Origin of the sequence: Lactobacillus psittaci DSM 15354 (assembly GCF_000425905.1) — a bacterium.
GTDB lineage: Bacteria > Bacillota > Bacilli > Lactobacillales > Lactobacillaceae > Lactobacillus > Lactobacillus psittaci.
Genome location: NZ_AUEI01000007.1, coordinates 1 through 180592, shown reverse-complemented (window position 1 = coordinate 180592; position 180592 = coordinate 1). Strand labels below are relative to the sequence as shown.

The following is a 180592-nucleotide window of genomic DNA, read 5'->3' as shown; positions in this document are numbered from 1 at the left end:
CTTAGCTCAATCAGATTTTTTGATTTGTTATCTCAAATTTATTGCTTGCGAATTGACTTCGCTTTTGTTTGGGTTGTTACACCCGCACACTTTAGCGAAACTTTGTTCAGTTTTCAAAGTACTAACTCTGGCTCGCTATGAGCCTCAGTTATTTTATCATGTCCTTAAATCTCTTGTCAAGAACTTTTTTGATAAATATCTTTCGTCACTCGCCTGATTGACTCGCGACAATTTAATATATTACCAACTTCTTAACTAGCTGTCAAGAACTTTTCTCACTTTAAGTTTTTACCTCTCGCGAGAACAGATACTACTATACAGGCTTTCACTCTTTTCGTCAAACTTTCCTTTTTGTTCGATTTATTTTCCTTCTTTTCTGAACACCTGGTGACGTTGTCAACTTCTCTCCTTTTTTATTTCTCTCCTTTTATGAACTTTATCTTTTATTACTAAATAATAGTTCCTTTTTTTATAGTTTTTCTGCTTCAAATTGACTAAAAAATTTTTTCATTTTTTCAAAAGAGTAAAAAAAGAGAAGCTAAATAGCCTCTCTTTCTCTAATTATCAGAATTAGCCTAAAGTATCTTCTTTAGTAATTTTAGTCATACCATGCATATATGGAACCAATACTTCTGGTACAGTTACGCTACCATCTTCGTTTTGGTAGTTTTCAAGAATGGCAGCAACAGTTCTACCAACTGCTAAACCTGAACCGTTCAATGTGTGAACAAGCTTAACTTTACCATCTTCATCACGGTATCTAATTTGTGCACGACGTGCTTGGAAATCAGTACAGTTAGAACAACTTGAAATTTCACGATACTTGTTTTGAGCTGGCATCCAAACTTCAAGGTCATAAGTCTTAGCACTAGTAAAACTTGCATCCCCAGTTGATAATGCAACAACATGATATGGTAACCCTAATTTTTGAAGTAAGTGTTCAGCGTTATGAGTCAAACGATCAAGTTCGTTCCATGATTCTTCAGGTTTACATACCTTAACCATTTCTACCTTGTTAAATTGGTGCATTCTAATTAAACCACGAGTATCTCTACCTGCACTACCTGCTTCACTTCTAAATGCTGGAGTTAAAGCAGTCACATTAATAGGAAGTTTTTTACCATCAACAATTTCACCTCTGAAGTAGTTAACAAGTGGTACTTCTGCAGTAGGAATTAAAGTCAAGTTTAATGGCTTATCAGGATCATCGTTGTCTACGATGGTATAAACATCTTCAGTAAATTTAGGGAATTGACCAGTTCCTTGCATTGAATCTTCATTTACTAGATAAGGTGGAATAACTTCAGTATAACCTTCCTTAGTATTTTCATCTAAGAAGAAGTTGTATACTGCTCTTTCAAGTAAGGCGCCTGCACCCTTGTAGTAAACAAAACGAGCACCGGAAACTTTAGCAGCAGTATCAAAATCTAAAATATGTAAATCATCACCTAAATCCCAGTGAGCTTTAGGTTCAAAGTCAAACTTAGTTGGTTCATTCCATTTTCTTACTTCTTGATTGTAACTTTCATCTGGACCAATTGGATCAGAATCATCTGGGAAGTTAGGTAAACGAAGTAAGATGTAGTTTTGCTTTTCAGTAAGTTCTGCAACTTCTTCATCAAGTTTCTTAATTTGTTCACCTACTTCACGCATTGCTTTGATTGCGTCATCAGCATTTTCTTTGTTACGCTTTTTGTTAGCAATTTCTTTTGAAACTTCGTTACGCTTTGCCTTTAATGCTTCAGTTTCACTTAACTTAGCACGACGCTTTTCATCAATAGCTACAACTTCATCTAATTCTTCAGGCTTAATACCTCTTGTAGCCAATTTTTCTTTTGCCCAATCAAGGCGTTCACGAATAACCTTAATATCTAACATAAAAACCTCCGAAAAATAAAAAAAGCCGACCCGTCCCATCACTGGGACGAATCGGATCACGGTTCGCGGTACCACCCAAGTTCAGCCTAAACTAGACCACACTCATTACTTTGCGATAACGGCGCAAACCGTGCAACTATTAATTGCCCACTTTAAGAAATCTGGAAACGACGTCCATCCGCTCACACCAACCGCGGACTCTCTGAAGCTGTCTTAGGATTTCGCGTTTACCTAAATTTTAACATGCTTTTTAAATTTTTCAATTACTGATTGACTAAAAGATAATAATTTTCAACTAATGGTTCTTGATTCAAAAGGCACGGATACGCAACTTGATATTTATATTTAAAGCCCAATCTTTCAATTAAATTGCGACTCGCCACATTATCTGGCTTTACTCCTGCCCAAATTTCAGTTTGATTCAGATTCGTAAAAGCATAATCAATTAATGCCTTACAAGCTTCAGTCATCAGACCTTGATGCCAATACTCTTGATCAAGTAAAAAGCCAATTTCTTTCGTATTTTGTAAACTTTGACTTACACCTCGACTATATAATTCTATTAACCCAACTGCCTTATCATTATTAAGACAGATAATAAAACTATACTTACGTCTTTCTAAAAGTTCAGCTCCCCGTTTAGCTGCATTCAAATCTTTATAGGACGTAAAATTAGCACGTTCAGCATAAATTGGATTTTGACTCCATTTATATAATAAAGTTGCATCTTTAGCTAAAACATGTCTCAAATATAATCTCTTACTTAAGATTTGAAAATCCCTATTAACCATTTTGCCCCATATACCAGTCCTAAACTATAAGCTGCAATTGTCCAAGGTTTACCTAAAATAATAATCCAAAAGAAAGTCCAAAATTTCATCTGTGTTAAACCTGCCAACATACATAACACATCATCTGGAGCCATTGGTGCTACTATACATAAAGCAAAAAACCAGTTAAATTTCTTTTGATTTTTGGTCCACTTCATATATTTATCAAGACTTTCTTCAGAAACTAAATGAAGTAAAAAAGGTTTTCCATATTGCCGTGCTAGATAAAAAATAATCAAGGACCCAATTACAATTCCAACATAGTTATAGATAAAACCCATTACTGGGCCAAAAAATATCACTCCAGCTAAAAGTGAAACTCCTCCCGGTATAATTGGAATAACAACTTGTACTATTTGAATTAACACAAATAAAATTGGGCCAATAACCTGTTTATCTTTCAAGTAGTTTTTCATTTTTACTTGGTCGGTAAAAATCCCCAGGTGCCACCAATATATTACTAAGCCAATAATTAAAATCATCGAAATAACTGTGGCAATATTTATTAACTTTCGACTTTTCTCCACGGATAATTTCATAGTTGATTCCTTTCTTTTAGTACCCTTTATTTTAACAAAAAAAGAGTTTTAGCTGTATTTCTACTTAATTTTCTAAGAATTTTTAATATTTTTTATTTTTTTATGTTTTTTAAGCCCATTACTAGCATATTTAGAACAAACATTACTATAATAGATGCGGGAACGAGAGAAAGGACTTCAATATGGTTGTTATTAAACAAAATATTACATATGATTCAGATAACGATTTAAAAGTCGATATTTATTTTCCAAATAATACTTCATCTCAAACCAAAATTTTAATTTTTTGGCATGGGGGTGGATGGATTAAAGGAAGTAAAGAAGGCTCAAAAGAGCTTGGTATTAAATTTGCCAATGCTGGTTTTATGACCTTAATTCCAGATTACACTCTTGCCCAAACAGCAAAATTTCCTGCTGCGCATAATGATGCTAAAAAATTTGTAGATTGGCTTTTAACATCTAAATATACTGATGATGACGATCAAAAAAATATTGTTCAAGTCGGCGCCAGTGCTGGGGGAACTATGGCCTTAATGATTGCAGGAAAATATGGCTTTCCAACAGTTACTTGGTCTGCACCGGTTGATTTTGTCAATTGGTTTGCTCATCATCAAGAAATTAAGCCATCATTAAATGCTGCAAGTGAATTTAATTATCAAGATCAAGATAAAATTAATAGTTCTTTCTATAAATATTTTACTTTAACCTATATAGATGGATATGATTCCAAAAAGCTGAAACTTTTAGACCCTATCAATTATAATTATCAAAACCTTGGCCCGTTACTAATGATTAATTCAGCTCAAGAACTTACACCAATATCTGGTGTATATACATATCTAACTTTTTTGGCCAATCATAATCATGAAGTCCAACTCACACTAGTTCCAGGTCATGGGCATGCAATGGCGTATGCTTTGGATTACCTTAATGAATCTATTAATTTTTTATATCAATCAATGAAAAGGATTTAATAAGTATGTTAAACATTACGAAATTTGTACAAATTAGAAAATCTCTTAAATTATCTCAAACAGAGTTATGTACTGGTATATGTACCCAATCAACATTGAGTAAATTTGAAAATAATGGCTTAGTTCCTAGCTTTAAAATTTTAAATCAGCTTTGCGAACGCATGAATATTTCTATTTCAGATTTAATGATATCGGATGAAGATGAAGGTATTACTGATAAGCTGATAGATGCTAGTTTTTCATTAGTATCATTTGATTATGATACCTTATCTTCAAGCTTAAATAAGATTAAGAAAGCTCAGCTAAAAAAAGATAATGATAAAAACTTATATAACTACTTAAAAGGGCAATTAGCTTTACATAAAGATAACGAACCAATGACTGCACTTTATCATTTCAATAGTATTTTGACTTCTATCAATCTTGACAAAGACAGTCTTTACCGTTTATTGGCTCTTAATGGATGTAGTGAAGTATATGCAAGTCAAGATGAAATTGATAAAGCTAAACATTATTATGATCAAATCCAAGAAGCAATTTTAACATTAAAAATTAAGCGAACTGATCAAGCGATTTTAGTATTATCTATTCTTTGTACTGCTGGAGAATTTTATGGTAAACAACAACTTTATAAGCAATCTGATCGTTTATTAAAGGCAGCTTATAATATTTGTGCCAAACGACATATGGTATACTATCTTGCTCGAGTAACTTATCGCTTGGCTCAAAACCTAAAAGAACAAAATGGTAATAGTAAAAAAATCAAAACGTATCTTGAAGATACAGTAGCATTTGGTCGTCTTAATGGAAATATCGCTTTAGTTGAAAAAGCTCAAAAAGAATTAGATTTATAAGATTACTTTTTAAACAAAAAACCGGAGAATTTTATTAATAAATTCTCCGGTTTTTTATCTTAAAAGATTCGATATCCTGTTACAGGATCGCTCATACAGCTATTAAAATCATAACTAGCTAGTTTCTCAAATTCACTATTACCATCAATTAAAGTAGTTACGCCCTGAGCTAACATCAAATTCATCTTTTTTTCTTTTTCAGGATGCTCAGTAAAAGGAACTAATACTACAGGTTTATGTAAAGCTCGCATGTACCCTATTTCAAAGGCGCTTCCATCATCTAATTGATCCATATCATATAAAAACACGCCCACACTAGCATTAACTAAACCTGTTAAGTCATTTTGATATGTTGCAAGTTGCCACTTTAAGCTGGGAATCCCCGCCTTGGGATTAGGATCATCAGGATCAACGAATTCATAATCAAATGGGAAATGAACTCTTACCACAGTTTCGTTTTGAGCTAGTAGCTCTTGAGCTTTTTTAACTCTAGCTCTTTGAGCATCACTATAAAAAGGACTGCCTAAATAAACATGACCTGTTGCTACCATAAAATTGCCTCATTTCTTTTTTTATTAGTTTATCAAAAAATGAGATTTACGTAAAAAGTTAGACCAGCCTCTGCAAACGCTTTATAATAAGAATCATAAATAGGAAAAGCGAGGTTTCTTTATGTCTAAATATCAATCTATTAATCCTTATACCAATGAGACAATCGCTCAATACGATTTAACTAGTCAAAAAAAAGTTGAAGAAAGTATTGCCTTATCCCATGCCTTATATAGAAAATGGCGTCACGAAAGTCCCGCTAGTCGCAGTTATACTTTAAAAAATATTGCGGATTCTTTACGAAAGAACAAAAATAATTTAGCTAAAACCATGACTCAAGAAATGGGCAAATTAATCACTGAATCTAAAGCTGAAGTGGAATTATGCGCTAATATTTGTGATTATTATGCTGAACACGGTCCTCAAATGCTAAAGCCGGTTGAATTACCAACTGCTTTAGGACAAGCTTACTATTTAAAAAAAGCTACCGGTGTGATTTTAGCTTGCGAACCATGGAACTTTCCGCTTTATCAGATTTTTCGGGTTTTTGCACCTAATTTTATCGTTGGTAATCCAGTACTATTGAAGCATGCTCATAACGTTCCAAGTAGTGCACTTTTTGCTGAAAAGATTGTTAAACGTTCTGGAGCAGATGAAGGTAGCTTACTCAACTTATTTGTTGATTACTCAACCTTAGATAAAATCATTTCAGATAAGCGCATAGCTGGAGTAGCACTTACTGGATCAGAACGTGGTGGCAGTAGCGTTGCTATGACTGCTGGTAAAAACTTAAAGAAGTCAACAATGGAATTAGGTGGCAATGATCCTTTCATTGTTTTAAGCGATGCCGATAGTAAAACTTTAAAACGCTGTTTAGCAGATGCAAGAACCTTTAATTCAGGACAGGTATGCACTTCATCAAAAAGAATTATTGTTGTCAAAGATCGTTATCAAGAAGTCCTAACTGACTTAAAAGAAATTTTTAGTCACTTACGTCCTGGTAATCCACTTGACGAGTCAACAACACTTGCTCCATTAAACTCACAAAGTGCCAAAGAAAAACTGGAAAAACAAGTACAAGTAGCTATCAATGCCGGAGCTAAAGTAGAATATCAGTATCCTGAAATTGATAGTTCTGCTGCTTTCTTTAGACCAACAATCTTAACCAATATAAAAAAGGAAAATCCAATTTATGATGAAGAATTATTTGGTCCAGTAGCAGAAGTCTTTTGTGTTGAAGATGAAGATGAAGCAATTGAATTAGCCAATGATTCCAGTTTTGGCTTAGGTTCATCAATTATTAGTTGTAATATTGGAAAAGCTCAAGATCTTGCACAACAGCTTGAAACTGGAATGACAGTAATAAATTCACGATGGATTACTGCACCCGAATTACCATTTGGTGGTGTTAAAAAATCGGGTTACGGAAGAGAATTAAGTGAATTAGGTTTAAATGCTTTTGTTAATGAACAACTTGTCATTGATATGAGTAAGTAGCTCACCTACCTTTTATCAAGTACCAAAAAAGAGAGTGTGTATTTGCACACTCTCTTTTTTAAAACAAGTTCTTACGACTAAAAATATTCATAAAGCAAAGGCCAGTTGTTAAAATACTAGTAAAAATCAACATGTAATAGAATGTACCTACTGCTGAGGCAGTTGCAATTAGTTGTTTAGTTAGTTGACCATATACTGAGACTGTGCCTGCTTTATTGCCATAAAAGATTAGCCCCAATAGCAATACTGTTTGAATTAAACTTAGAATGAATGCTGTCTGTTTCATCCCTTTAAGTAAGCGATAAGCAATGAAAATGGGATTCAAAACCAGGTAAAGCCAAACTAAATAAATCACAACTGCAAACCCCATTTGGGAAGATGCGTATTGATTATTGGCATACTGCAATAGAGCCCTAGAAATTGATCCTGTCATACCTGATTTAGCAAAAAATAATATTAGCCCTAACAAAGAAGTCAGAAGCGCTCCCCAGCGATAAATTGAACCATGTGTTTTCTTTATTTTTTGACTATTAGCCTTAAACTTTTCTACCCTCTCCTCAAGTTTAGGATGTTTTTGTCGAACAACTTTGGCACGTTGTTCTGCTTTATTAGTTGAACTTTCAAAATCTTTTTGTAAATTCTTATCTGCAGTATACTGCTTTATTTGGTTGCTATTTCGACAAATATAAAAAAGCCATCCAGTTAATAATAACAATGCTGTCCAGCCAAGTTCAGGCACGATACTAGTAAAAATCATTAAAACTAACCAAATCACCAAAGCAATATTGGAATTTTGATGAATCCATTCTAGCATCTTCTTACAAGTAACAGCAAAACTTAAACTAGTTTTACTTTCTGCCTCATCTGCATCACTTCTACTTTTTTCATGATATTGAGCCCTAGTTTGCCTAGGTTCACCAGTTATGTCACTTTCTGTCTGAGTATACTTATAGCCACAAAAATCACAAACTTGCGCATCAATCTTTATTAAACGGCCACATTCTGGACATCGTTTCATAGTTGTAACCTCGCTTATTATTCTTATATCTAGTTTACCGCTATTTTTACCTAAAATAAAAGACCACAAATTGTGGTCTTTTAAAATCTTAATTACTGTAAAAAATATTTAGTAATTAATGTTTTTCTTTTTTTATACCATCATAAGTAATTTTAACTAAACTAGTTAAAACAATTGGCATTAAAATTACTAATAAAGCCAAGCCAATAATAACACTAATGGCTACTTCGATTAATGTAGGAATACCTGATGGCATTAATGCTGCAAAAGTACCGCCTAGGATAATTGCTGCACTAATTACCACTGTGCCAATAATGCTACTTGCATGAATCATCTTTTCACCTGCAGTAGTTTCATCCATTTCACGATAACGCATCATTAAGAAAATACTGTAGTCAACACCTAAGGCAATTAACATGATAAAACTAAAGAAAGGAGTATTCCAAGTTAACATGCTCTTACCAACAAAAGTATTAATTAGCCATTCATTTGCAGTTAGTGACATGAAGTAAGCAACAATCAAAGTACCTAAGATGAAGAATGGTTGCAAGATTGAACGAGTAACTACAACCAATGCCAAACCAATACCGATTAACATAATAACTGCTGTTCTCGCAAAGTCACTTGATGCTGTTTCTTTAGTATCTTGAATACGTGAACTTTGTCCACCCATTACTACTTCTGCATTCTTTAAATCAGTCCCAGCTAAAGCCTTTTTAGCCATCTGACTTAATTGATGTGACTTCTTAGCTGCCTTAGCTGCACTAGGATTTGAATCAAAGACAACGATTATTTTGGTTGTCTTTTTATCATGACTCATATAGTTAGAAACTGATTTCTTAAATAAGCTACTTTGTAAATACTTCTTTGGAATATAGAAAGTATCAGAAGCTGAAGAGTCTGCCAAACCTGCTAAGTAAGTAGAGCCACTACCTAAACCTGAATTTACTTTATCAATTCCATTAGTTAAAGCTGGGGTCTTATCTTTAAGAGTATTTGCACCTGAAGTAATTTGACTTGAGCCTATAGCGGCGGATGAAACAGCACTATTAACTTGACTTAAGCCCGAACTAAGTTTGTTCAAGGCTTGACTTGCACCTGGTAAGGCTACATTTGAAGCAGTTGCAAGCTGATTTACTTGAGCTTGAAGAGTTTTAACTTGACTAGTCAAAGAACTCATCCCTTGTAAAGTAGTCGCAACTGAAGATAATGAATTACCTAAACTTTGATCCGCCAAGCCTGCTGCTTGCAAGTTATTAGCAACTTGAGTTAAAGCTGCGGCTGTCTTAGTCTTTTGTGCTGCAACTTCTGAATTTACTTGGCCCAAGATTGTAGATAAGGCTTGTTCCATGACTTGCTTTTGAGCTGTGCTTAATCCTGCTTTTGCTTCAACTTGGCGATATGAAGCAATAATTTGGTTAGTATCAATACTTGAAGTAGAACTTGACTTTAAGCTTGTTAAAATTTGACCCGCGGTAGTCAAATTATTCCCTATCGTTTTAGCATTTTGAGCTGCACTTGATAAGTTGTTAGTTAAACCATGAGTATCAATGGTATTACCTGATTTTTGTAAGGCTGAATTCAATTCTTGAATTCCTGCATTAATTTTTGGTAAACCTGATTGAAGTTGTGCAAGTTGAGAAACATTGGCCCCACTAAGTTGGCTATTTAAACTTTGAGTCAAAGTATTTAAACCATTAGTCAAGGTTTGTGAACCAGAAGCTAACTGACTAACTCCACTAGTTACCTGAGTAGAGCCGGTACTTAATTTTCCAAGACCAGCTTGTGCCTTACTTACACCATCAACTACCGTATTTAATTGACTATTTACATAAAGTTGGTCAACTTTTTCACCATAAGGTTCTGTAACACTTGTTGCAAAGCTGACATCTTTACTTGCTTGCAGTTGACGGGTTAATGCGTCGATTAACTTCAAATCTTTTTCGTTATCTAAAGTATGGTCTGCCTTAATATAAAGATATGATGGCATTGCCATTCCTTTAGAAAAGTGCTTTTGTACAACTAATAAACCAGCTTTTGATGGAACTGTATCACTTATTTCATCAGTATCATCATAGTTTAAATGATTTGAATAAAGTGCCATCAAAGGTGTAACAATTAAGAAAGTAATAATCAGATGTAAAATTGGTCGTCTAGCAGAATTTGAAGCTAGGAAATGCCAAATCTTACTTTCACTTTCTCCCTCAAACTTCTTTACAGGCCAGAACATCTTAGCAGAAAGAGTCATCATAAAGAATGGATTGAGAGTTAACAGAACTAATAATAAGACTGCAACACCAACAGCAACCCCTGTAGCTGATTGATAAATTGAGAACTTAGCTAAGCCTAAAGCACTAAATCCAATTAAAATGGAAGAACCAGAGAATAGAATAGTCTTACCAGCTTTATGCAAAGCATTCTTAGTTGCTTCTGCAGTTGCCATTCCCTTTCCCAAGTTTTCCTTAAATTTGTCATACAGTAAAATATTGTAATCAGTCCCAATCCCGAATAAAACAATTACCATGAAGACTTGGGTAAAGTTTGAAAATGGGAAATTACTATATTTAACTAAGTTAGTAACAATTGAAAAACTAGTAATAAATGAAACTCCAACTGTAAATAAAGAAATAAGTGGGACAATTGGAGATCTGAAAACTAGTACTAAAACTACAAAGATAAAAATGACAGAAATTAATTCAGTCTTTTTAATTCCTTCTTGAATTGAAGCAGAAAAATCATCATTTAAGATATCGGCTCCAGTAACATATGTTTTAACTCCTGTAGTCTTTATTGCCTTTTGCAATTCTGAATTAATAGCAGAAATTGTTCCATGACTCTTGGAGACATTCAATTGTACTAACCAAGTCGTCTTATCTTTGGACTTTAATTTCTTCTTAGTGGCAATATTATCATTAGGAGCTAGAATATTCTTAATACCATAATGTGCTTTATTGTCTTTTAAGTCAGCAATTGTTTGTGAAATTCGCTCTTTATCAGCTTTGCTCAATTGCTTGGCCTTATGAAAGACTAATGCAACTTCATAAGTATTCTTTGTCTTTTTGCTCCATTGATTATTAATTGTCTTTGCCAAGGTCGTTTGTGTATCTTGGGGCAAGGTGATTTCAGCATGTTCACGCGTTAATTGATTAACATTAGGTAAACTAAGTACTGAAATCAAAGCAATTAATAACCAAGCAATTATTGAAAAAACATGGTTTTTCAAAAACTTTTTCATTATGTTTACCTCCAGAAAATCAGTTGACAGAAAACAATATAACACTATCCTTAGTAGATATCTTTACACACTCCCCCTAGATTTGTTACATAAAAAAAGCCTAAGCTTTGCTTAGACTTAATGATTTATTTGCCAATTATTTACATTTGCACCTAATTCCGCAAATTTTTCATTTTTATTTGCACTTATAGCTAAAGTATAACTATGACCAGCACTAGTAATGATTGCTGCCGCATTATGACTATCACCAATTTGAATAATATTGGCTCCTGTTATTTTTGAAACTAGACTAGATCTAGTCTTCATAGTGGTTAAAAGACTTAAAACCCGATTTGAATAATTACTAATAATTTTTCCTTGATAAAGTTTAGTCAGAAGATTGTCAAGATCTTCTGCACTAGTATAACCAACATGACTTACCCCGAATTTATGCTCGATACTTGTATTTTTAAAACCCAGTTGCTCAAGCAGCTGATTCATCTGAGTTTTTCCTAACTTATCAAGTAAAATATTAGCACTAGTAGTATTGTTTTGACTCAACAAAACTTGCGTTACATATGACAAGCTATAATTAACATTGGCTTTAAATAATTGTTCTCCGCTAGCTAACTGATCTTGCTTAACAGTAACAATTCCATTAGGTTGTATTTTTCCACTCGAAATTGCTTGATAATATGCTACAAGTAAAAATGCTTTTAAAGTATCACTAGCTTCATATCTTTTTTCACTTGCATAAAGATATGCACTTTTTTTATTATCAGCTAAATTAGTAACTTTAACTTGATAGTCTTCACTATTCCCCATAGTAGCCTTAATATTCTTAGCTAAATCGCTATTACTAGCTTTGCTAACTTGAATATCTCCGGAATTAGTAGGCACTTTCAAATTGAAACTAGGCTCTTTTTCTTTATTAGTATTCTTTTTAGTTTGAGCTTGAGTAATTTCAAGCTTAGCTGACTGATTGCGTTGAATATTATTTAAATATAAAACAAAAGCTGCAAATGATGCTAAAAGCGCACCAATAAAAACTTTATTTTTCATAAGACTCTCCCTCTTATTTTTTATTTTGCCAAGCTTTGCCTCAAGAAGCAAGTAAAGAAAAATATAAACTATTTTGATGAATTTACTAGCAAAAATGTAAACGCTTTTTTATAATGATATTGATAACTATCAATTAAGGAGAAAACTATGACTTATAAAATCGGGATTGATGCTGGTGGTACTCATACTACCGCTGAAGCTTATGATCAAAATGGCAATTTATTAACTAAAGTAGAAACTGGGCAAGGAAACGTAAATGCTGACTATGAAGAAGCAATGGCTAACATCAAAGATGCTATTCGCCAAATTCAAGCAGAACTTGGTCCAGATTGTGAAAAAATTCTTGCTGGTATTGCTGGTGTTTCTGTTACGGGAGAATACGCCAAGATTTCACAAGAGTTAGCTAATACTTTTAACGTCCCAAGTAAAACTATTACTGACTCAGCAATCGCACTCTATCGTGCTTTAAAAGGTAAAGACGGTATCTTGACTATTGCCGGAACCGGCTCTGTAGTTAATGGGTTACAAAATGGACATATTATTGCTGTTGGTGGTTACGGTCATTTGCTCGGTGATGAAGGAAGTGGCTATGCTATCAGTATTGCTGCCTTAAAGAAAGCTTTAAATACATATGACCAAGGAAAAACTAGTCCACTAACTGAAATGTTTACTCGTCATTTCAATGTTAATCGAATGGAAGACTGTAATGCTTTAGTTTATCGAATGGATCGCCCACAAATCGGTAAACTGGCATTATTAGTTTCTAGTCTAGCCAATCAAGGAGACAGTGATGCAATTTTAGTATTAGAAGATCAAGCTGATTTACTTGCCCATGATATTTTGATGTGTTTAGACCGCTTTACTACGCCTAAGCCAATGGATATCGCATTTACCGGTTCAGTTTTAACTAAAAATGAAGTTGTTCGTAAACGAGTTGAAGCTGATATCCTAGCCAAGTATCCAGACGCTAACTTTATCATTTCAGATGGTGGTAATGCGAGCGGGGTTCTTTATGATGAAGCTACTGACTATACTCGTCCTTTAATTAAATAACTTAGCAAAAAAAGACTAGTATCCTTGCGATACTAGCCTTTTTTAGCTTAGAAGAAATGATGTTTTTTCATATAATATGCCAACCAAGCCATAATTGAAACTGTAATAATTGCAATCACAATCCAGTCAAAATTATGACCAAAAATTGGTAAGCTAACATTCATCCCATAAAAACCCGTCATTATTGTTGGGATTGTTAACAAAATGGACCAAACAGTTAAGAATTTCATCGTATCATTCAAGTTATTGTTCATCATGTTATTGCTAGTAGTTGACAAAGTCTTAGTAACTTGACTAGAAATTCTAACCATTTGAGCTGACTGATTTGATTCAATCAAGACATCATCCAGTCTTTCTAAAGAGCGGGTAGTAAATTTATTATTAAGTTGAGACTTATTCAAACTATGGAGCATTAACAAGTCTGTCTGAATACTACTTGATAAATAGACCAGCCCTTTTTCAATATTTGATAATTCTACTAAATCCTTATTATCAATATTGTCAGATAATTTACTATCCAGCCCATTACGCTCAATATTTAATTGTGTAACTGCTCTTTGAAAGTATTGTGAAGAATACAATAAGAAGAGCATCAATAATTCAGTTACATCTTGAGCTTGAGATAGTTTTTCCCGCATCCGCTCATCATCAAACTCTTCAAAAACATAATTAGTTAGTTCTGTATGAAATGTAAATAAATTATTACCTTGAACCAAAAAAGTTACCGGATTAGCTGTAAAATGCTTAATACTTGGTGTAGGCCAAATAGGAACATCATAAACTAACAAGTGACTTTGAGTATATGGGTCATAGTCGTAGTGGGGACGCTCATGACGGTCGGAAATATACGAAATGATATCTGGAGTAAAATTAAATTCCTCTTGTAAGACATTGCTATCTTCCTCACTCAAATTACTAATATCATACCAATTGTAAGTTGTATCAACTGGAAACTTTTGACGCTTGATCACAAATACTCACCTCACTAAAAGTACTCATTTATGTTAACATTTTTCAGGTCTGCATGAAACAATATCAAGCTATAAAATCATTTATTTCTATTTTTAATACAAACAAAAGAGCAGATTAATAACCTGCTCTTTCTTAATAACTATTGCTTCCAAGCAGCGTCAAGTTTTGCTTGTCCTTGCTTGATAAGACTATTGTAATTTTGCTTCTTAGCTGCTGCTGCCAAAATTGCTTCCAAATTACTGCCGGCTTGAGTATATGCCGCATTAGAATTTTTAGCTACAGGAACAGAATATAAATGCTTCATTGCATCGGCAATAATTGCAGGAGTCTTCATCTTAGGATTATTCTTATAAGCTTTATCATTTACAACCTTAGTATTTACTGGGACATAACCAGTTGCATTAGCCCAGGTTAATTGACTTGATTTAGATAATAAGAACTTAATGTACTTAAAGGCTGCTGCTTTTTGCATTGCACTTGCCTTGCTAAACATGTAAATATCAGTACCTTGTTGCATGTTGTAAGTTGATGGACGTGCTGCTACACCATATTGGAAACGACCGGCAATTGCTTTCTTTACAAAACCTTCACCTGCACTAGTACCTACATACATTGCAACTTTACCATTTGCAAGTGGACCTGATAAGTAGTGTTCACTACCCGCGGTTCTGAAGTAACCTTCCTTAACTCCTTCTGCGTAGTAATTAATCACTTTTTTAGATGCTTTGCTATCAAACTTAACTTTATTACTGAAATTAATGCCTTGGTCTTTTAAGCCTAAAAGATAGTAATTACTCATAACATCAAAACCAGCACCTACAACCTTATGATGACTCTTTTCATAAATAGTCTTAGCCGCTTTCTTTAATTCAGCCATCGTCTTAGGAACTTTTACACCATACTTTTTAAGTAAGTCAGCATTGTAAGTTAATGCTTCAACAGATTTATTAAATGGCATCCCATATTGAGTACCATCAATCCGTGCACCCTTTAACATGCTAGTATTAATATCAGTGTTTTCGCTACCCCAACCAACATTCTTATCATTAATGTAAGGCTTTAAATCAACAAGCATTTTATTTTTAGCAGCATTATAAAGCCAACCTGGGTAAGCTTGAGTAATAGTTGGTAAGTTGTTAGGTGATTGTAAAGTAGAATTAATCTTTGATTGGAGGTTAATATATGAACCTTGGTGTTCAAGTTTAATAGTGATGTTAGGGTTTTTCTTTTCAAACTCTTGAGTTAACTTGGCTAATGTTGCCCCTTGAATACCACTCATACCATGCCAAAATACAACAGTAGTTTTCTTAGTCACTTTTGGAATAGAAGTAGCTTGTGACTTAGTACTACTTTGCTTTGAACATGCACTCACTGAAGCTAAAGTTGCTCCAGCTAAACTAATTAAAACTAACTTTTTAAAAATATTCATCTAGAATACTCCCCTAATTAAGATTTATCCCTCATAAAGAGTCCAATGAAGAATATACTCTAGATATATTGTATATTCAATATTGAAATACAACATATTGTATGCTATGGCAAAAAATAAAAAGCTGAAACCACAAGGATTTCAGCTTTTTTTGTTTTTATTTGAGAAAATTAGTTTTTATTGTTTCCAAGCAGCGTCAAATTTAGCCTTACCAGCCGTAATTTGTGAATTTACATTTTGCTTCTTAGCTGCGCTGGCCAAAATAGTTTGCATAATTGAGTTAAGTTGTGAGTATGCAGCATTTGAATTCTTAGCAACTGGTACAGAGTACAACTTCTTCATTGCATCGGCAATAATTGCAGGAGTCTTAAGACCTGAATTCTTGTAAGCTGCAGAATTTACAACCTTAGTATTTACAGGAACATAACCAGTCTTGTTAGCCCAAGTTAATTGACTTGACTTAGATACCAAGAACTTAATGTATTTGAAGGCTGCTGCTTTTTGCATTGCACTTGCTTTGCTAAACATGTAAATATCAGTACCTTGTTGCATATTGTAAGTTGATGGACGTGCTGCTACACCGTACTTAAATTTAGTACCAACACCCTTCTTAACAAAGCCTTCGCCTGCACTAGTACCTACATACATTGCAACCTTTTCATTTGCGAAAGGACCTGATAAGTAGTGTTCGCTACCAGCAGTTCTGAAGTAACCAGCTTTAACTCCATCAGCATAGTAATTGATTACTTTCTTTGAAGTTGAACCAGTAAAGTTTATCTTGCTAGTAAAGTTTATACCAGCATCTTTCATCCCTAAAGTGTAGTAGTTTGAAAGTGAATCAAAGCCAGCACCTACAACCTTGTGATTACTCTTTTCATAGATAGTCTTAGCTGCTTTCTTCAATTCAGCCATAGTCTTAGGAACCTTTACACCATACTTCTTAAGCAAGTCAGCATTGTAAGTTAAAGTTTCAACTGACTTGTTAAATGGAATACCGTATTGAGTTCCATCAATTTGGGCTCCTTCAAGTAAGCTAGTCTTAATATCTGATTTTGCTGCGCTGCCCCAACCAACATTCTTATCATTAATGTAAGGCTTTAAATCAACAAGCATTTTGTTTTTAGCAGCATTGTAAAGCCAGCCTGGGTATGCTTGGGTAATAGTTGGCAAGTTATTAGGTGATTGTAAAGTTGAATTAATCTTAGCTTGTAAATCAGTATATGCACCTTGATTTTCAAGCTTAATAGTAATGTTAGGGTTCTTCTTTTCAAATTCTTTGGTCAAACTTTGTAAAGTTGATTGTTGAACCCCTGTCATCGCATTCCAAAATACTACAGTAGTTTTCTTAGTAACTTTTGGAATCTTGACACTTGATGATGATTTACTTGAACTATTACCATTTGAACATGCAACAGTACCAAGAACAGTCAATGCAGTCATACCTGCAACTGCTAGTTTTCTAGCAAACTTCATAGGAAAAATCCTCCATAAATAAAAACTAAACATAACAACTTTTTTGATTTTTAACTAAAGCGTAAAAGTTTCTCCACGCTTAGGTAAAATCCGTTCCCCAAATGGGTTCTCTTCCAACTCCGGATGCAATGTATGCACCGGGCAAAGGATGCGAGGTTGGACTAACCCGATAATTTCTTTAAGTTCCTTGTCATCCGCATGGCCAGAACAACGCAAGGTCTTAAATTCAATTCTTTGCTTTTCCAAGGCATCAATGAAAGGTTGATATGCCGGATCAAAATCACCTAATGGTTCAGCATTAGAGTGAATATATAAGCCGCCTTCCATCAAGTCATCGTAATTCGCTACTGCTTGCCAGAGGTATTTACTTTTATCTTGAAGTAATTCTTGATAATCCACTTCAAGTTCTGGCTTTAAAGAAGTAAATCTCTCTTCCCCTGGCAAGTAGTAGTAACTAAAGTCACGATCCAGTGCCTCTTTAATTAAATCTGCTCGCTTCGCATGCAAAACCACTTTTCGAGGTGATTGCTCAATAATACGAAGTAACCTTTCAACATTTGTAGGATAAGTATTAAAAGTTATTTGTCTTTGCGGATTTTCATTTTGCAAGCGGACAAATTCTGCTGTTAATTCATCTTCACTCTTAGGCCCTGAGAATTCTTGTCCTATGCGTTCAGGCCAAGACACTCCCGTACCCTCGATAATGAATAAATCACACTTAGAAACAGCCTTTAGGTATTCTTTCACCCAATCTGGATGATACCCATGAAGACGAATATCACCAGTAAAGGCAACTACCTTATCAGGAGTCTTAACGATTAAACCAGTAGCGCCATAGGCATCATGATCACTTGGCCAAACTTCTAAAGTAATATCTCCCACCTGAATTGGAGTTTTAAATTTAGCAGGAATAATTTCACGAGTATAGTCTTGACTATGTCCAGCTGCTGGCAATAGAAAATCGCCCTGCCGATTCAAAACTGGCAAAAGAGCTGCGGTAATTGGTCCAGCATAAAGTGGAATTTCTGGTGCTAAAAAGTTAAGTGCCTTACTGTGATCCAAATGCAAGTGTGAAATATATGCTGCTGCATGTTCCCAGCGTTCATGATCAATTTCTTTTCCGGTTAATTTAGGATCATAAAAATTAGGTACATCCCCAATTAACTGATGTTTAATCAAAGTTTGATAACTTTCATCTGGCAAATCTAGTTCTGGACGATAGACTTCCCCTAAGTCAAACAATACATGACTTTTATTGTATGCCACTTCAATCATTGGACCACCAATAGTAGTTAGTCCATTATAAAAAGTGACTGTAGTTTTATCCTTTGAGATCATTTCTTACCACCCCACGAATAATTTGCTTTCTAAAGATGAAGTAAATAATCAAAATTGGCAAAACAGTTAAAGTTGCAGCGGCTAACTGCAATTCAGTTTCACTACCTGAATCAGAAGCAAATGATGATAAACCATTGTTAAGCAAGCGCATATTATCTTCATTTGTTACCAATAATGGCCATAGGAAGGCATTCCAACCACTAATAAAACTCAAAAGTCCTACAGTAAATAAGCCACCTTTACTCATTGGAACTAAAATCTTCCAGATATAATCCCAATCACTAGCGCCGTTAATCATAGCTGCTTTATATAAAGTGCTTGAAATTGAGCCAAAATAGCTTTGAAGGTAATACATGTAAAAGATAGAAGTTAAAAATGGTAAAACTAAACCAATATATGTATTAAGTAAGCCCAACTTTGCAATTGTATTGTAGTTAGTAAAAATAATTGCTTCACCTGGAACCATCAATAAAGATAGAAGTAGCGATTGAACTACTGCTTTGCCTTTAAATTTCAAGTTAGTTAAGGCAAAAGCACCCAGTAAGGCATTGAATAAACTAACAATTGTTGTTACTGAAGCAGTAATAAAAGTGTTTAAAAAGTAACGAGCAAATGGTGCTTGAGCAAATACTTTAGCATAATTGCCAAAATTAAAATTCTTTGGAATTAATGTTGGTGGAATTGTTGTTGTTTCACGATATGACATTAATCCACCTAAAATCATGTAAACAAATGGAAATACAGTAATAATCGCAAAGATCGCTAAGACGATATAGGCGATTAAGTTCCCTATACGTAACTTCTTCATTAGTACCGTCCAATCTTTTTCATCATTTTACGTTGTAAGAAAGTTGCAAGTAAGATTATCAAGAATAATACAACAGTTGCTGCCATCGCTACACCTGGAGTCCCTACCATCTGGAATTTATTATAGATATAGAACACAGCAGTAGTTGCACTATTACCAATTCCTGCTTGTCCATTAAACAAAGCGTAAACTGAAGTATAAATCTTAAATGCACCAATTAAATTCATAGTTAGCAAGAAAGCTAAAGTTGGCACTAATTGCGGAATTGTAATTCTCCAGAACTTTTCCTTTTCGCTGGCACCATACATATCAGCCAAAGTATAGTAATTTGGATCAATGTTTCTCAAGGCTCCCATTAAAATGACGATATCAAAGGCTAATGATGACCAAATACCAAAAATGATAATAGTAGTTAAACTCATACTTGGATCATCTATCCAATTAGGTGCTGGCAGATGGAATAAGCGCAAAATATAATTCAAAAGACCATAGTCACCATTGAAGATATATCTAAAGACAATCCCAATTGCAATCGTACTAGTTACATAAGGCATGAAAAAAGTCGTTTCAAAAAATGAAGAATGCTTTACCTTACTAAAAATAAACCATGCAAGCATAATTGAAATTGCTAAACTCACTGGTACTGCAATAATCGTATAAATTAAAGTGTTGGAAATTGCCCGCCAAAATTCTGGATCTGAAAAAATATATTGGTAATTATCAAAGCCAGTCCATTCTAAGTTAATTAATGAGCCTTTTTGAAAACTCATAGTAAAGGCTCTTAAAATTGGCCAAACACTAAAAATTGTTACGAAGAAAATAGTTGGTGCTAAAAATAGCCAGGCTTTCTTTTGATTTTGCTTCATTAGTAAACCCGCTTTCCATCAGCTGTAAACAAGAAGATTCGATCAAGTCTCATCTTCAAGCAAGTTTGATCCCCAGTCTTAATTGGAGTCTCAAGATCAACAAGTGAACGAGCTTGCTTGCCATCATAATCAAACTTTAGAATTCTTTCGCGTCCAATTAATTCTACATCAGTAATTAAAGCTTTAATTTCACCAGTTTCTGCTGGAATAATGTTTTCAGGACGAACTGATAAGATATACTTACCAGCTGATAATTCAGTCTTCAAGCGCTTTTGGTCTAAATCTGCTACTTTAATTTCAAAATCGCTACCCTTAATTAATCCATCATTAACTTCTACTTCAAAGTTATCAATTACGGGATTGCCGACAAAGTTGGCAACAAAGTGATTATTAGGTTCTAAGTAAAAGTTTTGGCCTTCATCATCTTGTTGAATTACCCCATTATTAAATAGAATAATCTTATCCCCAATTGATAGGGCTTCTTCTTGATCATGGGTAACAAATAAAGTAGTAATTCCTACTTCCTTGACCAAAGTTCTGATTTCTTCTCTAATCTTTAATCGTAAACGTGCATCTAAGTTTGATAATGGTTCATCCATTAACAAAATCTTAGGTTCCATTACTAAAGCTCTAGCAATTGCTACACGTTGTTGTTGGCCACCAGATAAATTACTTGGCTTTTGATCTTTTAATTCAGTAATTTGAGTTAAAGCCATGTACTTTTCAGCAATTTTTTTAGCTTCTTCTTTACTTATTTTGTTTTTGCCAACAGTTAATGGAAACATAACATTTTGCAAAACTGTCATATGTGGGTAGAGCGCATAATTTTGAAAAACATACCCAATCTCTCGATCCTTAGGTTGGACTTTGACCACATTTTTACCATCAAATAATATTTCACCTGATGTCGGTGTTAACAATCCAGCTAACATATTTAAAATAGTAGTCTTACCACAACCTGAAGGTCCTAATAAACAAACTAAGTCTCCTTTTTTAACATTAAAAGATACATCTTTAATAGCTTCATGGCCATTATCATAAATCATTTTTAAATGTTTAACTTGGACAAATTGTTCTTCGTTCATGGAATTCCTCAACTATCTATAAATAATTCATTTAAATAAATTCTAATGTAAAAGTCACTAAAACTCAACTAAAACCAACTATAAAATTCGGATTTCGAGATAGTTTATGCCTAAGTTAATTTTTAATCTTATCTCAAATCATGTTAATCCGAACCATAAAGCGTTACTCATTTACTTGCATTCCGCGATTCACTTTTGCTCTACCAGTCGCATAGTCAAAAGAAAACCCTGGTTGAACATTGAAAATATAGACATTAAAGTCTAAACTCCCATCTGTTGAAATAGCTTGCAAATTAATTCCCCGAGCCATTAACTCGCTTCCCCGAAAAATTGGAGTAGCTTGATAAATTACCTTTTTGTTTTGCTTTAATGCCAACCGCACTTTACTTTCGTAAATTGTCTGCAGTTTTTGGTTACTAAAAGCAGACTGAGTAAACAAATTTTTCGGATTATTTTGGTCACCTGATTGATTATTAGGTTCAAAATTCCCACTTTGATCAATTCCGGCACTAACAGAATAAGCAATTAAATGCCCTCTATTATATATTTGCTCACCATTTGCTCGATTCGAATGCCAGCCTGTCGGATTTACAAATTGCCTTACACGCAAACTTTGATTAGCAACATTTCTGCGTTCAATAAAAGCTGTATTAGAACTAGAAGTTCGATTTAAATTGTCTAGGTTAGAATAGATAACCTTATTAACTTTCCAAGCATTTTTTATCAAAGTAGAATGATTTTGATTTACTACATAAATAGCTTTTTGCCCTGATTGAAAGTTTAAATTCGCCAATTTTTGATAATCCGTTTTTGATAAACCGCCATATTCTGTTTGTGCTGTTGATGCTGAATTAATAGCACTTGTATTCGTGGTCTGGTTAGAATTAGCATTTTGATATAAACCATACCCTAAAAGTGCTAAAAACACCAAAAAAGCCGGTATTCCGGCCTGACGATTCTTACGCTTCTTTTTTGCCATCAAATTCTCCTAACTTCTTGCCCATGAATCAAGCATGCTCAAGAAAAAGCTCAAAGTCCACTGACTAATTTTATTTCCTGCTTGCTTGAGTTCACGAAGCTGTTTTAATTCCGGAAGCTGCCGTTTGAAATAATCATGATCTCCAATGATTAAGTAATCACTATTTGAACCCAAAGTAGTAACTGTTCCACCTAAAGTAGTAATTACATTTGCTAACTCTTGATTTTTAGCCTGTCCTGCTAAAGTTATTACTTTATTTTTTACAGGATTACGGCCTAATTTGTACTCAAAAGGTAATTCCGCTAAATCACACGACTTTAACTTTAATTCACTTAGCATTCTAGGGGTAAATTGATCATGATATACATCGTAAACACTTTTAGTATCGATTGAATCTTGCAAACCACGATGTGCTTCACTCGGACTAATATTTAAACGACGTAAACAATCAATCAAACGATTATGAGCCTCCTGTTTAAAAAATACCCGAGAAAAGCGCAAAACGTCCACATAATTATTATTTAATTTAGAAAGATGATATTTTTGACATAAGTCATAAACAAAATTCAAATCAAAATTGATATTGTAACCAACAATCACATCATCACCGATAAACGTTCGAAATTCACTGATTGCTTTTGCTACATCAATTCCTTCACTCTCAATTAAGGCTTGATCAATCCCATTTAGCTTAGTTAAAAATGTCGGAACAGAGTTATCTCCAGGATATTTAACTAAGTTGCTATATTGCGCAACGATTTTTCCGGCTCTAACTCGAATTCCAGATAATTCGGTCACCCGATCACGAAACGGAGATAAACCCGTAGTTTCTATATCAATCATGGTATAGTCTGACAAAAAATCTAGAATTTCATGACCTTTTTGACGCATCTTTTGATTGAGGTAATCATCATTGAATCTTAAAACACCATTTTCAATTTTTGCCATTATTCACTTAATTCCTTTAAAAAATTAGCTACATTAGTATTAAAAGCTAGTGCCTTTTCTTGCAATTTTTCAGGTAATTCATCACTAGCCAAATCAGCTGCTATATACTTCCATGAATCAAATTGCATTACTAAATGGGCTATTGGATCGAGTAATTGTGGACTAGTTTCATCAACACCCAATTCAAGTACTAACATTTTCTTATCTTCATTATTAGTGATAAAAATCCGCATTCTAGTATTGGCATCAGTATCGGGATAGAAATGCTCAGTTAGTGGCATGTGAATTTCCATCTCACTATTACAGATTTCACACTTAGGAACACCTTGAATTGCTAAGTCACTCTTTAAGCCGTGGTTAACGCCACTTGAACACGCCATAGTTGTCCAATCCCCAAAGATATTAAAAATCTTTTTATGATCAAAGCCAGCATTTTCAAAGGCATGAGTAAAATAGCTAGTAGCAATGAAATAGTCTTTACCAGTTAATAACTGTTTTAGTTGGAGCATCGCATCAGATGGCTGATAATTAACTGAATAATCATCAATAAAACGCCGCCACATTGCCCATTGTTCTGGCCATGATGGCAATTTCTTATCAAGTGCATCCCCAATTGTATGGACATCATATTTTTCTACTAAATCAGGGTATTGTACTTTAAAACTAGCTTCATCTAACATATCCAAACCATCTGCAATCGCAAATTTGTTACCAGCGGTAACTAAAATACAATCGGCATCATTAATTAATTTTTTTGCTTTTTCAAAATCCATTTTTTATCTCCTCAAAGGTGTATTATCACGTTTATCGTCTAATTCGCTATGTAAGTAGCTAATTTCAACCAATACTTCAGCCAATTTAGCCATATTCTCTAAACTAGCATATTCATATGGCCCATGAAAATTAGCTCCTCCATTAAATAAATTAGGAGTTGGAATACCTTTTTCTGAAATAAAATCACCATCAGTTCCACCTCTAAATGGAATATGCTTAGGCTTTATATTCAACTTAGCATAAGCATGGTGAACCAAATTAACGACATATGGATGCTGCTTAATTAAGTCACCAGGTGATTTATATTGATCTTTCATGGTTAAAGATAGCCGTTGATTGCCGTATTTTGCATTTAATTTATCAACTTGGTCTTGAATAAACTGTTTTCTCGCCAAAAAATCGGGCGTATCAAAGCTTCTAATAATCAAATTAACTTCTGCATGATCAACATTGCCTTTAAAACTAGTTAATAAGTAAAAGCCATCATAATCTTTACTTTTTTCAGGGACAAAATCGTGAGGTAAAGCGGCCACAAATTCATTGGCAATTAAACCGGCATTTACCATCAAACCGTATGCTTCTCCAGGATGAACAACGGTCCCTGTAATTTCAATTTTTGCTTCTGCAGCATTAAAAGTTTCATAAGCGATATCGCCAACATTACCATTATCTAAAGTATAAGCAAATTCAACTGGAAAACGGCTAACATCAAAACGCTTAGCTCCTTTCCCAATTTCTTCATCTGGTCCAAATGCTAACCATAAATCACCATGTTCAATTTCTGGATGTTGCAGCAAATATTTAGCCATCGCTAATAAGCCTGCAATTCCAGCCTTATCATCAGCCCCCAATAACGTATCACCTGAAGCTGTGAAAATCGTATGTCCAATTACTTCTTTTAGACTTGGAAATTCTTTAGGACTTAGAATATGATTACTATCTAAGACTAAGTCATTTCCGGCATAATTTGGATGAACCTTAACTTTAATATTTTTACTATTGTAATCCGCTGTATCAACATGAGCGACGAAGCCAATTGCTGATACTTTTTTCTTTGTTGTAGCTGGAATTTTACCAACTAAATAAGCGTCTTTAGCTGAATAACTAACTTCTTTAAGCCCCAGCCTACTTAATTCTGCTTTTAACTCCATTAAAAGTTCAACTTGTCCAGGACTAGTTGGAACTGCGTCATTATCAGGATAAGATCTAGTATCCATTTCACAATACTTAATAAAGCGGTCAGTTATGTAGTTATAGTCGATTTTCATAAGAGGGCCTCCTTTTTCTACAATTGTATGCTCATTTAGCCTATAAAAAAAGACGCCAAATGTTGGCATCTTTGTCTAGTAAAATGCTAGCTTAGTCTTCGATAAGCTTTTGATAGTACTCATATAAAGTCTTACGTAAAAGTGGATCATGAGCGTAGAGATAAGTACCATAAATTCCACGTTTAAATAAAACATTGATTTGATTCATAAAGAGGCGTCTTTTAACTTGCTCTAACTCTTTGTCATCAAACAAATCCGTTCTTCTTTTAAAAGCTTCGGTATCTGTAAACTTACTGGTATCAATTTGAATTTGATTAGTATCTGGAACCTGATAAAATGGCGGGCTTAAAATTATACCAGTGTAATTTAAATCAAAACCTTGGCAAGTATAAAATGAGCCTACTTCATTAATCGTCTCTGGAATTTCAGCCCAAGGCTTTACAGTATAGTTATACTGATCCCAAGGCATTTTAAACTTTCCTTCTTTAATATAATGTTTCTTGCCATCAAGAATAGAAGGATAACCCGTAGTCGACAAAATTCTAGCCAAACCAACTTCTTGATTTCTTTTAACAATTTCTTGCCGCATTTTTTCGGCATCATCAAATACCCGAAAATCATATCCATTTCTAGCATTCTGAGGAAAAGGAATTACTTTACTCTCATCAGTAAAAGTATTGAACCAGTTTATTAATTCTGAACTTGCATTCATCCGGAATTGATGGGTTAAATGATAATCTTCATGAGGATATTGGTGCGTAATTTCTTCTAACTGCTCCGTCGACCAATAAGTCTTAGTGCGCATTACCTGATATTGATCAAAGACTAAAATTATAACCTTTGCTCGTTTAATAATTTCAACCAGTTGATTATCATAAGTGAAATTATTATACGCATCCCGATGCGATAAAAGTAGATGCGCCTCATCAATAACAACAACATCTACTTTTGTCTGCTTTTTATCTAATTCATTAATCAGCGAAGTAGGGCTAGTAAAGTCTTTTTTATATAAATTAGCCTGCTTACCAGCAATTTCTTTATAAACTTTGAGAATTTCTGGGTGATTAACCAAAAAGTAATTTTTGGTTTGATATAACGGACTATCCTTTTCAGTTCTTGCAGCAAGTTGAATTTTGTTAAATAGATGAGCTAAAACAACACTTTTCCCTGTTCCAGCATCCCCATAAACCGTAAAAATAGCTGGTGTATCACCGTTAATATGTTTTTTAGTAAAGACCAAAATTTGCTTAACTAATTTTTCTTGTTCACTAGTTAAAGGTAAATTAACTGCTAATTTTTGTGTGGCATCGTTAGTTAACTCAGACAAAACAATCTCTTTTCTATATTTATTATAGTTATACCTTTTTCTATTTAAGCATAAATAAAAAAAGCCGCAATCTTGCGATTACGACTTATCAATATTAATGTTCAGATGCACCAGTTGTTGTGTCTGGTTTTTCTTCAACTTTTGGCTTTTCTTCCATCTTAGCAGCTTCTGCCTTGGTAGAAGCTCCAGTCTTAGCATCTGGATCAGAGTTTCTGCGGTAAGTTGCACCAGTTGTTGCATCTGGATCAACTACTAACTTTTGACCAGTTGTTTCACAGAAGTACTTAACAAATGGATATAAATCTTGTACCCATTCATAAATTCCGCGGTAATTACCTTCTTCATCTTCTACTCGCTTGTAGTAGTGTAAGACTAATTCTTTTAAATTACCGGTTGGAACAGGCATGTATACATCATCGTGGCCGCCTTCTTTGGTGCGAAGAGCATGTACAACTTTCTTAGCATTAGGAATAACATCACGGATATCAGGGTGAATTTGTCCCATTGTATCACCAACTTGGGCAGGAACACGCTTAGCCTTCATCTTGTAGTTTGGATCTTGAGGACGGTTGTACCACAAGAATTGGTTATTTTCATCTACAAAAGTCAATTCGCCAAAAGTATTTCTAAGCATCCAGTTTAATTGATTAACTGTCATTAAACCACAATCAAGTTTAACGTAGTCATCGCCTTCAGCAGCATTAACTTTCTTTGCTGCTTTATCAAGCCATTCTGGATCATCGTTTTCAATACCAGAAACGGTATATTTCCCCTTGCCTTTGCAATCAAAGTCTTCTTTTAAATAATCATCAGGATTCATATCTTTTAGCCATTTTGGTTCAGCCATTGTAGTTCCTCGCTCTCTTTGCTATGTAATCGTTTTTATCATAACTTTAACGCTATACTAATTCAATATTTCATTTGATATATTTTATATTTATATCAGCAATATATTAAATATATTATTAGTGCTTTAAAAGATATATTACTTTAAGTAATAAAAAAGCATGACAAAAATGTCATGCTATTTAAATTTAACAATTTGATCAAACATTTCTTTTTCATAGTCAGAAATCTTATGTGCCACTTCAATCACCGCTACTCTAGGATTTTTAAGTAGTGTTTCATGAATTGCGCGTGACATTACTGGATCTAAAGCACTAGTTGCTTCATCGGCTAAAATAATTGGTCGTCTTGAAAGGAGTGCTCTAGCTATTTCTACTCTTTGAATTTGACCACCTGAAAGCTTATTACCATTTTCACCAACGTAAAAATCTAGTCCTTTATTTTCAACTAAATCGTTTAAGCCAGCTTCTTTAATTGCAGCTAATAACTCTTCTTCAGTGCAAGTTCTTCCCAAAGTAATATTAAAGCGTAAAGTATCATCAAATAAGAAAGGTTTTTGGTTAACATAGGAATAGTAATTATGCGCTGCTTCCCAATTGCCAGATACTTCTTTTTGATTTATAAGGATTTCACCTGCTTGTGGCTTTTTCTGTCCTAACATCAACCTAAGCAAAGTAGTTTTTCCCCAACCACTAGGAGCCATTAAAAGGACTTTTTCACCTGGTTTTACTTTTAAATTGACATTAGTAAAAATTGTCTTTTTATCTGAAGTGGTTTGATAACTTAAGTTTTTAACTTCTAAACCAGTAAATGATTCACGCTCTTCAACTTCATCATCTAAGTTATAATTTGCAGCTTTTTTGGTCTTTTCCCACATTGGAACAGTCGACTTAACTTGGTTAAATTCTTGAAAGATTGTCACAACTGGTGTAATAAAGTTCATTGCCAAGTCAACTAGCATTACTAGAGTTCCAACTGCCAGTTTACCTTCCATCATCAAAATTCCACCAATTGTACATGGAATAATAAAGCAAAAAAGTTCTGCCGCAGAATAAATTAATTCCAGTGCCCAAGCTTGCGTTAGGTTCATTGACTTCAAGGCATTTTCCATTCTAAGGGCAGATTTTGAGGCTCTTTGCAAGATATTATCTCGAGCATTATATAAATTGGCTGCGCTAGCTCCATTTAAACTATCAGAAATACTTTGAGTATAATCAGCATTTGTCTTAGTCCAAACCTTCGCCTTTTGCGTAATAATTTTACTAGTAAAAATTTGCACAATTGCAGGAGCTAAAGAAGCAACAATAAAAATTAAAGTCATTTCCCATGAATTATAAAAGGCAAAACTTAATGCACCAACAAAAGTAATACTTTGGAAGATCATATCTAATTGCGCAGTTACACGATTAGTTTCAATTTGCTTTAAATCATTGGTCATTAAGCTTAAGCCCTGCTTAATGTCACTATCTCCTTGATCAACTAAATAAGCGATATTTTTACGTTTAAGATGTAAATTTACCTGACGAATAATTTCCATCTTATTAGCTTCATATAAAAAGTTACTGCACATAAAAACCAGTTGTCCAATTGCTGTAATTCCAGCAAGTCCAACTAATTGCATCATATCTTTTTTACCTGAAGAAGCAACATTGAGCATTAATTTGAGCATGTAAGCGACAAATAAAATGTTGCAAGCTTTAATCGTAGCAAAAAAGATAAAAAGAAAAACTTTACGTTTTTGTGCGTATTTAAGACTCATTTATTTCTCCTCAAACATTTTGTTATCTTATACATTGTAACTAATTTTTACTAATTCTGCATTCACCATGCAAAATGCATTTATTAGTAAAAAGCGTTAAAATTAGTACTATCACTAAAATTTAATTGAAAGCAAGGAGTTTATATGAAAACAGGAACTAAAATTATCACTTTAGATAACGGCTACCATTTGTGGACTAATACTCAAGGTACTGGCAAGATTCATTTACTTTGCTTACATGGTGGCCCTGGTGGTAACCATGAATATTGGGAAGATACTGCTGAACAATTAAAAAAGCAAGGTTTAGATGTTCAAGTTCATATGTATGATCAATTAGGTTCATTATATTCAGATCAACCTGACTATTCTAATCCAGAAATAGCTAAGAAGTATCTTACTTATGAATACTTTTTAGATGAGGTTGAAGAAGTTCGCCAAAAATTAGGCATTGATAACTTCTACCTTATCGGTCAAAGTTGGGGCGGTTTATTAGTTCAAGAATATGCAGTTAAATATGGTAATCACTTAAAAGGTGCTATTATTTCATCAATGGTTGACGAAATCGATGAATATGTAGCAGCTGTTAACCGCAGACGTGAAGAAGTTTTAACTAAAGATGAAATTGACTTTATGCATAAATGCGAAGCTGAAGGTAACTTTGATAACCAAAGATACCAAGATGATGTCCAAATCTTAAATATCAACTTTGTTGATCGTAAGCAACCTTCTAAGCTATATCACTTAAAGGATTTAGGTGGTACAGCTGTCTACAATGCTTTCCAAGGTGACAATGAATTTGTCATTACTGGTAAGTTGAAAGATTGGCACTTCAGAGATCAACTTAAGAACATAAAAGTCCCAACATTATTAACCTTCGGTGAACATGAAACTATGCCACTTGATACTGCAAGAACTATGCAAAAGTTAATTCCAAACTCACGCTTAGTAACTACTCCAAATGGTGGTCACCACCACATGGTTGATAATCCAGATGTATACTACCGCCATTTAGCTGACTTTATTCGCGAAGTTGAAGCAGATACCTTTAACAAATAAAAAGAATTATTTTCATAAAAAAACTGTTAGGAAAAATCCTAACAGTTTTTATTATGCACGTGACTTGTATGTACCATCAGTAGTATTGATTACTAATTCATCACCATTATTAATAAAATCTGGAACAGTTACTACCAATCCAGTTTCCATCGTTGCAGGCTTACCACCAGCTGCAGCAGTAGCTCCCTTAATACCAGGTTGTGTATCCTTAACTTTTAGATTAACAGTCCCTGGAAGTTCAACAGCAATTAATTCGCCTTCATCGGTAAATTCAAGCTTAACTTCAATGTTGGGCATTAAATATAAAGCATCATCACCTAATTGTTCCCGAGTAATTTGGTATTGTTCATAAGTTTCAGTATCCATGAAGATATAGTTAGTACCTTCTTCATATAAATATTGCGCGTTCTTCTTTAATACCTCTACTAATTCCACCTTTTCACTAGGACGCATAGTCTTGTGGATTACTGAACCAGCACGAACATCACGCAAATCCATTTGCATAACAGTATTACCCTTACCAGGCTTATGGTGATTACTCTTTAAAACGAGCATCAATTTACCATCTTGATCAAAAATCATACCTTTTTTTAGTTCAATTGCAGTTGTCATAAAAATTCTCCTTAGCTTATAAAAAATATAAATATTAATCGCATTTATTAGCTAAGTAATGACGGGGGCAATGCAAGAACCTTCATCAACATATAAATTAACATATTCATATTTCTAGTATAACCGTTAAAAGGCCCTTAAGTAAACCTTATCGATCTTATGACCTACAGTTTTATGTAGGATTACATTAGCTCTTGATTTAGTTGGTGCAATGTACTCTCTTAAATTAACTAGATCAATCGCTTGCCAAACCTCTTTAGCTGCTGCAATCGCTTCTTTTCTAGGACTATTAGCCCAATGATAATAGTAATTTTCGGGATTATTTTTGTTTTGATCCATTAATTCTTCAAAACGATTCAAGAACCATTTTTCGATTAAATCTTCATCAGCATCTAAATAAATTGAAAAATCAAAAAAATCACTTGTCACTACAGTCCCGTTAGGTGGTAGCTGTAAGGTATTAATTCCTTCGATAATTAAAATATCAGGATTTTGCACATGCCCGAATTTATCCGGAATAATATCAGAAATTGCTTGTGAATACAGCGGATAAACAATATCTTTTTTCCCTCTTACTAAGTCAGTTAAAAAGTCATTCAATCTTCTCATATTATAACTTTCGGGAAATCCCTTGCGACTCATTAAATGACGAGCTTGAAGTTCACTATTTGAATACAAGAACCCATCTGTTGTCATACGTTGAATTTTTAATTCAGGATAAGCCTTTTGTAAAAGCAAACGTAACAAACGCGAAGTTGTTGATTTTCCAACTGAAACCGAGCCACTAATACCGATAATAAAGGGGCGATGACTAATATCTTTCTTCAAAAAAACCTCTTTAGCTAGTTTCTCTGCTAGATACTGTTTAAAACAAACCTCGATATACTCAACTAAGCTTTCATAAACTTCTCTAACATCATCAATTTGTAGGACATCACCATGACTATTTATTTTTGCTAATTCATCCGTACTAATTTCTAAATTCAATCCAGGATTTAAATTAGCCCAGTCATTCCTTTCAAATTCAGTAAAAGTTTTCATTTTATACTCCACCTACTTTTTCAAACGCAAACTTACCCTCATAACAACCATGCCATTTTCATAACTAGCTGATAATTTGCCTCCAAAAATTTGCACCAAATCTTGTGCCATTGACAAGCCAATGCCAAAGCCTGACTTATCACTATTATTGTGGCTTTCATCTTGACGATAAAATCTTTCAAAAAATCGCTTCAAATTAATATTTTTTCCTTCTTGATAGCTATTTTTTACTTCAAGAACAGCAGTGTAACTCAAAAATTTAGTATTCCATTTTTTCTTTAGTAGCACTTCAACTTTACCGCCGACATCACAATATTTATTAGCATTATCAATTAAAATATTTATTAATTCCAATAAGCTTCTCTTTTCGGCATTAACAATTAAATTAGGTTCAATCTCAAAATAATAGCTTTTTCCATCTCTTTGAATAAGGCTTTTAAAACTCTTTGCCGCCTTTTGACTAACTTCAGAAAAGTTAACTCGCTCTAAAATCAGCTTTTCCTGCTCACCTATCCTTGCAAGACTAATTAACTGATTAATCAACATAGTTAAACGTTGTGTCTGCTCTTTGGTACTTTCAGTCCACTCATCACCTTTACCAATCATTTCTTGCATTTCAGTATTTGCACTAATAATTGCTATTGGAGTTTTCAATTCATGACCAGCATTGGTAATAAATCTTCTTTGTTTGTTATAGGCATCAATAACAGGCTTAATTGCTTGCTTAGAAAGCAATATTAAAATCAAAGTAAAGAATATCAAAACGCTAAAACCTATTAGCAAGGCTAAATTAAGTAGTCTACGTGCATTAGCTCTAATTGCATTGGTATCTAAAAAGCAAATATACAGCCCCGACTTTACCTTCTTAACCTTATAGTTAAAATTAGTTCCAGCAATTATTAATTGTCCATCTTGGTTACTTTTGGCTACTTGTTTAATTTGCTTTGAACTTGTTTTCAGATTTTGCTTGTTAACTGTGGATATATGAGTATTATCAACTAATTTAACTTGGCCCTTATTAGTAATAAACACACTGAAATATCGATACCTGAATAAGCTATCCTTATTTTGATCAGGTCCCAAGTGCTTTCTTGCCTGATTTTGAGGCAATTGACCCTTATTACTTATTAAAATTTGTAATACCTCATTAATTTCCTGGTTATTTCGATATTGCATTGCTAAGACTATGCCACCAAAAGAGGCTAATAATATTATCGACAACGATAATACGGCAACCGCAATAAATTTACGTTGAAATTTTGCAATCATAGTCTTACTCCTTTATCTTTACTGTAAAACTTGCTCCTTTATCCCCAAAGATTTCCACATTTGAACCAATTGCTGCGAGTTTTTCTCTGAGATAAGAAATATATATCCACACCACATCAACAGTTTCATCAGTATTTTTCCAAACATGACTAAAAATTTCGAGAGTTGACAGTTCTTTATCTTGATTGAGAATTAAATATGCGAGTAATTCTGTTTCCTTACTTGAAAGTCTGACGCTATTGATACTTGAAAGCTCCTGGGTATCCACATCTAAAAATACGTTACCTAGCTTTAAGTTTTTAACTTCAAATTTGTCTTCACGTCGCTCTTTAGAACGTAAACGTGCTAGTAACTCTTTTAAAGAAAAAGGCTTAGTCAGATAATCATCTGCTCCATCATCTAAGCCTTTAACCTTATCATCAATTTCACTTTTAGCAGTTAACATGATGATATAGGTTTTATCACCTTTTGCTCTAATTTCTTTAACTGCAGTCAAACCATCTTTGACTGGCATCATAATATCAAAGATCATCAAATCATAAGCATTTTTGCTAGCCAAATCAACTGCTTCTTGACCGTTAAATGCACTATCAACCTGATAACCTTGGCTAGTCATTGCAACACTCAAAACATGATTTAATTGTTTTTCATCTTCAGCAAGTAAAATCTTCATTAATTATCTTCCTTTATTAATTGTCTGATTGTTTGCATGGTTAAATCACAACTTGCCAACTCATCAGCAACACGTTTCAATTCTTTGGAAATTCTCTCTGGATTTTTGATATGATGCTTATATTTCATTTCATGTTCTAAGCTGGCCCATGTATCCATTGCAATCGTTCGTAGCTGTATTTCGACGAAATATTCACCAGGTCTATTACCATTTATATCTTCAAAATCCGTTTTCTTTTTCAAGATTAAGTGATATGAGCGATAACCATTGGGCTTTGCTACTTTGATATAATCTTTTTCTGCTACAACTGTTAAATCAGCCTCAGCTTTCAACAAATCCACAATGCGATAAATATCATCCACAAAATTAGTTACAATTCTAAGCCCAATTGCATCTCGATTTTCCACAAGTGCGCTATATTCAGTTTCTGGTAAATTCTTGCGTTGACACTTCTCACGCATGCTTTTATCAGTTTTAATTCTACCTTCTAGGTGTTCATATAACTTTTGTCCAGTTTGCTTTTGATAATTCATATTAAAATTCTGGATTTTATTCTTTAGCTCAGCTAAAATTTCAGGTAAAAAAGCTGCATATTTTCCATAAATACTCATTAAAATCTACCTCGCGAAACTTCTTACTAGCATTTTAGCAAAGTAAGCAAGTTAAAGATAAAGAAAAAGTCATCTTTGACGATGACTTAAGAATTATTTATCAATATATAAGGTCTTATCAACATTTAACAATGGACTTAACTTTCCATAATAAATAAGGTCTAGTTTATACATCGCTCTTGAAGCAATTGTATAAACTAATTGACTTTCATCTACATTAGCATATACATCTGCAGCCGGATTCCACATAACTACAGCATCAAATTCAAGTCCCTTAGCTAAATATGATGGCACAATGATAGTTCCTGGAACCAATCTTTGATTAGCACTAGCAATTAAAGTTGTTTTAACTCCTAACTGCTTCAAAGCTTCAAATACTTCTTTAGCACTAGCTAAATCTTTAGTGATTACAGCACTTGTTAAGTCAGATTGATTATTTTCTTGAATAATCTTAGCTAAACTTTCAATAGCAGTACTAAAATCTGCTTGTTGATAAAATGCAGGCTTAGGTCCTTGGCGATTAAAAGCTTCAATCTTTTCTCCATGAGTTAAAATTGCCTTGGTAAAATCGGTAATCTGCTTGGTAGACCGATATGATTTTGTCAGTTGAACCACCGAAGTCTTATCAGCATCAAATAAACTTGAAATTTGGCTAAGCAAATCATGACTTGCATCTTTGGTAAAAATAGCCTGGTTTAAATCTCCTAGCATCGTAAATTTTGCTCGAGGGAAGTTATAACGTAAATAAGCTAACTGAAATGGTGTGTAATCTTGAATTTCGTCAATAAAGGCATATCTCATTTCATAGTTAGTTCTTCTACCAGTTAATAAATCATAAAGATAAAGATAAGCTGATACATCCGTCATCTTAATCTTGTGGTTCTTGAATCCTGCAATAACGTCTTCAATATGTTCTTCCCATTCATTTTGGCTAAAGTTATATTTAGTAAAGTCAATACTTCTGCCAACTAACCGTAAAAAGTTAATATATTGCTTAGGTAGATTCAAAAACTGATTATGATTGATTTTACGATTTACCTTTTTAAGTTCTTTAATAACAATCTTACGAGCCAAGAATCTTTCTTCTTTTTCACCTGATTCGAATTCTTGATCAGGTCGATCATACAATTGGTTAAGCTGCTCTTGACTCAAGCTTTCGATAATTCTACTTACCCAAGCCTTTTTGCTTTCCCGAGTAATCATATGATTTAAGCTATTAACTAAACTTTCTTTGGTCGCATCAATACGGTTAACTAACTTATAATTATCAGGAAATGAGTAATAAATCTCTTTGATTTTTTCTTTACTGAAGAAAGGTTGTTTCTTATCTCTAAAGTAAATATCTTTGAAGATTACCCCTTTTTGTTTCAGCATTTGAGCGTAACGGGTCAACATTTTAAAGAAAGTCAATGAATCTTTAAATTCTTTTATCGCATCATTTTTCTCTGAGTTTTCAAACTGTTCAAATAAGTTTTCAACTTCCATATTTGGTAACCGACGACTGACAAATTGCCAGTAAGTCATTTGTACCATATTTTGTTCTCCCATCTCAGGTAAAACATTTTCAATATAGTCGTTAAAGAGCTGATTAGGACTAAACATAATCACATTTGAACTAGTTAAATTGCCTCGATAGCGATATAAAAGATAAGCAATTCTTTGCAAAATTGCACTAGTCTTACCACTACCTGCTGCACCTTGAACAAATAGCAAATCATCCTTAGTATTACGAATGATTCTGTTTTGTTCTTTTTGAATAGTAGTAACAATTGACTTCATTTGAGTCGAAGATTTTTCGCCTAGGACTTCGAGTAACATTTGATCACCGATTGATTCATCAGTATCAAACATATTCTCAATTTTGCCATTCTCAATCATAAATTGGCGCTTTTTGGTCATATCAACTTCTTGCTCACCATTAGGAGCATGATAAGTAACTTTTCCCAGTTTACCATCATAGTAAATTGAAGAAATAGGCGCACGCCAATCATAAATTAAAAAGTGATCATCCCGGTCGGCAAAAGAGCCCAAGCCAATATAGATTGTTTCCGGCTTTTCACCAGTCTCTTCAAAATCAACTCTAGCAAAATAAGGTTTCTTTTTTAATCGTCTCAAAGTAGAAAGTTGCTTATTTGAATGTTGCCAGGCATTTTGTCTTTCAGCTAGCATTTGTTGCTGCTGATGAATTGACAAAGCCGTATCCATTGAAGTTGAGTAGCCATCATAATCAAGCTTAACATCATCAAAGAAATGAGCATTTAAATTTCGTGCTTCACTCTCGGCTGATTGAATTGATCCTCTTAATTTTTGTTCTTTTTTATCAATTAAGTCTAAAACTTCATCTAAATGTTTTTGTTCATATTGTTTTTCATGTTCATAATTTGACAAAGGTCTTCACGCCCTTCTAAAATCTTGCATTCTATTTTAGCATAGTCCATAAAAATAAGATAATTATTCGCTTTTTTAGCTATTATTCAAACTTTCTTAAAACTTTTTCTTTATAGTAAGTGACAAAATGATTATTCTTTTCTTGAGGGATAAAAACTATGAACTTTTCAAAAAGATTTTTTAAATTTTTACTTACTATAGTAGTGTTTGCTTTTACCATTCACTTATATCAAACTGATTCTAATCTAAGAACTGCTGCCAATAATTCGATTGCCTTTCTAAAAACCAAATTGCAACAAACAATCTTACCTAACACCCAGTCCAGTGCTAGCAATGATACTGCAAGCAAGGGAGACTACCGCTGGAGTAAAAATAGCGCAAGTGTTTATATCGACTTAGATAATCAGACTTTGTACAATGCTAGTGTCGAAGCTATCAATTCTTGGAATAATACGGGCAGTTTTACATTTACACTGACTCAAAATAAAAAGAACGCCAACATTATTATTAAAACTATGGACGATGACACTACTAATGCAGCCGGATTAACTAGTACTTCCTATAATCCAATTACGAAAAAGCTACTTAAGGCAACAGTTAAATTAAACAGTTATTATCTTTTAAATGGTTGGTTTGGCTATGATCATAGTCGCATTGTTAATACTGCTGAACATGAATTAGGACATGCAATTGGTCTCAAACATAATAAAGGAGTTAGTGTCATGTATCCTGAAGGATCATACTATACAATTCAGCCTGCTGATGTCAGCAATGTGGAAAAGCTGTACAATGAAGATAATCAGAAGCAAAATTCAAATCAAAATCAATCAAATGCGGCATAGGAGAAATTTATGAAAAAAATTTACATTGTTCGTCATGGTAGAACTTACATAAATCACTACAACAAGATGCAAGGCTGGTGTGATACCCCTTTAACTGAAGCAGGAGAAAAAGGCGCCCAAGAAGCGGCTGAAGCTCTTAAGAATGTTCCTTTTGATATTGCCTTTTCAAGTGACACTAAGCGTGCAAATGATACGTGTGATATTATCGTTCAAAGAAATATTAACCACAATTCCTTACAACATTTAACTAGTAAATTCTTCAGGGAACAATTCTACGGTTATTTTGAAGGAATGGATTCAGATATGGCTTGGCGCATGATTGCTGGTCCTGTTGGATTGAAGAACTTACCTGATTTACTTGAAAATTATAGTATAGACGAAATTAAGGATTTAATGCATAAAGCTGATCCATATCACGAAGCTGAAAGTGCAGCTCAATATTGGAATCGAATTGAACAGGGCTTAGATTTAATCCGTGAGCTTGATGGATATGAAAATATTCTACTTGTCACTCATGGGTTTACAATTCGCTCTTTAGTCGCTAAATATGGTCAAGGAAAATTTGATATTAAAACTGGCCCACGTAACTCATCAATTACTATTATGGAAATGACTGATAGGACTACCAAGATAACCAGTTATAATCAATTAGAAGTATAGAAAAAAAGCAGTTCAAAATGAACTGCTTTTTGTTATGCTTCAAATTTAAAATCAGGGAACCACACACCTGCTTCTCTTTTAGCACTTTCAATTGAATCAGAGGTATGGATTACGTTTCTAATATTATCATCTGGCCATTCTCTACCAAAATCACCACGAACAGTTCCCATTTCTGCATCAGATGGATTGGTTGCTCCAGCCATCTTATGTAAAACATCAATTACATGAGTTCCAGATACAATCATCGCTACCATCGGTCCAGAAGTCATATAGTTTAACAAATGAGGGAAATATGGCTTACCAATGCTGTCAACATAATGCTTATTCAAGTCGTCTTCAGTTGCATTAATCACTTTTAAAGCACAAATTTCAAAATTTCTATTTTCAATTCGTGTAATTATCTCACCGACATGACCAGCTTTTACACCATCTGGCTTAATTAAAACAAGTGAATATTCATCCCTAATCATAAGTTATCTCCTTTAATTGAATTCTTTAACTAGAATATCAAATAAAACTACATTACTGAAGCTTCTTAAACACAATTCCTTGATAAAGTTTAACTGTTACTAAATAGTAAACTGAATATAAAACTAAAAAGATCAATAACGGAATCCAGAAGTCTTGATATGGACTAATCACAATCTTCTTAAATAGTTGTAACCCTACTAAGACATGGCAAATACCCAAAATAGCTGGTAAGAAGAATAAAGCTCCTACTTCATGTCTAATTGCACGTTTAATTTGCTTAGTTCTAAAGCCGATTTTTCCAACCATTTGATATCTGATACGATCTTTTTCAGCACCGGTTAAAACTTTAAACATTAAAGTCGAAGCAAGCATTGCTAAGAAAGCAAAGCCCAGGAAGAATCCCATAAATTCAAAACCTGATACTAAGCCAGTAACCATTTGATAAGCCATTGGAGTTAACGGTGGCAATTCATCTGGATAAGGATTTTGAATTTTGATAACTTCGAGCAATTTTTCATAATTTGCCACCATATTCTTAGTCTTAATTAAAGTTAATTGTTTAGCTACTCCTGCTACTTTCTGATAATCGCTTGCCGAAACAAATTTTATTTCTTTACTAATTCCAATTAACGATTGTAATAAAAAATTCATTTGCTCAACATCAGATTTTTTAGCAGTTAATTTAACCGTCTTTAAATTGGTTACTGCTTCACTTTGACTAGATATTTTCTTGGTATCATAGACCTTATTGATTAAAGGGTGCTTTTCAAATTCTGATTTTTCAAAGTAAACGTAGTTTTTGCCTACTTTATAGTTATAGTTAAATTCACGCTTTCCAGCTATTTGCTTTAAGAGCGCTTCTGTTTTAGGTGTTTTCTTTAAAATTGCAGCATCATAATAAACAGTAGCAGAGTAAGTACTCTTATAACTTTCAAAACGCAAGCCAACTGTAATTGCTCCTAAAGCTAGGGCAAAGAAAATTGAAATGACAGAAAGAATTTGCGTATATTCTTCAAGTCTAAATTTTAATTGGCCTAAGGTAAATGCACGTAAATTTTTATATTGCAAACTATGGTTATGACGCAATAAATCAATCAATAATCCTAGACTTGCTTTAAATAAGAAATAGGAACCAAAACTAATTGTAAACAATGCTGTCACAACAAGTTTCACATCCAATCTTTGTCTAAATAATAAGGCATATCCTATTCCTAAAAGACCGATTCCTAATAATCCAAAAATTACTCTTAAAACCTTTTTATGACTAACGTTAACTGGAGATTGTTCTTCCTTTAAGAGCTTAATTACTGGTGTTCTCACCAACTTAATTCGATTAAAAAGTGCCGCAAAAAAGAATACTAGTAAGTAAAAGGCAAGCGTTAATAAAATTGCAGTGGGTACAACTGGAGAAAATGATTTTAGCTTTATTTTGACCATTTTCATCAAAAAAGTAGTTACACCTTGACTGGCCAAAATACCTAAAACAATTCCGGCTAAAGTTGAAATTGCACCAGTAATCAATGTTTCAGTAAAGATTAGATTACCTATTTTTCTAGATTTTGCACCTAGCATTAAATAAGTACCATAATCTTTTTTACGCATACTCAATAAAAAACGGTTAGCAAAATTAACGTACGCTAAAGTAATAATCCCTAATAATATCGCACCAAATCCAAAAATAAATTGAGTCATGCTTAAAGTTATTGGCATATTACTTTTCAGAAATACTGGATTCATGGCCAAAGACAAAAATAAGTAAAAAACAGTACTTGAAATTACTAGTCCTAAAAATAAAATCAAGTAATCCTTGAAACGTGATTTTATCCCATTAAATGATAACTTCCAAAGCATTGTAGCTTTCCTCCAATCTAGTTTTCAAGTGTTCCCAGTTTTGCAAGCAATTCCTCATAAAAGACCCCTCGACTTTTTTCGCCTTTTGTCAGCTCAGAATCAACTTTTCCATCTTTAATAAAAATAATTCTTTTACCAAAACTTGCTGAAAATGGATCATGTGTCACCATCAAAGTTGTAACTCCTTGTTGGTTCAACGATTCCATTGTCGTTAGTAGTTCTCTCGCACTTTTAGAATCAAGTGCTCCTGTTGGCTCATCAGCTAGTAAAATTGCTGGCTCATGCACTAAGGCACGACTTGCAGCAACACGTTGCTTTTGTCCACCAGATAACTGACTTGGATACTTATCTAAGAGTTCTGAAATATCTAATCTCTTTGCTACTTTTTCTACTAGTGGATCAATTCGTTTGGCACTCAAGCTCTTTAAAAATAAAGGTAAGGCAATATTTTCTCGAACATTTAAATTTTCTAACAAGTTAAAATCTTGGAAAATAAAGCCAATTTCTTGACCACGAAAATCTGCCATCTCGTTCTTAGATAACCGACTAGTATCTTTACCATTAATCAGAACTTGTCCTTGGGTCGGCTTATCTAAAGTTGATAAGATATTCAGCAATGTAGTCTTCCCACTACCAGATGCTCCCATAATTACTAGGAATTCACCTTTTTCAGCCGTAAATGAAATACCATTTAGTGCAGTAAATTGCTTTTGGCCTTTTTTCCCATACACTTTAGTTACATTTTTTACATCGAGTAAGCTCATTTTTCTTCCTCCTTCATTCTGTCCTATTCATCTATTACACTATAATAACAGAACATTTTTGTCAACCAATTTATCTTGCCTTTCTAGGTACTATTTAAAACTAAGTCAAAATGTGAAATAATCAATAAGTAACGTTTAGGAGGTAAAAATGATAGAAGAAAAAAGAAAAGCCATCTCCTGGCCTGTGATTGCCTTGATGGACTTTGTTACCGTTATCGGATTCGATGATATTATCTATAATTTTCAAAATCAGGGATTACAAGTCATCGGAGACTGGATTTTACTATTAATTTTATTTGTAATTCCCTATGAATTGATTGTTGGTCATTTAGGTTCAACTTTCCCTAATGAAGGTGGAGGCTTAACTAGTTGGATTCGCCATACAAGTGGAGACAAAATGGGGTATATTACTGCTTGGTCATATTGGGTTATTTCCCTTCCATATTTGGTTGATGTTGCCAATTCAACTGTCGTAGCACTTGGCTGGCTTGTTAATGGGAATAATTCAATGCAGGATAAAATGTCTAACCAAATGTTTGCACTTTTGACTGCATTAATATTTGTTGTCTTTATTTTCTGTCAGCACCGCTTTGCCAACTCACTACAAATTTTGTCCATTCTTGGTGGTGGCGCTATGTTTGTAGTTACTATCCTTTATGTGATTATGACAGTGGTTTATTTAGGTAAAGGTGGTCAAGTACATACCCAACCATTTAACATTGGTAGCTTCATCCCTAAATTTGACATGAAGTTTTTAATGTCATTGGGTTTATTAATTTTTGCAATGAATGGTTCAGAATTTATTGCACCATATGTCAATGAAATGAAAGATGGTAAACATGATTTTCCTAAGGCTATGTATTTATTAGCAGTAATGACTGGTTTTCTAACCATCTTTGGTTCATTTGCTTTAGGTGTTTTCTTTAATGCTCATCACTTACCAAGTGACTTGAAGATGAATGGTTCGTATTATGCCTTTCAAGCTATGGGTAATGAATTCGGAATGGGAAAACTTTTCCTATATATTTTCATTATCACTCAAGCACTATACATGTTGGCACAACTAGCTGTTTTAGTTGATGGTGGGGCTAGAATCTTTTTAAGTGATACTGCTAAAAACTATTTACCACGCTTTTTAACTAAAACAGATAAAAATGGATTGCCAATCAATGGTTACTGGTTAACAACCTTTATTTGTACTGTCATCTTAGTTTTAAGTGCAACTCTACCAACTATGAATGATATTTTTAACCAGTTACTAAACTTAAATGGAATTATTTCACCATATGTGACTAGTTTGCTATTCTGGGCCTTCATTAAAGTTCGGATGAAGCCTGAAAAATTCCAATCAGAATACACTTTTATCAAAAATCGAACTTTTGCTTTAATTGTTGGGTGGTGGTGCTTCATTTTAACTATTGTTGCAGCAACCTTCAGTATCATCCCTATCGATGCACAAGCATTCTCAGATAAATGGTGGCACATGCTAATTCTTAACATTGTAGAGCCAGCATTCATGATTATTCTAGGAATCATCCTACCGTTAATTGCAAAATGGGAACGAAATAAAAATAAATAAAATTAAAACGACCAGTTTAACAGCTGGTCGTTTTTTCTAACTAATTTGTTGAGTCTTTTTATTTCGATAATAAATTAAGCTTATTATTAAAATACTATCCCACACCACAAAAATTGTTCTAGCTAAAAAGATACTCAAGGTCCATTTTGATTCAAGTGGCAATGTAAATAACAAAATCACATCAAAAACAGGTATCAGGAATAAGCCTAATTTTGAAAAATACTTCAGTCCTAAAATCATCCCTATAATTACGATTAAGCTTACTAATAGCTGAAAGATATTAAAACTGCTAGATGAAACAGCTGAAAGACAAATAGCTAAATATACTAACTGCATCCCTACCAAATAATCTTTAGCATTAGAAATCAAAGATATTTGTTGCAAAATTAGGCAAATTATAAATAAGTTATCCAGCCATGCAACTTGGCTCAATTCATTTAAATTTGCTAATAAGAAAAATAACAAACAATCATATAAGCAATACGCTAGTTGCCCATCGCTATATTTCAAAAAAGTCATCCCTAAAACTAAAACAATAACAGGTAAAAAGTACAGTTGCCACTTTGCTTGCGTTATTACAATTCCTAATAAAGAAGTAAATAGCATTAAAACTGATGCTATCAAAAACATTTTATGTTTCAGTTTAGATTTTTTCACGATTACTTCAATCTTTTTTACAGTGATTAAAATAGTCAAAATTAATTCATCCCAGATTACCCAAAGTAAGAATGAAAAGAAAAAGCCAATAGTTAAGTTGATAGAATCAGGAACAATTAACAAACTTAAAACTAATAAATTAAGTGGAAAAATGAATAAATTCCACCATTTCTTTCCAATCGCTAATAAGCAATATATCACTGCTAAAGAAGTTATTATAACTAAATAAATAATCAGATTAAATCTAGTTGGTACTTCAATCATGACCAAGCAATAAACTATCGTTAATAGTAGCGATAAATAAGAACGATATAAGTTTTTGCAGGAACTTATAAATAAAAGCACCATTAAGCATGAAGCTATTAATGCCAGTAAACTTTTGGAATCCGTAGCTATATTTACTGTTCTTAGCGTTAGAAGCTTGAAATAAAAGCAGGAAATACTCAACCAAATTTGAAAATATATCACTAAACGATATTGCTTTTTAACTAATAGAGCAAGCCAAATACCAATTACTAAACATAGCCCTATATTTATTTGTCCCAAGGAAAGCAAAACACAAAACAAATTTACAGGGATTAAGATAGTTAAAACCAGATAACGAAATCTTCTTGCCATTTTTTGCTCCGTTCTAGTCTCTACCTCCAATCTAATTATCTCATATCTAACATAAACACAGTTAAGATTGTAGCCTTAAAGTTGTGAAATATTCACTCAAGCCTTAAAATAAAGGCAGATTAGATAAGGATGGTGACTAAATGATTGACAATCACCCCAAAAGAGAAAAAGTTATCGTTGCTGGTGTCAACTTGCATGAGCCTAACTTTGAATACTATATGACGGAATTAGCTAATTTAGCTTTTGCTAATAATATGGAAGTAGTGGGCTCCTGCCAGCAAAATTTAGAAAATCTATATGGTGGAACTTACTTTGGTTTGGGTAAGCTAAATGAAATTAAGAATCTAGCTCATGGATTACATGCAAAAACTGTAGTTTTAAATGATGAACTTACACCGATGCAAATTCGCAATATTGAAAGAATCACCAAATTGCGAGTAGTTGATCGAACTGAATTAATTTTAGAAATATTTGCTAGTCGGGCTAAAACCAGACAGGCAAAATTACAAGTTGAGCTAGCCCGTTTGCAATATGAACTTCCTCGCCTCCATCCAAGTGAAAATTCACTAGATCAACAACGTGGTGGCGGTAGTGTTAACCGTGGTGCTGGTGAAAGCAAGCTAGAACTTAATCGTCGTACAATAGGTGATCAAATTAGTTTTATCAAAAAGCAATTGAGAGAAGTGGCTACCCAAGAAGAGATAAAGGCTAAAAGACGTAACCAAAGCAAATTACCTCAAGTAGCTTTGGTTGGGTATACTAATGCTGGAAAATCTACTACTATGAATGGCCTACTTAAACAATTTGGTGAAGATCCCGAAAAGAAAGTTTTTGCTAAAAATATGCTCTTTGCAACGCTTGATACTAGTGTTCGCAGAATTAACTTAGATGGAAAAAATGATTTCATCTTATCTGATACTGTTGGTTTTATTTCAAAATTACCACATAACTTAGTGGAATCTTTTAAAGCGACTTTAAAGGAAGCAAGAGATGCTGATTTAATTGTTAATGTTGTTGATTGTAGCGATTCAAACATGATTCAAATGATCAAAACTACTCAACAAGTACTAAAAGAAGTTGGAGTTTCCGATGTTCCAATGATTACTGCCTATAACAAAGCTGATTTAACTGATAAAACTTATCCTGAAATTGAAGGGAATGATATTTTATTTAGTGCTCAAGATCCAACTTCAATTAAGGCTCTTGCTAAACTAATCTCTAAGAAAATTTTCTACAATTATCAAATAATTAATTTACATTTACCAATCAATGCTGGAAAAGAATTATCATATCTTCATGATAATGGCGATGTCGTCCAAGAACAATTTAAAGCTGATGGAATTTATGTAACCGTAAAGTTAGCACCAAACGATTTAGCTCGTTTTGCTCGTTATGAGTATTAACGACTAAGTCGTTTTTTATTTCTTGTAACATTTCTGTAACGCTTTTGAAATATTTAACACTATTTTTGGTAAATAAGCTGTATAATAAAAGTAAGAGTACTGAGGAGAATATTATGAAAACAGAAACTAAAGTAACAATGCTAACAGCTTCAGCTCTACTTCTCCCATTTTTATATGGTACTGGTCAAGTAAGAGCTGCTGAGTTCTCACAAGCAGAAAAAAACCAAGTAGAAGCTTATCAAAAAGAATATAAGGCTCTTGATAGTCAAGACTACAATACATCGAAGTTATATCAGACCCAGCCTAGTGACACCAATCCTGGAACTTTAAATCAAGATTACATAAAAGGCTCACTTGGATATGTTAACTATTATCGTCAACTTGCGGGGCTAGACAGAGAAACAACTAATGATCAAGCCAATCAAGATGCGCAACTTGCTGCCTGGGCATTGGCTAAAACCAATTATCCAGTTTCTAGTGATGCTCATGGAATTTTAAATACCGAAAAACCTGCTGGAATGACCGATGAACAATGGGATAAAGCTCAACTCGCCAGTTTTGGTAATATAACGTTTAATTCAAATGATCCTGGCTTAAGTCATTCTGGAATTGACGTAAAACGACTATTACTTGATAACAATAATATTGACGGATCTCCACTAACTGGACACCGTGATTTAATTTTATCAGCTCGGGCAAGTAAAATTGGCTTTGGTACAGCAACTGGTAAAAATGGTATTCGATACGTTGTTCAAAACGGAGTATTTGCAAGCGATTTAGTCAAAAACATTTGGAAAGATACCCAATATCCAAGTAAAGGTTTGTTCCCTGTAGAATTACTTAATGAAGCAGATACTCCTTGGTCAGTTTATTTTGGACAACTTGATTTTAAGGAAAACCCAGAAATAACAATTACAGATGACGATACCGGAAAAAAAGTAACTGCAACTAATGTCAAAAATCTCGGCCACTTTAATTATGCATATGGGTATAAGACTACCATTGATTATCTTCCTACAGGTGTAGATCTCATTGTTGGTCACCAATATACAATTAAAATTGGTGACTTATATACTTATAGCTTTAAATTATTTAGTGAAAAAGCAAATGGAATTGACTTACCTTCTGCAGAAATTCTTAATACTGCCCAACATAATGACTTAGCTCTAAGTTATAAGCATGCCACATCCACTAATGGACTAGCAAGTTTTTCTACCTCAACCAAACAAAAGTTGACAAAAGCTTCTAATGCTATTGATCAGCCTCGACTTCCACAAACAGGCAATAGTATCTTAGCAACTTTAGTTCTTGGGCTAGCTTCAATAAGTACTGGTTTTACTTTGTTAAAAAAGCACTAATTAACTAAATAAAAAAGCATCGCTTCAATGCGATGCTTTTTTTATTATTCATTTTTTACTATTACTTATTTAGCTTTGAAATTATAAAACGCGCTTTGCTACTGATGGGTAGAAGTATTGGCTAATAGTTTGCTTAATAACACCTTGACCTGGGTTAGCAGCGTGGATGTATTGACCGTTGCCAACGTAAATACCTACGTGGTAAGGTGCGCTTGCAGAACCCCAGAATAATAAATCACCAGGCTTTAAGTTGTTCATTGAAACAGTAGTACCGTGGTTTACTTGAACATAAGTAGTTCTACCTAAGCTTACACCAACTTGTGAGTAAACGTAGTTAACAAGACCTGAGCAGTCAAATGATGCAGGGCCATTACCACCCCATACATAAGGCTTACCAAGTTGAGCTGAAGCTAATGAAATAACTTTAGATGCAGCTGAAGTAGATGATTGTGAGCTTGCAGCTGCTGAGCTTGAATCAACACAGTAACCTGCTTGAATCCATTGGTTACCACCTAAGTTATACCATAAAGCACCCTTGGAATCAGTTGCTGATGCAAATACCTTCCAGCTAGTACCATGAGCTAATCTCTTGCCAGTAAAAGTAGGGTTATTGTAGCTACTCCAAACGTTAACACCGTAACCTGGTACGTAGTTGATAGTAACTGCTGATGGGAAACTAGCTGCTTGTACAGTTGCATGATTATTAACTGCGTTTACAGTTGCAACACCACCTAAAGTTAAAGCAGTTGCTGCTGAAATCTTTGCTAAGTTACGTTTAAAATTCATAATTTAATATATCCTCTCAATACAAATCTCAATTTTTGGTAGACAATTTTTAAAGTCCATTTTTATTTCTTTTAATTACAGGATATATAATACAAAAGTTATGTTACATAATTGTTACAAGAATAACACTATCTGGTTAAAAAAAGTTACAAGTATGTTTTTTTGCAAAAAAATTAGTCTTTCCGTAATTTTGTCACAATTTTATCTAACGTTTGAGCTGTCTTTTTCCATTCATCATTCACGATAACATGCGCCCTTTTAGATAAATATGTATCTAATTCTAAATCTCGCTTAAATTCAGGACTATTTATTCGCTTCAAAATCTCTTCTTGATTATCGCCTCGTTCAATCAAGCGCTTCTTGAGTAAGGTAAAATCACTAACATTGACATAAATGAAGTAGACTTGATTAACAGGTAACTTGTCTAAGTATGACTTAACGCCGCTAGTATCAACAATTAATGAAGCAATTGAGCTCTTTTCCCATGCTTTTTCTAATCCCTCACGACTAGAACCATAATGATAGCTACCATATTTAACACTCTCAAACAAATGCAACTTTTTAAAACTAGCTTCACTCTCAAAATAATAAGCATCAGCACCCTCACCTAGTCTGGGAGCACGGGTTGTATGAGTTATTACCCTCTGAATTCCATGTTTTTTATTAAGATAATCAGAGATAGTTGTCTTTCCTGCGCCGCTTGGTCCCGCAATGATTATTAATTTTTGCAAAATAATGATTCTCCCCGCTTGAAATTTATCCTCTTATATAATAGTATTTCACTATTGTTGAAATAAAAAGAGGACATGGTGATTATATGAAAAAATCTGATGTTAAAGTTGGTGCAATCGTTGAAGCAAAGTCTGAAGAAGAATTAAAGCACAAGTTTCAAGGTCGTGTTGAAAAAATTTATGAAAATTCTGCTTTGCTTGCAATTACTTCTTTTGACCCTAAAGATGCAGCTGCAGTCAACGATTTAAACAATAAGATGGTAATTAACTTTAAAAATCTTAAAGCTGTTAAATCACCTAAGACTGCTACTGCAACTAGCAACGACAACGATGTTAAAATTTCAAAACTTGAAAACAAAAAATAAAGTTTGAAGAATTCAAATAAAAAGGTGAGTCTATTGTATCGAATGTTTCGACTTTTATAAAGTAGGGATATCTACTTTATTATTGATATAGAGGCTCGCCTTTTTATTTGAATTAAAAAGCCTTAATCTATCATTGTTTTTTTGATAAAATATGAATAAAAATCATTGTTTTTCAAGGTCAGGGGAGTTATTGTGAAAATTCGTTTTCAAAAATATTTATATTTCTTTATCCTTTTACAACCATTTCTAGACTTGTACTGGTTTTATTATCCACCATTATCAAACATTTTACCTTTTGCAATTCCAACAATTGTCAGAATTATTGGGATTGCCATTTTACTTGGAATGTTCTTTAGCCAAAAAAGCAATTGGCAACGTCTAGGGAAAGAATGGTGGTTAATAGCTTATACTGTTATTTTAATTATCTATAGTGTGCTTCATTTATGGCACGTTAAGAATTTCAATAGTGTAGACCCTAGCGGTTATCAATATTCCTTTACAGGGGAAGTCTTTTATTTAGTTCGAATGGCCTTACCATTAATAACAGTTTATCTTACTTATCATTCAGACATTACCGAGCAAATGTTTAAATCAGTTATCAAATGGCTAGTAGGATTATTTTCAGGAACTATTGTTATTACCAATTTATTTACAATTTCTTTGATGTCATATGAAATTGTTTTAGAACCAGGTGTTCACTTTATTAAGGGAAATATTTTCAATTGGTTTGATAAGTATCCTTATAATTATTACTTTTTAGCATCAAAAGGTTTATTTTATAAAGCTAATACATTAAGTGCTATTATGCTCTTATTATTACCATTGATGTTATATGTTTTAGTAACTGAATTTAACTGGAAAAATCTTATTCTTTACATTCTCCAAGCACTGGCTATGCTAGAGCTCGGTACCAAAGTTGCTACTGTAGGATTATTTATAACTACTTTTATTTTTATTTGCTTTTACCTTTTTAGTATTTTCATAAACAGGGATACTACTTTAAACAAAAAAGCAATTACTGCAATAATTCTAGTAAGTCTTGGTTCTAGTTTCCTGTTTATTCATGCTCCTGCTATCCAAAGAGTAAGTTATGATTCTAGTCCAGTTTCTCTACATACTACAAAAAAGAGTAAGAAGACAGTCAAGCGCGTTGATAAAATTCTTGAAAATGGGCTAAAGAAATATCATGGTCCAAAACAAAAAAAGTTTTTAATTAATTTTATTCAGAAGTATGCTCCGGTATATGCATTAAATAAAAACTTTGTTGAAAAGAGTTATTCATATAAATACGATCCATACTTTTGGTTGAAGATTATGAATTTGCCTATTACACAAAGAAGAAATTATCGTTTCCTAGAAAAGAGTATGCTTGATCAAGTTATAAAAAATAATAACAACAAATTAGATTCTTGGCTTGGCATCTCATATATTAGAGAAAATAATATATTTAAGTTAGAACGTGATTTCTCAGCTCAAAGATACTCTTTAGGCTGGATTGGTATGATTTTATTTACAGGTCTTTATCTTGTTGTTTTGGTATACTGTGGATTCAAATGGTTACTAGACAAAGCTCATCGTAATTTTCAAAATTCTGTTTTGTTAATGTCAACAGGTGCTTTAATAATCTCAGCCTTTTATGCAGGTAATGTTTTAGATTTCTTAACTGCTACCTTCATATTTGCCTTTGTTTTAGGATACTTATTATCACGTATTATGCATCCTAATAAAGCTTAAAAAGGGACGTCGCTAAGCGACGTCCCTTTTATTTACTTTGAATATTTCTAACAAATGTTGGATCAGGCACTCTAACTAAATAATATTTCAAAGCCGTTTTGCCAACATGCATTCCTAACCCATTTTGCCAGGTGTTTTTATATTTAGCTCCATAAATAGCAATATAAGCTTTTTGATATTGTTCATCTAGCTGAAGTAATTTCTTACTTTGATATGGTAACTTCTTAGCTTCCGCATTTAAAGGTTTCTCTCCATCTGAAATTACCACATTGGAACTCGACACAGTATATTTTCTACCATTACTATAAAAAACATAGTTTTGTTGTAGCTGCTTATTTGCTCTATTGTAACAAGTAACATAATAAGACTTACCTGTTCCAGTAGACAAAACTAATGGCTTATAGCGAATTGAACTTTTCAAGCGACTGGTATCATCTAACGCAGGATTATCAAATAGTGCATTATTCACCTGAATACATATTGCCAATAAAAAGACTATAATTTCTGCAATATCTATAAGAAAAGTAGACCATAAAAAGCGCTTATGCTTTACTACAATCATTTTAAGGTGACGTTTACGAATGTTAAAGCAGATAAAGAGTAAATATAGCAGGATTATTAGCCAAACAATAATCCCTAAAAGATTCCAGTTCATAGAAATTTCCTCCCTTATTATTACCAGTATACTCAACTAAACAAAAAATAGTAGCCTTCTATCTTTTATTTAGACTTTTTACTACTCTTTTCTACTTTAACGAAATTTTTAATTTCTTCATATTTTTGATCAATTAAATTAGCAAGACGTTGACTCAAAAGCGTTTCATCAGTTTCTTCTGCTGAGGCAAATAAATCTATTCTAAACTTAGACACATTGATATAGTCACTGACTACTTCTAAATAAATATTGACATTATAATCTTCTTTTTCATCTAAGAAATTACCTATCTTTTTATAGTTAGCAAAAGGTAAATTAATTACTGTAGTCTCTAAAATAAATTTAGCAGATCTTCTACCACTTACATCAAGTTCAACATGAGCAAGTGAGTTATGCTTTAATGCAGCTAATACTTCTTTTATTAACTTATTAATAATTTTTTTGGTACTTGCCTTGCTTAAATCCGCATATTTGATTTCAGCTAAATCTTGAATATAGTCTTCACTTTCAATTCTTTTTGTTAATTCTTCTAGTGTTATTTTCACAATTAAACCTTCATTTCTAAATATTCACCTATAGGTTATCGAATTCAGCAATTTTTCGCAACCATAATAAAATAACACTTTTCAAAGTTTACATCTGTAAACTCAAAGGATAATTATATAACAAAAAAAGTGTGCTAATCAATTTACAAGCGCTTACATAAGTTGTATTTTAAAATCATAAAGCAATTCATCAATTGTTAAAAGAAAGAAAGGTCATAATCATGACAGAAGAAAAAATTTATACCGACTACTTTTATGATGAAGCTGATTTCGATAAAAATCACTTTAGATACAAAAACTTGCACATCCCAGATGGTATTGAAGCACAACCTTTAGCAGTTCCACCTGTTTTAAAGCCAGATAAAGAAGAAGGAAATGACGTTTGGTTCACTATCGAATCAATGGAAGGTGAAACTCCATTTTTACCAGGCTCAAAAACCAAGACCTGGGGCTACAATGCACCATTTTTAGGTCAAACAATGGTACTCAAAACTGGACAACATGTTCATGTTACCTTAAAGAATAGTTTAAAGGAATTAACCACTTACCACTGGCACGGTATGGAAGTTCCCGGTCCATACATTGACGGTAGTTGTCACGCACCTGTATATCCAGGTGAAGAAAAAGAAATTGAATTTACGGTTGAACAACCTGCTGCATTAACTTGGCTTCATGCTCACCCATGTCCAAGTACAGCAGCTCAAGTTTGGATGGGATTAGCAATGGGCGTTGTTATTACTGATGACCACGAAGCTGAACTTCCAATTCCTAAAGCATATGGCAAAGACGAATTCCCTATTGTTTTACAAGACAGAGTATTCCACGAAGATAATCAATTTGATTACCGTGCTGATTACGATCCAATGGGCGTATTTGGTGATACACCATTAATTAACGGTGTAATTAAGCCTTATATTGATGTAACCACTCAAAAAGTCCGTTTGCTCTTCTTAGGTGGTACTAACCGTCGTGAATGGAGATTACACTTTGACAACGATTTAGTGATGACTCAAATTGCTGGTGACGACTCATTCTTAGCTCACCCAGTAAAAATGACTAAATTACTCGTTGGTCCTGGTGAAAGATTGCAAGTAATTGTTGACTTCTCTGACTACAAAGAAGGCGATGTAGTAAATCTTTACACAGATGACTTCAAGTTAATTGAATTTAGAATTCACCACTTTGAAAAGGATGATTCAGTCTTACCTGATACCTTATTTACACCAGAAGATCCAGTAGTCGCTGACGATGCTGTTGTTCGTAAAGTTACAATGGATGACCACGACAAGATTAATGGTAAACAATATTCAATGCAAAGAATTGATATGAAGGCCGAAGTTAACCATGCAGAATACTGGGATGTAACTAACACTAACTCCAAGAGTCATGGTATGCTTCACCCATTCCATATTCACGGCGCTCACTTCTTAGTCGTATCACGTAACGGTCAAACACCAAATCCAAATGAAATTGGTGTTTACAAGGACACAATTGAAGTTGCACCACAAGAAACAGTTAGATTAAAGGTTATCTTCCCTAAAGAAGGCCTCTTCATGTATCACTGTCACATTATTGAACACGAAGATGCTGGTATGATGGCTAATATCTTAATCGTTGATCCAACAAAACCTGAGCCTCACTACGACTTAATGGACATGGAAACCTTAACCAAAGCGTTTGCTGAAGAAAAAGGTATTCCAGAAAGTGAAGTCTTCATGCCAGGTATGTGTACTGAAGGCTACATGGATCATTGCCACGATGATGCACATACAAGTGCAAGTCATCATTAATAATTAACAAGTAAAAAATGCTAACAGGATTTTTCCTGTTAGCATTTTTTCTTTAATCAGAATCACTGTCATAAACTTGATAATTAGTAAAGGCATTAGGATTAGTCCAATCAATATGATCCTTATTTAGACGATTTTGTCTAGTTTCTTCATTACTGAGTTTTTCTTTGCTTAAGCCTAAGTTAGTCCGAATAGTATCTGATATTCGTTGATATTCTTTAGTAGATGCCACTTGAATAGAAGCCCCATCAATCCAAGCATCATGTCCATGAATATAATCACTCTTCATATTACTTGCTGCATCGCGATAATTCAAAGCAATTGACCACATATCATTAAAAGTAAGATTAGTAGTAACATTCTTAGAAAAGGCCTTTAAAATGCTCTTGGCATTAGCAAGACTCTTCAAACTCATGGCATTTTTTACAATTGCCATAATAATTTGTCGCTGACGCATTTGACGCCCATAATCACCACGTGGATCATCGTGACGCATTCTTGCATAATCGAGCGCTTCTTTACCATTTAAGTGCATCTTACCTTTATGGAAACTAGTATTATAGGTAAAGCTAAATGGGACATTCACATCAACCCCACCAACAGCATCCACCATTTGCTCTAGCGCCTTCATATTAACTTCCATATAATAGTCAATCGGAATATTTAATAAAGCAGACGTAGTTTTAGTTGCAGCTTGATTACCTCCAACTTGATAAGCTGAATTAACCCTAAACATAAAGTATTTTCCGCTGTCACCCTTAATATCCGCAAGTAAATCGCGTGGAATAGAAGTTAAAGTTGAAGTTTTCTTTTCAGGATTGATTGTTGCAACAATCATCGTATCACTATTTCCACGATCATGTCGTCCTTCGATGCCTTGGTCAACCCCTAATATTAAAATCGAAATTGGTCGTTTTTGATTAATTTGTTGACTAGTTGCTCCTCCGCCTTGGAAAGTAGAGTCAACTGCGCTATGCAAAGCAAAGTATAAATGCCCACCATAAGCAAGACTTATACTCACAACTAGCATTGCAACAAATGCCATAACCCTTTTTAAAGTTACAGGTTTTACTTGCCGCTTGTTAGCTGCAAAAATATGATTGCGAGTCATCTTTTTTAAGTTACGTCGTTGATATTCCTCGCGAGTATGTGGCTGATAATGATCCATAACTTTCCCCTCATAATTTTTATAATTCGATTTTGCCACTTTTTTAGTTCTTACGGTACTTTTTTTCTATATTTTAAACTTTATTTATTAATCCTAATCCATTTACTTTTCATTTGGCAAAGAAACAAGGTAAGATATAAGTAACTTTTTTAGGAGGGAAAATATGGCTTTACCTAATCGAAAAGATGTCCCACAAGAACTTACCTGGGACTTAACTAAAATTTTTAAAGATGATACCAGTTGGGAAAAAGAATATCAAACTCTAAGTAATCAATTACCGCAGTTGGCAGAAATATCTGATAATTTTACTACCAATGCCACAAACTTTTATGATGGTTTGACAAAGATCTTTTCCTTTGACCGCCAAATCTCTAAACTATATGCTTATGCAAGTTTATCAAGTGATGTTGATACAACTAATTCACATTACTTATCTTATCGTGCCAAAGCAGAAAGTTTGCTAAATCAGTACAATGCTGCAATTAGTTTTATGCAACCTGCTATTTTAGGATTAGCAGATAGTACTTTAAAAAACTTTTATCAAGAAGCATCCAAGTTAAATGAGTATGCTCATTTCATCGATTCAATAAAGCATCACGAAAAGCACGTTCTTGATTCCAGAAGCGAAAGTTTGATTGCTGCGGCCGGAGATGCACTTAATGCTTCAAGTTCTACCTACAATGTATTGTCAAATTCTGAATTACCTTTTGGCTACACTCAAGATGAAAATGGCGAAATGGTACAACTATCAGCTGGCCTTTATAATCAACTAATCCAGTCTCAAGATCGAAATGTACGAAAAATGGCATTTGACAGTTTATACGCAAGTTATGGTTCCTTGCAAAACACTTTTGCGCAAACACTGGCTGGAAATGTAAAAGCCCACAATTATGATGCTGTAGTTCATAATTACCCTGATGCACGTACTGCCAGTTTAGATAAAAACGAAATTACAACAGATGTCTATGATAATTTAATCAAAGTCGTTAACCAACACTTACCATTACTACATCGTTACACTGCCTTACGCAAAAAAGTATTAGGACTTAGTGAGCTTCAAATGTACGATTTATACGTACCAATTACCGGCAAGCCTACTTCCAGTTATACCTTTGAACAAGCTAAAGTTAAAGCAAAAGAAGCACTTGCTGTTTTAGGCGGAGAATATTTAGATGAAGTAAATCATATCTTTGACAATCGAATAATTGATCCAATTGAATCTAAAGGAAAAACTACTGGTGCTTATTCTGGTGGTAGCTATGACACTGAACCTTACGAACTGCTTAATTGGACTAATGACTTCGATGCACTTTATACTTTAGTACACGAGACCGGACACTCAGTTCACTCAGCTTTCACAAGAAAAAATCAGCCTTATCTTTATGGTGATTATCCTATTTTCTTAGCTGAAATTGCCTCAACCACTAATGAAAACATTTTAACTGAATACCTTCTAGATCATGAAACAGATAACCAAAAACGTGCCTTTATCTTAAACTTCTTCCTTGATTCGTTTAAGGGTACGATCTTTAGACAGACTCAATTTGCTGAATTTGAGCAATTCATTCATGAAGCTGATCAAGATGGAGAAGCTTTGACTTGTGACTTATTAAATGCCAAGTACGAAGAAATTAATCAACGTTACTATGGTAATACTGTTCCTGGTAGCCAAATTAAACTTGAATGGACTAGAATTCCACACTTTTACTATAATTTCTATGTTTATCAATATGCAACTGGCTTTGCTGCAGCTTGTGCCCTAGCAAATAATATCATTCATGGCAATGATAAACAAAAACAAGCTTACTTGAATTTCCTTAAATCTGGTTCTAGCAAATATCCACTTGAGACAATAAAACTAGCTGGTGTTGATATGACGCAAACTACATACTTGGAATCAGCATTTAAGTTGTTTGAACAACGCTTAAATGAACTCGAAAAGTTATTATAAAAAGTCTAGCATCAATTTTGATGCTAGACTTTTTTCATTAAAAATGTAAATTTTGACTTGTTAACCCCAAGATAAAAAGTGATAAACAAATAAAGCCAAGATAAATTAGAGCCCATTTTATGCTCGTTGCTAAGATTTCTCCTTCTCTCCCCCTTAGCTGTTTACTAGTAGCACTGGCTACAGCTATTGATTGTGGAGATAGCATACTTCCTGCCGTTGAACCTGCCATATTGCTAGCAACTAACCAATACTTATTTACAGCTAAATCTTTAGCACTTGTTAGTTGTAATTCTCCAAATAAGACATTTGAAGATGTATTTGATCCCGTTGCAAAACTTCCTAAAGCCCCAATTATTGGCGCTACTAATGGATATATTGGCCCCAAGCTAGTCACTAAAAAATCTGCTAAATTAGTGGTCATTCCTGAATAATCCATAATCTTAGCTAAACCCACAATAGCACAAATCGTAATCACCGTTTTAAAGCTGCTTTGAATTGTCTTAAATAAAATCCTCCCTTGTTCTTGTAGTGAAATCCGTTGAGTAAGCCCGCCAATTACTGTAGCAATTAGAATTAATGTACCTGGTGATGTTAATAAGTTAAAAGTTTGGCTTACTTTAGGATAGATTGTAAATATTAATTGGATATTTAAATATTGATTTATTGTTGGAAATACCGGTGAAGTAACTAAGACTAAGACAAAAATTAAGATAAATGGTAGTACCGCTGGTATAAGCTCTATTAAATTAATTTTTTTACTAATAGAATTGTCTTTTCGTTTTACTAATAATATTTGAACAAGCAATGTTACTAAAGACGCTACAATAGTTGGTAATTCGCTTCCCATAAAGTAGGCTATGATTAATTGCACAACTCCATAAGTTAAACCACTAACCAAAATAAATTGCCATAGTTCAAAAACTTGTTTCCAAGACTCTGTAAGCAGGTAAATCAACAAAAATGGTACTAAGATACAAGCGAGTAATAATTCTATGCTAACGTAAGTTGCTAAAGTCTGAACATTTAATTTTGTTACATCTGCCAGCGTAATAACTGGTAATCCTACAGCACCAAAAGCAGTTGTCGCAGTATTAGCTAAAAGACTCACACTTGCTGCTTTTAGTGGTTTTACTCCCATTGAAATTAACATCCCTGCTGGAATTGCCACTGCAATTCCAAAGCCAGCTACAGATTCCAAAAAGGCCCCAAAACTCCAACATAGAATTAAAACTAAAATTCTATAATCTTGAGAAAGATGTGCTAATGCTGCTTCAATTTTTCCAATTCCACCACTATAAACTGATAGATTATATGAAAAAAGGGCACTGATAACAACATAACTAATTGTGACTAATCCCATGGCTACCCCATCTAAAGTAGCTAACGTCGTTAGCTTTAAGGATAAATCACTGGCTAACAGCGCTAAAACAAAGGTGATTAATAGGCCACTAGTTGCTGCTTTAATGACTGGCCACTTAAAAACCCCTAAAGTTATTACCAACCAAACAATTGGTAACAAACTAATGATCACTTGCATTGCATCATCTCCTGTCTAAAAATAAGCTAGTAGTTTTATGTTATCATATAGTTTTTGCTTTTTCCTTTCTTATGCTCAATACACAAAAAAGAAGCCTACTTAGAAAATAGACTTCTTGAAACTGCTAGAGATGCAACATGCCTAAAAATAATCCAATTAAGTAGAGGTATGAACAAATTAGTACAAGATATAATCCACACCATTTTAGAGCTTCTTTTAAAATTTCTCCCTCTTTTCCTTCTAAACCAGTAGCGGCTGTAGCTACAGCAATGGATTGAGGTGAAATCATTTTGCCTGCGGTTGCTCCTACCATATTAGAACCACAAACCCAAATAGTATTATCACCTAAAGTTTGAGCTGCTGATAATTGCAAGTTTCCAAATAAAACGTTGGCGGAAGTATCAGATCCTGTCACAAAAGTCCCGATTGCACCAATTAAAGGTGCTACCAGTGGATAAAACGGCCCCATTAAAGCAACAAAAGTTACTGCCAAGCTACTAGTCATACCTGCATATCCCATCACCTTCGCCAAACCTACAATTGCACAAATTGTGATTGCAGTTTTGCCAATTCCCTTAATAGTATTCACCAGAATTTTTCCTAATTCTCCAAGTTTTACTTTTTGAATAAGTCCACCAATAAATGTAGCCAAAATAATTAATGTACCTGGAGATGATAAATAAGCAAATTTAAAAGTACTATTACCAATTGGGAAGCTAATCAAAAACTGATTTAAGAACTTATTTATTAGTGAAAATAATGGAGATACCAGTAAAACAAAACTAAAGACCAAAATAAACGGAGATACTGCTCTTAAAACTTCATTTAAACTATGCTTTTCTATGGATGCTTGCCCTGCTTCTGTATCTTGTTTACGAATTTTAGCCATTAAAACAGTTAAGCCAATACTCATGATTGCCCCAACAATTGCCGGCAATTCTGGTCCCACAAAATGTGCAACCACAATCTGCGGCAAAGCAAAAGCCAAGCCAGAAACTAAGGTAATAGCAAAAACCCCATTAATTGCCTTAATTGAACCTTCTTCAAGACAAACTAGAATAAAAGGAATGATAACTATCAACGGCAACAGTTCGAAGGTAATAACTGTAGATAAGGTAATCTTATCTAATTGTGTAACATCTGCCAAAGTAATCACAGGAAGTCCAATCGCTCCAAAAGCAGTTGGAGTAGTATTGGCAACTAAACAGATTACACTCGCCTTAATTGGTTCAATCCCAAAAGCAATCAATATTCCAGCTGGAATTGCAACAGCCGTTCCAAAGCCAGCAATTGCTTCTAAAAAGCCACCAAACCCCCACGCAATAATCAAAACTAAAATTCTTTTATCAGTAGTAATTGAACTAAGTAAATCCTGAATAACTTTAATTGCTCCAGATTGATTAGTTACATTGTATGTAAACAAGGCCGCAATAATTACATAAACAATCGGAAACAGCCCCATTAAAACACCTTCAATAGCACCAGCTAATGTATTTATGGGCGATAACTTAAAAGTAAAGATTGCTAAAAAAATAGTAATTAATAAGCCGATAACTGTTGCCTTAATAGCTGCCAGTTTTAAGACCCCTAAACTAATAATCAGCCAGATAATTGGAATCAAGGCTAATATAAATTTGACCCACATATTTGCATTCATAATACGCCTCCATTACAAGATACCTTATATCCAAATAATATCTTGAAAGCGCTTTTATATCAAGTGAAAAGCATTAAAAAAGAGCGCTTAAAGCGCGCCCTAATAAAGTTTATTTTTTCACAATCTTATATAAGTATACTGTTAAGTAAATTGTAACTTCAATAATTGCAATAAAGAAAGTTACAGGCCAATCAGTCATAAATCCTAAATATAGTCCCAGCCAAACTCCTAATAGGGCTAAAGCTACCGACCAAATTAACATTGACTTGATAGTTTTTCCTAAATATTTTGCTGTTGAAGCAGGTAAGGTCAATAAAATAAAGACTAATAGTGATCCTACAACTTGTGACCCTACACTTACCGCCATAGCCATTACCACTAAAAATAACAAACCAATTATGCTTGTGTTTACCTTTCGAGCTAAAGCACCAATATGATCAAAAGAATCAAAATTTAGATTTCTTTGAATTGTAAAGATTACAAGCAAGACAACTAAAGATAATGCCGTCAGCTGAATAACACCTTCCCGGTCAACCCCAATAATGCTACCAAATAAAATATTCGTTGCATAACGACTATTTGAACCAGATAAAGCTAAGAATAAAACACCTAGGCCAATGAAAAGAGCACTAATTGCACTAATAGAAGATTCTTTTTGAGTTGTTTTCATTGAGAGCTCACCAACACCTAGTGAACCAAGTAAGGTAAATAATAGCATCCCCCATAAAGGATTTATTTTCATAAATACTGCAAAAGCAGCTCCCGCAAATCCAATCTCACTCAAAGTATGTGCTAAAAAGCTAAAATTACGAGCAACAACGTAAACGCCAACTACACCACAGGTTATTGCAATAAAGGTAGAGGCTAAAAAGGCATAACGCATAAATTCATAAGCAAACATTATTCATATGCCTCCATATCTAAATTAGCAATCTTTCCAAATTCAAGTCCACCATCATGTAAAAGTAAATAGTCTTCCATATATTTTTTAGCTAAAGGAATATCATGGGTAGTAAATAAGACTGTCAACCCATGTTTTTCATTCAAATGCTTAATCAAAGCCATCAATTCTTCTTTGGCTACAGGATCTAAACTCGCAGTAGCTTCATCTAAAATAATAATATCTGGCTGATCGAGCAAAGCTTGAGCAAGATATGCACGTTGCTTTTGCCCTCCACTTGCTTCTCCCATTCTAGTATTAGCAATTGCTGTTAAATTGGTTTCTTCTAAGATATGGTTAACTTGTTTTTTCACTACTTTACTCTTAAAAATAGGGGTATTTAACTCAATGAAGGCTCTGATACTCAATGGATAATCATTATCAATATTTCTAAATTGAGGGACATACCCCACCTTTACAGCAGGCGCAAATTCAAAATTACCTGCTGTAGGTTTTAGCATACCCATTAAAATACGAATTATCGTCGTCTTTCCCGCACCATTAGGGCCAAGTAATGCGGTCATTGATCCCTTTTTTAGATTAAAATTCAAATTTTGAAAAACAAGTTGATTATCAAAAACCATCTTCAGTTTTTCTACTTTGAGAATATTATCCATCTCATTTTCCCTTCTATTCTAGAAATTCATTTATTGTAACCTAAATCAACTCAATAAGTCAATAATCTTTTTTTGAACGCTACTTTCATCACTTGAGCCAATAATTTCATCAGCTACTTGTTTAGCTACACTTTGGCCAGTCGCAGTAACGAAACTTTTTCCAACATATTTAAGCATTTCAACATCATTTCCACTATCGCCAAATGCTACCATTTCTCGAGCTGAAATTCCTAACTTTTTACCTAACTTTGCTAAGCCGACAGCTTTGCTCATTCCTTTTTGACTAATATCAATTGAAAACTCTGATCCAGCTACCACTTCCAAAGTAGGAAAGTTTTGTCGAATATCATCCACAATTGGTAAGACGTTACCTTCTGGTACAATAAAACTCATTTTAAATAGCCTATCATTAATCTGATTAAAGCTTTTGACAGCTTTCAACTTAAAATAATACTTTTGCATTTCATTGTACATTAGAGGACCATCGCTTTCAAAAACGTAGGCACTAGTTAAACCAGCCCAAACAATGGGATAGTGATACTTTTGAGCAACAGTTAATAAAACATCAATATCAGTTTGACTTAAATCATCAATTGCTAAGATTTGCTTTCCCTTAGCTATTAAGGCCCCATTTTCTGCCACAAAATATAATTGTGATACATAACCAGGAAAACGAGTCTTTAAGTTTTCATATTGATTGCCACTGGCAATGACAAAGTTAATATGATGATCCTGCATCAATTTAAGATCTCGCTTAAATAAGTCCTGATCAAAAGTTTTTTCAGAATTTAACCAAGTTCCATCCATGTCAGTTGCAATCAATTTAATCATTAGCCAATCTCCTTCTTTCTATAACTATTCTACCAAAAAAAGACGCTATCATAAGTGATAGCGTCTAATTTCTTTATTTAAGTAAGTACCTTTAACTATTCAGTAACTTTTTTCTTCCAGATGCTCATAATCAAAGCTGCAACAATTGAACCAATAATTACTGCTAAGAAGTAGCCTGGAATATTAGTTGAAAGTGGTGATACCCAGAAACCACCGTGAGGTGCTGGTACACCAACGTGAAGGAAACCAACAATTGCACCGGCAACAGCTGAACCAATCACACATGATGGAATAACACGTCCAGCATCTGCTGCTGCAAATGGAATAGCACCTTCAGTAATAAATGAGAAGCCTAAAATCCAGTTAGTTACACCGGCTTTTCTTTCTTCATCAGTATACTTATCCTTGAAGAAAGCAGTACCAATAGCAGTTGCAAATGGAGCTACCATACCACCAACCATAACAGCAGCCATTAAAATAGCAGTTGTAGTTGACTTAGGGTCATTAGCAAAGGCACCTGATGCAAAGACGTATGCAGCTTTGTTAAAAGGACCACCCATATCAATTGACATCATACCTGCCAAAATTGCAGTGAGTAATACCAAGTTACCAGTACCCAAATGGTTCAAGAATGCAGTAATTGCTGAGTTTAATGAACCAAAGATTGGGTTAATGATGTAATACATTACTAAAGCTACAAGTAACAAGCCAAAGATTGGGTATAAAAGCATAGGCTTCATACCTTCAACAGACTTAGGTAAGCCCTTGAATAACTTCTTAAGACCTACAACAATGTAACCAGCAATGAAACCTGCAGCAATCCCGCCTAAAAATCCAGCTGCTGAATTAGCATTATGGTTGATACTTGCAACATAAGCTCCACCAAATGAGCCCTTGTATACAGTTGCCATAAATCCACCAACAAAACCAGGCATAAGAGCTGGTGCATCACCAATTGCTTCAGCAATATAAGCTGCAAGAACTGGTACCATGAAAGCAAATGCCATATTACCGGCATTGTTCAAGAAAATAAATGCTTCAGTCTTGGATCCACCCAGGTATTGTTCAACTAAGAATGAGATGGCCATCAGGATACCACCACCGATAACGAATGGAAGCATATGACTAATACCATTCATTAATTGTTGGTAAATACCACCATTACCTTGCTTAGTTTCACTTTCAGTATTTTGGCCATTATCATGGTAAATATCACCCTTGCCAGCTAAGATATCCTTAACTAATTCTTCGGGTTTGTTAATACCATCAACAACTGGACCCATAATCATTTCTTTGCCGTCAAAGCGTGCCATCTTAACTTTCTTATCAGAAGCAATGATAACACCCTTAGCACGCTTAATTTCATCAGCTGTTAATTCATGCTTAACACCTTCAGAACCGTTAGTTTCAATTCTAACTTCAGCACCTAGCTTTTCACCAGCTTTAATCAAAGCTTGTTCAGCCATGTAAGTGTGGGCAATACCATTAATACATGCAGTAACACCAACGATTAAAGGCTTATCGCTATCTTCTTTGACAGCTTCTTTCTTAGCTGCTGCCTTTTCTGCTGCAGCTTGTTCTTCAGCATCTTTAGCTTCTTCAGCCTTAGTAAAGATGTCAATAATTTCTTCAGGCTTAGTAGCTGCCTTTAACTTGGCAATTAAATCAGGATTTACAAGTAACCCTGAAAGCTTAGCCAATGCTTGTAAGTGCGTATTATCTGCACCATCTGGAGCAGTAATCATAAAGAATAAGTGAACTGGTTGACCATCAAGTGAATTAAAGTCAATACCTTTTTCACTCTTAGCAAACAATACTCTCGCCTTGTTAATGCTCTTGTTACGAGCGTGAGGCATAGCAATTCCTTCGCCAATACCAGTAGTAGATTCGTTTTCACGAGCCCAGATTGATTTTACGAATTCTTCTTTGTTGTTAACAATACCAGTAGCAACTTCTAAATCAGCCATTTCATTGATAGCTGCTTCTTTATCAGTCGCCTTTAAGTTCATAATCATTGATTCTGGACTTAAAATATCCTTAATCCGCATTAATATCCCTCATTTCTTTTATTCAATCAAACTCAAAGTAATTATTTAACTTCTGAAACTTTAATTTGTGGTAAGACAGCATCAATTTGACTCTTAACCGCAATATCTTTAGTAAAAGCAGTAGCAGCACCACAAGCCATCCCAATCTTAAATGCTTCAACTGGGTCTTGAGTTTCAAAGTAAGTTCCAACGAAACCAGCAATCATTGAGTCACCTGCGCCCACAGAGTTAATTGCAGTGCCTTTAGCACCTGGTGCATGGTAAACGCCATTCTTATTTACTAAGTAACCACCATCTTTAGCCATTGAAATCATAACATTTTGTGCACCCATATCAAGCAACTTCTTAGCATAGGTAAGCATTTCTTCATTTGAATCAAAAGTTACTCCAAATAAATCAGCTAATTCGTGGTGGTTAGGTTTAATTACGAGTGGTTTAAATTCCAAAGTATCAAGTAGAGCTTGCCCAGTAGTGTCAACTACAAATTCAGCACCTGCTTCTTTAATAGTTGGAAGCAAGTCTTTATAGAAATCTTGGCCTAAACCTTTAGTCAAACTACCACTCATAACAACGATATCGCCTTTATTTAAATCGCTCAATCTTGCCTTAAAAGCGGTAATTTCTTGTTCTGTAATTTGGGGACCAGCTGAATTGATTTCAGTTTCTTTTTCCGCGTGAATCTTAACATTTACACGAGTAGTATCTGAAATTTGAACGAAGTCACTTACAATGTGCTTTTTGTTCAATTGACGAACTAATTCTTGACCAGTAAAGCCACCAACAAATCCCCATGCAGTGTTTTCAATCTTCAGCTGATTTAAAATTTGAGAAACATTAATTCCTTTACCACCTGCTAAAAATTGACAATCATCTGTCCGGTTAACTTCCCCAGTGATCACTTTATCTAGTTGTAAAACATAATCTAGTGCAGGGTTAACAGTTACCGTATAAATCATACGTTAGCCTCCTTATAAATTAAACCTTGCGGCAATTTTTCTTTTTGATTAGTTGATAATGAATCTATAATCAGAGTCGCCTCATTGACATCAGCAAAGCTTGCAAAGTTGTTAGTTGCTATTTTAGAACTATCCATCAGAATATAACTTGAATCTGCTTGGATAATTTCAGCTTTTTTAATTGCAGCTTCTGCTGGGTCAGGAGTAGTAAAAGTGCCATTTTTATTCAAGCCATTAGCACCGATAAAGCTTGCATTAAAATGCAACTCCTTCAACTGCACAAGTGCAGTTTCACCGATTATTGCATGCGTTGCCTTTTTTAACTTTCCGCCTAACAATCTGGTCGAAATGTCTAATTTTAATAATTCAACTGCTGTATCTAAACTATTAGTTACTACCGTTAAGTTATGAATATCCTTTAAAAAAGGGACCATTTCATAAATAGTTGTTCCTGCATCCAAAAATATGTAGGAATTAGCTTTTACAAAATTCTTAACAGCAAATTCAGCAATTTTACGCTTTTGTTCCACGTTAATGGTGAAACGGATATGTTGAGCAATATCACTTTCAGGATTTATTGCTTGTGCACCACCGTGGACCCGATGCAACAACCCTAATTGATCCATCTCAGATAAATCTCGGCGAATAGTTGATTCTGACGATTGCGTCAATTCACATAGCTCAGAAACGCGACAAATATCGTGCTTCTCAACATAATTTTTGATTAATGTTTGGCGTTCTTGAGTCAGCATCTTTTTCACCCCGCCTAATATAGTAACCGCTTTTTTATTTAAAAGCAATCAAAAACATTCATTTTCATTCACTTTCCTTCAAAATAAAAAAACAAGTACGATATTTAAGTATCATACTTGTTTTCTGTTAATCATATAAATATTTAGCGATAGCTTCCTTAGGATCCATCCCATTTCTAATCTTCAAGGCTAATTCAATTGTGACATCTGCCAAAATTGATTGCGGATCAATAACATTATAAGGATGATCTGGAGCTTTTTCTTGAGCTAATGATAACTCAGTACATCCGAGTAAGATTACATTGCAACCATATTCATCATGCATCTTTTGCAAGATTTGGTGGTAGAGTTCTTTGTTCACAACACCTTTTTCCTTGATATTATGATAGATCAAATCAGTCACCATTGGTTGAATTTCACTACCACCAAATTCTACTTTACGACCAACTTTTTCAATTTGCTTTTCATATAAACGATCATATATTGAGCCTTCAGTTGCAATTAGGCCAATTTTTTCTTCATTTGGAAATTTTTCCAAAAAAGTATGAACAGCAATTTCCATCATATTCAAGAATGGAACATCAGTTAAAGCTGCAAGATCACGGTAAAAGTAATGTGCTGTGTTACATGGCATTACAAAAAAATCAGGCTTCAAGAGGGCTTGTTTTTCAACATCATCTTTTAAGGCATAAAAGAAATTCTCTTGACTATGATCTTTAATATAAGCTGTTCTATCAGGTATTTCAGCATCATTAACTAAAATATAATTTAAATAATCCTGATCTTTAGTAATTTTAACCCGGTGATTAATTAAACGCACATAACTTTCAGTAGCAATTGTGCCCATACCACCAATAATAGTAAAAAAGTGTTTCATTATTTTTCTAATTCCTTAATCACATTGCGGGCAACTACAATATCAGATGGATATGGCGTGTTGACACCTCTAATCTTTTGAAAGGCATCTGCACCCTTACCACAAATCAAAACAACATCGCCCTTACCAGACATCTTAATTGCTTCATGAATTGCTTTTTTACGATCAAGCTCAATTGTGACATCAACTTTAGAATGATCAATTCCAGCATCAATTTCTTCAGCAATATCCATTGGATCTTCAAAGCCAGGATCATCAGTTGTTAAAAACGCTTTATCAGCAAATGCAGACAAGCTTTGACTAAATCCTGGGCGACGACTTACACCTTTATCTCCAGGTGCACCAACAACGACAATAATCTTTGGATTATCAAATTCTTTGCGCATAAAGCCCATTAAAGCCATCATGCTAGCCTTATTATGTGCATAGTCCACTACAACCATACCGTGATCTTTGGTCATTTCTGTTTCCATTCTTCCTGGAATGGTTACATGTCTAATCCCACTAGCTGCTTGTTCATGAGTGGCTCCACCAAGTCCAGCGCCAATAATAGCAGCTGAACCATTAATTTCGTTAAAGTCTCCCAGCATTTGTAAAGTATAGTCACCATTAATTGCTAAATGCTTAGCTTTATCACTGGCACAGAATAACTTGAACCTAGTTTCAATTAAGTCAGTTTCTTCAGACTTAAAAATGAAATCCACTGGTACCTTCAACTCTGGATTTTGGTAACCTTCACGACTAAATAAGAAAATACTATCTGGATTAGTTGTAGTCGTTGCAGCAGCATAAACTTCTGAGAAGTGATCTGTTTCTGCATTAATAATACACTTACGTGAATTTACTAAAAGTTGCAATTTACAGTGCAAGTAATCCGCAAAATTAGGGTGTTCATTAGGTCCAATGTGATCTGGAGTAATATTTAAGAAAAAGCCCAAATCATATGTAAGACCAAATACTCGATTTTTCTTATAAGCTTGGCTTGAAACTTCCATAACTAAGTGAGTCATTCCATTATCAACTGCTTTACGCATATCACGGAATAAATCAAGTGATTCTGGCGTTGTCAAGCTAGACTTAAAAGTATCTTCAGGCTTAGGTCCAACAACATCATTAACAGATGAGAACAAGGCAGTCTTACCACCATTCATCTGATCAAAAATTCCCTTTAAGAAGTATGCACTTGTAGTTTTTCCTTTTGTTCCAGTAAATGCAACCAAGAATAAATCATCTTGAGGGAAACGGAAAAATGCAGCTGATAATAAAGCCATCGCCTTAGTAACATCACGTACTACTAGTGCATGCATCCCTTTCCCCTCAGGGAAAGGTTGTTCAGCAACATAACAAATGGCTCCATTACTTTTAGCCATTGATAAATAAGTTGGTCTAAAACCAGCACCCTTACAGAAAAATAAGGTATTAGTTTGAATGTCACGTGAGTCATAAGAAATATAGTCCATTTTGGTTGGAACAGTATCTTGTACTGCACTAGACTTCAATAAATGATGTTCTTTCAAAATTAATATACAGGTATTTAAAGAGATACTCATAGTTAACCCCACTCGAAATAGTTTTCAATGCAAATTATAACACAGTGCCCGTACTTGGTAACATCTGCGTTTTTATTGGAAAGGTAATAATAAAACTTGTTAAATGATCATCAGACTCACAGCGAATACTACCATGATGCAAATCTACTACTTCTTTGACAATTGCAAGTCCTAATCCAGTCCCACCAGTGTTAGTATTCCGTGATGTTTCTACTCGATAAAAACGTTCAAAGATTTTATTCAAACTACTTGCCGGTATTTTTTCGCCATCATTTTCAACACGCAACTCGACTTTTCTGGTATCCAGTTTTTTAGCAGCTATTCGAATAAAGCTAGCATCATGGCCATATTTAAAGGCATTAGAAATCAAGTTGTTAAAAACTCTAACAAGTTTTTCGGCATCTGCATCAATCGTTAAGTCAATTGGACTACATTTAGTTTGTAAATCAATTTTTTTAGCTTCAGCTTCTAACTCAAACCCAGCTGCTACTTGTTCTAACATTGAATTTAAGTGTAGAGGTACTAATTTAATTTTTGTCTTTGCACTATTTAAAGTTGTATAGTCAAATAAGTCATTAGCTAAGGCTTTCATCTGTTCTGCTTTATTGTAAGCAATATCAACATACTTAACTTGATTGGGATTTAAACTATGATCAGTTTTAAGTAGACCTAAATAACCAATAATCGAAGTAAGTGGTGTTCTAATATCATGAGAAACATTAGTAATCAAATCGTCTTTAGACTTTTCAATTTGTCGTTCTTCATCCATAGCATTAACAGTACTATCCACTAAGAAGTTGATAGAATCTATTACTTTTTGTAAATCTGTTTTAACGACAAAAGAAATTCGATGATCAAAATGACCTTCAGCGATGTAATGGAGCTCTTGAATTACATGTCGTAATTGCATTTGATGGTAACGTCTTATTAAGCGCCAATAAAGCACTAACAAATCACCAAGCCCCATAAACACGATAAAAATCCTTTCCCAAGACCAAATATGTTGGCCATTGGCAAATACTAAAGTGCTTTTTAGATAATAAATTCCATTAACTAGACTCTGATTTTTAATCATTGCTAAATTAATTAGAATTATGATTGATAAATTAAGGAGCAGTAATAAAATAATCGTTACTACTCCTTCACCAACAAGTTCACTTTTTTCACGTCCAGTTAAAATGACGCGTTTCTTCTTCATTATTGCGCCTCTACCTTGTATCCTACGCCCCAAACAGTTTGAATAACTTCTTCCCCGTCAGTAGCTTTTTGAATTTTATCACGTAAGTGAGAAACGTGAACCATAACCGTCTTAGCTGAAACAACAGATTCTTGTTGCCACACTCTTTCAAAAATTTCATCAGCGCTAAAAACTCGATTAGGATGACTGGCTAAAAGATATAAAATTCCAAATTCTAAAGCTGTTAATTGAATATCGGCACCAGCAATTGTTTTGACTTCATGTGAATCTTTGTTAATTACTAATGGTCCTATTTCTAAAATATCTGGCTTGTCACTAGTAACTTTCTTTTCACTTCGACGCAAAAGTGAACGTACCCGTGCCATTACTTCAAGCGGGTTAAATGGTTTTACGACATAGTCATCAGCACCAGTAATTAAGCCTTGAATTTTATCCATGTCACCAGTCTTAGCCGAAACAACAATGATTGGAATATCAGAGTCACGCCGCAATTCCTTAATAACTTCAATTCCAGTCATCCCTGGCATCATAATATCTAAAATCATCAAGCCAATATCAGGGGTAGTAGCAATCTTAGTTAAAGCTTCCTTACCACTGTATGCGGCAATAGGTTCATAACCTTCATTTTTGAGATAAATACTTAAGAGTTCTACGATTTCTTTATCATCATCAACGACTATAATTTTCATAGTTATACCCCTCTTTTTGAGTTCTAATAATCTTATACTATATTGTACAAAATCTAAATAAAAGAGCATGCAATATTGCATGCTCTTTTCATATTCTTAAGATTATTCGATTTCCTTTTTACCAGTGTATAACTCGTAATAGTAACCTTTTTTAGCTAATAATTCTTCATGAGACCCTTTTTCGATAATATGTCCGTGATCAAGAACACAAATCAAATCAGAGTTAACAATCGTAGATAAACGGTGCGCTATCACAAAGCTAGTTCTACCAGCTAACAAATTATCCATACCTTTTTGGATAATTCTTTCAGTTCTTGTATCGATACTTGAAGTAGCTTCATCCAAAATCATCACTGGCCGATCAGCAATCATCGCTCTCGCAATTGATAATAACTGCATTTGTCCTTGTGATAAGTCACCACCTGAGCCATCAATTACCGTTTGATAGCCATTATCAAGCTCATGAATAAATTCATCAGCATGAGCAAGTCGCGCTGCTTGGTAGACTTCATCGTCACTAGCATCTGGATTACCAAAGCGAATATTATCCATGATTGTCCCAGTAAACATGTGCGTATCCTGCAAAACAATTGCAACGGACTTACGCAAATCATCTTTCTTGATATCTTTAACATCGATACCATCGTAGGTAATACTACCACTATTTATTTCATAAAAACGATTAATCATATTAGAAATAGTAGTTTTACCAGCACCGGTTTCACCAACTAAGGCAACTTTCATACCAGGTTTAGCATCAATGTTAATATCATAAAGAATTTGTTTATTTGGAACATAGCCAAAATCAACATGATCAAACTTGATATGGCCCTTAACTGGAACTAATTCATTATTTGCCTTGCGCCAGTTCCAAGCATTTTTGACACCAACTTTATGAGTAATAGTAACTGTGCCTGCATCAACTTCAGCTGTTTTATCAAGCACATTGAAAATTCGGTTAGCACCAGCCATGGCCATTACAATTGAGTTTAATTGTTGTGAAATTTGAGCAATTGGCATACTGAATGAACGTGATAGTTGTAGGAATGAAGCAATCGCACCTAAAGTTAATGGGAAAAAGCCATTAATTGCACCTAATCCACCAATTAGAGCAATTAAAACGTATGAGATATTTCCAACATTACCCATAATTGGGAAGAGCACTGTCGCATAAACATTGGCCAAACCAGATGCTTGACGCAATTCATCATTGTATTTATCAAAATCGTTCTTAACGTATGGTTCATGACTAAAGACCTTAATTACCTTTAACCCGCTGAGCATTTCCTCATTATAACCATTCATTGCACCTAATTTTTCTTGTTGCAACTTAAAATAATAGCCAGATTTTTTGGTTAAGTAGCGAACAATACCAACTGATAATAAAAAGATAATCAAAGTCAAAATCGTTAATTGCCAACTTAAAACTAACATTGAACCTAATACGAAAACAATAGTCAAAGTTGAACTCACAAATTGAGGTATTGACTGTGAAATCATCTGCATCAAGGTATCAATATCATTAGTATAGCGAGACATAATGTCGCCATATTCATTTTGATCAAAATATGCAATTGGTAGATATTGCATATGCTTAAACATCTTATCTCTGATACTCTTTTGCACTTTTTGTGCTAATACCATCATCAATAAAGTGTAGAGATACGTTGTAACTACCCCAATTAAGTAAACTAAGGCCAAGAAGCCAAGCGCATTAAATAAAGGAGTGAAATTAGGATTAGTCTGCTTAAGTAAAGGCGTAATATATTTATCAATTAATTGTTGAATAAATAATGAACCATAAACTGTACTAAAGGCACTGACAATAATCCCAATAATTGCCAATGGAAAAGCTACCGGTCCAGTTTTTACAATATACTTAAGTAATCTCCAAAATGTATGCTTTTGATTTTGTTTTTTCATCTACTCACCTACTTTTCTTTTTCAGATTGATACTTGTTAAGTGAACTATATAAATCGTTACGTTCAATAAGTTCGTCGTGAGTGCCGATATCTTCGATTCGCCCATGATTCATCACAATAATTCGATCAGCATCTTTAATTGAAACAATTCTTTGCGAAATGATAATCTTAGTAGTATTTGGCATATCGCGCTTCAAAGCTAAGCGAATTTCTTTTTCAGTTTTAGTATCAACAGCTGAAGTCGAATCATCCAAAATTAAGATCTTTGGCTTCTTTAATAAGGCACGCGCAATTGTAATTCTTTGCTTTTGACCACCAGAGACGTTGTTACCACCTTGTTCAATCATAGTATCGTAGCCATCTGGAAATTCGTTGATAAACCCATCTGCATGGGCAACCTTAGCTGCGGCAATAATTTCTTCATCACTCGCATTTTCATTACCCCATCTTAAGTTATCTTTGATAGTGCCAGAGAATAAAACATTGTTTTGTAAAACCATGGCCACATTATCACGCAAGGTCTTTAAATCATATGAACGAACGTTGTGACCAGCAACTCTTACAGCACCACCAGAGACATCATAAAGTCGTGGAATCATCGCTACTAAAGTAGATTTTGAAGAACCGGTTTCTCCAATAATCCCAATTGTCTCACCTGAATGAATATGTAAATTAATATCAGATAAGGCTAAAACATCACTATCTTTTTCATATTTAAAGTTAGCATGATCAAAGACAATATCACCATTGTTTAAGTCAGTTACTGGATGCTTAGCTGGCTGGGTGATAGTAGATTGTTCATTAATTACTTCAGTAATTCTCTTACCACTAGCTTGTGAAATTGTTAATTGGGTAAAAATCATAGACAAAATCATTAAACTAAAGAGCACTGAATTAGAATATGAAAACATTGACACTAGCTGACCAGTTTGCATTTCATGACCTACAATTAACTTAGCACCAAACCATGAAAGAAGTAGCATTGAGCCATTCAATAGCAACATCATAACTGGGGCATTCAATGCAATAATCTTTTGTGCACCAGAAAATAGCTTATAAATCATATTTGATGATTTAGAAAATTTATCAATTTGTTCTTGTTCATGCACATAAGTCTTAACTTCCCTAATCCCACGCACATTTTCACGAACAGTTTGATTCAACTTATCATAGTTTTTAAAAATCTTGGGGAAGAATGGAAAGGCATTCTTAATAATTAAGGCTAATAAAATAGCCATAATTGGTGCCATAATTACAAATTGAATTGCAAGTTTGGCATTGACAACAAAGGCCATGACAATTGAAACAATCAACATAAGTGGTGCTCTAACAGCAATTCTAATTAACATCTGATATGCCAATTGAATGTTATTAATATCTGTTGTCAAACGAGTTACTAAACTTGAGCTTGAAAATTTATCTATATTTTCAAAAGAGAAATTTTGGGTGTTGAAAAACATATCTTTTCGTAAATTTGCCGCAAAACCCGCTGCTGCTTTAGCTGAAAAGTAACTTGCACCAATCCCAAACATTAATGAAATAAAAGCCATTAATAATAAAAATAGCCCTAATTTAGTTATTAATGAAGTATTCCCTTTCATAATGCCATCATCAATTAACCATGACATTATATATGGAATAAACATTTCGATGAAAACTTCAACAGATACAAATATCGGAGAAAGAATTGACTCTTTACGATATTGGCGAATTGACTTCATCAATGTCTTAATCATATCTAATCCTCTTTTCAATATAATTTTTTATATATAAATATATGTACTACGGTATACTTTTTAACTTTAAACTAAAGAAAGAAGGCATTGAAGCCTTCTTTCTAAAATATCCGCTTAATAAGAAAAATAAACATATTTTTCAAATACACACTATTTACTTTGCTAACAGAATATCCTTTATTTTAATTAATGTCAAACAGTTAGCATTCTACTTGTTGTTAGTACCTTGTGGATAAAGAACTGAGCTAGTAATGTGATAATGCTTTCTAAAAAAGTATCTACCACCAAATGCTAGAATCGCTAAAATCAAGTTTACTGCTACTGGTAAAACAGGATTAATTGGTTGTACTGCTTTCAAAGTAAAGATACTAATTACCACAAAAATTAAAGCAACTGTACCAATTAGCATAAATATCATCTTGCCCCAGCCAAGTTTTCTATCACGTAAACGACTTTGAATCACTTCTTCATTAAGTGCTGTCATTACATAGCCAAAGACAACTGAAATACCTATTAAGGTGAAAATTCCTAATTGTGAATTTTGCGTCTTAGGAGAACTTAAGCCCATAATTGCAACCATCCCAGCAAAGATAGCAAAATATAATAATCCATTATCTACTGCTTTTTGCCAAAATTCAGGTTCTTTAGGCTTTACTACTGGGTGTAAAATCTCGTCTGCTTTTAAAACTGGTGACTTTTGGTAAAGGGTACTTGCTGGAACCCCTTGCTTTTGCGCACTAATAATTTCCACTAATAACTTGTCAGTTTCAGTTTGTGCTTCTTGTTCAGTCTTTCCACCTTGTATTAGTGCTTTTTCAAGTCTGAAAATATAATCACTATTTTTGTTCGAAAGATTTTGACGTAATTTTGCTGGACTTTCAGAAGTCAAATTAGCAAGCTTTTCTTCTTTTTGCAGATTTTCAGCCTGCTTAGCGCTATTTTTTAAATTCTTTTCTTTTGTATCCATTGAGCTCTCCTTTAGACATTAAATCTAAATTCGATAATGTCACCATCTTGAACCAAGTAGTCCTTACCTTCAAGACGTAAACGACCAGCTTCCTTTACCTTTTGCATTGTTTCGTACTTATCTAAATCATCATATGAAACAACTTCTGCTCGAATAAAGCCACGTTCAAAATCTGAGTGAATAATTCCGGCAACTTGAGGAGCCTTCATTCCTTCACGGAAAGTCCAAGCACGAGTTTCAGCACCACCTGCAGTAAAGAAAGTTCTAAGTCCTAATAAGTGGTAAGCTGCTTTAATCAAACGGTCCAAGCCTGATTCAGTTACGCCTTCAGCTTCTAAGAATTCTTGCTTTTCATCATCATCAAGTCCTGCGATTTCTTCTTCAGTAGCTGCACTAATTGCAATTGCACCAGCATGTTCACTTTCAGCATGCTTTTTAACGATTTGGTAGTACTTATCGCTATCTGGATCAGCCATTGATTCTTCAGCAATATTAGCAACATAAATAACAGGTTTTGAAGTTAATAAGAATAAGCCCTTAACAATCTTCTTTTCATCATCATTAAAGTCAATACTTCTTACAGCTTTTCCTTCTTCAAGAACTGGCTTAATCTTTTCAAGTACTGCAAGTTCTGCCTTAGCGTCCTTATCGTTACCTTTAACTAACTTTTCAACTTTGCCCATTCTGCGGTTAACTGCATCCAAATCGGCAATGGTTAATTCCAAGTTAATGGTGTTGATATCTTCTTCAGGGTCAACCTTACCAGTAACTGAGGTAATGTTGTCATCATCAAATGAACGAACAACGTGAATGATTGCATCAGTTTGACGAATGTTTTCAAGGAACTTGTTACCAAGACCTTCACCCTTTGATGCACCCTTAACCAAACCTGCAATATCAGTAAATTCAAAAGTAGTGTGAACTACTTTCTTGGCAGGGATTAATTCATCAATTCTTGCCAAACGAGCATCTGGTACTTCGACCATTCCTACATTTGGTTCGATGGTAGCAAATGGATAATTAGCCATTTCAGCTCCAGCTTTAGTAATCGCGTTAAATAAAGTAGATTTCCCAACATTTGGTAATCCAACAATTCCGGCAGTTAATGACATTATTACTTCACTCTTTCTCTTATTTTTACTTTGGTTTAACTATTTTATCTTTAGGTAAATAATATTCCAGCTTAGCATTTACTGGATCATTAGCTTTGGTAAGAACTTTTTTGATGCGCTTGTTAAAGTCATTTCGTGGCATCATCAAGATATGACCACACCCCATACATTTAAGCCTAATATCTGCACCTAAACGCAAGATTTCCCAATTGTTTTTCTGACAGGCATGTGGCTTTTTCATCAAAACAGTATCAGCCAGTTGGTAGTCAATTTTATTAATCATCTAAATCAATCCCTAAAATTTGTAAAATGCGATTCAAATCTTCAGTTGATTCAAAGTCAATTGACAAATGACCCTTACCCTTCTTACCTTCACTAATGTTAACGTTACTGCCAAATACATCAGCCAGTCTTTGTTCACTAGCACGAATAAATGCAGATTTCTTATTTTTAGGCTTAACTTGAGTTGTAGCCTTTTCATTCATTGCACTAACTAAGGCTTCAAGTTTTCTAACTGGGATTCCTTCCTTAACAACTTTTTTGGCCAAAGGATCAATTTGGTCTTTATCCTTTAATCCTAACAAAGTTCTCGCTTGTCCCATTGAAAGCTCGCCATGTTGCAATAATCGTTTAGCCTTTTGCGGTAAAGTTAACAACCGAAGGTAGTTGGCAATATATGGGCGAGATTTACCCATTCGCTTTGAAACTTCAGCTTGAGTCAAGCCCAAATTCTTTTGTAGCATTTCATAAGCTTGAGCTTCTTCAAGTGGTGATAAGTCTTCACGTTGCAAGTTTTCAAGTACTGCAACTTCCATCATCTGTGCTTCATCAAAATCACGAATGATTGCAGGAATAGTCTTCTTCTTAGCTAATTTAGAAGCTCTAAATCTTCTTTCACCAGCAATAATTTCGTAACCAGCTACACTTTTACGTACAATGATTGGTTGAAAAACGCCATTTTCTTTAATAGAATCAGATAATTCCTTTAAACTCTTATCATCAAAATTCTTTCTTGGTTGATAAGGATTAGGACGAATATCAGCTAAAGATAATTCTTCAATTTCTTCTACTTCTTCTACTTCTGGCTTGGGGGCATCTTCAAATAAAGCTTCAATTCCTCGGCCCAAACCGCCTTTTCTCTTAGGTTCGTTATTTCTTGAGTCTCTTACCATGAGCTTTTAGCACCTCTTTTGCTAGGTCATCGTAAAGCTTAGCTCCACGAGATTTGGAATCATATTCTGTAATAGCTTGGCCATAGCTTGGCGCTTCAGCTAACTTAGTTAAACGAGGGATAATAGTTTTATAAACTTTTTCACTGAAGTAAGATTGAACTTCCTTAACTACTTCAGCCCCTAAATTAGTTCGCGCATCTAGCATTGTCAAAAGTACACCTTCAACTGCCAAATCCTTATTAAAGTGTTTTTGAACCAATCTAATGGTGTTAAGCAATTGACTTAACCCCTCCATGGCATAATATTCACTTTGAACTGGGATTAAAATTGAATCACTGGCCGTAAAAGCATTGATTGAAAGTTGTCCAAGTGAAGGTGGGCAATCAATAAAGGCAAAGTCATAATCATTAGCTACTTGATCAAGAGCAGACTTTAGTCGAGTTTCTCTTGCCATCATACTAATCAATTCGGTTTCAGCACCTGATAAGTTAATCGTAGCAGGTGCAATATCCAAATTCTTAGTACCTGTATGATGAATTGTTTCTGTTAACGGAATTTCATCTACTAATACATTATAAATATCTTTATCAATTGTTGATTTTTCAATCCCTAGCCCACTTGTGGCATTTCCTTGTGGATCAATATCAATAATTAAGACGTGATAGCCTCTATTGGCTATACTTGCAGCCAAATTGATGGTCGTGGTTGTTTTGCCAACGCCACCTTTTTGGTTTGCTATTGAAATAATATCAACCATCAACTGTAATCCTACTTTCTCTTTAATTCAATCGTTACCTTATACTCTTTTTCAGAGTTTTCCTCATGGACTTTTACCTCAATTCCACTATCTTTAGCTAGTTTAATTGCTTGCTTAATAGTGTTAATTTGAACTTTTAAGTCTCCTGAAGTTTTATGAACTACTTTTTTCTTCTCTTTTTCTTTAGCTTTAGGTTGCTCTTTTGCAGCGAAATATGCCTCAGGATCGGCCACAATTGCTTCAGTTTCTTTGACACTAAGTTTGTTTTTCAAAATTTCATGCAAAACTTTAGTTTGTAAATCACTACTTAGCCCTAACATTGCCCGACCATGACGAGCAGTTAAATTACCAGAAACTAAATAAGATTGAACTTCAGGATTTAACTTTAATAAACGCAACTTGTTAGCAATATAAGATTGAGACTTTCCCATATCTTTTGCTAATGCTGTTTGGGTTAAATCATTTAACTCCATCAAATCTTCATAAGCATGAGCTTCATCAATTGGATTTAAGTTTTCCCGTTGCAAATTTTCAATTAAAGCTAAACTTGCGGCCTTTTGATCATCCATATTTTGGACAATAGCTGGGATTGTCTTCCAATTTAAACTTTTAGCTGCACGAAAACGTCGTTCACCAGCGATAATTTCAAAATTCTCGCCCTTTTCGCGAACAACAATTGGCTGAAGTAAGCCTTCAGAATCAAGTGTTTGAGCTAATTGTTCAATTGAAGCAGTACTAAATTCATGTCTAGGTTGATAACGATTAGGAATAATTTTGCTTAATTCTAAATCTTGAATTTGCTTGTCTTTTGGAATTTCATTTTTTTTAGAGAAAAAGAATGCCATAATGATTTCCTTTCCTAATGAAGTGGCTTACGGCTTGGTGTACCAGCTTGCCGTGGGTATTTAGCAGGTGTGGATTTAATTTTATCTACTAGCAATAAAGTTCGCTCTTCACTACTCTCAGGTAAAGTTAAACTTTGACTTGAATTAATTGCCCCACCTAAAACGGTAATTGCCTTTTTAGCTTCCTTCAATTCAGCTTCGGCTTTTGGACCTTTCAAGGCTAAAAAATGACCATTAATTTTTACTAGTGGCAAGCAATATTCACTCAAAGTAGCCATATTAGCGACTGCTCTAGCAGTAACCAAATCGAACTTTTCACGATAAAGCGGATTTTGGCCAATATCCTCAGCACGCCCATGAATAAGTTCAACGCCAGTCAATCCAAGTTTAGATGTCAAATCTGCTAAAAAATTCAATCGCTTATTGAGCGAATCAACAATTGCAATTTCTAAATCTGGTACCAAAATTTTAATTGGAATTGATGGGAAACCAGCGCCAGCACCAACATCGCAAATCTTGCCCTTAAATAGTTCTGGATAAGCTAAAAATCCAGTTAAGCTATCATAAAAGTGCTTCAAATAAACTTCTTCTAGTTCAGTAATTCTAGTTAAATTTACGTGTTCATTCACGCTAATTAAGTCATGATAATAAGTGTCGAATTGCTTAACTTGTTGATCAGTTAACTGATAACCCAAGTCAGCTAATTTTTTAATAAATGCTTCGGGCTTCATTTTTCCTCCGTGGAACAGTTTCACAGTAATAAATTTACCGCAAAAAAACACTTTTCGCAATGCATATTTCAGTTTATTATTACCTACCAATTATGAATTAAAACCTTTATCTCGTCAAAGTTTGGAATAGATATTTCTTAAATTTCTACTTACTTTTATCCTATTAGGCCAATCTAGCTTATAATGGGTTTTAACAAAAAGGAGAGAATATATGCTTATAACATTATTATGTCTAATTTATTTAGGCTGGCAAACATATAAAGGCTATCAAATTGGCTTTACTAGAAAAATCGTCAATTTAATTTTGTCAGCTGTTTTTTTCTCACTTGCCATAATTTTACAAAATCCAATTGGTAACTTTCTTTATAGCCAATATAGTGGACAGAGTGCCACTATGGCAGCCAACAGCAATGAGTTGATTTTTGCACGTTTTTTGGCATTCTTTATTATTTACTTTATCTTCAAACGTGTTAAGAAATTATTTGGTAAGTGGCTACCAAACAAAAAAGCTGATGCCAGTTTTTCAGCCGTTCTAGATGGCACTTTAGGTGCTCTTGCATCCCTAATTGCTGCCTATTTCTTTGTTTATGTCTGCTTATCAATGCTCAATGCATTACAAATTCCTTGGTTTATCGAGCAAAGTAATAGTTCAGCCTTTATTCACTTTGTAATTTATCAAACTCCAATTTTATCAAATGGCGTCTTCAATAATCTCTTTAGTATTGGAAAAACTGCCGGATAGAAAAATAGAGTAGCTTTATCTTAGCTACTCTATTTTTTAGTTTCGGTCAAAACCTTCATAAACTACTTCTTCATTTTGATAGACAAATACTGCGCCAATTCGATCAGCATTTAGCCAATTTTCAACTGGCTTACCAGCGAAAAATAGTCGTTTACATTCAATTTCTGCATCAACGCTATTTTTAGTAAAAGTAGTTACGCCAGCAATTTTGGTTTCAACTGGATATCCAGTCCGCGGATCGATTAAATGGTGGTACTTTTTACCGTTAACTAACAAGTATCGCTCATAAATTCCACTTGTAACTGCAGAACATTCAGGTACCATCACGCTAGTAATGTTTTTTCCGCGAGCTTCAATTGGGTCTTGAACTCCCAATGACCAATTGCCGCTTGCTCTCTTAGGACTTGTTCCGACAAACAAAACATTTCCACCTAAGTTAATAATTCCTGCTCTAACGCCAAAGCTACGCCATTGATCACGAATTCGATCAGCAATCCAGCCCTTAGCAATTCCTCCTAAGTCAAGCTCCATCCCTTTTTCTTGTAAAAAAACTGCTTGATTGTCATCATCAAGTACAACTTTTCTAGGATCAATTAGTTTCATTTTAGCTTTAATTTCAGCTTCACTTGGAACTCGTGCACCCTTGAAGCCAATATGCCATAACTTAACAACTGGTCCAATTAAAGCATTAAAGCCAAAGTTTTCTAAACTTTTTTCAACAGCTAATTTTACTAAGCCATAAGTTGCACTTGAAACTTGTACCGGATGAAGCCCAGCAGCATGATTAATATCCATTACTTCACTTTCATCTCGATTGACTGTTAACAAATCTTCGTAGTGATCAATTAACTTAATCGATTCATCCAAAATCCAAGTTTGATTTGTCCCAAAAAGCTGCAAGGTAATTGTAGTTCCTAGGGCATGATGAGTTTTAACTACTTGTTGCTTAGCTAAATCTTTTATCATTTTTACCCCTCATCTACTTTTCTAAATACAAATCTCTCAATCGCTGCTTCATTGCAGAACTAACTTTCAACTGATTCTCAATATATGAATCTAACTCACCATATTTTTCTTCAATTGTAATTAAAGCACTATCTAAATACTCATTTGCAACACTACCAAGTGATCTTAAATTCGCTCTGAAAATTAAGCTTTCACCTTTTTCACGTGCTTCTTGATCACGCCGGGCGCGATAATCATTAAGCATATAGTTAGAATATAAATAATCCTGACGAATAGTTTCTAAATCTACACCCAAAATATACAAAATAAAGAAGGTAGTCATACCAGTTCGATCCTTACCTTCTGAGCAGTGAAAAAGAGTTGCTCCACTTTCGTTATTAGCTAATAATTCTAAAATTTGGTGAAAAGCGTGTTGACTATGTTCACGCGTAATCATTAATTGATAAGTTTCACACATATGTCTGAAAGCAGCATTTTGATTATCTTTATAAAGCTCAAACATTTCTTCAAAACTTTTCCCTGCCTGGGTATTATCTTCTGGTGAAATCGAAATGTCATAATGCAAAGCATGACTAATTTGACTATCTGGATCTGCTTGTCGCTCTTTTTGTGAACGCAAATCAATAATTTTAGTCAGTCCATACTGAGTTAAAAAATTAGTATCATGGTCTGAAAGTTTACAAATTCTACCTGTTCTAAGCAAACGACCCGTCTTAACTTTTAACCCATCTTTAGTAATATACCCCCCTAAATCACGTGGATTACGTACTGTTTTTAAAGGTAAAATATGTGGCTGCACAAGTCTTCCTCCTCATAAAAAAGCCGAGTAGTATTCTACTCGGTAATTTTACACTTGCATTTACATCTTGCAAAATATTTTTACTTAAAAACTTAGCTTTATTTAAATTCGATTGTTTGGCCAGCTTTAACAAGCTCTAACAAATCCATGTCACGCTCTAAAATTTGACCAATTACATCTACTCTCGTATCTGCTGGTAAATCAGTTTTAATAATTTCTAATTCACCCTCATAGCGTAAATAGCGTTCATTATCACTAGTAATGCAGCCCCGCTTACGTGGTGCTAACTTACCTAGCTTCTGGAATAAATTAAGCTTTCTTCCTTCTTCAAGGCGAATCACGTCTCTAGATAAATCAGCCCGCTGATGCCAGGTATGCTCAGATAACTTTGCTATTGGCTCACGCAAATGAAATAATAACTTTTCTCCATCTAAGTATTCGACAAATTGCTCTAAGCTAGCGGCACTTAAATCATTGTCCCCAATATAAACTAAATCTACTCCTAATTCTAGTAAATCTAAAGCAGCATAGAAAGTACTCTTATTGCGATGCTCTTCTAGCGTTGGAAGTCCAGCAAAAATTGGCCCACGTAAGTTACTATCGCCTGGGACAAAGGCCATAACTTTGAAGCCATACTTCTTTAACCATGTATTCTTTTGAATAAACCAATTACGATCTAGACCAGTATTAGGTCGAGGATAATAATTATGCCATGCTTCAAGATGATCAAAATTTGCATGTTCAGCTCTTAAATCCAAAATGTCACTTTCGCTAATCGTGCTGGCATTTAATGCAACTGGCATAACCTGCGATAATTTAGCTATTTCTTCACTATTGAAGCCAGCATCTATTCTTACGCCTGTTAATCCTAACTTTTGAATACTATCGGCCTCAGCATCCATTCCTAAAAGCTTTAGTCCCTCTTTAGAAATATCTCCTACTAAGCCTAAACCCAAATCATTACACCATTTGGTTAATTCTCTCAATCCCTTTAAAGTTTGCTCCGGTGTCTGCTCTGGTGCTTGTAATGAAGTAAAGACGCCTTCAAAGCCAGCATTTCGCATTTTTAAAAGATAATTATGAGTATTTGCAGTTAAATCTTCAGCTAAATTAATCGAACAACCTAACATCCTTAACTCCCACTTTTTTCTTTGATAAGACTATCCTAGTCCTTTTTTTCTATGAAAGAAAGCCCTAACAAAAAATGCCACTTAATTAAGTGGCATTTACAGGTAAATAATATTAATACTTGTGAATAAATATGAATGTTAGCTTATTTTTAAAGAGTTTTCGCTCTTCACTAGTTATTTTATCATGTTGATATAACTAGGTATATTTTTTTGCTTACGCTTATATTACTTGTTGGTAATTACAACTTTGGTTCCTTCTTTGGCATTTTGATATAGCCATTGACTGTCAGGCACACTTAAGCGAACGCACCCATGCGAGTTAGCCTTTTTACCTAAAAACTTAGCTTGTTTTTCATCAAACTTACCATACACGTCAGTAGGTACTGAATGAAAAAGATAAACTCCATGATCTTTCCAAGATACCCAATACTTCGCTCCTTCACCGCTTTCGTGATTATAGAAAAATTCTCCACGTTCCTTTTGAATTGCAAAAGTTCCAGCTGGAGTCGCATTTTTGCCGTTTTCACCAGTTGAACAATACATTGTGTATAAAACTTTTTTGCCATTCATCAAATAAGTTCTTTGTTTCTTTTTCGAAACTTTAATCCACATTTTAGGATATTTTTTCACATCAGGATATGGCTTATTTTCTGAAGCTTTTTGCCAATTTATCTCTACTTTAGACTTGGTTGTTTTTTTCTTTTTAACTTTGCTTACTGCAACTTTTTTTATCGAATGCGTTGGTCTTGACGAATTAATAACGCTAATCCCGGCTACCACAAGAGCCAAAACAAAAATTGCAGCTATTAATATAACTCGCTTAAGTTTCAATCCTATCACCTACTAAACAAGTAAATTCTAACATTTTATACTAGATTGGTTTCAATATTTACCTTGTAAAAATTCATCCCTTATCTGCTCTAACCGCTGAGTACTACTTCTTTGTGACTGAATATAACCAACATAATATGGCGATGCAATAAAGCGTGGCACCACTTTACAAATCAATTTATCGTCTAAGTCATAAAAAAAGATGTTATAAGAATTACAATTTCCATTATGAAACTTGTGTAATAAATATTGCGTAACTTTTCTTAACTTATCCGCAAATAAATCAATCTTAGTCCAATCACTCAATATTAAGTTAAATTCACTAAAACCCATAATTGGCTTGGTTGAAAGATTTAGTTCAAAATCAGGTCTTTTTTCCACAATTAGTCCCTCAAAATTAGTCTTATCCACCTGTGCATAAATATCATGCCTCTTAAAGCCCACAATCTGTAAATGTGGATGTCGTAAGCTACCACCAGATAAAGGGCCAAAATTTCTAAACATTGCTACACTTTGGTACTTATTATTTGCCTTCATTTGTTGAAATTTATCAACTGCAAAACGAAGTAATTTTCGATTATAAGTTTGACTATAATTAGAAATATCACCTAAATGTTCACTTGACTCAATGATTAAAGTTAAATATGTATCTTCAAGTGTTTGATACTTATTTTCAAGCCAAATAAGGTCATCCTGTTGGTCAAAAATATTACTTAATTCATCTACCTTACAAAAAGGACAACTATCCTGATTACTTGGCTTTTGATGTGCAATACTCGGATCAAAAATTATTGGATTCACATTATTTCTTCTTCCTACTTATTAGTTCTATATTTTTATAAACTAATTCATTACAAAAGTAAATAAAAAACTCGTTAGCCTTGCTAACGAGTTATATTTTATTCCCATTCAATTGTTGCAGGTGGCTTAGAAGTAATGTCGTAGACTACGCGGTTAACATGGTCAACTTCATCTACCATTCTAGTTGATACCTTTTGTAAAACTTCCCATGGCAACTTTGAAAAGTCGGCGGTCATCCCATCAATTGAGCTAACTGCGCGAATACCAATGGTGTAGTCGTATGTTCTGCCGTCACCCATTACTCCGACTGAGCGAATTCCTGGCAAGACTGTGAAGTATTGCCAAACCTCTTCTTCAAGACCAGCCTTTTTAATTTCTTCACGCAAAATTGCATCAGTTTCACGGACAATTTCAAGCTTTTCTTCGGTAATTTCGCCAATTACCCGAATACCAAGACCTGGTCCTGGGAATGGCTGACGCCAAACAAGTTCATGTGGAATGCCTAACTTTTCACCAAGTTCACGCACTTCATCCTTGAATAACTTACGCAAAGGTTCAACTAACTCGAAGCCTAAGTCCTTAGGAAGACCCCCTACATTGTGGTGGGACTTAATCGTTTGAGCAGTTTTAGTACCACTTTCAATTACATCAGTATAAAGCGTACCTTGAGCTAAGAATTTTACACCATTAAGCTTTTGGGCTTCTTCATTGAAGACTTCGATGAATTCTTTACCAATAATCTTGCGCTTTTGTTCAGGTTCACTAACACCCTTTAACTTATCTAAGAAGCGTTTTTTGGCATCGACTTTAATGATATTAACCCCTAAATCACGATTCAAAGCTGCCATAACTTGTTTAGCTTCATCTTTTCTAAGTAAACCATGATCAACAAAAATTGCAGTTAATTGGTTGCCAATAGCCTTATGAAGTAAAGTGGCAGTAACGCTAGAATCTACCCCACCAGACAAGCCTAAGATTACCTTGCCATCGCCAACTTGCTTGCGGATTTTAGCTACTTCTAGGTCAATGAAGTCGTCCATGGTCCAGTTAGCACGAGCTCCACAAACGTTAAAAGCAAAGTTCTTCAAAATGTCTAAGCCATATTCAGAATTACGAACTTCTGCATGGAACTGAATACCATAAAATTTCTTAGCAACATTAGCCATCGCGCTAATTGGGCAGTTGGGACTAGATGCTAAAGTTTCAAAACCATCCGGAACACAAGTTACCAAGTCACCATGACTCATCCAGACAGTTTGCTTTGCAGGCAGTTTTTCAAATAACTTAGTAGCGTCTGTAACGTCAATATCTGCGCGGCCATATTCTGAGTGGTCAGCTTTCTCAACCTTACCACCCAAATCATGAGCCATTAACTGCATCCCATAACAAATACCTAAAATCGGAATCCCTAATTCAAAAATTTCAGGATTTACTTTTAAGCTGCCTTCATCATAAACACTGTTTGGTCCACCTGAAAAAATAATCCCCTTAGGATTCATTTCTTTAATTTTTTCAATTGATAAATCATTTGGTAATAACTCTGAGTAAATACCAAAGTCACGTAAACGGCGTGTAATCAGTTGATTATATTGGCTACCAAAGTCTAGCACAATGATTTTATCAAAGTCAGATATATTTTTTACAGACACCCTACTTCTCCTTTTTCGCTTAACAAATTTACCCTGACTATACTAATTTTTTGGACTTTGGTCAACTAAAAAGCAAATATTAATTTGGAGTAGCTAAAATATAATTTGCTTTTAGCTTGATATTTTTCACTTTTTAGTTGCTTTTTAAAAATATCTTTGCTAGAATACAAACAACACTTTTTATTAATAAGATTTATTATCTGTATATCGTTGCAATACGGGCAACAGTTTCTACCTGAAACCTTAAATTTCAGACTATGGATATTTTAGCTTTTTAAAAGGCTTCTTTTTCCATAGTCATGGTAGAAGGGCCTTTTTTGTTTTTAGGAGGAAAGCTAAGTGAAATTATTAGAAGAGCGAATCAAACGTGATGGTCAAGTGCTTGATGGAGACGTTTTAAAAATTAACTCATTTTTAAATCATCAAGTCGATCCAGAATTGATGATGGAGCTTGGTAAAGAATTCGCTCGTTTATTTAAAGATGCTGGCATCACTAAAGTATTAACTTGTGAAGCTTCAGGGATTGCACCAAGTGTAATGGCTGCTTATATTTTAGGTGTACCAATGGTCTTTGCCCGTAAGAAAAAGCCATCAACTCTAAATGATGCAGTTTATGTAGCTGATGTCTTTTCCTACACTAAAAAAGTTAATAACAAAATTTGCGTAGAAAAGAAATTCCTCGCTGCTAATGACAAAATCTTAATTCTTGATGACTTTGTCGCTCACGGCGAAGCTGTCAAAGGAATGGTTTCAATTGCCCAACAAGCAGGCTGTGAAATTGCAGGCGTTGGAGCTGTAGTTGCTAAAGATTTCCAAGGAGGTAGCGAATGGATTAAGAAGCAAGGCTTACGGTTTGAAGCCTTAGCTGATATCGCTAGTTTCGAAAATGGTGCAGTTCACTTTGTAGGAGAAGAATAATGAAAGAAGTATCTCACAAAAAAGCAGCTATTTTAGGTTTACAACACTTACTTGCAATGTATTCAGGTGCCGTAGCAGTGCCTCTCTTAATTGGAACGGCTCTAAAATTCAACACCACACAAATGACTTATCTAGTTTCAATTGATATTTTCATGTGTGGACTAGCAACCTTATTACAGTTATTTCGCAATCGTTATTTAGGAATCGGCTTACCCGTTGTCTTAGGGTGTGCAATTCAAGCTGTAGCTCCCCTTGAACTAATTGGGCAAAAATTTTCAATTAATACCATGTATGGTGCCATTATCGTTGCTGGGATTTTTGTCTTTTGTATTGCCGGCTGGTTTTCAAAAATAAAAAAACTCTTTCCACCAGTAGTTACTGGTAGTTTAATTACAGTAATTGGTTTGACCTTAATTCCAGTTGCTTTTCAAAATATGGGTGGTGGTACTGCCACCGCTAAAAATTTTGGTGACAGTAAGTATTTAATCACTGCTTTTGCAACTATTTTAGTAATTATTCTCATTGAATTACTGGCTAAAGGCTTTTTAAAATCAATTGCGGTTTTAATTGGATTAATTGCTGGTACTGTTTTAGCTTCATTTCTAGGAATGGTCTCACTTACACCAGTTTTACAAGCTTCATGGTTCCACTTGCCACAATTTTTCTACTTTGGTAAGCCTGAATTTGAATGGTCATCTAGTGTAACGATGATTATCATCGCCTTAGTATCGATGGTAGAATCAACTGGGGTTTTCTTTGCTACAAGTGATTTGTTAAAGCAAGACGTTAACGAAGATGATCTTAAACGAGGCTACCGTGCTGAAGGATTAGCTCAAATATTCGGTGGGATTTTCAACACTTTTCCTTATACTACTTTTTCACAAAATGTCGGTTTACTCCAACTTTCTGGCATTAAAACTAGACGTCCAATCTTTTGGGCTGCTGGCCTATTAATGAGCTTAGGCTTATTACCTAAAATCGGCGCTATTGTTACTATCATTCCAACCTCTGTTTTAGGTGGTGCAATGTTAGTCATGTTTACTATGATTGCGGTTCAAGGAATCAAGATGCTCCTAAAAGTTGATTTAAGTGATAACCGCAACATTTTAGTAATTGCACTTTCTGTTGGATTAGGCTTAGGTGTAACTTCTTATCCACAAATTTTCCAACATTTACCACAAACCGTTCAATTATTCTTAGGCAACGGTATCGTGGTTGCCAGCCTTAGTGCAACTATTTTGAATCTAGTTTTTAAAGGTAAAGATGGATTAAATTAAAAGTAATAACTATACATTTTTTAATGGCTTGAGTATTTAACTCAAGCTTTTCTTTTATCTCTACGCTTTTTTTCTTACAATAGAGAAGAACTTAAAAGAAGAAGGCAAAACTTATGAAAAAACAAACTGAATGTACAACAATCTTAGTTGGTAAAAATGCCACAATTGATGGTTCAACCATGATTGCCAGAAGTGAAGATGGTGGCCGCACTATTATCCCTGAAGGATTTAAAGTTGTTAATCCCAGTGAGCAACCTAAACACTATCAAAGTGTGATTAGTAAGCAGGTTATTGATGATGAAGACTTAGCCTTAAATCCCCTTCGCTACACTAGTGCTCCAGATGTTAGCGGTGAAAATGGAATTTGGGCTGCAGCTGGCATTAACTCCGAAAATGTAGCCATGACTGCTACTGAAACTATTACCACTAATTCTAGAATCCAAGGAATTGATCCGCTCTTAACTACTGAAGAAGGCGGTCTAGGTGAAGAAGACTTTGTCACTTTAACCTTGCCATACATCCATTCAGCTAGAGATGGCGTTAAGCGGGTTGGCTACTTACTTGAAAAATATGGTACTTATGAAATGAATGGGATGGCTTTTTCTGATAAAGATGAAGTTTGGTATCTTGAAACTATCGGTGGTCACCACTGGGCAGCACGTCGTATCCCTGATGATGCTTATGTAATCGCTCCTAACCGTTTGAACATTGATGAATTTAAATTTGATGACCCTGACTTCGTCTGCTCAAGTGATTTAAAGGAATTAATTGAGAATTATAACCTAAATCCTGACTTTGAAGGTTACAACTTACGTCACATTTTTGGCTCCTCAACCATTAAAGATGCCCACTACAATAACCCACGTGCTTGGTATATTCACAACTTCTTTAACCCTGAATTCGGTGGTAAGCCTAGTGATCAAGACCAACCATTCATCTGCCATGCTAACCGTAAAATCAGCTTAGAAGATATTAAATGGGCTGAAAGTTCTCACTACCAAGACACCCCTTATGATGCCTATGGCGATCAAGGTACTGCTGAACAAAAGAAAACTTTCCGTCCAATAGGTATCAACCGTAACTTTGAAACTCACGTCCTCCAAATTAGAAACAACGTTCCTGCTGAAATTGCTGGTGTTCAATGGTTAGCCTTTGGTCCTAATACCTTTAATACTTTTGTGCCATTCTATACTAATATCACCACTACCCCTATTAGCTGGCAAACAACTCCTAAATTTGATTTAACCAAGATTTTCTGGATAAACAAGTTAGCAGCTCAATTAGGTGATACTAACTACCGCGTATACGGTGAATTAGAAGCTGACTTTGAACAAAAGAGTTTGGCAGCTTGTCACAAGATTCAACACGATACTGATACAACAGTTAAAGATTTATCTGGCAAAGACTTACAAACTAAACTTGAAGCTGCAAATGATAAAATGGCAGAAGTTGTTTATAGCAATACAGTAGAATTACTTGGTCAAATGGTTGATGAAGGACATGGTTTAATGACTTTGAAATACGACTTGCTTGATTAAGATTAATGAAAAAGAGCCCACTAGTATGTGAGCTCTTTTTTTCTCCGCTTTTCAAAATAATATAATCCCCAAATCAATAAAGCTAAGCTTAACTTAACTACTACTTCTAGCAAAGCATATTGCCAATTATTCAATTGATAAAATAGCCAATCACTAATCTCTTTAGGTAAAAATGGATTTCCTGCTCCAAAAAAAGATAAAACATTTGCTGAAAAATGCATCGCTATTGGCAATACTAAGTTATTGCTTACTAAATAGACAACAGCAAATAAAATTCCGTTAACAAAGGCAGTCACAGCTTGTATCGTCAAAGCACCTATATCTAAATAATCTGGTACTAAGAGATGCACTGCCGCAAACAAAAAACTACTCAGCAATATTGGCATAACTAATTTATTATTATGGCTAATCTTTCTCAGCTTTTTAAAGATAATCCCTCTAAACCAAATTTCTTCAAAAATCCCTGGCCCAAGGCAAAACAAAAAAGTAGTAATTTGATCATTAGTTTTTAGTTTAATTTGAGCGCCAGTCAAGTTGTATACCACATAAATTACAGCTATCAGATAGGGAGGGAGGCTTACTTTATTCAACTTAAACTTGAAATTAAGCTTAACTTGCACAATCTTTTGATTAAATATCCATAATAAATAAACTGCCAATACATATCGCAAAAGTACTAGCAGCCAGCTATAGCTAATTGGCAAAATATGGGCTTCTATCAAAAATTCTTCAATTAACATTAAGCCGATAGCTAATATCGTAAAACTAGCCATCACAATTCCCCAATTGATAAAGACCACCTTAATTGTATCTTTTTTCAAACTTATACCCCTATTTAAGCTAAATCTTTTATCATAAATCTGCTCCATTTGAAGCAATCACTTTTTTATACCAATAAAATGAATCTTTTTTAAAACGCTTTTGACTACCTTGACCATAATCATCTTGATCTACATAAATAAAACCAAAGCGTTCCATCTTACCAGATCCTGCCCCCGTGACGTCTAAGCATCCCCATGGCGTAAAACCAATGACATCTACACCATCAAGTAAAACGGCCTTTTCCATTTCACTGATATGCTTTTGGAAATATTCAATTCGTTTTAAATCATGGATTTTACCGTCACTAGTTAAATGATCAACGTCGCCCCAGCGTCCATTTTCCACAATAAAAATTGGCTTATGATAACGCTCATTCAACCAATTAAGTCCATAACGCAAGCCTTCTGGATCCATCTGCCAGGGTCCCATTTTTTCAGTTAAATGCTTGTTAGGTACATTTAGCTTGAATAAATCGCCAATTTCTTCTAGATCAACATTTTTTGCACTAACTGTCATTGAATGATAGTAACTAACTGCTAAATAGTCACAGACTCCAGCTTTTAAAATTTTCCGGTCTTCTTCAGTAATGTCAGTGCGGTAATTTTTACGATCAAGATAAGTCTCAAGCTCACTTGGATATTCACCACTTGCAGCCACGTCGCCAAAGAAATAACGTCTAGTAGCAACTTTTTGCGCTAATAAGCAATCTTTAGGACTAGAGCTAGCTGGATAAATTGACGCAAAGTTTAACATACAGCCAATCTTAAAGTCAGGATTAATTTCATGACCTAACTTGGTAATTTTAGCACTAGCTACTAGTTCATAGTGGGAAGCTTGATACATTAACGCTTCTAAATTTTCGCCTTCTTTGGGAATAATACCTGAATCAACACACAAGAAAAAAGGGAAAGAAAAGGCCGTCTGCATGTTAATTTCATTAATTGGCATCCAATATTTAACTAGCTTTTTATAGCGCATAAAACAAACTTCGGCATATTTAGTAAAGAAGTCAATCATCTTGCGGTTGCGCCAGCCGCCGTATTTTTTAACTAAATGAAGTGGCATTTCAAAGTGAGTCAAAGTTACTACCGGCTCAATGCCATATTTATGACACTCTTTAAATAAGTCTTCATAAAACTTGAGTCCAGCTTCATTTGGTGTATCTTCGTCACCTTGGGGAAAAATTCTGCTCCAAGCAATTGAAGTTCTCAAGCACTTCATACCTAACTCACTAAATAATTTAAGGTCTTCTTGATACTGATGATAAAAATTGACTCCAACATGACTTGGATAAAATTTTTCAGAGTCAAGTTTATCTTCAAGCTTTCGCAAGCCTGTTTCATTTAGTGGCATATAATCACAAACTGATGGCCCTTTACCAGCAACATCCCAAGCACCTTCAGCTTGGTTAGCGGAAATCGCTCCGCCCCACAAAAAGTCCTTTGGCAATTTTTGTGCAAACATTTTTTACCTCTTTTTTTCTTTTAGCAAAAAAGTCTCCTGAAAAAATCAAGAGACTTACTTTTTTCTATTTTTAAGCCTGTTTTTTGTCATGCATAAATTCGATAACTGCATAAATCGCAATTGCCAGTAACACGCCACTAGCTAACAACAAAGCAGCTCTTGGTGTAGTGTTACCCATTAAATGAGTTAAGAAGTTAACTACAAATGGTGACGCAGTAGATGCTAAGTTAATACCAACTAAAGCTACAGTAGTTGCAATATTTACATTTTCTTTTGATGCGGTCCAAGAAATCCAGTTGTAGAAATATGGAATAACCATTGGAATCGCAAAGCTCAAAATTAAAGCACCGATAAAAATCATAGCCATGCTTTGAGCAAAACTGTAGCACCAAAAACTAATTACCATCATAGACAAACCAACTGGTAAAACTAGTTTATGTAACTTCTTAAAAATAATCCCGAAAGCAGCGCCAAGTGGCAACCGGCATAAAACGGTAATCCCCATCATAGCAGAATATTGACTCATGTTACCTAATCTTTCACTAGTTACTAATTGTGGCACCTTGTATGAATTTGAAACATAAAACATAAAGAATAAGAAGAAACAAAGCCAAATTGCATAAAGCTTTGGATTAAGTTTCTGATTTTCTTTAGACTTAGTTTCAGTCTCCTTAGTAACATGTTCAACTACTTTATCATCAGGAATGACTAAAGCAAATAAAATTAAGACTGGGATGGCCAATAAGTAAACAGCAAAAGCCATATGCCAACTGATAGTAATTAACCAGCTTAAAACAAATGAAGCAAAAGCTGATCCTAAGCCACCAATCATATTTTGAAAGCCTAACATAGTAGCTCTTTCTTCATCGCTATCATAAAATTGAGCAATTAAAGAAAAAGCTAATGAGTTAAATAAGCCAATTCCAAAGCCTAAGATAATTCTTGATATCACAATCAGATTAAAGTTAGTGGCATACATTGGGAAGGTCCCACCCAATAAAAATATAATTAGCCCGATGATAACGGTCTTCTTTTTATCAAGTAATTTAACCAAAAATGGGCTAACAATTAAGCCAAACACAATTCCAAAATTTGGAACAGTAACTAAACTTTCAATATTTACCCGACTAACATTCTTAAACACGGGAATCATTAATGGCAACACAGCTGAAACTGCTGGAGCGATTAAAAGTAAGAATGAAATCGATAATAATGAAACCCTAAATAGTAGACTATTTTTATTATATTTCATGTTCTCCTCCTATAAACAATTCTTACTTTACCATTTTACTTTTTGAATACAATAAAAATATGGGCTTATTTTTGTTACACGTTCAATCTTTTTATACTCCTATACCAAATAAAAAGCTTACCCATACCTAGGGTAAGCTTTCTAAATATTATGCATTTTGAATAGTTACATCAGCACCTAACTTGCGTAACTTTTCTTCAACACGATCATATCCTCTTAAAATATTATCCGCATTGTCAATTACAGTTTCACCATCAGCCATTAAACCGGCAATCATTAATGATGCACCTGCTCGAATTTCATCTGCGTGAACGCGCGCTCCATGTAATTCACTAGTTGGATGAACCAAAATAATATTATCTTCAACTTTAATATCGGCACCCATTTTTTGAAGTTCTGGAATATGACGAACTCGTTTAGGATAAATATTATCAATAATTACGCCTTCTCCACTCTTAGCAGAAAGCAGTAATGGTGTAATCGGTTGCTGTAAGTCTGTCGCAAATCCAGGATAAGGGTTAGTCTTGACTTGAACCATCTTTAAGTCACCAGCGGGGTAAACAAAAAGTGAGTCTTCATCTGCATCAATAACTACACCCATTTCTTCTACCTTAGCTAGATATGAATCAAGGTGTTCTTCAATAATATTATGAATTCTAATCCCATCACCAATACAAGCTGCAAGTGAAATGTACGTACCAGCTTCAATTCTATCTGGAATAATTGTATGGGGTATCTTAGAAGCAATCTTTTCTACTCCATCGATTCTAATCGTATCGGTACCAGCACCACGAATAACTGCTCCCATATTATTTAAGAAAGTAGCAAGATCGATAATTTCTGGTTCCTTGGCTGCATTTTTAATCACTGTTTGACCATGCGCTGTGACACTAGCCATAATAATGTTTACAGTTGCTCCCACTGAAGGCATTGCCAAGTCAATATCGTTACCAGTTAATCCTCCTTCTGGTGCGGAGATGACAATTTGGTCATTTTCATTCTTAACAGTAGCTCCTAAAGCTTCAAAACCCTTAATATGTTGATCGATTGGGCGAGGTCCAATATCATCGCCACCAGGAAAACCAACTACTGCCTTGCCAAATCTCCCAAGTAATGCTCCCATAAAGTAGTAAGATGCACGTAGACTCTTAATCTTACCAGCAGGGAGCGGACTCATCTTAATAGCTGTGGGGTCAATGTGTAATGTTGTTTCTTTGAAATCACACTTAACATCCATCTCATGGAGTAAGTCCATCAAATTGTCGACATCAGCAATTCTAGGAACACATTCTAAAGTTACTGGAGTTCTTGAGAGGATAGCTGCTGGGATGAGTGAAACAGTTGAGTTTTTAGCTCCACCAATCCAAACATCACCTTTTAGTGGTTTTCCACCATGAATTATCATTTGCTTCATTGGGGAAAACAATCCTTTTCTATTTTCAATGTATCATTTAAATGTTATAAGAAAACGGATTAAAAAACAAGAGGAAGATGCTAAACCTCTTGTTTTTTAACAATTTGGTATTTTACAATTAAAACTTATCTTCATTAAGTCCGCTTGCTGCACCAATAAAGGCTTTAAAGAGGCCTTCAGGTCTATGTGGACGAGACAAGAATTCTGGGTGATATTGAGCCGCAATAAAGAATTTCTTATCTGGAATTTCAACAATTTCAACTAAATGGTTATCAGGAGAAACTCCACTAAAGATCATACCATGCTTTTCAAATTCTTCACGATAAGTATTGTTAAATTCATAGCGGTGACGGTGACGTTCTTGAATCACTTCTTGTTCATCATATGCCTTATAAGTCTTAGTTCCCTTCTTAAGACGTGCAGGATAAAGACCTAAACGTAAAGTACCACCAATTGTATCTTGACCTTCTTGATCAGCCATTAAGTCAATGATATTATGCTTAGTTTCAGGATCTGCTTCGGTTGTATTTGCATCTTTATAGCCTAACACATCACGCGCAAATTCAACTGTTGCCATCTGCATACCAAGACAGATTCCCAGAAATGGAATATCATTTTCTCGTGCATACTTAATAGCAGTAATCATTCCTTCAAGGCCACGTAAACCGAATCCACCAGGAACAATTAAACCATCAGAATCTTTCATAAAGTCAGCAATATTATCTTCTGTAATGTCTTCTGCTTGTACCTTATCAATTTCAATTTCACTATTGTAAAGATAGCCAGCATGTTTTAAGGCTTCAGTAACTGAAATATAAGCATCTTCAAGTTCAACATATTTACCAACCAAAGTAATCTTAGTCTTGTATTTAAGGCTAGTTGACCGCTTTTCAAGTTTAACCCATTCTTCCATATCTGCAACATTCTTAGGAGAAGTTAAGTTGAAATGATCACAAACCAATTGATCCATTCCTTGCTTTTGGAAATTCAAAGGAATATCAAATAATGATGGTGCATCAATTGACTCCATAATTGCTTCAACTGGAACATCAGTGAAGTTAGCAATCTTATTCTTCAGTTCTTGGCCAACTTCTTTTTCTGCACGTAATACCAACATATTAGGTTGAATACCAATACTTCTTAAAGTGGCAACTGAGTGTTGAGTTGGCTTAGTCTTCATTTCATGGGCTGCATGAAGATAAGGTACTAAGGTCACATGAATGTACATCACATTATCAGCACCAACTTCGCGCTTCATTTGACGAATAGCTTCCATGAATGGAGTAGATTCAATATCACCAACAGTCCCACCGATTTCTGAAATAACTACATCAGAATCAGTAGTTTGGCCTGCACGCATGATTTTTTCTTTAATCATGTTAGTAATATGTGGAATTACTTGAACAGTCGCACCTTGATAATCACCACGACGTTCCTTTTTCAAGACTTCAGAATAAATCTTACCAGTAGTTACATTAGAATACTTACTAGTACGTACATCAACAAATCTTTCATAGTGACCTAAATCTAGATCAGCTTCAGTACCATCATCTGTTACAAATACTTCACCGTGTTGATATGGATTCATCGTACCTGGATCGATGTTGATATATGGGTCAAATTTTTGCATGGTAACTTTTAAACCACGATTCTTTAATAAACGTCCTAAAGACGAAGCGACAATCCCCTTACCTAATGAAGAAACAACACCACCGGTTACAAATACATATTTAGTCATCAAGTGTCTCCTTTATCAAATTTAAGAAAAAACAAAAAAGCTCCCTTCAAGGAAGGGGGCTAATAATAATCATTAGTAAGTGCCCAATAAGGGGCCCACATAAAATAATATAGACTTTTAGTTGAAGAGTCAAGTTAAATTATTCGTCGTCTTCGTCATCATCTTCATCATCAAGTTCTGACAATTGACCTTCAATACCATCAGGTAATTCTTCATCATCTGCATCATCGAAATCATCATCATCTGCTGCATCAAAGTCATCTGCATTATCATCTTCGTCAGCATCCAAATCATCATCTTCTGGATCATCTGAATCGTAGTCAATGATATCGTCGTCATCACTACTTGCAATAAAGGCATTAACCTTTTTATGATGCTTCTTGCGTGGTTCATCATCTTCATCTTCTGGATGGTTAACTTCTTCATCAACAGATTCGTATGGGAACCATGATCGAAGTGCCCAAACGTTATCACCCATTGAGATAAATTCACCATCAGTATTCATATCAGTATAAAATTGAGGCAAGCGTTCACGAATTTCTTCATCACTAGTACCTAAGAATTCTTGAACTGCATTTACGATATCTGCAAAGGCCATCCGCTTGCCGTGGTCTTCTAAGATTGCACGTGCAACTTCAATCATTGAAAGTTCTTCGCGTTTTTTACCTTCAAAATCAGCTAATCCCACAGTAAAACGTCCTCTCTAAAATCAATCTTTTCTATTTTACGCATTTTTTAAGAAAAAAGCAACGAAACAGCATAGTTACCTACTAAGTATAGCCCACTAAAGAGGTCATATTCAACTTCTATCTTAGTTTTTTCGTCAATTTTCGTTACTTGTAAGCGATTTGTAACACTAGTTAAATCCATTTGCCGATTATTAACGACATATTTACAATTCTTCTTTTCTCCTAGTTCTAATTTTAGCAAAGAATAATTGCTTGGCATAAAGCCACGATTAATAATTAATTTTTGGTCCTTAATTAGCATTTTGACAGGAATCTCTTGATCTTCCAAATACTTAATTCTAAAGCCAGAAGTTAGTTCTTCCACTTCTGCTATCGCCTCTTTTTCAAAAGTTTCACTATCATTTTCTTGCTTAATTGTACTCTTGAATTTTAACTTAACTTCTTTCAAATCGTCCTCTATCTTACTATATCAACATCTTATCAGTTTTTTTGCTATAATCTTAACTGTATCCATTTTACCTAATTTTTGTCAAAAAATTAACTAAAACGAAGGGGCAAAAAATGTTTTTTCACTCAAACAAGTTAGCAGAACCGGTTGAACTTCGCGATCCAGTCCATGGCTATGTTCATATTGAAGAGAAAGTTATTTTAGATATTATTAATACCAAGGAATTTCAACGTTTACGTAGAATTAAACAATTAGGTCCTACAAGTTATGTCTTTCCTGGAGCTCACCATACTCGTTTTGAACATAATCTCGGAGTATATGAATTAACTCGACGCATTTGTAATATTTTTGCACAACGTTACCCTAGCCAAAAAGCTGGTGATGGCCTTTGGAATCCAGAAGAGCAGCTAGTAGCTGAGTGTGCTGCCTTATTACACGATATTGGTCATGGTCCATATTCTCACACTTTTGAACATCTATTTGGCACTAATCATGAAAAAATTGGTTGTCAAATTATCACAGATTCAAATTCCGAATTAAATCAAGTATTACGTGAAGTTGATCCCAACTTTCCCGAAGCTGTTGCTAGTGTAATTGCTAAAACTTATCCTAATCCACAAGTAGTCAAATTGATTTCAAGTCAAGCTGATGCCGACAGAATGGACTATTTAAGGCGGGATGCCTACTTTACCGGTGTAACTTATGGTAGTTTTGACTTAGAACGATTACTACGCGTAATTCGACCTTATGCGGATGGCATTTGCTTTACCAATAATGGGATGCATGCCGTAGAAGATTATATTGTTAGTCGTTATCAAATGTATCAACAAGTATATTTTCACCGCATTAATCGTTCACTTGAAGTAGTCTTAAATCAACTGCTCAAACGGGCAAAATTCGTTTATCAACAAGGAACCTTACCTGTTACTCCAAACTTAGCTGCCTTTTTAGCAGGAAAGTGGAACCTAGATGATTACTTAGAAATTGATGATGGCGTGATGGAAACTAATTTCTCAATGTGGCGTAATTCTGGTGATGAGATTTTAGCAGATCTGGCTACTAGATATCTTTTCCGTAAGCCATTTGCTAGTGCCAAAATTGACAAGGAAACTAAGAATCTTTTATCTAAATTAAAAGTCTATATTAAAGAAGCAGGATTCGATCCTAATTACTATACAGCAGTCACTTCCGCTTTTGATGAACCTTACGATGCATACAAGCCAAGTGGCAAAAACGCCCACTCTCAAATTGAAATTATGCAAGATGATGGTAGCTTAATTGAACTTAGTCAGCTATCACCACTAGTTAAAGCCTTAAACGGCACTACCCAAGGTGATGAGCGCTTCTTCTTCCCTAAGGTTATGCTAAAAAATAGCGATGAACTTCAAATCTTTGATCCACTCTATCAAGCATTTCAAAAGTATGTAAAAAATGGTTCAATTCGTTATCTTCGCAGCCCTAAAAAGAATAAGTAAAAAATGCTAGGAAATATTTTCCTAGCATTTTTATTTTATTCATGAGTTTCTTTACGGTAACGAGTATTAAATAATGGGCTAATTGGTTGATGTTGTTCAATTAACTTAATTGCATCCCCCATAAGCGGACCTACTGAAACTAATTGCAACTTATCAATTTTCTTTTCTTCAGGTTGATTAATTGAATCAGTTAAAACTAAACTCTTAATCTTAGAATTGTTAAGACGTTCAATCGCAGGACCTGAAAGAACAGCATGAGTAGCACTAGCATATACTTCCGTAGCACCTGCATCAATTAAAGCTTGAGCTGCTAAAGTAATAGTACCAGCAGTATCAATCATATCATCAATAATAATTGCGCGTTTTCCTTTAACATCACCGATAATGTTCATAACCTCAGCGACATTGGCCTTAGGACGACGTTTATCCACAATGGCAATTGGGGCCTTTAAAAATTCTGCTAACTTTCTAGCACGAGTAACGCCACCATGATCTGGTGAAACAACAACTGCATCCTTATCAAGATGGTTAGTTAAGAAGTAATCAGCTAATAATGGCGCACCCATCAAATTATCAACTGGAATATCAAAGAATCCTTGAATTTGTGGGGCGTGTAAGTCAAGTGATAAGACTCTAGTTGCACCTGCAGTTTCAAGCATATTAGCAACTAATTTAGCAGTAATTGGTTCACGAGCACGTGTTTTACGATCTTGCCGTGCATAGCCATAATATGGCAAAACAATGTTGATTGCACGAGCACTTGCACGCTTAACAGCATCAATCATAATCAATAGTTCCATCAAGTTATCATTGACAGGAGCACTGGTTGATTGAATTAAGTAAACATCTTTACCACGAACTGATTCATCAATATTAATTTGAATTTCCCCATCACTGAAACGTTGCACACTTGACTTAGCAAGTGGTACCCCAATTCTATCAGCAATTTTTTCAGCTAATGGATTATTTGAATTGAGCGAAAAAAGTTTAATATCGTCTTTGTAAGACATGGTTATCCTCCATAAAAACTACTATCACATCTTTATTTTAGCAAAGAAAAAAGCAAGCTTAAAGAAAAGCTTGCTTTTTTTATTAAAGAATTGGTAAATATCCTAAAATAAGTCCAATTAGCATAAAACAAAGAAAAATTCCAATACACCAACGGAAAATGCAACTTTGATATTCACCTAAAGTAATTTTAGTTTTATCCATCAGTAAATAAATAAATGGTACTAACGGACTAAGGAAGTGGAAGGCTTGTCCCATCAAAGCTGCAAATCCAATTTGTAAGTTATTAAAGCCATAAGCTTTAGCAGTAGCAGCTAGTGGTGGTAAAACTCCATAGTAAAAGGCATCATTATTTAAAAGGTACGTACCTGGTGCTGATATAATAGCAATGATAATTGCAAAATATTTTCCAAGTGAAGTAGGTATCATTTGAGTCAATACAACTGCAATCGCATGTGACATTCCGGAAACATATTCACCTTTTGCATTTGCAGGCCCATTTAAGACACCCATTAAAACGCCAGCACCCAAGACCATAATAACCACACTAATCATTTCCGGAGCTAAAAGACTAATTACATGTCTTTGAACTTTACCTTTTGGATAGTTAAATGCCAAGGCAATTGCTACACCAAAGCCAAATAAAATTGCGCTATCAGCTTTACCTAAAACTAATGCTCCAACTAAAGCAATCGTCAAAATCAAGTTGAACCAAATTAAGTTAGGGCGTTTTAGATTTTCTTCCTCTTCTTCTGATTCATAGTGCTCTGCAACATGTTCAACATTTTCTTGAACACCTAGACGCTTACGTTCTTTTTTACCTAAATAATAAGCTACACCAAGAGTATAAATAATTGAAAGGATCATCCCTGGTAAAAGTGGTGGCAAAATTTGACTTGCATCTAAATGCATCACAGTCATTACTCGAGCAGTTGGACCACCCCAAGGTATCAAATTCATCACACCATTGGTTAAGATAATTAAGGTTGCAAGATAGATCTTTTTGATTTTTAGACGATCAAAAATTGGAATCATCGCAGTACATACGATCATAACAGTAGTCGTCCCATCACCATCTAGTGAAACAAACGCTGATAAGATTGCGGTTCCGACTAAAACCTTTAAAGGATCGCCTTTTACCCATTTAACAACTTTATCAACCATGGGATCAAATAGCCCTGTTAACAGCATAATTCCGAAGTACAAGATAGCAAAGGTCATCATCGCAAAGGTTGAAGCGACTGACTTAATACCTGCCATTGCATAGGTTAAGGTATCAAAAAAGCCATACCCCGCTAACACGCCAAATAAAATAGGTACAATCACTAAACTAGTGAAAGCGCTTAATTTCTTAGCCATGATTAAAGCCATGAAAGTGACAATCATGGCTAAACCAAGAAACGCCAACAATGTGGTGTTCATATTTGTTCTCCTTTTATTCCCAGTCTTTATCTTTTGATAAAGGTAGTTTGTGCCAATAATCTTCTTTGTTAACTTGACGGCCTCTGGCAATAGCCATCTCATAGCGATTTACATCTTTAGTAATGGTTGAATCTGCAGCAATAAATGAATGATCTGCCACATTGATAGGATTAATAATAGTTGATCCAGCACCGATGAAAGCATGGTCACCAACATTAGAATGGAACTTCTTAACTCCATCATAGTTAGAGAAAATAACTCCGCAACCCACATTAATATCTTTACCTAAAGTTGCATCTCCAATATAAGTTAAATGGCCAACCTTAGTATTTTCTCCAATTTGGGCTTTCTTAATTTCAACGAAGTTACCAATATGAGCTCCAGACATAATCTCTGCATTTGGACGAAGATGTGAATTAGGTCCGATGTCTGTATTATCATGCATAACTGATTCTTGAATTGTTGAAGAGGTGACAGTTACATTATTACCAATCTTAGAGTCAACAATTCTTGAACCACTGGTAATTACACATTCATTGCCAATAACAGTCTTACCCTTAATTACCACATTACCTTCAATTACAGTGTCATTGCCAATCTTTACATCACTATCAATGTAGGCAGTATCTGGATCAATAAAGGTTACACCGTTACGCATGTGTTCTTCATTAATTCTTCTTTGCATAATTTTAGTTGCCTTAGCCAAGGCAATACGGTCATTTACCCCCAAGCTTTGACTAAAGTCTGGCATCTTGTAAGCACCAACTCTTTCACCACTATTACGCAAAATTTCCAAAACATCAGTTAAGTAATATTCACCTTGAGCATTGTGGTTGGTTACTTTCTTTAAAGCTTCAAATAGCTTCTTATTGTCAAAACAAAATACTCCAGTATTGATTTCTTTAACTTTTAGTTCTTCTGGCTTACCATCTTTTTGTTCGACAATTCGTAAAACGTTGCCTTGTTCATCACGAATAATTCGACCATATCCAAATGGGTTAGGTGCTTCAGCAGTTAAAACAGTTGCTGCATTTTCTTTTTCTTGATGGTATTTAAATAAATTTTCAAAAGTTTCAGTAGTGAAAAGTGGAGTATCTCCTGTTACTACCATTGTTGAACCTGTTTCTTGCTCTAAAATTGGAGCAGCAGTCAACACAGCATGACCAGTGCCTAGTTGTTTTTCTTGGAAGGCAAATTCACTCTTTCCTTCCAGTAAATGTTTAACATCTTCTGCACCAGTACCTACAATAGTAACGATTTTTTCAGGATTCATTCCCTTAGCGTTATCTACCACATGTTCAACCATTGCTTTACCACAGACTTTGTGTAAAACCTTGTAAAGCTTAGATTTCATTCTGGTACCTTTACCAGCAGCTAAAACTACGACAAATTTTTTCATAATTCTAATCCCTTTCGCAATTATTGCTAGGTCCTAGTATACCATTTTAAAAGCGATTAAAATCAGTCTTATCTAGGAAATTACCAATACTTGTTTTAATAACACTCTTTTCAGTATCGATTTCATCAATTTTGATAAGTGAAATGTAATCATCTACCATCTTATCAGCATGACTTGTTTCACATAAAACACAAATTCCGCCAACTTTTGAATCGAATTCACGAACTAGGCCTTCCATCCCAGTTAAAGTGCCTCCACCTTTCATAAAGTCATCAATAATCAGAACGTTAGAATTTTTAGCTAAGCTCTTAGTTGGTAATTCCATTTTAGCTACTCGTGAAGAAGATGATGACAGATAGTTTACACTAACAGTTGATCCTTCTGTTACCTTTCCCTTTTTTCTAGCAGTTACAAATGGAACGTTCAAAAAGCGAGAAACTGCTTCAGCTAGTGGAATTCCTTTTGTTTCAATAGTCATAACAGCAGTAATGTCTTTATATGCAAAGTGTGTTGCTACCATTTGTCCAATTCTAAGCATATCTTTTGGTGAACCTAAAATATCAGATAGGTAAACAAATCCACCTGGCAAAATTCTCTCAGTATCTTCAATTCTATTAGCTAAGTCTGCTAAATATTCTTTTGAATGTGCTTTACCTAAAAATGGAATGTATCTAACGCCACCTGCAGCACCAGCAACTGTTTCTAAAATTCCATCTTCATTTGCTGCTAGAGTGTGCTTTAAGATTGCCAAGTCTTCAGAAATAGATGACTTAGCTGAGCCATAGCGTTCAGCAAAAAAAGGTAATGAAATTAAAGTATGTGGACGTTCCAAAAGATATTTGGTCATATCTACAAGTCTTTCTGAACGTTTCATCGATTATCCTCCTTAATGTTTGCAATTTAACTAAGTATTAATATACAGTAAACGCAAAGAAAAATCACTAGTATTTTCAAAAAACACTAGTGATTGTTCGTAAACAACTTTTTAAATTATACTCTATTCAAAACGTAATTCAATATTTTTGGTTAATAAATCAGTGTAACTATATGAAACACGTTCAAAATTATTTTGCCGTTGATCTAAGTCAACTACGAAGACAGCGGGAAAAGTACTTTTCAAAATGCCCTTACGCTTGGTAACTTTCTTTCTACCAGCTTGGGCAACAACTGTAATAGAATCACCTAGATGTGAGTCTAATTCCTTTTTGATTGATAGAATTGAGATTGGCATAAAACACACTCCTATGTGAAACATAGTAGCACAAATTTGTGATTTTTACAACAATCTCCCTTACTTCAGCTTATTAGCTAAAGTAATAAACTGTTCAATCGTTACTTGTTCTGGTCGCACTTTATCAGGTAAATCAAGGCTAGCAATTAAATCTGAACGCTCTTGTTTATCTTTCACTAGCGGTTTTAAGTTATTGTTCAAAGTTTTACGTCTTTGTGAGAAACACATTTTGATTACATGTTCAAAATGTTTCTCATCACCTAAATTAAACTTTTCAACTAAAGGCTTTAAGACTACTACACTACTATCTACCTTAGGACTAGGATTAAAGTTAGTTCGATCAACTTGGACCGCTAACTTAACGCTAAACTTAGTTTGAACAAAGATAGTTAATGGGCCATAATCTTTATTTCCACTATTTGCTGCTAACCGATCAGCCACTTCTTTTTGCATCATTAAAGTTAAACTTTCAAAATCTAAATCACTTTTAGCCAAAGCAAAAATAATAGGTGTCGTAATGTAATATGGCAAGTTCGCAACCACTTTAACAGGCTTAGTCAAATTAAAAAAATCACCAATATCAGTTGCGAAATCTGCTTTCAAAACATCTTTCATGACTAATTTAAATACATCATCTAAATGCTTGTCACCTATTTTTTGAGGCAATTCATTATGCAAAATTTCTGGCAAATCTTGGTCAATTTCGTAAGCTAAAACTTTTGCACCACGTAAAAGCATTTGTTCAGTTAACGATCCAATTCCTGGGCCAATTTCTAAAACTTGATCATCAGCTTTAATGTCTGCCGCATCTAAAATATCATTAATTTTACTTAAGCTAATTAGAAAATTTTGTCCCAAATTTTTCTTAGCGAAACCCAAATAACGATTCATTATCGCCTTGGTTCTAATTGGGTCACAAATTGGTAAATTATTTGCCATTTTCAACCTCACTTACTGTTTGCCGCAACTCATTAAAATTAATTCCAAACATAACCAATCGCTTGTAAAATTGCTTACCATTTGCATAACCGATACCCAGCTTAACTCCAACGTCTTCACGTAATTTGCGTGAACTTGAACTAGTAGCTAACCCCAGCTTACGATATTGTTCAAAAGTTAAATCACTGCTTTTAGTTGTTTCATGTAAATCAGCCAATGCCCGTTCAAGCGCTGCTCGTGTTGCATGTTCAACACCTAAACTGCCACTAAACTCAGGTTCTGCTTCTTTTCTAGTTACAAAAGCTTGCTTAGCTGTTGGCACAGCTTGAGTCACAATCTTCCGAATCCGTTCTCCGTTAAAATCAGGATCGGTAAACACAATGATGTCCCGTTTTTGGGCAACTTTTTTGATTAAAGCCAAAGTTTCAGTACTGACTGCTGAACCATTTGTTTCAATCGTCTCAATTCCTGGAAAAAACTGCTTCAAATGTGCGGTATCATCTTTACCTTCAACTACTACAACGGCATCAAAGTTCTTATTATTTAATTCCATAAGCAGTCACCGTATTCTTGTAAGTAGCTTCAGCTACTTCTTCTAAGCTAACACCTTTTAACTCACTAATTGCTTTAGCAACATAATAAACATAGGCTGGTTCATTTTGCTTTCCGCGATATGGCTTAGGAGTCAAGTAAGGCGCATCAGTTTCTATTACTAATCGATCAAGTGGCACTAGTTTCACACTAGCATGAACGTCCACAGCTTTGGTAAATGAAGCAACCCCTGAAAATGAAAAAGTCACATTATCTAATGTCAAAAACTTCTTCGTCCACTTAGGTCCACCATTATAGCTATGTAAAACTGCGCCGTATTCTAAATTACTAGTTTTTAAAATCTCATAGCAATCCTTAAAAGCATCCCTAGTATGGATATTAACCGGTAATTTTAAATCATGAGCAATTTCAATTTGCCGTCTAAAGATTTCTTTTTGTAAATCACGTGGAGATTCATCCCAGTAGTAGTCAAGGCCTATTTCACCTAGAGCAACTACCTTAGGCTCTTTTAATTGCTCAACAAGCAAGTCTTCCCATTCCTGGCAATAATCTTTGGCAACATCTGGGCAATAACCAACAATGGCATAAACGTTATCAAATTTTTTAGCTAAATCAAGAGCACGTTTATTGTATTCTAAATCTTGTCCAACACAAGCCATCTTAGTTACATGTAAATCTGCAGCTCTTTGCAGATATACTTCTTCTTTCCCTCTAAAAGGAGTGTCATTTAAATGTGTATGTGCGTCAAAAATCTCCATTAACCTAATAATGCCCCTAAGTCATGTTCATCGCCAACAATTGCAAGCTTAACTTTCTTGCCCTTTTCACTAGATAAAAGCATGCCTTGGCTTTCCATTCCCATCATTTTACGTGGCTTTAAGTTAGTTACAGCTAAAATCTTCTTACCAACTAACTCTTCAAAGTCAGGGTAGAACTTGTGCATTCCTGATAAGATTTGACGTTTTTCATCGCCAAAGTCCATTTGGAATTTTAGCAACTTACTTGAACCTTCAACAGCTTCAACACTAATAACTTGTCCAACTTTAATTTGAACTTTGTCAAAATCATCAATTGAAATATAGTTCTTTTCTTCTTCCATTTCTGCTGCCTTCTTTTCACTTCTAGTTTGCTTCTTGCTTACAGCCTTAGCCATTTCTTCTTTGATGTATGCTACTTCTTCATCCTTTTTTCTTCTTGGGAAAATTGGAGTTGGCTTTTCAGTAACCTTAACGTTCCAAGAAAATGCCCCAAATTCTAAGGCTTTTTGTGCTTCATCTTCAAAGTTCAAGCCTAATTGTGCAAAAATCTTAGCTGGACTTTCAGTCATAATAGGGCTAATCATAATTGCAATTAAACGTAAGCTTTCAGCTAAGTTAGCCATTACTCGAGCTAATTCTTCAGTCTTACCTTCCTTGTTTAATACCCAAGGAGTAGTTTCATCGATATACTTGTTAGCACGACCAACGAATTTCCAAATTGCATCTAAAGCCTGTGAGAAGTGGAGTGCATCCATTTGCTTTTGATATTCAACTATTGTTTCATTAGCTACTTTAGCTAAATCACTACCTAAGTCATCTTGACTAGCTGGTTTAGTTACAAGACCTGCTTGGTATTGGTTAATCATAGAAACAGTTCTGTTGAGAAGATTTCCTAAGTCATTTGCTAAGTCAAAGTTAACTCTTTCAACAAAGTCTTCAGGTGAGAAACTACCATCACTACCAAATGGAATGGCTCTCATTAAGTAGTAACGTAATGCATCTAGGCCAAATCGATCAACAATTGATTCTGGATAAACAGCGTTGCCTTTAGACTTACTCATCTTATCCTTGTAAATTAAAACCCAGCCGTGACCAAAAATTTGCTTAGGAAGTGGTAAATCAAGAGCCATCAACATAATTGGCCAGTAAATGGTGTGGAAACGAACAATTTCTTTACCAACTAAATGTACATCAGCTGGCCAGAACTTCTTAAATAAGCTGTCATCATCTGAGCCATAACCTAAAGCAGTAATATAGTTTGATAAAGCATCAATCCAAACATAAACCACGTGTTTTGGATCACTTGGTACTGGAATTCCCCAGTCAATAGTAGTTCTAGTTACAGATAAGTCTTCAAGGCCAGGCTTAATGAAGTTATTAACCATTTCCTTTTCACGTGAATGTGGCAAGATAAAGTCTGGATTTTCCTTGTAGTACTTAAGTAAACGATCAGCATACTTGCTCATTCTGAAGAAGTAAGATGGCTCTTTAACTAGTTGCACTTTGTGACCCGATGGAGCAATTCCACCAATAACTTTACCGTTATCATCTTTAAATACTTCTTTTAATTGTGATTCAGTAAAGTATTCTTCATCTTCGACACTGTACCAACCAGTATATTCGCCTAAGTAGATGTCGCCTTGCTTTAAAAGTTTTTCAAAAATCTTTTGGACACTCTTAACGTGGTCCGCATCTGTCGTACGAATGAACTTATCATAAGAAATATCAAGCTTTTTCCAAAGTTCTTTATATTGCTTAGCCATGTTATCAACATATTCTTGTGGCTTAATGCCAGCTTTTTCAGCCTTTTGTTCAATCTTTAAGCCGTGTTCATCAGTTCCTGTTAAAAAGAAAGTGTCGTATCCTTGACTACGCTTATAACGAGCCATACTATCAGCTGCAATTGTTGTATAAGCATTACCGATAGTTAATCGGCCTGATGGATAATAAATCGGAGTTGTAATATAAAAAGTCTTTTTGTCAGCCATAATTTGTCTCTCTTTCAAGTTTATAATTCAATAATACACCATACAAAAAGGGATTGCTCCCAAAATGAGAATCCCTTATATTGTAACAGATTAAATCAAAAATTTTTCTTTTCTGAGATAAAGTCTCTTAACTAATGTTGTTAATAAAATATAGAGTACTAGCAAACCAACTACTATTTCAATAAATGTCCCTGGCATTGGGCCAAATTTTAAGCTTGTAGCAACACGTGAATATGGTAAGTAACTACCTATTACCGCTGCACCAAAAGTTGCAAGCATTACTGGGGCTGTAGCATGTTGCTTAATTAAAGGTAATTTCTTATCTCTTAGAGCATGAATTACCATTTCTTGAGTCCAAAGTGATTCGATAAACCAGCCAGTATGGAAGACTGCTATAAAAATTGCCTGGCCAGTTAAATTCAAACTAGTAAAGCTGCCACCTGCAACGCTAGGACAAATTACAAAATAAAGCAAAGCGAAAGTAATAATATCAAAAACAGATGAAGTTGGGCCAAAATAAAACATAAACTTAGGCAATTTCTTAGTTGACCAAGTTCGCGGTTGTGAAAGATATTCATCATCCATACTATCGAAAGGAATTGCTAAACAGCTGGTTCCATAAAGTAAATCTAGAATCAATAATTGTAAAGGTAACATTGGTAAAAATGGTAAAAAGCTTGATGCAACTAAAATTGATAAGATATTACCAAAATTAGAGGAGAGAGTTATCTTGATATATTTCATTGTATTGCCAAAGACTTTTCTACCAATTCTAACCCCATTTTCTAAAATTCTCAGATCTTTATGAAGCAAGATGATATCAGCGCTTTCCTTAGCAATATCGACAGCAGTATCAACGGAAATTGAAACATCAGCTGCTTTCATTGCTGGTGCATCATTAATACCGTCCCCCATGTAAGCAACAGTATGCCCATCTGCTTTTAAAACTTCAATAATCTTAGTTTTTAATTCAGGTGATAATTTAACGAAAATATCACAGCTATCTACGATTTCACGTAATTCGGTATCACTTTTTCCGATTAAGTCACTACCTGAATAAATCTTACTTACATCGAGACCAACTTGCTTACCAACAGCACGTGTAACAGCCGCATTATCACCGGTTAAGATTTTTACTCTAATACCATCGCGTTTTAAGTTTGCTAAGGCTTCTTTAGCGGTTTCTTTTGGTGGATCTAGAAAGGCTAAGTAACCAACAATTGTTAACTCACTTTCATCCTTTACACTGAATTCACCAACAGGAGCTGGATTTTTCTTATATGCTAGTAACAATACCCGCAACCCATCTTGATTCATATCATCAATATCAGCCAAGACTTTTTCTTTTCGTTCAGTAGTTAATGGCAAAACTTTACCATTAATTTGAACGAAGCTACTTGATTCTAACATTTCTTCTGCTGCGCCTTTAGTTACTAATAAGTGTTCGCCATGTTTATCTTGCACAACTACACTCATCTTTCGGCGTTTGAAATCAAAGGGAATTTCATCGATTTTTTCGTAATCTGCTTGAATTTTAGCTGTATCAAGTTCTTGTTCACCGGCATCTATCACAGCTTTATCAATCAAATCCTTCATCCCAGTTTGATAGAAACTATTGAGGTATGAATATTCTAGGACAATATCTTTTTCCACCAAATTTAGATTATAATGTCGTTCTAAGACAACTTTATCTTGAGTTAAAGTCCCAGTCTTATCAGTACATAAAATATCAGCTGAACCAAAATTTTGAATCGAATTCATCTTTTTCATAATGGTTCCATGCTTAGACATTTCAATTGACCCTTTAACTAAGTTACTGGTCACAATTACAGGTAACATTTCTGGTGTTAAGCCAACAGCTGTGGCAATGGCGAAAATCAAAGCATCTAACCAATTACCTTTAGTTAGGCCGTTAATTATTAGTACTAAAGGAGCAATAATTGCAGTCATGATAATTAATAACTTGGAAATTTCTTTAATTCCCACATCAAAGGCTGTTTCTTTAATTTTAGTTTGACTAATTTTACGCGCTAATTTACCAAAGACCGTCTTGTTGCCAGTCGCAAAAACAATCCCAGTAGCGGAGCCAGAAACCACGGTCGTTCCTTCATAAACAATATTAGGATAATCTAAATAATCGTTTAAAGCTGTTACTACCGGCTTTTTACCAGCAATTTTTTCTACTGGATTTGATTCCCCATTCAGTGAACTAGCACTGCAAAACAAATCCTTGGTCCTAATCAATTTCATATCAGCTGGTACCATATCACCAGCTGCTAAATTAATGATATCTCCAGGTACTACATCGCTAGTTGGTAATTCTTGTGATTTTTGATTACGAACAATATTAGTAGTAACCGAAACCATCTTCAAAAGACTTTGAACAGCATCATTAGTTTTAACATTTTGAACAAAACTAGTTAATCCAGAAATTAAAACCATGACTAACATAATTATCACAGTACTTAAGTCCTTTTCGCTTTCTGGAACAAAAATATAGTTAGTAAACAGCGATAAAGTAGCTAAAATAAGCAAAACTGCAGTAAAGGGAGTCATAAAAGCTTCAAATAAGAAATGAGCCTTAGTGTTATGTTCACTTTTAGCAATTTCATTTCTGCCATACTTTTCACGCAACATAGCTGCATCCTTATTACTTAAGCCAGTTTCTCCACTACCAAAACGTTGATAAGTCTTAGCTAAATCTTCAGTTGCAATTTCCATTAGCATCTTAAGATTATCTGCGTTCTTAACAGTCTTCTTAACTTTAATCATATATTTCTCCTCCCTAGGCTAGAAGAGCAAAGAAAAAGCCCACCTAAAAAAGGTGGACTCGAAAAAATACCCTTAATAAGCCTTCGTTCAGTTTTAACACTACGTGACGTAAGCACTAGCTAGCTATCTGGATTCCGCCTTAATTCGACAGAGTCTGTTTGACCCGTTGGCATCTCTGGATGTTTCTGGGCGATAGCGTGTTTTCACGTAGGAGTCTCACCTAACAGATTTTGAATTTTTATCAAGTAAACAATTACTTTACGCATTGATGGTACGCGGATATATTCACTTTGTCAAACTTTTACTCTAAATAGTTTCCCAATGAAAGTTAAAAACCCCATCATGCAGCATCCTAAAATAAGGGCCCAGCCTAAGTTTAACTTATGCTGCTTGCTATCATCAGTTTTGGCATCATAAGGAGATTTTAAGTTCAGTCTTTGATCTACTTTTAAGAAAGTGTTTTTAAAAAGATGATTAATTCCACGATTAAAAGTAGACTTATTTGAACTAGTCAATAAATCAGCATTACCTTGTAAAAGTTGATTACTTTCAGTTGAATTCAAAGGAAGATTTTTACCTAATATAATCTTGACCTGACTACGACCATTCACACTTGTGATTAAGAACAAAATTTCACTAGGCTTGGCACCCCTAGTTTTAGCGATGATTTTAGCACTTATTTTTTGTCTTTTACTTTTCCAAAAAGCATTTTGTTGCTTAAGCAAAGCTTGATTATTAGAATCTACATCCTTACTAGAAAATGCTGTCATTAGAGGAAATAACAAAACTAAGGCAATAAGACTAATGATTTGCTTCATACTCATCAATCTCACTTGCTAAATTATGAACGTATGCTGGATCAATTTTTACTTGTTTAACAGTTACACCCGTTTTATTAAGTAGGTCCAGTGCTAGTGGATCGTCACGATAATCAAAGAAGTAATTAATACGCTTAACTCCAGCCTGTACTAAAGCTTTAGTGCAGTTATAGCAAGGAAAATGGGTAACATAAACCTCCGTATTAAGAGTAGAGACGCCATTTTTAGCACACTGAATCAAAGTATTCATCTCTGAGTGAATCGTACGAACGCAGTGGCCATCAACCATTTGATGCCCCACATCATCACAATGCGCTTGCCCAGTTACTGACCCATTATAGCCAGTTCCAATAATTCGTTTATCTTTAACTAAAACGCAACCTACTAGAGCGCGATTACAAGTTGAGCGCTGGCTAATAACTAGCGCCTGCATCATAAAGTATTGTTCCCAAGGAATACGATGATTAGCCATTATCTTTGTCCTTTGAAGTAGTTAAATCCAATTGCATCGCGAACTTCTTGTAAAGTTTTATTAGCAACTTTGTTAGCTTTTCTTGATCCTTCTAAGAGCATTTCATAAACGGCATCTTTATCTTGAGCGAATTTTTCTCTACGTTCTCTAATTGGAGCAAGTTCTTCTTCCAAAACCTCATTTAAGAAGCGTTTGATTTTAACGTCACCTAAACCACCTTTTTGGTATTGTGCCTTTAAGTCCGCAACTTTATCTTGATCTTTAGCAAAAACATCAAGATAAGTGAAAACAGTATTTCCTTCAACTTGACCTGGATCTTCTACGTGAATATGGTTAGGATCAGTGTACATTGACATTACTTTTTTAGTTAAAGTCTTAGCATCATCAGCTAAATAAATCGCATTACCTAATGATTTGCTCATCTTGGCATTACCATCAAGTCCTGGTAATCTACCTTGTCCCTTTGGTGGGAAGTAGCCCTTAGGTTCTTTCAAAATATCAGTCTTGTATAAGCGATTGAAAGTTCTAACGATTTCTCTTGTTTGTTCCATCATTGGTTCTTGATCATCCCCGACAGGAATTACTGTTGCCTTGAAAGCAGTAATATCTGCAGCTTGTGATACTGGATAAGTCAAAAAGCCTGCTGGAATACTTTCGTTAAAGTTTTTTTGCTTAATTTCAGTCTTAACAGTCGGATTTCTTTCAAGTCTTGCAACAGTGACTAAGTCTAAATAGTAAGCAGTTAATTCAAACAAAGCTGGAATTTGCGATTGGACAAAAATAGTTGATTTCTCTGGATCAATTCCTACTGCTAAATAATCAAGTGCAACTTCAATTAAGCTGTTACGAATCTTTTCAGGATTACGCGCATTATCTGTTAAAGCTTGAGTATCAGCAATCATGATATATGGGTCGTATTTACCTTCATTTTGCAATATTACTCGATTTTTTAATGACCCAATATAGTGTCCAATATGTAAACGTCCTGTAGGACGATCTCCTGTCAAAAGTACTTCTTTAGCCATAGTTGTCTCCTTAAATTCAAATTTTATAAACTTCAAAATTGTTACCTTTATTTTAACATATCTCGCAATTTTCTCTTGGATAAAGAAAATATTCATGATAAACTTATCATATATTGCGGGTATAGTTTAATGGTAAAACACCAGCTTCCCAAGCTGGGGATGCGGGTTCGATTCACGCTATCCGCTTAAGCAAAAAGGAGATTTCAGTTTGAAATCTCCTTTTTATTTACATCATCATTACTAATAAAATCCCATTTAAAACTGCTAAATACAAGGTCATTGATAAGCTTTGGGTATACAAGTAAGTCCACGCTAAAAATAAGCCTAGCACAAAATCAACCACAATTAAATTTAAGTTGAATTGCAAATTCAAAATTGTAAAAACCGCACCTGAACAAAGTAACCCCATCACTGCAACTAAAAAATCATCTGCTCTAAACAAGTAATTAAAGAAAAATCCTTCAGCTAAAAATACTTGTAAAACTGGAATTACAACTCCCTGAGCTATTATTAAGAACCAAAACATTGGTGTACTTTCAGATTTAGCATAAATGCTTTGAAAAGTATAGTATCCTAACTTTCCATTTAACTGTAAATATGAAATAAAAAGTCGCGCACACACAATCGCAATTGTCATCAAACTAGTTACGGTCATATTTCCTAATAATGGCAAACTAAAATTCCTTTGAAAATATCTTTGTTCTCGATTAAATCGATAAATATACAAAAGTCCGGTCATTAAAGTTAAGCAGATAAATAAAATCAAATCCCAAGTTTGTAATTTTCCAGTATCTGCAACCAAAGCCTTAGCTCCAATTACAAGCAAATAACCAACTAAATATACGCCATAGCGAATTAAATTCCCTTGGACAGATCGCGGTGTGTTCAATTCGCACCCTCCTTATAACTTATTCTTATTTATTATAGCAAAAAACGCACCTATTAATAGATGCGTAAATATAGATTAATCAGATTGAAATATTTAATCGGCTAAAAGAGACTTAGCAAGTTCAAAATCACCCAAAGTAGCAGAACCATTATTAGCAACAATAGGACGAACAATTAGCTTATTTAATTCAGGAGTTGCAACATAATTATTATTTAAATCATCAAAATATTTTCTTACGCCAACTAGGTCATCTTCAGTTAAAACAGAACCACCAACAATCATCACATCGGGTCTAGTAGTCATATATGCATTATAAAGTAATTGGGCAACGTAATATTGTAGATACTTAAAGGCCTTGTGATTACGTGGCAAGTCTTCACCAGGGATACCAGTTCTAGCCTTTAAACTCGGTCCAGCAGCCATTCCTTCGCCACAGGCCCCATGGAAAGGACATGTGCCGTCAAAATCATCCCCCTTGGCCTTGGTTACCATCATATGTCCCATTTCTGGGTGATAGTTGCGTCCAATGAACTTGCCTTCTTGAATAATTCCCCCTCCAATACCAGTACCTACAGTAATGTAAAGGTAAGTCTTAGTATTATCGCGGCCACGAGCAACATATTCACCATAGCAAGAGCCATTGACATCTGTAGTAATAAATACAGGTATATTTAATTTTTCTTCAAAAAAGCCCTTAAAGTTTGCACCAGACCAACCTGGTTTAGGGGTATCAAGAATATAACCATAAGTCTTAGAGTCAGGATTAATGTCTACTGGTCCAAATGTAGCAATAGCTAAAGCATCAACTGGATGCTTTTTAAAGAATTCAAGACATTTAGGTAAAGTTTCTTCTTTAGTTGTAGTAGGAATTCTGTCAGTTGCGATTACTTCTTTAGTTGTAAGATCCTGTACTGCCAAAATAAACTTAGTTCCGCCGGCTTCAATACTACCGACTGCATTTACTTTTGTCATTTTATATTTCCTTTCAAGAAAAAATTATAAAGGCTTGAAAAATCATCTTGCATTTTATCACAATTCCTAACAAAGAACTAGCATCTATGAAAATGTTTTCACACAAAAAAGTAGGAACAAGTTCCTACTTTTAAATTTACACCCTTTACTTACTTTTTATTTAGCCACCTTAGCTAAATTGTCATAGTTTTGCTTCATCCAATTGTAATAAGTAACGCCATTAGGCATAGTTTCTCGAACTGATATAACCTTAATTCCATTTGATTTAGCCTTTTTAACTAAAGTATTGACCGTTGAACTAGAAGCTTGCGTATTATTAACAAAGAAAGCAATTTCTTTATTCTTAATTTGGCGATTCATTTTACTAATAATCTTCGCACTTGGGTCAACTTCATTTTCAATCGCTTCTTCAAAATCACGATTTCCAATCTTGAAACCACTTGCTTCTAAAGCATAATCAAAAACAGGTTCTGAAACAAAAACAGGTTTAGACTTTTTGCCATCGATTTGACTACTTACTTGTTTAATTTTGGCAATCTTTGCTAAATATTCTTCAGCATTAGTTTGGTAATACTTAGCGTGCTTCTTATCAAGTTTGGTTAAACGACGAACCAAGTAGTTAACATACTTTGTTGGCATTTGTAAGTTATACCAAATATGGGGATTAGCATTACTTTTATATTTCATGATATCTTCGCCAACTCTAACAGCTTTTTTTCCATTAGCTTTAGCTAATTTTTGCATCCAATTGTCATAGCCCATACCATTAGCGATGATAATGTCAGCATGACTTAATACTAAACCGGATTTAGTTGTCGGTTCAAAATCATGAGGATCAGTATCTCCATTTTTGATAATGGCTGTAACTTTACCGTATTTACCAACAATATTCTTAGCAATATCGGCATAGACATTAGTTGAAGTTACAACTTGAATTTTATTATTATCATTTGCCTTATTTTTACTACAAGCTATTGCAACAACAGATACTGCAACAACAAGCAATAAACTCATAATCTTTTTAAATCTCATATTTCATATCCCTTCTAACTTTATAGATGTAAATCATAACAGAATACCTGATAAATATTTTAATTGCAAGTTTTTTTACTGAGATTTTAAATAAAAAAGATATCCACTATAGAGCGGATATCTCCTATCAGTTAACGCTTTGAAATCGTCCCATCTAAGACATCATAAATTTGATCACTAAATTGTTCTAAACGTTGATCATGAGTCACTAAAATAATCGCTTTATCTTTTTCTTTGGCCAGTTGTTTAAATAAACGCCCCACTTCTTTAACTCGTTCGCTATCAAGAGAAGCGGTTGGCTCATCAGCTAAAATTATTTTAGGGTTGGCATAGAGAGCTCTAGCAATGGCTGCTCTTTGCATTTGACCACCAGATAATTCATTAGGATATTTATCTACGAGTTGCTCTATCCCTAGTTGAACCAATAATTCTTGTAATTCCTTAGCTGTTAAGTTGCCATATTTCTTCACTTTATCTACTAGCTTAAATTGATCTTTAACTTTTAAAAATGGGACCAAATTATGTTCTTGCAAGACAAAACCAATAGTTGTTAATCTAAGCTGATCACTTTGTTTAGTAGACAAAGCATTAATTTCTTGACCTTCAATCAAAACTTGACCACTACTTGCCTTTTGCAAGGCTCCCATAATTGTCAAAAGTGTACTCTTACCTGCTCCTGAAGGACCTTCAAGTAAAACTAACTGTCCACTTTCCGCTTCAAAGTTTATATCCTTAACGGCAATGGTTTTTGCTTCGCCCTTACCATAAATCTTGGTAACATTTTTCAATTCGACTGCTGTCATCGCTTAGCCTCCAATCGCCATTTTAGGATCAACACGTAAAATACTTCTTACTGGAATCAAACTACCAAGTAGTCCCATAGCAATCATGCCTAAAACACCACTACTTGCGATTATGGCAGTAAATTCAATTGGAACTGCTGCTGGTAATACTTTTGTTGTTAATAGCATCACCAAGAGTGCAATTACACAACCAGAAATAACCAGTATCAATGATTGCCAAATTGTATAGCTAACTAAAGTTTTTCCTCCAATTCCTTGTGCCCTCATAACTGCAAAATTAGGTAACTTTTGCATGGTTAAAATGTACAAAAAGACAGCTACAATAATCAAAGAAATTATAAATAAGAAGCCAATCATTAATTCAAAAGTCATATTTTGAGCCTTATAACCTGGCAATTTATTCTTAAAAGTAGCTAAATTATAACTCTTTAAGTCCTTTAAGTTAGTCCGATAATTACGCTTACTAATAATTCCAGAAGCTGCAACTTGAGGGCTTAATAATTTCAAGCTTCTCCAGGTAGACAAATTTCCATATAAAATTGGAGCAATATTAATCTTGGCATTTTTAGCAAACCCAACTATCTTGTAGGTTTGATTGGAGCCATTCAAAGTCACTTTATCGCCTAATTTATATCCTTTTTGTTTAAAGGCAACATCAGCAACAACTTCATTTGACTTTTGCCACTTACGTCCACTTATCAAAGTCAAATCTTGATAAATGTACTGACTCTTCTTTAAGCCAATAAATTGAGCGGAAAGTGTAGATCTTGATTCTTTCTTAGCTACAACTGGAGTTTGACCAACAAAGCTTTCGTCTTTAGTTAATTTGAGTTGATCTATATCCTTCTTACTAATCAATGACTGGCTCAAACTAACATTACTACTTTCATTTAAAACGACTCGCTTAGTTTGCCAACTAGTAATTGCTTGGGTATTTTCAGAGGCTAACCCAAAGGCTAATCCAGTAAGCATATAAATTAAGTAGCTAATTAAAAAAATCATTAGGACAATTAAGCCATAACGCATTTTTTCTCGCTTAATTTCCTTTAATGCCAAAAACATTTTTAGTCTCCCTTTCCTAGTAATTCAATACTCTTTCTTAAACGATCTAGGTAAAGACTACGGTGTTCAGGATCAAATAAGGCTAACTTGATTGTCTCATGGCTCAATACCATGGCAGACCATTCTTTTGCTCCTAATTTTGACATTGCTACAGCTTTTTGTTGTAAGTTTTGTGCAACTAGACTCTCATTTTTGGATAAATGCATCTTAATCAAGTCATAATAAGGACTAGCTTCAGACTTAGTTACAAAATCAGAAACCAATTGACAAATCAAATCTGGATTAAATTCACGCATTGACATTGGCGCATGGATTTCTTTAATTGCCATTTTATAAACATATTTATATGCATCTTCAAGATCATCAAAATATTTATAAAAAGCTCCACGAGCTATTTCACTATCAGCAACAATTCTAGCAACCTGCGTATCTGCTAATGGATGATTACTAAACTCTTTTAAAAGAGCTTGAGTTATCCTTGCCTTCTTTTCCTGTTTTAAATTTTCAAAAGTCGACTTAACCATAGTTCTCCTTTCAAGTGACACTATGTCACCTGTCAAACTTTATTCTAACATTTTGTGACACCATGTCAATATTCTATCATAAAAAAAGAAGCTAATATAGCTTCTTAGGATTTTAACCAATTACATGATTGTACATTTGTACTTGTCTGCGATTTTCTTCAAATACAAATTTACTAATGGCACAATTTTCAACTTGTCTAAAAATATCAAGATTACCATTTGCAAAATAATGTGCCACTAAGGTCTTAATTAAAGTACCATGACAAACAACCAAAACATTCTTATCTGGATACTTATCGATTAATTCGTCCACAAATTCACTAGCCCTTTGGGCTACGTCTTCAAAACTTTCTCCACTTGGAGCATATCGCAAGTAGCCATTTGCAATATATCCATCACTAGTGAATCCCTTAGGATACTTTTTATAAAGGTCAATTACTCTTAGGGTATCCCATTCACCAAAGTCCATTTCTTTTAAACGCTCGTCAAAATGTATTGGCTTTTCATCATGAACAAAAATTTCAGCTGTCTTCCGTGCTCGCTTTAATGGACTAGCATAAACTAAGTCATATCCACTAATATCAAAATTCTTAGCAGCTTGCTGAGCCTGCATAATTCCAGTTTCATTTAAAGGTTGATCAATTCCTCCACCTTGAATACGATTTTCTTTGTTCAAATCGGTTTGACCGTGACGAATGAGGGTTAATTTCATAGTTTTTATCCTTTCTTTAGCAAATAACATCCTAAAAAGCGTTAAAATAGCATTGATAGGAGTGGAATTTATGTCGATTTTTACACTTAAACGCGATGGATTAAATATCGTCTGTGAGCAGCTCAATCCTTTCGGTGAGCGCTATGATTTAGCAATCATTATGCATGGTTTTACAGCCAATCGAAATACTGACTTATTAAAGCAACTAGCACAAAACCTATGTAATGAAAATGTCTCCAGCATTCGTTTTGATTTTAATGGTCATGGTGAAAGTGATGGTGCCTTCAAGGATATGACCGTTTTAAATGAAATAGCTGATGCAAATTGTGTCTTATCATATGTTAAAACTAATCCACATATAAACCACATTTACTTAGTTGGTCATTCTCAAGGTGGCGTTATTGCCTCAATGCTAGCAGGTCTTTATCCCGATTTAATTGATAAGTTAGTCTTACTAGCTCCTGCTGCTTGCTTGAAAGATGACGCTTTAGCGGGTTCAACCCAAGGCGTTAGCTATAATCCTAAAAAGATTCCAGATATCATCCCTTATAAAGGAAAAGAATTAGGTGGTTTTTACCTTCGAATAGCACAAAACTTACCAATTTATGAGACTTCTAAAAACTTCACTGGCCCTGTCTGCTTAATTCATGGCAAATCAGACCAAGTTGTTGATTATAAATATAGTCAAAAATATCATGATATTTACGAAAATTCTACTCTTCATTTAATTGAAGCTGATCATCGCTTCACAGGAGATAGTCAAAAAGAAGCTATCAGGCTAACTACAGATTTTTTAAGACCTACTACTTTCTTTTAAAGTCAAAATCAGTCTTAAAGACATAAGTATTGTCATCACTGACACTCACATCAAATTTATAAGAAAAATCACTAAACGCTTGAAGTTCTTCAGGCGTTTTTATTTGATTTTCACAAATAAATCTGGTCATTTCTCCACGACTCATCTTAGCGTGTGTCCCAATTGTTTTATAACCTTGAGCTCTTTTTTCTAAAAAATCAATAGTAATCATTCGCTCATCTGATTTCAAGTATGGCTTCACTACCCTAGCATATTCTTTAGATGCGAGATTTATGACAACTTGATCATCTTTGAATAATTCGTCATGAATTAAACTCCCCCAAAAATGATACAAGCTATAATCACGAAATCCTATCATTTTATTTTTTAACTCTAAGCGATAAGGACACACTGCATCAAATGGGCGTAAAACACCATACAAGCCAGAGAGAATGCGCAAATGTTGCTGACTATAATCTAAAGCTCGCTCTGTAAACAAATCTGCTGCCATATATTGATACTGGATTCCACTATATGTTGCAATTGCTGGAACAGTTGCTTTCGCACTATTAAAATCAGCTAGTTGTCTTTGCCCTTCACGAGTAATTGCCGGACTTGCCTGCCAAATTTCGCTTAATTGCTCAAAATCTCTTTCTCGTAAAAAAGCTATTAATTCTTCGGCTTTATTTAAAAAGACTGGCTGGCTCCGGGGCAAAAAACTATCAGTCTTAACCATTTTCTTGGCTGGAGAAATTATTATTTTCATTACAAGCTTCACCTCAAGTCAATTATACGTAAAACTTGCTAGCGACAAAACAAAAAAGTCTTCACCTTAAAAAGATAAAGACTTTATTTTTTACTTCAAATTTTGCTTAACAAAAGCAACAAAGTTCTGCATTACTTGATCAAGTTGCTTGATGTAATCTTCATTGGTCAAATCGCCGGTTTCTTTATCAAAGTTACCAAAGGCATTGCCAATCAAAACTTCGTTACCAGGTAATACATTAGCAGTCATATCTGGTGACAGCAAAATTTCTCTTGCATCTTCTTGAGCACGAGCTGCACCCATCATTCCATAAGAAGTACCTACAACCATAACCGGCTTCATCTTCATTACATTACTACCAGAATGTGATCCTAACCATTCTAAAGCACTCTTTAAAGCTGCTGGAATAGCATGATCGTATTCTGGAGTTGTAACGATTATACCATCGGCTTGTTTAATCTTATTTCTAAATACTTCAACTGCTTCATTAGCACTGAATTCACGGCCAAATAAAGGCAAGTCATTGATTTCTACTACTTCAATTTCTGCTTGTTTATGGTAACGCTTGGCGATAAAGTGAGCTAAGAAACGATTATATGAAAAATCGGCATTTGTTCCAACTAAAGCTAATAATTTCATTGTTGCCTCCTATTCAGAAACTTTCTGATACCAAGTTTCAACTTCACCAAAGAACTTATCTAAGAATTCCAAAGTTTTTTCATTAGTTAAGTTACCTTCTTCATCAAAAGCTTGGCCAGCTAAGCCCAACATAAATTCATCACCATTAAATACTTCACAACCAAAACCTGGTGAGGCCAAAATGCTCTTCAAACGAGTTTGACTTCTTCCACTACCTTGAGCAAGCACTGAAGTACCAACAATTGCCACCTTTTTCCCATTAAACGGGTGTTCATTTGAAGAAAGCCATTCTAGACAGCTCTTCAATGCGCTAGTAACTGAGTGTTGTTGTTCAGGTGTTCCAATTAAAACCAAATCACTGTTGCTAATCTTATTTGCCAATTCACTGATTGCAGCTGGTGTAGCTGATTTCTCTTTATATAATGGCAAATCCTTAATCTCAGCAAGTTCTATTTCGTGTCTAGTAAAGCGCTTCTTAATTGCTAATAGTAATTTGCGATTAAATGAGTTTTCTGCATTACTACCAACAAGTGCAAGAATTTTCATTAAAAGGCCACCTTTCTCAAAAACATATATCTTTATTATAGTTAACTTTTTCACATAAACCAAGACAAAATCAATTAATAACTTTAATTAATAACTCTTTGCTTATTATAAGACAAAAAATAGTACTGCCATTAAAAGCAATACTATCGTTAATCTATTCTTCAGCAACTATAAACATCGGATTTTGCTTAACATAACTTAAATCTTTATTCTCAAGACTTTCTTCTATTTGTTTTTCAAAAACATCAACCATCTGTTCTTGAGTAAAAGTAGCTACTCTATTCACAACTAATGATGCAATTCCAGTTGCGGCAATCCAATTAGCCATAATCACTAATTCAATTTTTTCGTCATCAACATCAACATTTTGATATTGCTTATAAAAACACTCTATTCCCAGCTTCATTAAAGTAGATGATAAAATCTTACTTGCAAGTTTTCCATCGGTAAACATTGCTTTAAAGGCATCATATTCTTCTTGAGCAAATTCAACATATGCTAAATCTAAGTCTACTAAAGCCTTGCCAATATAAGCCTTACTAGAAATTTCTTTACGTAAATTAGTAGCCATAATACGCAAAACTTGCTTTCTTAAATCGGCCATATTACTAAATTCCAGATAAATTGGTTGGGTTGAAAATTTACCCACTTGTGCAATGTTACGTGCTGTTAAACTCTTTACACCATCACGTAATGCTAATTTATAAGCCACATCAAGAATCTGCTGGCGTCGAATTTCCTTTTTTCTAGCCATTAATACTTACCCTCAAATATAGTATCTAATGATTTAATTATTATCACTAGTAAACTCATCATATCCTTCAGAAACCAATTTTACAATTTCTTCTTTAGATAAGCCTTGATTGATAGCGTATGACAAGAATGAGGCAGATAAAATATAACCGATTTCTTGACCATCGGTTAAGTTATCAGAAAAATTCATATTAATACTATTAGTTGCATAATCTGTAGTTAATGTAATACTTTTATCTTCCATAACAAAACCGCTCCCTTTTTAAAAATATTTTGTTATTTTATAATTATAATATAAAACAATAGAAAGTGTGACAAATATGATTATTAAACATGGTCGCTCTGCCTGTACATCAATTTTAATTGGTAAAAAAGCTTCAATTACTGGTAGTGTTATTATCGGTAGAAATGAAGACTGTAAAACTGCTTGGCCCAAGCATTTAGCCTTTAATCCAGCCAAAGAAAGTCAAAATAGCGTTTTTACTTCTAAAGATAATAAATTTAGCATACCACTTCCAGAAAAGAGTTATGCCTACTCTAGTACACCTGAATGGACCGATAAATATGGTGTTTTTGAAGAAGATGGAATTAATGAATTTCATGTTGCAATGAGTGCAACTGAATCTGCTTATGCTAACGCTAGAGTCTTAGCTGCTGACCCTTTTGATACTGAAAATGGAATTTTAGAAGAAGCAATGGTAACTTGCGTTTTACCATATATCAAAACAGCTCGCGAAGGAATTGAACGCTTAGGTGAAATCATTCGTACTCATGGAGCTGCTGAAGCTGATGGAATTTTGTTTGCTGATCCAAACGAAGCTTGGTATTTTGAAATTGGTAGTGGCCACCATTATGTTGCTCAAAGGATCCCTGATGATTCTTATGCTGTTGTCGCAAATCAATTGGCCATTCAAGAAATTGATTTTAATGATTCCAATAATTTCATTTACTCTGCAGGCTTACAAGATTTCGTTTATAACAACAACTTATGGCCCAAGGATAAACCATTTAATTGGCGTCATATCTTTGGAACTCAAGATGAATCAGACTTGCATTATAACACTCCAAGAGTTTGGACTGGTCAACGTTTATTGACTCCTTCCAAGCAAAAGAATCCCCAAGACTATTACTTGCCATTTTTGGAAAAGCCTGACCGGCCAATCTCAATTCAAGATGCCCAAAGAGTCTTAAGTGATCATTATCAAAATACGCCTTATGATTTAGTAAGTGAAAAAAATAAGCATACCGCTACTTTCCGTCCTATCAGTGTTGCCACTACACAAGAAAGCCACTTACTAGAACTAAATGGGGACAAGATGGTACATTGGTTATGTATGGGAGTTACTTCACAAGGAGTATATATTCCATTTTATCCTCAAGGAACTAAAGTACCTGAAATGTGGGATAAAGGAACTGAAACATATTCAGCTGATTCTGCTTATTGGGTATTTAAACTGGCTAGTATCTTAGCTGATCGCTCATGGAGTAAATATGCTAAAGAATTAACTAGTGTACAAGATGATACAAGCAAACAAGTTTGCCAAATCCGTTACGAAACTGATGAAAAATTAGCTACCTTGAGTAATCAAACCGAAAAACAAAATCTAATTGACGAAGCTAACGCCAAGATGGCAAAAGTAGCAATCAAAAACTATCAAGATTTATGTGCTAGTTTAATTACTAAGCAATCAGCTGAATCACCATTAGCTTTTGTGATGGATCCAAACTTATAATCCAAATCAATAAAAACAGCAACTTAGTCAGTTGCTGTTTTTATTTAGTGCGCTAAATTTTTATTTATTTTAAATATACGGTAAAATATTAAAGAATACTTTTGGGAGGACAAGATATGAATCCAGATTTTGGAATTATTTTTAACTTCAACGTAAATGAGCAAGCTAATCCTGCTGAATTAGTAAAAACTGTACGTGATGTTGGTGCTCGCGCTATTAGCATCTCTAATGCCAGCAATCTAGCTCCATATCAAGCAGCTTGTGACGAATACACAATCCAGTTAGTCGAAGTTAGTGGTGAAGAATTAGCCAGTGAAAATGTAATCGATAAGATTGTACACTGCCGTAAAAATAATCAAGCAGCAATTTTTGACCTAACTTTAGAAGCCGATGGTGATATCAAACCAGAACAAAAAACAGCTTTAACCATTATTAATGACTGGATGCACTGGTTCGGCCACGCTTTAAATGAGGGTGAAGCTTCAAGCTTAACCACAAGTGGTAACAGTTTTGCACTTCAGAATCGTCATGCTCCTTATCAGATTTATGTCTTCATTAAAAGTCCACTTCCTACATCTGTTACAGTTGGAAATTTTGAACTCGAACCTACTCGAATTGAATGGATTGATGAAAGAAATCCACTTAATTACCAATTTGAACATCATCAAATCACTGTTAACTTGTCACCGTTTCCTGAAGGTATGACTTATCCTTGGCGCGTATTAAGAATTCTTAAACATCGTCCTGAAGATGACATTAAAGAGACTAAATTTTAAGCAATTAAACTTTTACATACAAAAAGGTACCACACTTAGTAGTACCTTTTTATTTTGCTATAAAATTAGATAAACAAGTTCTTAATAGTAGCATTAACCTTAACTTTTTCAGCTTCAACTAAGTCAACTCTAGTTGCAATAACCTTGGTATCCATCTTGATTTCACGAGTTAACATTGGTTGATCAAGCTTAGGTTCAAAGAAGGCCTTAAATTCTTCAAGACGTTTAGCGGTCTTAAAGTTTCTAGCAATTACTGTGATGAAAGTAGTAAATTCCATATCACCACCAACAGTCTTATCAAGCCATGCCCATTCGTCTCTAATCCAGTCCCAAGCGAGTTGTTCACCAAGCTTGTTGTTCAAGACGCTTGCAAACCAACCACGTAAGTCTTGTGGCTTAACCACATCAGCATTCTTAAAGTAAGATACAACTTTTTCAAGTTCACTTTCACTCTTAGATGAAGTAATTGCAGCTGTTAAGTCGCTCTTGAAGCTGGCATCACTTGTAGTTTGGTAAAGCTTAATCAACTTATCAGTCAATTCGCTTGAACCACAATTCTTAACTTCATTAATCAAAACATATGGACGAACATCAGCGTTTAAGCTTTCTAGATCATCTTCATGTTCTTGGTAAAGTTTGTGAGCTGCACGAACTGAATCAATATTACCACCATAAAGACTAGCACTTAAAACGTATGGACGAGTTAACTTGTCTTCATCGCTTTCTCCAGCTTTAACTTCCCAACCTAAACGCTTAACTTGGTCTTCACTTAAGCGGTTGTAGAATTGCTTCAAGTAGTTTTCAGCATCTGAATCTGGAGTTACAAATTGACGTAACTTTCTAGCAGTAGTGTAAATAGCGTTATTTACAAGGTTTGACTTAGAATCCTTAAGCTTATCAAGTAAAGGAACAACTTCAGCGTATGAACTTTCGCGACCTTCACTGAGTAAACGTAAATCTTGTAGTAATTGCAACTTACTAATTGAGTCTAAATCTTCTACTTCTGCTAAGATATCATTCATCAAAGTTTCGTCGTATTTAACAACGCAGTGTGTAGTGTTACCAACATTAATTCTTAATGCATGACCAGCTTGCTTACGTAAAGTTTCGTAGTCGCCTAAATCTAATTCTTTTTCAGTCATGATGGCTGGTGAATCAAAGTTAGCATTCAATGGAATTTGCCAAATTCGGCCCTTGTCTTCGCCTTCACCAACAAAGAATTGCTTTTGAGTCAACTTCAAGTGGCCATCTTCAACAAAAGCATTCACTACAGGATAACCTGGTTGGTTAAGCCATGAGTGCATAATTTCAGCAATGTTTAAGTCAGTTGCAGTTGATAAAGCATTCCACAAGTCATCCCCAGTAGTATTACCAAACTTATGGTGGTCAAAGTAATACTTAAGGCCCTTTTGTAGTGCCTTGTCACCTAAAAGAGCTCTAACCATTACTAACATTCTAGAACCCTTAGCATAAACGATTGCACCATCAAATAAAGTATCGATTTCTGCTGGATCTTTTACTTCAACATAAACTGATTGAACGCCATCAGTTGCATCCCGAGTCAAAGCAGCTGGTGCTTCTGAAGATTGGAACATTTCCCAAACATTCCAGCTTGGTTCTAAGTGGTCAAGTGATAAATATTCCATCATGTTAGCAAAACTTTCGTTAAGCCATAAGTTGTCCCACCACTTCATAGTTACTAAATCACCAAACCATTGGTGAGCAAGTTCGTGTGTAATTACAGTTGCCACTAACTTCTTCATGTCAAGTGGAGTGTTGTCTGGATCAAGCAACAAGTAAGCTTCACGGTAAGTTACCAGTCCCCAGTTTTCCATCGCACCAGCACTAAAGTCAGGTAAAGCTAATTGCCATGAATGTGGCAATGGATAAGGAGTTTGGTAGAAGTCTTCATAAAATTCAATTGCACGTTTAGCAATATCTAAAGCAAAGTCTAATTCTTTAGCCTTGTGAGCCTTAGTAGCAAAGACACCTACTTTTACTCCGCTCTTAGTTTCAGTCATCTTAGATTGCAAGTCACCAAAGGCAAATGCAACTAAGTAAGTTGACATCTTAACGGTCTTTTCAAAGTAGTGCACGCCATTTTCCACTTTAGTTTCTGGCATGTTAGCCAAAGCAATTTCGCCAGGCTTTTCATCGAATTTAAGTGCTAAACTAAAAGTTGCTTTAGCTTCTGGTTCGTCAATACATGGGAATGCTTGACGAGCAAAAGTAGTTTCAAATTGAGTACCAATAATTTCTTCTTTTTTACCATTTAACTGGTAGTATGAAGGATAAATACCCATCATTGTATCTGTAAGTGGTGCACTGTAATCAATACTAATAGTTGTATTGCCAGCTTTAGCTAATGTAATTTTAATTGCTTCTGCCTTTTCATCTACTTCAAAAGGTACTGCTTCGCCATCTTGAGTTACCTTGCTAATGCTCATAAACTTTTGATGAACATTTACTTCTCTATTTAACGCTTCACCAGTAATAGTTGAAGTCCCAGTAATTTGCTTATTTTCTCGATTAACATCAATAAATAGGTCATAATGGTCAGGGTGAAATGCATCATAAAAACGATTAATTTTTCCCATAATTTTTCTCCTTAGTTTTAAATTAAAAAGGTTACTACTTGAATCATACCAGAAAAAACATAATTTTAGCATTATTTGCTTAATTTCTGTTAAAATATATGCGAACCATTAGGTCAATATACACATATATAGGTGGCGAATTTTTTTGAAAGCTAAACATGCAAAAGAAATTAGTCAGAATCGACTTTTAATTCCAATTCTTGCATTAATTGTTATCCTCTCTATTTGTGGAGGTTTAATTTATCACAATCATCTTGAAACACAAAAGGCTACTACGATGCGCTACACTAGTAAGCATTTTAACCAAAATGTTAAGATTTACGGTGTTAAAGTAGGTGGCCTAACCGTTAATCAAGCAGTTAAGAAAATAAATCAAAAAGCTAAAATCGGAGCTACTATGACTAACGGCAAAATTAAAAGTATGAAATTAGACAATGTCGAAGTCACCAATAGTAAAGATATTAAGAAATATTTTAAGAAGCAACATACAGATTTGCCTTCTTCAAAAAGCTGGAATTTTGCGGATTCAACTTTAGCAACAGCTAAAAGTAAGTTAGCTAGCTTATATAAAGCAAAACTAGATTATAAAGTTGGCAGTAAAACATACTCACTAGCAGCTAAAGATCTTTTTACTACTGTTGAATATTACGGCGGAGAATTTCATTTCAAGGATAGTGATTTACTTACCAAAAAGCTAGATGCAATGGATAAAGAAGTAACCACTTTAAAGAAGAGTTATGAATTTACCACACCATCTGGTTCTAAGATTACAGTAAAAAACGAAAGCTACGGTTGGGGAATTTTCACTAAACGTGCAGTTAATTTAGTTGAAACTGCCTTTGCTAATGGTGAATCTAGTGTTGATGGCTCTAAAGCAATTTATGGTTTAGGTTATACTACTTATGGAACTGGCTACACCACCGTCAATCACGGTCTTGGTGAAAACTATGTAGTCGTTTCAATTGAAAAGCAAAAATTATGGATTGTTCGTCATGGTAAAGTAGTTGTTACCTTAAATGATGTAGTTACAGGTACTAAGGAAAGTAGTAGTGGTGCAAGTAGTGATGCTACTCCTAAAGGTGTTTGGTACATTGAATATAAAGAATCTCCAAGTACTTTGAGAGGTCAAAATGATGATGGTTCTTCTTATGCATCAACGGTTAGTTACTGGATGCCATTTACTTTAAGTGGTTGCGGCTTGCATGATGCTAGTTGGAGAACTGATTGGTCTAAGACTGCTTACTTAAAAGGTGGTAGTCATGGCTGTGTTAACATCAAGCCTAGTGAAATCAAAAAGGTTTGGGATAATGTTATTCAACATGAACCTGTAATTGTTTACTAGTGAATAGAAAAATAAGACTTAAAAAGCCCTGGATTGGAAAAATATTCCAATTCAGGGTTTTCTTTGTCATTAATTCAATATGAGTTTATGCTATTTTTATATTTAGGTAACTTTGATTATTAAATATCTATCTATTATTCAGTTAGATGATATAAGTATGATAACAATAACGTGATAAAAACTGAAATTAAAGATAGTGTACGTAAATTAGAAAAAAACAAACTAATTAATGTAATAATTAGCATTATTATTGTAGCAATACGGAGTCTAAATTTAGTAAGCATGATAATCCCTCCACTCTTGAGCAACCGCTTTCAATTATCATATTGATGCAAGAATTATTAAATGTCAACATTTGTCTTATTTATACTTAACTAACAAATCATGTAGTATTTTTCCATATCCAGTTAATCCAACTAAAAGCATTGTATCCGCCATATCACTGCTTTGTTGATAGTATTTTGGCTCTCCTGTTTTACGATAACTAATTAGATTGGTAAAAAATAATAATGCTAGTTTATAAAATGTTAATTCTGGATGCATTTTTATTTTTTTAGCACTTTCTATAAAGAATTCAGTTTCAGTTTTTTCTTTTCCAGCATCAAATGAAAGAGCTAGCATATTAACTATTATTCCTAATAGTGGCTTCTGTAATTTGATATCGTTTGTCGCAATATGTTGTTTAATTATCCTTTGAGCTATAACTTTATTACTTTCAAAGTCATAAAAATACATGAAATTACAGAACAATTCCATCTTAGTTTGATTAAAGCTAGGAATATTAAAAATTTTTTCTTTAATTTTATTCCTTAATTCTAAATCCGGCTCCTCTGTAGGATCTTTCATCACTTCTAATACAGCTTCAACAAGTAATAGCTCTTCTTCTTTTCCTTTATCTGATAAGTAGCTTTCTTTAATTAATGGTTTTAACTGTTTAACCTTCGCTTTATCATTAGCATAATATGCTTCTACCATTATTTTGTGAAAACTCTCAACTTGTTGGTGCATGAAGTCGTCGCTTTGATTCAATCTACTAAAAAATTCCCACAAGGAAATTTTATTGTAGTGTAGTAATTCTAATAAGCTATCAGCGGTAATTCTATTAATGTTCTTCTCTACTTTAGAGTAAAAGGATTGACTGACTATTTGTCCATCATTTGTAAATTCTTTCTGATATTTACCTTGCTCAATTCGATATTCTTTTAGTAAGTCGCCAATTGTCATGTCAGCTCCTCCTCCAGCTTATATATTCAAATACGACTATATTAATAATTTTATTATACTGCCTTTATTATTTACTTAAAAGATTGATGCTGACGGAGGAAAAATATCATGAATGTCTTTCTGAAAAACAATGAATTTAAGAAATTCTCAATTGCTAGTTTCTTGTCCACTACAGGCGATATTTTATTTTATTTAGCATTAATGACTTACGCAAGTAAGTTAAATAATTACACATTGGCTTTATCTTTGATTGCAATCTCTGAATCTGTACCTAAGCTTTTCTCTGTTTTTGGAGGATTTTTAGCTGATAAGACCAAGAACAAATTTAAAACTTTATTTTTAATGGCTGTAATTAGATTCTTACTATACAGTTTGGTAGGTATTCTTTTTATTACTAATATTTCTGAATGGAATTTGGTAATTATGGTAATTATTATTAATTTTATTTCAGATACTATTGGTTCATATTCAACTGGTCTTGCAGCTCCATTACTTGTAAATATTGTAGGTGAAAAAGACTTTGCTGAAGCAGAAGGCTTTGCAAGTGGAGTTTCTGAAATTATAAATACTTGTGCTCAATTCCTTGGAGCAGGATTATTATTATTTTTATCTTATTCAAACTTAGCATTTATCAATGCGGTAACTTTCTTATTAGCAGGTTTTCTATATGTAAGTGTAGGATTAAAGCATAAGAAATCTTCAAATGAAGTTATTAATCAAACTAATGATAAAGGCTTTATTGAAACTATGAAGACTTCCTACACTCAAGCTAAAAAGGAACACGGTTTATTGACTATTGTTTTGATTATCGCTTTAGTTAATGGGATTTTAACTACTATTGGTGCTTTGATTCCAATTGTTGCAGCAGCAAGCCGTTCAACTATGATTATTTATAACTACAGTTTTACTGTTGCTTTAGTTGGAGTAGTGGTTGGTGCTGGAGCAACTATTGGTAGTTTATTTGGGCCACAATTATTTAAAAAGATGTCTATCTTTAATGTAATTATTATTACATTGGTACTTAGCATTATGACAACTGTTGCCGCATTTATTGCAAATATCAAACTTATTTTAGCTGTTTACTTTTTAATGGCAGTTGCTATCAGTGTAGGTTCAATTAAAATGTCACAATGGTTAGTCACAACTGTTGATCGGAATATTTTAGGTTCAACTATTGGTTTACTTAATACTATTCTTTTAGCAGTAGCTCCTATTTTAACAACAACTGTAACAAGCCTTGCAGGTGTAACAGGTGTTAAATATGCATTAGTATTATTAACTACTATTGAAGTAATTACATTATTTGTTGCTGTAAGAGTAACTTTGAAAAAGTCTAACACTCAAAAATAATCTACTAAAAAACGTTGATAAACTCACTTTTATAAATTTCGAGTTATCAACGTTTTTTTATTTTGCGAGCATATTATTTGACACAGTAAAAATTTTGCTAGCTTTTTAAATAACAAGCTGATATACTTATGCACGGCGCAATATGAGAAACCTTTACTTTTAATTGAAGTTTACCGTCATATTGCAGTTTCATCTACTTATTTTATATCTAAAGGGGATATTTTATGCACAACTTAATTGCGAATGGATTCATCGGTGAATTCTTCGGAACCATGATTTTATTAGTACTCGGTATTGGTATCGGTGCTGCGAGCAACTTAAAGCACTCTGCTGCTAAAGGAACAAATTGGCACTTCATTACTATGACTTGGGGATTGGCAATTACTTTTGCAGTTTACGTTGCTGGCTCTTTGGGCTCAAAAGGCCACTTAAATCCTGCAGTTACCTTGAGTTTCGCCTTTTTCCATGTTGATGGCTTTACTTGGAACCAAGTTCCTAGTTATTTAATTGCTCAATTCTTAGGTGCTTTTGTTGGGGCTGCAATCATTGCTATTCACTACTACCCACACTTCAAAGCAACCAAAACTGAAGAAGAAGGTAACCACGTAGGTATTTTTACTACTGGTCCTGCAATCAGTCACCCACTTTTCAACTTTTTAAGTGAGGTTATCGCTACTACTATTTTTGTTTTCATTTTAGGTCACTTAGGTAACTTTACTACTGGCCTAAAGCCACTTATTCTTGGTTTATTAATCATGGTTATTGGTCAATCATTTGGTGAAACAACTGGATTCGCAATTAACCCTGCTCGTGATTGGGCTCCTAGATTTGCATACACTATTTTACCAATTCCAAACAAGTCAAGTGCTCACTGGGAATATGCTTGGGTACCAATGTTTGGTCCACTTTTAGGCGCATTTATCGCTTGTGGCTTAAATACTATTATTAAATAAGCAAATACTTTTTTAGAAGGCTACTCGCCTTCTTTTTTTTGCAAAAAAGAAGCCCACAGTAACGTGGACTTCTTAAAAATTGAGATTTGTAAAAAATGAATAAAAAAACAAAAATGTTTTTGAAGATAACCAGTAGCTCTCAAAACTACTGATATTGAAAGAGGATAACAATCTCCTACTCTAATAGAAGATTCCATCATGAAGATATAGCCCTTAGGCTATTTGAGAAATGTAGTGCAAAGCCAGCGCATTTCATAGCACTGGTCAAGATAAGTATAGCAAGTTTTTGTATAATTAATCAAATAAAATTAGTAATTATTTACCTAATCTATATTTAATTTTTTAAAGAGGTATTTACTTTTAACAAGCGGGCAATTTCTTTACTAGTATAAGTTATATCACTTTTTGCGCCCTTAATAGCTTGATCTAAGCTTTTAGCTCCAACAGGTGCTGTAAACAAAGCATCAATAATTCCATTCTGACACAGTTCATCCGCATCTTCGCTAATACTACCAGAGACAATTATTACCTTGGCATTAGGTGACACTTTTTTAGCAACTTGAGCTACTCCATATGGAGTCTTACCAAATTTAGTTTGAAAATCAGTTCTACCTTCACCAGTAAATATATAATCTGCATGTTGGCATTTTTCTGCTAATTGCGATAATTTAGCAATTAACTTAACGCCGGGTTCAATTTTCGCATTCAAAAAAGTTAAAAGCCCAAAACCAATACCACCTGCTGCCCCTGCACCAGGTGTATTAATATAATCCTTCCCAGTATAGTTACAAGCAATTTTAGCAAACTGGCTTAAATTATCTTCTAATTGTTCAACCATAACAGCATCTGCTCCCTTTTGTGGGGCAAAAACTTTAGCTGCACCTTCTTCACCTAATAATGGATTGGTTACATCACTTGCTAATAAAATTGGAACTTTTAAAATCTTAGGATCAACTTCACTAAAATCGATTTTAGCTAATTCCTTTAAATTTGCTGGTCCTAATTGTAATTCAGAATCGTTTTTATCAAGAAACTTAGCACCAATAGCTTGTAAGATTCCACTAGCGCCATCAACTGTCGCACTACCACCTAATCCTAGCACTATTTTTTTGGCACCCTTTTTAAGGGCATCTAAGATTATTTCACCAGTACCATAACTAGAAGCTAGTAGGGGCGAATTATGCTGTGCATCTCTATACTGGATGCCACTTGCTGCCGCAACTTCAATTACGGCTATCTGCTTATCAATAAAACCATATTGTACCTCGACTAATTGGTTAAATGGATTATGAACTAAGACTTTTTCATATTTTCCTTCTCGCGCTTCAACCAAGGCAGTGGTGGTTCCTTCTCCGCCATCTGCCATCGGTACTACTTCATACTCTGCTTTTGGAAAAATCTGATTAATTCCAGCATGAATTGCTTTAGCCACTTCAAAAGCAGACAAACAATTCTTATATGAATCTGGTGCAATAACAAATTTCATATTTTTCACCTCATTCATATTATCTCAAATTCTATTATTTATTTAAAAATTTTTATGATACCTTAGCCGTTGATACTCATTAATTTTGTATAGTACATCTTGTAGATTGTATTATACAATTTAAATTGACCCCACAATATTTAGGGGTATAGTTAAAACGTAGTCAATATTTAGAGGTTACATGGAGGTAAAAATTTGAAACACAATCGCTATGTCGTTGCCTTAGCTGGTGTCGTTTTACACCTAATGATTGGTTCTGTTTATGCTTGGAGCGTATTCACTAAACCAATTGCTACTCAAACTGGCTGGTCCATTAAGGAAGTTACCTTTGCTTTCAGCTTAGCAATTTTCTTCTTAGGGATGTCAGCCGCATTCATGGGTAGAGCGGTCGAAAAATATGGGCCTACTATCACTGGTACAGTTTCTGCACTATTATTCGGGCTCGGAGTCATCTCAACTGGATTTGCAATTAGTTCTCATTAGCTTTGGCTGTTATATCTTTGCTACGGTGTGATTGGTGGTGTGGGACTTGGTTCTGGCTATGTTACACCAGTTTCAACCATTATCAAATGGTTCCCTGATAAGCGTGGTTTAGCTACCGGGTTAGCAATCATGGGCTTTGGTTTTGCTGCCCTATTAACCAGTACAGTAGCCCACATTTTAATGGGTATAAAAAGTATCGGTTTAGTCAATACTTTTTACATTTTGGGTCTAGTTTATTTGGTAGTTATGCTTATTAGTGCTCAATTTATCAAGCGCCCACAAGCAGGCGACTTACCTGCTGCTATCAAAGCAGAGAAACCGAAATCTGCTACCGGAGTTCAGATGAAAGCCAACGCTGCCCTCAAAACTCCAGTTTTTTATGGCTTATGGTTTATGTTTTTCATTAATATTACTACTGGAATAGGTCTAGTTTCCTTGGCCTCACCCATGGCTCAAGGAATGGTAAAAATGGATGTCGCAAGTGCAGCCGCATTAGTAGGAGTAATTGGGCTCTTTAACGGCTTTGGGCGGTTAGTATGGGCTACTTTATCAGACTACATAGGTCGCCCCCTAACTTATTCATTAATCTTTGTAGTCGATATTGTTTGTCTAGCAATTATCCTCTTGTTAAGACAGCAGTGGCTCTTCTCAATTGCTTTGTGTTTACTACTTTCATGTTATGGAGCAGGTTTTTCAGTCATTCCTGCATACCTCGGTGATGTATTTGGAACTTTAGAACTAGGTGCATTACATGGCTATACTTTAACTGCGTGGGCTATCGCCGGTATGGTTGGTCCCACCATTATCACCTATACTAGCCACGGCGGTAACTACAATACAACCTTATCTATCTTTATTATTATTGATTTATTATCACTACTTGTTTCATTTTTAATCAGAAAATCCATAAAGAAATTGAAGCAAGCCTAAAAATAAGCTTTCTGGTTTTCCAGAAGCTTATTTTTTTATATCTATATTTTCAATATGATTAATATCGGCTAGAGATATCATTTGATTATCGATTAATATTTTGTCATCTGTACATCCCAAAACAAAGCCTTCAATATCTGGTAGATAATTTCCATCTTCATCAACCAACTTTAACTGTAACCTAACTAATAAGTGATTACTAAAACTTTTTAGTAAAATTTGGCTAATTTCATGTTCGCTCATTCTACTTTTAGCAGGATAAGATTGTGTTTCCTCTTTATCAGCTTGATTAATCTTACTAATATGGTCACTCAAAAAGAAGCCGGACCACTTTTTCATTCCTCGATCTCGATAATTTTTAAAGAAATTAAAAACCACTTCATCACTACTCATAGCTATTCCCACCATTATGCCCTCCTACCAGTCGACTGCGCTGAATTGCAGTTGCACCAGGTAGCAGGCTTGAAGCTTTAACCAAACTAACGAATCCATATTTTGCTCTAATTTTATCAATTGTGTAATCAAAATTACGCTTTTTCGCTTGTCTTTCAGGACTCATAAACATGCTTAACTGCTGCACATCAGCACTGATTAAATTACTATAACTTACTCCAATTGTTCGAACGCTTTCACCTTCCCAATAACAATCAAACAAGGCAATCACTTCTTTAGTTAATTCAGAATTATCATTAGTAGCGGAGACTTTTTCACTAACATTAAAGCCCTTGCGCTTTCCTCTTTCAAAATAAGAAAAGCCTATTTGTAAATGGACAAGTTGCGTTTGTAAGTTGCGAAAACGGATTCTAGCAGCTACTTGTTCAGCTATCTCTCGAATAACTACCACAATTTCAGAACGTTTAGTATAATCTTTCATCAATACTTGAGAATTTCCGTAGCTTTTATTTTTAGGGTGATAGGGCTGGCGGATAATACTCCGATCTACACCCCAACTCATTGCAAATAATTGCTCCCCCATAATTCCAAACTCTGCTTTTAAAAGCTCAGGATCACTATGAGCTAGCTCATTCATATCATGAATTCCCAATTTTCTTAGCCGATCTGCTATTCTTCTATTAATTCCCCATACCTGCTCTAAATCCTTAATCTGCCAAATCGTATCTGGTACATCAATATAATGCCAAAATGAAATCATACTCCACCGCTTTTTTGCATCAATATCCATAGCCAGTTTAGCAAGTAGTGGATTTTCACCAATTCCACAAGTAGTATATAAGCCTATTTCATTCTTGATGTCTTTTTGAATTCGGCGTCCTACCATATACGGGTCATTACCAAAAAGTTTCCAAGATTCTGTCATATCAATCATGCTTTCATCAATTGAATAAACATGAATATCCTCTCTAGCCGCATACTTCTCAAAAATCTTCAAAACTTCCATACTTTTCTTAATGTAAAGATTCATATGTGGCTCAACTAAAATTAAATCAGGTCGCCGAGATTTAGGTGGTAATTGTCTAGCACGCATAACATTGTTAAGACCATATTTCTTCTTAGCTAACGGCGAAGCGGCCATGATTAAACTAGACTCTTCCTTACTACCAGGTTGATGTGATAAAACCGCTAAGGCTGTTGTCATCGGATTAAGACCTAAACGTATACATTCACAGCTTGCATAAAAAGACTTATTGTCAATCATAAAAATCATTCTACTTGGTTCATACCGATAGTCATACATAATTATCTCCTTGAACAAATGTTTGCATCAACTAAAATTGTACACACGTTCGAGTAAAAAGACAAGTAGTTAAAAAAGACAAACAAAAAGACTACTTGTCCTGATCAAGTAGTCTTTCTAAATTATAAAATTGCTTCAATTGTAACTTGATATGAACCCGCTGGCGCCTCAACTGTGACAACTTCGCCAGCGCTATGTTTCATGATGGCCACTCCTAATGGTGAGTCAAAAGAAATCTTTCCCTGATCGAGGTCAGCCTCTAGCCGACCTACAATCTCATAAACATCGCTAGTTTCATCATCTTCAAATTTGAGTCGTACATGTTTGCCCAAATCAACCTTGCCATTATTGGTAGGTTCTACAATTTCTGCATATTTAAGTTGCTTACCTAGATAACGCAAACGACTTTCTAAGTGTCGTAACTCTTTCTTAGCTTCGGTATATTCACTGTTTTCAGATAAATCTCCTAAGCTACGCGCTTCTTGGAGTGCTTTAATACGGCGAGGACGATCCTTTTTGAGTTCAGCAATTTCAGCTTCAATTTGCTTATACCCTTGCGGGGTCATCTTTTGAAAATAAACCATCTAATTAACCCTTACTCTATTATTGGTAGAAATATTATCATAATACAAAGCACCAGATGGGGTTAAATAGTAATTGGCAACAACGTGGCCACTAGATTTTTCAGCTATCTGAATAATTGTATTGTTGCCATCTTTACCAAAATAGTAAAGAAAACTATCTGGACTAGCTGATTTATACCCTCCGCGCTTACTCCAATCTTGGCCAGCTTGTCTAATTGCACTAGAATTCATATTTTGATTTTGACTAGCACTGGCCTGATTATTTTGAGCTGAATTAGTAGTATATGTATTCCGCACGTGGGAAGCGGAAGTAGAAGTTTGGCTGCTGTTTGAATCCACTTCACTGGTAGATGAAGCAGAAGCAGTAGTTTCTAACTTCTTCGCCCTCTTGTGCTTCTTAACACTCTTTTTATGTCTTACCCTAGAAGAGGTAGCAGACTGAGTGTTGCTCTTTGTCTTACTTGAGCATCCGCTGGCTATGCCAGCTACTAACACTAAGGTAGCAGCTGAAATAAGAAACTTATTCCTAAACTTCATGATGAAAATCCTCCAATAGTAACTTAATTAACCTCTACAAGTTTATCGTTAAGTACATCGTAGTAGTATAAACCATTACTATTCAAGTAATAATGTGCTTCAATACCATCTGAATCAGTAGTTGTGACTAAAAATTCTTTGCCTCGACTAGTTTCACCAGAGTAGCTTACACGCACATGACTGCTATAACTTGCAGGCTTATTAGCAACCTTCAACCAGTGATTGGCAATAGCTTTAAAAGTGCTATCGCTAACTTTACCAGTAGCAGAGGTATTGTTTGAACCTGAATTTGTAGCAGAGCTTGCAACTGAACTAGAGCTGCTTGAACTGGTTTCACTGCTTGAAGTTGAACTTTCAGTATCATCACTAGTCTTGTGCTTGTGCACTTTGTGTTTTTTCACTGTTTTAGAACTAGTAGCTACTGAATTCGAACTTGCACTCTTGTTATTAGAGCAAGCAGTTAAACCGCTAGCAACTAATAGAATAGCTGCAGCAGATAACAAAGTCTTCTTTGTTAATTTCATAACAAAATTCCTCCTAAAATATGTGGCAGTGCACCTTTTTCAGGTGCAAGTATATTATAGTTTATTTTGCATACTTGTTAAATAAAAGAAGGTATTTTTTTGTGAATTTGATTTTTCTTCTGACTTTTTTAAGTGTTTATGATATATTATTAATTAACTTATTAAAGAATATTAAAAGAAGAGGATAAGATTATGGCCAATGAATTAACTTTGCAAGAATTAGAAGACTTTAGTCGTGAATTTAATGCTGATCCTACTAGCCAAGTTGTAGCCCGAGCCGCCAAAAGAAGCGGTGTATTAGAAGCATCATATAACGACGCTGTATCACATCGTTTAACTCACGTATTTTCAACTGAATTAGATACTGATAATGTAACTAATCAACTTCAATCTGGTCGTTGCTGGTTATTTGCCACTTTAAATGTTTTGCGTCACCATTTTGGCAAAGAATATAAAGTTAAGAATTTTACTTTTTCACAAGCTTATAACTTTTTCTGGGATAAAGTAGAACGTGCTAATAACTTCTATAATTATGTTTTAGAAAATGCGGACAAGCCATTGGATGACCGTGAAGTTAAAGCTTACTTTGACTTCGCTGGTCATGATGGTGGTCAATGGCATATGGCAATTTCATTAGTTGAAAAATATGGCGTTGTTCCTACTTACGCTATGCCTGAAACTGCCAACACTAACAACACTGCTGCTTTAGCAGAAGCTTTAGCACAAAAAGAAAAGAAAGATGCTTTAGTTCTTAGAAAATTGGCGCAAGCTGGTGACTTAGAAGCTGCACAAAAGGCTCGCAAAAAGTTTTTAAGTGAAGTTTACCGCATGACTGCAATCGCTGTTGGTGAACCGCCTAAGAAATTTGACTTAGAATATCGTGATGATGATAAGAAGTATCACTTAGAAAAGAACTTAACTCCTGTCGAATTTTATAACAAGTACTTCAAAGATGTTGATTTGAGTGATTATGTTGTTTTAACTAACGCACCTGATCATGAATACAACAAGCTTTTTGCATTACCATCTGAAGACAATGTTCAAGGCAAGTACCCTATTAAGCTTTTGAACGTTCCAATGGAATTTCTAACTAGTGCTGCAATTGCCCAATTAAAAGACGGTGAAGCAGTTTGGTTTGGTAATGATGTTGGTAAACAAAAAGAAAATAAGACTGGCTTTTTAGCAACTGACTTATACAAGTTAGATGACTTGTTTGGCGTTGACCTGACTATGACTAAGAAAGAACGGCTTGAAACTGGTATGGGTGAAGTTTCTCACGCTATGACTTTGGTCGGTGTTGACGAAGATAACGGTGAGGTTCGTCAATGGAAAGTTGAAAATTCATGGGGCGAAAAAGTTGCAAAGAAGGGCTACTACGTTATGAGTCAAGATTGGTTTGAAGAATATGTTTATGAAGTAGTTGTCCACAAAAAGTATTTGACTAGCGAACAACAAAAATTAGCTGAAGGCCCTGCTCAACAACTTCCTGCTTGGGATTCATTAGCATAATAAAGATTAAACAAAAAAATCAAGATTTCCTTTTTTTATAGGATTTCTTGATTTTTTGTTTTTAGCTAATTTTTATTAATATCTGTACTAAACTCATGTTTCTCTAGTTTTATTCCGTCTTTATCAGCTTCAGACTGTGGAATATCAAGACTTACAATCAATTTTCCAGATTGAATATCGTATTTAATAGACCTCTTTAATATATCTAATTCATCGATTAATTGATTAGTCTTTTTTTGCCCTATAGCATTAACAATTGGTTTATAATCATCGTCATCATAATACCATTTAGAATTCTTTTCAATTGCTGAAATAGCAGATTGACCACCCATTTTTCTAAGTAAAGCTACCCTCATTTTAGTAGCAATCTTTGCCTTATCGGAATTTAGATATGTCCAATAGCCTTGTCCATCTTCTATTCTCCATGCTACTCGATCAACTCCATCTAATGGATCAATCTTGCCAAAATTTTCTTGATAGCTATTATAAGCCCAAAGCAACAAAATCACAGCTACAATACTAACAATAATTTTGTGCTTACTCCAAATTTCTTTTCCCTTACCTACTAAATTATTCATATTTCATATCCTCCAAAACAAGAAATAAAACGAATACATTTTAACATACTAAATGTTAAATTTATACAGAAATTGGCTTTCTTCACCAAGAATAAGCTATAATAAGGGGTCTAATTGTTTTGTTAATTGGGGAGAAAATTTAATGAAAAAAATACCTAAATTTGTCATTCCTGTAACTATTTCTGCAATAATCTTCTTATTAGCGGGATTACTTACCGGAACTAATCCATACTTCGGTGGTACTTTAAATTCTGGCGATATTTTAGATCAATATTTGTCATTTTTTCAATATTTGCACCATATTTTATTAGGAAATTTAAGCGATTTTTCTTATAGTTTTGCCAATGGCCTAGGTGGTAGTATGGCAGGAAATTGGGGATATTATCTTTTAAGTCCTTTAAACTTTGTGGTTCTACTATTTCCGGCTGCTAAAGTAAATTTAGCAATTTATACTATTATCTTATTAAAAATAATGATTGCTTCTGGTAGTTTTTATTTCTTTGCCAAAAGTATTAAAAAAGTCCCAGAAAGTTGGGCTATGGGGTTAGGAGTTGCTTATTCATTGTCTGCTTATGTTCTCAGTTACTTTGGGAACTTGATGTGGCTTGACGCAATTGCTTTTCTACCATTCATAGTTTATGGCTTGTTAAAAATTATAAAAGGGAATTTTTCAATCCTCTATGTTATTTTTTTAGCAATAACTATTGTGGCAAATTACTATACAGCTTACATGGTATGTGTATTCTTGGGTGCATTTTTTATCTATCAAGCATTTCTTGAATTTACTAATTGGAAAGCCTTTTGGAAATCTGCTCGCTTATTTATAATATCATCATTTACTGCCGGCTTAATTTCATGTATTGCTAGTGTACCAACCTTTTTCAACTTATTAGAAAATAAGTTAAACTACCATTTACTTGTTACTCCTATTCAAACTAAGTTACTATTATCTGTTCTACCAGCTAATTTTCTTTTTGCAGGTAATCGTTTATTAATTCCTTTAGTTTACATAGGAACACTTGCTACATTATTTTTAATTGCATTTTTCTTTAATTCATCAATTGCATTAAAGCAACGTATAGCTTCTGCTGTCTTTTTGCTATTTCTCTTTTCTGGTTTATTCTCTACCAAAATTTATTTATTATGGCATGGAGGACAGCCACCTCAATTTTATCCTTTTCGCTATGCCTTTATAATCGTATTCACAATTGCTTATCTTGCAACAATATCAGCTACAACTATTCAAATAAGCAAAAAGCGTGATAGTTACATTTATAATGCTTGTTTTGCTGTTTTAATTCTGATTTACTTGTTGGTTAGTCGCAAATTATTGGTTATAGAAACTAATACGGTTATTGCTACAATAGTTGTATTCATATTGGCTGTTATTCTCTTTAATCTGTATTTGCACAAGTTAATTAAACCTAAATGGCTTGCACTTTTTATTATTTTAGATATTTTTGCCAATACCTACTATTCTTACTCTAAAATTAGTAAAAATGTTACACCATATAATCCTTATACTGAACAAACAGCAGCTTTACTTAGCAAACTACCTAGTTCAGCTAAAAATCAGCGTTTAGATAAATCTTTCTTGATCAATAATGACCGTAGTGATAGTTACTTATTAAACTACCATGGAGTAAGTGTCTTTACATCTAACAATAGCATACAAATTAGTGCTCTAGGCGGTCTTCTTGGCTTACCAAGTAGAGGCTATTACACTTTCTACTCTACAGGGACACAATTAACTGATGCTTTTTATGGTCTAAAGACTTTCATAAAAACTAACCGTCCAAGTGACTTTAAGGGATTTTATAACTATGGCTTGCGCAATGATTTAATTGGAAGCAAGATTTGGTATCAAGACAAAGAAAATACTGCTTATCAAACCCAAGGCTTCCCTTTAGCGTTTGCCGGCTACAGAGTTAACAATCTTAATCTCAAGGAAAATGAGCCACTATCTAACCAAGCAAAGATTTTAAATGCATTAACTAAAAACCACTATACTTATTTCAGTAAGGCTATTTCTGCTCAAGAAACAAGTGATAACATGACATTATCACATGAAAAGAAGCAATTAATTCTAAAACAAATCAAACCTCAAAAATCAGTTGTTACCTTCTCTTATAAAGCCAAGCCAAATACAAGTGGTTATATTTTAATGGATCCTAGTTTAATGTCTTGGGCCGATTATAATGACAAACTCTCCGCTGTAGATAAAATCACTTTAAATGGTCAAGCATTCCGAACCACTCCCGTAAGTTTACAACCAATTGGTGTGCATGTTCCTGCTAATGGTAAAGTTGTTTTAAAACTCTACTTCCGGGAAAATATTACTCAAAAATCTATTATTGATCCTAAACTTTACCTCTTAAATCAAAAGGCTTTAGCCCAAGTTATCAAAATAGCGAAAGCTCGACGAATGAGAATTAATATATGGAGAGGGAACTTAGTTTCAGGAAATGTTAAGATTAAAGATGGTCAAGCATTAATAACTACTTTTCCATATACTAAAGGTTGGAGCGCTACCGCTAATGGTAAGCCTGTAAAAATCAAAAAAGTATTAAATAGCTTTATTGCACTTGATTTACCAGCTGGTAATTATAAGATTGTACTACGAAATGAGATGCCTGGATTTAAACTTGGAATCGCTATTTCACTAATAGGAATTATTTTATTGGCTATTGAAGTTTATTTTTTCAAGAAGCGTAAATCTTAGAATATAAAAAAGGAGTCGCTACATACGTGTAGTGGCTCTTTTTCATTATACTAATGCATTTTAACTAAACATTCTCTTAGTTGCCTTCATCAAGGTCTTTGGATCTTTATCATATCTTGGAGTTGAAACCAATTTACTCATTGGCACACCTGCAAAGTGAAAAGCTGCCACTTCACCAGAACGAACAGCACTTTCTTCAGTAAAAATCATTTGGTAAGGCTGTTCAACAAATTCACCAGTAAAGGCCAAGTTAGTTGAATGTTTAGGAATGATTTCTGGGCGATCACTCTTAGCACGGTTGTTAAACAAGGCTGAAGCATATGGCATATAACATGGAATACAGTTAATTACGCTAGCCAAAATCTTATCTTCTAAATCTTTAATATTGTGTGGTCCAGGATCAACCTTAGAAAGTTGCCCTATCAACTCTTGTAACATTTCTTTACCGGTCATCTTGATATATTGCTTATCAATAAATTCACCCTTGCGTCTTGGATATAAGAAGTAACCCCAAATGACCGTTTCATTAGGCTTTTGCGCAGTGAAGTGAGGTTGATGGTGAACTACAATTGACATGTTTACATCTTTTTGTCCTAATGGCGTAATCGGACTAGTCGAAATAAATGAGTTAAGAGCATTTCCTGGAACTTGAGTGGTAATTCTAGTAATTTCATTTAATAAAGTATGATCTTTAGTGGTTAAAGTAAAACTTACCCATTCTGAAGCATTACGATTATTAAAGAACTTATCTGGATTACCTAAATTGTAAAAGTGCTCACAGGCCTTCTTCCATAATGAAGACGCTGCACCATAATCCATATTTTCAGGTGCTGGAGTGTTGAAATCACCTAAAGTTGCTGAATCAGTAATTGATCCGTTCGTAAAGAAGACTGCTGTTTGATTATCAACTTCAACTTTTTCTTCCTTACCAGTTTCAGTATTTTCCATCTTAAGTGCTGTTACTGTAATTTCATCTTGCATTGGAGTGTCTTTAAATTCAAAGTCTGTAACTCTCCGATTCATCACAAATTTACAGCCTTGTTTTTGCAAGTACTTAATTAATGGAAGCATAATACTTTCATATTGGTTATAACGCGTCCGATTAACACCAACTAAGTGCTCAATTTGAGTAAATTCATAAATCATCTGGTGCATGTAACGGCGTAATTCTTGAGCAGATGATTGAACTCTAAAGGCAAAAGTAGTTTCCCACATGTACCAGAAGTTAGTTTGGAATATATGAGGATCATCCTTAAAGTATTCTGCAATTGTGACATTATCAAGCTTTTCTTCCTGATCATCTGGCATCATAACTAAACGACTTAAGAAAATTCTATCCATATTATTCAAGCCCAGCTTACGGCCATCAACAATACCGATGCCACCTTCAAGTAAGCGAGCTTTATCAAAAGTTCTATGCTTACTATCAAAGTCTCGTGTATCTTCTTCTGCACTCATACCTGCTTCTGTAGCAGAAGGAATTCTTGACAACAAATCCATTAAATCAACATAAGTACGATAGTTAAGCATTCTACCGCCACGAGCAATAAATCCCTTAGTGTTTTCCATTGGATGATTTTGATTCCAATATTCTTCACTAGCTTCATTTGCTGCACTACCATCATTTGACCCATGTTTATCTAATGCATAAAAAGTAATATTACTTCCAGACCATTTACCTTCTTGAATTAAATAGACTGCGGCTGCCATATTAGCAAGACCTGCTCCGATCATAATAGCTTTGTTTTTCATATTTCTTTTCTCCTTAAAGCGCTTACAGTTTTAATTATAGAAACTAGCTAACTTTTTAAAAGTACTAAGTAACACAATTGCCCTTTTTGTAGTAAATAAAAAACTAGCTAATTAAAGCTAGTTTTTTCTCTATTCAATTAAGCCATTGAATCCCAAGGTTTAACTTCAGTTGCTGGTCCTTCCCAAAGCTTGACTAATTTATCTGGTAAATATTGTTTCTTAACGACTACCTTAAACAGGTATTCATCAAACCAAGCATCATCCATGACAAAGTAACCATTTTTACCTACTTTTTCACCCCAAGAGTTTTCAACTTTCCATTGTCTTGGCTTATCATCAACTATGTCTACCCCTACTAAAGTCATGGCATGAGTTGACCCAGATGCTCTAGTTAGTAATCGCTCTTTCTTAGAAAGATTAGTTTCAATGCCTAAAACTAAGTCAGTTAAATATAAATCTCTACTCAAAATACCATTTTGACGATCACTTGCTTTGCCAACATCGCAACCAAACCAAATAGTCTCTCCAGCTTTAAGTTGAGCAATAGCTGCTGCTTTTAAGTTATCAATTTTAGTATTTAAGAACTTAACAGGACTGCCACCTACAACATTATCTTCAAATGGCAAACTATAAAGTTTATCGAATTCATGATCAGGTGCATTAAACAAGACTACATAATCATCTAAATCATCTTCAAAGTAGTTATGGAAGAAATCTAATGGACTGAGGTTAGCATCCATATGATATTTACCTTCATCATCACGATATTCTAAGTCAAACTTTTGTACCGGTTCACCAAAAGCAATAACTGCCATTTGATAAACTTCACTTAAGAATTCTTGACGTTTTTCTTCAGCCTCATCTAACTTATTGTTTTTTACCAAGTCCCGTAAAACTAAGGCGTCTTGGCGCAATTTTATATTCAAAGCTTGATTAAAGGCTGAAGTGTTATTAGCAGTAAAGCTTTCTGCTTGAGCATAGCTAGGTACTAAGCCATATTTTCTAATAAGTGAAACCGCCATTGCCCATTGACCACCATCAGTATCTGGGGCTGCCATATAAGATTGAACTACACGATCATCAAGTGGCTGAGTTGCAGTTTCAATGATATTTTCAAAGAAGATATTGGCACGTTCAATTCGATCCCAGAAAAATAAATAGCTTTGTGACAAGGTAAAGTTCTTCACCTTATTAGTTTGAGCAAATTTATGGCGCAAAGTATTTAAGGCTGCAAACAACCAGCACCGTCCAGATTGTTTTTGGTTAGTTACATTATCAGTTGGAACCTCAATTGAAAAAGTACGATTAAGTTTATTTACTCCTTCATGGTTATAACTAGCGTTGAGCAAACCATTATTTACAACAGCTAATTTAGCAACATTATTTTGGGCTTTTTCATGATAATCTTTTTGAAATTTGGCAATTTCTGCCATTGTTAGTTCGCGTTTCATGTTTTCTCCTTAATAATCATTGATTAGATAGTTATAGTTATTCTAGCATTAAAAAATAATCCACCAAAGTCAGAAGCTCATAACATATCTGTTTTTGATGACAGCATTCTTGTATAATAAATTTTAGTTGTAACTAAAATGAATGGATGATTTATCATGATAACTTTTTTTAAAAAACATCTTTGGATTGTTTCTGCACTTTTAGCAGGTATAATCTTCTTTATTGCCAGTTGGATTGGTGGTACTAACCCATTCACTGGTGGCATGATTATTTCTGGGGATTTGATGACTCAGTATTTATCATTTTTCCAATATTTTCGCCATGTAGTCTTTGGAGGATTTAGTGACTTTTCCTATAGCTTTTCTAATGGCCTAGGTGGTAATACTGCCGGCAATTGGGGCTATTATTTAACAAGCCCATTTAATCTTATTGCTCTACTTTTCCCTGCAAATGAAATGACCTTAGCTTTATATACAATTATTGTCACTAAAGTAATGCTAGCTGCAGGTGCTTTTACCTACATGCTTAATAAGTTAAATCCAATTAAACAAGAGCTAATGGTAGCTATGTCCTTGTGTTATGCCTTATCTAGTTATGTTATTTGTTATTCAGGTAACATCATGTGGCTAGATTCTATCGCATTGCTTCCATTGGTACTTATCGGATTAACCAAAATCTGCCATGGTAAGTTTTCTATTTTATATGTAGCATCCCTAGCAGTACTAATTATTGCCAATTACTATACTGCTTACATGGTTTGCTTATTTTTAATAGGTTACTTTTTATATCAAGCTTATCTTAACTTTTCAACTTGGAAGTTATTTTTCAAGCAAACATTTATTTTTGCTCTTAGTTCAATCACAGCAGCTTTATTAACAGCATTTATTGAAATCCCTACTTTCTTGAATCTAATTGAAAATAAACTTTCAGTCCAATCATATTATTCGCCTATTAGCCATCTCCAATTATGGTTAGATATTCCTGCTAACTTATTTTTCCAGGGGGCCTTTAATGTCTATATTCCACTTATTTATACCGGAAGTTTAACTCTAATTCTTGCTATCCTTTATTTCTTTAATAAAAAGTTTAGCCTTAAAAACCGAATTGCCACTTTTTTAATTTTATTATTCACTTGCTCAGGACTTTTAACAACTAAACTTTACTTTATCTGGCATGCAGGCCAAGCCCCAAATTCATATCCTTATCGTTTTGCTTTTTTAATTAACTTTATCATCGTTTATATTGCCTGCTTGCAACTTAAAAAGAACACTCTTAATAAAAAGCAAGTTATTATCTGTTCAACACTGACTGCACTTTTATTTATTGTTGGTAGCTACAGTAGAATTAGCCTTTACAAGCGCTGGGGTGTTAGCTTTAATTTTGAAGAGTTAATTGCTAGTTTGGTTGTTTTAATCATTGTTATCCTAACCTATACTCTTTATTCACTAAAAAAGATTCGACCTCTTATCTTATCTAGTCTAATTATTTTAGAATTATTTGCCAATGCTAGTTATCTCTTTGCTACAAACAAAGGAGCTGTAGTAATAACAACTACTAAACCAGCACCAGCTAACTATAGTTCCTATACTAAATCTACTCAAAAATTAATTAATGCTTTACCTGCATCAGCTAAAGATGAACGCTTGGAAAAGAGTTTTGTATTAGACCAAGATCGTGGTGAAGCATATACCTTCAACTATCGTGGTGCTACTGTTTTTTCTTCAAACAATAATTCAAATGTAAGTATTTTATATTCACAACTTGGATTACAAGGCTTATACTACTTCTATTTCTATAATACTGGTACCCAAGTAACTGATGCTTTATTTGGTATTAAAACTTATCTTGTCTCTACATTACCTACTGATTCCATCGCTCAGTATGGAAATTATGGCTTACGAAATGATTTAAAAAATAAAACTATCATCTATCAAGATAAATATCATACAGCATACTCTTCTAAAGTCTTTCCACTTGCTTTTTCTGGACAACTACCTACAAATACTATATTAAGAGGTAGATATGGTGCTTTACTAAACCAAACACTTGCTATTAATGCACTCACTGGCTCAAACTACACCTACTTTGGAAAAGCGATTAAAGCTAAGTTAACTGCTAAAACTGCAAGCATAAAATCAGATTCTGATTATAGCTATCTTTCCCGCAAAGACAGTAAAGCCATAATCTTGACTGCAACTTACCAAGCAAAACCTAATTCAACTGGATATATCATGCTTGATCAAAACTTAATGAAATTAATCAATCGTGATGGTAGTGTAGATAAGCTTACACTCAATGGACAAAATTTCACTTCAATGCAATTTGCTAATCAGCCAATAGGGGTTACAGTTCCAAAATCTGGCACAGTCTCTTTAAAGATTTACTTTAAACCTAGCATCACTCAATTTAAGCTAATGAATCCTAATTTATATCTTTTAAACGAACAAAATTTGCAAAAAGTAATCAAAAAAGCTAATCAAAATAAGATGCAACTTACTACTTTAAGGGGTAACAAAATTGATGGCACAGTCACAATTAAAAAAGGACAAAGTTTAGTAACTACTATTCCATATTCTTGGGGCTGGAAAGCTAAAGTTGATGGCAAAATAGTTCCTATCAGTAAGTCCTTCGGTATTTTTATGGCTCTGAAACTATCTCCTGGCACTCACAATGTTGAATTTACTCATACGATGCCAGGACTGAAATTAGGGCTTCTAATTACACTTATCGGATTAATTATCTTCGTGTTTGAGATAATCTATTTTAAGAAAAAACAATAAGCCGTTTGCCAGATTTGAACTGGCGACCTCCTCCTTACCACGGCGGTGCTCTACCTCCTGAGCTAAAACGGCATAATACCTAGCCAACGGCTAGGTATTTTTTATTACTTAATAGTAACTAAAGTGTATTTTCTCTTACCCTTACGGATAATTACGTACTTACCTTCAAATGAAGCACTTGGATCAACTTCAAATTCTAGGTCTTGGATTTTGTCACCATTGACATAGATTGCCCCATTTTGAACATCTTCACGTGCTTGGCGCTTTGAAGATTCAATCTTAGTATCTACTAAAAATTCTACCAAGTTCTTCTTTTCAGTGGTACTTTCTGCACTTGGTGCATTCTTAAGTGCTTGTTCAATTTGCTTAACTGATAATTCCTTCACATTACCTGAGAATAAAGCATCAGTAATCATTTGAGCTTCCTTAAGTCCTGCTTCACCATGAACAAACTTAGTAACTTCAGCGGCTAAAGTCTTTTGAGCTTCACGCTTCCAAGGTTCAGTCTTAACCTTTTCAGCTAAAGCTTCAATTTCTTCATGACTTAAGAAAGTAAAGTACTTGAGGTATTTAACAACATCACGGTCATCTTGATTAATCCAGAATTGGTAAAATTCGTAAGGACTAGTCTTTTCAGGATCAAGCCAAACAGCTCCACCAGCAGACTTACCAAACTTAGTACCATCAGCCTTAAGCATCAATGGAATAGTCAAACCAAAGGCTGGACGGTCATTACCTTCTAAACGGTGAATTAAGTCGATACCTGAGGTAATGTTACCCCATTGATCACTACCACCAATTTGCATTTGTACACCATAGTCACGGTTTAAGATGTAGAAGTCGATACCTTGTAAAATTTGGTAAGTAAATTCAGTAAAGCTAATACCATTTTCAAGACGACTAGCAACTACATCCTTAGCAAGCATGTTATTAATTTGGAACAATTTACCGTAATCACGTAAAAATTCAAGTAAGCTCATCTTACCAAGCCAGTCACGGTTATTAACGATTTGGAAGTTTTCAGTACCAAATAACTTTTTCATTTGGTTAGTTAAAGCAACTTCATTATGGTGCACTTGTTCATCGCTTTGAAGGACACGTTCAGTCTTTCTACCTGATGGGTCACCAATTGAACCAGTACCTCCACCAATAATAATTACCGGATGATAACCAGCAAGTTGGAATCTCTTCAAAATCATAAATGGAATCAAGTGTCCAATATGAAGTGAGTCTCCTGTTGGGTCAGTACCGCAGTAAAGTGCCAAATCATCATGTTCAGCTAAGTACTTCTTTAAACCTTCCTCATCAGTTTGTTGATTAATGGCGCCACGCCATTTAAGGTCTTCTAAGATATCAAACTTTGCCATAATTTCCTCCATCAAATAAAAAACGTCCCTTGATTAAATCAAGGGACGACTAATAATCATTAGATAGCCGTGGTACCACCCACGTTTGCGCTATGCGCGCCTTTATAGTTGCTAACGAGGAATTACGCCCCGTACACTGTACTTCGTCGCTTCTTAACCTGTCTAGCTCTCACCACAACGCTAGTTCTCTGAACACTGAATTAAGGGACTACTATCTTTTTTCGTGTTATCAATATCATATAAGCTAAATAAGTTTTAGTCAATGAATAACTCTAATCTTTTACATACAATATTTGTTAACAAGCGGTATTTTACTTAAAATAAATGCCACAATATTCGATAAAATAAAAATTATAATCGAAACTAAGATTGGACCAATTAAGCCATTAGGCCATAATATATTAACATGGGCTCTTTCTATTAGAATATGGACAAACAAAACATGGACTAAGTAAACTGCAAACATTAAATTGGACCATTTGACCAGTAAATTATGATTACTTATGTATTTATTCTTTAAAACTTGCTTGATAAAAACAAAAATTGCGATTGCAAATAAAAAATTGTTAATTGAAGTATATGAATAGTTAAATACCATTGGCTTGTTAAAATGAAAACTTAACCAACCACTAGCTAGTGAAGTTAGAATATTAACTATAAGAGCTACAGAATATAAACATATCCGCTTTGTTTTATCTAACTGATATTGATCTAAGTAATATCCTAAAACAAAATATACAGTTAAACCTAAAGGAAATTCGAAAGTTGATCGTAAGTATGTTGTCTGTACTTTCTTCATTATATTCCAAATGGCCACAGGTAAAATATTCTTAAAAGCTTTGAAAAAATCTAGTACAGACGGAATCAAAATCGCAAAGATAATCGTTAAGATTAAAAAATAACGTAACTTACGTTCATCTTTAGCCCACATTCTCAATAAAGGGGTAATGAGATACATCCCTACGATACATGGTAAAAACCACATATGATAATGTCCGGCAAAAAACATTCCAATTACTACTGACTTAGCTATACCTGGAATAGCCCAATACTCATAGAGTGCATATACCAAACTCCAAGTAAAAAAAGCAATTGCAATTCTTTTGATATTCTTATGCAAAAGTTGGCTGTGTGTTATTTCTCGCTTCAAATTTAAGAAAATACATCCCGAAATCATCAGAAAGATAGGCACACTAAAACGACTAATTCCATCTAATAAATTCAAAAATTGCCAACTTCTTGATTTAGGAATCGTGTTATACCATGCCATTGATCCAGATACATGAATTAGAACAATAAAAAACATGGATAGAATACGTAAAACATCTAAGTAAGCAATTCTTTTCTTTTCTATTTTCATCATTAAATCCTTCCTGACTAATATTTTATCAAAAGAAGGTATAAATACTAGATAAGATTAATAAAAAGGCAGATGCATTGCCACTTTTAAAGCACGGTAATGCATCCGCCTTTTTTCTATGTTTCAATTTTTTACTTTAATAATCCCAATTTTCGCTTAATGCTAAATAGGATATCTACCCTTTTTCCTCTACCTTGAATAAAATCTATAATATCTTTCCAAAACTTATGAATCATAACAATTCCAGCTAATCCAATTACTAAAGCAATTTCAAGCTGGTGATTATATAAGTTAACAGCTACAAAGCAAAAAGTAAAGAAAATAGGTGGAATTGTTAAATTTTGCATCCCTATTACTAAAACTAGGGCCAAGAGCAAACTAATCAAAGCAGTCTTAAAATCAACAGCTAAAATAGTAATTCCTACAACTGCTACTCCCTTACCACCCTTGAAATGATTAACTACAGGATAACAATGCCCTAGCATTAATCCCAAACCACAGTATGCTAACAAAAGCTGGTTTTTAAAGAGTAAATAAGTGATTAATAAGGACAATACACTTTTAAGTGCATCTCCTACTAAAGTTAAAAAGCCCCATTTCTTACCATAAACTGCACCGACATTAGCAGTTCCTGGATTACCCGAGCCAGCCTTAGTTGGATCAGCATGTAAAAAATATTTTCCCACTATTAAGGCAAATAAGAAATTGCCAAAAATATAGCCAATTATTATAGCAATAAGCTTTTCCACTATTAATCCTCTCCTGAGTCGTCATTACTATCACTGCTACTCTTATTATAAGAGTAGATAGTATAATTTTGATTGCTAGTACTGCTATAACTAAACCCATTTTCTTCATTACGCTTATTTTGATAAGTTTCATTATTGCTGATAGTCTCTTTTTCAAGGCCCAACTCACTTCTCAAGATATTTGAAACACGCTGCAATTCCTTATCGCTCATAACTTGATACGAAGCTTCATCAATATAAACTCCAGTACCATGTAAATAATCACTATCAGAATTTTTAGTACTTGAGCGGTAATTTTGGAAAATTGCCATTAAATTGTTAAAGGATAAATTGGTTCTAATATTATTAGAAACTGAATTCAAAATTGATTCCAAATTTACCAAAGTCTTAATTGAAGCCGCATGTTGAATCATTGAAATAATAACTTGTCTTTGGCGTAATTGTCGACCATAGTCACCTTGTGGATCATCATATCTCATTCGAGCATATGCAAGGGCCTGGCTACCATTAAGTTTAGTTTTTTGACCTTTCTTAAAACTATAACCTCCGTAAGTAAAGCTAAGAGGGGGTTTAACTACAACTCCACCTACGCCATTAACCATCTTACGCAAGCCACCCATATTAACAACTGCATAATATTTAATTGGTACATTAATCAAGACAGAAACAGACTTCATAGCCATCTTAGCCCCACCAATAGAATATGCCGCATTAATCTTCTCAGCAGTAAATTTCTTGGTCCCCACCATTTCAGCTAAGGTATCGCGCGGTATCGACATCAAGGTGTATTTTTTCTTTGCAGGATTTACCACTGCTACAATAATTGTATCAGTATTTCCCATTTTTTCTGTTCTATCAAAAGCACCCGTATCTGTTCCTAACAAAAGAACCGCGAACTTCTTCTTACCATCAAAAGTTGAGCTCTTAGTAGAAACAGCATTTTTATTATCATAAGTTTGATCAATTGCACCTTTGGTTCTTAAGTAAACATAACCAAAATAAGCCAATGCTCCAAGCACAATAACTATCGTAAGCAAGAGTAATTTTCTCCATAGCCGGCGCTTTTGACGATAATCCGCTTGATGAAGTTCAACTCTTGAATTACTTGGGTGATTATTATCCATATATTCTTTCCTTTTTTATAAATAGTTTACTATTGCAATTATTTTATCTAAAAAAACAATTAAACGCACGAAAAATGGCTTTTCATAACTAAATTGTAAAAAACTTTACCAACTTGATAAATATTTCACTAATTATTATAATAAAAGAGTTCCGAACTTTTTTATTTATTTTTGGAACAAGTTGATACGAAAAAGGCATCCATTATGGATGCCTTTTTTGTGCTACTATTATGTAATTAATCGTCTAACTTAACCTTGTCAGTTACGTTCAACTTATCGTCAAAAGTGTAAACAACTGGTTCACCAGTCTTCATTTCAACGTCCATAATGTCTTCATCAGAAATACGTTCAATGTACTTAGTTAAAGCACGAAGTGAGTTACCGTGAGCCGCAATAATAACATTCTTACCTGCTAATAAGTCAGGAGCAATGTGATCTTCCCAGAATGGCATTACACGGTCTAAACATACATGTAAGTTTTCTGCCTTTGGAACGATGTTAGGGTCTAAGTTTGAGTAACGACGGTCATGTGCTTGACTGTATTCGTTGTTATCATCAATTGCTGGTGGCAAAACATCGTATGAACGACGCCAAATGTGAACTTGTTCATCGCCGTACTTTTCAGCAGTAGCCTTCTTGTTTAAGCCTTGAAGAGCACCGTAGTGACGTTCGTTAAGTCTCCAAGTCTTAGTTTCAGGAATCCAAAGTTGGTCACTTTCTTCAAGTGCAAAGTGCAAAGTCTTGATAGCACGCTTCAATACTGAAGTGTAAGCTTGATCAAACTTCAAGCCGTGTTCCTTAATTAAACGACCAGCTTTTTTAGCTTCTTCAACACCTTTATCTGAAAGGTTTACATCTACCCAACCAGTAAATTGGTTTGAAAGGTTCCATTCACTTTGACCGTGACGGATTAAAACTAATTTTGACATGAAATATCTCCTTTAATAATTCAATGTTTCACTAACTATTTTACAACGGATAAACTTGTTTGCATAGGTTAAAAAGCGGAAAAAAAGACCACTTCTCATGGAAAGAAGTGGTCTTAACTGGGCAAAGTTGGAATTCCACGTTCACAATAGGTCTTCCAAAACATCAGCACTTCCCGTGCCTTGCTATTAAAAGCAGATGTCCCCTGATAAATATACGCATCTCGCGTTCTTTATCGACTCGTCGCTAATAATTATATCATCTATTCAACTGACTTTAAAGCATCTAGCATATCAACGTCTTTAATCTTCTTGTGCATAATAAATGCTAAGACAGTAGTGATTACTGCTGGAATGAGGGCTGAGTAAATAAAGTTAGATATGTACATATTAGGATCAAACATAGCATTAACGGGTGGTAAGGTGGTAATAATAAAGCTATGTAACCAAATACCGACTAAATATCCAGCTAAGATACCTAGAATTGAAAGAATAATTGTTTCCCGATAAATGTACATCGTAACTTCTTTATCAAAGAATCCCAATACTTTAATAGTTGAAAGTTCACGCATTCTTTCGTCAACATTAATATTAGTTAAATTATAGATAACAACCAATGCCAAAATTGTAGAAATCGCAATCAAAATCAAAATAACTTTATTAAGTGAATTAATCAAGTTATCAATTGTTTTCTTATTGTTAACATTTTGATTAATACCTTTAATTGCGCCAGTAGCCATCAGTTTTTCAGAAACTGTTTGTAATTTACCTGACTTAGTAGTTATCAAATAACCATTAGTCTTATATTCTTTATCAAAGTAATGCTTATAAGCTTGGTTATTCATTACCATGTAGTGACCCATATACATTTCACAAATGCCACTAACTTTGAATTTTTTCCACTTATCGTTAGTATCTTTTAACTTAATATAATGTCCAACCTTAGCATTGGTTAATTGAGCCAACTTTTCAGAAATAATTACACCGTTATTAGTTAATTTTAATTTCTTTCCAGTAGAACTGCTCATTAAATTAATATACTTAGATAAGTCAGTATTAGCCTTAGGAACAATCACATTAATAGTTTGCTTAGTCTTGTCTTCCCCAAGATTACGATTCAAAGTAGTAAAGTGAATCTGCTTATAGCGCTTAACACTATTTGAATCTAGTTCATCCAATAAGTCTGAGGTTTGTTTAGAACTAGGATTTGAGTTTTTAACCGCAATCATGTCATATTTGATAATGTTGGTATATTGATTCTTACTAATTCCTGAAAGTGAATCTCGAATACCAAAAGCCATTACTAATAATCCTGTACAACCAGCAACCCCAAAGATTGTCATTAACATTCTTGTCTTATATCTAAAGAGGTTTCTGAAGGTAACCTTATGGTTAAAGCTTAATCTACTCCATAATGGTGTGATTCTTTCAAGGAAAATTTTTGAGCCTTTTTTAGGTGGTTTAGGTAGTAATAATTGAGCTGGACGGTCTTTAACATCTTTCTTTAAGGCGTAAAGTGCTGCTAAAGTCGTACATGCCCATGCAACAACTAATCCCAATATTAGCCAAGCTAAAGAAAATTGGCTTCTAAAACCAGTCATAGTTGAATTTGCTGCATAGGCTTCAAAGATAATGCCAGGTAAGATTCTAAATCCACCAAATGCACCCAAAATAACACCCAATGTACTTGAAAGCATACTATAAACGATAAATTTCTTAGCTACATCAAAATTGCTATAACCAATCGCCTTCATAGTACCAATATTAATTCTTTCTTCTTCCACAAATCTAGTCATTGTAGTTAAAGAAACTAAGGCAGAAATCGCAAATAAGAATACTGGGAAGATATTAGATAAAACGTCAATTCTTTCCGCATTTGAACGATAATTTTCATAACCTGGGAATTCATCACGAGTATTAACTGTGTAGCTAGGTTTATTCAAATGTTCAAGCTTCGCTTTAGCACTTTCAAGTTGCTTAATCTGGCTCTGATATTCAGGTTTAACCGCTACAATTGCATTTAACTTAGTTAAACTATCATTAATTTCAGCAATTTTATTTTTGGTTTTATTTTCTTTAGCTGAAATATTCTTATCTAATTCCTTCTTTAAATCTTTTTCCTTGTCATTAATATAGTTAGAATACTTAGTTGAATATGGATTCATTTTAGCAGTCTTTTTATAAGTAATTCTAGCTATTCCAGTTGTTGTACCAGATTTAAAGGCAGACTTCTTTACAAAAGCAAAGCCAGATAATTGACCTGTACCTACAGTGGTTTGCCCCATATCGTGTTTATCTAAATACTCACTTGAGCGAACATAACCTACAACTTTAAACTTTTTATGCTTTAAACTACTGTGATTGTCTAAAGTTATCTTTTTACCAAGTTTATACTTATCTTTCAACAAATAGGAGATAACAATTTCAGAGTTATTTTTAGGCATATGACCCTTAGTAAGTTCCACTTTAGATATCTTCTTACTTTCAGAATATACCCTTAAACTCTTTTTACTATCATTAACAGTAGAATCTTGAAGATAACTATATTCAATCTTCTTTACACCAGATTGATTTTCGATTTTTTGTTTATCTTTACTATTTAAGCCATAATTTGAAACAACTGTTATATCAGCTAAATTATTATTCTTAAATGAATCAACAGCTGTGCTTCTCATATCTGGCCCCGTCATTTTAAGCCCTATAAAGGTAAAGACGGCCACCATCATTAACATGAAAATTGCAACAAATCTACCTAAAGATCCAGTTATTGCTTGCCAAGCATCTTTCCATAGAATCTTTTTCTTCATTCAAATTCTCCTAGCTATTACCATTCAATTTCAGAAATATCTGTTGGATGTTCATTCTTTTCAATCTTCTTAACTTGACCATCATGAACATGAATTACTTGATTGGCAATCGGTGCGATTGCGGCATTATGAGTAACAATAACAACTGTTGAACCTTTTTTAGTACTCATTTCTTGTAAAATTTTCAAAACATGCTTACCAGTTTGATAGTCAAGCGCTCCAGTTGGTTCATCACAAAGTAAAATAGCTGGATTTTTTGCTATTGCCCGGGCAATAGCAACACGTTGTTGTTGTCCTCCTGATAATTGTGCAGGGAAGTTATTCATTCTATCTCCCAGCCCCACTGCATCTAACGCTTCACTTGCTTCCATTGCATTAGGTACAATTTCAGCAGCTAATTCTACATTTTCTTTAGCTGTTAAATTAGGAACCAAGTTGTAGAACTGAAATACAAAACCAACATCTTTTCTACGATAAGCTGTTAATTCTTTTCTAGAATAGTTAGCAATGTTATTGCCATTGATAATAACATCCCCACTAGTATTGGTATCCATACCTCCCAAAATATTGAGCAAAGTAGATTTTCCTGCTCCAGATGATCCGAGAATAATTACTAGTTGACCTTTATCAACTGAAAAAGTAATATTCTTATTAGCAAGAACTGTTGTATTACCAGTTTTATATTCTTTAGAACTGTTTTTTACATCAATTATTGACATATTATTCACTCCTAATCTGTACATTGTGTTGATTTACTATGCAAGTATTCTAGCACCTTTGTCTTTGCTTTCTATGTACATTTTTTAATAAGGTGTTGATATAAGGAGAAAATTATGGGAAATATTCGAAGAACAAATTCTAAACAGAAAATTAAAGATGCTTTTATTTACTTATTAAAAACCGAAGGTTATCAAAAGATGACTGTTTCTAGCATTACTAAAAAAGCCCAAATTAATCGGGGGACTTTTTATTTAAATTATCTCGATAAGAATGACCTATGGCGAAATATTAAAGAAACTATCTTGACCGATATTTCTGCCTGCCTAAAAATTGAACCTCAAAATCCACATTTCTTTTCCGAAGCTTCCCTAAAAGAAGTTATTAATTACATAATCAAACATCAAAAACTACTATTTTCAATATTAAATAGTGATTTGTATGCAGAATTTATTGCAGATTTCTATAAAACATTAGTAAAAATTTTCTCAAAGTACCATAATCAAAATAAAGGTCCTATTAAACAGCCTTATGCTTATGAAGTGGTTTTCAGTGGGATTGCTACTATCTTCACGTTGTGGATTCGTCGAGAAATGAAAGAAAGTCCAGAAGAATTATTGAAAATTATCAAAATTTATCGTGAAAGCACTCCTATTGACATTCTAGCATTATAAAATATCCATATATAATAAAACGGCCTGTATCAAATGATACAAGTCGTTTTTCATTATTTTTACCAGATTTCAACCCGCTTTTCTGGTTCTAGATACATACCATCACCAGGCTTAACAACAAAAGCCTTGTAAAATTCTTCTTGGCATTGACTTTGGACGTTAGCACGAAGTGGACCTGGAGCATGAACATCAATAGCAGTAATACTCTTGATTGCTTCTTCTTTTTGCTTAATTGCCCATACACGAGCAAAGTTTTCGAAGAGTTCTTGCATACTTGCATCCCCTTCGCCTTTTGCTGCATGAACAGCAGCGGTTAATCCACCTTGATCGGCAATGTTTTCTGAAACAATTTGCTTTCCATTAAGCTTAACTGGACCATATTGAATTCCATCAAACAATTTAATTTCAGCTTGAATCCGCTTCTTAAATTCAGCATAGTCTTCATCTTGCCACCAGTTAACCATGTTACCAAACTCGTCAAACTGAGAACCATTGTTATCAAAGGCGTGAGAAATTTCATGAGCTATAACTACTCCAATACCACCGTAGTTTTCGCTTCTAGTTTGATTCAAATCGTAGAATGGCTTTTGTAAAATTGCAGCTGGGAAAGTTAAGTCATTTCTTTGTGGATCATAGCATGCATTGACTAAGTTACCAGGCATTGCCCAAACGCTCCGATCAACTGGCTTAGGAAGTTGTTCATATTCATATGCTTGTGAAATCTTACTATTTTCAGCTAAGTTTTCATATAAGCTAGCACTTTCATCAACCTTGAATCGGTTATATACTTCCTCACTTTTTTCTGGGTAGCCAATCTTAAGTTCCAAAGCTTGTAACTTAACAATAGCCTTATCACGAGTAGCCTTTGAAAGCCAAGAATTTTCTGATAAACGCTTTTCATAGACTTTAATCATCTTATGAATCATGTCGATAACATCGGCCTTAGCGTCTTTACCAAAGTAAGTTTGACCGTAGTAAATACCAACTACTTCACTAAATTGACTATTAGCAAGTCGGTAAGCTTGCTTTTCACCACTTGAAAGTTCTGCTTGGCCATATAAAGCCTGACTAAATGGGAAAGCAGCTTGACGGAAATCAGCTGATAAACTTGCTGCGGCATTATTGATAAAGCGAGCTAACATCCAGCCTTTAATTTCTTCAAAAACACTTTCATTAAATAATTCTTCTGCATGATCTAAGTAACCTGGATCTGCTTCAATTACTCGGTCCGGTTTCATTCCAACTAAGCCTTCAATATGACTAACAATATCATAGCTCTTAAACTTAGCTGCAAAATCAGCTAAACTCATTGGGTTATAGCTTGCTGGATAATCAGCCCATTCTTCACTAGACTTAACTACCTTGGCAATTCTAGCATCGTATGCAAGCGCCTTTTCAACATATTTTTCTGCTTCAGCTGAACTCAAGCCAGCCATCTCTAGCAAGTTAATAGTTTGCTTTTGATAAATTGGAAGCAATTGGTCTTTAGCTTCTGTTTGATAAGTTACTGTATCTGGCAAAATAGTGCTTGGACCAACATTTTTCAAAATGTTAACCTTAGTATTCTTCATGTCTGGTTCAACACCGAAAAATAAAGGCACTGGAAGACCTTCTTTATCAAGTTCTAAGGCCTTTTCTTTTAAATCAGCAAAATCTTTTAAATCAAGTAATTGCTTAAGTCTTGCCTTAATTGGTTCGGCACCTTCACTATTACGCTTATCAAAATCGCGAGCAACTTTATATAGCGCAACAGCCTTATCTAAGTTAGAAACATTTGGAATCGCCTTTTTACCATCAGCAAAATTAGCAAAATCTTGCATCAATTGCTTTTCTACATTTTCATCGATTTTACCAAAGCTTCCCATACTTGAACGGTCAGCTGGAATTTCAATTGTCTTAAGCCAATCAGAGTTAACAGCTAAATATAAGTTATCTTGAGGGCGAACGCCAGATTTAGGACTAGTAATATCTCCTGCGCCACCACGTACAGCTAATTTATTCATCAAAAGCCTCCTTTTAAAATGTTAAACACATGATATCATTATTAAAGCATATTTGTCTATTATTAAATTTATTAAAAAAGACATCTTACGATGTCTTACTTAAATAATTTAATTTTTGGCTTGATATGAGTATGCATCGGTACTAATACAACTAAACAAAAGAAAATTACTATCGCTGCAAAAATGAAAAATGGAATATATCTAAAATGGTCTATAATTAAACCACCAATTAGTGGCCCTATTGCACGTCCAGCTGAGCTAGCGACAATCGTTAATCCTTGATACTCTCCCTTAACTTCAATTGGAGTTAAATCATTGACATAAGAAGGAATGGCAGGGAAAGCAGTTGCTTCACCTAATGTCAAAACTATCATTGATATCAAGAATTGATAAAACTCGCGGGCAAAAACTAAAGTCACAAAAGACAATGAAAACATTAAAATTCCAAAACAAACCTGCTGGAAGGTTGATTTAAAGATATGCTCAAAATGAGTTAAGACTGCTTGAACAATTACAATAATTAGAGCATTTACAGTCCAAAGCAAACTATACATATGAAATGGTATACCCAATCCGACAATATAAACTGATAAGTTAGATTCCCAATTCATGTACATTAACCAGGTTATCCCTAAAGTTAAGAATAAACCCCAATTCATTAATTTATTTGCTTTAGGTAAAGCAACTTTAACTTTCTGAGCCTTAACTTGATTTTTTATAACCTCTTTGTGATATTGCACAATCGGTCGATAGTTAATAATGGCGTTAACTGTTGCAAGAGTATACAAAATCCCTGCTAAAATAAATAAAAAAATTACAGAAAAGTCATATAAATAGCCAACTACTAAAGTTCCAGTCACTACTCCAATATTTTGAGCGAAATAAATCAAATTGAAGACTTTTTTACTTGGGACTTTTTTTATACTCGTAGCCATCGAATTAATCAAGGCCCCATCCCAGCCAGCAAAAAATCCTGCTAAAGTTAACCATAACCAATATTCAGGCCAACCTGGAAATACTGCTAATAAAAACAAAACAAAAGCATCACATGCTAATCCTACTACGATTAAAGGATAGGGATTAATACGATCATAAAGTCTTCCGGCAATCATTGAGCCGACTAAATTTGCCATGCAGTTAAAAAATAATACTACCCCAACCCAAGTTAAACTAACATGAAGTTGATCTTTTAAATAAACTGAAGTAAGTGGCCATATAAAACTCGAGCCTAGCCAAGTAATTAATTCTCCTAACAAGAGCGAATGTATATTTACTTCCTTAGCCCCACTAGCACCATGTGCCGTTTTCATAATTTCTCCTCCAAACTTATTATCCTAAGTTTAGCAGTAAAGTTAGCTTTGAGCAAAAAAAGTGTGCGACAAAAAGCCGAATAAGTGCTATGATGAAATTGAGTTATTGATTAGACACGACTACTCAAAAGAGAGTAAGTTGATTAACTTACTCTCTTTTTTTAGCTCAATTTATTGTTTCCAATCGCTATCAAACTTAGCCTTACCAGTCTTTAGTAGACTATTAAGGTTAGCTTTCTTACTCTGTGAGAAGATTCCTTCTAAGATTGACTTTAAATCATTGAAGGTTGTTTCTGAATTTTTAGTAACTGGGAAATTGTAAAGACGCTTCATTGCTTGACTGACAACTGGAGCTGACTTCATTGACTTGTTATTCTTATATTCACTGGAATTTAAGGCGGTATTATTTACAGGAATATAGCCTGTCTCAGTAGCCCATTTAAGCTGACTAGATTTTGAAGTTAAAAATTTAATATACTTGAATGCTGCAGCTTTTTGCATGTTACTTGCTTGTTTAAACATGTAAATATCACTACCACGAGCCATATTATATTTAGATGGACGGTTAGCTATTCCATATTCAAACTTACCATTAAGACTCTTCTTAACATAAGCTTCACCCGCACTAGCACTAACATACATTGCGACTTTTTCATTGGCAAAAGGTACTGATAAATACTTTTGTGACCCAGCTGTCATGAAATAACCTTTTTTAATGCCATCTACATAATATTTGACTATTTTTTTAGAAGCACTACCAGTAAAGTTAATCTTATCGTTAAAGTTGTAGCCTGCTTCTTTCATCCCATCAGTATAGTATGCACTTAAATTATCAAAGCCAGCACCTACCACTTGATGATTGGTCTTTTCATAAATTTCTTGGGCCGCTTTTTTCAATTCAGCCATTGTAGTTGGAACTTTAATCTGATATTTATCAAGTAAAGTCTTGTTATAGTAAAGAACTTCAACAGACTTATTAAAAGGAATTCCATATTGCTTTCCCTTAATTTGGGCACCTTTTAAAAGTGAAGTGTTGATATTAGAATTCTTTAAACTTCCCCAACCTACACCTTTATTATTAATATATGGAGTTAAATCTTGTAAATAGTTACCATCAGCTGCAGTATAAAGATAACCAGCATAAGATTGAGCAATTGTTGGTAAGTTTTTAGGAGTAACTAAAGTGTTTTGAACTTTAGACTTAATATCTTCATAACTACCTTGATATTCGAGCTTAACTTTAATATTAGGATTTTCTTTTTCAAATTCCTTAGTTAAGGCTTGTAAATTATTTTGAAGTGGACCTACCATGGCGTTCCAAAAAGTAATGGTGGTCTTCTTAGTTACCTTACTTGGAATTTGTGCATCTGAGCTATCATTCTTTTTATTTGAACAAGCTACTAAACATACAGCTAGTAACATGCTTAGCCCTAATAGCATCAACTTTTTATAAAGCTTCATAATATCCTCCTTATATCATTTTCACATTGAGTTTCATTTTAACACTTAAGTTCAAAAAAGTAAGAGCTTACATTAGGTGTCTTACCATGCTACAATAGAAATGAGTTTTTAAATTAGCTATATATAAAAAAGGGAATGAAATCTAAGTTTCATTCCCTTTTCTTCTATTGAACATGATAACCTGCTTTTTCTAGCTTAGATTTAACTTCTGGTAAGTTAACCTTCATTGCTTCTGACGCCTGTTTTAAAGTCATCACACGTCCAACTGTATCAACCATATGTGGAATCTTAAAATGATCAAAGCCTAAACTTAATAATAAATCTAAAAAGCCATCATATTTATCAACATATTTTTTTACTGGTGTTGAAAAATTAATTACTTTCTTAGAAGTATCATAACTTGACAAATCTTTTGACCAAACATTTAATTGAGTTTTCGCGGCATCAGACATTCTTTCCACACTCCAAGCTGGTGACCAAACAAGTTTTATTTCACATGATTTAACTTCAGTAACTGACATAACAGCTTTTTGAATAGCATCATCTAAAACACCACTCAAAGGACACCCCATTACTGTTAATGTCATGGTAATTATACAATTATTATCATCATCTAAATCAATCCCATAGATTAAGCCTAAATTGACAATATCAACATATAATTCCGGATCAATTACAGTTTGTAATTTTTGGATAATTTCATTGACTAACTCAAGTTGCTTTTCTTCCATTGCTTATCCTTAATGTACTAAATTATTCCAAATCACAACTTTCCCAGCCTTAAATGAAGCTGGTACATCAATAATTCTTTGGTTAGACGAGCCTCTAAATTGTAAAGTTAAGTCTTTTAAATCTTCTTCAAATCGGCCATCAACTAAAATATCAATTTTAGATAATAACTCTAACTTATCATCTGATTCTTGCATTAGTTCATCCCATGTATAACCAGACCAAGACCAAATATCCTTTGAATGACCAAATTCTTTTCTAACTCGGTTAACAATCTTTAAACAAACCTGCGTATTTAAAAATGGCTCACCACCAAGCAAGGTTAATCCTTGGACATAATCTTCTGACATATCTTTGATAATTTGGTCCTCTAATTCTTGAGTATAAGGACGACCATAATTAAAGTTTTGAGCAACTAAGTTGTAACATCCCGGGCAGTCAAATAAACAACCTGAAACATATAAACTACAGCGAACACCTTCACCATCAACGAAGTTAAATGGTTTATAATCAGCAATCTTTTGTAAAGAGTGTTCACTAGCTAGCCATTCCTTAGGCTTAGGGTCCTTAGGTCGGTGCTTGCGTAATTTTCTAGCAGCACGATCTTTTTTTATATTAGGTAAGTACTGGTTACTATCAACAAAAATAGTATCACCACCAACATTTACCTTAATATAATTATGACGAATATCAGGGCCTTCTTGAGCATTATGATCTTTACTTGGCATTTTGCATTCTTTCCTCTTCTTGAGCTTGATCTCTAACCATGCCTAAGTTCATGTGCTTAGCTCTGTGCGCAATTTCTTCATGACGTCCATGAACCATTGGACGCTTAAGTGGGTTACCCAAGTACCCACAAGTACGCTTAACACAATCACAAGTTTCAGGGTCATGATTACCACATACAGGACATTCAAAGCCTTTAGCAGTTGCTTTAAATTCACCTGCAAAACCACACTTAAAGCAGCGGTCAATTGGAGTATTAGTACCAAGATAACCTACTTTATCATAGCCAAAGTCCCATACTGCTTCTAAAGCCTTAGGGTTTTGCTTTAAGTTAGGGTATTCACAGTAGTGAATAAAACCACCAGCTGCGTATGGAGGGTAATCCTTTTCAAATTCAAGCTTTTCAAATGGCGTTGGGTGCTTACGAACATCGTAGTGGAAACTGTTAGTGTAGTATTCCTTATCAGTAATGTCCTTAATTTTACCGAACTTCTTAGTATCAAGTACACAGAATCTATCAGTTAAACTTTCTGATGGGGTTGAGTATACAGAGTAATGGTAGTGATACTTTTCAGTCTTTTCCCAGTATGCACACCAATCATGCATCCGTTTAACAATTTCTACAGTAAAGTCATGAGCTTCTTTATTGTGTTCCCAGTTTGGACCATAGAAGACGGTACCCACTTCGTATAAACCAATGTAACCAAATGAAACAGTACAACGACCATTTTCAAATAATTGATTTACATCTTCATCTGGCTTAAGACGCTTACCAAATGCACCATTTTCATATAATACCGGTGCATTTTCTGGTTTTGCTTCACGACATCTTGCAGCTTTAATGTTCATAGCATCATGAACAATTTTTACTTTATCTTCAAAGATCTTCCAGAATAAGTCTTTGTCACCACGGGATTCGATAGCAATTCTAGGTAAGTTTAAGGTAATAACCCCTAAATTCATTCGACCTGAATTAACTTCTTTACCATTTTCGTCTTTCCAACCTTGTAAAAATGAACGGCAACCCATTGGAGCTTTAAATGAACCAGTTAACCGTTTGATAGTATCATAACTTACAACGTCAGGATACATCCGGTAAGTAGCACATTCCAAAGCAATTTGCTTAACATCATAATTAGGGTCTCCTGGATTTAAGTTGAGGCCCTTCTTTAAAGTGAAGACCAACTTAGGGAAAATTGCAGTCCGTTTATCTTTACCAAGACCTGCTAAACGAATCTTCAAGATATCCTTTTGAATTTCCTTTTCAATCCAGTTAGTACCTAAACCAAATCCTAAAGTAGTAAATGGAGTTTGGCCTTGGCTTGAGAACATGGTGTTAATTTCATATTCAAGACTTTGCATTGCATCATAGATATCTTTTTGAGTACGCTTTTTAGCAAAAGCCTTGGCCTTTTCTTCGTCATCAATAAATTCCTTAGCTTCTTCAAGGTGACGATCATAGTTCTTTTGAGCAAATGGTGCTAATACTTCATCAGCTCGATCAAATGAACAACCACCATATTGACTTGAAGCAACTTGGGTAATAATTTGAGCAACTTGACTAGTAGCGACACCAATTGAATTAGGACTTGTCATGAATGCATTACCAACTTTGAAACCATTAGTAAGCATTTCTTTAAAGTCAATTAAACAGCAGTTAGTCATTGGTGAAAGTGGTGTGTAATCCAAGTCGTGCCAGTGAATATCACCACGTAAGTGGGCCTTAGCAATATGTTCAGGCATCATTGTTAAACCAACAGTTTTACCAACAGTACCAGCGGTTAAATCACGTTGGGTTGAAAAGATTTCACTATCTTTGTTGGCATTTTCATTAACAATTGAAGGATCTCCTTCAATCATTCTCTTTAAACGTGCCTTAGTATCAATTTGCTTTTGCCAATCAGCTTCATCTTGCTTACGGTATTCAACATAAGCCTTAGCAGCTTCAGAAAAGCCTAACTTAGTCAAAGCATTAACAAATGCCTCACTAACTTCTTGAGCAGATACACTTGTATCATCTAAGCCAGACATAATTTCTTTTATAATTTCAAGTTCATGTGCTTCAAGATGCAAATTACGAATCACTAACTGTAATTTATAAGTTTCAAAATCAGTCTTAGTATTGTCTCTCTTAATTAAAGTTGTAGGCTTAGTTAATACCTCAAGCTCTGCTTTTAAGTTAGGCGTTTCTTTAAGCATATTTATTTTCCTCTCCGTAACCTAGAATCATTATAGATACATAATAGCACGTCTACACAATATATTGTAGTGCGTTTTTAGTAGTCTAATATATATTGTAGTTAGCAAAAGCTTATTAACTCGCCTTTTTGTATCTAGCAAAGCTTTTTTTAAAAAATTTTTCTAACAAAATAGCAACATCTTGTAGATGTTGCTGTTATTTAAAACTAGATATTGCACTAGTTCTTCTTTTCAAAATATTGCCCCTTGTTAACTTCGAAGTACTTCTTAAAGCGTCCAACGTAGTTATGGAACATATAACGCATTAATAAGCTTCGCATAAAGCCCTTGTCATGATTATAAAAGACTGTAGTACCACATCTACCCTCTTTAATTAGCTTGGCTGCTTCACGCTTAGAATCATTATCTACTGCATAGTGAGTAAAAATCTTCTTTGGTACTCCTAACCAAAGAACATGACTTGAAGCTAACTTATTAGCATAAACAGTATCTTGATTTTTCAACTTATCATCAACGTAATCATCAATATACCACTTAGCCAAGTTACAGTCATTCATAGTTACATAAAAACTTGAGCGACCTTGACGCAAGTTAATTTCGAAGAATTTATATTGACCATCACGACTATCATACTTAATGTCAAAGTTAGCCATTCCAGTATAATTAATTCTTTCAAGGAAGCCTTGGACTAAGTCATATAAGTCTTGGTTATATTCAGGTAAAATAGCCATATAATTACCAATTGATTGTGGAGTTGGATCTTCAAGTAATGGATGACCTAAACACATCATTTTAACTTGGTGATTCTTATCAACATAGGCATTTAATACTCTCATATTAGAATCATCACCAGGGATAAAGTCTTGTAAGATTAAGTCAGCCTTGTAACCATTAGTATAAATTTTAGTTACAATATCAGCCAATTCATCTTCAGACTTGATAGTAAAGGTCTTTTTTCTACCTTCGAATTGACAATCAAGCCAAGAAACTGGATCTTCAGGTTTCAATTCAACAGGATAATTGAAAGGAATTGTTAGATAATCTTCAGCTTTGAAGTCAGCCATGGTAATAATCTTAGTCTTAGGATATGGAAGTCCATATTTTTCGGCATACTCATAGAAGCCTTCTTTAGAGATTAGCTTCTTGAGTAAGTCATAATCAATATAAGGAACGATAAAGGCCTTAGATAGTTCTTCCTTGTGTTTAGCTAATAATTCAGCATAGCCATCGCCGCAAGCAATTAAAATCACTGGTTCTTCATGATTCTTATATTCTTCGACTTTTTGACGCATCACTTTAATAAACTCAGGGTCTTCGCTAAAACCTGGATAGGTCTTGACATCAACAATCTTTGAATATCTAGTAGCAGCTAATTGGACACTTGCCCAAGCTTCAACTTTAATTCCATATGCTTCATGAAATGATCTTGCCATTCCATATACGTTAATATCACTACCAAGTAAAACTGGTGTAAATTTTGTGGTCATTCAATTTGCTTCCTTTATATTATTTTTAAGTTTTTTTGCCTTAAAGCAACTTTCCTTGCTTGATTAAAGCATCAACTTCAGGTTGAACATGTTGGTACTTTTTAACTGTGTTTTCGTAATCAACGAAGTATAACTTATACCAAACAAGGAAGGTATAAATTGCCCAAATTTGACGACGGTGAGAGCCGTCTCCTTTATAGTTTTCATCAAGCAAGTTAACAATCTTATCTTGATCAAAAATCTCTTTAACAAAGTCACTAGTAAAGAGTTCACGAACTTGCTTGTAAAAACGTTCTTCTTGTAACCATTGCTTGATTGGTGTTGGAAAGCCAAGCTTTGGACGCTTAGCCCATTCTTCAGGCAACACACGTTCACTTGCCTTACGTAATGCATACTTAGTATCATGCTTATTTACTAAATACTTAGTTGGGATTGAGTTAGCAAGTTCAGCAATCTTACGGTCAAGATATGGTACTCTCAGTTCAAGTGAGTGAGCCATTGAAATCTTGTCAGCCTTTTGCAAAATATCATTTAACATGAAGTGGTGTAAGTCGATATATTGCATTTGCTTAACATTATCTAAATCTTTTACTTTCTTAAAGTCTTTTTGGTAAAGACCGTTAGTAGTTAAATCATTACGATATTCTGGCTTTAAGAAACTGTTAGCTGCATCACTTGAGAAAATAGTTGGATTATCAATATCATAAATTACTGATTGACCAACATAAAATTCACTAGGCTTAGCCAAATTAGTGTACATATGAACTTTTCCTGGGAAGTTTGGCATCTTCTTAATGCCACGAGCAAGACTAACTTGAACACCCTTGGGTAATTTCTTTAAGCCTGAAGTAAAAACTTTAATTACATTATTATGGGTATGCATCCCATAGTTAACGTAACCAGCAAATAATTCATCTGCACCTTCACCAGAAAGTGCAACAGTAACATGCTTTCTAGCTAATTTTGATAAATACCATAATGGAATAATTGATGGGTTAGCATCAGGTTCATCCATGTGGTATTGCATTTCAGGGAAGTCTCTCATTGCTTCATCAGCATTTACCTTATCGGAATAGAAATTCCATCCCTTTAAATCTGCTAAAGCCTTAGCCTTTGAAGCTTCATCATAAGTTGAATCATCAAAACTAATTGAGAAAACATCTTCTGGATTCAAAATACTAGTGACAAAACTTGAGTCAACCCCTTCAGACAAGAAGGCACCAACTGGAACATCCGCATTATGGTAGAGTTCAACAGTTTCTTTCAAATCTTCATTGATTTTGTCTAATGTTTCTTCAAATGATAAGCTATTTTCTTTATATTCTGCATCCCAATATTGACGAATATCAAGCTTACCATCTTTAAATTCAAAGTAATGTCCTGCTGGGAAGCGGTATACCCCCTTAAAGAAAGTTTCATCTAAGTCATTATATTGATTCATCAAATATGGCTTAACTGCTTCAGTATTAAGTTCCTTTTTAAAATTAGGAAAAGCCAAGAAACTCTTTAACTCACTACCAACAATTAACTTACCATCTTTGTTGGCATAATACATTGGCTTAATTCCAAAGAAGTCACGAGCACCATACATAGCATGTTTATCTTCATCCCAAATGATAAAAGCAAACATCCCGCGAACTTTTTTCAAAAGTCCAGCCATACCCCATTCTTCATAACCATGGAGTAAAACTTCAGTATCAGCTTCAGTTGTAAAAGTATGTCCAGCTTTAATTAAATCTTCTCTAATTGGCTTATAGTTGTAGATTTCACCATTAAAAATAATAGACTTTGACTTATCTTCATTAAAAATGGGTTGAGAACCTCCGCGAAGGTCAATGATAGAAAGTCTTCTAAAACCTAATGCCATTACATCATTGGTAAACATACCGTCAGAACTTGGACCACGGTGCTTGATAGTTTCCATCATTTTACCAATGGCTGCTTGTTTGTCATTAATTTCTGGATCGTAAAAGGCTGCGATACCACACATAAATTTTTCGCTCTTTTCTAGTTTGAAATTTTACAATTTTGTTAAATATCAATTTTCTATTATAGTCTAAAAGCCATAATAGTTGTATCTTATTTAGAAAATCTAAATATCATAAACTCGCTTAGAACTGGCTGCACCATAGCCAAAGATTTGAATCTTTCCTTTTACCAAATCCACATTAACTACATAACCAGCAAATTCAGTTATATCATCGATTTGCCGATTCCAGTTCTTATTGTATTTAGTCGTTAAAACATGATTAGGCCCCATTAAGGCGGAACAATTGAAAAAGATATACTGTATACCGTTAATTCTAAATTGATCTTCTACATGTCGATGCCCACAAAAGTATGCAATAACTTTAGCATTTTCAACATTAGTAAAGTCAAAGTCGTTACTTAAAGTAAACTCTGGTGGCACATTATGTGAATGCATTCGCCCTTTTTGGTTTTGATTAAAGGCTACAAGTAATTCGTGTAAAGATCTACCATTATACTTCATGGCATTCCCACCCTTACGATTAATTGGATTGCCGTGACTCATAATGATGATTCTTTTACCAGATGACCCTTCAAGTATTTCAATCAGTTCTTCAACTTGGTCTTCTCTAATCGCCAAGGTTAACTTGGTATCATATTTTTTCTTTCCATTTTCATCAATTATATAGGGAACATCAGACGTATTAAGAAAAATCACCCTTAAGTCATCTTTATCAAAATATGCAACTCCATGATAACGAGATACATAGCGTAATGCAGCTTGATTATACATGGTTGGCCACATTATTTTTTCAAACTCATCTTCAGGAAAGCTGGCCTTCAAATCATGATGTTCATCAAACTTATCATTTTCATCATGATTTCCCTTAATCATAGCAAAAGGAGTTCTTGCTGATTTAAAACTATTACGTAATTTAATCAACTCACTTTCACTAATAAGTCCTGGATCAGACCCATCAATCCAATCTCCTAAATGAGCTTTTAAATGTAATAGGCCGAAATTTTCTAGATAACTAAATTCACGAACATGAATTAAACCATTATGCCCATAAAAATCAACTGAATCAGTATCCTTATAGTGAGTATCAGTTAAAACACCGATATTGATTGAATTGTTTCCGCTTCGAATCTGCTCTTTAACCTGCTTCATAAATTGATCAAGATATTCAAGTACCCGATAGCGCATGCCGTTTTTTCGATTTTGAAATGCTCTAAATCGACCTAACCGCTCATCAAAACGACGAATATAGGTGGCAGCTAACCGATCTGTCTTTTGGGGGCTTAAAGCTTGGTAAAGTATACCCTTATCATTTTGATAAACGGTTAATATATACTTTTCATTACCAGGTGTATGGTCATCTGCTCCTACTTCGTATTCACCTACCTTGTGATACTTTTGCATAGGGTCTAATTCAACAGCTGGTTTATTTGGTCTAACATGTGCTTTTAACACTTGCTTAAGTGTATTTTCGAAAATTTTAAGCATTTAATCCCCCTTACACAAAAAGACCTGGTTTTACAGGTCTTTTACCTTTTTACTGATTAGTTAAGGCATAGGTAGCAAGGCCTACTGAAAGAACAGCATCTTTAGAAATGACTTTTTTAAGTTCTGTAGGTGCTACAGCCAAAGTTGCAGCAATCACCTTTAGACTATATGTCAAAACATGATAGTCTGTTTCAGCATCATACATACCATCTTCATATGGATTTTCATGATTATAAGTTAAATTAATTTCAGCTTGATCAACATAACCATCAACGTGGTTAGTCAAAATTCGGTCATGTAATTGATCCAATTTGTCATTCATATCAAGTAAAGTTAACTTATGGTCACTTTCAGTTGCATAATATTCATCTTGTGACATGCCAAAGTAAGCCTTGATTGGCTTGGTTAAAACTTCAAGTGAATTAATTACTTTATAGATAGCTTCTGCATCAATTTTGTCAGTATTTTGTAAATATTGACTTTGATTAGTTGCCAACTCGTCAGCTAGCTTGATAATTTTTATGGTATCCATATATGTCCTCCTAAAAATACAGTCTTTATTATAACAAAAAAAGAAGGGGATAGCCCCTTCTTTGCTTTAAGTTAATAGATTTTAAACTAATTTCTTTCTGATTGCTCCAGAAATCCAGTCAATGGCAATAACCATCACAACAATTCCAATCAAAATTATTCCAACTTTATTCCATTGACGATATTGTAAAGCAATGGTCAAAGGATAACCAATACCACCAGCACCAACAATACCTAAAATTGAAGCTGAACGAACAGAAACGTCAAAACGGTAAAGTGTGTTTGAAATCAAAGCTGGCATTAAATCAGGTAATGTCGCAAACATAGCTACATTCCATCTTGAGCCACCTGTAGCAACTACAGCTTCACTTGGACCTTCATCCAAACTTTCAATTGCTTCTGAGAAAAGCATTGCTAACATCCCTACTGAGTGAAAACCAAGCGCTAATACCCCAGCTGCAGAACCCGGACCAACAGCTTTAATAAACATTAAGGCTAAAACAATTTCAGGGAAACATCTAATAAAAGTTAAAACCACTTTACCTGAACGTGAAATTGCCCAATGCTTATTTTTTCTAGTTGCAGCCCAAAAAGCAAATGGAACTGAGATAATTGCACTAATAAAAGTACCTAAAAAGGCAATACATAATGTTTGCCATAATTGGGAAACTAAGTCTTCACCACTACCGTTATAAACATATGACCAGTCAGGGTGAATTAAACCATTAAGAATAGCGCCTGTAATTTGAGCTGCTGTTTGCTTAATTCCAGAGAAATTAATACCAGTCATTGACCAAATAACCAAGCCAATCGTAACAATGGTAATCGCCCATTTCATCACACGACTAGTAAGAGAGACTTTTCTTGCGGGTAATTTTGCATGTTGCTTATCCATTATTTCATCAATGCCTCCCTTGCCTTAGATGATACGTAGTCAATGATTAATACCACAACAAAAATTGCAATAATGATCATACCAGTCTTTGCATAGTCAAAAATATCAAGTGTTTGCTTCAAGTACAAACCAATACCACCAGCACCAATATAACCTAATACAGTTGAGGCACGGACGTTAATTTCAAATGCATACAAGGTATAGCTAACAAAGTATGGCAAAATTTGTGGTAAAACCGCAAACGAAATCATATTAAGCTTGTTACCACCACATGCAATAACTGCTTCACTTGGACCTTCATCAATGGTTTCAATTGCTTCATAAAATAACTTAACAACCACACCAAAAGTGAAAACTGTTAAAGCTAAAATACCTGCAACAGGGCCAATACCAACAACAGCAACAAAGATTGCACCAAGTAACAAGTCAGGTAAAGTTCTGATGATATTCATGATAAAGCGTAATACCCCAGTAACAACCCGATTTTTAATAATATTCCGAGCAATTAATAATGAATATACAAAGGCAATTGCAGAACCGATAACAGTACCTAAGATTGCCATCTTAATAGTTTCAATTAAATAAGGAATTGCAGTTGCAGCATAGCTCCAATCTGGCTTAGCCATTTGTTCGAAGATTTCTGCGAATTGACCAAAGTTTGCAAAAAAAGCAGATAAACTAGTATTAGTCTCATTGATAGATAAGAATAATCCACCAACCATCACTACCAACCAGACCAAATTTAGGTAATGGAATTTCTTTTTTGGAAGTTCCACTAATTTGGGATCAAGATTAGGCATTGATTTCCTCCTTGGTCTTACCACTGTATATATTATCAAAGACTTCTTGTGAAGTTTCTTCCATAAGACCATCGTAAACTACTTCACCAGCACGAACACCAATTACTCGCTTACCAAATTCACGTGCCAATTCGACAGAGTGCAAATTAGCAATAACTGTCATACCTAATTCTTCATTAAGCATTTTCAAGTCTTGCATAACTCTGCGACTAGTCTTAGGGTCAAGGGAAGCAGTTGGTTCGTCAGCTAAAATAATTTTTGGATTTTGAGCTAAAACTCTAGCAATCGCAACTCTTTGTTGTTGCCCACCAGATAATTCATCAGCTCTAGCATAAACTTTATTAGCCATATCAACTCTTTGTAAAGCCTCATATGCTTTTTGCTTATCTTCTTTGCTAAATAAGTTGAAAGTTGACTTCCATGATGGGTAGTAAGCTACACGGCCAGTTAAAACATTACGTAATACGCTTGAACGCTTTACTAAGTTAAAGCTTTGGAAAATCATACCAATATTACGACGGATTAATCGTAAATTCTTGCCTCGTGCATTAGTGATTGATTCACCATCAATCAAAATGTCACCTTCACTAACATCATGTAATCTATTAATCGCACGCAATAAAGTTGACTTACCTGCACCTGATAAACCGACTACCACTACAAAGTCACCTTTGTTGATAGTTAAGTTAATATTCTTTAAACCAACAGTTCCATTATCATAAACCTTGGTTACGTTCTTTAATTCAATCATTGGCTTGTCTGCCATGGATCTATTAACTCCTTATTATTAGTTTGTTTTATTAATTGTTTTCGCCAACAATCTTGTCATATTCGCGAACAATATTAAAGTCTTTATCACTAGTGTAGTCATAGCCTTCATGGCTGTAGATACTTTCGATTAACTTCTTACCATCTTTAGACTTACCAATTGCGATAAATGCTTTTGCTAATTTCTTTCTAAATGACTTATTCATGTCAGAACGAACTGAGATAGTATCATTTGGAATATTCTTAGTAAAGTAAAGAGGTACAACTTGACTCATAATCTTAGGATTATCTTTTTTAACAGTGTTACGTGCATCTTCAAATACAAATGCAGCATCAGTATCACCGTTTAAAACATTCAAAACAGCTTGGTCATGACCAGTTACAGTAACTAACTTAGCATTGCCTTTCTTAGTTAAATCAAGGCCCTTCTTCTTAAGTTCAGCCATAGGGAAAATGTAACCTGCTGAAGAAGTTGGATTTTGAACTGAAATACTCTTGCCCTTTAAATCTTTCCAAGATTTAATCTTTGAGCCCTTCTTAACGAGGATTTCTGCGCGATAAAACTTAACTAATTGCTTAGTTTGCACACCACCAGGTTGCTTAATACCGTAACGTTCAGCTTGAAGTAAAACATCAGCTGCTTTTTGCTTGTGGGCTAAAACATAACCATCAGGTGGTAAGAAACCAACATCAATTTTCTTTGATTTCATTGCTTCAACAACAGTATTGTAGTCTGTTGACATAGAAATCTTAACAGGAATACCCAATTTCTTTGAAAGCATCTTTTCAAGTGGCTTGGCACGTGCTTCAAGCTTATCAGCTGCTTGGCTTGGCACAAATTGAACAGTCAAAGACTTAGGGGTATAACCATTTTTAGAAGTTGATGCAGATTTAGAGCCACATGCAGTGGCAACTACAGCAACAATTAACGCAAAAGCGAAGGCAAGTGCCTTTTTAAACTTTCTCATAATATCCTCCACAAAAATAATGAACAACGACACAAAAAAAGACTCAATATCAACAAAAAAGCGTTAATATTAAGCCCTATACTTGTAATCATTACTAGAAACGCGAACAAGAGCATCGAAAGGGAATACGATGCTCTTTGCCACAGCTACAATTTTAGTAGAAACTGCAAATCTCATCATAATCCCCCCTCATCACAATAATAATGTTCGTTATTAGAATGATAACAGAAATAACAAAAAAATCCAAGTATTTTGACACAATTTATGTATTCCTATTTTTATGGAATTGGTAGGTATCAATTGAAATAAAAAGCGGTCAACTTAATTGGCCGCTCAAAATTAATGTTCGGTTTTTATTTGTTATCTAAATCAGTCTTAACAATTAAGACATCAGCCATTGCATGTTGATTTACATATTCTGTAACTGATCCCATTAACATTCTTTCAACTGCATTTAAACCAGTTGCACCCATGATAATTAAATCATTATGATGGTCCTTTATGAAATCAACAGAAATGATTCTCTTAGGACTACCATACCGAATATGATAATCTACTTTGTCAAAATCAAACTTTTCTTTTGCCCACTTTTTAAGATTAGCAAGATACTCTTCAGCATCTTGGGTCATTTGATAAATAGTATCACCACTAATTAATGTATCTTGCATTTCACCAATAAACTGACGAGTATCAATTACATTAAGAACATCAATTTTTCCACCATTATCAATTGCAATCTTAACAGCCTTGTCAAAAGCACGTTCTGCTGATTCAGATCCATCAACTGGTACTAGTATATTTTTGTAGTCATTACTCATAATGCACATCTCCTAGACTTTTCCTATAAGTCTATTTTATCATATTTAAAGCGCTTTTATAGGCTTGAGGATTAATAAAATTGTTGGTAAAATTGTATACCAATAATATCAAAGAAAGTCGAGGAATAACTTTGGGAATAGAATTTACTAATCAGCTTATTGATATTGTTGGTGGTAGAAATTTCCGCGAACTAGGCGGTTATGAAACTATTTCTGGCAAAAAGATCAAGTATCATAAACTATTAAGAACTGGCAATTTAGCTAATCTAACTAATGAAGATTTAAAATATCTTACCAATTACGGTGTTAAATATGACATTGACTTCCGTACTAAACGCGAACAAGACAATGAGCCTGATCGCGTTCCAGAAGGAGCAAGCTATGAATTTACACCTGTTTTTAGTGATGATTTAACCAATTCTTCTAAAAGCATTGATGCCTTAGAGACTGAATCTGAAAAAGATCCTAACTTTGGTTTTGATCATATGTTACTTGCATATGATGATATGATTCACAGTCAGACGGCCAAAGAAGCTTATCGTCGCTTCTTTGAATTACTACTTTCAAACAAAAATGATAATGAAGTTGTCTTATTTCACTGTACTGCCGGGAAAGATAGGACAGGATTCGGAGCAATACTCTTACTCGCCAGCTTAGGAGTTCCATTATCTAAAATTCGTGAAGATTATTTATTAACAAACATCACAACTCAAGATTTCGTTGAAAATCTTTTAAATCAAGAAAAAGCAAAAGGTAAAAGCGAAAATATTTTACAGTCAATTAGAGATATACAAACTGTACATCCTGAATATTTCGACTTTACAATTAAACGTATTAATGAAGATTTCGAATCAATTAATAATTATTTACGTAGCGAGATGAAACTATCTTCTGCTGATATTATGGATTTACGCCAAATTTATCTAGCATAAAGAGGCCATATTCTTTGCCTCTTTATTTATCCAAATTTTCAAGTCTTTTTTTATAATTGTTTCCATGATATTGTTAAAAAGAGAAAAAGAAAGGATAAAATTATGACTCGTACAAGAACTTTATATTTTGGCGCAGGTTGGTTTAACGAAAAGCAAACAAAAGCATATGATGCCGCAATGGATGCACTAAAAGCTAATCCAACAGTCGATTTAGATCACAGTTATGTACCACTTCAAAATCAGTACAAAGGTATTCGAGTTGATGAACATCCTGAATACTTAAGAGATAAAGAATGGGCTAGCGCAACATATACAAATGATTTAATCGGAATTAAAACTAGTGATATTATGCTTGGCGTTTACCTTCCTGAGGAAGAAGATGTTGGTTTAGGAATGGAACTTGGATACGCAATGGGCCAAGGAAAATATATTTTGCTAGTAGTTCCAGATGAAGATTACGGTAAGCCAATTAACCTTATGAGTTGGGGCGTCGCTGATAATGTAATTAAAATTAGCGAATTAAAAGATTTTGATTTCAACAAGCCACGCTTCAGTTTTTACGAAGGTGCTGTATATTAATAAAAAAGAAAGCGAAAGCTTTCTTTTTTTTACATAAAGTTTTGTTACCAAGACATTAGGTTAACTTATATGAAGGTATTAAAAATTCCTACAAATATTTCACTCTATAAAGCTGATAGCTATTTTATGTTTTTAATTTTGGTTGGTGACTCCCTAACTGCATAACTAGTTATTTTAAATTTCCAAATAGATAACAAAAACAGAAATACAAAAAAAGACAGGCCGTAGGGTCTGTCTTTCGTTTGCTCCGGTTGCCAGATTCGAACTGACGACATCTTGATTAACAGTCAAGCGCTCTACCAACTGAGCTAAACCGGAATATTAAAAAAGAGCGTGGCAGCTACCTACCCTCGCAGGCAGTTTCCCACCAACTACTCTCGGCGTGAAGAAGCTTAACTTCTGTGTTCGGCATGGGTACAGGTGTATCCTTCTTGCTATCGCCACCGCACTCTTTTTTGAGCTTTTACGCTCAAAACTGAATTTCAACCAACTAAAAACCTTGCGCTTTGGTCAAGTTCTCGACTGATTAGTACTG

General features: G+C 34.4%; 158 protein-coding genes, 3 tRNA genes, 1 rRNA gene, 2 pseudogenes and 2 riboswitches. Of the genes and pseudogenes, 33 read left to right on the top strand and 131 right to left on the bottom strand.

All coding sequences use genetic code 11. The features are described from left to right. Positions 1–570: 570 nt before the first annotated feature. The 3 genes from serS to H628_RS0102370 form a co-directional block, all read right to left on the bottom strand. Entirely contained in the window at positions 571–1878 is a 1308-nt protein-coding gene (gene serS / locus H628_RS0102380; protein ID WP_027825027.1) for a serine--tRNA ligase, read from the bottom strand. Positions 1879–2141: 263 nt separating this feature from the next. Further along, positions 2142–2627, bottom strand: a complete 486-nt coding sequence (locus H628_RS0102375; protein ID WP_236692260.1) for a GNAT family N-acetyltransferase — start codon at positions 2625–2627, stop codon at positions 2142–2144. Positions 2628–2641: 14 nt separating this feature from the next. After that, positions 2642–3247 (bottom strand): TVP38/TMEM64 family protein, encoded by a 606-nt coding sequence (locus H628_RS0102370; RefSeq protein ID WP_027825025.1) that lies wholly within the window; start codon positions 3245–3247, stop codon positions 2642–2644. Positions 3248–3417: 170 nt separating this feature from the next. Here H628_RS0102370 and H628_RS0102365 point away from each other — a divergent pair. Then, a pseudogene (locus H628_RS0102365) lies at positions 3418–4221 on the top strand (alpha/beta hydrolase fold domain-containing protein); the annotation flags it as partial. Positions 4222–4226: 5 nt separating this feature from the next. Then, entirely contained in the window at positions 4227–5075 is an 849-nt protein-coding gene (locus H628_RS0102360; RefSeq protein WP_027825023.1) for a helix-turn-helix domain-containing protein, read from the top strand. Between the two features lie 59 nt (positions 5076–5134). Here H628_RS0102360 and H628_RS0102355 read toward each other — a convergent pair whose 3' ends face one another. Further along, positions 5135–5626, bottom strand: a complete 492-nt coding sequence (locus H628_RS0102355; protein ID WP_027825022.1) for a nucleoside 2-deoxyribosyltransferase — start codon at positions 5624–5626, stop codon at positions 5135–5137. A 121-nt stretch (positions 5627–5747) separates the two neighbouring features. Here H628_RS0102355 and H628_RS0102350 point away from each other — a divergent pair, with 121 nt between their 5' ends. After that, the gene (locus tag H628_RS0102350; protein WP_027825021.1) at positions 5748–7121 is read left to right on the top strand and encodes an NAD-dependent succinate-semialdehyde dehydrogenase; all 1374 of its coding nucleotides are present in this window, start codon (positions 5748–5750) and stop codon (positions 7119–7121) included. A 58-nt stretch (positions 7122–7179) separates the two neighbouring features. Here the strand turns inward: H628_RS0102350 and H628_RS0102345 are convergent, their stop codons facing one another. From H628_RS0102345 to H628_RS0102335, 3 genes are all read right to left on the bottom strand, one after another. Next, positions 7180–8139, bottom strand: a complete 960-nt coding sequence (locus tag H628_RS0102345) for a zinc ribbon domain-containing protein (protein ID WP_027825020.1) — start codon at positions 8137–8139, stop codon at positions 7180–7182. Between the two features lie 115 nt (positions 8140–8254). Next, positions 8255–11374, bottom strand: coding sequence for an MMPL family transporter (locus H628_RS0102340; RefSeq protein WP_027825019.1), 3120 nt, complete (start codon positions 11372–11374; stop codon positions 8255–8257). Positions 11375–11491: 117 nt separating this feature from the next. Next, on the bottom strand, positions 11492–12415 hold the full coding sequence (locus H628_RS0102335; RefSeq protein WP_027825018.1) for a serine hydrolase: 924 nt from the start codon (positions 12413–12415) through the stop codon (positions 11492–11494). 147 nt (positions 12416–12562) lie between these two features. On the opposite strand from H628_RS0102335, the gene H628_RS0102330 reads away from it, so the two are divergent. After that, the gene (locus tag H628_RS0102330; RefSeq protein WP_027825017.1) at positions 12563–13468 is read left to right on the top strand and encodes an N-acetylglucosamine kinase; all 906 of its coding nucleotides are present in this window, start codon (positions 12563–12565) and stop codon (positions 13466–13468) included. A 47-nt stretch (positions 13469–13515) separates the two neighbouring features. Here the strand turns inward: H628_RS0102330 and H628_RS0102325 are convergent, their stop codons facing one another. The 14 genes from H628_RS0102325 to H628_RS0102260 all read right to left on the bottom strand — a co-directional run bounded on the left by H628_RS0102325 (position 13516) and on the right by H628_RS0102260 (position 29340). Next, complete coding sequence (locus tag H628_RS0102325; RefSeq protein ID WP_027825016.1) at positions 13516–14439, bottom strand: magnesium transporter CorA family protein; 924 nt, start codon at positions 14437–14439, stop codon at positions 13516–13518. Between the two features lie 140 nt (positions 14440–14579). Then, on the bottom strand, positions 14580–15869 hold the full coding sequence (locus H628_RS0102320; RefSeq protein WP_027825015.1) for an extracellular solute-binding protein: 1290 nt from the start codon (positions 15867–15869) through the stop codon (positions 14580–14582). Positions 15870–16046: 177 nt separating this feature from the next. After that, on the bottom strand, positions 16047–17342 hold the full coding sequence (locus tag H628_RS0102315; RefSeq protein ID WP_027825014.1) for an extracellular solute-binding protein: 1296 nt from the start codon (positions 17340–17342) through the stop codon (positions 16047–16049). 54 nt (positions 17343–17396) lie between these two features. Further along, positions 17397–18680 (bottom strand): MBL fold metallo-hydrolase, encoded by a 1284-nt coding sequence (locus tag H628_RS0102310; protein ID WP_027825013.1) that lies wholly within the window; start codon positions 18678–18680, stop codon positions 17397–17399. Then, positions 18664–19488, bottom strand: coding sequence for a carbohydrate ABC transporter permease (locus tag H628_RS0102305; protein WP_027825012.1), 825 nt, complete (start codon positions 19486–19488; stop codon positions 18664–18666). The genes H628_RS0102310 and H628_RS0102305 overlap by 17 nt, the downstream gene beginning before the upstream one ends. Next, positions 19488–20354 carry a carbohydrate ABC transporter permease gene (locus H628_RS0102300; RefSeq protein WP_027825011.1) on the bottom strand — a complete coding sequence of 289 codons (867 nt, stop codon included), beginning with the start codon at positions 20352–20354 and terminating at the stop codon, positions 19488–19490. Before H628_RS0102300 ends, H628_RS0102305 begins: the two co-directional genes overlap by 1 nt. Continuing rightward, complete coding sequence (locus H628_RS0102295) at positions 20354–21439, bottom strand: ABC transporter ATP-binding protein (RefSeq protein ID WP_027825010.1); 1086 nt, start codon at positions 21437–21439, stop codon at positions 20354–20356. The genes H628_RS0102300 and H628_RS0102295 overlap by 1 nt, the downstream gene beginning before the upstream one ends. 163 nt (positions 21440–21602) lie before the next feature. Further along, positions 21603–22418, bottom strand: a complete 816-nt coding sequence (locus H628_RS0102290; protein WP_027825009.1) for a DNA/RNA non-specific endonuclease — start codon at positions 22416–22418, stop codon at positions 21603–21605. A 9-nt stretch (positions 22419–22427) separates the two neighbouring features. Beyond that, on the bottom strand, positions 22428–23369 hold the full coding sequence (locus tag H628_RS0102285) for a 3'-5' exonuclease (RefSeq protein ID WP_027825008.1): 942 nt from the start codon (positions 23367–23369) through the stop codon (positions 22428–22430). Further along, positions 23366–24139 carry an SIR2 family NAD-dependent protein deacylase gene (locus H628_RS0102280; protein ID WP_027825007.1) on the bottom strand — a complete coding sequence of 258 codons (774 nt, stop codon included), beginning with the start codon at positions 24137–24139 and terminating at the stop codon, positions 23366–23368. Before H628_RS0102280 ends, H628_RS0102285 begins: the two co-directional genes overlap by 4 nt. A gap of 3 nt (positions 24140–24142) precedes the next feature. After that, on the bottom strand, positions 24143–25408 hold the full coding sequence (gene pepT, locus H628_RS0102275) for a peptidase T (protein ID WP_027825006.1): 1266 nt from the start codon (positions 25406–25408) through the stop codon (positions 24143–24145). A 91-nt stretch (positions 25409–25499) separates the two neighbouring features. Then, positions 25500–26735, bottom strand: a complete 1236-nt coding sequence (locus H628_RS0102270) for a DUF2075 domain-containing protein (protein WP_027825005.1) — start codon at positions 26733–26735, stop codon at positions 25500–25502. Positions 26736–26829: 94 nt separating this feature from the next. Continuing rightward, a complete protein-coding gene (locus H628_RS0102265) occupies positions 26830–27582 on the bottom strand; it encodes a PAS domain-containing protein (RefSeq protein WP_027825004.1) in 753 nt (250 codons plus the stop codon). Positions 27583–27759: 177 nt separating this feature from the next. Then, the gene (locus H628_RS0102260) at positions 27760–29340 is read right to left on the bottom strand and encodes an ATP-binding cassette domain-containing protein (RefSeq protein WP_027825003.1); all 1581 of its coding nucleotides are present in this window, start codon (positions 29338–29340) and stop codon (positions 27760–27762) included. Between the two features lie 144 nt (positions 29341–29484). On the opposite strand from H628_RS0102260, the gene H628_RS0102255 reads away from it, so the two are divergent. Then, positions 29485–30396, top strand: coding sequence for a proline-specific peptidase family protein (locus H628_RS0102255; protein WP_027825002.1), 912 nt, complete (start codon positions 29485–29487; stop codon positions 30394–30396). A 51-nt stretch (positions 30397–30447) separates the two neighbouring features. Here H628_RS0102255 and efp read toward each other — a convergent pair whose 3' ends face one another. From efp to helD, 6 genes are all read right to left on the bottom strand, one after another. Then, complete coding sequence (gene efp / locus H628_RS0102250; RefSeq protein WP_027825001.1) at positions 30448–31008, bottom strand: elongation factor P; 561 nt, start codon at positions 31006–31008, stop codon at positions 30448–30450. 126 nt (positions 31009–31134) lie between these two features. Next, positions 31135–32049: a type I pantothenate kinase gene (gene coaA / locus H628_RS0102245; protein WP_027825000.1), complete on the bottom strand. Its 915-nt coding sequence runs from the start codon at positions 32047–32049 to the stop codon at positions 31135–31137. A gap of 12 nt (positions 32050–32061) precedes the next feature. Then, positions 32062–33318 (bottom strand): sensor histidine kinase, encoded by a 1257-nt coding sequence (locus H628_RS0102240; RefSeq protein WP_027824999.1) that lies wholly within the window; start codon positions 33316–33318, stop codon positions 32062–32064. A gap of 4 nt (positions 33319–33322) precedes the next feature. Continuing rightward, the gene (locus tag H628_RS0102235) at positions 33323–33991 is read right to left on the bottom strand and encodes a response regulator transcription factor (protein WP_027824998.1); all 669 of its coding nucleotides are present in this window, start codon (positions 33989–33991) and stop codon (positions 33323–33325) included. After that, the gene (locus H628_RS0102230; RefSeq protein WP_027824997.1) at positions 33991–34602 is read right to left on the bottom strand and encodes a GTP pyrophosphokinase; all 612 of its coding nucleotides are present in this window, start codon (positions 34600–34602) and stop codon (positions 33991–33993) included. Before H628_RS0102230 ends, H628_RS0102235 begins: the two co-directional genes overlap by 1 nt. Before the next feature lie 93 nt (positions 34603–34695). Continuing rightward, positions 34696–36990, bottom strand: a complete 2295-nt coding sequence (helD, locus tag H628_RS0102225; RefSeq protein WP_027824996.1) for an RNA polymerase recycling motor HelD — start codon at positions 36988–36990, stop codon at positions 34696–34698. A gap of 158 nt (positions 36991–37148) precedes the next feature. On the opposite strand from helD, the gene H628_RS0102220 reads away from it, so the two are divergent. Further along, a complete protein-coding gene (locus H628_RS0102220; protein ID WP_027824995.1) occupies positions 37149–37832 on the top strand; it encodes a matrixin family metalloprotease in 684 nt (227 codons plus the stop codon). A 9-nt stretch (positions 37833–37841) separates the two neighbouring features. Next, positions 37842–38492 (top strand): histidine phosphatase family protein, encoded by a 651-nt coding sequence (locus H628_RS0102215; protein ID WP_027824994.1) that lies wholly within the window; start codon positions 37842–37844, stop codon positions 38490–38492. Positions 38493–38524: 32 nt separating this feature from the next. Here the strand turns inward: H628_RS0102215 and H628_RS0102210 are convergent, their stop codons facing one another. Genes H628_RS0102210 through H628_RS0102200 form a run of 3 tightly spaced genes read right to left on the bottom strand, consistent with a single transcriptional unit; the run spans position 38525 to position 41578 of the window. Continuing rightward, complete coding sequence (locus tag H628_RS0102210; protein ID WP_027824993.1) at positions 38525–38962, bottom strand: nucleoside-diphosphate kinase; 438 nt, start codon at positions 38960–38962, stop codon at positions 38525–38527. A gap of 52 nt (positions 38963–39014) precedes the next feature. After that, positions 39015–40814 carry an FtsX-like permease family protein gene (locus H628_RS0102205; protein WP_027824992.1) on the bottom strand — a complete coding sequence of 600 codons (1800 nt, stop codon included), beginning with the start codon at positions 40812–40814 and terminating at the stop codon, positions 39015–39017. Between the two features lie 17 nt (positions 40815–40831). After that, positions 40832–41578 (bottom strand): ABC transporter ATP-binding protein, encoded by a 747-nt coding sequence (locus H628_RS0102200; protein ID WP_034538139.1) that lies wholly within the window; start codon positions 41576–41578, stop codon positions 40832–40834. Positions 41579–41726: 148 nt separating this feature from the next. Between H628_RS0102200 and H628_RS0102195 the strand changes: the two genes are divergently transcribed. Further along, positions 41727–43157 (top strand): APC family permease, encoded by a 1431-nt coding sequence (locus H628_RS0102195; RefSeq protein ID WP_027824990.1) that lies wholly within the window; start codon positions 41727–41729, stop codon positions 43155–43157. Between the two features lie 36 nt (positions 43158–43193). Here the strand turns inward: H628_RS0102195 and H628_RS0102190 are convergent, their stop codons facing one another. Continuing rightward, on the bottom strand, positions 43194–44432 hold the full coding sequence (locus H628_RS0102190; RefSeq protein ID WP_155825146.1) for a hypothetical protein: 1239 nt from the start codon (positions 44430–44432) through the stop codon (positions 43194–43196). A 140-nt stretch (positions 44433–44572) separates the two neighbouring features. Between H628_RS0102190 and hflX the strand changes: the two genes are divergently transcribed. Beyond that, positions 44573–45835: a GTPase HflX gene (hflX, locus tag H628_RS0102185; RefSeq protein WP_027824988.1), complete on the top strand. Its 1263-nt coding sequence runs from the start codon at positions 44573–44575 to the stop codon at positions 45833–45835. A gap of 113 nt (positions 45836–45948) precedes the next feature. After that, entirely contained in the window at positions 45949–47193 is a 1245-nt protein-coding gene (locus H628_RS0102180) for a CAP domain-containing protein (RefSeq protein WP_027824987.1), read from the top strand. Positions 47194–47274: 81 nt separating this feature from the next. Here the strand turns inward: H628_RS0102180 and H628_RS0102175 are convergent, their stop codons facing one another. Further along, on the bottom strand, positions 47275–47979 hold the full coding sequence (locus H628_RS0102175; protein ID WP_027824986.1) for a C40 family peptidase: 705 nt from the start codon (positions 47977–47979) through the stop codon (positions 47275–47277). A gap of 173 nt (positions 47980–48152) precedes the next feature. Then, positions 48153–48710, bottom strand: coding sequence for a guanylate kinase (locus H628_RS0102170; RefSeq protein ID WP_027824985.1), 558 nt, complete (start codon positions 48708–48710; stop codon positions 48153–48155). An 86-nt stretch (positions 48711–48796) separates the two neighbouring features. Between H628_RS0102170 and H628_RS0102165 the strand changes: the two genes are divergently transcribed. Then, positions 48797–49075: a DUF2187 family protein gene (locus H628_RS0102165; RefSeq protein WP_027824984.1), complete on the top strand. Its 279-nt coding sequence runs from the start codon at positions 48797–48799 to the stop codon at positions 49073–49075. A 192-nt stretch (positions 49076–49267) separates the two neighbouring features. Further along, positions 49268–50809: an O-antigen ligase family protein gene (locus H628_RS0102160; protein WP_027824983.1), complete on the top strand. Its 1542-nt coding sequence runs from the start codon at positions 49268–49270 to the stop codon at positions 50807–50809. A gap of 28 nt (positions 50810–50837) precedes the next feature. Here the strand turns inward: H628_RS0102160 and H628_RS0102155 are convergent, their stop codons facing one another. Continuing rightward, the gene (locus H628_RS0102155) at positions 50838–51464 is read right to left on the bottom strand and encodes an LVIS_2131 family protein (protein WP_034538136.1); all 627 of its coding nucleotides are present in this window, start codon (positions 51462–51464) and stop codon (positions 50838–50840) included. A 65-nt stretch (positions 51465–51529) separates the two neighbouring features. Further along, entirely contained in the window at positions 51530–52009 is a 480-nt protein-coding gene (locus tag H628_RS0102150) for a hypothetical protein (protein WP_027824981.1), read from the bottom strand. Positions 52010–52230: 221 nt separating this feature from the next. Here H628_RS0102150 and H628_RS0102145 point away from each other — a divergent pair, with 221 nt between their 5' ends. Then, positions 52231–53799, top strand: a complete 1569-nt coding sequence (locus H628_RS0102145) for a multicopper oxidase family protein (RefSeq protein ID WP_027824980.1) — start codon at positions 52231–52233, stop codon at positions 53797–53799. A gap of 52 nt (positions 53800–53851) precedes the next feature. Here the strand turns inward: H628_RS0102145 and H628_RS0102140 are convergent, their stop codons facing one another. Next, complete coding sequence (locus H628_RS0102140) at positions 53852–54967, bottom strand: LCP family glycopolymer transferase (protein WP_027824979.1); 1116 nt, start codon at positions 54965–54967, stop codon at positions 53852–53854. A 163-nt stretch (positions 54968–55130) separates the two neighbouring features. Between H628_RS0102140 and pepF the strand changes: the two genes are divergently transcribed. Further along, positions 55131–56918, top strand: a complete 1788-nt coding sequence (gene pepF / locus H628_RS0102135) for an oligoendopeptidase F (RefSeq protein ID WP_027824978.1) — start codon at positions 55131–55133, stop codon at positions 56916–56918. Between the two features lie 37 nt (positions 56919–56955). Here pepF and H628_RS0102130 read toward each other — a convergent pair whose 3' ends face one another. The 21 genes from H628_RS0102130 to rsmG form a co-directional block, all read right to left on the bottom strand. Continuing rightward, on the bottom strand, positions 56956–58455 hold the full coding sequence (locus tag H628_RS0102130; RefSeq protein WP_027824977.1) for an L-lactate permease: 1500 nt from the start codon (positions 58453–58455) through the stop codon (positions 56956–56958). 124 nt (positions 58456–58579) lie between these two features. Beyond that, positions 58580–60100: an L-lactate permease gene (locus H628_RS0102125; protein WP_027824976.1), complete on the bottom strand. Its 1521-nt coding sequence runs from the start codon at positions 60098–60100 to the stop codon at positions 58580–58582. Between the two features lie 121 nt (positions 60101–60221). Further along, positions 60222–61013: a metal ABC transporter permease gene (locus H628_RS0102120; protein WP_027824975.1), complete on the bottom strand. Its 792-nt coding sequence runs from the start codon at positions 61011–61013 to the stop codon at positions 60222–60224. Next, a complete protein-coding gene (locus H628_RS0102115) occupies positions 61013–61669 on the bottom strand; it encodes a metal ABC transporter ATP-binding protein (protein ID WP_027824974.1) in 657 nt (218 codons plus the stop codon). The genes H628_RS0102120 and H628_RS0102115 overlap by 1 nt, the downstream gene beginning before the upstream one ends. 45 nt (positions 61670–61714) lie before the next feature. Then, positions 61715–62500 carry a Cof-type HAD-IIB family hydrolase gene (locus H628_RS0102110; protein WP_027824973.1) on the bottom strand — a complete coding sequence of 262 codons (786 nt, stop codon included), beginning with the start codon at positions 62498–62500 and terminating at the stop codon, positions 61715–61717. A gap of 95 nt (positions 62501–62595) precedes the next feature. Then, positions 62596–64548 carry a PTS fructose transporter subunit IIABC gene (locus H628_RS0102105; RefSeq protein ID WP_027824972.1) on the bottom strand — a complete coding sequence of 651 codons (1953 nt, stop codon included), beginning with the start codon at positions 64546–64548 and terminating at the stop codon, positions 62596–62598. A gap of 41 nt (positions 64549–64589) precedes the next feature. Next, positions 64590–65504: a 1-phosphofructokinase gene (pfkB, locus tag H628_RS0102100; RefSeq protein ID WP_027824971.1), complete on the bottom strand. Its 915-nt coding sequence runs from the start codon at positions 65502–65504 to the stop codon at positions 64590–64592. After that, complete coding sequence (locus tag H628_RS0102095; protein ID WP_027824970.1) at positions 65501–66256, bottom strand: DeoR/GlpR family DNA-binding transcription regulator; 756 nt, start codon at positions 66254–66256, stop codon at positions 65501–65503. The genes pfkB and H628_RS0102095 overlap by 4 nt, the downstream gene beginning before the upstream one ends. A 127-nt stretch (positions 66257–66383) precedes the next feature. Further along, positions 66384–67133 (bottom strand): amino acid racemase, encoded by a 750-nt coding sequence (locus H628_RS0102090; RefSeq protein ID WP_027824969.1) that lies wholly within the window; start codon positions 67131–67133, stop codon positions 66384–66386. Then, complete coding sequence (locus H628_RS0102085) at positions 67133–68683, bottom strand: UDP-N-acetylmuramoyl-L-alanyl-D-glutamate--2,6-diaminopimelate ligase (RefSeq protein WP_027824968.1); 1551 nt, start codon at positions 68681–68683, stop codon at positions 67133–67135. Before H628_RS0102085 ends, H628_RS0102090 begins: the two co-directional genes overlap by 1 nt. A gap of 34 nt (positions 68684–68717) precedes the next feature. Beyond that, entirely contained in the window at positions 68718–69881 is a 1164-nt protein-coding gene (locus H628_RS0102080) for a sensor histidine kinase (RefSeq protein WP_027824967.1), read from the bottom strand. Next, positions 69881–70570 carry a response regulator transcription factor CroR gene (croR, locus tag H628_RS0102075; protein ID WP_027824966.1) on the bottom strand — a complete coding sequence of 230 codons (690 nt, stop codon included), beginning with the start codon at positions 70568–70570 and terminating at the stop codon, positions 69881–69883. Before croR ends, H628_RS0102080 begins: the two co-directional genes overlap by 1 nt. Before the next feature lie 102 nt (positions 70571–70672). Beyond that, positions 70673–72493, bottom strand: a complete 1821-nt coding sequence (locus tag H628_RS0102070; protein WP_027824965.1) for an ABC transporter ATP-binding protein — start codon at positions 72491–72493, stop codon at positions 70673–70675. Between the two features lie 8 nt (positions 72494–72501). Next, complete coding sequence (locus H628_RS0102065; RefSeq protein ID WP_027824964.1) at positions 72502–74229, bottom strand: ABC transporter ATP-binding protein; 1728 nt, start codon at positions 74227–74229, stop codon at positions 72502–72504. Between the two features lie 208 nt (positions 74230–74437). After that, on the bottom strand, positions 74438–75196 hold the full coding sequence (locus H628_RS0102060) for a DUF1129 family protein (protein WP_027824963.1): 759 nt from the start codon (positions 75194–75196) through the stop codon (positions 74438–74440). 11 nt (positions 75197–75207) lie between these two features. Then, positions 75208–76308, bottom strand: a complete 1101-nt coding sequence (ychF, locus tag H628_RS0102055) for a redox-regulated ATPase YchF (protein WP_027824962.1) — start codon at positions 76306–76308, stop codon at positions 75208–75210. Positions 76309–76333: 25 nt separating this feature from the next. Then, positions 76334–76591 (bottom strand): DUF951 domain-containing protein, encoded by a 258-nt coding sequence (locus H628_RS0102050; protein WP_027824961.1) that lies wholly within the window; start codon positions 76589–76591, stop codon positions 76334–76336. Next, the gene (locus H628_RS0102045) at positions 76584–77480 is read right to left on the bottom strand and encodes a ParB/RepB/Spo0J family partition protein (protein ID WP_027824960.1); all 897 of its coding nucleotides are present in this window, start codon (positions 77478–77480) and stop codon (positions 76584–76586) included. Before H628_RS0102045 ends, H628_RS0102050 begins: the two co-directional genes overlap by 8 nt. Next, positions 77458–78237, bottom strand: coding sequence for a ParA family protein (locus H628_RS0102040; RefSeq protein ID WP_027824959.1), 780 nt, complete (start codon positions 78235–78237; stop codon positions 77458–77460). Before H628_RS0102040 ends, H628_RS0102045 begins: the two co-directional genes overlap by 23 nt. Before the next feature lie 11 nt (positions 78238–78248). Further along, positions 78249–79082 carry a nucleoid occlusion protein gene (gene noc, locus H628_RS0102035; protein ID WP_027824958.1) on the bottom strand — a complete coding sequence of 278 codons (834 nt, stop codon included), beginning with the start codon at positions 79080–79082 and terminating at the stop codon, positions 78249–78251. Positions 79083–79096: 14 nt separating this feature from the next. Then, positions 79097–79813 (bottom strand): 16S rRNA (guanine(527)-N(7))-methyltransferase RsmG, encoded by a 717-nt coding sequence (gene rsmG, locus H628_RS0102030; RefSeq protein WP_027824957.1) that lies wholly within the window; start codon positions 79811–79813, stop codon positions 79097–79099. Positions 79814–80024: 211 nt separating this feature from the next. Between rsmG and H628_RS0102025 the strand changes: the two genes are divergently transcribed. Beyond that, on the top strand, positions 80025–80555 hold the full coding sequence (locus H628_RS0102025) for a CvpA family protein (RefSeq protein ID WP_027824956.1): 531 nt from the start codon (positions 80025–80027) through the stop codon (positions 80553–80555). 36 nt (positions 80556–80591) lie between these two features. Here the strand turns inward: H628_RS0102025 and H628_RS0102020 are convergent, their stop codons facing one another. From H628_RS0102020 to guaA, 6 genes are all read right to left on the bottom strand, one after another. Beyond that, positions 80592–81521 carry an FAD:protein FMN transferase gene (locus tag H628_RS0102020; RefSeq protein WP_027824955.1) on the bottom strand — a complete coding sequence of 310 codons (930 nt, stop codon included), beginning with the start codon at positions 81519–81521 and terminating at the stop codon, positions 80592–80594. Positions 81522–81534: 13 nt separating this feature from the next. Further along, the gene (locus H628_RS0102015; protein ID WP_027824954.1) at positions 81535–82320 is read right to left on the bottom strand and encodes a tyrosine-protein phosphatase; all 786 of its coding nucleotides are present in this window, start codon (positions 82318–82320) and stop codon (positions 81535–81537) included. 98 nt (positions 82321–82418) lie between these two features. Next, positions 82419–83450, bottom strand: a complete 1032-nt coding sequence (locus tag H628_RS0102010) for a MupG family TIM beta-alpha barrel fold protein (RefSeq protein WP_027824953.1) — start codon at positions 83448–83450, stop codon at positions 82419–82421. A 225-nt stretch (positions 83451–83675) separates the two neighbouring features. Further along, positions 83676–84281 (bottom strand): L,D-transpeptidase, encoded by a 606-nt coding sequence (locus H628_RS07940; RefSeq protein ID WP_027824952.1) that lies wholly within the window; start codon positions 84279–84281, stop codon positions 83676–83678. A 51-nt stretch (positions 84282–84332) separates the two neighbouring features. Next, positions 84333–85082: a DUF4931 domain-containing protein gene (locus H628_RS0102000; RefSeq protein ID WP_027824951.1), complete on the bottom strand. Its 750-nt coding sequence runs from the start codon at positions 85080–85082 to the stop codon at positions 84333–84335. A 98-nt stretch (positions 85083–85180) separates the two neighbouring features. Further along, on the bottom strand, positions 85181–86731 hold the full coding sequence (gene guaA / locus H628_RS0101995) for a glutamine-hydrolyzing GMP synthase (protein WP_027824950.1): 1551 nt from the start codon (positions 86729–86731) through the stop codon (positions 85181–85183). Positions 86732–86911: 180 nt separating this feature from the next. Next, positions 86912–87009: riboswitch (purine riboswitch) on the top strand. 61 nt (positions 87010–87070) lie between these two features. Between guaA and H628_RS0101990 the strand changes: the two genes are divergently transcribed. The 3 genes from H628_RS0101990 (at position 87071) to H628_RS0101980 (ending at position 90464) form a co-directional block, all read left to right on the top strand. Next, entirely contained in the window at positions 87071–87649 is a 579-nt protein-coding gene (locus H628_RS0101990) for a xanthine phosphoribosyltransferase (RefSeq protein ID WP_027824949.1), read from the top strand. Then, positions 87649–88926 (top strand): nucleobase:cation symporter-2 family protein, encoded by a 1278-nt coding sequence (locus H628_RS0101985; protein WP_027824948.1) that lies wholly within the window; start codon positions 87649–87651, stop codon positions 88924–88926. Before H628_RS0101990 ends, H628_RS0101985 begins: the two co-directional genes overlap by 1 nt. 113 nt (positions 88927–89039) lie before the next feature. Next, positions 89040–90464, top strand: coding sequence for a C69 family dipeptidase (locus tag H628_RS0101980; protein WP_027824947.1), 1425 nt, complete (start codon positions 89040–89042; stop codon positions 90462–90464). Positions 90465–90484: 20 nt separating this feature from the next. Here H628_RS0101980 and H628_RS0101975 read toward each other — a convergent pair whose 3' ends face one another. The 7 genes from H628_RS0101975 to H628_RS0101945 form a co-directional block, all read right to left on the bottom strand. Next, on the bottom strand, positions 90485–91285 hold the full coding sequence (locus H628_RS0101975) for a CPBP family intramembrane glutamic endopeptidase (RefSeq protein ID WP_027824946.1): 801 nt from the start codon (positions 91283–91285) through the stop codon (positions 90485–90487). 31 nt (positions 91286–91316) lie between these two features. Next, positions 91317–92750 (bottom strand): 6-phospho-beta-glucosidase, encoded by a 1434-nt coding sequence (locus tag H628_RS0101970; RefSeq protein ID WP_027824945.1) that lies wholly within the window; start codon positions 92748–92750, stop codon positions 91317–91319. A 70-nt stretch (positions 92751–92820) separates the two neighbouring features. Beyond that, positions 92821–94002, bottom strand: coding sequence for an MFS transporter (locus H628_RS0101965; protein ID WP_027824944.1), 1182 nt, complete (start codon positions 94000–94002; stop codon positions 92821–92823). A gap of 148 nt (positions 94003–94150) precedes the next feature. Beyond that, positions 94151–95416 carry a UDP-N-acetylglucosamine 1-carboxyvinyltransferase gene (locus tag H628_RS0101960; protein ID WP_027824943.1) on the bottom strand — a complete coding sequence of 422 codons (1266 nt, stop codon included), beginning with the start codon at positions 95414–95416 and terminating at the stop codon, positions 94151–94153. Positions 95417–95534: 118 nt separating this feature from the next. Continuing rightward, positions 95535–97154 (bottom strand): CTP synthase, encoded by a 1620-nt coding sequence (locus tag H628_RS0101955; protein ID WP_027824942.1) that lies wholly within the window; start codon positions 97152–97154, stop codon positions 95535–95537. A gap of 139 nt (positions 97155–97293) precedes the next feature. Further along, on the bottom strand, positions 97294–97842 hold the full coding sequence (gene rpoE / locus H628_RS0101950) for a DNA-directed RNA polymerase subunit delta (RefSeq protein ID WP_027824941.1): 549 nt from the start codon (positions 97840–97842) through the stop codon (positions 97294–97296). 47 nt (positions 97843–97889) lie between these two features. Next, positions 97890–98291 carry a DUF1934 family protein gene (locus H628_RS0101945; protein ID WP_027824940.1) on the bottom strand — a complete coding sequence of 134 codons (402 nt, stop codon included), beginning with the start codon at positions 98289–98291 and terminating at the stop codon, positions 97890–97892. A gap of 113 nt (positions 98292–98404) precedes the next feature. Here H628_RS0101945 and H628_RS0101940 point away from each other — a divergent pair, with 113 nt between their 5' ends. After that, positions 98405–99766 carry an HD domain-containing protein gene (locus H628_RS0101940; protein WP_027824939.1) on the top strand — a complete coding sequence of 454 codons (1362 nt, stop codon included), beginning with the start codon at positions 98405–98407 and terminating at the stop codon, positions 99764–99766. 35 nt (positions 99767–99801) lie between these two features. Here the strand turns inward: H628_RS0101940 and H628_RS0101935 are convergent, their stop codons facing one another. The 13 genes from H628_RS0101935 to trpS all read right to left on the bottom strand — a co-directional run bounded on the left by H628_RS0101935 (position 99802) and on the right by trpS (position 114150). Continuing rightward, complete coding sequence (locus tag H628_RS0101935) at positions 99802–100776, bottom strand: ribose-phosphate diphosphokinase (protein WP_027824938.1); 975 nt, start codon at positions 100774–100776, stop codon at positions 99802–99804. An 82-nt stretch (positions 100777–100858) separates the two neighbouring features. Then, complete coding sequence (locus tag H628_RS0101930) at positions 100859–102196, bottom strand: CitMHS family transporter (RefSeq protein WP_027824937.1); 1338 nt, start codon at positions 102194–102196, stop codon at positions 100859–100861. Positions 102197–102209: 13 nt separating this feature from the next. After that, positions 102210–103595: a bifunctional UDP-N-acetylglucosamine diphosphorylase/glucosamine-1-phosphate N-acetyltransferase GlmU gene (gene glmU, locus H628_RS0101925; RefSeq protein WP_027824936.1), complete on the bottom strand. Its 1386-nt coding sequence runs from the start codon at positions 103593–103595 to the stop codon at positions 102210–102212. 46 nt (positions 103596–103641) lie between these two features. After that, positions 103642–104469: a pur operon repressor gene (gene purR, locus H628_RS0101920; protein WP_027824935.1), complete on the bottom strand. Its 828-nt coding sequence runs from the start codon at positions 104467–104469 to the stop codon at positions 103642–103644. Positions 104470–104592: 123 nt separating this feature from the next. Next, complete coding sequence (locus H628_RS0101915) at positions 104593–104826, bottom strand: Veg family protein (protein ID WP_027824934.1); 234 nt, start codon at positions 104824–104826, stop codon at positions 104593–104595. 60 nt (positions 104827–104886) lie between these two features. After that, on the bottom strand, positions 104887–105765 hold the full coding sequence (rsmA, locus tag H628_RS0101910; RefSeq protein WP_027824933.1) for a 16S rRNA (adenine(1518)-N(6)/adenine(1519)-N(6))-dimethyltransferase RsmA: 879 nt from the start codon (positions 105763–105765) through the stop codon (positions 104887–104889). Further along, a complete protein-coding gene (rnmV, locus tag H628_RS0101905; RefSeq protein WP_027824932.1) occupies positions 105755–106318 on the bottom strand; it encodes a ribonuclease M5 in 564 nt (187 codons plus the stop codon). The genes rsmA and rnmV overlap by 11 nt, the downstream gene beginning before the upstream one ends. After that, positions 106305–107075 (bottom strand): TatD family hydrolase, encoded by a 771-nt coding sequence (locus H628_RS0101900; RefSeq protein ID WP_006585269.1) that lies wholly within the window; start codon positions 107073–107075, stop codon positions 106305–106307. Before H628_RS0101900 ends, rnmV begins: the two co-directional genes overlap by 14 nt. Further along, a complete protein-coding gene (gene metG, locus H628_RS0101895) occupies positions 107075–109063 on the bottom strand; it encodes a methionine--tRNA ligase (protein ID WP_027824931.1) in 1989 nt (662 codons plus the stop codon). The genes H628_RS0101900 and metG overlap by 1 nt, the downstream gene beginning before the upstream one ends. A gap of 90 nt (positions 109064–109153) precedes the next feature. Then, the gene (gene mgtA, locus H628_RS0101890) at positions 109154–111835 is read right to left on the bottom strand and encodes a magnesium-translocating P-type ATPase (protein ID WP_027824930.1); all 2682 of its coding nucleotides are present in this window, start codon (positions 111833–111835) and stop codon (positions 109154–109156) included. 73 nt (positions 111836–111908) lie between these two features. Further along, a riboswitch (M-box (ykoK) riboswitch) is annotated at positions 111909–112070 on the bottom strand. Between the two features lie 58 nt (positions 112071–112128). Beyond that, complete coding sequence (locus H628_RS0101885) at positions 112129–112653, bottom strand: hypothetical protein (protein WP_027824929.1); 525 nt, start codon at positions 112651–112653, stop codon at positions 112129–112131. Beyond that, complete coding sequence (locus tag H628_RS0101880; protein ID WP_027824928.1) at positions 112637–113125, bottom strand: deoxycytidylate deaminase; 489 nt, start codon at positions 113123–113125, stop codon at positions 112637–112639. Before H628_RS0101880 ends, H628_RS0101885 begins: the two co-directional genes overlap by 17 nt. Further along, complete coding sequence (gene trpS, locus H628_RS0101875; protein WP_027824927.1) at positions 113125–114150, bottom strand: tryptophan--tRNA ligase; 1026 nt, start codon at positions 114148–114150, stop codon at positions 113125–113127. Before trpS ends, H628_RS0101880 begins: the two co-directional genes overlap by 1 nt. A gap of 115 nt (positions 114151–114265) precedes the next feature. Between trpS and H628_RS0101870 the strand changes: the two genes are divergently transcribed. Continuing rightward, positions 114266–114336, top strand: a tRNA-Gly gene (locus tag H628_RS0101870). Positions 114337–114376: 40 nt separating this feature from the next. Here the strand turns inward: H628_RS0101870 and H628_RS0101865 are convergent. The 7 genes from H628_RS0101865 to H628_RS0101835 all read right to left on the bottom strand — a co-directional run bounded on the left by H628_RS0101865 (position 114377) and on the right by H628_RS0101835 (position 120144). After that, positions 114377–115039, bottom strand: a complete 663-nt coding sequence (locus tag H628_RS0101865; RefSeq protein WP_027824926.1) for a CPBP family glutamic-type intramembrane protease — start codon at positions 115037–115039, stop codon at positions 114377–114379. Between the two features lie 93 nt (positions 115040–115132). Further along, complete coding sequence (locus tag H628_RS0101860) at positions 115133–116011, bottom strand: ROK family protein (protein WP_027824925.1); 879 nt, start codon at positions 116009–116011, stop codon at positions 115133–115135. Between the two features lie 156 nt (positions 116012–116167). Next, positions 116168–117043: a metal ABC transporter solute-binding protein, Zn/Mn family gene (locus H628_RS0101855; RefSeq protein ID WP_027824924.1), complete on the bottom strand. Its 876-nt coding sequence runs from the start codon at positions 117041–117043 to the stop codon at positions 116168–116170. A 131-nt stretch (positions 117044–117174) separates the two neighbouring features. Continuing rightward, positions 117175–117846: an ABC transporter ATP-binding protein gene (locus H628_RS0101850; protein ID WP_027824923.1), complete on the bottom strand. Its 672-nt coding sequence runs from the start codon at positions 117844–117846 to the stop codon at positions 117175–117177. A 3-nt stretch (positions 117847–117849) separates the two neighbouring features. After that, positions 117850–118908 carry an ABC transporter permease gene (locus tag H628_RS0101845; RefSeq protein ID WP_027824922.1) on the bottom strand — a complete coding sequence of 353 codons (1059 nt, stop codon included), beginning with the start codon at positions 118906–118908 and terminating at the stop codon, positions 117850–117852. 2 nt (positions 118909–118910) lie between these two features. Further along, entirely contained in the window at positions 118911–119432 is a 522-nt protein-coding gene (locus H628_RS0101840; protein WP_027824921.1) for a TetR/AcrR family transcriptional regulator, read from the bottom strand. A 112-nt stretch (positions 119433–119544) separates the two neighbouring features. After that, positions 119545–120144 carry a histidine phosphatase family protein gene (locus H628_RS0101835; protein ID WP_027824920.1) on the bottom strand — a complete coding sequence of 200 codons (600 nt, stop codon included), beginning with the start codon at positions 120142–120144 and terminating at the stop codon, positions 119545–119547. 70 nt (positions 120145–120214) lie between these two features. Here H628_RS0101835 and H628_RS0101830 point away from each other — a divergent pair, with 70 nt between their 5' ends. Next, positions 120215–120961: an alpha/beta hydrolase gene (locus tag H628_RS0101830; protein ID WP_027824919.1), complete on the top strand. Its 747-nt coding sequence runs from the start codon at positions 120215–120217 to the stop codon at positions 120959–120961. Here the strand turns inward: H628_RS0101830 and yaaA are convergent. From yaaA to H628_RS0101805, 5 genes are all read right to left on the bottom strand, one after another. Further along, positions 120948–121706 carry a peroxide stress protein YaaA gene (gene yaaA / locus H628_RS0101825; RefSeq protein ID WP_027824918.1) on the bottom strand — a complete coding sequence of 253 codons (759 nt, stop codon included), beginning with the start codon at positions 121704–121706 and terminating at the stop codon, positions 120948–120950. The genes H628_RS0101830 and yaaA overlap by 14 nt on opposite strands. A gap of 90 nt (positions 121707–121796) precedes the next feature. Further along, a complete protein-coding gene (locus H628_RS0101820) occupies positions 121797–122345 on the bottom strand; it encodes an NADPH-dependent FMN reductase (RefSeq protein ID WP_027824917.1) in 549 nt (182 codons plus the stop codon). Between the two features lie 9 nt (positions 122346–122354). Beyond that, positions 122355–122891, bottom strand: a complete 537-nt coding sequence (locus H628_RS0101815; protein WP_027824916.1) for an NADPH-dependent FMN reductase — start codon at positions 122889–122891, stop codon at positions 122355–122357. Positions 122892–123045: 154 nt separating this feature from the next. Continuing rightward, positions 123046–123645, bottom strand: a complete 600-nt coding sequence (locus H628_RS0101810) for a TetR/AcrR family transcriptional regulator (RefSeq protein ID WP_027824915.1) — start codon at positions 123643–123645, stop codon at positions 123046–123048. Between the two features lie 33 nt (positions 123646–123678). After that, positions 123679–123888, bottom strand: coding sequence for a hypothetical protein (locus tag H628_RS0101805; RefSeq protein WP_027824914.1), 210 nt, complete (start codon positions 123886–123888; stop codon positions 123679–123681). Between the two features lie 76 nt (positions 123889–123964). Here H628_RS0101805 and H628_RS0101800 point away from each other — a divergent pair, with 76 nt between their 5' ends. After that, positions 123965–125377, top strand: a complete 1413-nt coding sequence (locus H628_RS0101800; RefSeq protein ID WP_027824913.1) for a C69 family dipeptidase — start codon at positions 123965–123967, stop codon at positions 125375–125377. A gap of 116 nt (positions 125378–125493) precedes the next feature. Next, positions 125494–126153 (top strand): hypothetical protein, encoded by a 660-nt coding sequence (locus tag H628_RS0101795; RefSeq protein ID WP_027824912.1) that lies wholly within the window; start codon positions 125494–125496, stop codon positions 126151–126153. 65 nt (positions 126154–126218) lie between these two features. Here H628_RS0101795 and H628_RS0101790 read toward each other — a convergent pair whose 3' ends face one another. Further along, the gene (locus H628_RS0101790; RefSeq protein ID WP_027824911.1) at positions 126219–128750 is read right to left on the bottom strand and encodes a M1 family metallopeptidase; all 2532 of its coding nucleotides are present in this window, start codon (positions 128748–128750) and stop codon (positions 126219–126221) included. Between the two features lie 145 nt (positions 128751–128895). Here H628_RS0101790 and H628_RS0101785 point away from each other — a divergent pair, with 145 nt between their 5' ends. Next, a complete protein-coding gene (locus H628_RS0101785) occupies positions 128896–130092 on the top strand; it encodes a L,D-transpeptidase family protein (RefSeq protein WP_027824910.1) in 1197 nt (398 codons plus the stop codon). A gap of 360 nt (positions 130093–130452) precedes the next feature. Here the strand turns inward: H628_RS0101785 and H628_RS0101780 are convergent, their stop codons facing one another. Beyond that, positions 130453–131316 (bottom strand): helix-turn-helix domain-containing protein, encoded by an 864-nt coding sequence (locus H628_RS0101780; RefSeq protein WP_027824909.1) that lies wholly within the window; start codon positions 131314–131316, stop codon positions 130453–130455. A gap of 108 nt (positions 131317–131424) precedes the next feature. Between H628_RS0101780 and H628_RS0101775 the strand changes: the two genes are divergently transcribed. Both H628_RS0101775 and H628_RS0101770 read left to right on the top strand, forming a co-directional pair. Next, on the top strand, positions 131425–132666 hold the full coding sequence (locus H628_RS0101775) for an MFS transporter (protein ID WP_027824908.1): 1242 nt from the start codon (positions 131425–131427) through the stop codon (positions 132664–132666). Positions 132667–132890: 224 nt separating this feature from the next. Continuing rightward, on the top strand, positions 132891–133619 hold the full coding sequence (locus H628_RS0101770; protein ID WP_034538129.1) for an MIP/aquaporin family protein: 729 nt from the start codon (positions 132891–132893) through the stop codon (positions 133617–133619). Between the two features lie 334 nt (positions 133620–133953). Here the strand turns inward: H628_RS0101770 and H628_RS0101765 are convergent, their stop codons facing one another. Beyond that, entirely contained in the window at positions 133954–135105 is a 1152-nt protein-coding gene (locus H628_RS0101765; protein ID WP_027824906.1) for a glycerate kinase, read from the bottom strand. Between the two features lie 195 nt (positions 135106–135300). On the opposite strand from H628_RS0101765, the pseudogene H628_RS07175 reads away from it, so the two are divergent. Beyond that, positions 135301–136518: pseudogene (locus H628_RS07175) on the top strand (L-lactate MFS transporter). Positions 136519–136545: 27 nt separating this feature from the next. Here the strand turns inward: H628_RS07175 and H628_RS0101755 are convergent. The 5 genes from H628_RS0101755 to H628_RS0101735 all read right to left on the bottom strand — a co-directional run bounded on the left by H628_RS0101755 (position 136546) and on the right by H628_RS0101735 (position 139859). Continuing rightward, entirely contained in the window at positions 136546–136926 is a 381-nt protein-coding gene (locus H628_RS0101755) for a hypothetical protein (RefSeq protein ID WP_034538127.1), read from the bottom strand. After that, positions 136904–138214 carry a Y-family DNA polymerase gene (locus H628_RS0101750; RefSeq protein WP_027824904.1) on the bottom strand — a complete coding sequence of 437 codons (1311 nt, stop codon included), beginning with the start codon at positions 138212–138214 and terminating at the stop codon, positions 136904–136906. Before H628_RS0101750 ends, H628_RS0101755 begins: the two co-directional genes overlap by 23 nt. Positions 138215–138336: 122 nt before the next feature. Beyond that, positions 138337–138798: a transcription elongation factor GreA gene (gene greA, locus H628_RS0101745; protein WP_027824903.1), complete on the bottom strand. Its 462-nt coding sequence runs from the start codon at positions 138796–138798 to the stop codon at positions 138337–138339. After that, a complete protein-coding gene (locus tag H628_RS0101740; protein WP_027824902.1) occupies positions 138799–139335 on the bottom strand; it encodes a hypothetical protein in 537 nt (178 codons plus the stop codon). It lies immediately after the preceding gene. Positions 139336–139358: 23 nt separating this feature from the next. After that, the gene (locus H628_RS0101735) at positions 139359–139859 is read right to left on the bottom strand and encodes a hypothetical protein (RefSeq protein WP_027824901.1); all 501 of its coding nucleotides are present in this window, start codon (positions 139857–139859) and stop codon (positions 139359–139361) included. Positions 139860–140051: 192 nt separating this feature from the next. On the opposite strand from H628_RS0101735, the gene H628_RS0101730 reads away from it, so the two are divergent. Continuing rightward, positions 140052–141368: a C1 family peptidase gene (locus H628_RS0101730; protein WP_027824900.1), complete on the top strand. Its 1317-nt coding sequence runs from the start codon at positions 140052–140054 to the stop codon at positions 141366–141368. A 65-nt stretch (positions 141369–141433) separates the two neighbouring features. Here H628_RS0101730 and H628_RS0101725 read toward each other — a convergent pair whose 3' ends face one another. Further along, a complete protein-coding gene (locus H628_RS0101725; RefSeq protein ID WP_027824899.1) occupies positions 141434–141946 on the bottom strand; it encodes a hypothetical protein in 513 nt (170 codons plus the stop codon). 142 nt (positions 141947–142088) lie between these two features. Here H628_RS0101725 and H628_RS0101720 point away from each other — a divergent pair, with 142 nt between their 5' ends. Continuing rightward, a complete protein-coding gene (locus tag H628_RS0101720) occupies positions 142089–144668 on the top strand; it encodes a YfhO family protein (protein WP_027824898.1) in 2580 nt (859 codons plus the stop codon). 60 nt (positions 144669–144728) lie between these two features. Here the strand turns inward: H628_RS0101720 and H628_RS0101715 are convergent, their stop codons facing one another. Both H628_RS0101715 and H628_RS0101710 read right to left on the bottom strand, forming a co-directional pair. Beyond that, the gene (locus H628_RS0101715) at positions 144729–146420 is read right to left on the bottom strand and encodes an oleate hydratase (protein ID WP_027824897.1); all 1692 of its coding nucleotides are present in this window, start codon (positions 146418–146420) and stop codon (positions 144729–144731) included. A gap of 137 nt (positions 146421–146557) precedes the next feature. Further along, the gene (locus H628_RS0101710) at positions 146558–147871 is read right to left on the bottom strand and encodes a C1 family peptidase (RefSeq protein ID WP_027824896.1); all 1314 of its coding nucleotides are present in this window, start codon (positions 147869–147871) and stop codon (positions 146558–146560) included. A gap of 156 nt (positions 147872–148027) precedes the next feature. Between H628_RS0101710 and H628_RS0101705 the strand changes: the two genes are divergently transcribed. Continuing rightward, positions 148028–150652 carry a YfhO family protein gene (locus H628_RS0101705; protein ID WP_027824895.1) on the top strand — a complete coding sequence of 875 codons (2625 nt, stop codon included), beginning with the start codon at positions 148028–148030 and terminating at the stop codon, positions 150650–150652. On the opposite strand, the gene H628_RS0101700 is transcribed toward H628_RS0101705, so the two are convergent. From H628_RS0101700 to H628_RS0101665, 8 genes are all read right to left on the bottom strand, one after another. Next, positions 150652–150724: transfer RNA gene (locus H628_RS0101700), tRNA-Thr, on the bottom strand. The two genes, H628_RS0101705 and H628_RS0101700, sit on opposite strands and share 1 nt — an antisense overlap. A 32-nt stretch (positions 150725–150756) precedes the next feature. Then, positions 150757–152019, bottom strand: coding sequence for a tyrosine--tRNA ligase (gene tyrS, locus H628_RS0101695; protein ID WP_027824894.1), 1263 nt, complete (start codon positions 152017–152019; stop codon positions 150757–150759). 280 nt (positions 152020–152299) lie between these two features. After that, on the bottom strand, positions 152300–153382 hold the full coding sequence (locus H628_RS0101690) for an acyltransferase (protein ID WP_081662434.1): 1083 nt from the start codon (positions 153380–153382) through the stop codon (positions 152300–152302). Positions 153383–153510: 128 nt separating this feature from the next. Next, on the bottom strand, positions 153511–154128 hold the full coding sequence (locus H628_RS0101685) for a glycerol-3-phosphate acyltransferase (RefSeq protein WP_027824892.1): 618 nt from the start codon (positions 154126–154128) through the stop codon (positions 153511–153513). Positions 154129–154130: 2 nt separating this feature from the next. Then, positions 154131–155252 (bottom strand): LCP family glycopolymer transferase, encoded by a 1122-nt coding sequence (locus tag H628_RS0101680; protein ID WP_027824891.1) that lies wholly within the window; start codon positions 155250–155252, stop codon positions 154131–154133. 236 nt (positions 155253–155488) lie between these two features. After that, the gene (locus tag H628_RS0101675) at positions 155489–156181 is read right to left on the bottom strand and encodes a 2,3-diphosphoglycerate-dependent phosphoglycerate mutase (protein ID WP_027824890.1); all 693 of its coding nucleotides are present in this window, start codon (positions 156179–156181) and stop codon (positions 155489–155491) included. Between the two features lie 260 nt (positions 156182–156441). Continuing rightward, on the bottom strand, positions 156442–158985 hold the full coding sequence (locus H628_RS0101670; protein ID WP_027824889.1) for an ABC transporter permease: 2544 nt from the start codon (positions 158983–158985) through the stop codon (positions 156442–156444). Between the two features lie 17 nt (positions 158986–159002). Then, positions 159003–159704 carry an ABC transporter ATP-binding protein gene (locus H628_RS0101665; RefSeq protein ID WP_027824888.1) on the bottom strand — a complete coding sequence of 234 codons (702 nt, stop codon included), beginning with the start codon at positions 159702–159704 and terminating at the stop codon, positions 159003–159005. A gap of 114 nt (positions 159705–159818) precedes the next feature. On the opposite strand from H628_RS0101665, the gene H628_RS0101660 reads away from it, so the two are divergent. Beyond that, a complete protein-coding gene (locus H628_RS0101660; RefSeq protein ID WP_027824887.1) occupies positions 159819–160376 on the top strand; it encodes a TetR/AcrR family transcriptional regulator in 558 nt (185 codons plus the stop codon). Between the two features lie 59 nt (positions 160377–160435). On the opposite strand, the gene H628_RS0101655 is transcribed toward H628_RS0101660, so the two are convergent. From H628_RS0101655 to H628_RS0101580, 15 genes are all read right to left on the bottom strand, one after another. After that, positions 160436–162379 (bottom strand): M13 family metallopeptidase, encoded by a 1944-nt coding sequence (locus H628_RS0101655; protein ID WP_027824886.1) that lies wholly within the window; start codon positions 162377–162379, stop codon positions 160436–160438. Between the two features lie 95 nt (positions 162380–162474). Further along, positions 162475–163689, bottom strand: coding sequence for an MDR family MFS transporter (locus H628_RS0101650; RefSeq protein WP_027824885.1), 1215 nt, complete (start codon positions 163687–163689; stop codon positions 162475–162477). Positions 163690–163860: 171 nt separating this feature from the next. After that, the gene (locus tag H628_RS0101645; protein WP_027824884.1) at positions 163861–165150 is read right to left on the bottom strand and encodes an ABC transporter substrate-binding protein; all 1290 of its coding nucleotides are present in this window, start codon (positions 165148–165150) and stop codon (positions 163861–163863) included. 164 nt (positions 165151–165314) lie between these two features. Then, positions 165315–165881 (bottom strand): iron-sulfur cluster assembly protein, encoded by a 567-nt coding sequence (locus tag H628_RS0101640; protein ID WP_027824883.1) that lies wholly within the window; start codon positions 165879–165881, stop codon positions 165315–165317. A 9-nt stretch (positions 165882–165890) separates the two neighbouring features. Then, positions 165891–166607, bottom strand: a complete 717-nt coding sequence (gene nrdG / locus H628_RS0101635) for an anaerobic ribonucleoside-triphosphate reductase activating protein (protein ID WP_027824882.1) — start codon at positions 166605–166607, stop codon at positions 165891–165893. Beyond that, the gene (gene nrdD / locus H628_RS0101630) at positions 166597–168804 is read right to left on the bottom strand and encodes an anaerobic ribonucleoside-triphosphate reductase (protein ID WP_027824881.1); all 2208 of its coding nucleotides are present in this window, start codon (positions 168802–168804) and stop codon (positions 166597–166599) included. The genes nrdG and nrdD overlap by 11 nt, the downstream gene beginning before the upstream one ends. A gap of 218 nt (positions 168805–169022) precedes the next feature. Next, positions 169023–170291 carry a carboxylate--amine ligase gene (locus tag H628_RS0101625; protein WP_027824880.1) on the bottom strand — a complete coding sequence of 423 codons (1269 nt, stop codon included), beginning with the start codon at positions 170289–170291 and terminating at the stop codon, positions 169023–169025. A gap of 40 nt (positions 170292–170331) precedes the next feature. Further along, positions 170332–172281: an asparagine synthase (glutamine-hydrolyzing) gene (gene asnB / locus H628_RS0101620; protein ID WP_027824879.1), complete on the bottom strand. Its 1950-nt coding sequence runs from the start codon at positions 172279–172281 to the stop codon at positions 170332–170334. Between the two features lie 102 nt (positions 172282–172383). Continuing rightward, positions 172384–173766, bottom strand: coding sequence for a metallophosphoesterase family protein (locus H628_RS0101615; protein ID WP_027824878.1), 1383 nt, complete (start codon positions 173764–173766; stop codon positions 172384–172386). Between the two features lie 49 nt (positions 173767–173815). Further along, positions 173816–174298, bottom strand: a complete 483-nt coding sequence (locus H628_RS0101610; protein ID WP_027824877.1) for a hypothetical protein — start codon at positions 174296–174298, stop codon at positions 173816–173818. Positions 174299–174379: 81 nt separating this feature from the next. After that, positions 174380–175192 carry a phosphonate ABC transporter, permease protein PhnE gene (phnE, locus tag H628_RS0101605; RefSeq protein ID WP_027824876.1) on the bottom strand — a complete coding sequence of 271 codons (813 nt, stop codon included), beginning with the start codon at positions 175190–175192 and terminating at the stop codon, positions 174380–174382. Then, positions 175192–175992, bottom strand: coding sequence for a phosphonate ABC transporter, permease protein PhnE (gene phnE / locus H628_RS0101600; RefSeq protein WP_027824875.1), 801 nt, complete (start codon positions 175990–175992; stop codon positions 175192–175194). Before phnE (H628_RS0101600) ends, phnE (H628_RS0101605) begins: the two co-directional genes overlap by 1 nt. Next, positions 175985–176758 (bottom strand): phosphonate ABC transporter ATP-binding protein, encoded by a 774-nt coding sequence (phnC, locus tag H628_RS0101595; RefSeq protein WP_027824874.1) that lies wholly within the window; start codon positions 176756–176758, stop codon positions 175985–175987. Before phnC ends, phnE (H628_RS0101600) begins: the two co-directional genes overlap by 8 nt. Positions 176759–176792: 34 nt before the next feature. Next, positions 176793–177728: a phosphate/phosphite/phosphonate ABC transporter substrate-binding protein gene (locus H628_RS0101590; protein ID WP_027824873.1), complete on the bottom strand. Its 936-nt coding sequence runs from the start codon at positions 177726–177728 to the stop codon at positions 176793–176795. 353 nt (positions 177729–178081) lie between these two features. Beyond that, on the bottom strand, positions 178082–178546 hold the full coding sequence (locus H628_RS0101580) for a universal stress protein (protein ID WP_027824872.1): 465 nt from the start codon (positions 178544–178546) through the stop codon (positions 178082–178084). Positions 178547–178677: 131 nt separating this feature from the next. Between H628_RS0101580 and H628_RS0101575 the strand changes: the two genes are divergently transcribed. Further along, complete coding sequence (locus H628_RS0101575) at positions 178678–179478, top strand: tyrosine-protein phosphatase (protein ID WP_034538122.1); 801 nt, start codon at positions 178678–178680, stop codon at positions 179476–179478. A 102-nt stretch (positions 179479–179580) separates the two neighbouring features. Next, positions 179581–180057 carry a nucleoside 2-deoxyribosyltransferase gene (locus tag H628_RS0101570; protein WP_027824870.1) on the top strand — a complete coding sequence of 159 codons (477 nt, stop codon included), beginning with the start codon at positions 179581–179583 and terminating at the stop codon, positions 180055–180057. Between the two features lie 245 nt (positions 180058–180302). Here H628_RS0101570 and H628_RS0101565 read toward each other — a convergent pair. Together H628_RS0101565 and rrf are read right to left on the bottom strand one after the other, a co-directional pair. Next, positions 180303–180375 (bottom strand) — tRNA-Asn (locus H628_RS0101565). A 13-nt stretch (positions 180376–180388) separates the two neighbouring features. Beyond that, positions 180389–180505, bottom strand: a 5S ribosomal RNA gene (gene rrf / locus H628_RS0101560). Positions 180506–180592 lie beyond the last annotated feature (87 nt).

What these genes read in the sequence shown, in the direction of transcription:
- H628_RS0101750 (WP_027824904.1), bottom strand. Translation starts at nt 138,214, where the DNA reads ATGTATGACTATCGGTATGAACCAAGTAGAATGATTTTTATGATTGAC.
- H628_RS0101615 (WP_027824878.1), bottom strand. Translation starts at nt 173,766, where the DNA reads ATGCTTAAAATTTTCGAAAATACACTTAAGCAAGTGTTAAAAGCACAT.
- H628_RS0101820 (WP_027824917.1), bottom strand. Translation starts at nt 122,345, where the DNA reads ATGAAATTATTAGCTTTAGTTGGAACAAATGCCGATTTTTCATATAAT.
- H628_RS0101800 (WP_027824913.1), top strand. Translation starts at nt 123,965, where the DNA reads ATGATTATTAAACATGGTCGCTCTGCCTGTACATCAATTTTAATTGGT.
- H628_RS0102240 (WP_027824999.1), bottom strand. Translation starts at nt 33,318, where the DNA reads ATGATTGCAAAATTTCAACGTAAATTTATTGCGGTTGCCGTATTATCG.
- H628_RS0102265 (WP_027825004.1), bottom strand. Translation starts at nt 27,582, where the DNA reads ATGGCTGAACCAAAATGGCTAAAAGATATGAATCCTGATGATTATTTA.
- H628_RS0101665 (WP_027824888.1), bottom strand. Translation starts at nt 159,704, where the DNA reads ATGTCAATAATTGATGTAAAAAACAGTTCTAAAGAATATAAAACTGGT.
- H628_RS0101880 (WP_027824928.1), bottom strand. Translation starts at nt 113,125, where the DNA reads ATGGCTAATCATCGTATTCCTTGGGAACAATACTTTATGATGCAGGCG.
- H628_RS0102340 (WP_027825019.1), bottom strand. Translation starts at nt 11,374, where the DNA reads ATGAAAAAGTTTTTGAAAAACCATGTTTTTTCAATAATTGCTTGGTTA.
- H628_RS0102335 (WP_027825018.1), bottom strand. Translation starts at nt 12,415, where the DNA reads ATGAAAAATAAAGTTTTTATTGGTGCGCTTTTAGCATCATTTGCAGCT.
- H628_RS0101710 (WP_027824896.1), bottom strand. Translation starts at nt 147,871, where the DNA reads ATGAAACGCGAACTAACAATGGCAGAAATTGCCAAATTTCAAAAAGAT.
- H628_RS0101625 (WP_027824880.1), bottom strand. Translation starts at nt 170,291, where the DNA reads ATGACCACAAAATTTACACCAGTTTTACTTGGTAGTGATATTAACGTA.
- H628_RS0102200 (WP_034538139.1), bottom strand. Translation starts at nt 41,578, where the DNA reads ATGAGCTTACTCGATGTAAAAAATGTAACTAAAGTGTATGGGAAAAAA.
- H628_RS0102175 (WP_027824986.1), bottom strand. Translation starts at nt 47,979, where the DNA reads ATGAATTTTAAACGTAACTTAGCAAAGATTTCAGCAGCAACTGCTTTA.
- H628_RS0101830 (WP_027824919.1), top strand. Translation starts at nt 120,215, where the DNA reads ATGTCGATTTTTACACTTAAACGCGATGGATTAAATATCGTCTGTGAG.
- H628_RS0101815 (WP_027824916.1), bottom strand. Translation starts at nt 122,891, where the DNA reads ATGAAAATTCTTGCACTTGTTGGTAGTAATGCAGAAAACTCATTTAAT.
- pepT (WP_027825006.1), bottom strand. Translation starts at nt 25,408, where the DNA reads ATGAAAATCGACTATAACTACATAACTGACCGCTTTATTAAGTATTGT.
- H628_RS0102140 (WP_027824979.1), bottom strand. Translation starts at nt 54,967, where the DNA reads ATGGATCATTATCAGCCACATACTCGCGAGGAATATCAACGACGTAAC.
- H628_RS0102205 (WP_027824992.1), bottom strand. Translation starts at nt 40,814, where the DNA reads ATGCTTTGGAAGTTATCATTTAATGGGATAAAATCACGTTTCAAGGAT.
- H628_RS0102165 (WP_027824984.1), top strand. Translation starts at nt 48,797, where the DNA reads ATGAAAAAATCTGATGTTAAAGTTGGTGCAATCGTTGAAGCAAAGTCT.
- H628_RS0101735 (WP_027824901.1), bottom strand. Translation starts at nt 139,859, where the DNA reads ATGAAATTAACAAAGAAGACTTTGTTATCTGCTGCAGCTATTCTATTA.
- H628_RS0101675 (WP_027824890.1), bottom strand. Translation starts at nt 156,181, where the DNA reads ATGTCAAAATTAGTTTTAATCCGTCACGGTCAAAGTGAATGGAACCTT.
- H628_RS0102350 (WP_027825021.1), top strand. Translation starts at nt 5,748, where the DNA reads ATGTCTAAATATCAATCTATTAATCCTTATACCAATGAGACAATCGCT.
- H628_RS0102195 (WP_027824990.1), top strand. Translation starts at nt 41,727, where the DNA reads ATGATAGAAGAAAAAAGAAAAGCCATCTCCTGGCCTGTGATTGCCTTG.
- H628_RS0101900 (WP_006585269.1), bottom strand. Translation starts at nt 107,075, where the DNA reads ATGGAGATTTTTGACGCACATACACATTTAAATGACACTCCTTTTAGA.
- purR (WP_027824935.1), bottom strand. Translation starts at nt 104,469, where the DNA reads ATGAAACGTTCAGAAAGACTTGTAGATATGACCAAATATCTTTTGGAA.
- H628_RS0101610 (WP_027824877.1), bottom strand. Translation starts at nt 174,298, where the DNA reads ATGGATACCATAAAAATTATCAAGCTAGCTGACGAGTTGGCAACTAAT.
- H628_RS0101770 (WP_034538129.1), top strand. Translation starts at nt 132,891, where the DNA reads ATGCACAACTTAATTGCGAATGGATTCATCGGTGAATTCTTCGGAACC.
- H628_RS0102355 (WP_027825022.1), bottom strand. Translation starts at nt 5,626, where the DNA reads ATGGTAGCAACAGGTCATGTTTATTTAGGCAGTCCTTTTTATAGTGAT.
- H628_RS0102070 (WP_027824965.1), bottom strand. Translation starts at nt 72,493, where the DNA reads ATGAAAAAACAAAATCAAAAGCATACATTTTGGAGATTACTTAAGTAT.
- H628_RS0102085 (WP_027824968.1), bottom strand. Translation starts at nt 68,683, where the DNA reads ATGAGTATCTCTTTAAATACCTGTATATTAATTTTGAAAGAACATCAT.
- metG (WP_027824931.1), bottom strand. Translation starts at nt 109,063, where the DNA reads ATGGCTGACAAAAAGACTTTTTATATTACAACTCCGATTTATTATCCA.
- H628_RS0101940 (WP_027824939.1), top strand. Translation starts at nt 98,405, where the DNA reads ATGTTTTTTCACTCAAACAAGTTAGCAGAACCGGTTGAACTTCGCGAT.
- H628_RS0101970 (WP_027824945.1), bottom strand. Translation starts at nt 92,750, where the DNA reads ATGTTTGCACAAAAATTGCCAAAGGACTTTTTGTGGGGCGGAGCGATT.
- H628_RS0102180 (WP_027824987.1), top strand. Translation starts at nt 45,949, where the DNA reads ATGAAAACAGAAACTAAAGTAACAATGCTAACAGCTTCAGCTCTACTT.
- H628_RS0101570 (WP_027824870.1), top strand. Translation starts at nt 179,581, where the DNA reads ATGACTCGTACAAGAACTTTATATTTTGGCGCAGGTTGGTTTAACGAA.
- phnE (WP_027824875.1), bottom strand. Translation starts at nt 175,992, where the DNA reads ATGCCTAATCTTGATCCCAAATTAGTGGAACTTCCAAAAAAGAAATTC.
- H628_RS0102115 (WP_027824974.1), bottom strand. Translation starts at nt 61,669, where the DNA reads ATGGATAATATTCTCAAAGTAGAAAAACTGAAGATGGTTTTTGATAAT.
- H628_RS0102045 (WP_027824960.1), bottom strand. Translation starts at nt 77,480, where the DNA reads ATGGTAAGAGACTCAAGAAATAACGAACCTAAGAGAAAAGGCGGTTTG.
- H628_RS0101680 (WP_027824891.1), bottom strand. Translation starts at nt 155,252, where the DNA reads ATGGATAATAATCACCCAAGTAATTCAAGAGTTGAACTTCATCAAGCG.
- H628_RS0102295 (WP_027825010.1), bottom strand. Translation starts at nt 21,439, where the DNA reads ATGAACGAAGAACAATTTGTCCAAGTTAAACATTTAAAAATGATTTAT.
- rsmA (WP_027824933.1), bottom strand. Translation starts at nt 105,765, where the DNA reads ATGGCAAATAATTTACCAATTTGTGACCCAATTAGAACCAAGGCGATA.
- pepF (WP_027824978.1), top strand. Translation starts at nt 55,131, where the DNA reads ATGGCTTTACCTAATCGAAAAGATGTCCCACAAGAACTTACCTGGGAC.
- H628_RS0101580 (WP_027824872.1), bottom strand. Translation starts at nt 178,546, where the DNA reads ATGAGTAATGACTACAAAAATATACTAGTACCAGTTGATGGATCTGAA.
- H628_RS0102310 (WP_027825013.1), bottom strand. Translation starts at nt 18,680, where the DNA reads ATGATCTCAAAGGATAAAACTACAGTCACTTTTTATAATGGACTAACT.
- phnE (WP_027824876.1), bottom strand. Translation starts at nt 175,192, where the DNA reads ATGGATAAGCAACATGCAAAATTACCCGCAAGAAAAGTCTCTCTTACT.
- H628_RS0102025 (WP_027824956.1), top strand. Translation starts at nt 80,025, where the DNA reads ATGCTTATAACATTATTATGTCTAATTTATTTAGGCTGGCAAACATAT.
- H628_RS0102095 (WP_027824970.1), bottom strand. Translation starts at nt 66,256, where the DNA reads ATGCTGACTCAAGAACGCCAAACATTAATCAAAAATTATGTTGAGAAG.
- H628_RS0101885 (WP_027824929.1), bottom strand. Translation starts at nt 112,653, where the DNA reads ATGAAGCAAATCATTAGTCTTATTGCCTTAGTTTTGTTATTTCCTCTA.
- H628_RS0102120 (WP_027824975.1), bottom strand. Translation starts at nt 61,013, where the DNA reads ATGTTTGCTTATGAATTTATGCGTTATGCCTTTTTAGCCTCTACCTTT.
- H628_RS0102360 (WP_027825023.1), top strand. Translation starts at nt 4,227, where the DNA reads ATGTTAAACATTACGAAATTTGTACAAATTAGAAAATCTCTTAAATTA.
- mgtA (WP_027824930.1), bottom strand. Translation starts at nt 111,835, where the DNA reads ATGATTAAAGTTAAGAAGACTGTTAAGAACGCAGATAATCTTAAGATG.
- nrdD (WP_027824881.1), bottom strand. Translation starts at nt 168,804, where the DNA reads ATGCTTAAAGAAACGCCTAACTTAAAAGCAGAGCTTGAGGTATTAACT.
- H628_RS0101690 (WP_081662434.1), bottom strand. Translation starts at nt 153,382, where the DNA reads ATGATGAAAATAGAAAAGAAAAGAATTGCTTACTTAGATGTTTTACGT.
- H628_RS0101980 (WP_027824947.1), top strand. Translation starts at nt 89,040, where the DNA reads ATGAAAAAACAAACTGAATGTACAACAATCTTAGTTGGTAAAAATGCC.
- H628_RS0101795 (WP_027824912.1), top strand. Translation starts at nt 125,494, where the DNA reads ATGAATCCAGATTTTGGAATTATTTTTAACTTCAACGTAAATGAGCAA.
- H628_RS0101955 (WP_027824942.1), bottom strand. Translation starts at nt 97,154, where the DNA reads ATGACTAAATATGTATTTGTAACCGGTGGTGTTGTTTCTTCATTAGGT.
- H628_RS0101850 (WP_027824923.1), bottom strand. Translation starts at nt 117,846, where the DNA reads ATGACAGCAGTCGAATTGAAAAATGTTACCAAGATTTATGGTAAGGGC.
- H628_RS0101985 (WP_027824948.1), top strand. Translation starts at nt 87,649, where the DNA reads ATGAAAGAAGTATCTCACAAAAAAGCAGCTATTTTAGGTTTACAACAC.
- H628_RS0102220 (WP_027824995.1), top strand. Translation starts at nt 37,149, where the DNA reads ATGAACTTTTCAAAAAGATTTTTTAAATTTTTACTTACTATAGTAGTG.
- asnB (WP_027824879.1), bottom strand. Translation starts at nt 172,281, where the DNA reads ATGTGTGGTATCGCAGCCTTTTACGATCCAGAAATTAATGACAAACAA.
- H628_RS0101660 (WP_027824887.1), top strand. Translation starts at nt 159,819, where the DNA reads ATGGGAAATATTCGAAGAACAAATTCTAAACAGAAAATTAAAGATGCT.
- coaA (WP_027825000.1), bottom strand. Translation starts at nt 32,049, where the DNA reads ATGAAAACTTTTACTGAATTTGAAAGGAATGACTGGGCTAATTTAAAT.
- yaaA (WP_027824918.1), bottom strand. Translation starts at nt 121,706, where the DNA reads ATGAAAATAATAATTTCTCCAGCCAAGAAAATGGTTAAGACTGATAGT.
- H628_RS0102060 (WP_027824963.1), bottom strand. Translation starts at nt 75,196, where the DNA reads ATGGATACAAAAGAAAAGAATTTAAAAAATAGCGCTAAGCAGGCTGAA.
- H628_RS0102065 (WP_027824964.1), bottom strand. Translation starts at nt 74,229, where the DNA reads ATGATTAAGACATTGATGAAGTCAATTCGCCAATATCGTAAAGAGTCA.
- rnmV (WP_027824932.1), bottom strand. Translation starts at nt 106,318, where the DNA reads ATGGAATTAAATAATAAGAACTTTGATGCCGTTGTAGTAGTTGAAGGT.
- hflX (WP_027824988.1), top strand. Translation starts at nt 44,573, where the DNA reads ATGATTGACAATCACCCCAAAAGAGAAAAAGTTATCGTTGCTGGTGTC.
- H628_RS0101845 (WP_027824922.1), bottom strand. Translation starts at nt 118,908, where the DNA reads ATGTTTTTGGCATTAAAGGAAATTAAGCGAGAAAAAATGCGTTATGGC.
- H628_RS0101650 (WP_027824885.1), bottom strand. Translation starts at nt 163,689, where the DNA reads ATGAAAACGGCACATGGTGCTAGTGGGGCTAAGGAAGTAAATATACAT.
- H628_RS0102110 (WP_027824973.1), bottom strand. Translation starts at nt 62,500, where the DNA reads ATGATTAAATTGATTGCAACTGACATGGATGGAACTTGGTTAAATTCT.
- H628_RS0102080 (WP_027824967.1), bottom strand. Translation starts at nt 69,881, where the DNA reads ATGAAGAAGAAACGCGTCATTTTAACTGGACGTGAAAAAAGTGAACTT.
- H628_RS0101935 (WP_027824938.1), bottom strand. Translation starts at nt 100,776, where the DNA reads ATGTCTTACAAAGACGATATTAAACTTTTTTCGCTCAATTCAAATAAT.
- H628_RS0101740 (WP_027824902.1), bottom strand. Translation starts at nt 139,335, where the DNA reads ATGAAGTTTAGGAATAAGTTTCTTATTTCAGCTGCTACCTTAGTGTTA.
- H628_RS0102315 (WP_027825014.1), bottom strand. Translation starts at nt 17,342, where the DNA reads ATGAAGTTTGCTAGAAAACTAGCAGTTGCAGGTATGACTGCATTGACT.
- H628_RS0102050 (WP_027824961.1), bottom strand. Translation starts at nt 76,591, where the DNA reads ATGATTAATAAAATTGACTACCAACTGGCTGATACTGTTTTGATGAAA.
- H628_RS0102370 (WP_027825025.1), bottom strand. Translation starts at nt 3,247, where the DNA reads ATGAAATTATCCGTGGAGAAAAGTCGAAAGTTAATAAATATTGCCACA.
- H628_RS0102040 (WP_027824959.1), bottom strand. Translation starts at nt 78,237, where the DNA reads ATGGTTGATATTATTTCAATAGCAAACCAAAAAGGTGGCGTTGGCAAA.
- H628_RS0101775 (WP_027824908.1), top strand. Translation starts at nt 131,425, where the DNA reads ATGAATGTCTTTCTGAAAAACAATGAATTTAAGAAATTCTCAATTGCT.
- H628_RS0101805 (WP_027824914.1), bottom strand. Translation starts at nt 123,888, where the DNA reads ATGGAAGATAAAAGTATTACATTAACTACAGATTATGCAACTAATAGT.
- H628_RS0101840 (WP_027824921.1), bottom strand. Translation starts at nt 119,432, where the DNA reads ATGGTTAAGTCGACTTTTGAAAATTTAAAACAGGAAAAGAAGGCAAGG.
- ychF (WP_027824962.1), bottom strand. Translation starts at nt 76,308, where the DNA reads ATGTCATTAACTGCCGGAATTGTTGGATTACCAAATGTTGGGAAATCT.
- H628_RS0102210 (WP_027824993.1), bottom strand. Translation starts at nt 38,962, where the DNA reads ATGATTAGGGATGAATATTCACTTGTTTTAATTAAGCCAGATGGTGTA.
- H628_RS0101860 (WP_027824925.1), bottom strand. Translation starts at nt 116,011, where the DNA reads ATGACAAAAGTAAATGCAGTCGGTAGTATTGAAGCCGGCGGAACTAAG.
- H628_RS0101730 (WP_027824900.1), top strand. Translation starts at nt 140,052, where the DNA reads ATGGCCAATGAATTAACTTTGCAAGAATTAGAAGACTTTAGTCGTGAA.
- H628_RS0101835 (WP_027824920.1), bottom strand. Translation starts at nt 120,144, where the DNA reads ATGAAATTAACCCTCATTCGTCACGGTCAAACCGATTTGAACAAAGAA.
- trpS (WP_027824927.1), bottom strand. Translation starts at nt 114,150, where the DNA reads ATGGCTAAAGAAGTACTTTTGACAGGAGATCGTCCTACAGGACGTTTA.
- H628_RS0101965 (WP_027824944.1), bottom strand. Translation starts at nt 94,002, where the DNA reads ATGAAATATAATAAAAATAGTCTACTATTTAGGGTTTCATTATTATCG.
- greA (WP_027824903.1), bottom strand. Translation starts at nt 138,798, where the DNA reads ATGGTTTATTTTCAAAAGATGACCCCGCAAGGGTATAAGCAAATTGAA.
- H628_RS0101590 (WP_027824873.1), bottom strand. Translation starts at nt 177,728, where the DNA reads ATGAGAAAGTTTAAAAAGGCACTTGCCTTCGCTTTTGCGTTAATTGTT.
- H628_RS0101725 (WP_027824899.1), bottom strand. Translation starts at nt 141,946, where the DNA reads ATGAATAATTTAGTAGGTAAGGGAAAAGAAATTTGGAGTAAGCACAAA.
- H628_RS0102235 (WP_027824998.1), bottom strand. Translation starts at nt 33,991, where the DNA reads ATGAAGATTTTACTTGCTGAAGATGAAAAACAATTAAATCATGTTTTG.
- glmU (WP_027824936.1), bottom strand. Translation starts at nt 103,595, where the DNA reads ATGAAAAAATTTGTCGTAGTTTTAGCTGCTGGTAAAGGTACCAGAATG.
- serS (WP_027825027.1), bottom strand. Translation starts at nt 1,878, where the DNA reads ATGTTAGATATTAAGGTTATTCGTGAACGCCTTGATTGGGCAAAAGAA.
- H628_RS0102255 (WP_027825002.1), top strand. Translation starts at nt 29,485, where the DNA reads ATGAAAACAGGAACTAAAATTATCACTTTAGATAACGGCTACCATTTG.
- H628_RS0101715 (WP_027824897.1), bottom strand. Translation starts at nt 146,420, where the DNA reads ATGAAAAACAAAGCTATTATGATCGGAGCAGGTCTTGCTAATATGGCA.
- H628_RS0102190 (WP_155825146.1), bottom strand. Translation starts at nt 44,432, where the DNA reads ATGGCAAGAAGATTTCGTTATCTGGTTTTAACTATCTTAATCCCTGTA.
- tyrS (WP_027824894.1), bottom strand. Translation starts at nt 152,019, where the DNA reads ATGGCAAAGTTTGATATCTTAGAAGACCTTAAATGGCGTGGCGCCATT.
- H628_RS0101930 (WP_027824937.1), bottom strand. Translation starts at nt 102,196, where the DNA reads ATGAACACCACATTGTTGGCGTTTCTTGGTTTAGCCATGATTGTCACT.
- pfkB (WP_027824971.1), bottom strand. Translation starts at nt 65,504, where the DNA reads ATGATTTATACGGTAACTGTTAACCCTGCACTAGATTATGTTTTACAA.
- H628_RS0102320 (WP_027825015.1), bottom strand. Translation starts at nt 15,869, where the DNA reads ATGAATATTTTTAAAAAGTTAGTTTTAATTAGTTTAGCTGGAGCAACT.
- croR (WP_027824966.1), bottom strand. Translation starts at nt 70,570, where the DNA reads ATGAAAATTATAGTCGTTGATGATGATAAAGAAATCGTAGAACTCTTA.
- H628_RS0102330 (WP_027825017.1), top strand. Translation starts at nt 12,563, where the DNA reads ATGACTTATAAAATCGGGATTGATGCTGGTGGTACTCATACTACCGCT.
- H628_RS0102300 (WP_027825011.1), bottom strand. Translation starts at nt 20,354, where the DNA reads ATGAAGCAAAATCAAAAGAAAGCCTGGCTATTTTTAGCACCAACTATT.
- H628_RS0101755 (WP_034538127.1), bottom strand. Translation starts at nt 136,926, where the DNA reads ATGGTGGGAATAGCTATGAGTAGTGATGAAGTGGTTTTTAATTTCTTT.
- H628_RS0101765 (WP_027824906.1), bottom strand. Translation starts at nt 135,105, where the DNA reads ATGAAATTTGTTATTGCACCAGATTCATATAAGAATTGTTTGTCTGCT.
- H628_RS0102215 (WP_027824994.1), top strand. Translation starts at nt 37,842, where the DNA reads ATGAAAAAAATTTACATTGTTCGTCATGGTAGAACTTACATAAATCAC.
- H628_RS0101780 (WP_027824909.1), bottom strand. Translation starts at nt 131,316, where the DNA reads ATGACAATTGGCGACTTACTAAAAGAATATCGAATTGAGCAAGGTAAA.
- H628_RS0101915 (WP_027824934.1), bottom strand. Translation starts at nt 104,826, where the DNA reads ATGCCAATCTCAATTCTATCAATCAAAAAGGAATTAGACTCACATCTA.
- H628_RS0102125 (WP_027824976.1), bottom strand. Translation starts at nt 60,100, where the DNA reads ATGTGGGTCAAATTTATATTAGCCTTGATTCCAATTATCTGGCTGATT.
- H628_RS0102105 (WP_027824972.1), bottom strand. Translation starts at nt 64,548, where the DNA reads ATGCGGATTAAGGATATTTTAAGTCCAGAATCAATGATTATGAACTTA.
- H628_RS0101810 (WP_027824915.1), bottom strand. Translation starts at nt 123,645, where the DNA reads ATGGCTAGAAAAAAGGAAATTCGACGCCAGCAGATTCTTGATGTGGCT.
- H628_RS0101655 (WP_027824886.1), bottom strand. Translation starts at nt 162,379, where the DNA reads ATGAATAAATTAGCTGTACGTGGTGGCGCAGGAGATATTACTAGTCCT.
- H628_RS0102130 (WP_027824977.1), bottom strand. Translation starts at nt 58,455, where the DNA reads ATGCAAGTGATCATTAGTTTGTTACCAATTGTTTGGTTGGTAATAACT.
- H628_RS0101670 (WP_027824889.1), bottom strand. Translation starts at nt 158,985, where the DNA reads ATGAAGAAAAAGATTCTATGGAAAGATGCTTGGCAAGCAATAACTGGA.
- efp (WP_027825001.1), bottom strand. Translation starts at nt 31,008, where the DNA reads ATGACAACTGCAATTGAACTAAAAAAAGGTATGATTTTTGATCAAGAT.
- H628_RS0102090 (WP_027824969.1), bottom strand. Translation starts at nt 67,133, where the DNA reads ATGAAACACTTTTTTACTATTATTGGTGGTATGGGCACAATTGCTACT.
- H628_RS0102290 (WP_027825009.1), bottom strand. Translation starts at nt 22,418, where the DNA reads ATGGCAAAAAAGAAGCGTAAGAATCGTCAGGCCGGAATACCGGCTTTT.
- rsmG (WP_027824957.1), bottom strand. Translation starts at nt 79,813, where the DNA reads ATGAAGCCCGAAGCATTTATTAAAAAATTAGCTGACTTGGGTTATCAG.
- H628_RS0102020 (WP_027824955.1), bottom strand. Translation starts at nt 81,521, where the DNA reads ATGATAAAAGATTTAGCTAAGCAACAAGTAGTTAAAACTCATCATGCC.
- nrdG (WP_027824882.1), bottom strand. Translation starts at nt 166,607, where the DNA reads ATGCCAAGTAAAGATCATAATGCTCAAGAAGGCCCTGATATTCGTCAT.
- phnC (WP_027824874.1), bottom strand. Translation starts at nt 176,758, where the DNA reads ATGGCAGACAAGCCAATGATTGAATTAAAGAACGTAACCAAGGTTTAT.
- H628_RS0101855 (WP_027824924.1), bottom strand. Translation starts at nt 117,043, where the DNA reads ATGAGATTTAAAAAGATTATGAGTTTATTGCTTGTTGTTGCAGTATCT.
- H628_RS0102260 (WP_027825003.1), bottom strand. Translation starts at nt 29,340, where the DNA reads ATGAGTCTTAAATACGCACAAAAACGTAAAGTTTTTCTTTTTATCTTT.
- H628_RS0102230 (WP_027824997.1), bottom strand. Translation starts at nt 34,602, where the DNA reads ATGAGTATTTATGGAAAATATGCAGCTTTTTTACCTGAAATTTTAGCT.
- H628_RS0101790 (WP_027824911.1), bottom strand. Translation starts at nt 128,750, where the DNA reads ATGGGAAAAATTAATCGTTTTTATGATGCATTTCACCCTGACCATTAT.
- H628_RS0102010 (WP_027824953.1), bottom strand. Translation starts at nt 83,450, where the DNA reads ATGTTAGGTTGTTCGATTAATTTAGCTGAAGATTTAACTGCAAATACT.
- H628_RS0102155 (WP_034538136.1), bottom strand. Translation starts at nt 51,464, where the DNA reads ATGAACTGGAATCTTTTAGGGATTATTGTTTGGCTAATAATCCTGCTA.
- H628_RS0101640 (WP_027824883.1), bottom strand. Translation starts at nt 165,881, where the DNA reads ATGGAAGAAAAGCAACTTGAGTTAGTCAATGAAATTATCCAAAAATTA.
- noc (WP_027824958.1), bottom strand. Translation starts at nt 79,082, where the DNA reads ATGGCATTCTTTTTCTCTAAAAAAAATGAAATTCCAAAAGACAAGCAA.
- H628_RS0101645 (WP_027824884.1), bottom strand. Translation starts at nt 165,150, where the DNA reads ATGAAGCTTTATAAAAAGTTGATGCTATTAGGGCTAAGCATGTTACTA.
- H628_RS0102145 (WP_027824980.1), top strand. Translation starts at nt 52,231, where the DNA reads ATGACAGAAGAAAAAATTTATACCGACTACTTTTATGATGAAGCTGAT.
- H628_RS0102280 (WP_027825007.1), bottom strand. Translation starts at nt 24,139, where the DNA reads ATGGATTTTGAAAAAGCAAAAAAATTAATTAATGATGCCGATTGTATT.
- H628_RS0102305 (WP_027825012.1), bottom strand. Translation starts at nt 19,488, where the DNA reads ATGAAGAAGTTACGTATAGGGAACTTAATCGCCTATATCGTCTTAGCG.
- H628_RS0101705 (WP_027824895.1), top strand. Translation starts at nt 148,028, where the DNA reads ATGATAACTTTTTTTAAAAAACATCTTTGGATTGTTTCTGCACTTTTA.
- H628_RS0101720 (WP_027824898.1), top strand. Translation starts at nt 142,089, where the DNA reads ATGAAAAAAATACCTAAATTTGTCATTCCTGTAACTATTTCTGCAATA.
- H628_RS0101960 (WP_027824943.1), bottom strand. Translation starts at nt 95,416, where the DNA reads ATGAAGCAAATGATAATTCATGGTGGAAAACCACTAAAAGGTGATGTT.
- H628_RS0102345 (WP_027825020.1), bottom strand. Translation starts at nt 8,139, where the DNA reads ATGAAACGATGTCCAGAATGTGGCCGTTTAATAAAGATTGATGCGCAA.